The 230,686-nt window shown below is 38.4% G+C and carries 147 protein-coding genes, 1 pseudogene and 1 riboswitch (1 of these 149 cut by a window edge); of the genes and pseudogenes, 92 read left to right on the top strand and 56 right to left on the bottom strand.

Going from position 1 to position 230,686, the window contains the following annotated elements; translation table 11 throughout:
- Positions 1 to 560 carry the start of an ATP-binding protein gene (locus AAC073_RS00740; protein ID WP_339921914.1) on the bottom strand. It extends 781 nt beyond the left edge of the window, so 560 of the gene's 1,341 nt are visible here — the first part of the coding sequence; the start codon lies at positions 558 to 560; its stop codon lies beyond the left edge, outside the window.
- A gap of 76 nt (positions 561 to 636) precedes the next feature.
- Here AAC073_RS00740 and AAC073_RS00735 point away from each other — a divergent pair, with 76 nt between their 5' ends.
- Complete coding sequence (locus AAC073_RS00735) at positions 637 to 1,086, top strand: hypothetical protein (protein WP_339921913.1); 450 nt, start codon at positions 637 to 639, stop codon at positions 1,084 to 1,086.
- A gap of 538 nt (positions 1,087 to 1,624) precedes the next feature.
- Here AAC073_RS00735 and AAC073_RS00730 read toward each other — a convergent pair.
- The 4 genes from AAC073_RS00730 to AAC073_RS00715 all read right to left on the bottom strand — a co-directional run bounded on the left by AAC073_RS00730 (position 1,625) and on the right by AAC073_RS00715 (position 9,153).
- Positions 1,625 to 3,109, bottom strand: coding sequence for a potassium/proton antiporter (locus tag AAC073_RS00730; protein WP_339921912.1), 1,485 nt, complete (start codon positions 3,107 to 3,109; stop codon positions 1,625 to 1,627).
- 509 nt (positions 3,110 to 3,618) lie between these two features.
- Positions 3,619 to 4,731, bottom strand: a complete 1,113-nt coding sequence (locus AAC073_RS00725) for a Gfo/Idh/MocA family oxidoreductase (protein ID WP_339921911.1) — start codon at positions 4,729 to 4,731, stop codon at positions 3,619 to 3,621.
- 38 nt (positions 4,732 to 4,769) lie between these two features.
- Entirely contained in the window at positions 4,770 to 5,630 is an 861-nt protein-coding gene (locus AAC073_RS00720) for a sugar phosphate isomerase/epimerase family protein (protein WP_339921910.1), read from the bottom strand.
- Between the two features lie 22 nt (positions 5,631 to 5,652).
- Entirely contained in the window at positions 5,653 to 9,153 is a 3,501-nt protein-coding gene (locus tag AAC073_RS00715) for a PVC-type heme-binding CxxCH protein (RefSeq protein WP_339921909.1), read from the bottom strand.
- A gap of 154 nt (positions 9,154 to 9,307) precedes the next feature.
- Between AAC073_RS00715 and AAC073_RS00710 the strand changes: the two genes are divergently transcribed.
- A complete protein-coding gene (locus AAC073_RS00710; protein WP_339921908.1) occupies positions 9,308 to 10,186 on the top strand; it encodes an AraC family transcriptional regulator in 879 nt (292 codons plus the stop codon).
- A 140-nt stretch (positions 10,187 to 10,326) separates the two neighbouring features.
- Here the strand turns inward: AAC073_RS00710 and AAC073_RS00705 are convergent, their stop codons facing one another.
- Together AAC073_RS00705 and AAC073_RS00700 are read right to left on the bottom strand one after the other, a co-directional pair.
- Positions 10,327 to 10,725, bottom strand: a complete 399-nt coding sequence (locus tag AAC073_RS00705) for a heme-binding protein (protein ID WP_339921907.1) — start codon at positions 10,723 to 10,725, stop codon at positions 10,327 to 10,329.
- 382 nt (positions 10,726 to 11,107) lie between these two features.
- A complete protein-coding gene (locus AAC073_RS00700) occupies positions 11,108 to 12,082 on the bottom strand; it encodes an NAD(P)-dependent alcohol dehydrogenase (RefSeq protein WP_339921906.1) in 975 nt (324 codons plus the stop codon).
- A 264-nt stretch (positions 12,083 to 12,346) separates the two neighbouring features.
- Between AAC073_RS00700 and AAC073_RS00695 the strand changes: the two genes are divergently transcribed.
- Complete coding sequence (locus AAC073_RS00695; RefSeq protein WP_339921905.1) at positions 12,347 to 14,233, top strand: sulfatase-like hydrolase/transferase; 1,887 nt, start codon at positions 12,347 to 12,349, stop codon at positions 14,231 to 14,233.
- A 560-nt stretch (positions 14,234 to 14,793) separates the two neighbouring features.
- On the opposite strand, the gene AAC073_RS00690 is transcribed toward AAC073_RS00695, so the two are convergent.
- From AAC073_RS00690 to AAC073_RS00675, 4 genes are all read right to left on the bottom strand, one after another.
- Positions 14,794 to 15,744 (bottom strand): DUF4625 domain-containing protein, encoded by a 951-nt coding sequence (locus AAC073_RS00690; protein WP_339921904.1) that lies wholly within the window; start codon positions 15,742 to 15,744, stop codon positions 14,794 to 14,796.
- Between the two features lie 93 nt (positions 15,745 to 15,837).
- The gene (locus tag AAC073_RS00685; RefSeq protein ID WP_339921903.1) at positions 15,838 to 18,213 is read right to left on the bottom strand and encodes a TonB-dependent receptor; all 2,376 of its coding nucleotides are present in this window, start codon (positions 18,211 to 18,213) and stop codon (positions 15,838 to 15,840) included.
- Positions 18,214 to 18,305: 92 nt separating this feature from the next.
- Positions 18,306 to 18,518, bottom strand: a complete 213-nt coding sequence (locus AAC073_RS00680) for a DUF3820 family protein (RefSeq protein ID WP_339921902.1) — start codon at positions 18,516 to 18,518, stop codon at positions 18,306 to 18,308.
- 12 nt (positions 18,519 to 18,530) lie between these two features.
- The gene (locus tag AAC073_RS00675; RefSeq protein WP_339921901.1) at positions 18,531 to 18,962 is read right to left on the bottom strand and encodes a hypothetical protein; all 432 of its coding nucleotides are present in this window, start codon (positions 18,960 to 18,962) and stop codon (positions 18,531 to 18,533) included.
- Between the two features lie 301 nt (positions 18,963 to 19,263).
- Here AAC073_RS00675 and AAC073_RS00670 point away from each other — a divergent pair, with 301 nt between their 5' ends.
- Together AAC073_RS00670 and AAC073_RS00665 are read left to right on the top strand one after the other, a co-directional pair.
- Positions 19,264 to 20,544: an MFS transporter gene (locus AAC073_RS00670; RefSeq protein ID WP_339921900.1), complete on the top strand. Its 1,281-nt coding sequence runs from the start codon at positions 19,264 to 19,266 to the stop codon at positions 20,542 to 20,544.
- Positions 20,545 to 20,667: 123 nt separating this feature from the next.
- Positions 20,668 to 20,889: a hypothetical protein gene (locus AAC073_RS00665; RefSeq protein ID WP_339921899.1), complete on the top strand. Its 222-nt coding sequence runs from the start codon at positions 20,668 to 20,670 to the stop codon at positions 20,887 to 20,889.
- Here the strand turns inward: AAC073_RS00665 and argH are convergent.
- The 8 genes from argH to AAC073_RS00625 form a co-directional block, all read right to left on the bottom strand.
- The gene (gene argH / locus AAC073_RS00660) at positions 20,886 to 22,220 is read right to left on the bottom strand and encodes an argininosuccinate lyase (protein WP_339921898.1); all 1,335 of its coding nucleotides are present in this window, start codon (positions 22,218 to 22,220) and stop codon (positions 20,886 to 20,888) included. The genes AAC073_RS00665 and argH overlap by 4 nt on opposite strands.
- Complete coding sequence (locus AAC073_RS00655) at positions 22,217 to 23,302, bottom strand: M20 family metallo-hydrolase (RefSeq protein ID WP_339921897.1); 1,086 nt, start codon at positions 23,300 to 23,302, stop codon at positions 22,217 to 22,219. The genes argH and AAC073_RS00655 overlap by 4 nt, the downstream gene beginning before the upstream one ends.
- Positions 23,303 to 23,367: 65 nt before the next feature.
- Entirely contained in the window at positions 23,368 to 24,153 is a 786-nt protein-coding gene (argB, locus tag AAC073_RS00650) for an acetylglutamate kinase (protein WP_339921896.1), read from the bottom strand.
- Between the two features lie 12 nt (positions 24,154 to 24,165).
- Positions 24,166 to 25,107, bottom strand: a complete 942-nt coding sequence (locus AAC073_RS00645) for an acetylornithine carbamoyltransferase (protein ID WP_339921895.1) — start codon at positions 25,105 to 25,107, stop codon at positions 24,166 to 24,168.
- A gap of 5 nt (positions 25,108 to 25,112) precedes the next feature.
- On the bottom strand, positions 25,113 to 26,261 hold the full coding sequence (locus AAC073_RS00640; protein WP_339921894.1) for an aspartate aminotransferase family protein: 1,149 nt from the start codon (positions 26,259 to 26,261) through the stop codon (positions 25,113 to 25,115).
- Positions 26,262 to 26,313: 52 nt separating this feature from the next.
- The gene (argC, locus tag AAC073_RS00635; protein ID WP_339921893.1) at positions 26,314 to 27,282 is read right to left on the bottom strand and encodes an N-acetyl-gamma-glutamyl-phosphate reductase; all 969 of its coding nucleotides are present in this window, start codon (positions 27,280 to 27,282) and stop codon (positions 26,314 to 26,316) included.
- Complete coding sequence (argG, locus tag AAC073_RS00630; RefSeq protein ID WP_339921892.1) at positions 27,269 to 28,474, bottom strand: argininosuccinate synthase; 1,206 nt, start codon at positions 28,472 to 28,474, stop codon at positions 27,269 to 27,271. The genes argC and argG overlap by 14 nt, the downstream gene beginning before the upstream one ends.
- Before the next feature lie 52 nt (positions 28,475 to 28,526).
- On the bottom strand, positions 28,527 to 29,222 hold the full coding sequence (locus AAC073_RS00625; protein ID WP_339921891.1) for a GNAT family N-acetyltransferase: 696 nt from the start codon (positions 29,220 to 29,222) through the stop codon (positions 28,527 to 28,529).
- 556 nt (positions 29,223 to 29,778) lie between these two features.
- Here AAC073_RS00625 and AAC073_RS00620 point away from each other — a divergent pair.
- From AAC073_RS00620 to alr, 3 genes are read left to right on the top strand one after another with little or no spacing between them, the layout of a single operon-like run.
- The gene (locus AAC073_RS00620; RefSeq protein ID WP_339921890.1) at positions 29,779 to 30,999 is read left to right on the top strand and encodes a carboxylate--amine ligase; all 1,221 of its coding nucleotides are present in this window, start codon (positions 29,779 to 29,781) and stop codon (positions 30,997 to 30,999) included.
- An 18-nt stretch (positions 31,000 to 31,017) separates the two neighbouring features.
- Complete coding sequence (locus tag AAC073_RS00615; RefSeq protein ID WP_339921889.1) at positions 31,018 to 33,012, top strand: hypothetical protein; 1,995 nt, start codon at positions 31,018 to 31,020, stop codon at positions 33,010 to 33,012.
- Positions 33,006 to 34,163, top strand: a complete 1,158-nt coding sequence (gene alr / locus AAC073_RS00610; protein WP_339921888.1) for an alanine racemase — start codon at positions 33,006 to 33,008, stop codon at positions 34,161 to 34,163. Before AAC073_RS00615 ends, alr begins: the two co-directional genes overlap by 7 nt.
- Positions 34,164 to 34,184: 21 nt before the next feature.
- On the opposite strand, the gene AAC073_RS00605 is transcribed toward alr, so the two are convergent.
- The 5 genes from AAC073_RS00605 to AAC073_RS00585 form a co-directional block, all read right to left on the bottom strand.
- Entirely contained in the window at positions 34,185 to 35,792 is a 1,608-nt protein-coding gene (locus AAC073_RS00605; RefSeq protein WP_339921887.1) for an alkaline phosphatase family protein, read from the bottom strand.
- 2 nt (positions 35,793 to 35,794) lie between these two features.
- The gene (locus AAC073_RS00600; protein ID WP_339921886.1) at positions 35,795 to 36,505 is read right to left on the bottom strand and encodes a glycerophosphodiester phosphodiesterase family protein; all 711 of its coding nucleotides are present in this window, start codon (positions 36,503 to 36,505) and stop codon (positions 35,795 to 35,797) included.
- A 200-nt stretch (positions 36,506 to 36,705) separates the two neighbouring features.
- Positions 36,706 to 37,095 (bottom strand): VOC family protein, encoded by a 390-nt coding sequence (locus AAC073_RS00595; RefSeq protein WP_339922234.1) that lies wholly within the window; start codon positions 37,093 to 37,095, stop codon positions 36,706 to 36,708.
- A 20-nt stretch (positions 37,096 to 37,115) separates the two neighbouring features.
- Complete coding sequence (gene metX, locus AAC073_RS00590; protein WP_339921885.1) at positions 37,116 to 38,171, bottom strand: homoserine O-acetyltransferase; 1,056 nt, start codon at positions 38,169 to 38,171, stop codon at positions 37,116 to 37,118.
- A 10-nt stretch (positions 38,172 to 38,181) separates the two neighbouring features.
- Positions 38,182 to 39,486 (bottom strand): O-acetylhomoserine aminocarboxypropyltransferase/cysteine synthase, encoded by a 1,305-nt coding sequence (locus AAC073_RS00585; protein WP_339921884.1) that lies wholly within the window; start codon positions 39,484 to 39,486, stop codon positions 38,182 to 38,184.
- A gap of 191 nt (positions 39,487 to 39,677) precedes the next feature.
- A riboswitch (SAM riboswitch) is annotated at positions 39,678 to 39,787 on the bottom strand.
- A gap of 493 nt (positions 39,788 to 40,280) precedes the next feature.
- Between AAC073_RS00585 and AAC073_RS00580 the strand changes: the two genes are divergently transcribed.
- The 5 genes from AAC073_RS00580 (at position 40,281) to AAC073_RS00560 (ending at position 46,015) form a co-directional block, all read left to right on the top strand.
- Entirely contained in the window at positions 40,281 to 41,933 is a 1,653-nt protein-coding gene (locus AAC073_RS00580) for a S8 family peptidase (RefSeq protein WP_339921883.1), read from the top strand.
- Positions 41,934 to 41,956: 23 nt separating this feature from the next.
- Positions 41,957 to 43,108: a cysteine desulfurase family protein gene (locus AAC073_RS00575; RefSeq protein ID WP_339921882.1), complete on the top strand. Its 1,152-nt coding sequence runs from the start codon at positions 41,957 to 41,959 to the stop codon at positions 43,106 to 43,108.
- A gap of 14 nt (positions 43,109 to 43,122) precedes the next feature.
- On the top strand, positions 43,123 to 43,608 hold the full coding sequence (moaC, locus tag AAC073_RS00570) for a cyclic pyranopterin monophosphate synthase MoaC (RefSeq protein ID WP_339921881.1): 486 nt from the start codon (positions 43,123 to 43,125) through the stop codon (positions 43,606 to 43,608).
- A complete protein-coding gene (locus AAC073_RS00565; protein WP_339921880.1) occupies positions 43,592 to 44,764 on the top strand; it encodes an NTP transferase domain-containing protein in 1,173 nt (390 codons plus the stop codon). The genes moaC and AAC073_RS00565 overlap by 17 nt, the downstream gene beginning before the upstream one ends.
- Before the next feature lie 63 nt (positions 44,765 to 44,827).
- Positions 44,828 to 46,015 (top strand): class I SAM-dependent RNA methyltransferase, encoded by a 1,188-nt coding sequence (locus AAC073_RS00560; protein ID WP_339921879.1) that lies wholly within the window; start codon positions 44,828 to 44,830, stop codon positions 46,013 to 46,015.
- 1,129 nt (positions 46,016 to 47,144) lie between these two features.
- Here AAC073_RS00560 and AAC073_RS00555 read toward each other — a convergent pair.
- The 5 genes from AAC073_RS00555 to AAC073_RS00535 are packed head-to-tail and all read right to left on the bottom strand — an operon-like array spanning position 47,145 to position 54,875.
- Positions 47,145 to 49,250 carry a M28 family peptidase gene (locus tag AAC073_RS00555; RefSeq protein WP_339921878.1) on the bottom strand — a complete coding sequence of 702 codons (2,106 nt, stop codon included), beginning with the start codon at positions 49,248 to 49,250 and terminating at the stop codon, positions 47,145 to 47,147.
- Positions 49,251 to 49,262: 12 nt separating this feature from the next.
- Positions 49,263 to 50,423, bottom strand: coding sequence for a C40 family peptidase (locus AAC073_RS00550; RefSeq protein WP_339921877.1), 1,161 nt, complete (start codon positions 50,421 to 50,423; stop codon positions 49,263 to 49,265).
- 59 nt (positions 50,424 to 50,482) lie between these two features.
- Complete coding sequence (locus AAC073_RS00545; protein ID WP_339921876.1) at positions 50,483 to 51,775, bottom strand: amidohydrolase family protein; 1,293 nt, start codon at positions 51,773 to 51,775, stop codon at positions 50,483 to 50,485.
- Between the two features lie 51 nt (positions 51,776 to 51,826).
- Positions 51,827 to 53,197 (bottom strand): amidohydrolase family protein, encoded by a 1,371-nt coding sequence (locus tag AAC073_RS00540; RefSeq protein WP_339921875.1) that lies wholly within the window; start codon positions 53,195 to 53,197, stop codon positions 51,827 to 51,829.
- Positions 53,190 to 54,875: an amidohydrolase family protein gene (locus AAC073_RS00535; RefSeq protein WP_339921874.1), complete on the bottom strand. Its 1,686-nt coding sequence runs from the start codon at positions 54,873 to 54,875 to the stop codon at positions 53,190 to 53,192. The genes AAC073_RS00540 and AAC073_RS00535 overlap by 8 nt, the downstream gene beginning before the upstream one ends.
- Positions 54,876 to 55,145: 270 nt before the next feature.
- On the opposite strand from AAC073_RS00535, the gene AAC073_RS00530 reads away from it, so the two are divergent.
- The 4 genes from AAC073_RS00530 (at position 55,146) to AAC073_RS00515 (ending at position 59,043) form a co-directional block, all read left to right on the top strand.
- Complete coding sequence (locus AAC073_RS00530; RefSeq protein WP_339921873.1) at positions 55,146 to 55,691, top strand: methyltransferase domain-containing protein; 546 nt, start codon at positions 55,146 to 55,148, stop codon at positions 55,689 to 55,691.
- A 37-nt stretch (positions 55,692 to 55,728) separates the two neighbouring features.
- Positions 55,729 to 56,787 (top strand): PA0069 family radical SAM protein, encoded by a 1,059-nt coding sequence (locus AAC073_RS00525; protein WP_339921872.1) that lies wholly within the window; start codon positions 55,729 to 55,731, stop codon positions 56,785 to 56,787.
- 1 nt (position 56,788) lies between these two features.
- Positions 56,789 to 57,040 carry a hypothetical protein gene (locus AAC073_RS00520; RefSeq protein ID WP_339921871.1) on the top strand — a complete coding sequence of 84 codons (252 nt, stop codon included), beginning with the start codon at positions 56,789 to 56,791 and terminating at the stop codon, positions 57,038 to 57,040.
- A 332-nt stretch (positions 57,041 to 57,372) separates the two neighbouring features.
- A complete protein-coding gene (locus AAC073_RS00515; RefSeq protein WP_339921870.1) occupies positions 57,373 to 59,043 on the top strand; it encodes a hypothetical protein in 1,671 nt (556 codons plus the stop codon).
- Here AAC073_RS00515 and AAC073_RS00510 read toward each other — a convergent pair.
- A complete protein-coding gene (locus tag AAC073_RS00510; protein ID WP_339921869.1) occupies positions 59,040 to 59,750 on the bottom strand; it encodes an SIMPL domain-containing protein in 711 nt (236 codons plus the stop codon). The two genes, AAC073_RS00515 and AAC073_RS00510, sit on opposite strands and share 4 nt — an antisense overlap.
- A 133-nt stretch (positions 59,751 to 59,883) precedes the next feature.
- Positions 59,884 to 61,101, bottom strand: a complete 1,218-nt coding sequence (locus tag AAC073_RS00505) for a DUF1343 domain-containing protein (RefSeq protein ID WP_339921868.1) — start codon at positions 61,099 to 61,101, stop codon at positions 59,884 to 59,886.
- Between the two features lie 748 nt (positions 61,102 to 61,849).
- Here AAC073_RS00505 and AAC073_RS00500 point away from each other — a divergent pair.
- Entirely contained in the window at positions 61,850 to 63,379 is a 1,530-nt protein-coding gene (locus AAC073_RS00500; protein ID WP_339921867.1) for a prolyl oligopeptidase family serine peptidase, read from the top strand.
- A gap of 7 nt (positions 63,380 to 63,386) precedes the next feature.
- Positions 63,387 to 64,256, top strand: coding sequence for a polysaccharide deacetylase family protein (locus tag AAC073_RS00495; RefSeq protein ID WP_339921866.1), 870 nt, complete (start codon positions 63,387 to 63,389; stop codon positions 64,254 to 64,256).
- A gap of 413 nt (positions 64,257 to 64,669) precedes the next feature.
- Here the strand turns inward: AAC073_RS00495 and AAC073_RS00490 are convergent, their stop codons facing one another.
- Together AAC073_RS00490 and AAC073_RS00485 are read right to left on the bottom strand one after the other, a co-directional pair.
- The gene (locus tag AAC073_RS00490; protein WP_339921865.1) at positions 64,670 to 66,544 is read right to left on the bottom strand and encodes a monovalent cation:proton antiporter-2 (CPA2) family protein; all 1,875 of its coding nucleotides are present in this window, start codon (positions 66,542 to 66,544) and stop codon (positions 64,670 to 64,672) included.
- A 4-nt stretch (positions 66,545 to 66,548) separates the two neighbouring features.
- Positions 66,549 to 67,133, bottom strand: coding sequence for an NAD(P)H-dependent oxidoreductase (locus AAC073_RS00485; protein ID WP_339921864.1), 585 nt, complete (start codon positions 67,131 to 67,133; stop codon positions 66,549 to 66,551).
- A 1,059-nt stretch (positions 67,134 to 68,192) separates the two neighbouring features.
- Between AAC073_RS00485 and AAC073_RS00480 the strand changes: the two genes are divergently transcribed.
- From AAC073_RS00480 to AAC073_RS00375, 22 genes are all read left to right on the top strand, one after another.
- Complete coding sequence (locus tag AAC073_RS00480; RefSeq protein WP_339921863.1) at positions 68,193 to 68,789, top strand: DUF4255 domain-containing protein; 597 nt, start codon at positions 68,193 to 68,195, stop codon at positions 68,787 to 68,789.
- 2 nt (positions 68,790 to 68,791) lie between these two features.
- Complete coding sequence (locus AAC073_RS00475) at positions 68,792 to 69,649, top strand: hypothetical protein (protein WP_339921862.1); 858 nt, start codon at positions 68,792 to 68,794, stop codon at positions 69,647 to 69,649.
- A gap of 11 nt (positions 69,650 to 69,660) precedes the next feature.
- A complete protein-coding gene (locus tag AAC073_RS00470; protein ID WP_339921861.1) occupies positions 69,661 to 71,634 on the top strand; it encodes a phage tail sheath C-terminal domain-containing protein in 1,974 nt (657 codons plus the stop codon).
- Between the two features lie 33 nt (positions 71,635 to 71,667).
- Positions 71,668 to 72,096, top strand: coding sequence for a phage tail protein (locus AAC073_RS00465; protein WP_339921860.1), 429 nt, complete (start codon positions 71,668 to 71,670; stop codon positions 72,094 to 72,096).
- Between the two features lie 2 nt (positions 72,097 to 72,098).
- Complete coding sequence (locus tag AAC073_RS00460) at positions 72,099 to 72,539, top strand: phage tail protein (RefSeq protein WP_339921859.1); 441 nt, start codon at positions 72,099 to 72,101, stop codon at positions 72,537 to 72,539.
- Positions 72,539 to 72,688, top strand: coding sequence for a DUF5908 family protein (locus AAC073_RS00455; RefSeq protein WP_339921858.1), 150 nt, complete (start codon positions 72,539 to 72,541; stop codon positions 72,686 to 72,688). Before AAC073_RS00460 ends, AAC073_RS00455 begins: the two co-directional genes overlap by 1 nt.
- A 5-nt stretch (positions 72,689 to 72,693) precedes the next feature.
- On the top strand, positions 72,694 to 73,386 hold the full coding sequence (locus AAC073_RS00450) for a LysM peptidoglycan-binding domain-containing protein (RefSeq protein ID WP_339921857.1): 693 nt from the start codon (positions 72,694 to 72,696) through the stop codon (positions 73,384 to 73,386).
- A gap of 14 nt (positions 73,387 to 73,400) precedes the next feature.
- Positions 73,401 to 75,122 (top strand): type VI secretion system tip protein VgrG, encoded by a 1,722-nt coding sequence (gene vgrG / locus AAC073_RS00445; RefSeq protein ID WP_339921856.1) that lies wholly within the window; start codon positions 73,401 to 73,403, stop codon positions 75,120 to 75,122.
- A gap of 7 nt (positions 75,123 to 75,129) precedes the next feature.
- Complete coding sequence (locus AAC073_RS00440) at positions 75,130 to 75,423, top strand: PAAR domain-containing protein (RefSeq protein ID WP_339921855.1); 294 nt, start codon at positions 75,130 to 75,132, stop codon at positions 75,421 to 75,423.
- Between the two features lie 12 nt (positions 75,424 to 75,435).
- A complete protein-coding gene (locus AAC073_RS00435) occupies positions 75,436 to 75,846 on the top strand; it encodes a GPW/gp25 family protein (RefSeq protein WP_339921854.1) in 411 nt (136 codons plus the stop codon).
- A gap of 5 nt (positions 75,847 to 75,851) precedes the next feature.
- Positions 75,852 to 79,043, top strand: a complete 3,192-nt coding sequence (locus tag AAC073_RS00430; RefSeq protein WP_339921853.1) for a hypothetical protein — start codon at positions 75,852 to 75,854, stop codon at positions 79,041 to 79,043.
- A gap of 3 nt (positions 79,044 to 79,046) precedes the next feature.
- Positions 79,047 to 81,731, top strand: a complete 2,685-nt coding sequence (locus AAC073_RS00425; protein WP_339921852.1) for a hypothetical protein — start codon at positions 79,047 to 79,049, stop codon at positions 81,729 to 81,731.
- 11 nt (positions 81,732 to 81,742) lie between these two features.
- Complete coding sequence (locus AAC073_RS00420) at positions 81,743 to 84,379, top strand: hypothetical protein (protein WP_339921851.1); 2,637 nt, start codon at positions 81,743 to 81,745, stop codon at positions 84,377 to 84,379.
- Positions 84,380 to 84,640: 261 nt separating this feature from the next.
- Entirely contained in the window at positions 84,641 to 86,119 is a 1,479-nt protein-coding gene (locus AAC073_RS00415; protein WP_339921850.1) for a contractile injection system tape measure protein, read from the top strand.
- Positions 86,120 to 86,130: 11 nt separating this feature from the next.
- Positions 86,131 to 88,059 (top strand): DUF4157 domain-containing protein, encoded by a 1,929-nt coding sequence (locus tag AAC073_RS00410; protein WP_339921849.1) that lies wholly within the window; start codon positions 86,131 to 86,133, stop codon positions 88,057 to 88,059.
- An 89-nt stretch (positions 88,060 to 88,148) separates the two neighbouring features.
- Complete coding sequence (locus tag AAC073_RS00405; protein WP_339921848.1) at positions 88,149 to 91,616, top strand: DUF4157 domain-containing protein; 3,468 nt, start codon at positions 88,149 to 88,151, stop codon at positions 91,614 to 91,616.
- Positions 91,617 to 91,625: 9 nt separating this feature from the next.
- A complete protein-coding gene (locus tag AAC073_RS00400; protein ID WP_339921847.1) occupies positions 91,626 to 92,513 on the top strand; it encodes a tetratricopeptide repeat protein in 888 nt (295 codons plus the stop codon).
- 30 nt (positions 92,514 to 92,543) lie between these two features.
- Complete coding sequence (locus tag AAC073_RS00395; RefSeq protein WP_339921846.1) at positions 92,544 to 93,848, top strand: ATP-binding protein; 1,305 nt, start codon at positions 92,544 to 92,546, stop codon at positions 93,846 to 93,848.
- Between the two features lie 24 nt (positions 93,849 to 93,872).
- Entirely contained in the window at positions 93,873 to 94,655 is a 783-nt protein-coding gene (locus AAC073_RS00390) for a M15 family peptidase (protein WP_339921845.1), read from the top strand.
- A 332-nt stretch (positions 94,656 to 94,987) separates the two neighbouring features.
- A complete protein-coding gene (locus AAC073_RS00385) occupies positions 94,988 to 95,332 on the top strand; it encodes a MauE/DoxX family redox-associated membrane protein (protein ID WP_339921844.1) in 345 nt (114 codons plus the stop codon).
- Positions 95,333 to 95,344: 12 nt separating this feature from the next.
- Complete coding sequence (locus tag AAC073_RS00380; RefSeq protein WP_339921843.1) at positions 95,345 to 96,715, top strand: DEAD/DEAH box helicase; 1,371 nt, start codon at positions 95,345 to 95,347, stop codon at positions 96,713 to 96,715.
- A 24-nt stretch (positions 96,716 to 96,739) separates the two neighbouring features.
- On the top strand, positions 96,740 to 97,978 hold the full coding sequence (locus AAC073_RS00375) for an NAD(P)/FAD-dependent oxidoreductase (RefSeq protein WP_339921842.1): 1,239 nt from the start codon (positions 96,740 to 96,742) through the stop codon (positions 97,976 to 97,978).
- Positions 97,979 to 98,216: 238 nt separating this feature from the next.
- Here the strand turns inward: AAC073_RS00375 and AAC073_RS00370 are convergent, their stop codons facing one another.
- Positions 98,217 to 99,959, bottom strand: a complete 1,743-nt coding sequence (locus AAC073_RS00370; RefSeq protein ID WP_339921841.1) for an ABC transporter ATP-binding protein — start codon at positions 99,957 to 99,959, stop codon at positions 98,217 to 98,219.
- A 327-nt stretch (positions 99,960 to 100,286) separates the two neighbouring features.
- Here AAC073_RS00370 and AAC073_RS00365 point away from each other — a divergent pair, with 327 nt between their 5' ends.
- Both AAC073_RS00365 and arfB read left to right on the top strand, forming a co-directional pair.
- Positions 100,287 to 100,754: a DUF6428 family protein gene (locus AAC073_RS00365; RefSeq protein ID WP_339921840.1), complete on the top strand. Its 468-nt coding sequence runs from the start codon at positions 100,287 to 100,289 to the stop codon at positions 100,752 to 100,754.
- A 113-nt stretch (positions 100,755 to 100,867) separates the two neighbouring features.
- Positions 100,868 to 101,359 carry an alternative ribosome rescue aminoacyl-tRNA hydrolase ArfB gene (arfB, locus tag AAC073_RS00360; RefSeq protein ID WP_339921839.1) on the top strand — a complete coding sequence of 164 codons (492 nt, stop codon included), beginning with the start codon at positions 100,868 to 100,870 and terminating at the stop codon, positions 101,357 to 101,359.
- A gap of 182 nt (positions 101,360 to 101,541) precedes the next feature.
- On the opposite strand, the gene AAC073_RS00355 is transcribed toward arfB, so the two are convergent.
- Positions 101,542 to 102,582 (bottom strand): branched-chain amino acid aminotransferase, encoded by a 1,041-nt coding sequence (locus tag AAC073_RS00355; protein ID WP_339921838.1) that lies wholly within the window; start codon positions 102,580 to 102,582, stop codon positions 101,542 to 101,544.
- A 298-nt stretch (positions 102,583 to 102,880) separates the two neighbouring features.
- On the opposite strand from AAC073_RS00355, the gene AAC073_RS00350 reads away from it, so the two are divergent.
- The gene (locus AAC073_RS00350; RefSeq protein WP_339921837.1) at positions 102,881 to 104,284 is read left to right on the top strand and encodes a PLP-dependent aminotransferase family protein; all 1,404 of its coding nucleotides are present in this window, start codon (positions 102,881 to 102,883) and stop codon (positions 104,282 to 104,284) included.
- 30 nt (positions 104,285 to 104,314) lie between these two features.
- Here the strand turns inward: AAC073_RS00350 and AAC073_RS00345 are convergent, their stop codons facing one another.
- Positions 104,315 to 106,774: a TonB-dependent receptor gene (locus tag AAC073_RS00345; protein WP_339921836.1), complete on the bottom strand. Its 2,460-nt coding sequence runs from the start codon at positions 106,772 to 106,774 to the stop codon at positions 104,315 to 104,317.
- Between the two features lie 78 nt (positions 106,775 to 106,852).
- Positions 106,853 to 107,674, bottom strand: coding sequence for an AraC family transcriptional regulator (locus AAC073_RS00340; protein ID WP_339921835.1), 822 nt, complete (start codon positions 107,672 to 107,674; stop codon positions 106,853 to 106,855).
- Positions 107,675 to 108,161: 487 nt separating this feature from the next.
- Between AAC073_RS00340 and AAC073_RS00335 the strand changes: the two genes are divergently transcribed.
- The 4 genes from AAC073_RS00335 (at position 108,162) to AAC073_RS00320 (ending at position 114,767) form a co-directional block, all read left to right on the top strand.
- A complete protein-coding gene (locus tag AAC073_RS00335) occupies positions 108,162 to 108,701 on the top strand; it encodes a sigma-70 family RNA polymerase sigma factor (RefSeq protein WP_339921834.1) in 540 nt (179 codons plus the stop codon).
- Positions 108,702 to 108,842: 141 nt separating this feature from the next.
- Positions 108,843 to 109,805, top strand: a complete 963-nt coding sequence (locus tag AAC073_RS00330; protein ID WP_339921832.1) for a FecR domain-containing protein — start codon at positions 108,843 to 108,845, stop codon at positions 109,803 to 109,805.
- A gap of 78 nt (positions 109,806 to 109,883) precedes the next feature.
- Positions 109,884 to 113,135 (top strand): SusC/RagA family TonB-linked outer membrane protein, encoded by a 3,252-nt coding sequence (locus AAC073_RS00325; RefSeq protein WP_339921831.1) that lies wholly within the window; start codon positions 109,884 to 109,886, stop codon positions 113,133 to 113,135.
- A gap of 18 nt (positions 113,136 to 113,153) precedes the next feature.
- On the top strand, positions 113,154 to 114,767 hold the full coding sequence (locus AAC073_RS00320; RefSeq protein ID WP_339921830.1) for a RagB/SusD family nutrient uptake outer membrane protein: 1,614 nt from the start codon (positions 113,154 to 113,156) through the stop codon (positions 114,765 to 114,767).
- 182 nt (positions 114,768 to 114,949) lie between these two features.
- Here AAC073_RS00320 and AAC073_RS00315 read toward each other — a convergent pair whose 3' ends face one another.
- Positions 114,950 to 118,891 carry a heparinase II/III family protein gene (locus AAC073_RS00315; RefSeq protein ID WP_339921829.1) on the bottom strand — a complete coding sequence of 1,314 codons (3,942 nt, stop codon included), beginning with the start codon at positions 118,889 to 118,891 and terminating at the stop codon, positions 114,950 to 114,952.
- A gap of 517 nt (positions 118,892 to 119,408) precedes the next feature.
- On the opposite strand from AAC073_RS00315, the gene AAC073_RS00310 reads away from it, so the two are divergent.
- The 8 genes from AAC073_RS00310 (at position 119,409) to AAC073_RS00275 (ending at position 141,253) form a co-directional block, all read left to right on the top strand.
- Complete coding sequence (locus AAC073_RS00310; RefSeq protein WP_339921828.1) at positions 119,409 to 122,555, top strand: TonB-dependent receptor; 3,147 nt, start codon at positions 119,409 to 119,411, stop codon at positions 122,553 to 122,555.
- Between the two features lie 5 nt (positions 122,556 to 122,560).
- Positions 122,561 to 124,099 (top strand): RagB/SusD family nutrient uptake outer membrane protein, encoded by a 1,539-nt coding sequence (locus tag AAC073_RS00305; protein ID WP_339921827.1) that lies wholly within the window; start codon positions 122,561 to 122,563, stop codon positions 124,097 to 124,099.
- A gap of 203 nt (positions 124,100 to 124,302) precedes the next feature.
- Complete coding sequence (locus tag AAC073_RS00300) at positions 124,303 to 127,569, top strand: DUF1553 domain-containing protein (protein WP_339921826.1); 3,267 nt, start codon at positions 124,303 to 124,305, stop codon at positions 127,567 to 127,569.
- A gap of 67 nt (positions 127,570 to 127,636) precedes the next feature.
- Positions 127,637 to 129,082 carry a DUF1501 domain-containing protein gene (locus tag AAC073_RS00295; RefSeq protein WP_339921825.1) on the top strand — a complete coding sequence of 482 codons (1,446 nt, stop codon included), beginning with the start codon at positions 127,637 to 127,639 and terminating at the stop codon, positions 129,080 to 129,082.
- Positions 129,083 to 129,128: 46 nt separating this feature from the next.
- Positions 129,129 to 130,406, top strand: a complete 1,278-nt coding sequence (locus AAC073_RS00290) for a Gfo/Idh/MocA family oxidoreductase (RefSeq protein WP_339921824.1) — start codon at positions 129,129 to 129,131, stop codon at positions 130,404 to 130,406.
- 672 nt (positions 130,407 to 131,078) lie between these two features.
- Positions 131,079 to 132,086: a Gfo/Idh/MocA family oxidoreductase gene (locus AAC073_RS00285; RefSeq protein ID WP_339921823.1), complete on the top strand. Its 1,008-nt coding sequence runs from the start codon at positions 131,079 to 131,081 to the stop codon at positions 132,084 to 132,086.
- Between the two features lie 14 nt (positions 132,087 to 132,100).
- Positions 132,101 to 133,132: a Gfo/Idh/MocA family oxidoreductase gene (locus AAC073_RS00280; protein WP_339921821.1), complete on the top strand. Its 1,032-nt coding sequence runs from the start codon at positions 132,101 to 132,103 to the stop codon at positions 133,130 to 133,132.
- Between the two features lie 444 nt (positions 133,133 to 133,576).
- A complete protein-coding gene (locus AAC073_RS00275; RefSeq protein WP_339921820.1) occupies positions 133,577 to 141,253 on the top strand; it encodes a PAS domain-containing protein in 7,677 nt (2,558 codons plus the stop codon).
- A 118-nt stretch (positions 141,254 to 141,371) separates the two neighbouring features.
- On the opposite strand, the gene AAC073_RS00270 is transcribed toward AAC073_RS00275, so the two are convergent.
- From AAC073_RS00270 to AAC073_RS00255, 4 genes are all read right to left on the bottom strand, one after another.
- A complete protein-coding gene (locus tag AAC073_RS00270) occupies positions 141,372 to 142,841 on the bottom strand; it encodes a Gfo/Idh/MocA family oxidoreductase (protein ID WP_339921819.1) in 1,470 nt (489 codons plus the stop codon).
- A 183-nt stretch (positions 142,842 to 143,024) separates the two neighbouring features.
- Positions 143,025 to 143,189 (bottom strand): hypothetical protein, encoded by a 165-nt coding sequence (locus AAC073_RS00265; RefSeq protein WP_339921818.1) that lies wholly within the window; start codon positions 143,187 to 143,189, stop codon positions 143,025 to 143,027.
- 1 nt (position 143,190) lies between these two features.
- Positions 143,191 to 143,601: a hypothetical protein gene (locus tag AAC073_RS00260; RefSeq protein WP_339921817.1), complete on the bottom strand. Its 411-nt coding sequence runs from the start codon at positions 143,599 to 143,601 to the stop codon at positions 143,191 to 143,193.
- Complete coding sequence (locus tag AAC073_RS00255) at positions 143,598 to 144,383, bottom strand: hypothetical protein (RefSeq protein ID WP_339921815.1); 786 nt, start codon at positions 144,381 to 144,383, stop codon at positions 143,598 to 143,600. Before AAC073_RS00255 ends, AAC073_RS00260 begins: the two co-directional genes overlap by 4 nt.
- 1,010 nt (positions 144,384 to 145,393) lie before the next feature.
- Here AAC073_RS00255 and AAC073_RS00250 point away from each other — a divergent pair.
- Entirely contained in the window at positions 145,394 to 146,314 is a 921-nt protein-coding gene (locus AAC073_RS00250; protein ID WP_339921814.1) for a 2-dehydropantoate 2-reductase, read from the top strand.
- 78 nt (positions 146,315 to 146,392) lie between these two features.
- On the opposite strand, the gene AAC073_RS00245 is transcribed toward AAC073_RS00250, so the two are convergent.
- Complete coding sequence (locus tag AAC073_RS00245; RefSeq protein WP_339921813.1) at positions 146,393 to 147,040, bottom strand: Pr6Pr family membrane protein; 648 nt, start codon at positions 147,038 to 147,040, stop codon at positions 146,393 to 146,395.
- Between the two features lie 307 nt (positions 147,041 to 147,347).
- Between AAC073_RS00245 and AAC073_RS00240 the strand changes: the two genes are divergently transcribed.
- Together AAC073_RS00240 and AAC073_RS00235 are read left to right on the top strand one after the other, a co-directional pair.
- Complete coding sequence (locus tag AAC073_RS00240) at positions 147,348 to 147,707, top strand: transposase (protein ID WP_339921812.1); 360 nt, start codon at positions 147,348 to 147,350, stop codon at positions 147,705 to 147,707.
- 80 nt (positions 147,708 to 147,787) lie between these two features.
- A pseudogene (locus tag AAC073_RS00235) lies at positions 147,788 to 148,672 on the top strand (transposase).
- A 237-nt stretch (positions 148,673 to 148,909) separates the two neighbouring features.
- Here the strand turns inward: AAC073_RS00235 and AAC073_RS00230 are convergent.
- The 10 genes from AAC073_RS00230 to AAC073_RS00185 form a co-directional block, all read right to left on the bottom strand.
- Positions 148,910 to 150,619: a DEAD/DEAH box helicase gene (locus AAC073_RS00230; RefSeq protein ID WP_339921811.1), complete on the bottom strand. Its 1,710-nt coding sequence runs from the start codon at positions 150,617 to 150,619 to the stop codon at positions 148,910 to 148,912.
- A 259-nt stretch (positions 150,620 to 150,878) separates the two neighbouring features.
- Entirely contained in the window at positions 150,879 to 152,168 is a 1,290-nt protein-coding gene (locus AAC073_RS00225) for a citrate synthase (protein ID WP_339921810.1), read from the bottom strand.
- A gap of 294 nt (positions 152,169 to 152,462) precedes the next feature.
- Positions 152,463 to 152,879, bottom strand: a complete 417-nt coding sequence (locus AAC073_RS00220) for a BrxA/BrxB family bacilliredoxin (protein WP_339921809.1) — start codon at positions 152,877 to 152,879, stop codon at positions 152,463 to 152,465.
- Positions 152,880 to 152,904: 25 nt separating this feature from the next.
- Positions 152,905 to 153,240, bottom strand: a complete 336-nt coding sequence (locus tag AAC073_RS00215) for a DUF59 domain-containing protein (protein ID WP_339922233.1) — start codon at positions 153,238 to 153,240, stop codon at positions 152,905 to 152,907.
- A gap of 7 nt (positions 153,241 to 153,247) precedes the next feature.
- Positions 153,248 to 153,679 (bottom strand): SufE family protein, encoded by a 432-nt coding sequence (locus AAC073_RS00210; protein WP_339921808.1) that lies wholly within the window; start codon positions 153,677 to 153,679, stop codon positions 153,248 to 153,250.
- The gene (locus AAC073_RS00205) at positions 153,679 to 154,935 is read right to left on the bottom strand and encodes a cysteine desulfurase (RefSeq protein WP_339921806.1); all 1,257 of its coding nucleotides are present in this window, start codon (positions 154,933 to 154,935) and stop codon (positions 153,679 to 153,681) included. The genes AAC073_RS00210 and AAC073_RS00205 overlap by 1 nt, the downstream gene beginning before the upstream one ends.
- Positions 154,910 to 156,217, bottom strand: a complete 1,308-nt coding sequence (sufD, locus tag AAC073_RS00200) for a Fe-S cluster assembly protein SufD (protein ID WP_339921805.1) — start codon at positions 156,215 to 156,217, stop codon at positions 154,910 to 154,912. Before sufD ends, AAC073_RS00205 begins: the two co-directional genes overlap by 26 nt.
- Before the next feature lie 25 nt (positions 156,218 to 156,242).
- Positions 156,243 to 157,004 (bottom strand): Fe-S cluster assembly ATPase SufC, encoded by a 762-nt coding sequence (sufC, locus tag AAC073_RS00195; RefSeq protein ID WP_339921804.1) that lies wholly within the window; start codon positions 157,002 to 157,004, stop codon positions 156,243 to 156,245.
- 13 nt (positions 157,005 to 157,017) lie between these two features.
- On the bottom strand, positions 157,018 to 158,463 hold the full coding sequence (sufB, locus tag AAC073_RS00190; protein ID WP_339921803.1) for a Fe-S cluster assembly protein SufB: 1,446 nt from the start codon (positions 158,461 to 158,463) through the stop codon (positions 157,018 to 157,020).
- A gap of 251 nt (positions 158,464 to 158,714) precedes the next feature.
- On the bottom strand, positions 158,715 to 159,188 hold the full coding sequence (locus tag AAC073_RS00185) for an Lrp/AsnC ligand binding domain-containing protein (RefSeq protein ID WP_020891309.1): 474 nt from the start codon (positions 159,186 to 159,188) through the stop codon (positions 158,715 to 158,717).
- A gap of 480 nt (positions 159,189 to 159,668) precedes the next feature.
- Here AAC073_RS00185 and AAC073_RS00180 point away from each other — a divergent pair, with 480 nt between their 5' ends.
- On the top strand, positions 159,669 to 162,425 hold the full coding sequence (locus tag AAC073_RS00180) for a prolyl oligopeptidase family serine peptidase (RefSeq protein WP_339921802.1): 2,757 nt from the start codon (positions 159,669 to 159,671) through the stop codon (positions 162,423 to 162,425).
- A gap of 72 nt (positions 162,426 to 162,497) precedes the next feature.
- Here the strand turns inward: AAC073_RS00180 and AAC073_RS00175 are convergent, their stop codons facing one another.
- Entirely contained in the window at positions 162,498 to 163,520 is a 1,023-nt protein-coding gene (locus AAC073_RS00175; RefSeq protein WP_339921801.1) for a LacI family DNA-binding transcriptional regulator, read from the bottom strand.
- Between the two features lie 363 nt (positions 163,521 to 163,883).
- On the opposite strand from AAC073_RS00175, the gene AAC073_RS00170 reads away from it, so the two are divergent.
- The 20 genes from AAC073_RS00170 to AAC073_RS00075 all read left to right on the top strand — a co-directional run bounded on the left by AAC073_RS00170 (position 163,884) and on the right by AAC073_RS00075 (position 197,463).
- Entirely contained in the window at positions 163,884 to 165,137 is a 1,254-nt protein-coding gene (locus AAC073_RS00170; RefSeq protein ID WP_339921800.1) for a PmoA family protein, read from the top strand.
- Positions 165,138 to 165,165: 28 nt separating this feature from the next.
- Positions 165,166 to 166,038: a ThuA domain-containing protein gene (locus tag AAC073_RS00165; protein WP_339921799.1), complete on the top strand. Its 873-nt coding sequence runs from the start codon at positions 165,166 to 165,168 to the stop codon at positions 166,036 to 166,038.
- Between the two features lie 57 nt (positions 166,039 to 166,095).
- The gene (locus AAC073_RS00160; RefSeq protein ID WP_339921798.1) at positions 166,096 to 167,517 is read left to right on the top strand and encodes a Gfo/Idh/MocA family oxidoreductase; all 1,422 of its coding nucleotides are present in this window, start codon (positions 166,096 to 166,098) and stop codon (positions 167,515 to 167,517) included.
- Positions 167,518 to 167,541: 24 nt separating this feature from the next.
- Complete coding sequence (gene uxuA / locus AAC073_RS00155) at positions 167,542 to 168,696, top strand: mannonate dehydratase (protein WP_339921797.1); 1,155 nt, start codon at positions 167,542 to 167,544, stop codon at positions 168,694 to 168,696.
- Positions 168,697 to 169,094: 398 nt separating this feature from the next.
- Positions 169,095 to 169,979 carry a glycerophosphodiester phosphodiesterase family protein gene (locus AAC073_RS00150; RefSeq protein ID WP_339921796.1) on the top strand — a complete coding sequence of 295 codons (885 nt, stop codon included), beginning with the start codon at positions 169,095 to 169,097 and terminating at the stop codon, positions 169,977 to 169,979.
- A gap of 237 nt (positions 169,980 to 170,216) precedes the next feature.
- A complete protein-coding gene (locus AAC073_RS00145) occupies positions 170,217 to 170,789 on the top strand; it encodes an RNA polymerase sigma-70 factor (RefSeq protein WP_339921795.1) in 573 nt (190 codons plus the stop codon).
- 150 nt (positions 170,790 to 170,939) lie between these two features.
- The gene (locus tag AAC073_RS00140; protein ID WP_339921794.1) at positions 170,940 to 171,908 is read left to right on the top strand and encodes a FecR domain-containing protein; all 969 of its coding nucleotides are present in this window, start codon (positions 170,940 to 170,942) and stop codon (positions 171,906 to 171,908) included.
- 137 nt (positions 171,909 to 172,045) lie between these two features.
- On the top strand, positions 172,046 to 175,555 hold the full coding sequence (locus AAC073_RS00135) for a TonB-dependent receptor (RefSeq protein WP_339921793.1): 3,510 nt from the start codon (positions 172,046 to 172,048) through the stop codon (positions 175,553 to 175,555).
- Between the two features lie 54 nt (positions 175,556 to 175,609).
- Positions 175,610 to 177,565, top strand: coding sequence for a RagB/SusD family nutrient uptake outer membrane protein (locus AAC073_RS00130; protein ID WP_339921792.1), 1,956 nt, complete (start codon positions 175,610 to 175,612; stop codon positions 177,563 to 177,565).
- A 523-nt stretch (positions 177,566 to 178,088) separates the two neighbouring features.
- On the top strand, positions 178,089 to 178,958 hold the full coding sequence (locus AAC073_RS00125; RefSeq protein WP_339921791.1) for an alkaline phosphatase D family protein: 870 nt from the start codon (positions 178,089 to 178,091) through the stop codon (positions 178,956 to 178,958).
- Between the two features lie 616 nt (positions 178,959 to 179,574).
- Positions 179,575 to 182,643 (top strand): TonB-dependent receptor, encoded by a 3,069-nt coding sequence (locus AAC073_RS00120; protein ID WP_339921790.1) that lies wholly within the window; start codon positions 179,575 to 179,577, stop codon positions 182,641 to 182,643.
- A gap of 12 nt (positions 182,644 to 182,655) precedes the next feature.
- Positions 182,656 to 184,293, top strand: coding sequence for a RagB/SusD family nutrient uptake outer membrane protein (locus AAC073_RS00115; protein ID WP_339921789.1), 1,638 nt, complete (start codon positions 182,656 to 182,658; stop codon positions 184,291 to 184,293).
- A gap of 144 nt (positions 184,294 to 184,437) precedes the next feature.
- Positions 184,438 to 185,901, top strand: coding sequence for an alkaline phosphatase D family protein (locus tag AAC073_RS00110; protein ID WP_339921787.1), 1,464 nt, complete (start codon positions 184,438 to 184,440; stop codon positions 185,899 to 185,901).
- Positions 185,902 to 185,946: 45 nt separating this feature from the next.
- A complete protein-coding gene (locus AAC073_RS00105) occupies positions 185,947 to 186,546 on the top strand; it encodes an RNA polymerase sigma-70 factor (protein ID WP_339921785.1) in 600 nt (199 codons plus the stop codon).
- 111 nt (positions 186,547 to 186,657) lie between these two features.
- Positions 186,658 to 187,644: a FecR domain-containing protein gene (locus AAC073_RS00100; RefSeq protein WP_339921784.1), complete on the top strand. Its 987-nt coding sequence runs from the start codon at positions 186,658 to 186,660 to the stop codon at positions 187,642 to 187,644.
- A gap of 102 nt (positions 187,645 to 187,746) precedes the next feature.
- Positions 187,747 to 191,109 carry a TonB-dependent receptor gene (locus AAC073_RS00095; RefSeq protein WP_339921783.1) on the top strand — a complete coding sequence of 1,121 codons (3,363 nt, stop codon included), beginning with the start codon at positions 187,747 to 187,749 and terminating at the stop codon, positions 191,107 to 191,109.
- Between the two features lie 18 nt (positions 191,110 to 191,127).
- On the top strand, positions 191,128 to 192,711 hold the full coding sequence (locus tag AAC073_RS00090) for a RagB/SusD family nutrient uptake outer membrane protein (protein WP_339921782.1): 1,584 nt from the start codon (positions 191,128 to 191,130) through the stop codon (positions 192,709 to 192,711).
- A gap of 285 nt (positions 192,712 to 192,996) precedes the next feature.
- Positions 192,997 to 194,430: a sulfatase-like hydrolase/transferase gene (locus AAC073_RS00085; protein ID WP_339921781.1), complete on the top strand. Its 1,434-nt coding sequence runs from the start codon at positions 192,997 to 192,999 to the stop codon at positions 194,428 to 194,430.
- Between the two features lie 9 nt (positions 194,431 to 194,439).
- On the top strand, positions 194,440 to 195,915 hold the full coding sequence (locus tag AAC073_RS00080) for a sulfatase (protein WP_339921780.1): 1,476 nt from the start codon (positions 194,440 to 194,442) through the stop codon (positions 195,913 to 195,915).
- A gap of 12 nt (positions 195,916 to 195,927) precedes the next feature.
- A complete protein-coding gene (locus tag AAC073_RS00075; protein WP_339921779.1) occupies positions 195,928 to 197,463 on the top strand; it encodes a sulfatase-like hydrolase/transferase in 1,536 nt (511 codons plus the stop codon).
- A gap of 5 nt (positions 197,464 to 197,468) precedes the next feature.
- Here AAC073_RS00075 and AAC073_RS00070 read toward each other — a convergent pair whose 3' ends face one another.
- Positions 197,469 to 198,719 carry an endo-1,4-beta-xylanase gene (locus AAC073_RS00070; protein ID WP_339921777.1) on the bottom strand — a complete coding sequence of 417 codons (1,251 nt, stop codon included), beginning with the start codon at positions 198,717 to 198,719 and terminating at the stop codon, positions 197,469 to 197,471.
- Positions 198,720 to 199,428: 709 nt separating this feature from the next.
- Positions 199,429 to 208,446 (bottom strand): amino acid adenylation domain-containing protein, encoded by a 9,018-nt coding sequence (locus tag AAC073_RS00065; protein ID WP_339921776.1) that lies wholly within the window; start codon positions 208,444 to 208,446, stop codon positions 199,429 to 199,431.
- A 630-nt stretch (positions 208,447 to 209,076) separates the two neighbouring features.
- Here AAC073_RS00065 and AAC073_RS00060 point away from each other — a divergent pair.
- From AAC073_RS00060 to AAC073_RS00005, 12 genes are all read left to right on the top strand, one after another.
- A complete protein-coding gene (locus tag AAC073_RS00060; protein ID WP_339921775.1) occupies positions 209,077 to 210,618 on the top strand; it encodes an arylsulfatase in 1,542 nt (513 codons plus the stop codon).
- Between the two features lie 176 nt (positions 210,619 to 210,794).
- The gene (locus tag AAC073_RS00055; protein WP_339921774.1) at positions 210,795 to 213,455 is read left to right on the top strand and encodes a DUF5686 and carboxypeptidase regulatory-like domain-containing protein; all 2,661 of its coding nucleotides are present in this window, start codon (positions 210,795 to 210,797) and stop codon (positions 213,453 to 213,455) included.
- Positions 213,456 to 213,497: 42 nt separating this feature from the next.
- Entirely contained in the window at positions 213,498 to 215,696 is a 2,199-nt protein-coding gene (locus AAC073_RS00050) for a radical SAM protein (RefSeq protein WP_339921773.1), read from the top strand.
- Positions 215,697 to 215,965: 269 nt separating this feature from the next.
- The gene (locus tag AAC073_RS00045; RefSeq protein WP_339921771.1) at positions 215,966 to 217,687 is read left to right on the top strand and encodes a hypothetical protein; all 1,722 of its coding nucleotides are present in this window, start codon (positions 215,966 to 215,968) and stop codon (positions 217,685 to 217,687) included.
- Positions 217,688 to 217,697: 10 nt separating this feature from the next.
- Complete coding sequence (locus AAC073_RS00040) at positions 217,698 to 219,587, top strand: sulfatase (protein WP_339921770.1); 1,890 nt, start codon at positions 217,698 to 217,700, stop codon at positions 219,585 to 219,587.
- 112 nt (positions 219,588 to 219,699) lie between these two features.
- A complete protein-coding gene (locus AAC073_RS00035; RefSeq protein ID WP_339921769.1) occupies positions 219,700 to 220,833 on the top strand; it encodes a formylglycine-generating enzyme family protein in 1,134 nt (377 codons plus the stop codon).
- 10 nt (positions 220,834 to 220,843) lie between these two features.
- Positions 220,844 to 222,421, top strand: coding sequence for a sulfatase (locus AAC073_RS00030; protein WP_339921768.1), 1,578 nt, complete (start codon positions 220,844 to 220,846; stop codon positions 222,419 to 222,421).
- Positions 222,418 to 223,866, top strand: coding sequence for a sulfatase (locus AAC073_RS00025; RefSeq protein WP_339921767.1), 1,449 nt, complete (start codon positions 222,418 to 222,420; stop codon positions 223,864 to 223,866). Before AAC073_RS00030 ends, AAC073_RS00025 begins: the two co-directional genes overlap by 4 nt.
- A gap of 13 nt (positions 223,867 to 223,879) precedes the next feature.
- Entirely contained in the window at positions 223,880 to 226,255 is a 2,376-nt protein-coding gene (locus AAC073_RS00020) for a c-type cytochrome (protein ID WP_339921766.1), read from the top strand.
- A 9-nt stretch (positions 226,256 to 226,264) separates the two neighbouring features.
- Positions 226,265 to 227,680, top strand: a complete 1,416-nt coding sequence (locus tag AAC073_RS00015; RefSeq protein WP_339921765.1) for an enolase C-terminal domain-like protein — start codon at positions 226,265 to 226,267, stop codon at positions 227,678 to 227,680.
- Between the two features lie 460 nt (positions 227,681 to 228,140).
- Complete coding sequence (locus AAC073_RS00010; RefSeq protein WP_339921764.1) at positions 228,141 to 228,518, top strand: response regulator; 378 nt, start codon at positions 228,141 to 228,143, stop codon at positions 228,516 to 228,518.
- Positions 228,519 to 228,803: 285 nt separating this feature from the next.
- Positions 228,804 to 230,231, top strand: coding sequence for a BNR-4 repeat-containing protein (locus tag AAC073_RS00005; protein WP_339921763.1), 1,428 nt, complete (start codon positions 228,804 to 228,806; stop codon positions 230,229 to 230,231).
- Positions 230,232 to 230,686: the final 455 nt, after the last annotated feature.

Below are 230,686 nucleotides of genomic sequence, written 5' to 3'. Positions count from 1 at the left end.
TCACCTTCTTCGTTCTTAAAAGGGACAATGGCAGTTAAAACCCAATAAAATGAGCCATCTTTCGCTTTATTTTTAATTTCATCAACCCAAATTTCACCTGAAGAAATAGTTTTCCACAAATTCGCAAAAAACTTCTTGTCGTGATAACCAGCGTTCACTATTGAATGCGTTTTTCCTATCAGTTCTTCTTTTTCGTATTGGGATATTTTACAAAAAGTATCGTTAACGTAGGTAATCACTCCCCGTTTATCAGTCAATGCCACAATCGCTACCTGATCTACCCCTTGTTTGAACCGTTTTAGGTAGCGATTGCCTTCTCGCAATTTTATCTCTAATTGCTGCCTTTCTTCATCTGTTTTATTTAAACCCATAGCTATATAAGTTAAATAAATAATACTCAGCGGTATAAAAACTGCCGCATTGGCAACAAGTCCAAATTCAATAGTGATAATGTTTTGGTGGATTCCTACAATTATTAAGTAGCTTGAGATAATTGGGAATAGAACGATTAAGGGTAGAATTTTAAGGGTTAATTTGCTTCCAGCAAAATCTTTTATCAAAACTTGATGAATTGCGGAATTGGGATTTTTAAGTATTTGTAAGCTGGAAATCAACAAAAAAAGTGCTGAAGTATGAATGGCCATTGTCTGGAACAATGAAGTTTTGTTGGCTAATGGAATTAATAAAATAAAGGAAATAATAGATAATAAAGAAAGTAAAGCAATTAGCTTGAAAGAAAACAAGCCCATTTTTCTTAGAATGCCATTACTAGACTGGTTTCCTAAAAACCCGAAACCTAATAAAATCGAACAAATGGCAGTGGCTGGTGACATTCTCCCAGGATTGCTTTTTGAAAAAAGATCTTCAACGAAAATATTGTCAATGGAAAAAAATATCCATCCAAGGTATTCACTTAATGTGATAATGCCAATTAAAATTAAAATAAAAGCTGTAAGCCTTGAAAGAATCAAAAACCCTTTTCGCTTTTTCTTACGAGGGATCAAAAGAATGCCGGATAGAAGAAAAATCAATGCCGTATTGAATTTCATTGTGGCACCTTTAGGTGTTAAACTCAGTAATTCATGAATATCAAAATACCATCCAACTATTACTGCTATGGCAATTAGGAAACAAAATGAAATGATTACTATTTCAATTTTTAAAAGATCGAATTTTGTAAAAACTACTCCTGAATTACTATAGGGAGACTTATTTTGCATGGTAACTTAAAATGGAACTACAATTTTTTTTATCCCTTGGAAAAAATAGCCTATTATCGGCCTAAATACGCTAATGGTTGATACGATTTCAATTGAATTGTTTATAGTTTCAAAAAACATTATTAGATCTAGAAAATATCGGCTTTAATTGCAGTGATTTAACAGTTAATTATTGAAATCAAACGCAAAAAATATTTACAAAGAAAATATGCTGCTATTTAATCTTTATTGGTACTTTAAATAATTGTATTTTAGAATTATACCTTAGCATTTATAATGTCTCTTCTCTCTTTATTTGAGGAATATCTATAGTTTTGACTAAATATATAAAATTTATTTTAATAAATATAATTATAAAATAAATTAATAATAGGTCAATCCTCGTGAATGCATCAAAAATATTTTCACGGGTGAAGCCTTAATTCATCCTGAAGTTTAAGGGATAAATAAACCTCTTCAATGTTCTCAAGTTTATCCGTCAATACAACCAATTTATCATTTTCTTCTAAAGTGGTTGAACCGTTAGGCATCAGATAATTATCATCCCTTTCGATCATTGCGATAATGGCATTTTTAGGAAAATTTAGATCCACGATCTGTTTGCCAATAGCATCAGTGTCTTTTTTGAGAATTATTTCTCTTAAAATTGTTTTTGGATGCTCTTCGAGAAATGCTTCACTCGGCGTAGGTTTTTTGGCACCTTCTGGCAAGCCCACCTTTAACCACTTTGCGACTAAAGATATGGTCGTTCCTTGAATCAACACTGAGCTTATCGCAACAAAAAAGACGATGTTGAAGATAATATTGGCCTTGTCAATGCCGGCCAATAGAGGGTAAGTAGCAAATACGATGGGGACAGCACCTCTTAAACCAACCCAGGAAATGTAAAACCTCCGCCTTAATTTCATCTTGAAAGGTATAAGGGAGATAAATACAGCCAAAGGTCTGGCAACAAGTATTAGGAAAAGTGAAATGATTAAGCCCAGACCTATATATGGAATTATCTGAGAAGGGAAGACCAGTAGTCCCAAGGTCAAAAACAAAACAATTTGCATCAGCCAGGCTAACCCATCAAACATTCGTAATATGGTGTTTTTATGAATAATGTTTTGGTTTCCAAGGTAAACAGAACATATATAAATGGCCAGGAAGCCATTTCCATACAGCGAATCCGTAGCTGAGAAAGTAATAAACATAAGGGCTATAGTAAGCACAGGGTAAAGCCCTTCAAAATCAAGCTTAATTTTATTAATGATCCACTTGCTTAATTTCCCAAACAATAAACCTGAAATGGCTCCAATTGTCATTTGTAAAAGGAATAAAGGGATAATGGAGAACAACCCTTTGTCCGGTTGCTGCACCAAAGATAAAAATGCAATGGTGAGCACATAGGCCATTGGGTCATTGCTTCCACTTTCTAATTCCAAGGTTGGGCGAAGGTTTTTCTTTAGGGCAAGGTTCTTACCTCGGAGTATTGAAAAAACGGCAGCAGCATCTGTGGAAGAGACTATGGCACCTAGTAGCAAACTCTCAAACAAGGTGAAGTCAGTAATTAAATGAACGAAATAGCCTAAACCTAAAGCAGTTAGCAAGACGCCCATTGTGGACAATGCTATTCCTTCTTTAAGTACAGGTTTTACTGAAGGCCACTTGGTATCTAATCCACCAGAAAAAAGTATAAAGTTAAGGGACACAATGCCTATAAATTGAGCGATTTCAGGATTGTCAAAGTAGATACCACCGATGCCTTCTGATCCGGCTAGCATACCAATAGTAAGGAAGAGCAATAAGGTAGGTATTCCGAAACGGTAGCTTGGCTTTCCTAGAATAATGCTTATGAGCAATAGTACAGAACCTATCAGTATTATATTTTCAATGGTTATATTCATGCAAGCTTAATTTTTATTTTTAACAACTTTCATACTATTATTGCGTGTTAAAAAAGCTTAAAATCGGTCGACCTTGGCAGCTATCGGTTTCACAAAATGGTGTGTTAGCAATTGGTATTATAAGGTTGCTATTTTTTCGATCGGTAACCTTTACTAAGAAACCTGTCTAGGTATTCTTGTGAATAGTAAAAATAAAGAATTCTTAGAAGGTTTGTCTCAATTACTTTAAAAAATAGTTGACGAGTAAAATATAGTTGTACTTTATAATAGAAATTGAGGTTCTACTTGAGCTAAAACTACTTTTAATCGAATCCACTGTTTTACCTCTAATTCAAAATAATGATTATAGACCGATATATAAAAAACCTAATCTTTCCTTGGGGTAATAAATAATGCCATTGCTACGAATGGTATGAATAAGCTGAAATTAGAGTAGTTGTTTTGGCCATTTAATCAAAAAAACTACCCGGATGGATTAAAATCCGGGTAGCATTGGTAAAATAGGTTTGTTATTTATTAAAAGTGAAATCAGGAAGTTTAATTTTTTCTCCCCCATTCATTGCGGATTCATGCGCCAATATGCCCACACATGTTATGTTGGCAGATTGCCGAGCATTTGGATAGGGTGCTCTTCCTTCTTTTAATGCAACTATAAATTCATGTACGAGATGTGGGTGAGACCCTCCATGCCCAGCTCCTTGAATAAAAGATAGATGCTGGTTGTCATCATCATCATATACTCCCGCTGTGGTAAAAGGGGCAATTTCTTCTGGAAGTAAATGGGCGAAATCAGGAATTTTAACCTTTTCAGGTATTTCTCCAGTATGCACCACACTGTCTTCGTTTTCAATTAATGTCCATTCAAAAGATTTCTCTGATCCATAGGCATCAAAACTCTCTCGGTATTGACGTGCCGTATTGAAAAGTGATCGGGTAACTTCCGCTGAAAGATCCGTGTCTTTTAATTTGATATGACAACTTTCAATTGCAAATGGCGAGCCATATTTTTCTATTAGGTTTTCATCGATTCTTCCAGAACCAAAACAGGAAACATATTCAGCTTCTGCTTTTGGCAAAGCCAACACGGGTCCAACACAATGAGTAGCATAGTGCATAGGAGGGAGGCCTTCCCAATACCCTGGCCAGCCAGCCATTTCTTGTTGGTGACTTGCACGCAAAAATTGCAATTTACCCATGGCACCCTTTTCATACATTTCTTTTACAAAAAGAAATTCCCTACTATAAATCACGGTCTCCATCATCATATATGTGAGCCCAGTTCTTTCTGTTTCTTCTACAATTTGACGGCATTCCTCTACTGTGGTAGCCATTGGTACCGTACAGGCAACGTGCTTGCCAGCCCTTAATGCCTTAAGGGATTGTTCTGCATGTGCTTGGATGGGGGTGTTAATGTGAACTGCATCAATATTAGGGTCCTTAAGCAATTCATCATAATCGGTGTATCTTTTCGCTATACCGAAAGCATCCCCAATTTCATCAAGCTTTTCTTTGTTACGCTGGCAGATAGCATAAATATTGGCCATGGGATGTTTTTGGTAAATAGGGATGAATTCTGCACCAAATCCCAATCCTATGATCGCTATGTTTAATTTCTTACTCATGTGTCAACAAATTATTTGGGTTAAACGATTGTATTTCATTAGTTTTTGGCCCAATTTTTTAAAAAATTGAAACCTTCAGAAGCAAATTTATCTTGACTTTCTGCCAAAGGCCGCCAAATGCAAACCGCTCCAGCCAATTCTTTTATTTCAGGAGTAAAACTCTCTATGCTGACCGCTCCTTGATAATTTACTTTCTCTAATCCTGATTTAAAGTCCTCCCACCTTGTTTGACCAGTTCCGGGCGTTCCACGGTGATTTTCTGACACCTGCACATGAATCAGCTTATCGCCTGCTTGAAAAATTGCTGCTTCAATGCTTGGTTCTTCTATATTCATATGAAAACCATCCAATAATACCCTGGCAGCGGGATGGTTGATGTCAGAAATTAATCGCATCAAGTCAGAAGTTGTGTTAACAAGATCCGTTTCGAATCGATTTAAGGCTTCTAAAGCAATTTTCTGACCTGATTTTTCCGCCATCTTACAAACCTTTCGCAAATTATTTACAGCCCTGTCCCATTCGACTTTCTTTTGTTCTGGCGAGACCAACCGAGCCTTTCCCACAGCAGAATACATGGGGCCAGCCACAAATTCAGCTCCTAAGGAAGCACTTATATCGAAACAGGCTTGTATATAATCAAAGCTGGTTTGATGAAAACCAGGGTCTTCATGCGTTAGGTCTCGGCTTGGACCAAAAGCGGCACAAATGATAGGGGCAAGGCCATTGTCTTTTAAAGCCTTCTCAACAGTCCTAGTGTCGATTATGGTGGGATCTTCTACAGGAATTTCCACAGCATCATAACCCATTTCCTTAATTTTGGGAAAAAGAGATATGGTGTCCGAGCTAAAAGGAGAGGTCCATAACCAAGTACTGACAGCCAATTTAATGTCTAAAGCCATTGTTATTCTTTTATTTAAAATCTTATTCAACAATCATAATTCCATTCATAATTCTCCAATGCCCAGGAACCGTACAAAGGAAAGGGTATTCTCCCGGTGTGGTGGGAGCAGTAAAAACAAGGCTTTCATTACCTTCGGGATCTACCAGTGGAGTTGCAGCAATAATTTCAGGTATTTTTGGCACAAAATTCATTTTGATACCATTTGGGTCTCTCGCCAATTCATCTGCAGCCTTGCCTATGGTTTCTAAGCTTCCTGATTTCCCAACCAGAAGGTTGTGCTGCATAAAGTCATTGTTAATGAAATCAATGGTTACCTGTTGACCTGCTTTCACCTTAAAGCTGGCTTTGTCAAATTTCATTTCATGAGCAATTACTCCCATTTTTATGGTAACTGAACCTGCATTATTTGATTGGGCCTGACTTTCTTCTGTGCCAGTAGTTTCAGGTTCATCACCAGCTATTGGTAGTTTAAGGTTGAGGTAGGATGCCCTTGCATTCATTCTTCCATTAAAGTAAAAACGATCCTTGTAATCCCCTACTTGAGCAGTACCCATATTGTCATGCCCAATTCTAACCCTTTCCTGATCAAAATTTTCCGTGAAGAGCCCAGGGGTTTTGCTCTTTGCAACCAGCTTGTCATCAATGCTTAAGGCCATCATTCCACGATTTTCCAGGCTTGCATTCAATTTAAATTGCTGATCGGGTATTTTACCGCTAAAGACAGCCTGGTAAGGTTTACCATTTTGTTTTACCAACCAGTAAATTTTATTATTAAAAAAGTACAAACTATATCCATTTTCCTTGTTTCCCTGCGCTACAATAATCCCATCCAGAGGTTCGTCGGACTTACTTACAGTGGCTTGGATGCGAATTTCTTTCCCTGCAATTTGAGGTGGAAATGGAATCCCAGACCTTCTGTCTAAATTGTACTGTTCTTCAATAAGACTTTTGCCTACCCGCTCTTCCAATGTCAATAAAGAGTCTGCTTTATCCATCTGATTAAGTACTGATGAAGATGCATCAAAAGCGGATGGATGTGTGATTGCGGCAGCAAATAAAGCTTGGGGGAGGTATTCATCCGAAGCATTACTCTCCTCTTGACTTGCTGATAAAAGTAAACCTGAAGCATCAGTAGAAGCAGGCATTTCTGCAATGGTTAGCAATGCTTCTTTTCTAGTATTAAGGTTTTCATCGTTGATTAGTTTTGCATCCAATATTGCTTGTAGTACTGCCTCACTTTTAGGCAATACCCGAATGGCATTTTTTCTCACCCCTGCAGCAGGGTGTTTTAATGCTCTGATTACAGCATCCATAGCCATTGTATTGCCACCATCAAGAGCCCCTATCCCATGAAGGGCCCATAAGGCATGAACAGCTGGGGAATTTAAACCAATTTCATCTACAGATTGGTCAGCTATGAGTTGCAGAAGATCTTCAATGATCGATGTATTGGTATTTTCTACGATCAGCTTTTGAGCGGTCATCCTCCAAAACATGTTGTCACTTTTCAAGCCACTAATAAGGTCTTTGTTATTGGAAGGGTCAATATCCATTCTGTTATAATCCCCCCCACCTTTATAAATCAGGCGATAAATTCTTCCGTGTTTGGAATCTCGAAGCGGATTAATATAGGCATTGCCCTCCCCATTTTCAAATCCTTTCGGGGTAGGATTGTGCTGGATGATGAAATTGTACCAATCGGCTATCCAGACGGCACCATCAGGGCCTACTTCGGCATGGACAGGAGAAAACCATTCGTCTGAACTAGCCAATAGGTTGAAGCCATTTTTTTCTTTAAAGCCTGAGCCATTAGGTTCTATGATGGCATTGTGTAAAACCCGTCCAGTTGGCTCTGCTACAAATGCTATTCTGTTCCAGTACGCCTTTGGGAAATTTCTTGCTGTGTAGAAATTATGTCCTGCAGCGGCAGTGTAACTACCATGCCAATCCACCTGACGTAAAAAAGGCGTCAGGTGAGGCATATCATAATGACTGTCTATACCATGGACTGCATTCACTGATCCACCGTTGACAGGACGCTTTACAAATTTATTGGGCATGGCCAAATAAGCGCTGTGCTGGCCATTTGCTGTAGATATAAAAGTATTGAAGTCTTCGGTGAAACCCAGACCCCAGGTGTTGTTACTAGTATTACCGAGGAATTCAAGGTTGGTTCCATCAGGAGAAAAGCGGTAAACGCCTTGACTAAAGGACAAGGCTTTTCCTTCAGCTTCACCTTTGTAGCCGGAATAGCCCAAAACCCCCCAAATTTTATTGTCGAATCCATATTTCAAATTGGAAGGGCCTGCATGGGTGTCACTTTTACCCCAGCCAGTAATAATGGTTTCTCTTATATCTGCCTTGTCGTCCCCATCTGTGTCCTTTAGAAATATAAAATCTGGAGCCATTGCTAGCAATATACCTCCATTTACATAGACCATACTGGTTGGAATATTCAAGCCTTCTGCAAAGACAGTGATTTTATCTGCCTTACCATCTCCATTGGTATCTTCCAGAATTTTGATTTTATCATTGCCACCATCCTTTCTTACTTCATTGGGGTAGTCAGAAGTTTCAATCGCAAAGAGGCGACCCTTATCATCCCAAGCAATAGCCATAGGATTGATAATGTCTGGTTCTGACGCAAAAAGCTGTAATTCAAATCCCACAGGCACCTGAACCAATTTCATTGATTCCTCAGGCGAAAGAGGGAGTTGGTACCTTGGTGCGGGATCTTTGTTCTCATAATTTGGAATGATAGCGTCTTCAAATTGAGGTTGCGGAATATCAAACTCAGCCACTTGTTCGGCGATTTTATCTCCTATGGCCCATAAAATGCCATTCCCAATTAGTTTTTGAAATTCAGGTTGATTCCAGGTTCTTTCGTCATGACCATAGGCCGTATAAAAAACACGACCTTTCCCTTGTTCTCTTACCCAAGTATAAGGTTCTTTTTTGTCACCTTCAGTTCTTTCCATCAGTATAGTCATGTCTTCATTTAACTGACTGTGGACATAGGTCTCATCCCAGGTTGTGAAAGTAGAGATGCCATCCATTATTGGGTGGGAGGGGGCAGTAATGGTAGTAGTGAATTCACCTGTTCCATGAGAGGAAAATTGTCCACCTACAGTTTCTATAAACCAATCAGAATTTTGAAAACAAAAGGAAGCACTGTGAATGGGGATCAAGGCTTTTCCCCCTTCAACATAATTCTTGAGCGCCTCTTCCTGCTCATCCGAAATGGTTTCATGATTGGCATAGATGATTAGGCCGTCATAAAGCCGTAATTTTTCATCATTAAGATCAGAAGGATCAGTAGTATAACTTAGGTTTATTCCTTGCTGAAATAAATGGCTGCCAAGTGTTGACATTAACTTTTCTGAATCATGATGAGTGCTTTCGTGACCGAGGAATAATATTTCCGCCCTTCTAGGATCATCTGATAGCTCAATCTTGTTAGACTTGGTGCCACATGACATCCATACAAGCATGGCAATGGCAATTATCCCTAGGTTCTTCATTGTTATTGTTGATTGGGTAATATTGTACTACTAATTCAAGTTACTAATTTGAACGTTTTATTGTCACCATTCTTACTGTATTTTATCTTATTATGACTGTTTTTTGCCATTTATTGGTATTTTTACCGTATTATGTAACATAAAAAAATTACTATTGAAAAAAGCTTTTCAAAAATCACGCATCCCAGAGCAAAATGCTTTTGTAGTTAAAGAACTGATTGCGCCAACTTTTGATAAGAATTGGCATTTCCATCCGGAGTATCAGCTTTTTTTAGTACTTGAAGGAAAAGGAACCAGGTTTATAGGTGATGATATGCGGCCCTTTAAAGCAAATGACCTGGTAGTTACGGGGCCTAATTTGCCCCATCTGTGGAGAAATGACCAAGAATATTTCGAAAAAGATAGCAAGCTTCGAACCCGAGGAATAGTCGTCTATTTTCCTGAAGATTTCTTAGGACCGCAACATTTAGGAGAAAAAGAAGAATATGAGGAGTTGCAAACCTTGCTCAAAAGAGCTTCACTTGGACTTCAAGTAATGGGTGAAACCAATAAATTGATTAAAATGCAATTGATCAATTTGGTGTATAAAAAAGGCCTGGAAAGAATTATCGGATTGCTTGAAATATTATTGCTCATCTCAAGGTCAAATGAAGTCAAACCTATAGTTCAGGCCGGATATACCAATGCCAATAAAGAATCTGAGAAGGACAGGATGAGCAGGGTTTATGAATTTGTCATGGACCAGTTTCAACACGATATTAAACAGGAAGAAGTAGCGGCCATGATAAATATGACAAGCAGTTCCTTTTCGCGTTATTTTAAATCCAGGATGAATAAATCTTTTTCAGATTTTTTATCTGAAGTACGGATCAGTCATGCTTGTAAACTTTTACCTGCCGAAAACCTTAATATCAGTGAAGTAAGCTATGAAAGTGGATTCAATACACTTTCTAATTTTAATAGGCAATTTAAAGAGAGAATGGGGATGACTCCAAAATCCTATAAGAAAGACTTTCAAACCAGATTTGAGTAAGTTATTAGCGTGTAATAAACTGTATATGAGATAAATAAGGTGTATTTAACTATAAATGATAATTGATTAGAAGGTGGAAAAAGCAAAAAACTTGCCCGGCAAATAGGTTATAATTTGCCGGGCAAGTTTGGCTTTTAATTTCACAAAGCTTTTGCTCCAGCTTCAGCCACAGCATGGTCATTTTCCACAGAGCTTCCACTTACGCCGATTGCCCCTACTATATCACCAGCGCTATTTTTTAAAGGCACCCCACCAGGGAAAGTAATGAGTCCATTGTTTGAATGCTCGATATTGTACAAAGATCCACCTGGTTGAGACAATTCGCCTATTGTTCCAGTATTCATATCAAAGAAACGAGCAGTTTTGGCCTTTTTAATGGAGATGTCCAATGAACCTAACCAAGCTCCATCCATGCGTGCAAAGGCAAGAAGGTTGGCCCCTGCATCTACTACTGCAATATTCATTTTAGTATCAATAGCCTTGGATTTTTCCTTGGCAGCGGCTATAATCTTTTCGGCATCAGCTAATGTAATATTCATGTAATTTGGGTTTAAATAATAATTGTTTAAAATCGACTTTGTTAAATAAAATTAAATATAGGAATAATTTATAAAATGACTCAATAAATGAGGCCTAAAAATTGTTTGCAGCTATATGCGATAATAGCCCTATCAGTAGACTAAAAGTCTACTCTCTAACCATAAATTAAATGTTCAGGCAAGGGGTAGTCTTCGAAAGGATACTAAATAAATACATGATTGAAATTTAATAACCAAATCTAAAAGTCCTGCAAGAGCGAGATAAAGCTTAATAAGGGATACCAATAACGTGGACTTGATGGATTAATTTTATAGTTGATTTTTAATAACCAATTTTTTCAATGGCTTTAAATGAGCTCATTTTTTTGCAACATAAAAGTGACTAGGATTGAATGGCGATAATTACCTTTCCTTTATGCTTTCCCTCGCCAAAAAGCTGTAATTTTTCTGGGGTAGACGCTAAGGGGTGAGGACCATCTATGACGGGTTTAAGCTGTTTTTTGTCATAGAGCGCTGCAATTTCTTCTAAACCATGGTTGGGCTTGAGGCTTAGAATATTTAGTTTTTTGTTGGAAAAAGGTCGTAGCAGTTTACCCCAAATTAAGGTAGTTATCAAATCAATAAGGTTCCCACCTATACTCACGTAGTTGCCTTCAGGTTTCAAGGCGCGGTGGTATGCAAATGCGGATTTATTGGTTTTACAATCAAGAATTAAATCATATAGATGCCCATTTTGGGTAAAATCTACCGCATTATAATCTATAACGTAATCATACCCTAAGGCCTTAAGCATCGTTAGTTTTTCTTTTTTGTCTACACCGGTCACTTCACAAGCATACATTTTCGCTAGCTGTAATGCCAAAGTTCCGACACCTCCTCCAGCTCCGTTAATAAGCACCTTCATGCCTTTTTTTATCTTGCCAATATCTTTCAATCCCTGAAGAGCCAATAAAGCAGCATGAGGCAGAGCAGCTGCTGCTTCAAATGACATGGATTGAGGCTTGCGCACTAGGGCTTTGTGATCTATGCTGATGTACTCGGCAAAAGTGCCAAACCCATGATTGGAAGTGTCGCCAAATACTTCATCACCAATGAGGAAATCTTTTACCGCAGCCCCAACCTGCACCACCGTTCCAGACAACTCCATTCCCATGATTTTCGCTTTTGGCTTGGTCAATCCAAACATAAGGCGGTACAAATATGGTTTTCCCCTAACCATGCTCCAATCGTAATCATTGATCGCTGTACAATGGATTTTTACTAACACTTCACTGTTCTTTGGTACAGGAGTAGCTTCCTCACTTAATTTTAATACCTTTTTTGGTAAACCATATTTTTCAAAAATGAGCGCCTTCATTAAGCTAGTGCATTTTAAGTGAGTTAAAATAGGAGGTTCAACTCCTCTTAAGTACATATGAAACAATAATACAGTAAGATAGCCAAAACACGAATAGATTGGAAAACTATCTCAATTAATTGCTTCTTTCTGTAAAGAACCTAGTGCATTCTCAAAATTTATTTTGCAATAGCTTTTTATTCCATTATTTTGGATGAGTTCTTTTAAAAGTATAATTGGAAGAGCATGCTTAGGTTTACTTTAACTTTTAATGTTATCATATACATGAAGTCTCAAATTAAGAATACAGGTTACTTTGCTTTGTTTTTTGGCTTTGGATTGAGTTTGTTATTTTCCTTCAAGGAGCCAACTCCTGAGCCGGTGAAACCCAATATCTTATGGATTACCACCGAGGATATCAGCCCTAATTTGGGTTGTTATGGAGATGAATTTGCGAAAACCCCATTTTTAGACCAGATGGCCAAAGATGGCGTAATGTATACCAATGCAATAGCATCTGCTCCGGTTTGCGCACCAGCCCGATCCTCTATCGCTACTGGTATGCACCAATCTTCGATTGGTTCTCAGCATATGCGAAGCAAGGGTAAATTTCCTGAGACCTTTAAGTATTACCCAGAATATTTGCGTGAGGCAGGGTATTTTTGTACGAATAACAGCAAGGAAGACTACAATTTGATTTATAAGGCCTCCAAAATTTGGGATGAGTCAGGGAAAGAAGCACATTGGAGAAACAGAAAAAACAAGGACCAGCCATTTTTTGCAGTTTTTAACTTTACAGGTACTCATGAAAGTGCTACTAATTTAAAACAAAAGCACCTGGATGTAATTAAAGCCATACCCAAAGACCAATTAATAAAATCAGGAGAGGTTCGATTACCTACCTATTTTCCAAACACGGAAGTAGTCAATGAATTGTGGACGAGGTATTATAACAATATTACAGCCCTTGATAATTATGTTGCAGCCCTTGTTGACGAATTAAAAGAAGACGGATTAGAAGACAATACCATTATCATGTTTTATTCTGACCACGGCGCTGGTGTGCCTATGCATAAAAGGTGGCTTTACGATACAGGATTAAAGATACCTTTAATCGTCTATGCCCCGGAAGCGTACCGCCATTTGGTTCCCCAAAGTGATGGAGGAGTTGAAGATGAATTGGTTAGTTTTGTGGATTTGGCACCGACTGCTTTAAACCTAGCAGGTATATCAATGCCAGAAAACATGCAGGGAAGGGCTTTCCTTGGCACTGATCTAAGCCCAGCAAGAGATTATGTATATGCTTCCAGAGATCGTATGGATGAACGCTATGACATGCAACGTGCGGTAAGAGATAAGCATTTTAAATACATTCGTTATTATGAATTTACTAAGCCTTTCGTACAGTACATGAATACTCCTGAAAAAGGTGCTATAATGAAGGAAATACGTAAGGCATTTGAAGAAGGAAGATTACCAGAAGCAGGAGTAAAATTGATGGCAGAGAATAAACCCGTAGAGGAATTGTTTGATTTACGCAATGATCCAATGGAACTTAATAACCTGGCAATGGATTCCGAATATGCTGAAACGCTAGAGAAAATGAGAAATGCCCATCTTTCCTGGTCAAGCAGAGTAGGTGATACTGGTTTAATACCAGAACCAATCCTGCGTGTTTGGGAAGAAGTTCATCAACAACCAATCTATTCAATCTGGAGAAATAACAATATTCCTGTTGAAGAGATTCAGGAGACAGCATTGTCTAATAGTGTTGCACTTTTTACCAATAACCTTTCACATGATAACGAGGTGGTGCGGTACTGGGCAAGTACAGGTATTGGCACTTATTCAGATATTGCGGACCCCGAGTTGCGCTCTTTGTTGATTTCACTACTAGCAGATGAGTATCCATCCGTGCAAATAGCAGCTGCTCGTGCCCTCTGTAAATTAGGCTATGAAGAGATTGGATTGCCCACTTTAACAATTTCATTACAAAATGATGATGAATGGGTTAGATTGAATGCGGCATTGGTTTTGGATGAAATAGGGGAAAAAAGCAGACCAGTAAAAGAAAAATTAAAAGAGGTAATGACGGATGATAACAAATATGTGGTCAGAGTTGTCAACCATACTTTGAATGAATTAAATGGCGGTAATAATATCGTCGAGTAAATTGACCTCTTGTATTTTAGTTTCTAAACCTTTGTTATAGAACAAGCAGTTCATATCTAATTTCAGGTTTTCTGGGGGCTTGATTGTCCTCAAATGTGCTCGATTGAAGACGAATGTTGACGCTATAGCTTAATATTTAAATTTTTTGATGGGTTTGAGTTTTTTTTGCATCGTTTTTGTAATAAAGAAAACAATAATGTTTAATCATTGTTGTATATTTGTTAAACATCAGAAAATGAAACTCTCTTTAAAATATATCGCCATTATTCTTTTTTTCTGCTTTATAAGCTTTAATGATTCCATCTTAAGGAGGATTTCAAAAGATAAGATAAAAATAGAAAAGGTAGAACAGTTCTTGAAAAAGTCAAGCCAAAATGTTTTAAGTCAGGTAATTGTAAGTTTGTAATTAAGCCTGTTTCTTGTACTTAGCTTATACTTGAACCAGGTAAAACCAAAGTAGGTGTCATTCCATAACTGACATGCATGTACAGTGAAACGATAAAAGGCATAATTTTTACATTATGCCTTTTAATTTTTTGTTTATAGTCTGGTATATTTGATTAATCCATATCCACATGGAAGGTTTTTTCCGTGGTGTTTCCATTAACATCTTCAGCTCTTATGGTAAGGTCAAGGTGTTCTCCTGTTGCTGGAAGAATGATTGCATTTTCACCTGTCAGGAGGGTTTCCAAATCAATCAGCTGATCATTGGGTAAATCAGGGCCTTGGCTGTCCGTTATCCATTGAGAGCTTCCCCACATTTTATCATACACATAGTCTTCATTACTGACCCTCTCATTATGATCATGATCGTGGCCATCATCGTCCTCTTCTCCAAGTTTTATCCAAACAAATGCCAATGGTGCACTTAAATCATCTGTAGGCTTGCGGATTTCACCCGTTACAGTCAAGGCTTTTCCATGGCTTCCTAGCAGTTCATCGTCATCGAGGTTATTGACAGTGATAGATGGGGCATAAGCAGTTCTAATATGGATCGTGGTGATGTAACTTGAAGCATCTGCAAAACTGGTCTGATTTCCGTGAACATCTGTAGCAGAAATTGAGAAATCATACATTCCAGCCAAAACAGGCCCGCTTAATCTGGAATTGGGTCCCGACCAGAAGATATCAGTCGCTACTGAGTTGACGTTTACTTTAGTTGAATTTGCCGGAAACTGGAAATCAGGATTGCTGGCATCTATTGCATAGATATCATCTATAGCTAATCTTTCGAAATCATTAAGAACCCTGGCATGACTATGGCCATCAAAATTTGCATGAACATTTACCTTTATTTGGCCCACGCCCGAAGGATCTGTCACTGAGAATCCTACAGGGATATGGTCCATGCTTTCTGAAAATACCTCCCCATGGTCGGGACTGATTTCATCTTCAGAGTCGGCATGGTCAATTACGGGGGCGACCAAGTCTTGTGGGTTCTCACTAGTGGTTTCACATGAGAAGAAGCTAAAAGCAATAATGCTCGCTAACAGAATGTTGGTTGTTTTCATCTTTTTAGTCTTTATATACAATACGATTGCATTTGCATAGGTGTTGCAATTATAGAAATAAGTTTACTAACATCCAAGAAGTGTAATAATTTGCTACTGATTTTTTATTTGAATGGGAATTTTTAAGCTTACGTTTATATTTCGACCTTGTTCTGGTAGGTTTAAAAGTCTGTAGCGACTCATGTGATTGAAATAGTAGCTGTTTAATAAATTTTTTCCGCTTATTCTAAATTTAAAAATTTGTCTGGCCATAGCAAATTCCAGACCCAAGCCAGCTTCCAATAGGACGTAGCCCTCAGTGACCCTTTCATTTCTATCCACTCTATTTTGCGCCGCCACTTGTCTGTATTCTATAAACATATTACTAGCAGGCAGCCATTGATTCTTGTAGGGTAGTTCCCAATCAAGTCCAAATAATACACTTGCAGGGGGGGTTAAAGGAAGGGGTAAACTTGTATCTAAATTTTGGCTGTTTACAAATTCCCCAGCTATTGAGGTTTGTAAATTAGGAAGAATTGCCCATTGGATTTTTACTTCCCCTCCTGAGAAAATGGCATTGTTTTGCCGGTATTCCCATAAGGTCCCAGCACCGGGTAAAGTTGAAAATTTGGCTGTAGGAGAAAGGTAAATATAACCAGAATAATAGGCAAGGTAAGGGCTGAAGCCAATAAGGAGATTTCTTTGGGAGTAAGTGAAATTCAAGTCGCTCTGAAAGCTGCGCTCACTATTTAAATTTGGATTCCCCAGTTCATGCCTGAAATTCCCATGGTGGATTCCATTTGTAGCTAACTCTATTGGACTAGGGACTCTATAACTGCTTCCAAGGTTTAATTTAAGGTTGCTTTTGTTATTTACAATCCATGAAAAGCCAGTAGCCCCGCTTAAGTTTGCATAACTACGGTCTATATCGGGATTTCTTAAAACTTCATTTCCAGTAGCCTCTCCATTGTTATAAGTAGGTTGGGAGTGTGCATCAATTTGGTGTTTGGCCACGTCCACCCTCAATCCAGCATTTAAAATAAAATTGTCTTTTAATCGGTATTCATGAAAGTAAAAGAAACCAGCGGATTGGGATTTAAATTGGGGTAACAAAAATTCAAAACCGTCAAACTGGTTGTCCATCAAACTGGATTGAAAACCTATAATGGCTTGTTCCTTATTACTTATATGGTGATTAAACCTTAGGTTTGCCGTGTAGGTATTTAAATAAAGTCCCAAAGCCAGGTTGCCTTCCTGGCTGGAACTAATTCCATGAGCATGCGGAAGAGATTGCTCTTGCCTTTCGTTTCTCTGATATCCCAAATCAATTTCCAGCCAGTTTTGATTCAGCTGAATTGTGGTGTTGGAGATCACCTTGACATGAGAATTGTCCTGATTGGGCAATTCAATGTTTCCATAATCACCATTGTGCTGGAGATTATAACTATTTGGTATGCCGACTGCTCCAGTAAAAATTCCTGCCTGTTGTCCAAACCGGCTTAAGGTAATGGTAGATTTGCCCCATTTTTTTCTTATTCCAGTCATTAAAGAAAAGTGCCTTTCCTTTCCTGCCGTGTTTTTTAATCGGTTTTCATAAACGGGTAAAACATATCCCGCATAGGTGAATTCATCTGCAGGCACACGATAATCTTGATAATCCTGAAAGGTAAGCCGGCCTTTATATATGAATCCATTTTCATTTCCTTCAACCATAGCCGAATGACTACGCATATTGTTATTGGTTTGATAGCTGTTGATCAAATGTCCCTTTATCTCACCATCGTGCGGTATAGGAGCAGGGGAGATGTTGATAACGCCGGACATACCATCAGATCCATAAATCAAAGAAGCAGGGCCTTTTACAATTTCTACACGATCTACATCAAATGGATCAATTTCTAATCCATGATCAGCCCCCCATTGTTGGCCTTCTTGCTTTATACCCCTGTCATTGACCTGAATTCTATTAGAACTCATTCCTCGGATAACGGGCTTGCTAATGCCTACTCCAGTATTAATAGTACTGATTCCTGGTAGTTTTTCAAGGGCATTGGAAAAAGTGCCTGAGTTGTTCCTTTCTATAAAATCTCTATCAATTACGTCTATTGTTTGGGATTGTTCAACGGGGCCATTTTTGAATGGATTGGCCTCGATGGTGAGCGATTGTAGGGTAATGGCAGAGGGTTCCATTTGCCAATCAAGGCGCACATCATTGTTCTGGATGGAAACTGTTTTTGTAAGTGATTTGTAACCTAGGTGAGAAACATGTAAATGGTAATTTCCTGGATTTAGATTTCTCAAGGTGAATTTGCCATTCTGATCTGCAGCCGTTCCTGTTCCTAATTCATGAATAAGCACAGTCGCCATCATGGGTTCTCCAGACTCATCTGAAATGGTACCACTAATAGAAAAACCAGTGGTTGATTGAGCAAGAAGAAAAGAATTGCCTATCGTTACCAGGATGAAAATTGGTAAATAAATAAATCGCACTGCAGTAAATTGAATGATTGGAATACTATAATTAGGGCAAAGATATCTTTATCACTCAATAATTGCAACACTATGGCAGAAATAGAATTGGTTTATTTTTTTTTCAAAGGGTCTAATAAGTATTCCAGACCGTTTACTCGAATTTCATACATCGTTTCCAACCACATTCCCAATTTACCTTGTGGGAAACCTTTTCTTTTATACCAGATCAAATAATGTTCAGGGACATCGCAAATAAGCCTATCCTTGTACTTTCCAAAGGGCATTTTTTTCGAAACAATTTCCAAAAGTACATTTCTATCCATGTTGCTTGATAATTAATTCAACCAAGCGTCCCATGGGATTCTACTTAAAATCAAAATGAAAGCCACACCATAAAACATATAAATACTTCTGAACCTGCTTCTGCTTTCTGTTAATTTTTTGGCTCTGCTGTACCCAATTGTAATAAGGGCAATCGCTATTATATTAATTAGCGGATGCTCTAGGGCATACAATCTACTCATAGAATCACCCATGGTTTCACCACTAAGGTTAGATAAGCCTAAAGGACTTAAAAAATATACTCCAATACCTACCAACAATTGAATGTGAGCCAATATCATCCCTATCAAGCCAAATTTTCGGTCTTTTTCGGTAAACTCTTTACCACTTAGAGCACCGAAAAGTGCTGAAATAAAGCTAAATATTATTCCTGCCAAAACGATATATGCCAGGACTGAATGAAGGTGTTGAAATCCGGTAGCCATGTTAATTAAGATTGTCTGTTTATAAACAGCTAAATAAGTAAAAAAAAACCACTATACCATTAGTATGCTTAGCCTTTGTGTCAAATATCTCAACTTTATTGCTAAAATGCTTAAGTTTATGAGCCAGTAAAATAGATCCTATTAATAAGAATTAGTTAACTGTTTAAATTTATATTTTGTAATTATCTTTTTTTCATTTAGTAAATTGGTTTTTATAACCTAAATAATTACTTAATTTCGCAAAATATGCCCAGATTCCCTATAAGCCTTTTATATTTTTCTTCTAAATATTTGCCGTCGGATGAGTTATTGGAATTTTGTATTTGAGAACAAAAAAATGTTGACTTTTGGCTTGCTGATGACCTGTCTTTCTGGCTATGGTCAAACTTATCTTTTGGCCCTTTATGTACCTTATTTGATTGAAGAATTTTCTCTTCAAAATGCCCAAATAAGCGTTTATTACATGGTAGCAACCATTGCAAGTGCTTTTTTATTGCCTCAGGTAGGGAAATACATCGATAAGGTAAGCTTGGTGAAATATACGCTTCTCACCACAGTTGTCTTTATTCTATCCATGCTTTTAATGAGCTTTAACTATTACTGGTTTTTACTGCCAGTTGCCTTTTTTGGTTTAAGGATCGCAGGTCAGGGTTTGTTCAGTCATATTGCCATTACTTCTATGTCAAAGTATTTTATTAAAGGTAGGGGTAAAGCAATTAGCATGGCCTCTCTGGGACATCCCTTTGGTCAGGCAGCATTGCCTATTATGGTGGTAGCGCTTATCAATGTTTTTGGCTGGAGGCAATCGCTCCTTATAAATGCCTTAATTGTATTGATAATGGTTCCATTGTACTTGTATTTTTTTATAGATGAAAAGAAACTGGTGGTTTACGAAGAAACGGTCGATTCTCCGACTACGGTACCTAAAAAGGAGATCTCTCAATGGGAGATAATGAAAACGAGGAGTTTTTGGATATTGTCTCCAAATTTGTTTGTATTGGCTTTTACAGTTACAGGATTGTTTTTTTATCAATTTGCAATAGCCGATTTTAAAGGGTGGAGCCTTGAGTGGATGGCCGTGGGCTTAACCTTTTATGCCATTGCAGGGTCAATTGCCATTTTGTTTTCTGGACCTTTGATCGATAAATATTCTGCCAGGACCTTTTTCCCTTATTACCTTATCCCTTTTTTAATTGCCATTGTATTTATTTGGAAAGTAAGAGATCCCTTGGTTATTTTCCCCTATATGATTTTAATGGGGGCTTCTGCGGGTGTCGGTAACTCCATAATGTCAGCATTGCAGGTAGAATTATTTGGTACTGCTTATATTGGTAAAGTTCGAAGTATTTTCGCTTCTATTATGGTGCTTAGTTCAGCTATTGGCCCAGCCGTGTATGGTGTTATAGTGGATGCTGGTTATGATTTCGAATATCTATTTATTGGTTCGGCTATTTTGATGGTAATCGCTATCTTGCTTTCCTTTCGAATTATCCCAAGCTACACTTATGCAAAAATGAAATATAAGTTTAAAAAACGTGATAGAAGATTTGACTTTTTTAATATTTTCACCTTGAAACGTTAGTACAGCTAATGTTTAAATGAAGCGAACATCCTTATTTTCTAGTTGATAAAAAACTGGAAAATATAAGCTTAATTTTTGCAAGCTAATGATAAGACTTTATCTTTACGCCAAATGAAGTGAATTATGCAGCTATTAGTAACCTTGTTTATTTTTACAATTTGTTACGGATTATTATTCCTTTCAATTTTCCCCGTTAAGCCACTTCAAAAAATCAGTGACTTCACGCATAAAACGAAAAAAGCCATGTACAAACAGTATGATTTGACATGGCCTTATTTTTTCTCCTTCCTTGGTGGTTATGTAGTGGCTTCAGCGATGGTTTACCTTATTCAGGATTCCATTTAAGCCTTAATTTTCCACAGAATTTCTTCCGCTTTTTCAGCTTTGGAAAAGTCTACTTTCGTATGCTCCATTTTATTATTAATCTCTTTTAAACAAAGCTGTCCTATACTGCCTTCATGGGTATGTTTGATCTTTTTCCCAGGAGTAAAAGCCCCTTTTTCTATGTCCATACCGACCTTTTTATAAGCATCTCTAAAAGGAACACCATCTAATACAAGTCTATTGACCTCTTCTACGCTGAATAAATAAGCATAAAATCCATCATCAAGAAGGTCTTGTTTGATACTAATATTTTCAAGCATCAATTGTGCAATTTTTAGACTGTCATTTAATTGTTCGAAAGCAGGAAAAGTGGTTTCCTTCAACAATTGTAAGTCACGGTGATACCCTGTACTCAAATTGGTAAGCAGCATCATTATTTGCTGCGGATAGCTCTGAATTTGATTGGTTTTGGCACGTATCAGTTCGAAAACGTCAGGATTCTTCTTATGGGGCATGATGCTTGATCCCGTAGTCAATTCATCTGGAAAGCTGATAAAACCAAAATGCTGATTCATAAATAGGATGGAGTCTGTGGCTAACCTATTCAATGTACCGGCTGTACCTGCCATCGCAAAGGAAAGCGTTTTTTCAGTTTTTCCTCTGCTATTTTGCGCATTGATGACATTGTAATGCATGTCCCCAAACCCCAAAAGGTCTGTTGTCATGGTTCTATTCAATGGGAAGGAACTTCCATAACCCGCTGCTGACCCTAATGGATTTCGGTTGGCCAGTTTGTAGGCAGTTTGCCACAAGTCCATGTCTTCTGCCAAGCCTTCAGCAAGTGAGCCAAACCACAAACCAAAAGACGATGGCATTGCCAATTGGGTATGGGTATAACCAGGCATCAAATCATCTTTGTGCTTTTCTGCCAGAGAGGTAAGCAACTGGAAAAGGTTTTCTATCTCTGTTACCGTTTCTTTGATGGCCTTTCTGTAATACAATTTTAGGTCTACTAAAACTTGATCGTTTCTGGACCGACCACTGTGTAATTTTTTGCCGACATCACCATACCTTTCGGTAAGCAAAAATTCCACCTGACTGTGTACATCTTCTACTCCCGGAGCGATGCTGAATTTTCCTTCAGCGATTTCTTCCCGGATTTCTTTTAATCCCTTAATTAAAACCTTCAACTCTTCCTTGGTTAGCAAACCTATAGACTCCAACATGATGGCGTGAGCCATCGATCCTGTTACATCAAAAGGTGCTAGCAAAAGGTCAAATTCAGGATCTCTTCCTATGGTAAAAGCTTCTACTTCTTTCTTACTGGTTTTATCTTTTTGCCAAAGCTTCATTGGGTGTTTCTTTTTGTGATGGAAAAATAATTTTCCAATAGTGTAACATATAATGAAATTCCTTCCTTCAGTTCATCAATATAAATAAATTCGTCAGCAGTATGGGACCTAGCTGAATCTCCAGGACCTATCTTAACGGAAGGAAAAGGGATCAGGGCCTGATCTGACAGTGTAGGGCTACCATACATTCCCAAGCCCATCTTTTTAGCCGTTTGAACCATAGGATGATTGTCCGCTATATAGGATGATTTTAAGCGGAGAGACCTAGGGGTAAGTTCCGCTTTTAAATTGGATTTTAACTCCTGAAAAGCTTCCTCCAAGCTATAAGCATCCGTAACCCGCACATCTAGCGTGTAAGTGCATGTGTCAGGGACCACGTTGTGCTGGCTTCCAGCATTGATGATGGTGGCTGATACTTTGTTTGGACCTAAAAAAGGAGATTCTTTTTGAAATTTAAAATCCTTGATAGTCAAGAGGTCTTCAAGGGCTTCGTAAATAGCATTGGTGCCTTCATCTCTTGCCGCATGACCTGCTACTCCTGTCACCACTGCATCTATTACCATCAAGCCTTTTTCCGCTACGGCCATCTTTAATAGTGTAGGCTCTCCTACAATGGCAACTTCAAGTTCTGGTAGCTCTGAAAGGACAGATTCAATGCCGCCTCGGCCGCTGATCTCTTCTTCGGCAGAAGCCACCATGACCAGGTTTACAGGTATTTCTTTTTCGTAATAATATACAAAAGTAGCCATTAGACTTACCAGGCATCCTCCGGCATCATTGGAGCCTAGGCCGAATAACTTCCCCTCTTTTTCTACTGGGGTAAAGGGGTCAAGCGTATAACCTTGGTTGGGTTTTACGGTATCATGATGTGAATTCAGAAGAAGGGTAGGCAAGGTAGGGTCAAATAGCTTATTGAAAGCCCAAATATTGTTGCCTTTTCTATTGGTCTTTATTCCTTTGTCTTCAAAAAAAGTTTGAATTAAATCAGCCGTTTTGTCCTCCATTTTACTCAAAGATGGAGTGCTGATAAGTGATTTCAGAAGATCAATTGCCTCAATTTTTAATTTTGCTAAAGCTTCCAATTATTTTTATTGGTTAAAGTGGATTCAAATTTCCACCATATGATAGTTCTTCTATAGTAATCGTTTTACAACGATTCAATGGTTGTTCCTGCATTTTCTCCTTTTGCAGCAAGAAGCAGGTTTTCTGGTAAGCCCATCCAAACATTCGCCACGCCTTTGTTAAGCGCATTGAAAGCATTTTCCAACTTGGGAATCATTCCAGAATGGATCACCTGATCCTGGAGCAATGCTTTAAAAATATCTTCATTGATCAAAGGTACCAGCGTTTCTGGGTCATTAGCATCCATTAATACGCCTTTTTTGTCAAAGCAGAAGTAAAGCTTCACGGTATGGGTTTTTGCCAATGCGGTCGATATTTCAGAAGCAATGGTATCTGCATTGGTATTGAGCAATTGCCCATTCCCATCGTGAGTAATAGCTGAAAATACCGGTGCAATATTTTGTTCCAGTAGGGTTTCAAGCAACGCGGTATTTACATGCGCTATATCCCCTACAAAGCCAAAATCCACCTCTTTTATTGGACGCTTCCTAGAGGTAATGGCATTGCCATCCGCTCCAGTAAGGCCTATTGAATTTTGTCCGTATCCTTGCAGTTCAGCCACCAGATTTTTATTGATCAATCCGGCATATACCATGGTGACCACATCCAATGTTTCTTTGTCGGTAATCCGTCTCCCATTGTGCATATTGGGAACAACTCCCAAGGAACTGCCTATGCGGCTTGCCATTACTCCTCCTCCATGAACCAGTACTTTTACTCCGGGGAAGTGAGCAAATAACTTTAAAAATTCCGTACAGTTTTCTTTGTGATCTATTACGTTTCCGCCGATTTTAATTACACTAATATCCATTAGGGACTATTTTTAAAGCATGGTGTCAATTACTGCCTGGGCAGCAAAAATTCTGTTTTTTGCTTGATGTTGGACAAGGCTACGATTGCCATCTAAAATTTCGTCACTTAACTCCAGGTTACGCCTTACTGGGAGGCAATGCATGACTTTGGCATGGGTGTTCTCTCCAAATTTCGACTCATTCAGTAGCCATTCTCCTGTGACACTTAGAATTTTCCCGTATGGAGTGAAGGCACTCCAGTTTTTAACATAAACAAAATCAGCATCTGCAAGGGCCTTGGTCTGGTCGTATTCTATTGTGGCACCATTCGTAAATTTTTTATCCAATTCGTACCCATGTGGATGCGTGATGGTCAAGTCATAATCACAACCAATCGCCCATTCTGAAAATGAATTGGCAACCGCATGCGGAATGGCTTTGATATGTGGGGCCCAAGTAAGCACAACTTTTGGCTTCCTGTTTTCTTTAAAGTTTTCTCGGATGGTCACCATGTCAGCCAGACTTTGCAAAGGATGTCTGATGGCACTTTCCAGGCTAATTACGGGCACTCCAGAATATTTAATAAATTGATTGATAACAAAATCGCTGATGTCTTCTTCTTTATTGGTTAGTGTAGGAAATGCCCTAATGGCTAAAATATCAAAATATCCACCCAAGACAGCAGCGGCATCCCTGATATGTTCGACCTTGTTTTGGTTCATAACAACACCATCCTGCATTTCCAATGCCCAGCTTTCTTTGTCCATATTGAGGACAAAACTTTCTACGCCTAAATTAGAGGCGGCCAATTGGGTGCTCATTCTTGTCCTCAAGCTTGGGTTTAAGAAAATCAAGCCGATACGTTTTCCGTTGCCCTTATTTTCATTGACCCTGGGATCTGTCTTAAAAGCCAATGCTTTTTCTATTAGACTGTTGGCAAGGTCAATGTTTTCAAATTTGGTAAAGTTTATCATGACTTCTAATTGGTCTTCCTGCTAATAATTACTTCTCTTAAACTCTTAAGGAATAGCTGCAATTCTTCCTGCTTCACACAAAGTGGAGGCAGTATTCGAATGGTGTTTTTTGAGGCAGCACTTCCTGTAAAAATATGGTGATTACTGATTAGTTCTGAGCGATACCCAGCAGCCTCTTCGGTAAGATCAAATCCTATCATCAAACCTTTTCCTCTAATTGAAGGGATTTCTGGAAATTCATCTTTCAACGCTCCCATTAAGAATTCGCCCATGGTATGGGCATTGTTCATAAGTTTTTCCTCTTCCAACACTTCCAGCACGGCAAGTCCCGCAGCACATGCCAGGTGATTACCTCCAAAAGTGGTTCCCAACAAACCATATTTGGCCTCTATGTCTGGATGAATCAGTACTCCTCCAATAGGAAAGCCGTTACCCATCCCTTTTGCAATAGTGATTAGGTCAGGAGACAGTGCCTCTGCCCATTGGTGGGCAAAAAACTTCCCAGTACGGCCATAGCCTGATTGAACTTCATCTAGGATCAGCTTAGCGCCATATTTTTTTGTTAGCGTTGAAAGGCCGGTAAGGAATTCTGCTCCAGCAACTTGAATACCATTGACGCCTTGAATTCCTTCTATGATGACAGCAGCAATTTCTCCACCTTTCAATCTTTGCTCTACTGCTTCCAAATCACCTAAGGCCTCAAAGAAAACTTTATGCCCGCTATTGAAAGGCGCGACAATTTTCTTATTGTCGGTAATGGCTACAGCTCCAGAAGTCCTACCATGAAATGCACCGTGAAAGGCTATTACGCCAGGCTTTCCCGTCTCGAAAGAGGCCAGTTTTAAAGCATTTTCGTTGGCTTCCGCTCCAGAGTTACACAAAAACAAATTATAGGATTCGTACCCGGAAAGTGCTCCCAGTTTCGAAGCCATTTCATTTTGAAGTGGAATTTGTACTGAATTTGAATAAAAACCTATCTTATGCAGTTGCTCGCTAATCCTTCGAACGTAGTGAGGATGGGAATGGCCAATGGAGATTACGGCATGGCCTCCGTACAAGTCAAGATACTTTTGACCCTTATTGTCCCAAAGATAAACGCCACTGGCTTTCTCAGGAGTGACATTCATAAGGGGATAGACGTCAAACAATTGCATATAATATATGTTTGGGGACAGGCCGGTGCTACTGTCCGATAGTCAATATTTTTTAAAAGGCTGTACTTTTTAATTGTAAGCCCGTTTTTTCATCAAGTCCAAATGCAAGGTTCATGTTTTGAACCGCCTGACCAGAAGCACCTTTTACAAGGTTGTCAATGGCCGAATAAACGACCAATTGACCCGCTTCAATTTTGAGATGAACCAGGCACTTATTGGTATTAACTACCTGCTTCAATTCAATGTCATTTTTGCTGACATGGGTGTAAGCTGCATCTTTATAAAATGCCGAATAGGCATTGTAGGCTTCATCCAGGCTTCCTTCAAATGGAAAATAAGCCGTAATCCAAATTCCACGGGAAAAGTTACCTCTATAAGGAACAAACAATACTTGCTGCTCGAAGGAAGGGGTAAGTTGTTTGAATGTTTGATTGATTTCTTTCAGGTGCTGATGCGTAAACAACTTGTAAACAGACACATTTTGATTACGATGACTAAAATGAGTGGTTTCGGAAAGTTTTTTTCCTGCTCCGGTACTTCCTGTTAGTCCTGTGACGTGCAAAGAATTTTTTACCCATCCTTTTTGAATGGCAGGCAACAAAGCTAATTGTATGGCAGTAGCAAAACAGCCAGGGTTGGCTATTTTTTTTGCATCCTTAATAATTTCTCCGTTCACTTCTGGCAAGCCATAGACAAAACCATTGCTTTCATTCCTGAAATCTGTACTTAAGTCGATAACTGTTGTCTCGGTATCAAATGCATGTTGCTCTAAAAATGGTTTTGCCTGTCCATGGGGCAGGCATAAAAATACCAAGTCAAGATTACTATTGTCGATTTGATCAGTAAATGCAAGTGAGGCATCTCCGATTAAATCGGGATGCACCTCTTCTAAATTTTTACCTTTTTGACTATTGCTATGAATCCATTTTAAGTCCACATTAGGATGGTGTACCAACAAACGAAGCAATTCTCCTCCAGTATATCCTGCAGCTCCAACTACGGCTGTTTTAATGATTTTCATTGTCTAAGCTTTTATTTACTTTATGGAAAATGGCTGTTTGATTGCCTAGGATTTTTGTAAAACCTTTAACATCTTCTGCCGTGTATCCTTTATTCATCTCCCCATAACTGCCAAATTTAGAGGACATCAGGTCATGTTCTGAATTGACGCCAATCATACTGAATCTATAGGGAGCAAGTTGTACTTTTACGACCCCGCTAACATAGGTTTGTGTATCTGTCATAAATGCCTCCAGGTTGCGCATTACTGGATCCAGGTAATGTCCCTCATGTAAATGATTGCCATAAAATTCTGACATCTGATTTTTCCAATAACTTTGCCATTTGGTCAGGGTGTGTTTTTCTAGTAATTGGTGGGCTTTTATAATGACCAATGGACCTGCCGCTTCAAAACCTACCCTGCCTTTAATTCCAATAATGGTATCTCCCACATGTATGTCTCTTCCAATTCCGTAAGGACTTGCCAACTCTTGAACTTTTAATATAGCTGCTACAGGGTGATCAAACTTGTCCCCATTTACTCCTACCAATTCGCCTTTTTCGAATGTAAGTTCAATAGTTGACGGATCTGTAATACTTACCTGGGTAGGATAAGCACTTTCTGGAAGTGCCTGATCGGAAGTTAAGGTCTCCTTACCACCTACAGAAGTACCCCAAATTCCTTTGTTGATAGAGTAAGCAGCTTTCTCAAAGTTCATGGATACACCATGTTTCTTTAGGTAAGTGATTTCTTCTTCCCTGCTTAATTTTAGGTCCCTGATAGGCGTGATGATTTCTATATTAGGCAATATTGTTTGAAAGATCATGTCAAACCTCACCTGATCGTTTCCAGCCCCAGTGCTACCATGCGCTATGGAAGTAGCGCCTATGCTTTTAGAATATTCAGCTAATGCTTTGGCTTGCAAAATCCTTTCAGCACTGACGGAAAGTGGATACGTCTGGTTTTTCAATACGTTTCCATAGATTAAAAACTTTATCACTTCGTCGTAATAAGTGGAAACGACATCAAGAACTTTAAAGGAAGCTACGCCTAATGTTTTCGCCCTTTCGCCAATACGTTCTAATTCCTCCCGCTCAAATCCTCCTGTATTGACCAATACTGCGTGCACTTCATATCCCTTTTCTTTGCTAAGGTGAATGGCGCAGAAGGTGGTGTCTAAACCTCCACTATATGCTAAAACAACTTTTTTCATACAATTAATACCTTTTATTTAAGAGTGCTACCCTAAAGCAACAAATGTGTTATTATGATTGGTTTACTTTATCTTTTACTTTGACTAGTGCTTCTTTCCCTTTCGCTAAATTAAGAAACATGGCCCGTTTAATGTTGACCAATCGTTCAAAAAGACTAAGATTCTTTTTGAACTCAGAGGCTAATTTCTTTTGCTCTGCCTTTTTCACGTTTTTTGGTTCATAAAGCATAGCCGTACACAAGCAATTTGACCTGTTCTTGCTCATGAGTATGGGGTAATTGACACAGCTTTGGCATCCTTTCCAGAAGTCTTCATCTGTAGTAAGGTCAGAATAACTCACAGGATAATAACCAAGCTCGGAGTTGATTTTCATTACCGCAGCTCCTGTAGTCAAACCAAATATTTTAGAATCGGGATATTTTTTTCGGCTAAGCTTGAATACTTCCTTCTTTATTTCTCTGGCTAATCCGAATTTTCTGAAATTGGGCGATACAATTAATCCTGAGTTGGCTACAAATTTACCATGACCCCATGCCTCAATATAACAGAATCCTGCCCATTCTCCAGTTTTAGTAAGCGCAATTACGGCTTTCCCTTCCCGCATTTTGGTTTTGATGTATTCTGGGGATCGCTTTGCTATACCTGTGCCTCTTGCCTGAGCAGAAAGTTCCATTTCGTTAGTAATGGTTTCCGCATATTGGCAATGTTCTTCTCCTGCAGGTTTAATAATAAATTTTTGATTAAACATCGTAGCATTTTTTTGGCTTACCGTCATCTCCCATCAAATCGCTATTGACGGACAGCCCTAAGAAAATTGGTTGAAATGAATGATTGAAATGCTTTTGGAAATAGAAATATCCACATAGGATATATTAAAAGAGTTTAGGGACTAGGCCCTAAATAAGGTCCTGTAGGTTTTGATAGGACCAAATATCGGATACCCAGAATGGTTATTCAGGGTCAGATTAAATTTAAATGATATGTATACTTCTTTCTTCATGCTAAACCTTGCAAATATTTATTTATTTCGTCAAAAATACAAATTAAACAGGGATATAATGTGATGTAAATGTCATACAAGGGCAATTATCAAAAATAATGCCTGTTGTTATGCTAACGCTTCCTCAATATTTGCCCTCTTAATCAGGAAAACGCTTTGTTTTGGAATTGGGTTTTTCAAGTAAAACTTCATTATATAAAGATTTTGATTTAATATATTAGGAGATTTTTTTTATTTTTAATTGAAAATTGACTTTAGCCTATTTTTTGTTGTGTACTATAATAGAACCAAAATTAATTGAAAAATGGCAAAATGTTTTGCACTAATGGGTTGGAGTTTACCTGTTATAGAAAGTATGCAAAAACTCAATAAACCTTTTGTAGTCGTTTCTTTTCCTGATTTTGAAAGTTACGCCAAAGAAAATAACATCCCTTTTGTTTCCTATCAATTTGACGAGTGGAGTGATGCTTCAAACTCTTTGGATTTAAAAGACAAGTTGGATGCTTATGGTGTGGATGTAGCCGTCCCTTTGTTTGAGGAAACAGTTGAATGGGCAGGAGCATTAAACTCTTTGTATAGAGATGATCCTAAAGTTTTGAATAGGGCATTCCTTTTTAGGAATAAAGCGATGATGAAAAGGAAAGCACTTATAGGTGGATTGAGAGTTGGCCTTTTTGAAGAAGTATATAGCAAAGAGGGGGTACTCAATTTTATGAATCGACTTAACCAGGCAAATTTGCAAGTGGATGGAGAGGAAGACAGTTGGGTGCATATCAAACCGTTTGCCTCCGCAGGAACAGTCGGACACCGCCTTTTGAGGTCAAAACAAGATGTTGAAGATAAGTGTGAAGTTGAAGATTTCCCATGCCTAGCAGAAAGTCACCTGCCTGGTAAAGAATTTTCTTGCGAGGCCTTTGTCCATGGCGGTAAAATCCGATTCATGAACATTACAGAATACGTTAAACTAGGTTATTCTAATTTTATCCCAGAGGGAAATTACCTTCATACCAAAAGGGACAAGATTATGAAAGAGATGCAAAAACTTGTGGACTTATTTGGTATTCAATATGGTATGATTCACCCAGAATGGTTCCTTACAGAAGACGATGAGCTAAGTTTTGGTGAAGTGGCATGTAGGATTCCAGGTGGACATATATTGGAACTTTGCGGACAAGCTTATGGTTTTGATGCGCTGGCAGCTTTTGTTTGTTGTCATGATCCAGAATTGACAGAAGAAGAACTGAATGAATTGCTACCTCCTTTGGATGCAAGACCAAGTACCTTTTATGGGAATGTGATGATTTATCCGCATAAAGATTTAATATCAAAATTAATCATTCCGGAGGAATTGAAAGAAGAATCTTATTTTCTGGACCATAATTTGATACCTCCATTAACCAATCAAAAGGTCAATTCCAGGGAGGGATTCGGAAATCACTTCGGAACCGTCAATTTCAAAGGAGATGATCCTGATCGAATGACTGAGTTGTTGCTACATTATGAAAATGTAGATTTTTATCATTAAAGAATCTGAATAACTAATATGCAAGAGGGAGTGATCTCAATAAGTAACTTAGAATCCTTTGACGAGTTATTTGAGAACTATAAATCAGCCACTGTGCTGACAAGAGGAGAAAAAGCAAAAAAAATATTAGGACAACTAGATGCCTGGTGTAATACTATAGAAGGGGTTCAGCAAATTTATGAACGAATTCCTGCCCTTAACCAAGCGGGAATCTTCAAGGATACACCTTGGGAAAATCCCTCACGATTGGTTCCCCAATTGGTAAATGGTACCTATAAGAGCGGACATCCTAACTCAACTTATGAATTGCTTAGTGAATTAAGGATGTTGGCATTGGCTCGAGGCAAGATTGAAGGATCGGAGAGCATAAAGGAGGAAGCAGAGAGTTACCTGCAAGAGACACTGGTGCTCAACCTTGAGTTTGTATTCAATGAGCCTCAGGAAGAAACCCGACTTTTGATGAGTGAGCATGAGCTAAGTAAGGCACATGCCTTATTTGGTTTTGTCTCAGATCAAATCCAGCTGTCAAAGGTGAAGGCGGCGCTGGTAGAGGAGCTTGAACTTATTTGTGAGCAAAGGCCTGTAGTAACAGAAAAGCAGCGACGAATTATCGCTTTGGTAAAAGAAAAGATAGCGCTTGATCCGAAAGATCCAGCTGATAGTGCTTTACTCGCTTTTCAGCGTTCTATTTACAGGCCTACTTCAGGTACGAAAGACAAAACTTTCAGTGAGTATGGCACTTATCTAAAGGATTTGCAGGACAACCAGCTTGAAACTGAAGCCGAAGATATAAGTGAAAGTATGCTGTCCAATGGATTGGTAAGTACCTACCATGCGACACTTTTGCTTTTTTTGGTAAAGGAGAAGAAATATGATTTGGTTGCCAAATGCTTAGGACTTGATGAGTCTGGTGTGGTTAGATTTAACGAACACCAAGAATTCGTTTGTTCATTAATAACTGATGTAATTCATCCGTACAATGCTCAGTGCATTTACGGGCTTTCAAAGACTTTAGAGAATGGAGTACTTTCCAGAACGGCTGTAAGAGCGGGTTTGCATAACCTGCTTACCATTAGATTAAACTCTAAAGTGGAGGAGAGGATCAATAAATCGATCACTGGCTCCACTGGTGAAGTGAATCCCAAGCAGTACCTAATAGGTGCTTTGCTGAGGATTCTTGGCCAGCCATTAGGAGTAGGGCAGGGGAACAATCCCACTTGCCAAAGTGCGAGGGGGATTAGCATGTGGAGTCAGCATGCTCCGGCCAAGTTGATACATATGGTACATTCTGCTGCTGTTCATGACGATTTAAGTTTCCGATTTGAAGGAAGTGAAATCAAATATTCAGAATCTGCTTTGGGATTGGTTCAGAAATTGGATCACCATTTAGATGCAGTGTCTGTTACGTTGGTACCGATGCTTGATAAAATCTACAACGAAATGATGCGTAGAGCTTCAGGTAGAGGAGAAGACCCGCATAAATGGGTGAATCCAGGACTGTATGGGCAATGGATCCAGATTGGCTTCGCTTCCGCCTATGATTATTTATCCAATGGAATTGTTGATTTTGATGGCTTCCTTAGAGTGTTTTATGGAATGTGTCATCCGAAATACAATGGAGGTCATCGATTGGTCTATCCTAATCCTGTCGGAATCTTTATCACATCTGCAAAAGGAGAGATGTTAGGCTTCCACGCCATATCTTTGCTTAGAGTGGAGGAGGATCCGAATGGTGAAGTAAGGGCCTACTTTCTGAATCCAAATAATGAGGGAAGACAGAACTGGGGACAGGGAATTACCCCATCTGTTTACGGAAATGGAGAAATTCATGGCGAATCATCCCTTCCCATTCATCAATTTGCTGCAAGAATCTATGCCTTTCATTATAATAATTTGGATGCCGCATCTAAAATGGATAAAATCCCTCAAAGTGTAGTAGATACTGTTAAAGATATGGCCAAGGAAAGTTGGGGTAAATCTTATACCTGGTTGGAAATTAAAAAACAATGGTAAAGCATTCTTCTAGAATAGAATTAAATCAGGTTGCCTATAAGGGCAATATAAATTTTATAAGGAAAAAGATTGGTGAAAAACCAATTCTCTCATCCGTGGTCAAGGCGAATGCCTATGGCCACGGCATTGAGGTGTTTGTTCCCATGGCAGAAAAATGTGGTGTCAATCATTTTTGCGTGGCCTCCTCCTTTGAAGCAGAACAGGTTTTGAGCGTCTGTAAACCAAACAGCCAAATTCTGATTATGGGGATTATCTATGAAGAAGACCTGGGCTGGGCCATTTCAAATGGTATCGCTTTTTTTGTTTATAATTTCAACCGCCTTTCCAAGGTTTTGGAAGCGGCTAAGAAGGTTGATAAAAAAGCCAAGGTTCACCTGGAAGTGGAGACGGGCGCCAACAGAACAGGAATGCATGCCAAAGAATTTCCTAAGGCACTCACTTACCTAAAGCAACATCAAGACCATCTTATATTTGAAGGTTTATGTACCCATTTCGGGGGTGCTGAAAGCATCTCAAACCAGTTTAAAATCGACCAACAACACAAAAAATACAAAGCCTTTCTTAAAATATGCAAAGAGAGAAAATTCTTACCTGAAATCAGACATATTGCTTGTTCCGCTGCTGCTTTGGCCATGGAGGATACTGTTTATGACATGGTAAGGATTGGGGTGGCTCAATATGGTTTTTGGCCTAGTCCAGATGTCTATTATGCTCATTTACATCAAACCAACAAAAAGTCGGATGCTACTATGAAAAGAATTTTCACCTGGAAAACTGACATAATGGATATCCGTACTGTAGATCAGGGTGAGTTTATAGGTTATGGAACAGCCTTTCAGGCAACACAAGAGATGCAGATTGCCGTTATACCCTTAGGCTATTCTAATGGTTACCCAAGAGCATTGTCAAATAGAGGGCAGGTTTTAATTCATGGGAAAAAAGCGCCTATAGTAGGTTTAATAAACATGAATTTATTTATGGTAGACATTACACATATTCAAGAAGCCATAGTAGGGGATGAGGTTGTATTAATTGGGAGACAAAAAAACAATGTAATCAATGTCTCCAGTTTTACCAATGCCACGCAATTATTGAACAATGAGATGCTTAGCCGCTTGCCTGCAGCTATTCCCCGATCAGTATTAAAATAGAGTCGATTGAGGTACTGTTATTTACTTGAAAAATTTTTCGGTAAGTATTTGTTTGGGTACCCCTGGACCGTCAATTTGGACTTGAATCTCTTGACCTGCTGTGTCTTCAAAATACCAAACTTCAATTGGATGATTTCCTTTTGAAAGGTTAATAGTATTTTTCTTTAATTGGCTAGAATGAGAGCCATCATTGTCTACAACAACTTTTCCATTGATCAATATTTTACTACCATCATCAGACTGAGAGAAAAAAGTATATTTACCGCTTTCTTTTAATTGAAGCGTAGCTTCAAATTTCACGGCAAAGTGGTCAGAGCGGCTTGGGATTTCTTTAAGGCTAAACTCCTTACTGGTGCCTGATTTTACAATATTTAGCTTATTGAAATCAGGAATTTGTGAAAAATTACCTTCATAATAATCCCATGAAATTTTCCCATTTTCACCATTTCCAATTCGGTACTGGTTGATTTCAGGACGGCTATAAACCCCATTTTTATAAGTAACGCTCGTTAGTAAGGTGCTTTCTTTAAGTTGAATGGGTATACTGTATACTTTTCCTGATTCCTTTGTTGGGATAGATCCATCCAACGAATAAAATATGTCCACATCAGTAGCGTCTACTGACATTTCTACCACTAATGGTGAAGTTGCAAAAAAGCCCTGTGTTGGAGAGATCAACGGCATAGGTACATAAGGAGCAGAGATGCTGTTTTGGTCAAAAGCTTCTAGTATTGGTCTTCCTATTCCCGCCTTAGGAGGGGTTATTCCCAGCGCGTAGGCAAGGGTGACTGGGACATCGTAGATATAACAAGGTTTACTGAGTACCAGACCTTTTTTTACCCCAGCCCCATAAATAATTATTGGGATTTCAATTTCATTAAGGGTAGTGCCCCCATGACCTGTATTAATCCCGCCGTGATCTCCAGTGATTATTAGTAATGTTTCATCCATCAAACCGCTGGCTTCCAGTCGTTGAACGAAATTACCAATTAAACTATCGAAATGAGAAATGGCATTAAAATAGGCTTCAGAATCATGCCCTTTATCGTGCCCTTGATGGTCAATTTCATCAATATTGAGGAATAGAAAATCAGGTTGCTCTTCAAAAAAAGCATCCACTGCTTTTTCAAAAATATCATCGCTTTTTTCCCCTCGGTAGATTTTATCTACTTTACTTAAATCGAATAATCTGGCCAGCCCTCCCCATTCATAAAAAAAATGGACTTTTGAGGAAGGTATTTGGTCTTTTATCCAATTAATGAGGCTTGGATATACACCCTCTTCCGTAGCTATTACCGGAGGCCATATCTGCTTGTCTCTTTCCCAATCGTTGTCATAAACTCCGTGTTGCAAAGGTCCAACTCCTGTTAACATGGCTGTCCAGTTTGGGGAGCTATTTGTAGGCAATAAACAACGAGCAAATGGAGCAATTGCTCCATTTGCTATCATTTTATTCATATAGGGAGTCGCTGCTTTCTGAAACCCTCTGGTACCAAAAGCATCGAGGCCTATCAGGATTGTATGCTTTACTTTCCTATCGGATGTAGTAGGTTCCTCGCAGGAAATGCTTATAATTAGCATCGATGCCAGCAAGAAAATAGCAATCCAGAAATTCCCCGTAATTTTCATCTTTATTTGATTAGTGAAAATAACTTTTCAGGTTCATCTGTAGTAATGAAATCTACCTCTTGATCCAATAGCCATTTCATGTCCTCTTCTTTATTAACAGTCCAAACATTAACGGTCATGTTCAGGTCTTGTGCTTCCTTGATCCAATGTGGATTTTCTTTTACTTTTTTGATATTGTAATCAAAGCCAAAAAAACCATCGTCTTTCAATTCTTGCGGGCTTTTATCTCCGCTAAGGTAAGCGACATTGGCGTTTGGGTCCAATGAGATAACTTTAAGCGCTATGTCATAATCGAAGGTGATATAGTCAACCCATTTTTCTGCACCCAATTCCTTTACTATGGCAACAGATTTTTCTGCAAGTTCAATTCCTTTTGCTTTAGAAACTCCTGAAGGCTTAATTTCGAAGATTAACTTCGTTTTGCTTTGCTTCATGCCATGCTTAAGGTATTCTTCTACTGTAGGGATTTTTTCTCCATTGGGCAATGTTTTTTCTAGTAGTTGGGCATAAGTAGATTCTTCAACCACCATTTCCTCATGGTCAGCGTCATGATTGGCTACTAGTACGCCATCTGCAGTCATCCAGACATCAAATTCGGATCCTTCACAACCAAGGTCGATTGCGGCTTGTAAGGAAGCTAAGGAATTCTGAGGGTGTGGATTAGCCTTCCAGGCCCCTCTGTGGGCGATTACTTTGTTTTTATGAAATTCCATATTTTGGGCAGTGCAGGATAATAGACATGCACACAATCCTAATGTAAAAATTAATTGATAAGACATTTAACTTGATGGTTGGTTTTCTTGCAATATTCTAAAAGAAATCACAATCCACAACTCCTATTCGAAAAATTATTTTTAAATAATATAGCAAACGGGCTAATTAATTCTCCCTAGCCTTAAAAAATAAAATTAAATTATTCCCAAATCCCCTGGGGTACTATTTCAAGTACATTGCCAAATGGATCTTCAAAATAAAAACTACTTAGGCCACCTCCCCAATCTTGATTGTGGGTAATCTCAATTTCTTTCTTACTTAATTTTTCCCTAATCTCCAGATAATCTTCCGCTTTTACTTCAAAAGCCAAGTGCTGTTTTCCATAGGCAAAATGGGGAGGTAAATTGGTTTCGATTTTTGTAACTTCAGGTAGAAAACATAACAGGACGCTTTCCCCACACCTGAAAAACACATGTCTTCCATCCACCTTCGAAATCAATGGCATTTCTAATTCTTCATGATAGAATTTTTCTGCTTTGTCCAAGTCATTGATGTACAAACAAGTTTCCTTTATCTTAGTGTATGGAATCATGCCTTAAGAATTTTTACCTAACTGTTATTTTCTAAATAAAAGGATTTTAAAAAATAGTGCAATTGTTCGTATTCAATAAGGAAGGCATCATGTCCATAAATTGATTTTATTTCCCTGTACGTCCCTTTGGGAACATGCTTACTAATGTACCTCGACTCTTCACTTGTAAACAAGATGTCTGTATCCACCCCAATTGAGAGTACTTTGCACTTTATTCTTGACAATGCCATTGGAGTTCCTCCTCTCGACCGACCTATATCGTGACTATCCATGGCTTTGGAAAGGGTCCAATATGACATTGCATTGAATCTATTGGCTAATTTTACACCTTGATACCTAAGGTAGCTGCTGATTTTAAAGCCATCTCTTTTTTCCTCAGTTTCCCCTTGACTCTGTAAAAAGGTCAGAGGATGCCTGTAACTGAGCATACCTATCGCTCTAGCAGTTTCCAAGCCTTTTTTACCTGCTTCAGGATGTGAATCTCCCCAAGTGCTATCTGATTCAATTGCCATCCTCTGAGTTTCATTGAAACCAATGATCCAGGGAGAAGCTTTTGCATTGGACGCTACGATAATAGCGTTTTCTAGTTTATCTCCTAGCGATATGGCCCATTCCAGGCCGACTTGTCCACCTAAAGAGCCTCCAATCACCGTATTGATTTTTTCTAATCCCAAGTGAATTCTCAACCTATCCAAGCCTGCTGCAATATCCCTGGTAGTTATATTGGGAAAGTCATAAAAATATGGCTTTCCCATAATTGGGTCATTGCTCAACGGTTGTGTTGAGCCATAGCAAGAGCCAATGAAATTGGCACATACAATGAAATACTTAGAGGGGTCAAAAAATTTGTCCTCTCCAATTAATCCAGACCACCATTCTTGAGGATTGGCATCTCCAGTTAATGCATGTAATACCCAAATTACATTGTCTTTATTGGTATTTAATTGGCCTTGGGTAGTGAAATTCAATTGGAATTCCGGAAAAGATTCTCCGGATTCCAAAGGTAATGCTTCCTGGCAATAGAAGATTTCTTCAGTCATTTCAATAGTCAAATGCGGCGATTGAAGGTTCATTTTAATAGTTTTATACTTTGTCGAAAGCGGCAATAAGGTCAGCCTTCACATCTTCGATGTGTTCTATACCCAAGGATATTCTTAACATGGTAGGTGTAACACCAGATGCTAACTGAGCTTCGTCTGAAAGCTGCTGATGTGTAGTAGCTGCTGGTTGAATGATCAAAGTTTTAGCATCTCCCACATTGGCCAAATGGGAAATTAATTCCAAATTATTGATAAAGTCTGAAGCTGTTTCTTTGGTGCCTTCTATTTCAAAACTTAGAACACCACCAAATCCATTTGGAAGGTATTTTTTAGCATTGGCATGGTAAGGGCTGTTTGGCAAACCTGGGTAATTTACAGACTTTACTTTAGGTTGTTGTTCCAACCATTTTGCAAGCTCCAATGCATTGTCCACTGTACGTTGTACGCGAAGAGACAAAGTTTCTAAACCTTGCAATAATAAGAATGAATTGAAAGGACTAATGGCCGGTCCAAAATCTCTGAGGCCTTCTACTCTGGCCCTGATTGCAAAAGCAACGTTTGGCAATCCTAAAGGATTATTGTCTCCAAATGTATCCCAGAAATTCATGCCATGATAGCCTTCAGATGGTTCAGAAAATTCAGGAAATTTACCATTTCCCCAGTTGTAATTACCACCATCTACTATAATTCCTCCTATGGAAGTTCCGTGACCACCTATCCATTTGGTAGCAGAAGACGTAACAACGTTCGCACCATGTTTGATAGGCTGGCAAAGGTATCCTCCTGCGCCAAAAGTATTGTCAACTACCAAAGGGATGTCATGTTTTTTGGCAAGTGCGGCTATGGCTTCAAAATCTGGTACATTAAACTCTGGATTCCCGATAGTCTCCACATATATGGCTCTGGTTTTTTCATCGATTTGTTCTGCCAGATCCGCGGCTTTGTCAGATTTTGCAAATCTAGCTTCTATTCCAATCCTCTTGAATGATACTTTAAACTGATTGTAGGTACCTCCATATAGGTAAGGAGATGTTACAAAATTATCACCAACTTTAAGGAAGTTATTCAGTGCTAGGAATTGTGCTGCCTGACCTGAGGCGGTAGCCAAAGCGGCCACTCCACCTTCCAATGCTGCCATCCTTTTCTCAAAAACATCTGAGGTAGGGTTCATTATCCTAGTGTAGATATTACCGAACTCCTTTAATGCAAATAAATTGGCACCATGTTCAGCTGAGTTAAATGCATATGAACTGGTTTGATAAATAGGAACTGCTCTGGAATTAGTAGTAGGATCCACTTCTTGTCCTGCATGAACCTGTAATGTTTCGAAACGATAATTTTTTGACATGTTATTTGTTTTTTAGGTTTGTTATCAATTCTAATAAACTTGTTAAAGTATCCAATGAGTAAAACTACTGGGCGCTAGATTCGCCTAAGGCATAATTTTTCCATCCTTTTAGAAAAGAAATTAAATGATTGAAGAAATACCTGGAAACTTTGTCCTTTTTTTTGCTGTAAAATAAAATCATATAGTTTTTGAATTTATATTCCCAGATGTAAACTTTTTCATCTGGCAGGAATTGGCACCTTGGATTTTCCAGGTTGCCAGAGGGTCAACGAGCCTGTCTCTTGCCTCTTCTATATAAATCCTAGCTACTTCTAAAAAGTAAAAGGATTGTACAAAATAAACCTACATTGTTAAATATTCCAATAGATGTCCGTAATTTTTTCTTTTAAAAAGCAAATGGTTCAATGAATCAGTAAGTTACAAAATTTAAAACTCAATAAATAAGGCAAATGAAATCCTAAAACATGAATATTCATTGAGGTGCCCAAAAATTGCACAAGCAGGCTGTATATACTGTAATGGAACAATTCTTGATAAAGTGTTGAAAAACCTGTTGCCTTAAATAAATTTTATTCAAAATTTCCGTTGATAAGTATACAGCTTTTTAGCTGTATTTTAATGATCATGTTTACGGTATTTATGCCCTGTCTTAAAATTAAACCACAAAAAGGATAATCTTACCGTAAAAGTTTTTGAGATTTGTTTCAAACTGAATCTTTGGTACCTTTCTATCCTGGAAAACACGATTAACAGCAATTAAAAATTTAATAAATCATATTTACACTTCAAATTTTATGCAAAGAAATTTCAAAACCTGTTTTTATGCTTTTTTACTGGGAGTCGTTCTCAGTGGGTATGGTTCTATTTCCGCATTTTCAGCGACTGAATATCTCAAAGATAGTATAGAAACACCTGACAATTGGTTTTTACTTGACCCTATAGATGATGGAATAATGGGTACAGGAGCAGAAAAAGCTTACGAAAAATTACTTCTAGGGAAATCCCCAAATGCCATGATAGTGGTCGCTGTAATTGATTCAGGGATTGACATTAGCCATGAGGATCTTCAAGGAAAAATATGGATCAATGAAGATGAGATTGCTGGAAATGGGATAGATGATGATAAAAATGGTTATATAGATGATGTTAATGGCTGGAATTTTATCGGTGGAAAAGACGGTTCACAGGTAGACAATGATTCTCATGAATTGACCAGGGAATACATCCGATTGAAAGCAAAATACGGAGATTTGACGAAAGAAGAAGTCAAGCGAAAAAATAAAGAGGAGTATGCCTATTGGGAAAGAATCAATGAAAATTTTGAGGAGACAAAAAAAGAGGCGGAATCCAACTTCAATATGTACAACAACATGATGGAAGGTTTTTCCAATATGGCAGATATAGTGAAAAAGGAATTTGATGTTTCCGATTTTAGTGAAGAGGAATTGGAAGGATTCCATTCAGAAGAGGAAGAAATTACTGCAGCTATTGATATGTTGAAGCAAATGTTTGGGATGATTAGACTCAAAGATGCCAGCATCAATACCATCCTTGAAGAACTTGGAAAAGCGGTTGAACATTTTGAAGTGCAAGCGAAATATGCTTATAATGTTGACTTTGACCCTAGGTATATTGTAGGAGATGATCCGGAAGATTATAAAGACAAAGATTATGGTAACAATGATCCTACAGGTCCAGACCCATCTCATGGTACACACGTGGCAGGAATCATCGCTGCCAATAGAGGGAATGATTTGGGAATAGATGGTATAGCTGACCATGTGATGATCATGGCAATCCGGGCGGTTCCTAATGGAGATGAGAGGGACAAAGACATCGCGAACGCTATTAGATATGCGGTGGATAATGGCGCCAATATCATCAATATGAGTTTTGGGAAATCTTACTCTCCTGGAAAAAAATATGTTGACAAAGCAGTAAAATATGCAGAGAGAAAAGGAGTGCTTTTGATCCATGCTGCAGGCAATAGTTCAAAAGAAGTTACACCAAAAAACAATTATCCAAACAGGTGGTTTGCCAAGAGAGGAACTTCAGACGTATGGATAGAAGTAGGGGCCTCAGGGCCAAAAGGAGATGTAAATCTTGCTGCCACTTTTTCTAATTTCAGCAAAGAGGCAGTGGACTTATTTGCGCCAGGGGTAGACATTTACTCAACTGTTCCTGGTTCTAAATACGAAAACAACAGTGGCACAAGTATGGCTGCCCCTACTGTTTCTGGAGTTGCCGCCTTGTTATTAGCCTATTATCCTGAACTTAAGCCAGAGGAAGTAAGAACAATTCTAAAAAATTCTGTATATAAAGTTGGAGACGATCAAGTTAATCTTCCAGGACAAGAGAAAACAGTCCCTTTTGGAGACCTTAGCCAAACAGGTGGTATAGTGAATGCCTACCAAGCCATTCAGATGGCTGAAAGTATGGCTAAATAGTCGATATATTGAATACGCATGAGATGGATTTACCGATTTATTTTGATTACAGCGCCACAACTCCTTGCCACCCTGAGGTAGTAGAGGCAATGTTGCCCTACTTTACCTCAGTTTATGGAAATGCATCAAGCATCCATCACCCCTATGGATGGATAGCTGAAAATGCGATTGAAGAAGCAAGAGAGGAAGTTGCAGAATTGATCGGAGCGGAGGCCAAAGAAATACTATTTACCAGTGGTGCCACTGAAGCCATAAATTTGGCCATAAAAGGCCTTGCCTTGTCAGATAAAAGGAAAAGAAACCACCTGATAACCATAGCTACCGAACATAAGGCAGTTCTTGATACCATCGAGGGATTGGTCAGTCAAGGTTTTGAGTGCACTTGCCTACCTGTAAATGCCCAAGGAGAAATCTCTTTGGATCAATTAAAATCCAGTTTCAAAACCAACACATTAATGGTGGTAGCAATGACAGCCAATAATGAGACAGGAAATTTGCATCCTATTAAACAGATGGCTGATTTGACAAAAACTTATGGGGCCTTTTTTATAACGGATGCAGTACAAGCGGTTGGAAAGATTCCTTTAAATGTTTCAGATTTAGGGGTGGATATGTTGGCACTTTCAGCCCATAAAATGTATGGTCCCAAAGGAGTAGGGGCTTTGTATATCAGAAAAGGCTTTCCAAAAATTGATTTGGCAGCTCAAATTACGGGTGGAGGACAAGAAATGGGCCTTAGAAGTGGAACCTTAAACGTACCTGGAATAGTTGGTCTGGGTAAAGCCTCTTCAATAAGCCTAAAAAATCATATGGCCGAATGCCAAAGGCTTGTTGAGTTGAGGAATAAATTGGAAACAGGATTGCTTAAAATTGAGGGAAGCCAAAGAAACGGATCTTCGGATCGATTGCCACATGTTTGTAATGTTTCGTTTAACGATATATTAGGTAAACCTTTGCTGATAAGAATCAATAAAAAGTTAGCGGTAAGTTCTGGAGCTGCATGTAGCAGTATTTCAGACAAACCTTCTCATGTACTTACAGCCATGGGATTGGACAAAGCTACCGCAATGGCCACTTTGCGCCTTTCTCTCGGCAAGTCTACCACCGAAAAGGAGGTGGACTTTGCGATTGATTATATAGGTAAGGTGGTAAATGATTTACGAACAGCTTCATAATTTAATGCATTGGAATGACAAAAAAAGACTTTACCCACCTGGATAATAAAACAGGCAATCCTGCAATGGTGGATGTAGGAGAGAAACAAATTACCCAACGCTTTGCCAAGGCATCCTGCAGGGTGATTTTAGGTAAGGAAATTATGCAATCCCTTAATGCTGTTTCTGAATTGGTAACTAAGAAAGGACCCGTTTTCCAAACAGCAATTATAGCCGGAACCATGGGGGCCAAGAAGACCTCCGATCTAATACCCCTTTGCCACCCAATTGGAATGGACGATTGTAAGATAACGATTGAAGCAGTTGGAGAAGAGGAGATTCTTATCAGCTGCACTACCCGTGTTACAGGCAAAACTGGAGTAGAAATGGAAGCCATGACCGGAGTATCCGTTGCTGCATTGACGATTTATGACATGTGTAAAGGCTTTTCACATGATATCGTGATTACGGAAATGAAATTAGAAGAAAAAACAGGAGGTAAACGTGATTTCAAAAGATAAGCACCAAAAGCATGTTCAATTGGCCAAACCTTCATTGGGTGATTATGGCAGGATAGAATTGGGGTTTCTGGGTACTTCCTGTAGCACAATACAGAAGATAGCCCAACAGATTATTCAGCACCTATCAGTCTCTTATAAGATGGCTTATGTAGATGCCGACCATAAAGAAGGAGATGAATTGCTTGCAGGAGGTGGCAAGGAGGATAGCTTGATGCAATTCGCTGATGTCGTAGAATTGAGAGACAAGATCGTTTTTAAGCGACTGGATCGAAGGCAAGAGCAAGTATCCGTTTTTGAGCAAAGAGAATGGTTAAACAATCAGGAGCTCGTGCTTATCAATGCCAATCACTTCAAGGCTAAAGACCAGGTACTGGTCATTGATCCCAAAAAGCCTATGGATAAAAAATTGGCCAAGCTAACCCGTGTGAGGTTATTGCTTTTACAAGAAGGCCACACAACTATTCCAGATTGTATTAAAACCCATATCTCGAACTGGGAGGAATTGCCTGTTTTAAAAATTGGCGAAACGGATAAGATATGCTCTTTTGTAGATGAATTTATGAAAGAAAGTCGGCCACCGCTTAATGGTTTGGTTTTAATAGGAGGCAAAAGTAGTAGAATGAACCGCGACAAATCGAACCTAACTTACCATGATAAAAGTCAAAAGGACCATATAAGCGATTTGTTGACAAAACATTGCAAAGATGTTTACCTATCGTGTAATTCTGAACAGGACATTGATCGCGATAACAATCAATTGGCAATAAAGGATAAGATAATAGGAATGGGGCCAATGGGAGGGCTTATTTCTGCCTTTATGGAAAACCCAGATGTGGCCTGGCTGAGTGTCGCTTGTGACTTGCCTTTTTTAAGCCAAAAAACATTGGATTTTTTGATAAGCAATCGGAATCCATCAAAATTAGCAACTTGCTTTTTAGATCCAGAGAGTAAATTTCCAGAGCCTTTGGTTACGATATGGGAACCTAGAGCTTATCCTGTTTTATTCAGGTATTTAAGTCAGGGTTATAGTTGTCCGCGTAAAGTTTTAATTAATTCAGATGTTGAACTTTTACAAGCCCCTGATAAGGAGGAATTTCATAATGTAAATGACCCTGATTCTTACGAGGCAGCGCTTAAGGTTTTAAAAAACCATTAGATTAAGAACCGAAGCCTTCGGGTATTTTCGGTTCATGCCAATTTTTTCAGGTATATTTGTGCCATGATAGATTTCAATAAGGAAGGAAAAATAGTCATTACCTGTTATGACAGAAATGCGCCCTTTTTAGAAGCTGAGCTTGTTGCATTGGACTTCAAAATTGATGGTGTATTCCGAACGCATGTAGCCTTAAAAGGCACCTTAAACGACTGTATTTTTTTAAATATGCACCTGCGAACTGCCAGTCATGTGCTGTATGAGATTGATTCCTTCCCATTGGATCATATTCAAGGTCTTTATGATATAATCAAAGCAATGCCTTGGGAAGATTATATTGCTGAAGATGGTTATTTTTCTGTCATCAGTAATGTAAAGCATGAGACGGTAGACAATCCCTTATTTGTTAACGTAAAGGTTAAAGATGCCATCGTAGATAGGTTCAGGGATAAGTTTGGTGTAAGACCAGATTCAGGCTCTGAGCTCAATGAAGCAGTTTTCCAGTTCTTTTGGAAAGGAGAGCAAGCAAGTATCTATATCAATACTTCTGGCGATACCCTGATCAAACATGGCTACAGGAAAATTCCTGGAAGTGCGCCTATGATGGAATCTTTGGCTTCAGCCTCATTAATTGCTTCTGGGTGGGACGGAAAGAGTCCATTCATAAACCCTATGTGTGGGGTAGGTACAGTGGCCATCGAAGCCGTTTTAAAGGCCACAGACAGGTATCCTGGATTGTATAGAGACGATTATGCCTTCATGTATATCAATGGATATGATGCAGGGGTTTTTTACGACTTAAAGAAGAAACTGGAGCAAAAGATTAAACCAAAACCTGATTTCCCAATTATTGCCTCTGATATAAGTGAGCGGGCCGTAAATGCCAGCAGAGCAAATGCCAGAGAAGCAGGGGTGGAGGATTTTATTCAATTTGAGGTGTGTGATTTTAGAGAGGCGACTATACCTGAAACAGAAAAGGGAGCTATCTTTTTCAATCCTGAATATGGAGAAAGGCTAGGGGTAGCAGAAGAACTTGAACTTATTTATAGAGAGATTGGTGACTTTATGAAAAAGAGCTGCGCCGGTTATACTGGTTTGGTTTTTACTGGTAATCTTGATCTAGGCAAGAAAATAGGCCTAAAACCGAAAAGAAGGATTCCATTTTACAACGCAACCATTGATTGCAGACTTTTGGTGTTTGAACTCTACAAAGGCACTCGGACAATTATATACGATACGCCTAAAGAAAAATAAAAAGGCTGATTTGGTGTTTTTAATGGGGCTGAAAAACTGTTAAACCATAGCTCGTTCCTCCAAATTCCGAATAATCGAAATCCTCTTTTCAAAACCTTGGATGTTGTCATGTCAGGATTATGGATTGCATTTCTTATCTCAAATTTAGTCAGCCCATCTCCATCTTCCCAAATCAGCATTAAATTCTCATTTATGCAACTCCCCTAAGAGAAAGGGGTTTAGAAGCCACTTAAAGCCAATTTTCCTGAAGTCCCTTCCTCACGGCGGAAGAACACATGAGGATTTGAATTAAAATTTCAATTTGTTTCTTGGAGATCATTATAGGTGAGGTTTTACTGGCCTTCAAAGGTTATGGTTTTTGGATCAGCGTGGAAGACGTTAAGAAAATGAGTTAGCTCCGGTGAGGAGATCCACTCATTTTTAGTCTGGAATGCTGATTTAAAAATCAAATGATGGCAACGTAAAGGAGTTTTGTTTTCTAAATCCTAACCCATCATTTTAAATAAGATTTGACAGCCTTGACTTTTTTGGTTCGTTTTTGTGTCAAGACAAAAATGAACGGAGGGATTAAGTTAAAAAAGTCTCAATGACCTTTAATACTAGATTAAAGTCCAATATTTCCCAGCAAATAAGTAAGAATTTTAAAGGGTAGATACGATTCTATTTCGTTGGTACAGTACCGTTATGTAGCTAATTGAAGACAGGATTTTGTCAGCATTGTTGCAGAAACAAAAGCAACAATGCCGCCAAAATCAAAATTATAGCCCCATCATTTTCCACGGGTTTCACCCGTGGCTATTATTGTTGAAGCCCTTCAGGCTTCTTTGCGTCACTTTATTATTCATTATTTTTTTGCGGGATTAATGTATGAATTGCTTATTTTCCATAAGGTCAGCTGAATAAACAGACCCTGAACAGAGCCAAAGAGGTAGGGGTTATGGTTACCTAAGGCTCGACTCCGCTCAGCCACTGATAGCTTAGAAGCCGATCAAAATCCTATTTCCTGTAACTCCCCCTTTCTCTTAAAGAGGGAAAGTTTGTTTTGGAATCAATTGATTATAAACTAAAAAACAAACCCCGAGTTTTGCCCGGGGTTTGTTTTTGTAAATGCCTTTGAATTCGGCTATAATTATTTACTTTCCAATTTTTTGTTTATGTCAATTACCTTTTGATTAAGGTTCAATATGGCTTTCTCATAAACAGCATCCCAATGGTTTAATTGGTCCTTCTTAGAATTTGCAATTTGAAATTCAATCGCAGGTAAAATCCAGGAGGCATAACCACTATATGGATCAGAAGAAGCATATAGAGAAAGGTACCATGGACCGAAAGGCATTCCTTCCTTGTGAAGAAAGCTTTTTTCAAGTTGGATCAAATCAGCGTTCAAATTCTTGATTTCTTTTTCACTCAATTGTCCTTCATTCAAGGCAGCTGGAAGTGTTTTACTAAATGCATTCGTTGATTCCTCAAGTTTGTTAATCGCCGAAATGGATTTTTGAAAGCCATTGAAAGCTGGGAAATAGGCTTTAATTTTATCAGTTGACGTTTTAAAATGCAAAGTCAAATCTGTTGCATATCTAGGTAAGTCATAGGGGATAAGGGTTGCGTTTGCCAATTGTAAGGACATGATTCCTGCCCATTGTGCGACGGCACCACCCATCTTTAAGCTTGGATCTATAAATTTTTCATAGAAGAAAAAATCGTCATAATTGGTGTGGTAAAGCGTTTTGCCACCTGTTCCTCCACTTAGAGAGGGAACGCCTGCGTGCATATAAAAGCCTATATGGTCAGAACCACCTCCAAGATTACCAATTGGTAGGCTTTCTCCATTTTTTGACCACATTTCAAAAACAGTCTTGGAAGAATCTGGGTAAATTACTTTTTTAGCAGCGTCAGTCATAATCTTCTTTAAACTTGGGGCTGAAGCACCTCCAAAACTTCTACCCGAAACACCTCCGTCAAAATTCAAATAAGCTACGGCATTTGTTCCCAGTTCCTTTTTCATTTGCTCCACCCATTCTGTAGAGCCAATTACGCCATACTCTTCTCCATCCCAATGTGCAATCATAATTGATCGTTTAGGACTATAACCCTCTTTTACGAGTTCACCTAATGCTGCTGATAAGGTCAATAACATGGCTGTCCCACTTCCTGGATCTGTAACCCCATACGCCCAAGCATCATAGTGACAACCTAAAATAATCCACTCGTCGGGATACAGACTGCCTTTAACCGTTCCTACCACATTATTGATTCGAACAAACTCTTTGGGTTGTGTTACACTAAGTCTTACCGTTAAACCTGCGCCACCTTCAAGTCTATAGGTAAAAGGCAGGCCTCCCTGCCATCCACCAGGCACAGCTTTTCCTTTCATCAATGCCATAATTTCACCAGCCGCACCATAGCCAATTGGTGTAATCGGAATGGAATGTAAACTCGATTCACTGGGATCTAAACGATCGATTTTTGTTTTTCCATCAAGAGGTAAGGCAGGTTCAAAGGGGGTCAAAGGGTCGCCCGTAAATGATTCTGTCAATACTGACCCTCTTTGAATGGCACTTTCACTGTAATTATTACCTTCAGGATAAACAAGCCCCTTGCTATAGCCATAATCTCCTGGATCTGTATAAATCAATAGTCCTGCAGCGCCATATTGCTCAGCATATTTGGCTTTGAAGCCACGGAAGTTTCTCCCGTATCTTGCCAATACTATTTTACCTTCGATAGAGATTCCAAGTTCAGCAAGCTTTTCGAAATCTTCCTTCGTGCCATAATTGGCATACACCACCTCAGAAGTTACGTCTCCAGTTCCTGAATAGGCATTCCATCCTTTTGGAAGGTCAGGATGGATAGAATAAGAATTTTCTGGAATGATATCTTCCATTTGATTCAAAGGCTTGCGCTTGGGTGTTACAATTTCTACATTTGAGTCTCCAGGATCTTTTGGCATATATGCGTCATAGGGATACAAAGTGGTCTCTAGTCCGGCATTTCCCATCACTTTCACTAGGTAGTCCCTTACCGTTTCATTGGCTTTAGATCCTGCGGTATGGGGATTGGCAGTAATGGTTTTTAAGTGGTTCTTATAACTTCCAAAATCTACCTTCTCTAAAAATAAATCTTCTAATTCCGTTTGTTTTTTTGTGTCACTTTCCGAAAAGCCGTCCATTTGGGATTGGGCTAAAAGGTTGAAAGCTAATCCAAAAGTAAAATAAAGTAAAATTAATTTTTTCATGGGTGATCTTTATTATTGTAATACCTTGTCTACAGTGAGTATGTGCTCAGTAGGTTGATTGCGTATGCGCTTTGTTCTTAAATACCGAGCAAGTTCGGGGGCATCAAAATGCTCATCCTCAGGATCAAAACTACTTATCCGAACCCTCCCTCTTGAGTGAATGAATTTTCCATCACCAATCCACATGCCTACGTGCACCACACGCTCTTTGCTTGTTTCAGTGGCTGGAACGCCAAAAAACAACAAATCCCCTACTTGTAAATTACCCCAGTTTTTGTCTTTGTCAATAAGTTCTCCTTCGTTAATCTGTTGAGATGCATCTCTAGGGATTATCATGCCATTTAGAAAATAGATGGTCTTGGTAAATCCACTACAATCAATACCTTTGGGAGAAGTGCCTCCCCATAAATACGGGGCGCCCATCATTTTTTTAGCGGTTTGGATCAGATTCGAGTCATTGGTCTCCCGACTGTTTTTCCATACTTCGTAAGTTATGGCATGATCCCCTTGGATTACACCTTTCCGTTGATCTGGAAGGACTACCTGGTAGTTTCCATTTTCATATCCCACCAATTCCAAAACATTTCCTGCCGTAATATCACTAACGATTTGTTCAAACTTGGCATTTTCATAGATTGTACTAATCATTTCTGTGACAACAATTTTTTCTTTGTCTAGCCACTCATTCATGGTTTTTTGGTCTACAAGCACTATGGCAGCAGCATCCACCCAGGATAAGTATTTGTCTGGGGTTTGTACCAGGTACCAACTGCCGTCTGCTTTCAGCACATTCAATGGCGTACCCATCAAGGCTTGGGTTGCCAGTTCGGCGGAGTGTTTGGGAGCACTTCTAATATTCGCAACGGAATTGGTTACTAAAGCCAGGTTTTTGGCGCCTAATGCCGGATCTGGAAGGAGTTGAATGGAATCTTTAAAGGAAATATTGTTTGAAATTAATCGCTGTAGCAATTCATCATGTGCTGCAGGCAAATTTGTTTCACCATTTAGTTGACCGTCTTTCCATTGTATGTCAAAAAGGGCCACTCTTTTATCAGGAGCATGATTTTCCTTGACTTCAGAAATAATGGTTTCAATGTCTTTTGAGTTGTTTTTGGTTTGGCAGGCAATTAAGATCCCCAATAGTAATAAGTAGAGATAGCGGTTGTGTTTCATGATTTGGTCTTTAGGTTTTCACTATAAGAAGTGAAAGCATAATGGAATTATAAGGAAGATCAATTAGGCTGCATTTCCCTGTCGAGGAATTCTTGGTATAGCCTAATATGCCTATTGGTCATTGGAATTCTGTAGCCATTAATAAAAACTTGCTGGATTTGAGTTTTAGGCTCAAATGGATCACCATCAGCAATGAAGAGTGTAGCTTTTTTGCCTTTTTCCAAAGAACCAATGCGGTCGCTTACCCCAAAAATCTCTGCTGGATTGATAGTAATGGCCTTTAAGGCTTCTGTAGTACCCATTCCATAGGCCGCTGCAAAACCAGCATTAAAAGGTAGGTTTCTGACATTTTCTGCTTCCATGGTTCGCAAAGCTACTTTCACACCAGCTTTTTGAAGCAATGCTGGGTTGTTGTACGGAGCATCATAATTGTCCGAATTTCTTGTTGGCAATGCAAGGACAGGGCCGGTGATTACAGGAACTCCGGCGCTTGCAATTTTCTCTGCCACCTTCCATCCTTCAGCCACTCCGGTAAATACCACTTTCACATCTTTTTCTTTGATCCATTCCAAAGCTGAAATTATGTCTTTGGCAGCATTTACTTCTATTAGTAATGGCAATTCTTTATTTAAAACCCTGGAAAGTTGTTCCATTTCTGGGTAATAATCCATTTCTCCTCCTTTTGTTTTAATTTTAAGGTAGGTAGTGGCTTTTTCCCAAAGCACATTGATTTCATCCAAGTTTTTTGTTGCTGCTTTTTCTAAATCTTCCAATGACCTGCTGTCATTGCTTCCCGACCTCGCAGCAGAAGGAAAATTCATAATTAAACCCTTAAAGCCACCAAACATCTGTGCTGGTGTATAGCCATTCAAATTGATAAGTGCAGCTGTTCCAGGGAAATAACCACCTCGGGGTTGGGTGAGGACTGTAGTGACACCACTTACTCTTGTTACGGGTATGGCAACACCATTTGGGTTTACAACAGTCAAGGCTTGCATTTGTGGTGTAAATTTGCCCAGCTCCATATAATCTTGGGTCTCAGACAATGAGTTTACTTCTACTATTCCCAAGCTTGTTCCACTGTCAATAAATCCTGGGTAGAGAGACTTCCCTGAGCAGTCGATTATTGTGTGGTTTTGATGTGGTATACTTTTTCCTATAGCTTTAATTAAACCCTCTTCAATTAGCAAATCATGGTTTTCTAAAATACCATTTGTGACGGTATGGATTTTAGCATTGGTAAGTAAGAAATTGGCTTTGTAGGGTTTTATCACTTCTCCTTCAATCTGGGCCATAAGGCCTTGACTTAATATAAAGAAACAGGACCAAATTAATAAATTTATCTTTTTCATTTGAATTCGATTATTACAAAGGAAATTGAGTTGCTTTTTCATTTTCAACTATTAATTGTGGTAGTTTTCAGTAAACAACATGTCAATGTCCTGCATGCAATCGTGGGCACCTGTGCTTAGGCGAAAAGGGTCAGGAGACCTTTTAATATTTATTTTTATCCTTTGGTCATCCTGATCAGATTCTCTATCAAAGTATTTTACGCCGTCTACCCAGGTCATTTGTGGGATGGCATAAATGGACAATGGATGCTTGTCAAATAAAACCAAATCGGCCTGTTTGCCTACTTCTATAGAACCTACGTATTTGTCAATGCCCAATTGTTTGGCAGGATTAATGGTAATCAACGCCAAAGCCTCATCATCTGTAAGTCCACCATAGCGTTGTGTTTTGGCTGCTTCATGGTAAAGGTGCCTAACGAGTTCGTCAGAGTCTGAATTGATGGAAGTCACAACACCATTTTTGGTTAAAATCGCTGCATTGAATGCCGTGGAATAATAAACTTCAAATTTATAAGCCCACCAATCAGAAAAAACAGAAGCCCCCATGGTGTACTTTGCCAACTCTGGGGCTACTTTAAATCCTTCATTCACATGGGAGAAAACGATTTTATCCACGCCATATTCTTTGCATACTTCAATTAGCATATAAATTTCATCTGCTCGGTATGAATGGCAATGGATAATGATTTTACCATCCAAAATAGCTACAAGTGTTTGCAACCTTAAATTGAATTTTGGCGGGGCAATATTGATTTCTTTTTGCTGCTTTTCTAAGTTCCAATTTTCCCAGACAGCTTTGTATTGAAGGGCTTCTTCAAATCCATTTCTGATGACTGCCTCTACCCCCATTCTGGATCGGGGTTGTAGGTTTTTCCCTATACCATGTACTCGTGTTGGATTTTCACCCAAAGCAAATTTTATGGTTCTAGGGGCTTCTTCCATTATCAGCCTATCTGGATCTTTTGTTCCGTAGCGGTGTTTCAAAGTTACATTTTGCCCTCCAATCACATTTGCGGATCCATGCATGGCATGAGAGATTGTTGTTCCTCCTGCTAAAGCCCTATAGATAGAAACGTCAAAAGGGTCAATGACATCCCTCATCTGAACTTCAGAAGTGATCGGGCTGCTTGCCTCATTGATGATTTCAAGTGCAAGGTGAGAATGAGCGTCAATGATACCAGGCATTAAATATTGGCCTGATGCATCTACTAACTTAACATTTTTAGAAGCCTTCAAGTTGGTTCCTATTTCAGTAATAATGCCTTCCTTAACCAGTACATCTGCGTTCTCCAGCGTTCCATTGGTTATGGTGATTACTTGAGCATTTTTTATCAATAAATCACCAGAATAATTTCCCTGAGCGTAAACTTGTACACTCAACCAAATTAATAAGCCAGCCAGTAATAGTCTTTTCTTATTCATGGTATTTATTTGGTTTTTCGTCTTTCGTTGCCTGAACAGTGAACTGGGAATACCCTTTAATATTCATGCTGCCTTCAAACACAGTATTGTTTTTTATTTCTCCATCAACGGTTACGTCTAAGACCCCATCGTTGGTTTCAACTACAAATGAAAATGAAAGGGATTTATCGGTAAGTTCTAAAGTTTTCATTTTAGTCTTTTTGGTTCCCGTCCCTTTTGGGCTGTCATAAGAGACAATGCCTTCCCATTGGTCGTCTTTCTTAATGAATTCCCAGGTGCCTTTTGATTGACCCACGGGCGTTTCAGTTGAATATTTCCAAACCTGATTACCAGTTTTCTCCGAGTTGGTATTGTCTTGGTAATCGAAAAGGTAGCCATCACTGATAACCATAGCTACTTTTCCATTCTTAGTAAAAAGGCTGTCCGTCAAAAGGACCATGTTGGCCATTTTTCCAGGAGCAATACTGCCACTGATGTTTTCTATTCCTAGCATTTTTGCTGGGTTCAGGGTCAATGCTGCCAGTGCAGCATCCTTTGATAGGCCATTGTCTATCATCAGGCTTAGATTGCTATAAAAATCCTTTTTCTCTAAACCCAAGCTTGTAAAAGCAAAAGGGATTCCGGCTTTTTCGTATTTGGAAGCTAAACTTAAAGGTTCAAGATATGCTTTACGCGCCCTTTCCATTCGTGCATCGTAATCTTTACCTTGCACCTCACTATCTAGGGAATCAGAAAATTTATCATCAGGAAGTGCCAGGTTAAGTATAACTCCGACTTTTTTTGATTGCAGTACTGGTATAAGTTCATCCCCTTCATCTACACCAAGTAAAACAAGTTTAAAGTTGTTTTCTTCTTGCATTTTTAGCGCTCTTCGCGTATCGAGTTCACTTTTGGAAGCCACGAGGAGAGGAGTCTGATTTTGAGTTACAGGCACTAGGGCATTCAATACAGGATCAAATTCTGCCCGCCCAATTTCTGTATTTTTAGCATAGATAGCCCTATGTTCTTGATAAAGTAAGGTGTTTTGGAAAAGGTCTCTCCACTTGGCCATTACGGCTAACTTTGTATGGGGATAAACCCCTCGCACTGTATTGAATTGAAAAATCTGCGATGGATAGTCGGTGAGTAGGTTGTTATTGCCTTCATTTCCTAAGACAACTAGTGTTGTTGAACCGGATAGCATACCTTTCCCTTCAGGGATTTTTTGTACAATGGTAAAACCAAGGCCGCGCCAACCCTTTTCAATATTCTCACTGAATTGATAATGCTTGGCAGCAGAAAAGTGGGGATGGATTCCAGCCAATTCAGGAATTGGGTTTGAAGTGTCAAAATTATCTGGCCTTTCTGGCAAAGTAGGAATCTCAATACCTGAATTGTTGCCTAAGTCGATAAATCCTGGGTAAACGAATAAAGATTCCCCCTTGATTTCTTTGGCATCATTAGGAATAGTTAGGTTTTTGCCGATTTTACTAATTGTACCATTCTTAAAAATAATATCATAATTGCTATGTATTATTCCTGGTTCCGGAATGACCGTGGCATTCGAAATATAATAACTTGAGGTTATCCTTCTGTTTCTGTTATTGTCACTTTGTGCGTGGGCCTGGCCTAAAATTAAAAGCGTACAAATGAGATAAATTGAATAACAGGTTAAAATGAGTTGTTTTTTCGACTTCATTTTTGATGTTTTGTGCTAAACTAAAAGCTAAAAATAAGGTTTAATACTCAATATTAGAATAGATATTTATTAAATGTTGGTATTTGTCCTGAGAATTCAATGCACCTTGTTAACTTTGTTTAGCCAAAATGAATTTCTCTTTTTTTGAAAAAAAATGAATTTTATGAAGTTGATTTTAGTAACTTTGAAATTTGTGATCGTAATTAATTATTTATAAAATTCAATTGCAGAAGGTTTTAAAGCTTAACCTTGGTTTAATTTAACTAACTAATGAATAAAAGTTCACTCTTTAAAGAGTTGTTTGTCAATATTAAAACTACTGGAGCGGTAACATTTAGTTCAAAGTCTCTGGTAAATAAAATGCTGTCTTTTGCCGAGTTTAAAGGTGCAAAAGTCATCGTTGAGCTTGGGGGTGGCGATGGTAGCATTACCAAAGGAATTATCGAGCGAATGGATAAAGATGCAGTGCTTTATGTATTTGAGATTAGTGAGCATTTTTGCGACAATCTTAGAAAAAAATATGGTTCTGACAACGTTGTTATCATTTGCGACTCTGCAGAAAACATGGACAAGCACCTCGAAGGAAACCCCGTAGATTTATTTCTTTCCTCTCTTCCTTTTAGTCTTATTGCGAAAGAGGCCAGAACTGCCATTTACGAGAAAAGTAGCCTGATGCTTAAACCTACTGGGTTTTTCATTCAGATTTGTTATTCCTACTTGTTACGTTTTCAGTTTGCTACTCATTTCAGTACAATCAAAACCGCTTTTACCCTCAAGAATTTCCCTCCTGCTTTCATCATGGTATGTAATACCTGATAAGGTTTTTTGCTGCTAATGTTATACCTTGCTCCTTATGGAAGGTGCGGATTTTAAGGGTAGAGGTACGGGACATCAGCCAGGTAATTCGTTTGAAAAAACCAAGCTAGTACAAGAGCATATTGAAGGAATTGATCTTCCTGAATATGAAGAAAATCCGCGCACCAAATTTATTAATATTAGCACAAAATCAGCACTCACTGTCAATGACAGTCCTGATTTGCCCCTAAATTACTCTGTTAATCCTTATCAAGGATGCGAACATGGCTGTATCTATTGCTATGCAAGAAATTCTCATCAATACTGGGGCTATGATGCAGGCTTAGGTTTTGAAACCAAGATTTTGGTGAAAACAGATGTGGTAGTTCAGCTGAAAAGACAATTTGAAAAAAAGAACTATCAGCCCCAAGCCATCATGCTTTCTGGCAATACAGATTGCTATCAGCCTGCAGAAAGCAAGTATAAACTCACGCAAAAGATACTTAAGACATGTCTTGAATATAGGCATCCCGTTAGTATTATCACCAAAAATAGCCTAATAGAGCGAGATATTGACCTTTTAAAAAAGCTAGCAGAAAAAAAGCTGGTTCATGTTTATTTTTCTATCAATCACCTGGATAATAAATTGAAATTTTTACTAGAGCCTAGAACGGCTGTAGCACAAAAGAAAATTGAATTAATTAGCAAATTTTCTAAGGCGGGAATACCTACTGGCATCATGGTTGCTCCAATCATTCCTGGAATTAATACTGAGGCAATTACACAGATTATCAAACAAGCTGCCGAAGCAGGTGCAAGGCAAGTAGGTTACACGGTGGTAAGGCTAAATGGTCAGGTTAAAGAACTGTTTTTAAATTGGTTGGAGGAGCATTTCCCTGATAGAAAAGACAAAGTAATGCATCAAATTGAAGCGCTACATGGAGGGCAATCAAATGATACAGATTGGGGTAGAAGGCTTAAGGGGGAGGGTGCTTTGGCGAAAACCATTTCCGATATTGTGCAGCTTTCTGTTCGAAAATACCTCCCTAAAGGCTCAAAAATGCCTGCTTATGACTTTAGTCAATTTAAAGGCGATGGACAACTTAAACTTTTTTAATATGAATTATTTAGACAAAGGCATCCTAGTATTGGCAACAATGGAAATGGCAAAGCGAAAAAAAGAAACAGCTTTTTGCCCTACAGAAGTTGTGAAATGGATTTATCCCAATGATTGGGAAAATTTCCTCGAAGATGAAAATGAGGCAGTAACCTGGTTGTCTGAAAACGGCTTTATTACTTTAGAAAACGAAAAAGGGACCATAAGTAAATTGACTGCTGAAAGAGCCAACAAAATCAAGCTGTATCAATAGACCAGTGGTTAATCTGAAATTCCAATAATAGCGAAGGGTATAGACTCAAGCAATTTGATTTTTAAAAAATCAATACCTTTTGATTTAATTCAAATAGTGGGCAGTAATTTATTAAACCCTTAAAGCAAGATATTTGTCAAGGAGCAAGTTGTATTTTTGTTAAATCGACTTTTATTTTTCTCTAAACAGAATAAAATTTTGTAGCTTTACCTAATTTTTAAAAGTCAGATTAAACAATAGGGTTTGTAGTGCCTGCCTTGAATTTTTTTCAGGGAGTGATTACTTCAAGTGATAGACATCCTATTGTCTATTTTGGGTTAAAACGCAATATTATGAAAAGGACTAAAGCACAGGAATCGAGGGCAGCCATTGAACGCTTGTATATTACCATGCGGCACCTGTTTATGAGGGGAAATTATAAACCAACGGGGGTATCTGGCGAATCCTTGGTGGAAGCATTGCTTACCCTTAGTCCTGAAATCTACGGTTTGGTGAATGATTCCGAAAAACTTGAGTTGGAAGGGCTTCTCTATGTCATGGAGCGACTTCCGCAAGGCATAGAGGAATGCAGGTACATTCGCCTGATCAGTAGAGAAGGCTATGAGAACTCTGGCTTTACAGCCCTAATTCCCTCTAAAAGAAAACGAAACTGTTACCGGGTAGATGAGGAGCAGATGTATGTGGAAATGACACGTGGCAAGAGTGATATATATGATATTCTTACTCACCTAACTTTTTTATACATAGAGTCTGAAAAAATCCGCAAGAACAGTACAGACCCTAAGGGAAGGATCAATCTCAACTGGAGAAAGTTGAAAGAGGTCGTCGAAAAGGAGGTCAAAGGTGAAGAATTCAATAAAGAGGCAGCATGTTCTTACCTCAGTCACTTGACAGGAAGGACTTTTGAGGAGACAAAGAATGCAGTTCAAAAGTTTGAAAATTCTCAAAATAGCAATAGTCTTTTCTCTATAATTTACCAAATGGGAAGGCTGTCTATGGAAGAAATGTTGGATGAGCGAGACCGTGAGATTTCTTTCTCGGCAACATTAAGGGAGAGGGTAGGACACCATGTTTACGGCGAATCCTGGGCCAATACCATCAAAACTGTCTTGGATGAGCAGGATTTGTTGCACAGACCCATACACGTAATTAGTGCCAATCTTCATAGTGTGATGAATACTGTATATGGTTACCAAGCCTTAGGTTTGGATGATTATGAAACCATAGAGGAAATGGCCATGAAAATAAGTGTTAATGGAAAAGGCAGTAAAGAAAAGGAAATACTCGCCTATGCCATGAAACATGGATTGACCCAATTGCCTGACTCCTCAGGAACCAATATCGGCGTGCAAATTATTGATACGGACAAAATGATTTCAGACTTTTTGATTCCAGGTGTAAAACTGCCTGAAGGCAAAAAGAAGAGGCCAGTTTTGGTAGTAATGGATTATGCTTTTGGGGAGCAGGCTTATGAATGTTTTGATGAATTGTTAAAACCTTACGAAATAGGGGAAAAGAAAATACCATTAAATATTATTAGTACTTCCATTATGGGAAAAGCTGGTATTTTGGAGGGGAAGAAAGGCGACATTATGATTCCTAACGCCCATATATTTGAAGGTACAGCAGACAATTATCCCTTTAAGAATGAGTTGAATCCCAAGGATTTCGAAGGATATGGTCTTGGTGTATATGATGGGCCAATGATTACTGTTTTAGGAACTTCTCTTCAAAACAAGGAGGTATTGGGTTATTTCATGAAATCTTCATGGAACGCTGCAGGCCTGGAAATGGAAGGTGCCCACTACCAGAAAGCCATTCAATCTGCTAGTAAAATAAGAAATAGCATCCGAAAGAATGTGAAAGTAATGTATGCTTACTACGCATCAGACAATCCTTTGGAAACTGGTGGCACATTGGCTTCAGGAGCATTGGGCATGGATGGTGTCAGACCAGCTTATTTGATTACGTATAAGATTCTGGAGAAAATAGGGGAAGCCTAGTCTTCCAATTGAAAGTCAATGGTGGTGACCACCCTAATGGTTTTTATTTGGGGTGTATTTTCATCCCTGTCATTGATGGTAAACAATCCTTGCCTTGCGGTTCTGATTTCGCCGACTTCAGAATCAGAGTCTCGGGCAAATTTTTCAGCCACTTCTCGAGCATTTTTTGTAGCTTCTTCAATCATGGATGGTTTTAGCTCGTTCAGACCGGTAAAGATATATTCAATGGGTCTCCAGGTATTTTTCGATTCTAGTAAGATGCCTTTTGACATGAGCTCGAGTGATTCAGAAAGTGCTTTTTGAAGTTTGCCTAGATCGTCGGTTCTTACCGTGAATTCTGACTTGGCCAAATAACGAAATTCACTGTACTGTGCATTCGAATTGTAGCGGTCCGCTCTTACATCGCTAATATTGGTGCTACCTTTGGTCAGTTCATCTTCCGTGAAACCTTGGGAAATAAAGAAATTGTAAACTTCCTTGTTTTGCTTTTCGATATCTAAGCTGAGCGAATTCAGCTCATTTGCCATTAAAGAAATATTGATGGGCCATACGGCTAAATCTGCATCTACTTCCCTTTCAGATAATCCTTTTACTTGAACTGTTCGGTCATACTGCTTGCCAATTTTATGCATGTTCCCAATAAAAAAGCCTGCAATGATAACAGCAGCACTAATAACCAAAGTTTTTAACCAATCAAATTTCATCATCTTTACTTTTTAAACAGGTACAGGTAAATTCAAAAATTGCTAGACTTTTACCAGCAGGGTCATTGAGACTAATCCACCTTCAATTTCAGTGCCATCTTGGTGCAATTCACAATTGATATGGCCACAATTTTATTTAAAGGTAAAGCGCGTATTTTTTTCGCATCAGTTTATAGTTAGACAAGCCTGGTTCCCAGCTTTTACGGATTTCACTTTCAGGTACACCCTCAATGATTTGCTGCCGAAATAATCCTGAACCTATCTGAATTTCGATATTGTTCATTTCTTTGCTGAGACTTCCGTCAAAAAACTTCTCTTTCTCAGGGCTCTTTTTATAAAGCTCTATGATCCATTTTAAATTTATCTGCCCAGTTTCTCTCAATAGGTCAGTATCGTAATCACGCAAGTCAAGGCCAAAACAAACCTGATCCATGAATAAAGGACTTTGGGACATTCCTTTTATGCTTTTTGGAATAAAAGAGAAACTGTATATGCCCTTATAGGTAGGACTGCCAAAAACAGTGAAAGGATAGTTAGTGCCTCTACCGTGATTGATATAAGTGCCCTCAAACATGCAGGTAGACGGGTATAAAAGTACTGCCTGTTGGGTATTGAGGTTGGGAGAGGGGGAGACAGGTAGAGTGTAGGGCATGTCGTGGGTGTAATTGGCAACTGGGATAATTTTCAATTTACATTTCACCTTGTCTTTTAGCCATCCTTCACCGTTGGCCATCAAAGCAAATTCAGCCACCGTTAATCCATGTGACATAGGAATAGGGAATTGCCCTATGCCTGATTTATATTTCATATCCAAAACAGGACCATCAATCAAATAGCCATTGGGATTTGGCCTATCAAGAATAAGCAATTCCAGGTTGTTTTCGTAGCATGCTTCCATTAGGCGCACCAATGCATTGATATTGGTGTAGAAACGGCAACCAACATCTTGCAAGTCATAGATCAATAGATCTACATTTGCCAAATCCTCCTTGGATGGTTTTCTTTTAGCGCCATAAAGTGAAACAATTGGAATGCCTGTTTTACTGTCAATTTCGTCTTTAACATGGACGCCTGCCCCCACATTGCCACGAAAGCCATGTTCCGGACCAAAGACCTTAACTATATCCACCCCCAAAGATTGCAAGCTATCAACCAGGTGTTTTTTACCTATAATGCTGGTGGGGTTAGCCATGATAGCAATTTTTTTATCTTTTAGATAGGGGAGGTACTTTTCAGTTTGGTCAGCACCGGTGATGATGGGATTGCCTTTGCCTGGATTTTGAGCTTGGGCTACCAATAATGGCGTAGAAAGCAAGTAAATAAAGAAGGAAAGATGTCTTATGTAGGATGTCATAATTAGAATATTTGCTTGAATATAGTAAGGAAATAATCAAACCTCAATAGCTATAAACAAAGGTCTATATCTATTCCCGCTAGCTTCCGGCGGCTGAGCTTGTCGAAGGCAGCGGAGGAGAATTCAGAAAAATAGTTTTATTTATATTGCTCCATTCATTCAACCAGAAGAATAAAATTTTTAAAAAAGTTGTGAAGTTCTGTGGTTTTCCCGACTGTTTAGTGGTTAGTTTATTTATTTTGAAATTTCTTTTTCTAGCGAAATTTTCAGAATGCACTAGGTGAACCCTATCCATATTAGAATGAGCCTTTAATTCTGGATTAAATCGTTCATTCTTATAATTTATAAGAATGATAGGCTGAAAAGGCTGATTTAATTAGCTAAAATAGCGAGATACTGAAGTGAAATGTGAATCCTATTTGCCCCAGCATCTATGGTTCTACCAAAGCCTTACCATTTTCACCTTTCCAATTGAGAGGAGCTGATAGTTCAGATTTCATCTGGAAAAACACTTAAAATTTAATTTTTATTTAAAGTCTGCAATCCTCTCAGCGGTGGCTAAGCGGAGCCAAAGTCAGCTATTTTGAACTGCTTAATTTAAAATTTTTAGGCGACTGATGAGTGGGATAGGAAGCCATAGTTGCAATCCAAGCCAAGATGAGATATATTGATCTGATATTGAACCTCAATTTTTTATTGACATGAATGCAAATTAAAAGTTTTGGAAGGGAATACTAAAACACCTATCATGCGAATGCTATATTTATTCATCTTGCTACTTTTCCAGGCATATGGGAGTTTTGGACAAACTTCATTGAAAGAAATTAACTTAGACTACGGGAAATACAAGGTGGGATTCCTACACTACATCAGGTCTGATAGCACAAGGAACTACAGTAGGATTTTTGATTACAGCAATGAAAAAATTGCAAGACCAATTAGTGTAAGTATATGGTATCCATCTGAACAACTTACAGGAGATGAAAGCCCAATGAAGGTTTTGGATTATTTTCAAGTTTTGAAAGAAGAAGAGGAATGGGAATACCTGCCAGACGAGCAGCTGTTAAATTGGTTTTACTACTCCAATACCTCCGCAAATCAAAATCACCTCAAGGAACAAACAAAAGCTTACCCAGAAATCGAATTTGCAGATGGTGAATTTCCCGTCATCGTTTATGCACCGAGTTATCAGGCCTCATCAATAGAGAATTTTGCACTATGTGAATATTTAGCTAGTCAGGGGTACTTTGTGATTTCAAGCTCCAGTCGTGGTACTGATACACGTTGGTTTAGCGATAACAATGCAAAGGAAATGGAAACTCAGGCCAGGGATGTGGCATTTTTGATAAAAGAAGTCGGTAATTTCTCAATAGCCAATTACCATAAAATAGCAATTATGGGTTTTAGTTTTGGAGGTTTATCAAATGCAATTGCCCAAAATAGAAATGAAAAAGTAAAAGCCATTGTCAGTCTTGACGGTACAGAAAGGTACCAGTACGCCCTATTAAAAGAATCTCCTTTTTTCGATATTGAAAAAATGAATGTTCCCTACCTCCATATGGCACAGAAAGATATTCCCGAAAAAGTACTAAAGGAAGACAATATAAAGGCTGAACTTAACACGAAATTTGAGTTCTATGACAATATCACCAAAGGAAAAGGTTACCGATTTAAATTCAATAATTTAACCCATTCTTATTTCAGCACCTTGGGAATGCTATTCGCCGAAAGGGATATAAGACAAGATAAAAGTGATTCGGAAATAATGGAATCCTACAAATGGACGGCCGCTTATACTTTAAATTTCCTAAACGCCTATTTGAAAAATGAGGATTTGGCATTAAGATTTCTTGAAAACAACCCAACTGATAATGGTGTAAGAAATGGCTTGATCACCTATAGTACCAATAGGCCACAAAGTCCCGAATTCACTTTTATGGATTTTAATGATTTAGCATCAGGTCAGCAATATCAAAATCTTTCCCAATTATACGATTCTACGGTAAAGGAACATCCTTCATTTAAAATTCCCGAAGGCAGTTTAAACACACTTGGGCTACAGCTAGTTTTCAACCCTGATACGGCTGAACAAGGGATTAATATTTTTTTATTTGCCGTAGCACTTTACCCAAATTCCGCTAATCTCTTTGATAGTCTGGCAGAAGGGTACTTGTTTAATGGCATTGAAGAGAAGGCAATTGAAAACTTTAAAAAATCCTTAGATTTGAATTCCCAAAATCAAAATGCAATCGATCGGTTGAAACAATTAAAAGATTAGAATAAAAATGAATTCAGTACAAAAATTAGGTTTCCCAACAGATACCAAGTTATTGATCATTCACGCAGATGATGCGGGACTTTCACATTCTGAAAATAGGGCTACGATCCAAGCGCTGGAGAAGGGAATTGTAAATTCTTACAGTATCATGGCTCCCTGCCCATGGTTTTATGAAATGGCGGTATTTGCAAAAAACAACCCTCAATTTGACAATGGGGTACACTTGACATTGACCTGCGAATGGGAAAACTATAGATTTGGACCAGTATTACCCGTAGCAGAAGTGCCGAGTTTGGTTGATGAAAATGGACATTTTTATAAGAAAAGAGAGCTGCTCAGAAAACACGGTAAGGCTGAACACGTAAAAATGGAGCTTCAAGCACAAATCGAAAAGGCCCTTAAATTTGGCTTAAAGCCAACACATATTGATTCTCATATGTATAGCGTTGGGGCGAGACCTGATTTTTTTGACGTTTACCGAAGTTTAGGAGAAATGTACAAGCTTCCTGTTGTAATAAATGAAAAATTGTTTGAAATGGTTGGACTAAACCCTGAAGAGTTAATTCAAAAAGAAGATTTTTTAATTAATAGGGTGCATATGGGAGATTTTAAAGACTTCGAAAAAGGGGAACTCGCGGAATATTACGATTCTATTTTCGAGGAAATAACGCACGGATTGAACCTGATTTTAATTCATCCAGCCTTTGATGACAATGAAATGAAAGGAATTACAATCAACCATCCTAATTTTGGTTCTGAATGGCGGCAAATCGATTTTGATTTTTTCACAAATGAAGAAACAAGGTTAAAGCTCAAGGAGAAGAACATAGAATTGGTCACCTGGGACGAGATCCGAAAGAAACTGTACAACAATTAATCCGTTCAACTCATATAAAGAGTCCATTTCAAACTCACTATACCGGCGGCTGAGCTTCTCGAAGCCAGAGGAGTGAAAATGGGATATTCAAAACATTAACCATAGGCAAAGGTATAATCAAAAAAAACCTTTTGTTCTCTAATTTTTGGCTAAAGCCAGGTAATATGATATTCTAAATAAATGGGCTAAAGCCCATTCCTATTGAATTTATTTCTTTGAAGTATTGGTTTGGGCTAATTTCTGGGTGAAAGTTATAGAATACTTTTTTCAATAGCCCCTAACTTTAGCTGGTGGATATAAGCATTTACTCAACTATGTGAAAGTTGAAAACTTTCGATATTATAGGTCCAAGTTACGCTTCGCTAAACTTGGACCAGTTCATACCCGTTCCGGTGACTGAGCTTGTAGAAGCCCTACTTATCCTTTTCCTCTCCCTCCTTAATTGTTTCTGAGTCCCAGGCATGGTCGTTGAGGCTGAAGCGCTTGTTTAGCTCAAAGGAGAGCAGGTTTTCCTGTATCTCTATGGATTTTTTGACGGTGGAGATAAATGCCTTTTTGTCGTTTTTCACCTTGGCCAATTCCACCATTGAGTCTTCATCGTATTTAATGAAATCCTGCGCCAGGCGATGTACGGTATGGGCCCTGTATCCCATTTTAACCAACACATCTTTCCCCATTCTTACCGCACTTTCTAAATTCTGCATGTAAATATGCGGCACTTCCAAATCGAGTAATTCCAGTGCTTCCCTTTTGTCTTTTGACCGTACCATTAATTCCAGGTGAGGGAAGTGCTTCTTGACCAGGGTGACCAGGCGATAATTTGTTTCTGGATTTCTTATCGCAGAAATAAGTATTGTGGCCTCTCTGGCACCAGCCATTTCTAACAAATCTGTCCTGGTGACATCTCCATAAAATACTTCAAACCCCATTTTTCGAAGGAGATTGACGCGGTCTGAGTCGCTGTCTAAGATTGTCGGTTTGATGCCATTTGCCCTTAAAAACCTGCCAACAGTACTTCCATAATGTGAAAATCCTGCCAGAATTACTTTGTTGGATTCATCCATTTCATCTTGGGGCTTCTCTTCTTTCTCTTTGGTGCCAATATAAGGCAATAGGAGTCTCTCATTTAATAGCAATAGCAAAGGGGTAAATGTCATGCTTATGGCGGTCACAGCCATAAGGATTTCAGTCGTCTTTGCATTTATTATGTTTAGCTCGGTAGCAAAGGAGAAGGTTACAAAGGCAAACTCACCCACTTGACTTAGCCCTAAGGCAAAAATCAGCGTTTGATCGATACTGATTTTATTCATTTTACCTATACCTAATAGTATAAGGCTTTTTATAAGTAAGATGGAAAGGGTAGCAGCAAAGACCATCAATGCATTCTCTCCAATCAATCCAAAATTAATGGAGGCACCTACAGCGATGAAAAATAGACCCAGCAGTAACCCTTTAAAAGGCTCAAGATCACTTTCAAGCTCATGTTTGAATTGAGAATTGGCCAATATTACGCCACCTAAGAAGGTACCTAAAGCAGGGCTCAAGCCCACCATCTCCATTAAAAAGGCAATTCCCAATACAATTAATAAGGCTCCAGCTACAAAGAGCTCTCTTAATCTGGTCTTGGCGACCAATTTTAACATGGGAATTATAGCATACCTACCCGAAACGACCACCAAGATCACGGCCCCAAATACCAATAGTGTCTGAAGCCACCCAGAAAACTGAGCGATAGGGCTCATGTGATCGACATCCACATCAGAGGTTGCAGCGAGAGCGATCAATGGCAATACCGCCAAAATAGGAATGACGGCAATGTCTTGCATAAGCAGCACAGCAAATGAATTTCGACCAGCAGCAGAGTTCATCTGGTCCTTTTCTTTAAGGGACTGTAGCGTGATGGCGGTAGAAGAAAGGGCGAGTGAAGTACTTATGGTAAGGGCCTGTCGCCAACCTAATCCCATAAAGTAGAGAATACCAAAAAAGACCAGGGTGGTAACCAATACTTGTGAAAGGCCAACCCTTGTGATCATCTGACGCATTTTCCAAAGTTTGGATGGCTCCAATTCCAATCCAATCAAGAAAAGCATCATGACCACACCAAATTCTGCGAAATGCATAATGTCTTCACCCTCTTCACCAATAAATCCGAAGACGTAAGGCCCAATGATAATGCCGGCCAATAAATAGCCCAATACAGAGCCCATTCCGATTTTCTTTGCCAGAGGTACACAGACAACAGCTGCTGAAAGGTAGATGATTGCTTGAAATAAAAATCCATTTTCCATAAGGCTATTGCTTGAAATCGTTTAAAAAAGAAAGACTTTCTAAATCACTAATATTGGAACTGTCTCTCAAGTGAAGTATAAGCGCTTTGAATTTATTTATCTCATGGTGCAATTGCTCTTGGGTGATGTTATGTGTGCCAGCAATTTGAAAAGGAGGCAGGTATACCATATTACATAGCTTAGCAGTCTGTTTGTAAGGCAGGAGAAATTCCTTTAAAGGATAACCATGATGTCCTGTTGCGCTGTAGGCTTCTGGGGAACCTCCCGTACTGATGGCATTGAAGAGGTATTTGCCTTTGAGATAGGTCCCTTTGTGCCCATAGGCCCAGTTGTATTCCAAAACCAAGTCTATCCATTGTTGCAACAGCGGAGGCCCCGTATACCAATACAAGGGATGCAACCAAACAACGATGTCAGCACCGAAAAGCAGCTCTTGTTCATGTTGCACATCAATATTAAAATCTGGATAACGTTCGTACAGATCAGTGATCTGAACATTTTCCAGATCATCGATGGAGGCCGTTAACCCAGAAATCACCTTTGAATGCTCCAACTTGGGGTGGGCCATAAGGACCAGTATATTTTTCATTTCAATTTGTATAAGCTTGGCAAATAACCAGTTTTTTGGCTATTTAATAAAGTGTATTTGGCTAAGTTTTCCTAATCAATGGCCTGATTTTATTCTGGGTTTCTGACAATTGGCATTTGGGTAGGTACTATTTAAAAGTAGTCCGTCAATAGTTACATCAGCTTATAGTGCCCAATGGTTACGGTCTGGGTGAAAGGCAGGATTAAGCAAATTTAGTTGTTTTATAAATAGCTAATGTAGTTTCGAAGGGATATTTAGCAATGTTCATACTGAATTTGAGGTTTTTATAGGGCTGAAACTGATCGTGTTTATTGTTTAACCTATATTGATAGACCTATCGAAGACATTGAGTTGGTAGGCATTTTTTTTTGTTAAGGTGGCTTTCTCATTTGACACCCAAGTGAACTTGCAAAAAGGATTTCAGTGAGGAATTGATCATCAAGACTGTTCAGGACTAATTAAGTAGGGGATAATTGAGTAAACATTGCTAAGATGGAATGTCGCAAAAATTTTCATGACAAAAACCTATTGAAAGTATTATGTTGTTGGTTTATTTTGTTTTGAAGCTACCTTAACGCGGTCTCTTTTGATCCGTTGTCTACATGTTGAAATAGGAAAAGGACATTACAAATAATATTCATCATTATATTTTGTTGGTGAAAATTTTTATTTGGGATAATATAAAGTAAGGGGTTTACAAGCAATTAGCCTCACCTTTTATTCATTAGACAACTTAATTGAAATGGCTAATAATTGGTTAAATCCTAGAATACCGATATATAATCAAATCATAACATTTAGTTGCTAATAAATTGATCTTTTTAATTAAATTTTTACCTGTAAATGTTTGGAAATATTATAAATTTCCTTCAAATTGAAAAAGAGTTTATAATTTAGGTCTTGAGATAACCAACTGAAATAAGCAGCCTTTGTAAAGGTTTACTTGAAATTTTTCCCAGACTTTGATTACTACTTTTAAGTCAACTCTATTTGATTATGATCAGGGGTATATGCTGCTATGCCTATTGTTTTGATGTTTCATTTCTGTTTAACTGACCAATGATTTTTGAAGTTTTTCAAATATTAAAAGAGCAGATCAACCATTATTTTGAAGAAGTGGGGTTGGAAAACTCTGAATTAGTGATAGACAATATAGCCCTCGCTGAAGGTGCTGCAGAAGCTTCAGATGGGATGAGGGATAAAATGGTTTTGACACTTGTAAACCTTCATGAGGAGGGTACTTTGAAGAATTTTTCAAACCATAATGTCAGCATTAATAAAGTGCAATACAGGAACAGGGTGATTAACCTTCATCTTTTTCTGCTTTTCTCTGCTAACAGAAGTGTATACAGCAACTCATTAATAGACCTATCAGCAGTTATCAATTTTTTTCAAGGTAAAAAACGTTTTACCCAAGCCAATACGGTCTTCAATAGGGAACTTGAGGCGATGGAAAATGTAGGAGATTTCAACTTCACTATTGAGTTGTATACCCCAACTTTTGAGGAGATGAATTTTATTTGGGGCACTTTAGGTGGCAAGCAATTGCCTTGTGTTTTATACCAGCTTAATCTTCTCCCTATGGAAAGGGACAAGACGCATGGTGAGGGTCCATTGATAGAAAGTGTGCATTCAGACGTTAAAACCAAGAACTAACAATGTTATCTACTCAATATAAAAAATTGTTTTCTATTAAGGTGCACCACGCGTATCACCTTAATAGCGGTGACATTGAGTATGAAGATTTAGAAGATAACCTTAAGCAGTTAAATTTAAGGAAATACAATTGGCAGGATTTCATATCTATTAGTCCTACAAGGGCCACCGAAAAATTTTTTAAGCGTTTTCAATTGTTGTTTAAATATACCAATGAAGAATTGATTGTTTTTGCGAGGGTTTCAGAGCAGAATGTTCAGGAAAGTTTTATCCCTTTAGAGCAAGATCTCGTATTGGAATTTCTTATCAATTACAATGACCCTTATTTTGAAAACTATACGGATATTAATCCTCTTTCAGAAGAAAAAATCCTGCTTTCAAATTTTCTTCCAACGCATTTTCAGGGAATTGATTTTGATTTACTACCTCTAGAAAGTGAAGATAGGATGTTTTCGAACAATTTTCTTGTACCAAGTGAAAGTATTGACTCCTACTTTATAGATTCTTGGAGTCAAACGGCTGGTGCACATGCCAAAGGGCTACTCCTTATAAGAATGCAAGGGGAAAACGGTAACCTCAATGTAACCAACCTAAATGGTACGCTTAAATTAAACCCTACTGTCTTTAAGCTCCATTTTAACAATAGAAGTACTTTTTGGACCTACCTCCAGAATGCGAATAAGATCAGTGCAACTACCAACTCTCTTAAACCACTGACCAAAAACGGTTTCGTTCAAATTCAATCGGATTCAGATTTTGATGAACCCAATGATAATTTGAGTGAATTACAATTTCCCAACCCAAGTGTTGAGCGTATCAAGATAGAGGCAAACAATTATTATTCAGAAATTTATATTTAACAGGTTGAACCATGGCAGCAAATTATAGAACCCCAGGTGTATACATTGAGGAAATATCCAAATTTCCTCCATCAGTAGCCCAAGTAGAAACCGCAATTCCGGCTTTTATAGGTTACACAGAAAAAGCGCGAGAAAAAGAAGCTGACACAAGCGAAACTTTGTTCTTGGAGCCTAAACGCATCGTTTCATTATTGGAATATGAAACATTTTTTGGTGGACCTGATCCCGAAACAGGTCTTAAAGTTCAAGTAACTGAGGAAGCGGGTGAAAAAGCTATTCTAGTGGAAGCACCTGACCCAAATGACAAGTCGCCTTTCCTAATGTATTATTCCATGCAGGCCTATTTTGCCAATGGGGGTGGACCATGTTATGTGATTTCTGTGGGTATTTATGATGATGCAGATCCTGTTATGCCAGTGACCATGGCAGCACTCAATACAGGCTTGCAAGAGTTGGAAAAAGAGGATGAGCCTACTTTGATTTTATTTCCAGATGCGACGGCCCTCCCAGAAGCGACCGAGTTTTATTCCATCTACAACAATGCACTTGCCTTATGTAGAAAGATGAGAGATAGGTTTACGATTATTGATACCTATACAAACAACATGGAAACAGAAATTTCTTTGGAGACAGGAGTGAGGGAATTGATCACTTCCGATTTGGAAGAGAAAAAATATGGTGCCGTTTATTTTCCTTACCTGGAGACGATACTGAATTATAGCTATGATCCTGAACAAACGGAAGTGTCCCATCTTATTACTGATGCCTCTCCTGTTTCTGATATACTTGAGGAAGTTGATGATATATTGGTTGAAGCAGAGGGCATCATCACAGATTTGCCAGCTGAAGTGTCGGGTTATTCTGCTGCTGATACCACGGTTCAAGGGGGTACGGATGAAGAAGCGGTAACAAATAAAAGTACTGTTGTTGATCCATTGGATGCCATTGTCAATGCCCTGAACGAATTTGTAGGGCTAATGGCCGAAATTGTAGAGGATACCAATAATGTAGCAGCCATGGCGCAAGAGCAAGACGAGACGCTTGCAAATGTGGCTACTGAAGCAGCCAACGCATTGAACGATGAACTTGAAGAAGCTGGAGATCTGCCCACATTTATTGCGGCTCTACAGGGGCACCTCGATATTTTGAACGGAGACATCACTGGAGATGCTGTAAAACAAGCTTCAGGGGATGCCAATACCGCTTTGACAAATACCGACGTAACTGTATTGCTTCAGTCCGTCCTGGATTTGATAGATCCTGCAATATTGGACGCCATGTTGGATATCGAGGAGTTGGACATGGAATCTGATGGTGCGCTGGATGGTTTTGCCTTAAGTGACATTGAAGCCATAGACAGTGCTACTTATAATAAGATAAAAGCAGAAATTAATAGGGTGAAAGTTGTTCTTCCTCCCTCCTCACTCATAGCAGGAATTTATGCCAAGGTAGATTCCAATATTGGGGTATGGAAAGCACCAGCAAATATATCCTTGAATTATGTAGTCAAGCCAACTGTCAAGGTCACAAATGATATGCAAGACAGATTGAATGTTGATACCATCGCTGGTAAATCCATTAATGCCATCCGATCCTTCACAGGTAAAGGTACTTTGGTGTGGGGAGCCAGAACATTAGCAGGGAATGACAATGAATGGCGTTTTGTATCCGTCAGAAGATTTTTCAATATGGTGGAAGAATCGGTCAAAAACGCTACCCAACAATTTGTATTTGATGCCAATGATGCCAATACCTGGGTAAAGGTTCGTGCGATGATAGAGAATTTCCTCATACTTCAATGGAGAGCCGGAGCGTTGGCAGGAGCCAAGCCTGAGCAAGCGTTCTACGTTCGAGTCGCTTTAGGTCAAACCATGACAGCCATGGATATTCTCGAAGGAAAAATGATTGTGGAGATAGGAATGGCGGTTGTACGTCCAGCTGAATTCATCATTCTGAAATTTTCTCACAAAATGCAGGAATCTTGATTATTTGTTTTAACCCTTTAAATGTAAAATATCATGACTTATCCATTATCGAAGTTTCATTTCTCAGTTGATTGGGGTGGAACAATAATAGGTTTTACAGAAGTTTCTGGTCTAGATGTGGAAACTGAAGTAATAGAATACAGGCATGGCGCTAGCCCTGAATACAGTAAAATCAAAATGCCTGGCATGCAAAAATTCAGTAATATCACTTTGAAAAGTGGGACTTTTGCCGGAGACAATGAATTTTATGAATGGTGGAATACTGTAAGTCTAAACCAAATAGAGCGCAGGGACATCACTATAAAACTGTTGAATGAAGAGCATGAGCCAGTGGTTACTTGGAAAGTTAAAAATGCTTGGCCTACCAAAATTCAATCTACCGACCTAAAAGCAGATGGCAATGAAGTGGCCATCCAAACCATGGAATTGGTCCATGAAGGACTCAGTATTCAAAATGATTAATCATGGATAATATTTACCCCTATGTAAGTTTTCATTTTAGGGTTTCTATTTCGGGATTGGACGATACAGAAGATGCTTATTTTCAATCTGTTTCGGGTTTGGATGTAAGTATGGATGTAGAAGAATATGCCGAAGGAGGGGAGAATAGGTTCAAACATAAACTACCCGTAAAAACCAAGTATTCTAATCTGATCCTTAAAAAAGGACTTGCCGCTTCCACGGGGTTGACGGACTGGGTCAAGGAGGTCATGGAAAACTTTAATTTTGAAACCAGGACCATCACCATCGATCTGATGAACGAGGAACATGAACCTTTGATTACATGGAATGTGGTAAATGCCTTTCCGGTAAAGTTGGCAATCGATCCATTCAATGCTATGGAGAGCAAAATGGCGATTGAATCCATGGAATTTTCTTACCAATATTTCACAAGAATCAATTAATGGCTATAAATATAAAGGAGATGCATATCAAATTTCATGTCGAAGAGGCAGGGAAGGCGAAAAAAGGAGCATCGATTGACAAAGAGAAGGTTGTTGCACAGTGTGTGGAGCAGGTGATGGAAATACTTAAGCTTAAAAAAGAAAGGTAATAGTCATGAGTGAAGGAAAATTAGAGAAACTAAAGTTGGTTGCTTATAGCGATCCTGAATTCAGTGATAAAGTAGCTGATGGAGAGTTTTCTACTTTGCTCAACCCTGAAAAATACGCTTATCAATACAAAATAGAACAAAATGAGGACCAAGCTCCCGGGACCAGTGCTGCTCCTACCAAATTCAATAAAAAGCTGCCAGAAGAGCTCGATTTGGAGTTTCTCTTTGACAGGACAGGAATTGTAAAGGGTAAGGAAAGCAATGAAGATGGTGTCATAGATGACATTGAGCACTTTAAAAAAGTAATACTTAATTACAATGGAGAACAACACAAGCCTAATTATGTGATGATCTCCTGGGGTAGTTTGCTTTTTAAGGGAAGCTTGGTTGAAATGACAGTGGAATTTAAACTCTTTAGGCCTGATGGCACGCCACTTCGAGCGGTAGCAAAGGCTAAATTCAAAGGTTTTGTAGAGGATGATTTAAGGGCAGCAAAAGAAAACAGAAGCTCACCGGATTTGACCCATTACAGGATAGTGAAGGCGGGGGATAATTTACCTTTAATGACACAGCGAATTTATGGCGATCCAAAATATTATTTAGAGGTAGCCAGGGTAAATAAGCTTGTCAATTTTAGGAATCTTATCCCAGGTCAAGCCATATATTTTCCTCCCATAGAGAAACAAGGATCCGCATAAAATTTAAATAAACAATGATAGAGACTGGTGATATCGTCACTTTAGAAGTAATCGTATCAGGGAATGCGCTAGCTGATAACATACAGGTTATGAATGTTAGTGTTCAGCGCGAGTTGAATAGGATTCCCTATGCGAAAATCATGATTTTAGATGGGGATGTTGCCACAAGTGATTTTCCAATTAGCAATGAACAAACGCTAATACCTGGAAATGAAGTTGAAATATTGGCGGGCTATAGATCAGAGACCGTTACTATTTTTAAAGGCATCATTATCAACCATAAATTAAAGATCAGAGATGGAAGTTCTGTTCTGATGATAGACTGTCGGGACAAAGCATTTAAAATGGCAAACAGCCGAAAATCTGGCTATTTCTATTCGTCTAAAGACAGTGACTTGATGGAAGAACTTATTTCCAGAAATGGACTTGAGACAGAAGTAGCACCTACTAATTTTACACATCCAGAAATAGTACAATACCAATGTACCGATTGGGATTTCCTGGTAACCAGGGCACAGGCCAATGGAATGGTTGTAAATGTGGAAAACGGAAAGATTTATGTGTCAAAACCAGATCCAGCGCAAGGAAGCAGTCAGACGGTAACATTTGGAGACAGCATATATGAATTTGATGCAGAAATGGATGGTAGAAACCAGGTGCCAGGAGTATCTTCTTTTGGTTGGAATCCTACAGATCAGCAAATTATAAAGATAGAAGCCAACAGTCCTGGTATTGATCTCAATGGAAACCTGTCTCAAGACAAACTGGCGGATTTGATGAAGCTTGATCCTATTGAACTCAAAAACGGTGGTAAAATAGCCGATGTACTCTTACAAGACTGGGCAGACAGTAAATTGTTGTTCCAACAACTTGCTAAAACTAGAGGGAGAGTAAAAATCCAAGGGAATTCCGAACCTGCTCCCGGACAAGTAATCACACTAGAAGGTGTAGGTGAAAGGTTTTCTGGTGATGCTTATGTGTCCGGTGTTATGCACCAGATAGCAGAAGGAAATTGGACACTTGATGTACAATTCGGTATGGATCCAGAATGGTTTACCGATCAGGTCTCAATACATACCCAACCTTCCTCAGGCCTGTTGGCGGCAGTAAAGGGTTTACAGGTTGGTGTGGTTTCTCAATTAGAAGGAGACCCAGATGGGGAAGACAGAATTATGGTAAAATTTCCAGTGATAAATCCAGATGAACAAGGAATTTGGTGCAGGTTGAGTTCTTTGGACGCAGGAAATGAACGTGGTTTTGTATTCAGACCTGAAATAGAGGATGAGGTGATCGTAGGATTTATTAACGAAGACCCTAATCAGGCAGTAGTATTGGGCATGTTGCCCAGCAGTAGCCACCCTAGTCCTTTAGAACTTTCAGACGATAACCACCAAAAAGGATATGTGTCAAGGTCTGGGATAAAGGTGTTGTTTGATGACGAGTTGAGCAAATTGGAAATGGAGACGCCAACAGGAAAGAAAATTACGATGGACGATGATGTAGGAGAAATAATTATCACTGATGATCATGGCAATACCATCACCATGAGCGGTGACGGTATCGTAATGGAAAGTGGGGCAGATGTGACAATAAAAAGTACAGGAGACATCAACCTTGAAGGCGTTAATATAAATGTAAAATCTTCAGGAGAACTTAAAGCTGAAGGCAGTGCGGGAGCCACACTATCAAGTAGTGGATCCACGACTATAAAAGGATCATTGATACAAATTAACTAACAATAGAATGGGAATGCCCGCAGCAAGAATTACTGACATGCATGTTTGCCCTATGGTAAGCCCTGGGGGAGTGCCTCATGTGGGAGGTCCGATCTTACCACCTGGAGAGGCTACCGTTTTGATTGGGGGAATGCCTGCAGCAAGGGTGGGGGATATGGCCACATGTGCAGGCCCTCCTGACTCAATCGTGGCAGGTTCTTCCACCGTTTTCATCGGAGGAATGCCCGCAGCCCGAATAGGTGACAGTACCACCCATGGAGGGTCAATTGTGGCTGGATTTCCCACTGTGTTAATTGGTTAAAAAGAGATTATTATGGAAGAAGAGTTAGATTTTCTAGGTAAAGGATGGAGTTTTCCTCCAACTTTTGACAAAGATTCGGAAATGGTGGAGATGCGCTCAGGATTGATAGATATACAGGAAAGTTTATGGATACTGTTGTCCACTAGGCTAGGTGAAAGGGTGATGCAACCTAAATACGGATGTCAGCTTGATGAGTTGCAATTCGAAAATTTAAACAGAACAATCATTACTTATATATCTGAACTAATTCGCACTGCCATCTTGTACCATGAGCCGAGGATTGAAGTAGAAAAAATCGAAATAACGGAAGAAGAATTAATTGCCGGAAAAGTATTAATAAAGCTGAGCTATTTGGTAAGAAGTACCAACTCAAGGATGAACATGGTTTACCCTTACTATATCAATGAAGGGACATCGACTTAATTTTTATGCAGCCAGATAACTTAAATATTTTAAAGGTATTGTGGAGGAAAGGCACCTCACAAGCCATGAGAACAAACCCTGCCCTGGATCCATCTAACCTTGAGTTAATGGAATTGGAGCTTGGTGACTGGTTGCTCTTTGCCAATAATTTTGCCAAATTTATCCCCTTTTTTCCTGTCAACACCTCAAAACTGACCATTGATAATTGGCAAATCTTCTTCAAAGAGCTCTTGTCTGTTGAAGATGTACCCCAAAAAGGAACCCCTGCCTATGGGCAGCTAAAGGAGTCCATTCAGTTGAAATTGGATAAATTTTCCAAGGAGGGCACACTAAAGCCTCAGCTAACACTTCTTGTTACATTTTTACAACTATTAGAATATTCCAGAAGCCGACTAAACAATATTTCAAAAAGGCACCTGGATTTTTATTACAGCAATGTATTGCGCTTTTCTAAACTGCCAGCAATTCCTGATGAAGCTTTTCTGATCATTGAAACAGGAAAAGGGCCAAAGCCTACCTTAACCAAAGGATCCACATTTGATGGTGGGGTAGATGCCTCAGGGAAAAAGCTAACCTATGTTTTAGAATATGAATTTTTCCCAAACCTTGCTCAAGTAAGTCAATTAAAAAACCGCTTTGTTGACACTAACCAAAAGAAAATAACTGTAAGTCAGGTAGCCAATTCTGTAGATGGAAAGGGGGAAGCTTTTAAGGAAGAAAACCAAGGTTGGTGGCCATTTGGGCATGGCTTATCCTCTGTCTCCTATCCGGAATTGCAAAAGGGATCATTTGGTTTCGGTATATCATTGCCTTCATTATGGGCTTCAGCTGCTTCTGATAAGTATTTTAGTTTTGAACTTACTTTTAAAAAGAATTTACCATTTGCTGGTACGGGCAGTGATGTACGTCAGCTGTTTTCTGCTCAATACAGTGGGGAGGAGGGTTGGGAAACGCTTTCTCCAATTGACCATCCATTAAAAGGTGATTTCAAGAGTAGCGTCACAAATAATCGACTCAGAATTGTCTTATTCATCAGCAAGTCTCAGCCTGGAATAGTGGATCAACAGGAAAAAATTCATGGGGATAGCAAAGGAAAAGGAGCCCCTTTGATTTGGTTTGACATTGCCTGTATTTCTCAAAAAACATTCAATTGGATAAAAGGTCTTGGGGAGACTCCCTTAAAAAGCCTCGCTATTCGATCAAGTTTCAGTAATATTAGTACTCCCATTATTGAGTCTGATTTGGGAATACTCAATCCTGAAAAACCTTTTCAACCCTTTGGAAGTATTCCCAAAAAAGGCAGTAGCTTTTATATCAAATATCCCGAGTGGAAAAAGAAAAAACCTACCAAAGTAGCTGTAAGGGGAAAGTGGGCCAACACGCCTGATAATTTCAAAGATTGGTATTACGGCTACAGGGATTTAGGAGGACAATACCTGAGTAAAGACAATTATTTTTCACAACATTTTGTGCTAAGTGCCGGCGTATCGCAACCTGTTAAATCCTTTTTGTTACAACCAACTGGATTCAGAGAGGCTTTGTTGAATAATCAAATTTCTGTGAACCCTGCTCCGGATAATTTGATTGTAAAGAGCAATAATCATTTTAAAGCAAAGCTATCTTTGAATGACGGTCAAGGATGGACTACCAAAGTTGCTGAAGAGGTATTATTTGAAACGGATGCAGAAGGTTTCAAAACTTCCTTTGATATTGTACCTGGGAATGGCAAAGACCACCTCGATATAAGTGAGGGGATAAAGGTGACCCTTTTACAGTCCTTCTTATCTGAAATGTACCCTCGGCTATATGCACTGGCCATGTCCAGTGACCAACCAGATACGCCCATACCGAATGAGCCTTATACGCCACTTATGGAGTCCCTATTGTTGGATTACGAGACAGAAGATTCCTTTGAATTGGCATCGACCGCTGATTCGAGTTTGCAGCTGTTTGTAAGGGATGATTTTGGCTGGTATGAGGAAAATAAAACCACAAAAATAGCACTGTCCCATACCCCAGACAATGAGTTATATGCCATGCCTTATCCAGGAGAGGTTGGAGAATTGTTTATTGGTATATCCGGATTAGCCCCACTAGAGCAGTTGTCCTTATTGATTCAAGTGCTGGAAGGAAGTGAGAATCCTTCACAAACGGAATCCGATGAAAGTGATGCTTTGAAATGGTTTGTACTTGTAAGCAATTATTGGAAGAAATTAGAAAGAGAAAATATAATCTCTGACCAAACAGACAACTTACTTAAGTCTGGGACAATCACTTTTTCATTACCGGAAGAAGCATTTAACAGCCATCATAGAATGGACAATTCCCTCGTATGGATCAAGTTAAGTTCTCCAAAGAAATTTAATGCGACGAGTCGAATTCTTGGCATATTTTCCCAAGCTATTAAAGTAGTTTTATTGAACGATGACAATGATTTAAGCCACTTAAAAGATGGATTGCCTGCTGAAAGTATTGCTAAAATGGTAGAAAGAAAGGCAGGAATTAAGCGTATTTTTCAACCTTTCAATTCCTTTGGTGGTAAGGCCCCTGAACAAGATAAAAATTATTATATCAGGGCTAGTGAAAGGCTAAGGCACAAAAACAGAAGTGTATCCCTTTGGGATTTTGAACATTTGATCCTGCAGAAATTCCCTGATGTGTACAAGGTGAAATGCCTTAATCATACTTGTGCAGAATCCTTCTTATCTCCTGGTCATGTTATGGTTTTGGTAATACCTGACACCTTGAACAAGAATGTATATGATATCTTTCAGCCTACTTTTAGTGCAGCTAAACTCAATGAAATAACCCGTTTTCTTGAAGAGAAGTCTGCGCCCCAGATTAAAATAAAAGTGGTAAACCCTATGTATGAAGAGATAAAAATTAGGGTTCAAGTTAGTTTTTATCCAGGGGTTGATAAGGCATTCTTTATGAATCAGTTATCGGATGATATCATCAATTACCTTTCACCATGGACGAGCGGTGAAAATCAGAAAATAGATTTTAATAGTCATTTTAATAAGAGCAGCCTTGTGTATTTTTTCGAGAAATTGAACTATGTAGATTTTATTCAGGAACCCCGAATATTTCGAAATGGAATGGAAATGGGAAATGACATTCTACCTAGTACTCCAAAGCACATTCTGGTTTCAGCCAAATCTCATGATATCTCATTGTATGAACCTATTACAAGTTAATAGATGATGGATGAAAAAACATACCGCCCGCTTTCCAAGGATATTCATACCAGCGATGATTTGGACTTTCAGTTTCTAAAGGATGAAGGTGTAAAAGTAATCCAGCGCTTGGGAAGTAAGTTATGGACAGATTATAATACGCATGATCCTGGCATCACTATTTTAGAAATTCTGTCCTATGCCATTACCGATTTGGGTTTTAGACTTTCTTTACCAGTAGAGGATCTTCTGTTGGGAAATGATAAAGTCAGTTACCTGAATAAACATTTTCATATGGCGGCAGATGTCTTGCCCTGTAAAGCGCTTACAGTGTTAGATTATCGCATGCTGTTTATGGATATTGAAGGAATTAAAAATAGCTGGATTGAACCTTACAACAAGCAAGTTTATGCGGACTGCAAAAATCTCAAAATGGCGTATGATCCTATTGTCTGGCAAGGCATACCTGAAAAAGACAAAACTTCATTTCAGCTTAAAGGATTGCACAAAATTTTGGTAGATGCCTCTGATGAAATTCCTTTCGGGCAAATAAAAAAGAAGGTACTATTGGCCTATCATCAAAACAGAAATTTATGTGAGGATGTAGTAGAAGTGATTCCTGTAGAAAGTCATCCGGTTCAGGTCTGTGCTATAATTGATTTGAGTCCAGAAGCTGATGAAGAATTAATAGCTGCAAATATTGAATGGGAAATTGAACAATATTTCTCTCCGAATATCCACTTTTACTCTTTCGAGGAAATGCTTGATAAAGGATATTCAACTTACGAGATAATTGAGGGGCCCTATTTGAAAAATGGTTATTTGGATCCAAGGGAGTTGCGGGAAGCAAAATTGCGGGACAGAATAAGCCAATCCGACATTATTCAGTTGATAATGGATATTGAAGGTGTTGAAGGGATTCGGGACCTGAGCATCAACCATTGTGATGAAGACGCACCAAGAGGAGGATGGACAATTACAATTCCTGAGGGTAAAAAACCAAGTCTATGTGACAAGAGTAAATTTAATTTTTACAAAGGGCTGCTACCGATTAATGTTAATCAGGTTACAGTTGCAAACCATAAAAAATTAATTACCGAGCAAAATCTGGTTGAACAATATGAGTTAAAGGAAAAGGAGTTTGTACTCCCGGTACCGCACCAATATCCACTTGGCGACTATTATAGTATTAGGAATGATTTTCCAGAAGTTTATGGAATTGGGCCCTTAGGAATTCCTGAAAATGCTAAAGGTAAGGATCGACAAAAGAAGGCCAACCAATTGAAGGCCTATTTGACTTTTTTTGATCAAATCTTGATGAGTTATTTTAAGCACCTCACCGAAGTTAAAAACCTGTTGTCTGTATTTAGTACACCTGAAAGAACGTATTTTACGAAGACAGTAACGGACATTAGAGATCATAACGATTTTCTAGGAGATTTCTATTCCGATGGGTTCCTTTATGAAGACCTTCTGGCACCCTTTGATGAACGGAATAAAAGAAGTCAAAAATTAAAAGACCATCTATTGGCAAGGTTTGCAGAGAAGTTTTCTGATTATGCTTTTTTGATGAAAAAGATTTATGGATCGGGTGTAGATGAACAAGTTTTGGATACCAAGTCCTTTTTCCTCAAAGAATATGGAAAAATAAGTGCTCAGCGGGCTACAGCCATGAACTATTACAAGCAACCACCAAAAAACCTGTGGGACACAGGTAACACTTCCGGTTTTGAAAAAAGGATTGCTTTATTGATTGGGATTAAAGACTATTTTAGAAAAAATTTGTCTCGTTCTTTTGTTGAAATTTTCCCTACCACCACTTCCGAGGGGGAAGCGGCATTTAAATGGAGAATCTATGATAAAGATAAAAATGTTCTTTTAACGGCTAACAAATTCTATAAGGGCAGAACAGCTGCACACAAAGACATTTATCTGGTCATTCAACAAGTCAAGGCTGTTTCGGTTGAGACAATTGAAGATGCCATGAACCAATTTGAGGAAGTGCCTGAAGAAGGGTTTGATTTTGCCTGTTTTAAGGTGAGTATATCACCAACCAGAAGGTTTTCTTTCAGCATATTTAACCTGGACATAGCCGATCCAAATAACCCCGACTACCTTCTGGCTACCCAGCAAAAATATTTTACTTTTCAAAATTTTAGAAATGCACTTTTAAGTTTTAAAATATTTGTAAGTGAGGAGATGGACGATGAGGGGATGTTTGTAGTAGAAAACATTCTGTTAAGACCTGATTTCAATGAGGAGGACATAGATAAGCAACATTTTATGCCATTTTGTAAGGATGACTGTGGCCAGGGAAACTGCCTTGATCCTTATTCTTACAGGGTAACTATCGTATTACCCGGCAACTCTTTTAGGTTTGCCGATAGAGATTTTCGGGATTTCCTTGAAAATTTAATAAGAGAAGAGATCCCCTCCCATATTCTGGCCAAAATTTGCTGGATAGGAAGAGCCAGTACAGGCGATCTTGATCAAGAGGACCAGATGAGTCTTTTTGAGGAGGCTTATGCCAGTTTTCTTTCCGGACTAACAGTCGGAGATTATCAATACCATGAGCAATTTGTAAAAATATTATCTGAATTGCATTCAATTTATCCAACAGGCACCTTGTACAACTGTGAAGATGAGGATGAAAGTAATGCGATGCGAGACACCATCATTTTAGGAAGATCAAATTTAGGAACCATTTAATCCCTTAGGCCATGTCAAATAAACTAAGTTCCGTAATCTACCAGTATAGAAATTATAAGGCTGATCAGGTACTTACCCATACGCAGCTAAATGAGACGATCGCTTATTTTGAAGACCAGGACAGGTTGACTCGGATTGCCTTGACTGGGGTGGGAATCGTTCATGGCCTTAAGATTACTACAAGAGCTACAGAAGGTGGGGATCAATTCGTGGTAAACCAAGGTGTTGGAATCACCACCGATGGAGACCTAATATTACTTCATGAGCAATTGTCTGAAGAAGAGCCAAAAGAAAAAAACATAGCGATAGATGAATTAAGCTTTACTCATTTTAGGGTGTTTTCTGATGAATATGCTAAGTATTCTCCTTACTTCTATAGTGATGAGGAGCAGTTGCCGATTTGGGAGTTTTGTAACGAGGGAGATACAGATGCACAGCCTTTGTCTGATTTGGCCAATTGGAAAGGAATGAACATGGTAGCCTACCTGGAATGTTATCCTAAGAGCCAGGACATTTGCGGTGAGATTAACTGTGACAATCAGGGTATTGAACAAATCTCAAAATTACACTTCTTGATGCTGGAGGATGCTTCTGTCCAAAATTTGGTGAACCTGGATGAATTACTACTTAAAAAAATAAAATTTACTGAAACATTGAGCGAGCTTTCAGCAATTCAATTGATGAAGGTGGTTCATAATGCCCAAAACTCAAATGATCTTTCGCAGATAGATAAATTGTATATAGCTGCTATTGATAATGGCAATACGCTGGATGAAGTGGTTAAGGGCCTTTCTACAGTTATGGAGGAATTCAATTCGATTTTGGAAATTGAGGGGGGCTTCCAGAATTTCATAGAAAAATTTAAGGAATTGGCTGATAATATTTTTAATCAGCAAGATGAGGATTACAATTTTTATCAATACCGCTACCTCCTCGCCAAAGATCTTTTAAGCACCTACAATGCAATAATTGATGCGTTAAATAAATTTGATTTTTGGCCAAACCCAGAAATTACTTCATTCCCAAAACACCTACTGCTGGGCAAGCTAGATGGCACAGGTTACCGTCACGATTTTTATAAATCTCCAGCTTTGGGAGAATATGACCATGATAAAAGTGAAATCAATTCCCTAATTAGGAAAATGAATTTACTAATAACCTCTTTTGATATAAAAACAGAGGAAGGGTTGAGAATTATCCCTAATGGAAAGTATAAGCACAATTCGCTTTTCCCTTCTATACCTTTTTATTATAAAAACAGTGAAGGCTTTTCATCAACGTGGAGTGCCAATGCCAATGCTATTGATTTTTATTATTCAATGGGCAATAATCCATTATTGGTGGAGCATGACGGTCTTGACAGTTACTTGATAGGGGGGCATTTGTTAACAGATGGAGAGAATACTTATCAGGCAATTAATTCAATGATAAGTCAATTCGGACTAGAATTTAAGCTCTACCACTTTGATTTGGCGCATAACCAGAATGAGCTAAAAAAACTCTTTAAAGACCACCCTTCTTGTTCTTCGAGAGGTGGGGTGCCACAGTCAGGTACCTATATTTTGCTCAGCTATGACAATAAAGTGTTTGCTGACCTATCACTATCTTACAGGATAGTAGATGAGACAGGACTTATTGGATCCAGTCATATTAGAGTTGCGAGTTGCAGTTATCCGTGGATAAGTTCTTTGAAATTTCTCAACAACCTTTCAAGGAGTCTTAAAGGTTCTGTTAAAAAGTCTGGTGTGCAACCCAAAGTCTATCGGTTGGTTGTAAATAACTACACCATCAATGGACAATCTTTAATTAATGGTGCTGTCACCCTCGAAATCCCAATTGAGGCTATCTATAATAGACGAATGCATGCCGTAACAGAAGCATTAAACGAACGATTCCCTAAGGGACTGGTTTTCGATTATGATGAATCCCATAAGCGATTCGTTATTACACGTCCATTTGATGATGTGTTTAGCATAAGTTTTTCAGACAACACGATAAGTATTAACAAACCATCCTATACCTATACTCAGGATGAAATGGTGAAATCAGATAGGACCTTTAGGTTAGCAGCGACGCGATGTGGGGAGATTAGAAAATATAGAGAAGCTAGCTATCTACAACTGCAAACTGAGTTTGCTCCTGTAGATAAGGATGATGACAATGGGGAGTTTAAAGGAAAATGGAAGCAATGGAACAATTTGATTGAAGAATTGAAAACCGATTCGAGGTTCACAGGCAATTTTAAACCAAGAATTCCTGGAGGAGTAAATGACCTTCCCGGTTCTGTTCAAAAAATTATCCGAAGTGTTCAGTCAGCTTTAGGCAATTCTGAAATTGGCCACACACTTTATTTAACTGGAGACTGGGTTACTGGTAGCTGGGCAAGTATAGAAATGATTGATGATTATAAAAATACAACGAATACAAATGATGTCATTTTTAAGTTTTTAAACTTAAGAAGCATCCTTCATGGAAAAGACCAGGCAACCAAAGCATCATTAGTCGTGGTTTTAAATCGCGAAATTGATAGGGGAAATATGATTAAAACCTTGGAACCATTTACGGAAAAAGTGGATGTCTATATTGAAGTTCCAGCCAGAAGCGGCCAGCCTAGGGGAATTGATTCAATTCAAAAACTTCAATTGTGAGAAATGCAAAAGGACCAATCATACAAATTCCGGATGATGATTGGTCCTTATGGGGCTTCTGTCCAATTTCACTCGCTTTAATCTCTAATCTAGTAGTAAGCGACTCAATAGTGATGTAAACAACACGTAACGAACGCAACTTCAAGACATTTTGACTTAATTACTTGCTTCCTCTTTCATACTTATTTGCCAGTAAAATAGGTTCAGTCTAGTGACCAAACGTCTAGAAATATAAGAATTAATTTGAAAGAATAAAAATAAATGAAGGAAAATGATACGCACGCTATACAAAAAGTTTCTATCGATATATATTCCAAGTCTGTCGATAGTGCCAAGGCCATAGAAAGAAATATCAACACCTTTATTCAGGATTCTTTAATGCCACTTATTGCTTCCTACCTTGATGAATTGGAGAAAGAGCTACAAATTGAATCCATTCAGATTCCCCATATAAATATTACTTTGAATCTGTTGGAAGACGATTTTTTAGATCCTAAAATAATTCAACGAGCTTTCATGAATCAATTTCAAGAAGTCTTATCAAGAGAGATTGCGAAAAAAGATTTGGGAAATTTTCAAGGAATGCCTGCTAATGACGAGAACCTTGATGTATTTTCATCTCTAAAAAAAGAGGGACATGAAATTTCAGCTCTTAACCCAGTAGAGCAAAACTTAAAATCCTGGATTTATTTCTTAGATAATGGGAGATTACCATGGTGGTACAGTCAAGAAAAAGCCAGAAAAGCCTATCACTGGCAGGAAATAAAACCCTTGGTAAGCAAGTACTTTTCGGATGGAAAGTTACTGAAATACTTTCAAAAATCCCTCTTCTTTGATAGGGTGATCAGTCAATATTCAGGGGGAGATTTAGCGGAGTTGATTTGGATGGCCATATCCAGAAAACCTTTGATCCAAAAATTTCATTACCTAAAAATTATCAAGAGATTGAAAGTAGAACAAGTGCTTGTGTTCTATAGGATTATTATCGCTGCAAGCCTAATACAGGAATTGAATAGCGGGAATGAACAGTTATATAAGTTGTACTTATCCAAAGTAGGAGAGGCAGAAAGAAAAATAGTAGAGAAAACTTTCAGAGAAGTCATAAAATTTGATGATATTAATGAAAGAAAGAAGGTTGCAGATTCAGTTCTTCAACTATTAGAGGATAAGAATCAATATAGTGGTGTAATACCAAATATTATTCGGGAATCATCAGCGCAAATTAATGTAGACGCTGCGGAAAATAGAGAAGGCTATTATGTATCAAATGCTGGTCTGATTTTACTCCATCCCTTTTTGAAACCATTTTTTATTGATTGTGAATTACTGGATGAAAAAGGACAATTAATTAATCCAGAAACAGCAGTGCATGCGCTGCATTATTTGTCTACTAAAAAAGAACAACCTTTTGATTTTGAGCTGGTTTTTGAAAAATATTTAGTAGGAATGCCTATTGACCAACCTGTTTTAAGAGCGTTAGTCCTTTCAGAAGAGATAAAGATCAATACGGAGAAACTTTTAAATGCATTGAAGGTCAATTGGAAAAGTTTGAAAAATACTGGATTGGAAACCATTCGAAATGAATTTATAAATCGAGGAGGAAAATTGGTTTTTGAGGAGACTTCTGATAGGTTGTTTGTAGAAAGAAAAGCACAGGATATTTTATTGGATGGGGTTCCCTGGAATCTTTCATTGGTAAAACTTCCTTGGCAAAAAAAGCATTTGCTGGTAGATTGGTAAATTAAAATACAATGAAAAGACAAGGTTTTAGAAAGTCTTCAGTAGGATTGATTAGTCCTGCATTTCAAAGCAAGGAGGGGAATAGTTTTTTTCGCCAGAAGAAGGAGAATAGTGACAGCTTGATTCCTTCTCGCAACAATGATATTTTTTTTGACCCTATAGTTCAAAGAGTGTCAGATGAAAAAGAGCCTGGAGTAGCAGTTCAAAGTAAAGAAAAGGAAGATACCAATGATAAATTGCAGGCTGCATCAGAAGAGGAAGAGCCTGTTCAAGCTAAGAAGGATGATGTGGAGGGGATCCAAAAATCAGGTGAAGAGGATGAGGAGGTAAGTGCTAAAGCTAATGAGGAAGAAAAAGTAAGTGCAGCCGCTTCAGAGGAAGAACCTGTGCAAACAGCAGGTGAAGAAGAAGAGCCGGTACAAGCAAAAGCGGATGAAGAAGAGGGGGTTCAAAAAGCTGGAGAAGAAGAGGATACCATAAGTGCCAAAGCGGAAGACGAAGAAAAGATCAATACAGTTGCTGAAGAGGAGGAACCTGTCCAAACTCAAGAAGAAGAGCCTGTGCAATCGGTAACCGAAGAAGTCAATATTCAAACCAAGGAGGATAATAATGGGAAAGATTCAGCGCGTCAAAAACAAGCCAATGAAATAGAAAAAACCCTTTTACAGGAAAAGGGAAAGGGAAGTGAACTGGCGCCAGCTGTAAAAGAATTTATGGAAAAAAAGTTTGGTTCTGACTTTAGCAAGGTTAGAATTCATACCGATCAAAAGGCTCAATTGATGAACAAAAAAATTCGAGCCAAAGCATTTGCCCACGGATTTGATATCTTTTTCAACTCTGGGCAATATCAACCAGAAACAAAGGCTGGAAGGCATTTACTTGCTCATGAGCTTACCCATACAATTCAACAAAAAGGCAATTCCAAAAAACCAGTACAACCCAAGTTAAATGATGGACATGATTTTCATCCAACAAGTAGATTTTCAATGAATGAATTGCTTGAGGACGTTTATGACAATTATGCCACTTTAAAAAATGGCTCCAATGGCTTGTCTGTTGCCCTCCTGCAAGATGCTTTAATTGGTCTAGATTATCGGCTGCCAAAGTTTGGCACTGATGGTTCTTTTGGTGGAGAAACAACAAGAGCTGTTGAAGCCTTCCAAGCGGATATGGGATTGGCAGTAGATGGGGTTGTAGGGCGAAATACAATCCAATACTTAGACAGTCTTGACAGAGGGGTTGATGTGGCTTCCCCCGAATTACCCGTAACCATTGATAGCACGATTGACTTAAAAAATGTAATAGCAAAAGCGGGAGCAGTTGCATCCAATAGTTTGGATCCTCTAGTTATGGGGAGGATTTTTCCTGAAACCATAGCTGTTAAGTTGCAATTAATCGATGATGGTGTATTATGGCATCCAAAGATTATTGGATTAACAGGTAATTATTCCGTTCAAACGCGCTTACTCCCTGGAATGGAGGAAATAACTGGCCCAGGAGGGAATACGACCGAAGATAATTATTGTAGACAAATTAATGATTTGAGTAACCTGGGCGTAACTTATGGGAATTGGTACATGGAAGATGCAGTATTGGCCCATGAAAGATTCCATGCTTCCAAAATGCGCTTGGCATTGATTGATTCGGCTGTTTTGAAACCTTTGGAAAAAGCGGTAAATGATTTGGCATTTCCCAAAAGTGCGCTTACCATGAATGAATTTTTAGCAGAGGCAATGGTCAGAATGGATTCAAGATTTGGAGACGCAATCTATGAGGCTGAAATAAACTGGATAGATCAGTTTACCATTCTCTTGAAGGATGATCATGGGGTACCTATTGGTACTGGGCCTGCTTATGATGAATCTAGAAAAATTGTATATCCAATGATTAGAAGAATCCGAAACCATGCCAAGGTCAATAAATGGACAGGATGTACTTAAAGTTTAATTAATCGGTGGAGTTATTAATTAATAGTTTTATAAATCCGTGAAAACGGTTCTGTTAAATCTGAATTGATGAAATAAATTGTATGAGCCACTTTAGTTTTAAATCCCAAACCAGCAGAGGACACTCCTCTCAAAATCAGCCTGATTCTTTTTTTCAGGCCAAGCTTGCGATGGGGCAACCTGGGGATCAGTATGAGCAAGAGGCTGATGCCATGGCAGATAAAGTGGTGCAAGAGAAATCTCAAGAAGAAAATATCCAAACCCATACGGATGGGAATATCCAAGCCCAGACCATTGCCGAAGGTGTCAGTCCTCTAGTGCAGTCAAAAACCACCGATGCTGGACTTCAAGCTAAAGCTGAAGAGGAAGGGGAAATTGCCATGGAAACCGAAGAAGGTGAAGTGAAAGATGCTGTGCAGATGAAACAGGAGGCTTCTTCTGATGCCCCACCAGGTTTCGAGCAACAACTCAATCAAACATCTGGTGGAGCGCCAATGGATCAAGAAACACTTTCCGGAATGGAGCAATCATTTGGTGCTGACTTTAATGACGTTAGGGTACATACAGATAGTCAAGCGGTGCAGATGAGTCAGGGTATTGGCGCACATGCCTTTACCCACGGCAGCGATATATATTTCAATGAAAACCAGTACAACCCTCATGACAGCTCTGGGAAGCACCTTTTGGCGCACGAATTGACCCATACGATTCAGCAAGGTAGTAGTCCTGCCATTCAGAACAGTACGATCCAAAAGGAAGGAGAAGAGGAAACAGCCCCCGAAATGGAGGAGGAAACGGGTGTTTTAGATGAAAGTGCCAAAACGATTACTTTTAGTAGTGTACCCATTCCAGGGTTTAAACTACAAGAACATAGGGGGGGCTTATTTACCAGTAAAGCGCCACTCAAAAGAAAAAACAACTACATCCGAGGGAATACCAACCAGCGAGATGGGGTATGGAAGGACCAGGTTGACACATCAAACATTACTATCAGGTTAAACGCGCTGTATGAAGAACATCACAAAACACCCGCAACAGCTGATACGACGCATGTATTTAAAGCAAATACTAATGGTAGAGGTGTCAAACCCACTTTTATTGGTGGAATTGATGTTATTTCTAAAGACTTAACTACTCCTGGTTGGGGGAAAGACAAGAATTATAGAAATTTCCATGTTGACCATATTGTAGAGCTTCAGTTGGCTGACTGGAATACAGCTACCTGGCCCAATACCCTGGATAATATGGAGTTACTGGATGCTTCAAAAAATACTTCAAGCGGATCTGTCATTAAGGGCCAAATTACAGAAAAACTAAATGGTTTCAGAGAAAGGCATGGAGCTCAATACCCTGGAGGAGATGCGACTTTCAAAAATAAATATACCCTTGTTTTTAATCGAGCAGATGCTTTAGCTGGAGGAGACAGCAATGCAACAGAAAATGAATTTTGGACCAAAACTCAAATAGAGCGTGGAGAGCAATTAGAGCCCATCGAAGTAGGTAATTTAGCAGATATTGGGGAAGAAGGAGAAGTAAGAATTTTCCCCAATGAATCTGGTGGAATTAGTAAAAAATTCATCTGGACCGGAGAGGGTAGCCGATTGGTTAATTCTGAAAAAACATGGTTAGGAAACCCTTTCAGAATTACTTCCAAGCAATTTGCTACCGAGGGTGAAAATGTAGAAAATACAGAGAACCTGGGTAGCATTTCTGTAAACATACCTTCGTCTGATAAAACATGGGCTCCCTGGCCAGAAGATAAAGTTTTTCCAGTTAAACGTTACCCGGGTTCGAAGTATGCGGGATACCTTACTAAACAATCCATTAAATCAGGTTTGTATGGGTTGCGAATAAAAAAGGCAAGCCCTGTGGAAATTCTTGAGCTGGATCTATTACCTACAGGAATAGAGGCCTACGGTCAAATATTACCCAGCATTCCAATTTTCGAAGGCAGTCCCATTGAATTGTTTATCTCCAATGGTGATGTGAGGGTTTCTAAAACCTTTGGAATAGAAGAAATCAATGTTCCACCACCATTTGAAATTAGTGATAGCTCGTTAACGATATTTGCAAGCTCCAGGAATGGATTGGGGCTGACTGGGCAAACCAATTTTGCCATCAATCAGGTAGGAGAAGGGCACATTAGTGCAACGGCTTCCACTGCCTCAGGTTTTGAGCTTGAAGGAGCTTTTAATTTTGACTCCGAATTATTTGATCCCGCCGAGATCAATATGGAATACAAGGAAAATATTTGGACCATTGGTGGAGAAATAGGAATTCCTGAAGGAAAATTAAGAGGAATTAAAACCGCTACGATTATTGCTACTTACAGTGAAAATAATTTTTCTGCAACAGGTGAAGCAGAGCTAGATGTTCCGGGTATTGAAAGGGGAAATATGGCCTTCAATTTTGGAGAAGATGGTTTTTCATTCAGTGGTGATTTTGACTTAAGCAGTGATATCCCAGGGATTACCGGAGGTAATGTGGCTGCTAGGGTAGCCAAACCTGCAGGGGCTGAGAATTATGAAATCATGGTTACTGGTACAGCCCAGCCAGATATTCCAGGAATTTCTTCATCTCTTACGGTTACTTATGACAATGGTGCACTTACGATTGTAGGGTCAGCAGCCTATAGCAGAGGAATGCTAAGTGGTTCCATCGAAGTTGGGGCTACCAACCGTGCTATTGGCGAAGATGGACAGCCTTCTGGAGATCCGGATGAAACCATGCGAGTGTATGGTGGAGGAGAACTTACCCTTCAATTAACCCCTTGGTTGGCAGCAACTGCAGGCGTTAAACTTTTGCCCAATGGAGAAATAGAAGTTACCGCTAGACTGGCATCAGAAAGCTATGAGGTTTTCCAAAGAAAGGAATTCAATAGAAATTTATTTAGGGCTCCAACCATAGAAATTCCTTTATTCGCTATTCCTATAGGGCCACGAAGTATTGGTTTGGTTGCACAAATTGGAGGTGGACTGGACTTTACTGCGGGTTTTGGTCCTGGTGAATTAAGAGATATTTCTGCTGAAATTACTTACAATCCTGAAAGAGAAGATGAAACGACAATTAGCGGTCATGGAGAATTTGCTATTCCCGCCGATGCAGGACTTACTTTAAGAGGCGACTTGAGCCTAGGTGTGAGTGTAGCCATTGCTAGCCTCACAGGAGGAATAGAGTTGACAGGGGCCTTGGGGTTAGAAGGAGAAGCAGCTGCAGAAGTAGATTTGAATTGGACTCCTCAGACAGGCTTGTCTCTGGATGCAGTAGGTAGAATAACTGTCAATCCGAAGTTCGAATTTGAAGTGAATGCTTTTGCCAGGGCAAGTCTAGGGATTGGGTTTCTCTCTGTTTCAGAAACCTGGAGACACAACCTTGCAGGTTTTGAATGGGGGCCAGATATACAATTTGGCTTAGTGTTCCCAGTCAATTACCAGGAAGGAGAGTCTTTTGACATGTCGTTTGAAGACATTGAAGTGATCTACCCCGATTTGGATATAGTAAATATGGGCAAAGGACTGGCAAGAGATATTAAAAATGATTTATTTGACTAAATGACAATTATGGAAAAGGAGAAGGCAATAGCATTTAACAATGAAGGTGCAAAGCATTTTTTGAATCAAGCCTTCGAAAAGGCAGCAGCTTGCTACAAAATAGCCTATGAGCTAGATCCAGAAAATACATCCATTTTAAATAATATGGGCCTTTATTTTCACCAACAAAAAGATTACGACAAGGCCATAATCTATTTTGAAAAGGCAATAAATATCACATTGAAGCCTCATTTTCTGATTAATTTAGGCAATGTTTTGTCCATGAAAGGGGAATACACACTTGCCTGGAATCAATTTTCCAAAGCCAGCGAGTTATTCCCTGAGCATCAAAATGCCAAAATAAGTCTGGCCAAGCTGGCTACCCACATTGAAGATTTAGATAAAGCCGTTCAGCTATGGCAGGAAATTATCAAAGCCCACCCTAGCGATCAAAATAATATACAATTGGTTAGGGTTTTCATGAAGATGAAGCATTGGGAAAAAGCAATCCATACCTTGTCTACTATGGATTCAGACAGTTGGTCAGGGGAAACCTGGTTTTTGGCTGGTCAATGTGAGTTTCAATTAAAAAATTATGGACTTGCGGTCAAGTCTTTCAAATCAGCGCTTGCAGAAGGTCCTGATAATACCTCCTTTAGGCATTATTTAGCCCTGACTTACCTAGCAATGGGCAATGTGGATGAAGGATTGGACCATTTGTTGAAGAACGCCCGATTGGATCCAGAAAATCCTGCCATATTAACGGATGTAGCAGTCGTTTATCTGAGTAAAGGAAACGTTCAAACCGCGGCCAATTGGTTGGAAAAAGCTTTGAACCTAGCTCCAGATTTTGAAAAAGCTTTGCATTATAAATCCCAAATGAAGCAAATCAATTCCAGTCATCAAGTGCAAAATTGATCTTAACCCAGTTAGGTATTTATATACATTATGAAACAATTGTTGATTTTTTTGGAAATGGTCGTCAAAAGTCGAATGGATCACGAACTTGGGAAAACAGAAACGCTTGCCAAACCAAATTTAGACCTTTACTTCGACCCTAATGAATTTTTGGGAAAAACCATTCAGGATCTCAATATTAAGAATCAGGAGTTATTGCTTTTGGCGCTAGCAATGGTGCCTTATATTGCCCCTGGATTCTTAAGTAAAATAGTCCAGGAATATTTTCCAGAGGGAACCTCATTTCCTGAATTTGGTGGGTTTAAGAGCAAATACCACCGAGGCATCATCCCTACAGGAGAGACCTTACTTTACCTGCTGGGCGGAAATGACCCTGTTTCTAGAAAAAAGTACATCGCCCTCTTTCAGGAATCCAGATTGCTGAAAGAGGGGCATATAAGGATAGGAGAGGCTTCTGAAGAAGAACCCTTCTATGCAGCACCCATATACCCTGACCAGGAATTTGCAGATAATTTATTAATGGAAAGTGTAAGGCCTCCGAAGCCCAGTCCCAACTTTCCAGCGGAGCGAATAACCACTGATCTTGAATGGGAAGACTTGGTATTGTCCGAAAAAACTTTTTCTCAAATAAGAGCCCTAGAGGATTGGTTGACTTACAATGGACAACTAATGGAGGAATGGGGATTAAAGCGGAGCGTAAAACCAGGTTATAGGGTGATGTTTTTTGGACCTCCGGGAACTGGGAAAACCCTTACTGCGGGATTGCTAGGTAAATACACCGGGAAAGATGTTTATCGAGTAGACTTGTCATTGGTGGTCTCAAAATACATAGGAGAAACAGAGAAAAACCTTTCCAGACTTTTTCAAAAAGCTTCAGGGAAAAGTTGGATTTTGTTTTTTGATGAAGCCGATGCCCTTTTTGGAAAGAGAACAAATGTAAAAGATGCAAGAGACAAAAATTCCAATCAAGAGGTTGCATACCTGCTTCAAAGAATCGAGGCCTATCCAGAAATGGTAATCTTGGCTTCCAACTATAAAAGCAATCTGGATACGGCTTTTATTAGGAGATTTCAGACGATCATTGATTTTGAACCACCAGGGGTTACAGAAAGATTGGCTTTGTGGAAGCAATATTTACCCAAAAAGATCGCCTTGGATAAAAAATTAGTAATCGAAGATTTAGCTAGAAAGTACCAACTGACAGGAGCGAATATTGTGAATATAATTCAGCAAGTAGGCTTAAAAACCCTGGCTGGACGCCATGACCAAATTATGGAGGATACAATGGTCCAGTGTATCAGGTATGAGATTCAAAAAGAAGGCAAAATTCATTGATTCATCAATAACCAACAACCAAGCATGAAAGAAAAAATTAAAGTAGTACAAAACCTTTTGGCAGAAAAAGGATTGTATAGTGGCGCAATAGATGGTGTTTTTGGATCTGCAACACTTGCAGGTTTGGATCAAGTTCCTGGTATCAATCAAAATCTTCCACATGTGAGGAAGGTCACTACCATGATTCAAATAGGAGCCAGAGAAAAAGGGTTTAATTCAGGTGCTATAGATGGAATGTGGGGGCCCCAAACCCAGTATGCTTTTGAAGAATTAGCTTATTTACAGAAATTTGGAAAAGTAAGTGATCCATGGCGACCTGAAGAAATCACTCCAATGAATCGGTGGCCAAAACAAAATACGGCAGCATTTCATGAGTTTTATGGGCTTCGTGCACAAAACCTGGTCACCATACCTGTTCCTTATGAAATGAAAATCGCCTGGGATATGAGGTACAGGGCCAAAAGAATTACATGTCATTCCAAAGTAGCAGAAAGTTTACTGCGGGTTTTAGAAAATGTCAAAAACATTTATGGTGAAAGTGAAATTGACAGACTGGCACTCAATCGATTTGGAGGATGCTTTAACAATAGATTAATGCGAGGTGGAACCCAATGGTCTACCCATTCCTGGGGAATAGCTTTGGATTTTGATCCTGCCAGAAATCAATTGAAATGGGGGAGAGGCCAAGCCGCCTTTGCCCATCCTGTTTACAATGATTGGTGGAGATGTTGGGAAGAGGAAGGTTGGGTAAGCTTGGGCAGAAGGAGAAATTATGATTGGATGCATGTGCAAGCTGCAGAGGTTTAATAATTAGGCCTACTTTCTTATAATTAGGGAGTAATAGCGTTTATACAACTATTTTATGATATAATTTTGGTTTCAATCATGAGATATTTACAAAGCATTGCATTATGCTTTTTTACCCTTCTGCATAGGGCATAATGGTTTTCTGGCAAATGGATTTACTTGACTATGGTGTAAAATTGAATTTTTCACTTTTTTATTTTGTTTAAAAGCGAAGGATTCAATTTGTTTTTCTAAAATAGGAATTTATTTGACCTATAAAGTATCAAAATTTTTGATATGCAAGTTTGAAGTCCTAATTTTAAAGAATAAAGAAATTACTGCAATTGATTTTTATGGATGAAGCATTTCTTTATGCAATGGCAATTTTTTATATGACAACGGGCATCATGCATTTTGTGAGACCCGCCATGTTTGTTAGTATTATTCCGCCTTTCATTCCCGTACCCAAATTGGTAAACAAATTAGTAGGGGGGCTGGAAGTGGGATTGGGGCTTGGTTTAATTTTTGAATCAACCCGTACTTTAGCTGCCTATGGAATCATCCTATTGTTAATTGCTGTTTTTCCAGCCAATCTTTACATGTATCAAAGAAAGCATTTAGGAATTCCAAAATGGTTGTTGCTTATAAGGCTCCCGATGCAATTGTTGTTAATTGGCTGGGCGTATTTGTACACTTAAACTAGAGAAAAATTGATTTTTAGTGAATTTAATTTTGTTCCCGAGCTTCAAGAAGGTTTGGATGCAATGGGTTTTGAAAAAGCAACTCCCATACAAGAGCAAGCAATACCAATAATTTTAGGGGGTAAGGATTTAATAGCCACCGCTCAGACAGGGACAGGCAAAACGGCGGCCTTTATTCTACCTGTACTTAATGAAATAAGTAAAGGAGATAGAAAAGGCGTTTCAGTTTTGATTATTGCTCCTACACGAGAACTGGCTATACAAATAGACCAGCAGATTCAAGGACTTGCCTATTTCCTAGGGATTAGTTCAATTCCTATTTATGGTGGAGGAGATGGTAAAGTATGGGAACAACAAAGAAAGGCCTTGGAGATGGGTGCCGACATAGTTGTAGCTACTCCAGGAAGGTTAATAGCTCTTCTTGCAGGTGGTAAAGTGAATTTTGATTTCTTAGAAAACTTAATACTTGATGAAGCGGATAGGATGTTGGACATGGGGTTTTCAGAAGACATCTTAACGATAGTAAACTATCTTCCCAAAAAACGGCAAACCTTGTTGTTTTCTGCAACAATGCCCCCTAAAATAAGAAAGTTTTCTCAGCAGATTTTGCAAGATCCTGAGCAAATATCAATTGCTTTAGGTAAAACAGCCAAAGGGGTAAGTCAATATGTTTACCATGTTTATGATGGGCAAAAAGAGGCACTAGTCAATAGTATCCTTAAATCACAGGACTTTCAGGCCGTCATTATATTCTGTTCTACCAAAGATAAAGTTAAGTCTTTGTTTAAAGCGCTAAAGAAGAATTTCAAAGTGGAAGCTTTTCATGCTGATTTAGATCAAAATGAGAGAGAACTAATAATGTCTTCTTTTAAAAACAAATCCTTGAAGATCCTGGTTGCAACAGATATTCTCTCTAGAGGAATTGATGTTGAGGACATAGAAATGGTGATTAATTTCGATACACCCAATGATCCTGAGGATTATGTGCACAGAGTAGGACGTACAGCCAGAGCTGAAAAGAAAGGAAAAGCGGTGACCTTTGTCAATGAAAAAGACAGGTACAAGTATAAAAATATTGAAAACCTTATCGGCATGGAAATTGATATATTACCTAATCCAGAGGATATAGGAACCGGCCCTGACTTGAAAAAGAGTCATTCTGGTAAATCTTCTGGAGGTAAAAGACCTGGAGGGAATAAAAATTCACCAGGAAACAAGAGGCAAGGAAAACCTTATAAAAAGCAATCACGACCTGCTGATAAAAAAAATACTAGCGAACCAGTAAGGGCGAAGCAAGAAGCCAAGCCTAAAACGGCGTCCTCTTCTTCTGATAAAGGAAAGTTTCGTGAACGTAAAAATATTAAAGGGGAGCTTGAATAATAGATTATAATTTAAACCAAACCAATGCTAACAGCTGAAAAAAGTGTATACATTATTGGGGCTGGAATTTCCGGCTTAGTAGCGGCTATTGAACTTGAAAGAGCCGGTTATTTTCCCGTAATTCTTGAAGCATCTGATAGTATTGGAGGAAGGGTTAAAACCGACGAAATGTACGGTTATTTACTCGACCAAGGATTTCAGGTCTTGCTTACTTCTTACCCAGAACTAAGCAGGTACCTAGATTTGGGTAGTTTAAAATTGAAAAAATTTAAAGCTGGCGCTATAATTTTAGCATCAGGAGGAGAATCTTATGCTATTCACGACCCATTAAGAAACCCCCTCAAGGTTTTTTCCATGGCCCTTTCAAATGTAGGAACGCTTTGGGATAAATATAAAATGTATGCCTTGACTAAAAGGTTAAAAGAAAAAAGTGTTGAAGCTATTTTCTCTAGCCCCCAAAGCTCGACAATGATATACCTCGAGGATTTTGGGTTTTCAAAGCGCATTATTCATAATTTTTTTAAACCGTTTTTCAGTGGGATTTTTTTAGAAGATAAGCTTTCGACTTCTTCCAGAATGTTTGAATTTGTATTCAAAATGTTTGGAGAAGGTTATGCTGCTATACCAGAAATGGGCATGGGGCAAATCACAAATCAACTTTTTAACCAACTTGAGCATACACAAGTAAGGTTCAATACCAAAGTTTCTTTGGTTGAAAATAGCACCATTCACTTGGAGTCTGGGAATACATTGACTGCGGATCAAGTCATCATCGCTACCGCCCCAGGAAAAATCATTGGTCAGGAGAATTTTCAATACCATAATGTTACCAATCTGTATTTCACCTTGCAACAATCATTTATAGCTAAGCCTATGATTGCATTGGTGCCAGATGATAAGTTCATGATTAACAACTTGGTCTTTTTAACAGATGTAAGTAAGAAATATGCCAATGATGGCAGAGCCCTCTTATCAGTATCGATAATTAAGGATGTAAATGGGATAGAAAGCCTGGAATCTTTGGTGGCAACGGAGCTATCAGCACTTACAGGAATTGATGCGAACTATTTTGAACACATTAAAACTTATTCCATTGAAAAAGCATTGCCAATATTAACAGAAGTAAAGAATACTGCTCCCCTTCAACATGTGAAATTATTTGACAATGTTTTCTTGGCAGGTGACCAGTTACTGAATGGTTCTATAAACGCTGCGATGACTTCAGGTAGACTAGCAGCTCAGGCCTTATTGGCTAATTCTTAAGCCCAATAGTCAGGGGCCGATATGAAATTCGTATTAAGGCTGAAATTGCAGGGTAGGAATTTGCCAGTATTATTGCCTTATAAAGACAACAATACCGCCAAATTTACTGATTTTTTTATATTTAGTATCGGTTAAAAACGCTGTTAATAAAGCATTTACCTGCTAGTATAGAAATTTCAAATAATTGAAATGAACTACTTCTACCAATTAAGGTTAAGATCAACCCGTTTTATTAAAATTAAATTCTTGCCTGGAAGTTATACAAATCATAGTACCTGCCATTGATATTGATTAATTCATCATGACGTCCACGTTCTACGATCTTCCCTTTTTCGATGACCAGAATCTGATCTGCTTGTCTTATTGTACTTAGCCTGTGCGCAATCACAAAAGTTGTTCTTCCTTCCATAAGACTTTTTAAACTGGATTGAATGAAATGTTCGCTTTCTGCATCAAGGTTACTTGTAGCTTCATCTAAAATCAGTATTCTTGGGTCAGCTAAAATTGCCCTGGCAATGGTCAGCCTTTGTCTTTGACCACCGGAAAGTTTGACCCCACGTTCCCCAATAACTGTTTCCAGCCCTTTTTCGAAATGATCTGTAAATTGATGTACATAGGCAGATTTAACCGCATCTTGTAGCAATTCTTCAGAGGCATCAGGTCTTGGAAACATTATATTTTCTCTGATTGTCCCTTCAAAAAGGAAATCATCTTGTAATACAACTCCCAATTGCCTTCTAAAGGAATTGAGGTTTACTTTGCTAAGGTCTTGCCCATCTACGGTTACCAATCCTTTTGAGGGATTAAGAAACGAGGCAACTAAACCTGAGATGGTGGTCTTTCCAGATCCTGAACTACCCACCAAGGCGGTAACCGTTCCTGGCTCGGCAACAAAGTCAACACCTTTTATAATTTCTGTTCCAGACTCATACTCAAAATAAACATTTTCGAAAGCTACTCTTCCTTTAACCTGAGGCAAAACAATATTTCTGGTAGTAGGATCTGCTTCTAAAGGAATGTTCATCAGCTCTTGCGTCCTGTCAAGACCCGCAAAGGCTTCTGTCAATTGACTGCCGATATTACTCATCTGAAGAATAGGCGCAATCATAAAACCTAGCAACAGTGTAAAGGCCAAGAAATCACCAAAAGTCAATTGGTCTTCCATTATCATATAACCCCCAATGCCCATAATTCCAGCAGAGGCAAGGCCCAATAAAAAGGTGGCCGCACTGGTTACAAAACTGGTGGCGGTTAAGCTACTTTTAACATTTAAAAATAATCTGTTGACACCTGATTCAAATATCTTGGTTTCCTGGTCTTCAGCATTGAACCCTTTTATTACCCGAATGCCTCCAAGTGTTTCAGTTAGTCTACCAGTAACATCCGCATTGATTTTGCCCCTTTCTCTAAAGATAGGTCTGATGCGTCCAAATGCTTTCAAAGAAATAACGCCGAAAATTACAACAGGAACCAAAACGTATAAAGTCATTTTGGGACTGATGTAAATTAAAAGTACCAAACTTATGAGGGAGGTCAATATTCCGCCAACCATCTGTGCAAGTCCAGTACCTACTAAATTACGAACTCCTTCAACATCTGTCATCACCCGGGAAACCAACTCTCCAGTTTTGGCATTGTCAAAAAATCGAATAGGCAACCTTATAATATGAGCTTGAACTTCCACTCTTAATTTAGCAATAAGATTTTGTGCTTCTACACTTAATATTTGTGTTAAGCCAAAAGAGGTAACGGATTGTATGGTAACCGAAACGACTACTGCAACGATAAGCCATTTTAATAGCTCAAAATCGCTGGAAGGAATTACATCATCAACGAGGTACTTACTTGCCCAGGGTAGGACAAGTCCGGATAATCTACTGATGATGATTAAGAAGAGACCAATAAAAAGGTATTTTCGTCTTGGCCAGATAATTGTTTTAAAAACACTTTTTAAACTAGCCTTACTTTTATTTTCTGTCATAGAAAGCCTTGAATGGGATAGAAGTATAAAACAATTTTCAAAGAAAATCATTCCTTTTTGATTAACAAATTGATAGCATCAAATTGAAAATTCTAATTCATAGGAAGGTTTTCTCTTCAGGAAGGAATTATTTCTTATTTTTTGAGGGTTATCATTTAAAAATAATGCGGGTTTCTTTTACATTAAATTAATTAATCGTAATATTGCAATATAACGATTGAGTGATGCTTCAAATTAAGCGATTACTGATAGGTTTGGCCAGTACAATACTTAAACGATATAGGCATTTAAATTATTAATTAAAAGATTCAATTAAAATAAAAGGCTATGAAATTATCAGAGATAAAACCAATATTAACTGAAAATAAGGAGCTAAGTTTTCAATTGCCTGATGGCACTTTAGTGCCTGAACATTTTCATGTTACAGAGGTGGGCAAAGTAACCAGGCACTTTATTGACTGTGGAGGCACAGAGCGAAAAGAAGAGGTAATTAATTTTCAACTTTGGGCTGCTGATGATTATAATCATCGTTTACACCCAGAGAAGCTATTGCATATCATTGAATTGTCTGAGAAGGTTTTGGGATTAAAGGACGCAGCTATAGAGGTTGAATATCAGGGAGAAACCATTCAAAGATTTGGTTTAGCATTTGACGGAAATTCATTTTTACTTACCGGAAAACAAACAGATTGTTTGGCAAAAGAGAATTGTGGTATACCAGAAACGAAACCAAAATTAAAAATGGTGAGTACCCCTGCGGGTGAATCTTGTACCCCTGGAGGAGGCTGCTGTTAATAGAAAACGATCTTAACGGAATTGTTTAAAGCTACACTTTCATTGCCAATTCTCTAAAGGAAGCGGTATTGGAAGTGTAGTTTTGTTTAAACAATTTATGTTAAAAAAATCACTTGGACATAAGCGATGGGGAACTATTACGCTATAAATCTTCATTATGGTCAGGTACCACGGTAATCAGCTTTTTCATGACGATTTTGGAGAAAATTAAAAACGAAGTATTTACTTCCGAGTTCAGCTTTCTAGCCTCTAGAAGCAGTGGGCCCGGTGGTCAAAACGTCAATAAGGTAAATTCGAGGGTTACTTTATTTTTTAATGTTCCCAACGCTCAATGTTTGTCTGAGGATGAAAAAAGCAAGCTTTTCGAAAAATATGGCCACAAATTGGACAAGGAGGGTAACCTACAGATTGATGCTCAAACTTCTCGTTCTCAACTTGACAACAAGAAAACCGTTATCAGGAAATTCTATGAGCTGATGGAGAAGGTTTTCAAAAAGAAGAAAAAAAGAATTGCGACTCGCCCAGGTAAAGCGGCGAAAGAGAGACGTTTAAAAGGAAAACGGGTCCGGTCACAGAAAAAAGCCATGCGTAAAAAAGATTTTTGATAGAAATGCTTTTGTTCTTAAATGGCGTGAGTAAAATCAGTAATTCTTGCCTTATAAACCTAGGATTTTAAAGTTCATTTTAGCCTCAGTGATGAGTAGGGTGATTAGCAAAGGCTTTAATACTAAAAAGCCCGAAACTTTTAGATTAAGTTTCAGGCTTTTTTAATGGGAAAAATTACTGTTTAGACCAAGTCTGACCAGCTAAAATGATCTGGACTAATACCTCTTCTGATTTCAGATAACTTGTTTTTGATTCGATACATCACGGCATCTTCCTGTACATAAGTCTCAAACAAATCATCTTTATAAGAAATTTCTTCTATCGGAGAAATAACAGCAGCAGTACCCACACCAAATGCCTCTACTTTTTCACCTGCGCTTACCCTATCCAAAATTTCGGTAATTTGGATAGTTCTTTCTTCTACCTTCAAGCCCAATTCAGGAGCAAGTTTAAGAATAGAGTCCCTCGTGATCCCGTCTAGGATACTGTCACTTAAGGCTGGAGTTAGTAATGTTTTACCATTGAGGATAAACATTATGTTCATGGTGCCAGACTCTTCAATGTATTTTTTTTCACTGGCATCTAACCAAATAATTTGGTCAAACCCTGCTTGTTTGGCTTTTTGCTGCGGCAGAAGTGAAGCGCCGTAATTACCCCCATTTTTAGCTGCGCCTGCACCACCTCTTGCAGAGCGGATATAATTTGTTTCAACTAAAACTCTCAATGGTCGATTATAATAAGCTTTTAAAGGAGATAAAATCACCATAAATAAATACTCATGAGACGCATCCACCCCAAGCTTATTTTCGGTAGCGATGGCAAATGGCCGAATATAGAGGGCATACTCAGGATCATCGATAACCCATTGACTTTCTTTGTTTACCAGTTCACGGATCCCATCTATAAAACAGGACGCTGGCAATGGAGGCATGGCCATCCTTTCAAGTGAGCGGTTCATTCTTTTATAATGACTCTCTAACCTGAAAATATTAACCTTCCCATCAACAGTTTTAAATGCTTTTAACCCTTCAAATACTGTTTGTCCATAATGCAAGCACATGGCCAATGGAGACAATGAAATATTCTTCACTGGGCCTATTTGAAAATCTGACCAAGAGCCATTTTTATATTTTGCCACCAACATTTGATCTGTGGCTTGTACGCCGAAAGTGAAATTGTCAAAATCAAAATCCGGCTTTTCAGTTATCGTTTCGTTCATCATGGGTAATTCTATTAAAAATGCATTGGCTTGACAATCCTACTATTCATAGGGAATTTCTGGTGTCATTATTTCTTAACGGTAAATTTTCAACAATCAATATTAATAATAGTTCAAAAAAATTATTTGCCTTCTTTCTATGAAATTGAGCGATTTAAATTATTTCAGGACCTATTAATTAAAATGTCTCTCGTGTATTCTACAAATCATTTCATTGTAATTGCAAATTAAAGAAGAATCATTGATTGGTTACAGATACAATTTATTTAAATTTGAAGGGTACAGTGAAAAATCTATGTAAATGAGCCTCTTTGAAAAACTTGCTGAAAACTTTGAAAACCTCATTGCGAAAGGTACCCTAAAGTTAGGCGATAAAATGCCTTCTATACGTACGGTAAGCAAAGAAAACGGGGTTAGCAAAAATACGGTGATCCAGGCGTATTTACTTTTGGAAAGCAGGTCCTGTATCGTGTCCCGTCCTCAGGTTGGTTTTTTTGTTTGCTTAAAGGATGAACAAAGGCTACCCATGCCGATGGCCAGTAGTCCCAGGATAAATAGTGCACCAGGAAAAGAGGATGGTTTAATAGGAAAGGTTTTTTCAAATTTCGTTAACAAAAACATTACTCAAATGGCCTTGAGTGTACCTGATGAATCCTTTTTTCCAGTGGCCAGATTGAATAAATGCCTTCAGACGGCAGCCAAAACCCTTAGTGCTGGGGGGACAGGATATGACGATATTCAAGGCAACCTTCGCCTACGGAAGAATGTTTCCAAATGGTCCTTTACCTGGGGAGGTAATCTTGGGGTGGATGAACTGGTAACTACCTCTGGAGCAATGCATGCAATCTCTCTAGCATTTATGGCCTTAACCAAACCCGGAGATCGAATAGGTGTGGAGAGTCCTGTGTATTTTGGAATCCTACAGTTGGCCAAAAACATGGGGCTTAAAGTGGTGGAATTACCAACTAATCCTGAATTTGGTGTTTTACCACATGATTTGGAGGCTTTAATTGGTGAGATTGACATTTGCTTGCTTGTAAGTAATTTTAATAATCCTTTGGGGAGTTGTATGCCAGAGGAGAACAAGAAGTCAGTGGTTGAATTATTGACCCAACACAATATACCCTTGATAGAAGATGACTTGTATGGGGATGTTTATTTTGGTACAAGTCGACCAAAGCCTTGCAAAGCGTTTGACAAAGAAGGGATTGTTTTATGGTGTGGATCTGTATCCAAAACCCTTGCTCCTGGCTATAGGGTAGGGTGGATGGCCCCAGGGAAATTTATAAAGTCTATTTTAAAGCTTAAACTTTTTCATTCTATTTCCGGCACCACCGTTACACAAGAAGCTATCGGCTTGTTTTTGGAAAATGACTATTATGAAAAACATTTAAGACAACTTAGGGCGACATTGTACAGCAACTCGCTACACTTTATACGGACAATCGCAGATTACTTTCCCGAGGGGACTAAAATAAGCAGGCCACAAGGAGGTTTTGTACTCTGGGTGGAATTAGATAAAAAATGGGATACAGGGAAATTATTTGATAAAGTATTGACCAGAGGTATCAGTATAGCCCCTGGTCGCATGTTTACCCTACAGAGCCAGTTTCACAATTGCCTGCGCTTGAATTATGGATTGCCCTGGTCAGATAAGCTAGAGCAAGAGTTAAAGTTATTGGGACAGATCCTAAAGGAAGAATGATCCTCCTTTAGGATCTTATACCTACTGTTTTTAAAATTCTTTGTCTCCAAATTCACTTTTGACAAAACGTGACTTATTTCTTCCAGGGTTTATGGTATAGCTTAGGTTTAACATAAACATGTCCACTTCTAAAACGTAGTTTGTCGCCGTGTAGAATTCGCCTTCTCGCCAGGTGGTTATTCTTTGTTCATTCGTAGGTAACAACCCCATGTCCATATTGAGCCACTGGAGGGAAGCGCTAAATCGATCCCCAAAGAAAGATTTCTTTGCTACTAAATTAGGTGAAATAAACCTTGAATCTTCCCCTTGAGCAGTGATTTTTTTGGACAGGTAATTAAGTGACCATTGTAGACTAAATGAGGAAGTAAAAGCATAGCTGGTATTGGCATTTACAGAGTACACCCATGCTGAAGTATCAATAGGCCGTTCATCAAATTGGCCATTAATCTGATACCGATACAAATTGCCACCTGCAAATACTTTCCATTTTGTTGTAGGATTCAATTCAAGACCTAGTTCTAAACCAAGGGACCTTCCTGTTCCAACATTAGAATAAATCCGGTTTAAGATAGTATCGTTGTATATAGTGTTAACCCTATTGACTAAATTTTTTACATTTCTATAATAAGCAGTGGTGTAAAAACTGTTTTCACCAAAATCCTTCACCATACCGGCCTCTACCATGTCAATAAATTCCGGCAGCAAGGTTGGATCACCTTGTTCTAGGGTTTCGGAATGCTCTCTTTCTGGAAATGGATTCATTTTAAAGGTAGTGGTTCGCTCTACTCTTCTACTATAAGCAGCTTTAAAATTTAAATCTTCATTTGCACTGTATTGGATATTGGCAGATGGGTAGGGTTTAAAAAAATCATAAGTGTAGGTGCTGTCCACTGTGTTTCCTTTGTCTTGTAGATGTAGTGACCTATCCATGTATTCCAGTCTCAAGCCAGCAGTGTAATTCCATTTGCCCTGACTTCCATTCACTTGACCATAAGCCGAATGAATCAATCTTTTCAAATCTACATTTGAAGAAAACTCAGGTACAAGTTCAAATTCACCCTCACTGCTTTTCCTTTCATAAACGAAATCCCCCAGGTGATTGAGACTTCTGAATTGATAGCCTACCTCCAAGGTACCCCAATTCTGAGGTTTGGCTTTGTAATCCGTTTGCCAGCGTATTCCATTAAGTGGGTTGTCATTGGTATTGTATTCATCCTGATAAATAAGTGAAGTATTAGGGTAGCCGAGGTTCCGGTTTGTCGTAGGGCCTCCCAGCATGGTATACTCATATAGAAATGAGGTAGAGAGGGAAGCTTTATTTTCAAAAGTATGGACATAATCAAAACTACCCAAAGCAAAATCACTTGTCCGAATCCTTAAATTCTCATTGTAATACTGCATGGTGTAAACCCTCTCTTCGTTCACCACTGCATGATTGTCATAGTAAAGGATATCAGCAGTTCTGTCTTTGCTCCTTATTCCTCCGTAAAAACCCAAGCTGAAATTATTCTTTTCGTTGGGCACAAATCCAAGGGTAAATCTCCCGGAATAGGCCTCCTCGTCAAAGCCCCGCTCGCCATCGGAGGGGAAGAAGGTAGTTTTGTCATCAATTATCGTATACACCTCGCCTTCCCTGCGGCCATTGACGTCATTTCTTAAATAACTTGCGCCAAAAGACAAGTCCCACACATCTTTTTTATGGTTGATAGTGAAGTCGGCTCCATACCTTTGTGGCTTTTCCTTGTTGTCGTAATCTTGAACACTTGGTAGGCCTATCCTGGTGTTTACTTGAATGTAAGTACCATCTGTTGCACCTTTTTCTGTAGTGATATTAATGATTCCAGCCTTTCCTTCAGGGTCATACTTAGCAGATGGGGCGGTTACCACTTCAATGTTTTTAATGGCATTGGCAGGTAATTGACTAAGGATTATAGAAGGGTCTGATTGAATAGGTTTACCGTTCAACATGACAACAAAACCAGTAGTCCCCCTCACCGAAAGCTCTCCTTCCGCATTAATGGTAACTGAAGGAAGGTTTCTTATAAGGTCAATTCCATTTCCACCTTTGCCGGAAAGGAAATCAGAGGATTCGAAAACCTGACGGTCTACTTTGTGCATGGTTGTAAATCGCGAACCAGATACTTCGACCATTTCGAGTAATTGCTCATCAGGAGAGATAAATAGAGTACCTAGGTTAAGTAACTTTCCTCTACTAATATTTACAGGGGATAGGATAAGCTTTTTATAACCCATAAATTGAATGCTTAAATAGTAATCTCCCGGTTTAATGCCTTTTAATTCAAAAGTACCATCAGGTTCGGTGACCCCACCATTAATGAGACTGGAGTCAGCAGGCGAAAAAAGGCCAATACTTCCATATTCGATTGGGGTATTTTCCTTGGCATCTTTAAGTGTCCCATTTATGCCTGTTTGGGCATATACACAGTTGAAAAGAAGTAAATTTATTAGGATTAGTTGGGCTGTTTTCATCAGTTTTATTGCTTTTGATGCAAAATAAGCTAGTAATTGCGTTATTATCGTGGTATATTTTTACCAATAATGGTGATTTTATGACAATAACCTAGCACGATATTCCATGGGCGTTAAAGTTGTTTGAGATTTAAAGAATTTAATAAAATTAGAAGCATCCGAAAAGTTCAATTGAAATGCGACTTCATTTACAGGGAAATTGGTGTGGGTTAGTAGGTTTTTGGATTCAATTAACAAGCGTTCTTTTATAATTTCTATGGCATTACAACCTGCCGCCGCTTGACAGATTTGATTGAGTTTTCGGCTACTTAGGTTCATTAAATTAGCGTACTCCTCAGAGGTCCTGAGAGTTAGGTAATTTTCATTGAGTAATTTTTTTAGCTTGCTAAATTCACTGATAAAATTTGGATGGATGTGGTCTTTAAGTGAAGATAGGTGTACAGTTTTTAAAATTAAGGTGTTAAGGTGGGCAGACAGTAATTCTAAAGGTTCGTCATTTTTATAGTCCAAGTAGAAAATATTTAAATGGTCCAATAAGGTGTTTGCTTGACGAGGCATGTTGAATAGGTCGTGGATCCTAAATAAATTGTCTAAAGCGGAAGGGTAGCTTGAAAGTGCTTCCTCTTTGAACATGACAACATATCCTTCTGGAATTTTTGAGAAGTCCCAGCAATGGACTTGGCCTTGGTTTAAATAAAAGCCTACAGGTGGAAGCACTTCATGCTTGGTATCGTCTACTATGTGATAGCCTGATCCTTTATTCAGGTATATCAATTCATGGTATCCTTCGTGCCGATGTGGTACCGTAGGCTTTATGACTGGCTTCATTTTCGAAACCTTGATAACAAGCTCCTTATCAATTTTATTTTTTTTGCCTATTTCCTTTATTTCCTTTCCCATATGCTATTTGAACTGCCCTTTATTGGTTAATTATTAACAAAAAGCAAAAATACAGAACCAAATCAGGGTTTTGCACACAGCCAGTGTATTAATTTAAACAAAAGATAAAACACCCCTATTATTGGATTAAAAAATAGAAGCCTTCGATGATGTTTATAGTCTAAAGTGAAAAAAACTAACCTTATATTTCAAAAAAAATTAAACAATAATATTGGTTGAGTTGTCCATATTAATCGATGTTTGTAGTGTTTTTTTCAGGGTATATAAATCGTTTTTTGGGAACCTTAGGCTTTGACAAACTAAATGTTCAGATCATTTTTACGATTAAATTATTTGATAGTTAATTTAATAGGGGATCGGGTAAAGACTAGGGTAAATACCAGTTAATTCTTAAAATTTCTACCCAGTTCCATAAAAGTTAATTGGAAACTAGAAAATGTTGCTATAAATTGGAAGGGTTTAGCAAGGGAATCCTACATTGAATAAAATGAAAAACGCTGATATATTATTGTTAAAAGATATGGCTAAAGGCAATGTGAAAGCATTCGAGGCCATTTACAATAAATATTGGGATCTATTGGTACGGCAAGCGTATGCTAAATTAGGTGATTTTTCAGAGGCCGAAGATTTGGTTCAGGATATTTTTTTAACCATTTGGAACAATAGAAAAGAGCTAACTGTGCAAAAAAACTTAAAGGTTTATTTGCTCACAGCAGTAAAGTATAAAGTCTACAAAGCAATTTATAAAAGGAAAACAGTTTGTGATATTTCCTTGATTGATGAAGTACTGGTTCAAACAGAGGTTCCTAGAATTTTAGAATTTGAGGAATTGTATGAGAAAATAGAGGTAGCCATCAATAAATTGCCTGAGGGCCAAAAGGAGACTTTTAAACTTAGCCGTAACCAGCAGCTTTCCACTAAAGAAATTGCGTCCCAACTCCAAATTGCCCCTCAAACAGTTCACAATAAGATTCACCTCTCTCTAATTTTTATCCGTGCAGAGATAAAAAATTATCTCTGGGGTTAAAACTCTTTTTATCATTCGCCCTTGGTTCACCTGTCTTTGATGTTATCAAAAGGTGAATTTTTCATTAAAATCAAAAAATAAATAAATTTATTAGGTAGTAAGCTACTGTTTTTGACACTTAGTATATATACAAGGTAAATTATGAATATTCCAAATCATATTTCGCAACTAATAAAGAAGGAATTAGAAGATGAACTAAGTCCGGAGGAAAGATCAATTTTGAACAATTGGTATGAAGGGTTAGAAGTTGGGAATGAAAAAGTCCTAGACACTAGGAAAGAAGAAAATTTAAAAGCTTTAATGTCGAAGATAAAGCCTCAACGCCATGCCAGAATAGATTACAATTGGATTGGTTGGGCAGCGGCATTTTTTGTAGTGTTTTTAGGGATATTTGAGATTTATAATTTGAATAAAACTGAAGTAACCGTTGAGGAAAAGCTAGTTGAGGAGCGTTTTGAAAAGTTTATCAATCCTAGAGGAGTGAGGAGAAAACTTACTTTGGCAGATGGGTCAGTGATATTTTTAAATGGTGGGAGTAAGGTGGAAGTAAGCAAACAGTTTTCGGCCAATCGCAAAGTGTATCTTGAGGGAGAGGCATTTTTTGAAGTTGTAAAAGATCCTGAAAATCCTTTTGTTGTAGTGACAGATGGATTAGAAACCAGTGTGTTAGGAACAGCTTTTACAGTCAGTGCTTATAAAGGAAAACCGCAAACTGTAGCGGTGAAAGAAGGGAAAGTAAAAGTAATTGAGGCAGCAGGAGACGACGGTAATGAGGATAATTTCTTAATTGCCAACGAGCAATTAACTTACAAAACAGATACTGGATTAGGAAATAAAATAAAAATTAACCCAGATGTAAAGTTTGCCTGGGTTAATGGAAAGATAATTTTCAACCAGACGCCAATCAATGAAGTCTTCATAACTTTGTCCAATTGGTATGGATTAGAATCCGTCGAATTAAGTGATAAAAATATGAAATGTTTGGTGACAGGGAGCTACACCAGGATGACACTAGAAGATATTATGGAATCAATTAAATATGCTACAGGAATTGCCTATGAGATAAACGGGAAGCACTTAAAAGTAAGAAAAGGGAATTGCTAAAAGTGACGCTACTACCAATAGCGCCACCATTATATAAGCAATTCATTAAAAATGAATTACATTTAACCATTACAAATTATGAAAAAAAATTTACTCATCCTTTTTATGAGGATCACTATGCGGATATTTTCCATTGGTTGCCTGTTTTATCTCGGTTTAGGGGTAGGTTGGGCATATAATTCAGATGCCCAAATAATGAAAGAGACCAAAATCAGTCTTTCTTCGGAAACTGAAAAATTGGTTGACATTTTCAGTCAGATAGAAAAACAAAGTGATTTCAACTTTGTATATGAAAATGCACTCCAAAAAGATTTGGTTTTAAATATTGGTCTGAACAAATCAGACTTAGAGACTATTCTTGAAGAAATTTCAAGAAAAAGTAATCTTGTTTTCAAGCAGATCAATAATACTATAACGGTTGCTGAAAAGAATTCGTCAGTCAAAACGAATGCCCCTCCAGTTTTTCTAAAATTGGTAACGGGAACAATCGTAGATGACAATGGCAATCCTATACCAGGGGCTACTATATTAGTTGAAGGCACAACAACAGGTACTGCAACAGACTTGGATGGGAATTTTTCTATTGACGCCCCTGCTGGTGCAGTCTTGGTTATTTCATTTATTGGATATGAGTCTGTAAAAGTAAACGTTGGAAATCAGACCAAGATAAACGTCACTTTAACTGAAGATGAATCTTCCTTGGACGAGTTTGTAGTTGTAGGTTATGGTTCTGTTGAGAGAAGGGAAATAACTGGATCGATCGCATCCATTAATAGGCAGGACATTGTCAGCGAGCCTACTTACTCCTTTGAGAGTTTACTTCAAGGAAGAGCTGCTGGTGTAGATGTAGTTGCTGACAGTTACAGACCCGGTGCAGGGGCCACAGTAAGGATCCGTGGTGCGAGATCGTTGGTTGCAGGGAATGATCCATTGATCGTTATGGATGGTATTCCTATTGCTGGAAACCTTATGGACATTAACCCATCAGATATTGAGTCCATTGAAATATTAAAAGATGCATCAGCTACAGCGATTTATGGTTCCAGGGGATCCAATGGAGTAATATTGATTACGACAAGGAGAGGATACTCAGGAGGAACACAGATTGAATACAGTGCTTTTGCAGGTATTCAGAACATTTCCAACAAAGTGGATTTGATGGATGCCGAGACATTTACTGAAATGCAACGTGATGCTGCAAGACAACAAGGGTCTTACACAACCGATGAAGCTTTATTCCTTGATTGGGAATTAGAAGGAATTCAAAATGGCGTTGATACTGACTGGCAAGAAGCAGCTTTTAAAACTGGTTTTCAACAAAACCATCAATTAAGTGTAAGAGGTGGAACTGAGGATACAAAATATGCATTGTCAGGAACTTATCTTGACCACAAATCAATCGTTTCAAATAATGATTTTTCTCGTTTCGTAGGAAGGTTAAACTTGGATCAGGAAATAAGCAGTCGTTTTAAAGCTGGCGTTTCAGCTCAGGTGACCACTAGTGAAGAATACCAGGGAGGTAATTTTAGAGACTTAATCCTAAGAAGTCCTTTGGATTGGCCTGAAAGAGCTGAAGGAGCGCTTTCAAGTGAATTTGCTGTGGGTGAGAGCTTTCCAACCTTGGCTTTGGATAGGGATTTATATATTGATAGAAGAGACCGTACTCGTATAATCACAAATGTTTATGCAGAGGCTAAAATAATAGACGGATTAACCTACCGATTTAATTTTGCTCCTGACCTTACCTATTACGATAGAGGAACACATCAGTGGCAAACTTCTACTGCTAGTGTAGCCAATAGCAAGACGAGCAATATCCTTTATGAAAATATTGTCAACTATTCTAAAGATATAACTGCTGATCATAAAGTCCGTGCAACGGGTCTTTATAGTGTTCAGACTTTAAGGGAGTTGGGTACAGGTGTTTCTGTAAGAGGACTGCCTTTCGAACAACAACGTTACCACAATATCGGGACTGCAGAGGAAACCACCTCAAGAAGCTCTTACTTAAATGAATGGGCGCTTGAATCTTATATGCTTCGTTTGAATTATTCAATGAAGGATAAATACATTGTAACCATGACTGGTAGGGTAGATGGTTCCTCTAGATTAGCAGAAGGAAATAAATACGGTCTTTTTCCATCAATGGCTCTTGCTTGGTTGTTGGATAAAGAAGATTTTATGTCCAATAACTCGACCTTTGATGAGTTGAAATTACGTGCCAGTTATGGTGACGTGGGAAATACAGGTATTAACCCTTATCAAACTCAAGGAAGAGTACAACGTGTAGGTTATGCTTTTGGAGACCAATCCGTTTTCGGGTTTCAAAGTGCAGAATTGGCAAACTCTGAATTGAAATGGGAAAGAACAAGGCAAATTGATATCGGAGTAGATTTCTCACTTTGGAATAGTAGAGTGATGGGTACTGTTGGAGTATACGAACAAAGGACCATTGATCTGCTTATGAACAGACAATTGCCTCCTACTTCAGGATTTTCAAGTACATTGGAAAATGTAGGAGCGACCAGAAATAGAGGGTTTGAGTTTAATGTTTCAACAGTGAACATAGAAGCCAAAAGACCAGGTGGTTTTAGATGGACTACAGATTTTGTTTTTCATGCCAATAAAAATGAGATAACTGAGTTGTATGGTGGTAAAGAGGATGATCCAGGTAACCTATGGTTTATCGGACAGCCAATTAACGTCTATTATGATTGGGAATTCGTTGGTATCTGGCAGGAATCAGAGCGTGACCTAGCAAACTCTTATGGTGCCAACCCTGGTGACATGAAATTAAATGATGTTAACAATGATGGTAAGATTAGTGCAGACGACAGAATGCTTTTGGGCTCTGACGTTCCAAGTTGGACAGGTAGTTTGAACAACAGGATTACTTATAACAATTTTGATTTTGCGTTTTTTATCTACACTACCCAAGGAATCAATATTTTCAGTGAGGCTGGAGGTACTTCCCTTGGTGGGATGATTAACCTTAGAAGGGGTTATAACTTGAATTCAAGAGATGTCCACTATTGGACTCCAGATAATCCAAGTGATGAATATCCTCAGCCGAGGGTTCGTGGCCATGATTACTCTACCCCAATGGGCTATTTTGATGCAAGTTTTGTCAGAGTGAGGAACATCACTTTGGGATATAGTTTGCCAGATAATGTTTTGGATAGATTAGGCTTGAGGAAATCCAGAATCTATACAGGTGTTCAAAATCCATTTACTTTCACTCAGTTTCCTGGATTGGATCCTGAAGGGGCTAGGGACCATGATATGCCTAATTACAGAACCTTTTTGTTGGGTATTGAACTTGGATTTTAAAAAACTAATGTTAAAAAGATGAAATCTACAATAAAATATATACTTGGATTGGCTGTCTTTAGTACTTGCATAAGTTGTGCGGACCTGACAGAAAATATGATTACAGATACCGTTGCTGACGTGCAATTTTCCACTGCGGTGGGATTGGACGAAGCATTGGTTGGTGCCTATGTACCTTTAAGGTGGTATTATGGTAGAGAGCCTGGACTATTGATGAATCTTTTCGGAACAGATTTGTTCAAGGAAGGACAAAGCTATAACTCTGAATGGGACAATTATGGCCCAGGTTTAAATGCTTCAACTGTGCTTTCTCCTGCTGGTGACGTACTGGTATGGGAGCATTTTTATAAAGGGATCAATTATGCCAATACAGTTATTTCAAGAGCTGATGGAATTGAAGGTCTGAATGAAACCACCAAAAGGGAGAAGATAGCCGAAGCGAGGTTTCTTCGTGCTCACTATTATTTTGTTTTGGTTCAGCATTTTGGCCCAGTACATCTAACTTTGGAAGAAACAAAGGGAGTAGAATTGGAAGCGTTTAGAACTTCTGTGGAAGAAGTTTACGCAGCAATCATAGCAGATTTGGAATATGGCATTGAAAACCTTCCTATGGAACAAGTTCAGTACGGAAGGCCTACAAATGATGCCGCTACCAACCATTTGGCAAAGGTCTATTTGACCATGGGTAATTGGGCAAAAGCATCAGAACTAGCGATTCAGGTAATTGAGGGCGGAAGACATCAATTATTGGACAACTATGCGGATATTTTTGATCCTTTTAACCAAAGACATTCAGAGGTTATCTGGTCTGTTCAATGGGGTGACAATACAGAAGTCAATAATCCTGACAATCAATTGCAGCGTTTTCTTAGCCCTAGGCAATGGTTGCTTCCTGGTTTAATTGGAGATGATATGTACCATATTGGGATCGCTCGTTTCTGGCCTACAGACTTTACATTAACCACATTGTTTGGAAATGACTATAGAAATGGAGGATTACATATCCGAAATGATTCCAGGTATAGTGTTACCTTCAAAGAAGCTTGGTTGTACAATGACGAAGCCAATGTACCTGCTGGATTCTCTATAGGGGACACAGCAGCTTGGTTTACCAATGATCCAATTAGGCAAGAATTTACGCCAGATGAAATAGCAAATGCACCTTATAGGTTAGTCATTGTGAAAGATAGGAATGATGTGTTTTCTCCTACTGTACAAAAGCATCGTTATCCTTTTCTTAGAAATAATGGGAGAGATTATATGTACATGCGTTTAGGAGAAACTTATCTTATAGCTGCTGAGGCATTGATGATGCAAGGTAAAATGGATGAAGCTGTAACTTACTTTAACATACTTAGGAAAAGAGCTGAATTTCCAGGTGGTGAGGAAATTCCTTTGATTACTGCTGCTGAACTTGATATCGATATGATTCTTGACGAAAGAGGTAGAGAATTGGCTGGAGAATTACACAGATGGACTGATCTGAAAAGAACAGGAAAACTGTTGGAGAGAGTTAAAATGTACAATCCAAATGGTGGCCCTAATATTCAGGAATACCATACTCTTCGACCTATTCCACAGAGCCAAATTGATAGAACTAAAAATGATTTCCCGCAAAACCCGGGTTATTAATTCAATATTCGCTATAAATCTCGATCTATTGATTGTGTAGCAATGGTATTTTAGATTATACTAATTTCCCCCGACTTTCAAAGGTCGGGGGATTTTTCTGTTTAGGACTATTGAGTTTAATCCGAAATTGGCATAGATCTTCCGTTACGTAATGGAATGGCTACAGTATTTATAAAGTTTAACTACTCTAACTCATAGCTTATGCTTTCTTTTTTCCCATTATTGATTATATCTAAGGTGACTTTCTTACTGCCAATTTTAGTTTTAGAGGCTATTTTAACAACCACATCAGAAGGAGCTGTTCCTTTAAAAGGTTCGAGACTTGTAACAAACCTCAGGCCTTTACCCTTACCATTCCACTCTTTCTGAAATGAAAAGGCAGACCTAGGCTCTTTCTTAGTATAAACGAAGGATACCTGACCTTCCATTGGGTTTAGGTTTAGGCTTTCGGTCTCATGAGCTTTAATTGAGAGGTTATAGCCTTCATCAAACAAAGTTTTGACAGCAAGCTGGTGCTCATCCATTTCCACCATCCCGGGAGCGAGTTGGAAATTCAGGTCAAGCGTCCCTTTGTCATCTCCTAAAGCTTCGTCAATGATGATAAAAAAGGATTTATTGAAAAATATCACAGCTCTTCTATGTGCCAATCCTTCATAATTCTGATTTTCCACGACTAAAATATCATGTTTTTCTCCAGGTTGCCAAAGAAGTAATTTGGGAGCATAAGCAATGTTTTCACCGTTCAGAGTGAGGGTTTGATGTACTTTGCTTTGCCTGAACCAAGCCCTACCTTCAGGGTCTCCACTATAAATAAAGCTCCCTGAATCTGGTGTGAGGTTTCTCCCACCAGCGTATAGTTCAAAGGTGCCATTGTCAGGCTGGCTATGTCCACCACCGTCTGGTCCACATTTCAACACCAAGGATATGGCTGAAGGATCCCAGGAGCTTCGCATGGAGTACAACCCACTTTGAGGGAAAGCAAATGCTGTTTTTTCGGGTTTGAGACCTTTTTCTCCTTCAGTACCCACATATAGGAAATCAGGTCTGTCAAAAAGTGCGGCCCAGGTTTTTAATTTGGCATAATGCTGTCCAGGACTACCTGTCCATGCATCTCCAAATTGAGGAGAGGTGCCATCTGGAAAGGCAAGTTTCATGGGTACTTCAGCCATTTTTTCAATCATATTAAGGTAATCTTCAGAAAAACGATTGCCCATACCATTCAGTTGAGCAAGTTCATATGTCCTCAAAAACCAGCTAATGCTTCCCATATGGTAGCCAAAAGCCAGTTCTCTTTGGTGCCCGTCAGGATAGACCTGTTCTTGGATTTCATTGTTAAATCGCTCTATAGCCTCATCCAGCCATTTTTCTGAAGCGGTAAATTCAGGGAAGGTCATGGCGATAAAAGCCATTCCTTCAGCTTCCATTAATGCCCAGTTGCTTCCAGAGCTGTACTTTGTCATCAGGTATTCGCTATGGTCATAAATACTGCTTAAAAAGAAAACCAGTGCTTCGGGGCTGAAATTTGGTGAATGTAGAAAATTGTTAAATACGTGGGTCCACCTATTACCTCGAATACCCGCTTCAATGGATCTCCATGCAAGGGGGTGGTCCTTGTCTCTGGGGTTTTTAATCACCCAATCCAATATTTGTTTGTTCCACTCGATGGCAAATCGTTCATCGTGCTTTTCTTGGTAAACCTTGCCCATGCTTTGCCAAAATACCATCCTGTTTAGCTGCCAAACCCATTCTTTGTCCTTCACAGGTTGGCTCTCCCAGTCAATGTCCCATCCAACAAATTGAGAAGGGTAAGCAGGTTGACCAACCATAACATGATTCAAGGCATTTTCAGCATGCTTAATGTCCTTTTGTGAAGGATTTCCGGAATAGTGTCCATTGTCTGAGGGATGTTTTGTATTGGTTCTATTTTGAAAATAGTTAAGTAGAAAACGTGCCGCTAATAATGGGTTTTTGCTCTGGTTTTTTACCTCCTCTGGTAAGTTAAGGTTTTGAGCTACTTTGTCCCATTTCTCTAGGAAAAGGTCATTAGGAACAATGGCTGTGCTTACCTTTTTATTGTGTTGTAATAAATTATAAGCCCAAGTTTCATCAGGGTTTGCTTTATAGTTTATGCCCAATGCTCCATTATTGCGGATAAGGTTGTCATTGATTCTTATTTGGCGATTACCTTTGTGTAGTTGTTCTAAAAACAATCCATTTCTATCATTTCCTTCAAGAAGGTTAGAGGTAATGGTTATTAATTGAGACTCATTGACCTGAATGCCATCCAATTTGTTTCTGCTGCTTTCATTGTTTGTTAAGGTTATGTTTTCGCATAGGCTTGCCATAATTCCTGAACCCCAGGGTGAATTGCTAAACCTACTTTCCTTAATTAAAATGTCAGAGGAACGGAATAGGTGTAAGTTATGATGCAGGCCTTTCCCAGGCACTACGTTGGAACCATTGTCACTAAAATCACAATTTGTGATCTTTATATTTGCGACCCCTCGTAGAGAAACCCCATTTTTGGTGAAATTTCTTACAGTAAGGTTTTCTAGTTGAATATTTTGGATTTGGTTAGGCAAATCAGCAGCCAATACCAATCCCTCTCTTCTAGGTGCGGATTGTCTTGCACGAGATCTTCTGCCTTGGTTAGGGTCATATTCTATTTCGGCACTTGTTCTACCTTCAATTACAAAATTCTTTAAGGTGATATTTTCAATAGCTGGATTTTGGTTTCCGATGGTAAGGCCACTTGTCTTTTCGTCGAGTAAAAGTAGGGTACTTAAACCATAGCCTTCCAAATGGGTATTACTAGGTAATTCCAAAGTTTCCATTAATACATGTTGGCCTTTTGCCAATAAAATCTTTTGTCCAGATTTACTTCCTTCAACTATAGCCTTTTGGATGGACTGTCCCGGTTGAACTTTGATGAAGTCCTCTGAATCCATTAGGTCTAAATCTAAACGTGCACCTGTTTGTTCCCTGGCTTTTTGCAAAGGCTCTTTAACATTATCCAGCTGATTCACTAGTTTTACTGGCGCTCTATGGGATTCCAAAAACCCCCAAGTTGAACTTGGCCTTGTTAAGTCAAGTGCTTTTTCAGTATAAGGCATATTGATTTGCTTCACTTCGGTGTAATGCGCAAAGACAGACTCGTAGATGTCCCTAAATTCACCACGGCCTCTTTGTGATACGTTTCCATATACGGGTACTTCATCACCGAGCATAAATTTGGCTGTATATTCGAATCCGAGTGCCAACCTGTTGTCCGCTACGCTATAAAAGTCTAACCCTTGGGTCCAAGCTATCTGGGCAGCTTTAGCAAATTCTCCTAGCCCTAATTGTACATGTGGCCAATCTCGAGTAGTTTCTTGAATTTGACCATTTGGGTAGATGTATTTGGTTATTCCTCCGTTATTGGCCCCCAAAAAATACCTGTCTACCGCTCTTTTAAAAATATCAGGTCGGTCTGTGAATATCCCTATGCCAAGCATGGTATTGATCATGGCAGCATCCCAATTGCCATTGGCTTCGGAGAAAAAATCCTTGATGTACGGGTAGAAGACGGTAAGCATAAGTTGCTCGAATTTCTCAATTTCCCCATTGTCCCATCCGGAATTGCTGTACCTTAATATTTCTGCTGCATTGAGGAAATACTGCCCTGTCAATGCCGCAATTAATTTTGCGTCATTGTCATCAAAATCCCAAAGCTGGGAAGACCAGGCATTGATGATTTCCATGGCTTTTTTAGCATGTGATTGTTCTTCGGTAATGTACCAAAGCAATGCCTGTCTATAAGCTTCTTTAGCACTTTCAGAGAGTTCTCTATGTCCTTGACCTTGCCGACCGTAAGAACCCCTGACCACATGCGTAAATGCTTGTACTTTAAAATCATTTTCCGATTCTTGCTTTAAATTTTCGAAGGAAGATTTCCATGGTTCTATTCCTTGCTGAATTTGAGATTTCATATAATCTAAATCAGCTTGGTTTTGTAATATTCCTGGATGGACAAAAGAAGTTGGGTATACTAAATCTGAATGACTTTCAGAAACCTGTGCCAAGCTATAAAAACTGGCAAGTATTGAAATGGCAAAAAAGGCTATCGTTAATTGAGTTTGTCTCATGGGCTGTATCAAAACTTTGGTCAATAATTGAAAATATACGGCTATGCCTTCAAAAATGAAAGGATTTTAGTGATGGGTGAAGTTTGTCAAAAATAAATGGTGGTAATGAATGATGCTAGAAGGGTTGGATTAAGTTTTACTGCCTCAATGTTTCCTGAAAGACATAATTTCCAATTAATAAGGGCTGTCTAAATATTAGATTCTTAGCTCAAATTTTAATGCGTCAATTTTCTTCCAGTAATGATCGTTTCGTGAAAGGCTAATTTTTCAGCATCAAGGTTATGCCTAATTCTTGAACTGTAAAAAACAATAAGCTTTAGATTGTGATTTTAAGCGATTATTTGTTTTTATTATTATAATTTAATACATTTTCATGGTAATATTGATTTCATCTTAGATCTTGAAAATCATAATTCACTTGTATTTTTCTTTATCTACTATAATCTTTAATGATATAGTAAAACAATTATTAATTCATTCCCTAACTAAACACAATTTAATCTTAAACGACAAATCAATGAAGAAATCATTACTTGTTAGAAATAGGGTTTATTTACCCTATACGAGACGGGCTTTTTCTGGCCTAATTATTTTGCTAATATTTTTGTTTTCACCTGATATCGGGTACGGTAACAATAATTCCTTAAAACCAACTGATATTAAAGAAAATGAGAGGAGAGCAGCTATTTCCGGGACAGTCGTAGATGCGACTGGAGAACCCATTCCTGGAGTTACAGTTTCTGTACCAGGTACAGGTAGAGGTACAGCTACAGATTTGGATGGAAAATATACTATCAATGTTGATGAAGGTACTACACTTGTTTTTTCCTTTATAGGTTTTGTGTCTCAGCGAATTCAAGTTATTGACCAAAGCATTATTAACATTACACTACTAGAAGATACTTCATCATTGGATGAAGTGGTAGTAGTAGGATATGGCACCCAAAAGAAAGAGAACCTTACGGGGTCAGTTTCTTCTGTGAAATTTGATGATGAGCTTCAGAACAGGCCCCTCACTAATGCTTCACAGGCGCTTAGTGGTCAAGTGCCTGGCGTTTGGATCAGTCAAAACTCAGGTAAACCAGGAAGTGATGGTGCCCAGATAAGAGTGAGAGGTTGGGGTACATTGAACAACTCAAACCCTTTGATTCTTGTAGATGGAGTAGAAGCTTCGATCAACGAAATCAATCCGAACGATATCGAGAGCATGACGGTATTGAAGGATGCTGCAAGTTCTGCCATTTATGGGTCTAGGGCTGCAAATGGAGTAGTACTGATAACCCTTAAATCTGGAAAATTTGGAGAAAAAACCAGCATCAATATTGGAAGCTATGTGGGGCAGCAAAGTCTTGGTAGACGGTACGAAATTATAGAAAATAGTGCCGAGTACATGGGGATGTGGAACCAAGCCTTAGCCAATCAAGGTGGAAGTCCTTTGTTTCCAGAGTCAGTTATTAATGATTTTAGGAATAATAATGATCCATATGTTTATCCTAATACCAATTTTTTTAATGAAGTGTTTAAAAAGGCGCCTATAACTGAACACAATATTTCTGTAAATGGCGGTTCTGAACAGACAAAATTTTATGTTTCCATGAATTACTTGAACCAAGATGGGATCATGCTTAACTCTAAATCTAATCGGTATGGGTTGACAGTAAACTTAGAGACGAAATTAAAAGACTGGCTAACTGTTGGTGGAAGACTAAATGGAATAAAGAAAGCTTCTGAGGAGCCATTTAACCTTGGACGTATGATGTATATATTCGCAAATGGGGGTTATCCCTTTACCGCTCCCTATACTGAAGATGGTAGGTTTGGGTCTGTCCAAGCAATTAACAGTAATGGTAACACAATTGTAGGAAATAGAAATCCTCTAATTGAAACAGCAAATGGGCTTTCCATTTCCGAAAACAATTTTTTCAAAATGAATGTGTTTGCTAATATTGATTTTACAGACTACCTGACTCTAAAGACCAATTTAACGTCTCAGTACAATAGTAACCTTTTAGACAAGCATAATAATTTAGTTTATGGGTATACCAATACTGGAGTAGAAGGCAAGAACCTGGATTACCTTACCATATTGGAAGCAAGTAGAAGCAATGTCCAAAGCAATTACAACACTTTATTTTCCACTTTGAATTTTAATAAAACCTACAATGAAATTCATAACATTTCAGCAATAGCAGGTATTCAGGTAGAAAGTACAGTAATAAAAGATGTATATGGCAGAAGGTCAGGCCCACCCAAAGAGGGGTTAATTCAAATTGATGCAGGTACAGCTGGTTTTCAGGCCAATGGAAACATGAGTGAGCTCAGAATGATGTCTTATTTTGGTCGTGTAAATTATGCTTTATCTGATAAATACCTTTTTGAAATGAACCTTAGAGCAGATGGAAGTTCAAGGTTTAAGGAGGACTATCGTTGGGGTATTTTTCCAGCATTTTCAGCTGGATGGAGATTAGGAGAAGAAGTTTTTATGAAAAGCCAGAATTTGATATCGGACCTTAAGATACGGGCCTCTTGGGGTAAATTGGGTAACCAGAATATCAATTCCTATTGGCCTTATCTCGCAGTAGTAAATCAAACCAATGGCCTTAGCTATAATTTTTCCGGAAGTTTTGCTCCTGGTGCAGGTATAACTGCCCTTGTGGATGAAAGTATAGGATGGGAAACTTCGGTAACTACGGATTTGGGTGTTGAATTTGGCTTGCTTAATAACAGGATTTTTGTTGAGGCAGATTATTTCAGGAAAACGACTAGTGATATTATCGTACAATTGCCAATTCCATCCATTCTTGGAGGGGTAAGTGCCCCTTTTGAAAACGTCGGAGAAATGACCAATAATGGCTTTGAGTTTAATATCAATTACTCAAAATTAGCCAATGACAGAGATGACGTTGGATACAATATTGGGGTTAATATGACCTATATCGCTAATCAAGTGACCAAATTCAGAGAAAATTCTCCAGATCAATTGTACCTGATACGCGAAGGATTTTCCTACCGTGAGTTGTATGGTTATAAGGCTACTGGAATTTATCAGTCAGACCAAGAAGCTTCAGAACACATGTTCGCCAATGGCTATATTCCGCAGGCTGGAGAGTTGAAATATGAAGATGTAAACAATGATGGTCGCCTGGGATTTGAGGATAAAATGGCTTTGGGAAATACGATTCCCAAATACACCTTTGGTCTTACACCTAGTGTAAATTACAAAGGCTTTGATTTAAGTACAGTGATCATGGGAATTGCTGGAGCAAGTGTTTATACACAAAATGCATGGACCCAACCTTTGGGGATATCTGGAGGAACAATAACCGAAAAATGGAGAGATGCCTGGACGGTAGATAATATGAGCACAACCGTACCGCGGATTTCTATAAGTGATACTTGGCGAAGTGAAGCATCTTCTTATTGGGTTAGTGACATTTCATTTGTTAAGCTTAGAAATATCCAATTGGGATACACATTCTCTTCTGCTTTAACCGAAAGGCTAGGGCTTCAAAAACTTTATGTCTATGGAAATGCCCAAAATGTAGGGTCCTTAGTGTCCAAAGACTACGAGGGATTTGACCCTGAAAGAAATACGTTTGATTCGGGGGACAATTTTTATCCTTTGCCCAAAATCATTTCCCTAGGTGTTAATATTAATCTATAAGCATAATGAAAACGATGAGAATATTTAAAATTAATTTAGTAGTTCTGAGCATGCTTCTTTTTGGAAGTTGTGGCGAGGAATTTCTTGCAGTATATCCTACAGATAGGATCACTACGGTTTCATTTTGGCAAAATGAAAATGATGTTAAACTGGCTTTAAATGGAATATATAGTGTTTTGAAACATAGGGGCGTTTATGGTTCAGGTCCTACCTTTGATGCCATCACCCCCTATGCTTATCAGTGGGCGCATTGGAATGGATTGGAAAAGCAAATTGGTAATGGCTCAATAACCGCAAGTACTACTGGAGGATTAGTAGACGAGAGATGGACCATGTGTTACCGAATCATTAATTTCTCCAACGATTTTATTTCCAACTTAGAAAATGTGGATATTCCTGCCGATAAAAAATCCACCTATCTGGGAGAAGTTCATTTTATCAGGGGACTTGCTTACGCCTTATTGGCAGATGCTTATGGTGGAGTGCCAATCATCTTAACAAAATTGAATACCCAGGAAGTTACCGAATTAAGTCGAAATACCTTGGAGGAAACATGGGCTCAGGCTATTTCAGATTATGACGTTGCCATACAAAATTCAGAGCCTGTCAGTTACGAGTTAGGTAGGGTTACTAAAGGAGCTGCTTTGGGAATGAAAATGAGGGCTTATTTGTATCAGAATAAATATGATGAGGTTTTGCAGATGGTCGAGCAAATAGACGCGTTGGGTATGTATGATTTGTTTCCAAGCTACGAAGGGCTCTTCCAGTTGGACAATGAAAACAATGAAGAGGTGTTATTTGATATTCAGTACATCGCTGGAGAACAAGGTCAAGGGAATTTCTTCGCTTGGTTGGCACTTCCAGGTGGCGTGGCCGCAGCAGGAGCAAGTGATCCTGCACCTACCCAACACATTATTGACGAATATGAGATGATTGATGGATCTGAAGTTGATCCTAACAATGAATTTGAGGGAAGAGATCCAAGATTAGATTTCTCAATATTAAGGCCTGGAGCGACCTTTGAAGGTAATTTATATCCTACAGATGTACCCAATCATACTGGGCAAAGGGTAGGATTTGGATTGCGTAAAAATGTAGGTGAGGGGATACCCTTACTTAGTCCTAGGGTTTCTCCTTTGAATTTTATTGTCCTGCGCTATGCGGATGTACTATTGGCAAAAGCAGAGGCACTTATTGAAACCAACCAAAATATACCTGAAGCCATAGCGCTTATAAATAGAATAAGAACGGAACGTACTGATGTTACAATCACTTCATTGTCTACTGACCTTTCTCAGGATGCTGCTAGAGAGAAATTAAGACATGAACGTGTAGTGGAGTTTTTCGGGGAAGGAATTTTATGGGCAGATATAAAACGTTGGAAAATTGGTCAAGACTTATATCCAGTAGATATTAAAGCTGCAGACGGAGGTTTGATCGAAGTGAAATTTCCTAATGGTTATGAAGACAGACACAACTTGCTGCCTATTCCTGACAATGAAATCTCTTTTAATAGTAATTTGGAACAAAATCCAGGTTGGTAAAATTGAAGGTATTAAATAACTTTAATTTTTTGTCCGGAACAGTTGAAATTTAGCAGTATTACTTGCCGGAGAATTTTTGTCATGACCAGAAGTTTTGTGAATTGTCCTTACAAACACAAATACTTCAGGTCATGACATTTTCATATAATTATATAAAGGCATTTCGTATATTAGAATGAATAATTTTGCAAACACTGTTTAATATGAGCAAGAGGTATTTACTAAAAATAGCTTTAATTCTAACCATTGGTTTGGTTATTATTTGGGTTATTTCTGTTGATAGTACCATTGATTTTCCGGAAGATATAGAAGAAAATTTACCCGAAATGGTGGATTTTAACCTGCACATCAAGCCCATTTTATCTGATAGGTGTTTTGCATGCCATGGACCCGATGTCAATAAGAGAGAGGCAAATTTGAGGTTGGATATAGAAGCCGATGCTTTGAAATTAATTGGTGAAAATAAAGACCACTACGCCATCGTTCCGGGAAATCCTTCAAAAAGTGGGGTTTATCAGCGTATGGTTACAGAAGAGGTAGACCTGAAAATGCCACCGGTTGAATCTAACTTAAAACTTTCTGAAACGGAGATTGCACTAATTACTAGATGGATAGAACAAGGTGCCAAATACAAGCCTCACTGGTCATTTATTCTCCCGCAAAAATTAGACATTCCCGATCTTGATGATAAAGGGCTTTCCTGGGCTGAAAATGAAATAGATCATTTTGTCTATGATAAAATGCTGACTAGAGGATTGGAACCGTCTGAAAAAGCTAGCAGAGAAACCCTGCTGCGGAGGCTATCTTTTGACCTTACCGGTCTGCCACCATCCATGGAAGAGGTGGAAGGATTTTTAAAGGATAATTCCAAAGAAGCTTACCTGAATTTGGTAGATAAGTATTTGGATTCCCCCCATTATGGTGAAAGGCTGGCTTCCAAATGGTTGGATTTAGCCAGGTATGCAGATTCGAATGGTTATCAGGATGATGGAATGAGAAATATGTGGCCTTGGAGAGATTGGGTGATTAATGCGTTTAACGATAACTTGTCCTACGATAAATTTATTCTCTGGCAGCTGGCGGGTGATCTATTGCCTAACCCAACCTACGATCAAATTCTCGCAACAGGATTTAACCGTAACCATCCGCAAAGCCAGGAAGGAGGTATCATTCCTGAAGAATACCGAGTTGAATATGTAGCTGATCGGACCAATACTTTGGGAAAAGCATTTTTAGGATTGTCTATTGAATGTGCAAGATGTCATGACCATAAATATGATCCCCTTTCGCAAAAAGAATATTTCCAGTTTTATGCTTTTTTTAATAATATCAATGAAACGGGGCAGGTGCCTTATGTTGGAGATGCAAGCCCAACTTTGATTCTGCAGGACGATGCAGAGATAGAAAAAAAGATTGCTTATATCAATGAAAAAATTAGCGAAAAAGAAACGACGATCAATAGGAATATAAAACAGGCATTGGAGTCCTTCGAAACCTGGCTGGGTAGCAGTAGTACAAAAACAATCTCCCAATTGGATATAATGGGTCTAATAGGGCATTACCCCCTTGATAAACCATTTCAAAATAAATTTAAAAATCTGGCAGATAAGTCCAAGCCTGCGGATATGGTGGTGATTCAAAAGGACAAAGAAATATTAACGGTGCCAGGGAAATTTGAAAATGGAATTCAACTGGTAGGGGATAGCTATGTTGATTTAGGCCCTAATATTGCCTATTTTGAGAGAAGTGATCCATTCACCATTAGTCTCTGGTACAAGGCAATGGCTGACAGTTTACATGGTCCAATTTTCTCTAAAACCGGCGGTTTTGCAAATGGATTTAGAGGTTATGAATTGTTGATAACAGAGGAGGGTCATTTGACAGGCCTGATGAGCCACACCTGGCCAGCAAATGCGATCGAGATACATACAAAAGAGACTGTTCCAGTAGGGAAGTGGGTGCATCTTGCCATGACTTATGATGGGTCAAGTAAAGCTTCAGGCTTACAAATTTACATGAATGGAAAACCTTTAAATGTTAAAGTGATAACAGATAATTTGAAGCAAAGCATTTTAGCCTATGGTAAAGAAAAGCGAGGCATTGGTCACCCTGGGAATTTACAAATAGGAAAACGTGGGACCAATTTTGCTGAAACACTGGATCAGTCCCTGGTTGATGAAATCAGGGTTTTCGATAGAGAATTAACAAGTATTGAAGCAGAAATGTTGGCAGGGATACCAAATCCAATAATGAGAAATGTCAATGAAGGTAATCATCAAAGCTTGCAGGATTATTACTTTTCAGCAGTAAATCAGCAATACAAAACTCAATTGAATTCCTTACATGAACTTCGCAAAAAGGAAAATGCATTGATAAGTGCGCAACCAGAAGTTATGGTTATGCGGGAGAGAAGTGAGGAAAGAGAGACTTTTATCCTAGACAGAGGGGTTTATGATGCTCCAACAGAGCAAGTTTTTCCTGAAACCCCAGCGGTATTGTTTGATTTTCCTGAAGAATTTCCAAAAAATAGGCTGGGACTTGCTAAATGGTTGCTCCATGAAAAAAATCCGTTAACAGCCCGGGTTGTAGTCAATCAATACTGGGAATTGATATTTGGAAGAGGCATAGTGGCGACACCAGATGATTTCGGGAACCAAGGAGCCTTTCCTTCTCACCCTGAATTACTCGATTGGTTAGCTGTTAATTTTATGGAGTCAGGTTGGGACCTTAAGCAGTTGGTGAAGTTAATGGTAAGCTCAGCTACTTATCAGCAGTCCTCTACCTTGAATAAAAAAGCCAGAGAAAAAGATCCAACAAACGTATGGCTTTCCAGGGCCAATGCTTCTAGACTACCAGCAGAAATGGTAAGAGATCAAGCTTTGGCTTCAAGTGGTTTATTGGTGCGGAAAATTGGCGGAGAAAGTGTGAAACCTTACCAACCTAAAGGACTATGGAGGGAGTTAACTTCTGAATATGCAAATGAATACATTGAAGATACAGGGGATAATCTGTACAGGCGTAGCCTTTATACAATATGGAAACGAAGTGCACCTCCTCCAGCAATGATTAATTTTGATGCCTCAGATAAATATGTTTGCATAATAAAAAGACAAAATACCAATACGCCACTTCAAGCTTTGGTACTAATGAATGACCCTCAGTACATAGAAGCGTCTCGCGTTTTGGCGGAAAAGATGCTGAAAGTTGGAGGAGCTGAAATATCAGATCAGTTGAAATATGGATTTAGAGCAATTACCAGTAGGAATCCTGAGCCGAATGAATTAATGATCTTAGAAAAACTGTATCAGAATGAGCTCAATGAATTTCAGAGAGCGCCCCATGGAGCAGATAGTTTGCTTCAGGTCGGGGAATTTGCTAGGGATGAAAACATGCCGAAGGAAAAATTGGCAGCTTTTACTTTGGTCAATTCTACCCTAATGAATTACGATGAAGCCATCTATAAAAGGTAGGCTGATTTTAAAACGATTAAACACTGTGCCTTAATGGCATCGTATTTAAGGTACTTAAATTAAGAAAATGGGTTTATTACATGATCCTAATATGGATCGACGTCAGTTTTTAACGAAGACAAGCCTTGGTTTAGGAAGTATGGCACTCTCTTCTTTATTGGATCCGGGAAATCTGCTGGCCAATATAGGAAGCAACAATCAGGCTGCCCTAGGTAGGCTTCCTTTGGTTCCAAAAGCGAAGCGAGTAATTTACCTTTTTCAAAGTGGCGGTCCCTCGCAAATGGAGCTTTTTGATTATAAGCCATTATTGAATGAGCGTTTTGGACAAGAGTTGCCAGCCTCTATCAGGGCTGGGCAAAGGCTAACAGGTATGACTTCAAGCCAAAATTCTTTTCCTCTTGCAGGCTCAGTGTTTGATTTTGCGCAGCATGGGCAAAGTGCTGCTTGGGTAAGTGAATTGATGCCTCATACAGCTAAAATTGTGGATGAATTGTGTTTTGTTAAATCCATGCACACAGAAGCAATAAACCACGATCCTGCCATTACCTTTTTTCAAACAGGATCACAATTAAGTGGTAGACCTTCGATGGGTTCATGGATAAGCTATGGTTTAGGTAGTGACAATAAGAATCTTCCTGAATTTTGTGTTCTACTTTCAAGAGGCAAAGCTGGAGGACAACCTTTATATGCGAAACTATGGGGTAGCGGGTTTTTACCTTCTCTGCATCAAGGAGTACAATTTAGATCAGGAAAAGACCCTGTTCTATATCTGAATAACCCTAATGGTTTAAGTGAAAATAGCCGTAGAAGGATGTTAGATGCGTTAAAAGACCTACATGATATTAAGTATGACAAGGTAATGGATCCTGAAATTAATTCAAGGATTTCCCAATATGAGATGGCTTACAGAATGCAATCTTCGGTCCCTGATACCATGGATATTTCAAAAGAGCCAGACTATATTTATGACATGTACGGTCCAGATTCCCGTAAGCCTGGGACGTTCGCCGCCAACTGTCTTTTGGCCAGGAGATTGGCTGAAAAAGACGTAAAATTTATTCAATTATACCATCAAGGCTGGGATCAGCATGGGAATTTACCTCGTGATATTAAAATAATGAGTAAAAGTGTAGACCAAGCAGGAGCTGCATTGGTAATGGACTTAAAGCAGCGAGGGTTACTAGAAGATACATTGGTAGTTTGGGGTGGTGAATTTGGCCGTACGAATTATTCACAGGGCAAATTGACACTAGATAACTACGGAAGAGACCACCATCCAAGGTGTTTTACCATGTGGATGGCAGGTGGTGGCGTAAAAAAAGGGTATACCCATGGGGAAACCTGTGAATTTGGTTACAATATAATCAAGGATCCTGTTCATGTACATGATTTTCAAGCTACCATGCTTCACTTACTAGGAGTGGACCATGAGCAATTAATTTTTAAACACCAAGGCAGAAGATTTAGGCTTACTGATGTGAGTGGGCATGTTGTCCATGATATTTTAAGTTAATCAAAGATTTATCCATCATTTATAAAAAAAATCAAAAGCGCATCCAATGACAAACATAGAAAGAAGGTCCTTTATCAAAGGCGCGGCAGCAGTATCTGCGATTACCATTTTGAAACCAAGCACTGTTTTTGGCACAAAGGCCAACTCTGCAATTCAGTTAGGCATAATCGGTTGTGGAAACAGAGGGACATCTGTAATCACTGCTATGTCTAAACATACGAATGTTAATATCATGGCGATGGCTGACCTTTTTGACGATCAACTTAAAGTTGCAAAAGAAAAACTGGATGGGCTAAATAAGGACAAAGGATTTGGGGAAATTGACCCAAAAAACATTTACCAAGGATCTAAGGCTTATATGGAGCTCCTCAACAATAAAGATGTGGAAGCGGTATTAATATCTTCTCCTGCCTATACCCATCCTGAATTTGTAGAAGCAGCAATTGCTGCTGGCAAACATATTTATTGTGAAAAGCCGGTGGCTATAGACGTGGAAGGTGTAAAGCGAATAGAGAAAGCTGGAAGTACCATAAATGGGAAATTGAGTATGGTGGTGGGTTTTCAGATCCGACATGCTACAGCTTATCAGGAGATGGTTAAGAGGGTGCAGGAAGGCGCTATTGGCGATCTGGTAACTGCGCAATTGTATTACCTTGCCTCTGGACTTCCGCTTAAACCTATAGACAATATGTCTAAATCAGAAGCAATGATCCGAAATCAGTTTCATTTTAGGTCCTTGTCTGGCGGTATTCTATTGGACCAAGGGATTCATATGCTTGATGTCTGCAGTTGGGCTTTGCAAAGAAAACCTATAATGGCCATGGGTTCGGGAGGAAGGGATCATAACAATGCCTTCGGAGATGCCTACAACAATTACCAAGTGATTTATAAATATCCAGACAATATTAGGGTTAGTTTTCACTCAACGCAATTAGGCCCTACTTTCGGAGATGTTTGTGCTCGTTTTATTGGTAGTAAAGGAATAGCAACTGCACACTATAGTGGTGGGGTATTTATAGATGGTGAAAACGAATGGGATTCAGGAGTAATAAGACACGAAAGTGCCAACGAAGATCGAAGTGAGCGTGCTGCAGGAGTTTTCACTTCTTCTTTGCATGATTCCAATGAAAATAAAGTCAAAAGTTTTATAGGAAGTATTAATTCAGGTAAATTTTTGAATGAATCAGCATCGGGTGCAAATTCAACCTATACCGCAATTTTGGGCAGGATGGCTGCTGAAAAAGGGGAACCTGTTTCTTGGGAGTCAATGCAGCACTCCAATGAAAGCATTGATCCAAACTTAAATTTAGCTCAATTTGATTAAATCAAACGATTGATATTTTAATAGCTATATGCTTTAATTTCGAGCTAAACAATACCACCATTTTGTAGCATGTAATAGAATCGTTATTATATGCTACAATTTTTTATCCATGGAAATGCCTGGAATTGGTGGTGTTTTCATCCCTTACTTCGATGGGTGAAGTAGCTTACAAGTAAATAAAAAATAGGTGTTAGTTTGTTAAAGTTTTTATTAGTTATAATAGTTTGGATTTCTTGAATTCACCCAATTGATTTATTAAAAATGGCAATAAGTAGAAGACATTAAAAACTAGTTATAAAACCCTCAACTCTTTCATCAATACGGCAACATTGCCAAAAAAAAAATCAGAAGGTTTCGGCATCATTCCCCAGGTTTTATCAAAAAAAACTTACTTTTGAGTGGGTAAAGAACAAAGAAATGATAGGTTTGATTGGATTTTGAGACAGGTTATATTCTTTCTATAAATAGATTGTAATATATTAATATTAGTCTAATGTTGATTTTGATAATTCCTCGAATAAGCATTTTGAACCACTTTACTTTCTAAATTGATATCATTTGGATGGTATCAGTTTCAGGGAAATTTCAGCAGTATTATTACGTATTAAACGAAGACCATTAAAATTAATAACACATAATTATTTATTTAATAATTAATGTAATTTTTAAAATATGAAAAAATTCAGTTCTAGTCAAGTTAATTGGGGAGTGATAGGCGCAGGAAGTGTGTGCGAAAAAAAGAGTGCTCCAGCTATGGATAAAATTAAGGATTCATCTGTCGTGGCTGTGATGCGAAGGAATGCCGAAAAGGCAAAAGACTACGCAGAAAGGCATGGGGTGCCCAAATGGTATTCAGATGCTGATGACTTGATAAATGATCCAGAAGTGAATGCTGTTTACATTGCAACTCCTCCTGGTTCTCACTTAGAACTTACCAGGAAGGCTGCAAATGCTGGCAAACCTGTTTACGTTGAAAAACCCATGGCTAGAAATCATGAGGAGTGTTTAGAAATGATTAAAATTTGTGAAGAAGCGGGTGTTCCTCTGTTTGTAGCCTATTATAGGAGAACCCTCCCTAATTTTTTGAAGGTGAAAAGCTTAGTAGAAGAAGGTGCTATTGGTGAGCCGAGGTATTTAAGTGTTGTGATCCATCACTCCAAACATCCGGAAGATAAAGACAGTCGTGCCAATAATTGGAGGATAGACCCTGCGGTTGCTGGTGGAGGATATTTTTATGATTTAGGCTCTCATCAATTGGACTATTTTGATTTTCTTTTTGGCCCTTTGAAAGAGGTAAATGGTTTGGCTGCCAATCAGTCGGGATCTTATTCTGCAGAAGACATTGTTTTAGGGAATTTTTCTTTTGAAAGCGGTATATTGGGTACTGGTAGTTGGTGTTTTACCACGGGTGAAACCTCTCAAAAAGATGAAATTGTAATCATTGGAGATAAGGGTGAAATAAGATTTCCATGCTTTTGGGGGACTTCCGTTACCCTGAAAAGAGATGGCAAAGCGGATGAAGTTTTTGAATTTGATGTGCCTGAAAACATTCAGTTTTTTCTTATTCAATCTATAGTGGAAGAGTTATTAGGCAAAGGTGGTAAATGTCCTAGTACTGGAATTTCTGCTGCGAGGGCAAATTGGGCAATGGAACAAATGACAAAGAATTTCAATAATTAAAAATACATTATAAAATGACAAAGCAAAAACCATTAGGGTTTGGAATTATAGGGACTGGAGCCATTGCAGGTATGCATGCTGCGGCGATCAATGCTTTCGAAGGAAGTGAACTTGTGGCTGTTTTAAGCTCCACCCAATCGCGAGCTAAGCAAGCTGCAGAAAAATTTAATGTTCCGGCAGATTTTGAAATTGATCAGTTTTTAAGACGTGAGGATATTGATGTAGTGTGTATTTGCACCCACAGTGGAAACCACCTGGAACCGGCTATAGAAGCGGCTAAAGCAGGTAAACATATTTTGTTGGAAAAACCAATTGAGGTAAGTACTGAGCGTGCTGATTTACTGATTAACGCTTGTGAACAGGCAGGAGTAAAATTGGGTGTAATATTTCAAAATAGGCTCAAACCAGGGTATCTTAAATTAAAAGAGGCTGTAAAAGCAGGTAAAATTGGAAAACTCTTAATGGGGACTGCTGCCATAAATTGGTACAGGGATCCTTCTTATTACAGTAGTAGCAGCTGGAAAGGAACAAAAGAAGGTGACGGTGGCGCTGCCCTCATCAACCAAGGTGTTCATACAATTGATTTGCTTTTGGATATCATGGGTGATGCAGAGGCAGTGTATGGACAAGTAAAAACAATGGTTCATCAAATAGAAGGTGAAGACCTGGCTACCGCTATAGTGAATTTTAAAAACGGTGCATTAGGAAGTATTACAGGTGGGACTTCGTTGTTTCCTGGTAATCCAGAACGATTGGAGATTTATGGTGAGAAAGGGAATATAATCCTTGAGGGAGGGAAAATCATTGCCTGGAACATTAAAGGAGAAGAAACGCAAATGATTCCTGGATCAGACATCGGTGGAAGTGGTGCTTCTGATCCTATGGCAATTGACTTTAAATTGCACCAAGGACAGATTGAAGATATGGTGAATGCCATTAGAACTGACAATACTCCTGTTGTTACAGGGCAAGATGCAAAGAGGTCTCTCGCTTTAATTCTTGGGATTTACAGTTCCTCACTGCAGGACAAAAAAGTTTATCTTTAAATATATTGATTTAAGCCTATTCCATGAAAGCTAAATTGCGGTGAATGCTTTTATTTTTTAACAATTAGTTTCAAAATAAACTTTCGAAGAAATTATTGCAATTTAGCTTTTGTGGTCTATTTAGAAGGTGCAGTCTCTACGAACCAATAATGAAGATTAGTTTTTTACTTTTTTGGTACTGTCTATTTTCATCAACATCAATTAGTGCTAATCATGGTTCCTTTGATGGTATTTTTAATGAATTTGTATTGCTTTAACTTTTTTTGAAAAAGTGTTCTTGATTACGATCATTTTTATAATTCACTTTAATTTTGGGTTAGAAAACTCAAAGTGTTAAAATTTTTAACCCCTTAAAAGCCTTAACTTTCATAGATTTAATATTATTTGTTTATTTTTAGATAGTCACTTAATAATTAAGAGTGGGATACTAATTTTTTAAATGCAATGGGTATTAACAGAAAAAGAGGGGATATTGAATTTAGTGATAGCGAGATGGGTACAGAACTAGACGCCATCACTAGTCTTGTTGAAATTTTAACAGGGGCTCCGGTAAGCCTCATTGTTAAAATTGAGGAAGGGGACGTATGGATTAATTCTTGCCAAGGAATGGAGGCGAAGGATATTCTTCATCCATCGTCTCTAGCTGAATTTATTAATGATAATCCCAATGAACTACTCCTTTTACCTGACAGCCGGAAGGTTCCTAAGTTTGCTACAAACCCTCTTGTAAGTTCTTCTCCAGGTATTGTTTTTTATGCAGGAGTGCCCTTGACCCTGGATGGTCAATTTTGGGGAATGTTATGTGCAATAGACCATATCCCTAGGGAAGTAAATGAAAAAACGATTGATGGACTTCAGCTTCTTGCGGGACAGGTAACGAAGCTTCTTGAATTGGAAAAGATTCAAAATGACCACGAGGAGACTAAAGAAAATCTTGAAAATGAAACCAACAGATTAAACAATATCATAGAAGCCACTCATGTAGGAACTTACGATTGGGACATGGTTAAGAATGAGGTGTCGATTAATGAGGAGTACTTAGCAATGGTAGGGTACAAATTAGCCGATTTATCACCAATTACTATGAATACTTGGTATGATTTGTTGCATCCAGAGGATAGAGAAACAGCAGATCGTGTATTAGCTGCATGTTTTAATAAAGAAATTGAATTTTTCAGCACAGAATTTAGATTACTTCATAAGGAGGGACATGAAGTTTGGATCAATGATAGAGGTAAGGTCACTAAATGGTCTGAAGATGGCAAACCTTTGCGCATGTCAGGTACTCATACAGATATTACAAAAAGAAGGAATGATGAAATCCAATTTCAAACAGTGTCAGATAACATACCGGGAGTTGTTTACCGGTATAAAAGACCCCCAGTCGGAGTAGATACATTTGAATTGGTAAGTAATGGGGCTCTACAGTTATGGGGTTTCTCTGGTGATCAGGTAATTAAGAACAGCCGTTTAATAGGGGATAGATGCCATCAAGATGATATCGAATCATTGATGGAATCAATCGACAAATCTGCGTCAGAGTTGAGTTATTGGATGTGGGAGTACAGGTATAATCACCCTGATGGCACGATAAGATGGCACAAAGGTACCGGTAGTCCCCATAAATTAGAAGATGGAAGCGTGGTTTGGGATTCTATTATATTAGATGTGACCAAAAGAAAAAAGGTTGAGGAGAAGCTAGAGAATACCCTCTATTTTTTAAAAAATAAAATTAAAGAACAAGATTGTATATACAATATAAGTAGGCTTGATTATTCTTGGTCAGAAATTGATGATTTGTTGCAAAATGCTGCTATTTTAATTCCATCTGCATGGGAGTACCCTAAAAAGACTTTCGCTAAAATTACGTTTGGAAACCAATCCTATTTTAGCTTGAAGTATAAGCCTTCTGAACTATCCTTAAGTTCTGAGTACGTAGTGCATGATGGCAAATCCTTGGTATTGGAAGTGATGCTACCCAAAAGTACCTCTTCTGATGGGGAAGTAAATTTGACAAATGAAACCAACCTGATAGATAATTTAGTTTATCATTTAGGTACCTATTTAGACCAGTTAAGTAGTCAAGAAGCTTTAAGAGTTTCAAACGAAAGGGTTAGCTCGCTTATTGAATCCATCCCTGGAGTGTTTTGGGAAACTTATTCTGGATCAATTAAAACGAATTATGTTAGTCCTCAGGTAATAGAAATATTAGGTTATTCTGAACAGGAATGGATCCAAGGTATGAACTTCTGGCAGGATCATATTTATGAACCAGATAGAGAGCATGTTTTACAGGTGATCGCAGAAAATTCACTTTCCAATAGTGATTTTACTGTTGAATACCGCTTTATCAAAAATAATGGAGAGATTATATGGATAAGTGACTTGATAAAAGTTGTAGTTGAGGAAGGAAAAGAACCAATGTATCGGGGGCTAATGGTGGACATTACGAAGCGGAAAACTGCTGAAATAGCTCTGAAAAACAATGAAAAAAGGTTTAAAGCATTGATTGAAAATGGTAGAGATGCTATTGCGATATTTGATGAAAATGGTGTTCAGAAATTTGTTTCTTCTTCAATTACTCAAGTACTCGGATACTCTGAGGAAGAAGCCCTTCAATTAAAGCTAATTGAGGCTGTTCACCCTAGTGACGTAGAATTGGCTTTGAATAAATTCAAAAGTGCATTAGAAGCAGAAGGAGTGCCAATTGAGGGGAATGTGACAAGAAGTAAGCACAAAGATGGGTCATGGAGGTGGATGGAGTCTACCATGACCAATTTTTTGCATGACCCAAATATCAGGGGTATCGTTGATAATTTTAGGGACATAACTGAAAAGGTTCAACTCAATGAAAAGTTGGCCAAAAGCGAAAAAAGGTATAAATCTCTAGTTCAAGCAGGCTCAGATCTAACCAATATTATTTCTGCTGACGGTAAATATACCTATGTTAGTCCAAATTATTTGCAAATTTTAGGATATGAAGAGAAAGACTTACTAGGTCGATCATCATCTCTTTATTTTCACCCTGATGATATTGAAAACGTTCAAGAAGATTTTAAAGATTTATATTCTTTACATAAAGTAAAAGGCAGGCCATTTAGATTTAAAAGGAAAGATGGTACTTATTGTTGGCTTATGAGCACAGCTACCAATTTAATAGATGATCCTGAGATTAATGGTTTTGTAATCAATTCTGTAGAAATAACAGGATTAATTGAGGTACAAGAGAAACTAAAAACGAGCGAAGCAAGGTATAGAGGGTTCTATGAATCACAGACTACATTTGTAATCCGTACGGATTTAGAGGGCTTTATCACCTATGCCAATACTAAATATATGGAAACCTTCGATTGGATGTTTCCAAAAAACACCTACTCTGGCGTAAACGTACTCGACACTATATACGATACTGAAAAGAGTAAGGTAAAAACCGCTCTACAAAAATGCTTAAATAACCCAGGGAAAGTATTCAAAGTAGAAATTAAAAAATTGAAACAGGGTGAAAGTTTTTACAACACCTTATGGGATTTTGTAGTCATTTTAGGAACAAATGGAAAACCTAAAGAAATTCAGTGCAATGGAATAGATATATCAGAGCGAATAGCATTTGAAGAAGAATTGAAAAAAAGCAATGAGCGGTTTGAGTTGGTAATGCAAACAGACTCAGGGAGTATTTGGGATTTAAACCCAATCTCAGGAAATATGTTTTTAGGGGAAGGGTTTCGAAAAAACTTTGGGTTGAAAATTGAGGGCCAAGAAAAAAATCGGGAAAACTTTTTTGACAGCATTCATCCTGATGATGTAAAAAATTACCAGAACAAAATTCAGTATATAATTCTCAATAGTATTGAGAAACAATGGGAATTTAAATATCGCCTCATAAAATCGAATAGTGAATATGCGCATGTTAAAGAAAAAGCTGTAATTCTCAGGGACAATGAAGGAAAAGCCTATAGGGTTGTTGGTGCTATTAAGGACGTTACACTAGAATATTTTTATGGAGAATTGGAAGCCATAGAAAAGGAGTTTATGGAAGGTAGCATGAATCAGGATGCCAAACTTGCTGATTTATTACTCAATTATCTTTCCAACCTTGAAATTCTTTTCCCTTCAATGAAGATGGCTGTTTTTAAAGTGATTGGAGGTAAAATTCAAAATTTTGCCACTCCTTCATTACTTGATTCGGATGACTCTGCCATTAAGGATTTTGAAATTACTTTAAATGATGAAATTGAGATAGAAAATGCTTTTGACTTATTTAACAATGAGGTTTTTATCTCGGACATAAAAAAAGATAAAAGATGGGATAAATTGGTGAATTTTGTCCATAAAATAGGGGTGAGTAGTAGTTGTTCCTTGCCCATTTATAATTCAGAAGGAAAATTGGATGCGCTCCTTATTAATTTTTTTGAAAGCTCAAGAAAACCAAGAGACCTGGAAGCTTATGCGATTCAAAAAAGTCAGCGAATTTTATCCATGGTGTTCACCAAATTTCAATACTTAGAAAACTTACATAAAAGTAATGAGCGATTCAACTATGTGAACATGGCGACAAATGATGCCATTTATGATTGGGATTATAATTTGGATGAATTTCATTGGGGTGAAGGTTTTTATAAAATATTTGGATATAATAAAGGAGAAGAAATAAATAAAATTTCAGAATGGGGTACTTTCATGCATCCGGCGGATTCGAAGGTAACAGATGAGATATGGGATGATTTTGTGCATAGTCCTACTGAAACCAGTTGGCAAAAAGAGTATCGATTTCGACATAAGAGTGGGCAATACCTGCATATAGAAGAAATCAGTTATATGATTAGAGATGAATCTGGCAGACCCTTGAGGATGATAGGTGTGCTAAGAGATAAATCTGATGAAAAAGAAGATTTTTACCTTAATGAAGTTCAATATGAAATCAGCAAAAATTTCAAAAAAGAGGTAGAACTGAAAGCGATTTTAAATGCAGTATTGAAATACCTTTCAAAATTTTCAAATTTATTGGGCGGAGAAGTTTGGTTATTGGGTAAAAAGGGGATTAAAATTAATTTTTTTGAAGGCTATTGGGCTGATCAAAGCCAACCATGGTTAAAGGACGAAGTCTATAAAATAGGTAGCGATTTAGCAGTTCAGGTTTTGAATGCTGGGTCTTTTTTTGAAGCAAATGTATCTGATAACCCGAGCTATGTTGACCTCAACCCGGAGGTGAATAAATATGTAAAATCTATCTTAGGAATTCCACTAATTCAAAATAACTTAAAGGTAGGAGTAATGCTTCTGTATGTCAATGAAAGCATAACCTTACCTAAGGACAATAAATTGTTTTTTGAACCGATAGGTAAATTATTAGCTGGAGAGATTAAGCGAAAGCAACAGGAAGAGGAAATGAGATTGCTCTTTAAGAGTGCACCGGAATTGCTTAGTATTATTGATCCATGTGGTTACTTTGTTAAGGTTAATCCTTCTTTTCGTAAGCTATTTGGATACAGTGATGAAGAAATGCTTACTAAAAAATTCGAGGACCTTATCCATCCTGAAGACAAAGAATTGTCAAGTCGGAGTTTTTCAATCAAAGAGGGTTTATTAGCAAAAAATCTAATCCTTCGTTTACGAACCAAATCAGGCTTATATCGGTCAATTTCCTGGAATTCATCAGATGAATTTGGAGAGGAAGGGTTGGTTTTCTCATTTGGTCATGATATCACAGAGATGGTGGAGTTGCAAACCACGCTGGATAATGCCTCAAAATTGTCAAGAGTAGGTAGTTGGCAAGTTGATCTTTTAAACGACAACTTTTACTTGTCTTCTACGGCTAAAGAAATTTTGGGTCTTTCTCAGGACAGTTCACCGAGATGGAGGGATATATTATTTGGCTTTAAAGGCGATTCGAAAGAGCTTGTTGAGAAGGCCTTTAATCAGGCCCTTGAAAAAGGTGCATCGTGGGACTATCAATTGCCAATGATTACCGCTGTTGGAAATGAAAGATGGGTAAGAAGTATAGCTGAAGCAGAATTTAGCAAAGGTAAATGTGTTCGGATTTTTGGATCAATTCAAGATATTCACAAACAGAAATCGGATGAGATTGAGCTCGCTAAAAACAACCAGCTATTAGAAGTTATTTCCAAAGTGATCGAAAAATTTCTTTTAGTAGAGAATTGGAAAGATGCCATAGATGAAGTCTTTATGCTTACCAGCAAAGCGGTAGTTCTTGATAGAATTTACTATTTTGAAAACCACATAGATGCCGCTACTGGTACCCCACTTTTCAGTAAAAAAATTGATTGGTATCAGGAAAAAATCAGTAATTTCAGAGAAAATGATGTTTTCCAAAACATTGCTATAGCTGATTATCCTCAAATGATAAGTGTTTTGGAAAAAGGAAAGGTTTTCATAGCACATGCCAAAGAATTGCCCGATTGTAAATTAAAAATCACGCTAGAAGAAGGAGGAATTTTCTCTACCTTAATTATACCCATCATGATCAACAATAGTTTCTATGGGTTTATAGGATTTGATGATTGTACCTCAGAGCGTCAGTGGACAGATAGTGAAGTTTCATTTTTACTCACCATTACTTCTAATTTATCTGCTGCAATTCAACGGTCTAATAGCCAACTTGCGCTCCAGCATTCCTTCAAGGAAAAAAATGCAATATTGGATAGTATTGGGGAAGCTTTTTACGCATTGGATAAAAACTTCAATATTCTTTTTTGGAACCAACGTGCTGAAGAAATCATAGGAGTGAGTAGGAGTGTAGCCTTGAATAATAATTTATTTGAGGCTGTACCAAGATTAAAAGATTCATATACTCACAAGCAAATGGTTTATGCCTTTAAAAACCAGAAAGATGTTTATTTTGAGATGTTTTCTGATGTAATGAACATTTGGTTGGACGTCAACATGTATCCTTCACCAGAAGGCATAAGCATTTTTATTAAAGACATTAACCAAGAAAAAATTACCCTGGAAAAAATACAGCTTTCAAACGAAAGGTTTGAGAAAATTGCTGAAGCCACCAATGATGCTATATATGATTATGATATTGTTAGCAATAAGTTGTTTTTGGGAGTGGGTTTTAAATCCCTGTTTGGATATGACTTGAAAAGCAGTACTCAAGATATGGAATTTTTTCAATCTTTGATTCATTCAGAGGATAGAGAAAGAATTAATGAAAAATTTAATCATTTCATTAAAAGTGATGATTTGACCAATTGGTTCGAGGAATACAGATTGTTGACCAATGCTGGAGACTATGCCTTTATTATGGACAGGGCCATTTTTATCAGAGGTAAAAATAAGAAAGTTACGCGAGTTGTAGGGGCAATTACGGACATTACCTATAAAAAGGAATATGAAGAGTCTTTACAAGCCTTGAACAAACAAATGGCTCAACATGCCAAAGAATTGGAAAGGTCAAATAATGAACTTGAGCAATTTGCATATGTGGCTTCCCATGATTTACAGGAGCCCTTACGTATGGTTAGTAATTTCATGGGGCTACTTGAGCGGAGGTATGCGGACAAACTTGATCAAAAAGCCCACCAGTATATTGAATTTGCTGTGGATGGTGCCAAGCGAATGCGCCAAATTATTCTTGATTTGCTGGAGTTTTCCAGAATAGGGAAACATGAAGACAAGTTGAAGACTTTATCAGTTATGGAAATTGTAGATGAGGTTTGTTTACTGTTAAAGAAAAGAATTAGAGAGACCAATGCAACAATAAAATACGAAGACTTGCCAGTAATAATTTCGTATAAGACGCCATTATTTCAAGTGTTTTATAACCTGATAGGGAATGCATTGAAATATAGAAATGAACAAGAAAATCCGCTTATTGAAATTACAGCTGTAAAAGAAAAGGCTTATTGGTTATTTTCAGTAATTGATAACGGTATTGGAATTGCACCCGAAAGCCATGAGAATGTCTTTACAATTTTCAACCGACTACATGGCAAAGAAAAGTATGAAGGAACGGGAATGGGCCTTGCAATTGTGAAAAAAATCATAGATAATTTTGGAGGAGAAGTTTGGGTAGAATCTCAAAAAGGTGAAGGGGCTACTTTCAAATTCACACTTCCCATAATGGATTCTGAATTGGACATAGAAGATGTAAATCACTAAATCATCGAAATTAAGGGGATTCAATGTGGACTGAAGGCAATAGTATAAAAGTACTAAAAAAATAAAGTCCTGAAATTCATGATTTCAGGACTTTATTGAATTGTAAATAGGCTATGGATTAAACTTTAGGAAGTTCAAATCCTGCTCTGTAATCTTTTGAAACAAACTGATTTGCAAGTTCAAAATTGGTTACTTTCATGTTTTCACCATCCCAAAGAAGTTTTATATCTCTACCTGGATAATTGTATCCTTTTCCATTAGCTTTTTCTTCTCTGATGGTATGACTCTTAATGGCCAGATTTCCCATCAATACTGATTCAGTTAGTGGACCAGCTATTGAGAAAGGAGAACTTAATTCATTGTATTCTTTACTACCATGGCCTGCAATACATGCATTTACCCATTGGGCATAATGACCACCTATTCCTCCTTCTACTCGGGGTAGTGTAGGCGCTACATTTACGCTATCATTAATGGATGAAGGCAATAATTTTGGATTAATACCATAAGTAGAACACATCATTTTACCCCTGGTACCTTCAATAATTACTCCATTTCCACCATCACCCATTTGTTCATTTGGTCCGAGTTCTTCAGGTCTGCTTGGCTGAATGCCACCATCCATCCAATGGAACTCTAGGTTTCCACCATTTGGTTTGTCAAATCCTAAAGTAATGTGTGAAGAGGGAGGACAGCTTTTAGGGAAATATCCGTCTTGAAATTCTCCAGTATATACGGCTCCAACACTACATTCTGCTCCTGTAGGGTATCCCAAATCCAATGTACGGAAAGCAGGTTCCATGATATGGCAAGCCATATCTCCAAGGGCACCAGTACCGAATTCCCACCATCCTCTCCAATTGAAAGGATGAATGTTTTCAACATATCCCATTTGTTCAGCAGTACCTAACCAAAGGTCCCAATCAAGATTTTTAGGTGCCTTTTTACCTGTTTCTCCAGGCCATGGAACTCCTTGAGGCCATACAGGACGGTTGGTCCAACATTCTACTTTAGTAGCCTCTCCTATAAGTCCTGCAGCATACCATTCGCGCATTTGTCGAACACCATCTCCTGAGGAACCTTGATTACCCATTTGGGTTACCAATTTATATTTTTCTGCCGCTTGAGTTAATATCCTAGCTTCTTGAATTGTATGTGTCAATGGCTTTTGCACATAAACGTGCTTGCCCATCTTCATTGCCATCAGCGCTTGTACAGCATGATTGTGATCCGGTGTGGAGACAGATACGGCATCTATGTTATTGCCTTCTTTTTCCAGCATTTCTCTGTAGTCGGCATAAAATTTTGCCTTAGGGAATGCTTTGATGCTTCCAGATGCTCTTTTCGAATCTACATCACATAATGCTACAATTTCTGCATTTCCACTTTCGTAAAAATTTCTAATATCACTTCCGCCTTTTCCTCCTGCACCGATTCCAGCAATCCTAAGCTTATCGCTTGGCGCCTTAAAACCCGGTCCTCCTAGTACATGTCTAGGTACAATGTAGAATCCTGCAACAGCAGTGGTAGAGGCTTTAATGAAATTCCTCCTGGAATTATTTTTGGTGGATTTATTGATATCTTTCATTGGTAATTTTTATGTTAATTGTAAAAATCTAAAATATTAAAAATTGACGAAACTTTCTCGATTTTTTATATAAAAGGAAGCTTTTTTTAGTTCAAGTAAAATTACCTCTATCAAGATTATTAAAAACTATGCCATTATTCCAACCGCTGTAAATACTAAAATGCCAAATCAGGCTTAATTGATTTATGATTTCATTTTTGGTGCTTTAACGGATGTGTCTGGTAATTGCTCTCGCTTCTGAATGGGTAAAAGATAATCCTCTTGAATATCAGGGTCGTTTTGAAAGCAAACAGGTGAGGAATTTTTCTGTTCCTTGCTTTTTGATTTATGCTTAATTGGACCCTTCATTTTAACTTGTTTTCTCTTTTACCAAATCAGAAAGAAAATTTATGTTATCACTGATGGCTGCTGGGTTTTTATCGATGATTGATAGCCCTAAATCTCCTAAAGCACCGATGAAATCAAATGCTTTCTGAATGTCGATCAATGAAGTTATACTACTTTTTATCTCCTTATTAATATTCTCTAGTTTTAGTATTGCCGTTGCCGTTTCTTCACCGACTATTAAGGTAGATAGTAGTTTCATCTCTCTTGCAGTTTTCATCAACTGAGTCGATTTTTTGCCCATTTCCAGAAAAGTTTCGTGGCTTATTTTCTGTTGACTGATTTTCTCAAAACGATAATCATTGAATTTTTTCGCTATCTCTAAAAATTCATCAGCCAATTGGCTTATATACTCACTATCCAATCTTTCTTTCATTTTTTAAGTTGCTCAAAAGCATAATGTAATGTGTGTAAATCTTTAGATATTCTGCCAACTTCTTCCTTAAAACTGGCACTATTTGATTTTGTTCCTGCTTCAACCAATTGATGGTGTTTTTGAGCAATTAAATCAATTACTTCAATCAATACCGTGATTTGATCGTTTCGGGATTTGTTGTTCTCTAACAACTTGTAGTATTTGTCCGCAGCCAATGCCTTGTCGACAGTATTTAGTGTTGGATCATAGGTTAAAGTTCTATAATAAGCATACCAGCCTTCTTCCTGAATAGCCAATAAACCTTTGAGGTTTTCTTTTAAAACAAAAGTCAGTTTGTTACTGATAATTTGCTGATAAGTATCGGCCTCCGCCATATAGGTTTTTATTTTATTTTTTCTGTATTGGCCTGTCACCGCTTTTAAACTAATTTCTGATAGCTTTTGAAAGGCCAACAAATGCTCCTCATTTAATTGGATTAAATTACTAGTTCCTAAGGCAGCTGTAGGTCGGCTCAAATTGTATTGATTAATATCCATCGAGGAAAGTTGGTAAAGGCCATCCCAGTAATCAATTAAAGCCAGAAACATGTGGTATACTTGATCGTCTGCTTGTTGATAAGGTTCACAGCTACAATTTAATTCTCTTTCAATTTCAATTTCAGTTACCTTGCTAAAGGTACAGTCTTCAATGCAACTAGTATAAAAGCCATAGTCCAATTCTTTAAATTGGCCGATTCCATCGAGTGCGGCCACAGACAAGTCCTGAACAGGTTTTAAACTCATGCAAGAAATTACCAAAACACTTGCTAGGTAAACTGCATTTCTGAAGAATAGATGCATGCCTTAAATATACCCAAAATTCTTGTAATCTGAGTACTTGAACTTGCCCTGTTGATGCAAATAAAAAGTTGTTGTTGGCTTTGCAAATGTTAAAAATAGATTGAAAACACCTGATTTAAATTTAAAAATGAAATAGAATAAGGCTTAAATTGGGTTTTTATAAAAATATAAAGCTTTAATTGGAAGAATTGTAAATATCCAAATTTGTACTGTTTAGCCTGTAACAAAAAATATTTTGTAAAACTTTAAATAATCCAAAAGTTTTAAGGGGATCAAAAAGACTTCCCTAACAAAATTTTAAAGCACAGTTCATAAATCGCATTCTCATTTAAAGTTGATAAAATGAAGGATAATAAAATTATAATTCAATAATTTTGGAGTGCCTTTAATTACTTATAGTTTTTAAAAAAGATTAAAATAAACTGATAGAGTCCTAACTGCTTTAACCCAGGATAAATTTGAAATACCACCTTTTATTTTGGTTTTTCGCATAGAAATTTTTAACATCTCTGATTTAGTATTTTCTAAAAATAAAACCTGCATTAGTTAGTAGTTTTTTCGTAATCCAGTCAAGGTTGAACGGTCTTTCTTTAAATGAATAATCGCATCATTTACATGAAATCCCACCTCTTTGTTCTTGCAGTTCATTGAAATCATGGAATATCTCATTCGACTGCTCAAAAGGTATGAGTTTTTCATATAAGTCCTCCCTCCAGACTTTTACTCGATAAATATTCTATTGAGCGCAACATTCTTCCAAAAGTCTGTTAGGTGAAAAAGGGAAAGTGAGATGCTTACGCTATCGACCTGAATTTTTTAAAAGTAAAAAATCTAGGTATTCCTTAGGTGAGCAAGATAGGTTTGATTTTTTAAATAAATAGCTGGTTATTGGTGATTAATAATGGACATTAAGGAATCAAAATTCCAATTCAAAGTGAATAAACAAAAATACAATGAAAAAAAAATCAATAGCCATCCTTGGTATAGGAGGTGTAGGTGGGTTTATAGGAGCTAAGATTTTAGCTAACCGTGTGGATGATTCGATAAAACTTGATTTTATTTCCCGTGGGACTACTTATGAAAACATAAAGGAAAAGGGACTACAATTCACTTCGCCAGAAGACGAAGTTGTTTTATACCCTGATGATTTATTGGAGAGTGGAAAAGTTGAAAAAGCTTATGACCTGGTGATCTTAGCTACAAAGTCACAATCGATGGAGAGTGCGATTATTGAAAACCAATCCATTTTTGGTGAGAATACCTTGATAATACCCCTTCAAAATATGATTAATGCAGCTCAGGTGGTTCGTGCCTTGGTTGAAAAGCCAGATGTTGTGGATGCTTGTATATACTTGATCTCCAATGTGCAAAATCCAGGGCATATTAAGCACTTGGGCGGTCCGGGTAAGGTGATTGTGGGTAAACCTCTTACTAACGAGTTTGTTTGGGCATTTGAGTATCTAAATCAATGTGGCATTCCTATATCGATGGTAACTGATGCTTCTACGCACCTTTGGAGAAAATTTTTATTCATATCGAGCCTGGGTACACTGTCTGCGGCGCACGATGTGACCTTAGGCGAAATAAGGAACAATCCTGAATTGAGAACATTATGGGAATATTTGATGGAAGAAATAATTCAACTTGCCCAGAAGCATTACATTCCAATTGATCAATCAGACTTAAAAGCGGCTTTAGAAATGCTATCCAATTTCCCAGACGATGCTAAAACTTCCTTTCAATTAGACATAGAAAATGGGTGGACTGGAGAAAAAGGAACTTTGGTGAACGAGGTGATAAGTGATTCATTAAAGAATGGTTTAACCTGTCCCTATTATCAGGAGATGGAGTCTAAAATCGCTAAAAGATTATAGCAGATGGCAGGAACTTCGGTATAAGTTGAATTAATTCCATTTATGGTTTCTGCTTTAAACGCGCAAAGACTTTAAGTGCTAAGACAATTGATTGCTTGCACCGTTTCGAATCCTCTGCCTGATGATTAGCTTGCCTAGAAACATCAATACCCCAAATAGAAGCATTGTCACGACTATAATTAAACCGATATTTAAAAGTGCTTTAAAAAGTCCAATTTCATGGACATCTAAAAAGGGATATGGGTAGAATTCGGAGAAATACCCTCTAGCTAAGATGAAGATTAAATAAAAGAGGGGGTAAAGCAGCCAGGGGATTAAATTTTTTGGCTGGATGGACAATTTATCTACCTTAAAACACCAGTAAATAAATACATAAATAGGCACAAATGTATGAAGAAGTTCATCTACCAAGTACTGCAAACCAGAAGGTTGCCATATGCTTCTTAATACCAATTGGTAAACTAAGCCTACGATAAGAATAAAAGTAGTGATGGCAGTTAACGCCCCTTTGCTTGAAAGAATTGAAAATGGATAAGCTTTAAGTTTAAAAATTATGGCGGTGAAATACATGGCTACCAATGTATTTGTCAATATTGTAAAGAAGCTGATAAATCGGATTAGGGTTTCAATTACGGATTCCTGCCTATGCTGAATGATCAGGTACAGTTGAGCCAATACAGCAAACCAGACAATAAATAGTCCTATTGTTTCAAACTTTCTATTCATAATATGCTCATTTGACCTGGGTTTGCTCGCATAGAATACCCTTGTGATATTGATTTAAATATTCTTAAACGATTAAAAGTAAATTTAAAATTTGATTGTGCCAAATCTTTAGGAGGTGGGATTTGCGGCTTTTCGAAAAGTAATGAATAGTATATTGAATTCTCACCTATGCTTAAGGGGCTAGTATAGGTAGATTTCGTATTGCCAATCAACGTTCTTGATGGCCAAATCTATTTGGGGTCAAAACGGATCAGACCTAAAAGTTGGGGGATTGAGATGAAATGATTTTCTTTGTTGAAAAAAGAAATTGGAAGAGAAGGAATTATTAAGATTACTTTTACCAGCAGGCTTGCTTGATTATTTCAAAATAACTTCTGCCAAGTTTAATGACGGTAACTACTACATTTATTTAGAGGAGCAAAACATTCATCCTGAACATCTTCAAGGGGCTAAACTTACCTCCAAAGGCTTCTATGATGAAGTAAGTATCCAAGATTTCCCTCTTCGTGGCAAAGCCTGTTTCCTTAAAATAAAGAGAAGGAAATGGCTCAATGAGGATACCGGAAAAAACGTTAGCAGAGACTGGAATCTGGTAGCAAATGGCACGCGAATGACTGAGGAATTCGCGCTTTTTTTAAAACGGAACGACTGGATTCAACCCCTGTAAGCTGTAAAAGTCTAGCTGACAACTTCCATTTAAATGGAAAAGTGCTTGAACATCAGTACGTTTTTCACCTAAGTGACTTCATGACCTGGGAACAGGGTTCTCACGCTAAAGATTGGATTCTATTTCCTGAAAATACAGGAACTCATCTCAGTATTGATGAAACAGCACTCTCTCAAGGTGAACTGTATACCGTAGTGACTAATAAAGCGGCTAAAGGAAAGAAAGGCAGCTTGGTTGCAATGATAAAGGGAACGAATAGTGAAGATGTAAAAGCGATACTCCGTCAACTACCTGAAGGGAAGCGAAATAGTGTAATCGAAGTGACTCTTGACATGGCTGCCAGCATGGAAAAGATCGTACGTGGAAGTTTTCGTAAAGCCCAATTAGTTACAGATCGTTTTCATGTTCAAAAACTGGTCTATGACGCCGTTCAGGAAATAAGAATCTCCCATAGATGGGAGGCTATAGAACAGGAGAACAAAGAAATGGAATTAAGCAAAGAATTAAAAAAGCCATTTATTCCAAACAAACTTGAAAATGGAGATACGGAAAAGCAACTTTTAGCAAGAAGTAGATAAGTTCTATTCAAAGGGGAAGACAAATGGACAGTATCACAAGCTCACCGCGCGGAAATACTCTTTCATCGCTACCCTGACTTGGAAAAAGCATACAAACTATCCAGGTCCTTAGCCAGGATCTATCAAACGAGCAAATTAAATGGAGTTGCCTTCACCAAACTGGCTCAATGGTACAATGAGGTAGAAAAAGCAGGTTTTAAATCATTCAACACAGTATCCAGAACCATACAAAACCACTACATATCGATCCTTAATTTTTTTGACAATCGAAGTACCAATGCTTCAGCCGAATCATTCAATGCAAAAATAAAAGCTTTTAGGGCTCAGTTCAGAGGAGTTTCCAACATAGAATTCTTCCTATTTAGATTGTCCAAAATTTACGCTTAAAATAAAAGTCCCCCAGATATTCAGACTGATCCGTCAAAACCCTAAGCCAAATACGGCCTCGTGTTTCTAAGTTATGTGATGATTTTGGTAGATCAATAAAACGATTTCAAGGTCTAGAGATCAATAAATGACATAAAAAAAGCCATCCAATAATGGATGGCTTTTCTATTCGATTTTTACTTATGTGTAAACAATCAAGGTGAATGATACAATCTTTTATCAATTGCGTATTCGAGTTTAAGGTTTTGAAATTTCAAAATTAACTGCCTTGCCTTTGATTGTATTCGTGTTCATTACATTGATTACATGACTAACATCCTTCTTTGGAATGTCTACAAATGAAAAGCTATCAAAGATATCAATTTCACCTATACTTCCTCCTGAAACGCCTGTTTCTCCCGCTATGGCACCTACGATATCATTAGGACGTATCCTGTCTTTTTTACCTAAGTTTAGAAAAAGGCGCGCCATATTTGGCTCCCTTTCTTTTTTGCCGCCTCGTCTTCCACTACGGTCGCCTCTTTCTCCAGAACGCCCTCTACTACTGGCTCCTCTGTCTCTATCGTTTCGATCTCTTTTGCCTCTTCTATCATCTCTGCCTCCGCGATCTTTTTCTGGAGTAAAGTTCATCTCTTTAAACTTGTTTATTGCTTCACCTAATTGCATTTTCACCAAGCTTAATGCAATTTGTTCCACAGTTACTCCTTCAGCTTGAAGACTTTCAATTGCCTGCTCAAATACAGTATTGTCTTCTTCTTTGGCCAATTGTCTATGGATATCCTTAGTCAATTGATCTCTTTTCATTTGAATAAGCTGATCCACAGATGGAGGAGCTGCTCTATCTATAGTCGTTTTAATAAACCTTTCTAGGTCTTTAATTTTACCAGAGTCTCTTCTTCCAGATACAAAACTTATAGCTGTCCCTGTTTTACCAGCTCTACCAGTACGTCCAATTCTGTGAACATAATTTTCCTCGTCAAGTGGCAAATCATAATTGAAAACAGCTTGAACATTTTCTACATCAATTCCTCTGGCAGCAACATCAGTTGCAACCAATACGGAACAATGCCCTTTACGGAATTTGTTCATCACTTTTGTTCTCTGAGCTTGAGACAAATCACCATGTAGTGCCTCTGCAGGAATTCCTTTGGCTGTCAACTCTTCTGTTACTTCATCTGTAACCCTTTTGGTGTTACAGAAAATCACACTAAGCTTGTACTGATGAAGATTAATAAGTCTGCTTATCAAATCCGTTTTTAACCCTGATCTAACTTCATAATAGAGCTGGCTAATATTTTCTACAGTAAGTTCCTTTCTAAGAACTTTGATTATTTCTGGGTCTGTTTGGTATTTCCTTGTAAGTTCCAGAATCGGCTTAGGCATTGTAGCTGAAAAGAATACTGTTTGCCTTTCGTTTGGCATAGAGCTTAGTATTTTCTCTATGTCTTCACGGAAACCCATGTCTAACATTTCGTCAGCTTCATCCAACACGATGATGCTAACTTGACTAAGGTCAAGGGTTCTTCTGTCCATGTGATCCATTATCCTGCCAGGAGTACCCACCACGATTTGAACACCTCTTTTTAAACTTCTGATTTGTCTATCAATGGCTTCACCACCATAAATACAGGTAGAAGAAATCTTCCTGTTGTATTTCGTTAGTTTGACGATTTCACCTTCTACCTGAACGGCTAGTTCTCTAGTAGGACACAAAATTAATGCTTGTGGCTTGTTATTAGAACCGTCTATGCGATCAATAATCGGTATACCGAAAGCAGCTGTTTTACCTGTTCCAGTTTGTGCTTGACCAATTAAATCTGAGCCCTGTAATAATAAAGGGATGGTTTGTGCTTGAATAGGGGAGGGTTGGGTATAGCCCATGTCTTCCACTGCCCTCAAGATTTCTTCCGAAACCCCAAGGTCTGAAAATGTTACTTCTTTTTCCATGAAATGTGTTCCTTACTTCTCTGAGCCACGGTATTCCAAAATATCCCAGTGTCGATCAACAATAAGGAACCCCACGGCGTAGGAGAAAAATGTTTATTTTAAATAAGTTGCAAAGGTAGGATATTTAATCCTTATTTACAACATTAACGGATTGTTAAATAGAATAAATTACAAATAAGTGTAGATTTTTCTAAATTTTATTTTGAATTCCATAAAAAAAAGGGTCTATTGACCCTTTTTTTTATGGAAGTTGTTTTTTTTATTGTCTTTTGTCAATGCTTACAAAATCTCTTTCTGTCTCACCTACATACACTTGTCTTGGTCTACCAATAGGTTCATTGTTTTCACGCATTTCTTTCCATTGAGCGATCCAACCTGGAAGTCTTCCTAAAGCAAACATCACTGTAAACATGTCTGTAGGAATTCCCAAAGCTCTGTAAATTATTCCTGAATAGAAATCAACGTTAGGATAAAGCTTTCTGTCAACGAAATACTGATCGTTTAGGGCAGCACTCTCCAATTCTTTGGCGATGTCCAAAATAGGATCATTAATTCCAAGTTTCTCTAAAACTTCATCTGCCGCTTTCTTGATTATTTTTGCTCTAGGATCAAAGTTTTTATAAACCCTATGTCCAAAGCCCATTAACCTGAAAGGGTCGTTTTTATCTTTGGCTTTTTCCAGGTATTTTTTCGAATCTCCACCATCAGCCTTAATGGCTTCTAGCATTTCAATAACAGATTGATTGGCACCGCCGTGTAATGGCCCCCAAAGGGCATTGATACCAGCAGAGATAGAAGCATATATACTTGCTTGAGAGGAACCAACCATTCTTACTGTAGAGGTAGAGCAGTTTTGTTCGTGGTCTGCATGAAGGATCAAAAGCTTATCCAAAGCTTTTGAAATAACAGGGTCTATTTCATACTTTTCAGAAGGCAATGAAAACATCATTTTCATGAAATTACCACAATAGTCTAAGCTATTGTCTGGATAATTGACAGGATGCCCCATTTTATTTTTATATGCCCAAGCAGCGAACGTAGGCATTTTGGCCAAAAGCCTTACCATGCTCAATTGAATTTCTTCATCTGTATTGTTCGGATCCAAAGAGTTTGGATAGAAGGCGGTGAGTGAACAGATCAATGAAGATAGAACGCCCATAGGATGAGCTACTGAAGGAAAGCCGTCTAAAATCTTCTTAATGTCCTCATGGACGAGGGTGTGTTTCGTGATTCTGTCAGAAAAATCCTCGTACTGTTCGGAAGTTGGTAATTCACCATTTATCAACAAATAAGAAACTTCTAAAAAATTAGAATTCTCGGCCAAGTCTTCAATATTATAGCCTCTATACCTTAAAATACCTTTCTCCCCATCTAAAAACGTAATGGCACTTTTTGTAGACCCTGTGTTTTTAAAACCAGGATCTATGGTAATCAATCCCGACTGGCCACGTAATTTTGCAATATCAACTGCAATTTCATTTTCTGTACCTTCGGTGACTGGAAGATCGTATTCTTTACCTTTAAAGGATAGTTTAGCAATATCCGACATGTGTTTATAATTAAATGATTTTATAAGTTACTAAATTCTTCAGTTCAAATAGAATTGACTACAATTTAGTAAAATTTGATTAATATTTTCCCAAAATGCATTTCGAATGCTGATGGATTGATAAATGAGAATTAAAACTTAATTTGGAAAAAATAAAGTTTGTCCTAATTAAAGCAATTAATCTATCTATTATCCTACCTATTCAGATTTATTTTTGGTTGAATTAACCAAATTTATCTAAAGCTAATTTTATTGCTTTTGGGTTGGGTAAAGAATACCCTTTAAGGGCATTCCTTAACAAAAGTGTTCGAATACTTCTACCAAATGATCTCCGATCATTTGCGCATTTCTTCCTTCTATATGATGTCTTTCAATAAAGTGCACCAATTCGCCATCTTTGAATAAAGCCATGGCTGGAGAAGATGGAGGGTAAGGAAGCGTTAATTCTCTGAATTTTGCAACAGCATCAGCATCGTTTCCTGCAAATACGGTGGCTAAAACACTTGGTTTTTTGGAAGCTTTTTCTATAGCTGTACGAACTCCTGGACGGGCTGCACCTGCTGCGCAACCACACACTGAATTAACAACAATAAAAGTAGTTCCTTTGTGCTCTTTAAGGTGATCTTCAACATCCTGAGCTGATCTGAATTCCTTGAAACCAACTTCTGTAAGCTCTGCACGCATGGGTGCTATCAATTCTTCTGGATACATATATTTTTTTGTTTGTAAGTTACTATTATAAAAAGCCCAATTCCAATTTTGCTACTTCTGACATCATGTCTTGAGAATAGGGTGGGTCAAAGGTAAGTTCTACTTCGACATTGTTAACGCCTTCTATACTGGAGACGCTTGTTTTTACTTCGGAAGGGATAGATTCCGCTGCCGGACAATTAGGTGAGGTGAGCGTCATTAGGATATAAACATTGTTTACGGGGTAAACAGTGATTTCATATATAAGACCAAGCTCGTAAACATCTACTGGGATTTCAGGATCATAGACATCTTTTATCGCGTTCACGACCTTTCTCTTTATCTCTTCCTGATCGTCCGTTGATTGATCTGTATTTTCCATAGCTGAATTATGCATTTATTTTGGCTTGATACGCTATTGCATATAGCTTCATTTGTTTTATCATAGCAGACAGTCCGTTAGACCTTTGGGAACCTATGATATTTCCCATGCCAATCTTCTCAATAAAGTAAAGATCTGCATTTATTATTTCACTGGCTTTTCTCTCTGACAGTACTCTTATAAGTAAACTGATAAGCCCTTTTGTAATGTCTGTATTTGAGTCTGCTTGAAAATAAATTTTTCCATCTTTAAGGCTTGTTGTCAACCAAACTTTAGACTGACATCCTTTGATGATATTTTCTTCTATTTTTGCTTCTTCAGGAAATGCTTGCAGCTGATCTCCAAGCTCCATAATATAATAAATAGTGGATTCTTTGTCATCACCGAGAATTTCAAATTCGCTAATTATTTCCTCCTGAATACTGTTTATGTCTGCCATTAATTTTTCCTTTTTGAGATTTTTGTCAAACTCTCAACTAGTCTATCAACTTCCTCTATGGTATTGTAAACAGCAAAAGAAGCCCTTACAGTTCCCTCAATTTGAAACCGCTCCATAAGTGGCTGGGTGCAATGGTGTCCGGTTCTAACGGCAATACCAGAGGCATCCAACATCATCCCCACGTCAAATGGGTGAACATTGTTTATACCAAAACTCAAAACACTTACCTTATCTCTGGCAGTTCCAATGGGAATAAAACCTTTTATGGTCGAACACCTTTCTTTGGCATGTTCTAAGAGTTGGTTTTCATGCTTTCTTATCGCTGCTTTGCCTAGTTGATTAACAAACTTTATGGCTTCCCCAAAAGCTATAACATCGCCAATATTGGGTGTTCCAGCTTCAAATTTATAAGGGAGGTCATTGTAAGTTGTTTTTGCAAAGGTGACCTCTTTTATCATTTCGCCACCACCTTGGTAAGGAGGCATTGATTCCAGAAGTTCCCGCTTTCCATATAGTACACCAACTCCGGTAGGGCCATATAATTTGTGTGCTGAAAAGGCAATAAAATCACAATTTAAATCCTGGACATCTACCTCTAAATGAGCTGTACTCTGCGCGCCATCTATAAGGAATTTTGCTCCAAATTCGTGGGCTTGCTCAATCATATCCTTTACTGGATTAATCGTTCCTAGGGCATTGGACGCATGAACTACCGCTACCAATTTGGTTTTATTAGACAATAAATTTTTGTAGGCTACTAAATCAAGTTCCCCATTGTCATGAATAGGGATAATTTTTAAAATTGCCCCCTTTTCTTCACATAGCATCTGCCAAGGAACAATATTAGAATGATGCTCTAATGTGGAGATTATTATTTCATCACCTTCACCTATAAACTTTCTACCAAAGGTAGAAGCCACTAAATTTATACCGTCTGTGGTTCCTTTGGTGAAAATCACTTGCTCCGGTGAAGGGGCATTTATGAATTCTTTAACCAGATTTCGAGTATGCTCAAAATAGTCTGTAGCTCTAGCAGCTAAAGTATGGGCTCCTCTGTGAATATTGGAATTGTCTAACTCATAATACTTTTTCAAGGCATCAATTACTTGAATGGGTTTTTGAGTAGTAGCTGCATTGTCAAAATAGACCAAAGGCTTTCCATTTACTTCTTGATGAAGTATAGGGAAAAGCGCTCTGATTTCATCTTCAGCTATAATTCCTGAATAAATACTATTTAATGGCTCCAAGTCGCTCATGTACTATTTCTTCACAGTAGTTTTTAAAGGTTTCGTTGTTGATATGGTCAAGTACTTCACCTGCAAATGCATAAAGCAACAAGGACTTGGCACTTTCTTTACCTACACCTCTCGCTCTAAGATAAAAGAGTGCTTCTTCGTCTAGCTGGCCTGTGGTACAACCATGAGAACATTTTACATCATCCGCCCAAATTTCAAGTTGTGGCTTCGTGTTTAAAATGGCCTCCTCAGACAACAGTATGTTGTTGTTTTGCTGAAAAGCATTTGTCTTTTGTGCATCCTTTCTTACGAAAATTTTACCATTAAATACGCCCCTGGATTGGTCCGTCAAAATCCCTTTATAAAGCTCATTTGATTCGGAATGCGGCATCTTATGGTCCACATTGGTATGGTTGTCTACATGGGTTTTGCCATTGAGCATATAAATCCCATACATATTTCCAGTGCAATTGGTATCATTGATATTAATGCTTAGATTATTTCTAAGCATTTCTCCGTCCAGACTCAATAGGACTGAGGTGAAAGTTGCATCCCGGGCTAAGTTTGAGCTTGTATTACTTACGCCTAGCTCTGCTTTGTGTCCATCCTGAAGTTTATAATGACGAATGTGCGCATTGCTCTCGATATTCCATTCCTGCACCTCATTGAGGAAGACCGGAGATTCATCGACAAATATAGTAATTTGTATTACCGTTGCCTGGCTGTTTTTCCCTGCATGGAAAAAGGCCCTTGGGTGGACACACTCACCATTTGAATCAGCATTTACTACATCTACCAATAATATTGGCTGCTCTAAAATTACTCCCTCTGGAATTTCAACGCTAATGCCTGATTCAAATGAATAGGAATTTAAGGCGGTAAAAGGATCCTTACTCACTGTTTCAATTGATCCAATTTCTGTTACTTCCTCTGAATTGAGGTCAGAAAATGGTTTTACTATAAATGAGCCATCACTTTTAGAAGATAATTCTGCTTCAAAAATCCCATTGTTTCTGATAAGCTTATACCCTTCAAGTGAATTAAACAATTGGTTGGCTTCCAATACCTCTCCGATATTATTAATAGTATTTGGAGAGGTGTGTTTTGTTATCTTGTCGAGAATTCGTTTGTTAATATTGGTGAATTTATATTCCTCCTCTTTTAAAGTAGGAAATCCGGTTTCGTCCAGTGATGATTTCGCAGCAGACTTCAATTCATTAAGAAGGCCGGGTGTATCTAAATTCGCCTGGGTCGAAAGGAATAATTCAACCAGTTGATGGTCTTTCTTTGTTGATATTGTCATTAGAAATTAAAATCGTGGATAAAAATTAAACCGTTGCTTCTGATAATTCATCCTTGATCCAATCGTAGCCTTTGGCTTCAAGTTCTAGTGCCAAATCTTTTGTGCCAGATTTCACTATTTTACCTTTGTACAAAACATGAACAAAATCAGGGACGATATAATCCAAAAGTCTTTGATAATGGGTTACGACTATGGTTGCATTGTCTTTCGATTTAAGTTGGTTCACACCGTTTGCCACGACTTTGAGTGCATCGATATCTAAACCTGAATCTGTTTCATCCAAAATGGAAAGAGTTGGTTCCAACATGGCCATTTGGAAAATCTCATTTTTCTTTTTCTCTCCTCCAGAAAAACCTTCATTCAAGGCCCTGCTCAATAGTTTTTGGTCTATTTCAACCAATTTCATTTTTTCCTTCATAAGAGAAAGGAATTTCACCGCATCTAATGGGGTTTGACCTCTGTATTCCCTTACTTGGTTAACTGCCGTTCTTAGGAAATTTGTAGAACTAACACCTGGAATTTCTACTGGATATTGAAAGGCAAGAAAGACTCCCTCACGGGCTCTATCTTCCGGGCTAAGTTCCAAAATGTTTTTGTTTTTGAAAGTCACAGATCCTTCCGTTACTTCATATTCTTCTCGTCCAGCCAAGACTGAAGCCAAAGTTGATTTTCCAGAACCATTTGGTCCCATAATGGCATGTACTTCACCTGCTTTAATTTCAAGGTTTATACCATTCAATATCGGGCTGCCTTCAATTGCAGCATGTAAATTTTTTATTGATAACATTTTTCTAATTTTTTTAACCTACGCTTCCTTCTAAAGTAAGGGCCAATAGTTTTTGGGCCTCTACAGCAAACTCCATGGGGAGCTGATTCAACACTTCCTTGGCATATCCATTAACAATAAGTGCTACCGCATCCTCAGAACTAATTCCTCGTTGGTTACAGTAAAATATCTGGTCTTCACCAATTTTAGATGTTGTTGCCTCGTGCTCTACCTTGGCAGTAGGGTTTTGAATATCTATATAAGGGAATGTATGTGCGCCACATTGGTCTCCCATAAGAAGTGAATCACATTGTGAGAAATTCCTAGAGTTCGTAGCCCTTTTCATTACTTGAACTTGGCCTCTATAGGAATTCTGTGATTTTCCAGCAGAAATACCTTTAGAAACAATTCTTGAACGAGTATTTTTACCAATATGAATCATTTTGGTACCCGTGTCAGCTTGCTGGTAGTTGTTCGTTACTGCAACTGAATAAAACTCACCGATTGAATTGTCACCTTTGAGAATGCAGGATGGGTATTTCCAGGTCACCGCAGAGCCAGTTTCTACTTGTGTCCATGAAATTTTAGAATTGTCTCCAGCACAAATACCTCTTTTAGTTACAAAGTTGTAAATTCCACCTTTACCATTTTTATCTCCTGGGAACCAATTTTGTACAGTTGAATATTTTACTTCAGCATTTTTTGCAGCATAAATCTCTACAACCGCTGCGTGAAGTTGGTTTTCATCCCGTTGAGGGGCAGTACAGCCCTCTAAATAAGATACATAAGATTGGTCTTCTGCTACAATAAGGGTTCTTTCAAATTGCCCTGTATTGGCTGCATTGATCCTGAAATAGGTAGATAGCTCCATAGGGCAACGTACTCCCTTGGGTATATAGCAAAAAGAGCCATCCGAAAACACAGCAGCATTTAGGGCTGCATAGTAATTGTCAGAAGCAGGTACGACAGATCCGAGGTATTTTTTCACTAAATCTGGATGCTCTTTAACTGCCTCACTAAAGGAACAAAATATTACCCCCAGTTTTGAAAGCGTATCCTTGAAGGTGGTACCCACAGAAACAGAATCCAACACTACATCTACTGCAACACCTTGAAGTCTTTTTTGCTCGTTTAAAGAAATGCCCAGTCTTTCGTATATTTTTAAAAGCTCCGGGTCTATATCGCTAATTTTTTTAGACTTGCTTTTTTGTTTTGGAGCAGAATAATACCTTAACGATTGAAGGTCTATCTTTGGGTAATGAACATTTGCCCAAGTAGGCTCATCCATTTTTCTCCATTGTTCAAAAGCTTTGAGACGCCAATCTAAAAGCCATTGAGGCTCTTCTTTTTTGGAAGAGATCCATCGAATGATGTTTTCATTGAGGCCAATTGGAGCTTCATCAGCTTCGTAATCTACTGACCATCCGTGTTCATACTCTCTGGATGTTAATTCTTCTAAGATTTCATTGTCCTTGCTCATAAAAAAGAGTTATTTAGACTAATTATATTTTGATCCACAAATATATAACATTAATCTATTTTTTATTGTTCTAAAAGGAAGGGAATAATATCAAATAATGCTTAACCAACCATTTAAAACACTGACAATCAAGGGGATAATATTAAAAAATTACTATGAGTTAAAATTGTAAATATTGAAAAAACCATATGCAATATATAAAAATCTAAATATATTTTTTATTTAGATTTAGTCTTAATAATTAATTTAAGTTACTTTTTATCAGTCGCAAGGTGTATGGGCCTGTTGATACTTTCTTCCAAAACGATAAGGGTTTCTGTTCTATCAATGCCTTCTACCAATTGGATCTTATTCAATACCTCCCTTAAGTGATTGGTGTCTTTACAAATAATTTTTGCAAATATACTATAGTTCCCAGTGGTATAGTAGGCGTTTATTACTTCTGATATGTCTTTAAGTTTTTCTATTACGGTATCGTAAAGGGAGCTTTTTTCTAAATAAATACCGAGAAAGGCAGAAATGTCATATCCTAGTTTAGAAAAGTCAATGTTCAAGGTAGCACTCTTCACTACTCCAAGGTCTTCCAATTTTCTCATTCGGACATGAACGGTCCCAGAGGAAACGAAAACCTTTTTGGCTATTTCGGTGTAAGGAGTTTTCGCATCTTTGTTGAGAAGGGATATGATTTTAAGGTCTACATTGTCAATATCTAAAATTTTGTCCATTTTTCAATAAGTTAATTGTTGATTCCAAAATAAAGATCTGCTTAAATTATTAAATTGTCAAAGAATTTGCAGACTATTTTTATTTTTAGGAATAAGAAATTGTCATTATTGCCGATTTCATGTTCATTTAAGTGTTCAAAATACCACTTGGCGGAATAATAAGTTAGTTATCTCCATCGGCTAGCATGATCAATGGCTATTTATAAAATAAATTCAAATTTTAAAAATAGGAATATTCTACAAAGGGTTTAAGTTTATAAAAAATATAGATAAAGCATCCGATCAAGTCGCGAACCTTACTTGACGCTAACAAAAGCTTATAGTAGCTACGGTTCATCTGGTTTATATGTTTCAGGTGTGGGTTTGAAAGTTTAATTTTTTCGTTGAAAGAAATAAGGAAAAGTTTATCTTAGGGGTTTATTAGTTTTCACCTAACGACTACAAAAATTGAGGTTTTCTCCAATTGTATTTTTTCTATTTATGGCATTCAATTTGGCCGCCCAACAAGCCAAACCCTCCCTATCTCACCAGGATTATGATCATTGGGAAAACATGGCTAACAAGCAAATCTCCAATGATGGGAAATGGGTGGCGATGGAAATAGCCCTTCAGGATGGGGATGGTAGGGTCGTATTGATTGAATTACAAAAAATTAAAAAGGAAATAACTATTCCCAGGGCCACAAAAGTGGCATTTTCGGAGAATAGCCGATGGCTTATAGGTTTAATACAACCAGCAAGAGACAGCATCAGACAACTAAAACTTCGGAAGGTTGAAAAAGAAAACTTTCCAGAAGACAGTTTACTTCTAATTGATTTAAAAACTGATGAAAAAATCAAAATTCCCGGAGTTGGCGGATATAAATTACCCGAAAAGGTGAAAAATTGGTATGCTTATCAGTTACCTTCCAAAGTAGATAAAGATACAAGCGCCATTGAAACCGAAACGGTAAATAGCAAGGATCAACCTTTTGTACTAAACATTAAAAGCTTCATTGGCGATAAATCTTATTCTTATGAAAGGGTGTTGGATTACGGTTTTTCTGATGATGGCAATAGCGTATATCTGGTTAGTGTTACGGAAGATAAAAAGGAAGATACCAAAACCATATCTCTACTTGATTTAGATTCCGGCAAGGAAAATATCTTAATTGATAGCTTGACAACTTATAAATTTCCTGTTTTCTCCCCATACGGTAATCAATTTGCAGTTTTGGGCAGTACTTCAACCCCAAAAGAAGAGGTTAAATATTTTCAGTTGTATCTCTTGGATGCTAAAGGGAGTTTTAAGCATTGGGAGAGTATCCCTAATCAAAAAGACCATAAGGTCAGCGAGCATTATTCACCCTCCTTTTCAGATTCAGGAAACCATTTGTTTTTTGGCTGGAATACACCGCCTATAATCCATTCTTATGCTACAGACTCAAGTATATTAGAAGAGGAGAGAGTAAGTCTTGATATTTGGGGCTGGCAAGACAAAGAGATTCAGCCCATGCAACTAAAAAAATTGGAAGATAGAGAAAAAGAGAGTAAAATAGCTGTGTATCATGTTGATACAGGTAAAACTCATGCCTTAGGGGAAAATCTTAGCAGTGATATCCATTTCAATAAATATAAAAGAGGAGATTGGGCAATTGTTCGGGACAATAGTCCCTATCAGAGAACCTATAGTTGGGACATACAGAGAGGAGAAGACCTAAGCCGGGTCAATTTAAAGACAGATGAAATTGATTTATTGGCAAAAAATGTAATCGGAAACCCTCGGATTTCTCCGGCTGGAAAATTTGTCTACTGGTACAATGCTCCAGATAGCTCATGGCAGGCCATTGATCTCGCTACCAAAGCAAAAATAGCCCTTACTTCTGAAATTAATGATGCTTTTTACAATGAATTGCATGATAGTCCATCTTTAGCAGGAAGCTATGGTAGCCCAGGTTGGGCTGAAGACGACGAATATTTTCTAGTTTACGGAAAATACGATGTATGGAAAGCTGATCCCTTTAAACGCAATCAAGCCAAAAACTTGACCGGTGTTAAAGGTGAGAAAAGTGAAATGACCTATCGCTTATTAAACCTTGATCCTGAAAGGGATTATTTTGATCTGAGTGATGAAATGATGCTTAGTGGATTTGAAAATGACACCAAAAACAGTGGTTTCTTTCGTGGTGATTGGAAGGGGGATAAGCTGCCAAAAGCGCTAGTATTTGGAGCAGCTTCCTATAATGGCTTAAAATTAGCCGAAAACAAGAAACGATACATCTATCAGAAATCTTCTTTTAAAGCAAGTCCAGATGTTTATTATTCTGAGTCAGATTTTGACAAAGAACACCAATTAAGTAAAATCAATAAACAACAAGAAGGCATCAATTGGGGAGAGGTGGAATTGGTCGATTTTTTATCCAACGATGGGGACAGCATGAATGGGCTTCTTTTTAAGCCCGAAAATTTCGATCCGAATAAGAAATACCCAATGATGGTATATTTCTATGAAAGGAGATCCGACGCTCTACATCAATATTATTCACCAGTTCCTTCAGCCTCTATAATCAATATCCCCTATTTTGTAAGCAATGAGTATTTAGTTTTTGTGCCAGATATAAAGTATAAAATCGGATTGCCTGGACCAAGCGCTTTTGATTGTATTGTTCCAGGGGTTCAGGCGATGATTGCAAAAGGAATTGTGGACAAAGACAATATTGGAATTCAAGGCCAAAGCTGGGGAGGGTATCAGGTGGCTTACATCATTACCCAAACCAATATGTTTAAGGCTGCAGGAGCAGGTGCACCGGTTGTGAATATGACTTCTGCCTATGGGGGTATCCGTTGGGGAACAGGGATGAGTCGAATGTTTCAATACGAACAAACCCAATCAAGGATCGGTGGGACACTTTGGGAAAAGCCATTGTATTATATTGAAAATTCACCATTGTTTTATACGGATAGGGTGGAGACTCCTACACTGATCATGCACAATGATAAGGATGGTGCGGTTCCTTGGTACCAGGGCATTGAATTTTTCATGGCATTAAAAAGAAATGATATTCCTTCCTGGTTATTGGTATACAATGGCGAAGATCACAATCTGAAAGAACGGAAGAATAAACTGGATTTAAGTATTCGATTGTCTCAGTTTTTTGACCATTACCTTAAGGGGGATAGGGCACCTTTATGGATGACTGAGGGGATTCCAGCCACTGAGAAAGGGAAAACTTTAAAATATGAGCTAAGTATTGATTAGCGGTTTTAACTTGTAAATAAAACTGTCGTTAGGGCATTCCGATGGGTTGGGATAAACATACTAGTTTCGTCCTTATCTTTTCGAGGAGCCTCGGATAATCAATTCATGTCTAAGGGTGATGGTATTTGTCTTCTGTAGGATTTCATGGTGTTCATCATCCAGGTGGTTGATCAGATTTTTCATGGCTACTTCTCCCATATGATAACTTGGATAGTTGATGGTACTGAGATTGGGTTCCACCATTCTGGAAATTAGGTCATTGTTAAAACCTACAATTGCAATGTCTTCAGGGACCCTTAATTTATTCTTTTTTAAGGCCATCAAACAGCTTGCTGCACAAGCATCATTCGAAACAAGTAGTCCATCTGGACGGGGTTTTAACTTTAAAATTTTTTCCACAATCCTGTCTCCTGACTCTTCTCCCAAATCATTGGTGATTATATTTTCTTCCTTAAATACCAAGCCATGATCCAAAAGCGCGTACTTATAACCCTTCATCCGGTCCGAATAAACGTTTATTTTAAGGTTTCCTAAAACATGTACGATTCGCTTGCAACCTTCCTTGATTAAATGGCTCGTTGCATCATAAATCGCCTGGGTATTGTTAATTACTACACCAGTGCAATTATTGTCCTCAGGAACTCTATCAAAGAATAGCACAGGGATTTGCTTTTTAAAAAAAGGGGCGAAGTGTTCAATATTATCAGTGGTGCCTGCCTTGGATACCAAAAGGCCGTCCACGCGACTATTAAACATGATGTTGGCATTGGACACTTCTTTTTCCAATGATTCAGTGGATTGACTGATAATTAAATTGTAACCTTCTTGTGTGGCTATTTCCTCCATTCCAGCCAATACCGAAGATTGAAATGGGCTGTTTAATTTGGGGATAATTACACCTATACTTTTCGACCTTTTCTTTCGTAGACTAGATGCAAAAATATTGGATTGGTATCCCAAGCTCTTAGCTGTATTAAGGATTTTTTCTCTTGTGTTCTCTTTTACCCTAGGGTGATTACTCAATGCCCTACTAACCGTAGTAGGGGATAATCCTACTACTTTGGCTATATCGTAAATCGTAATTTCTTTGTTCATTTAACAGTTGCTTGGCGACATTTAAACTTAATTATACTTAAAATTTAAGATTTATGCAACCGATTTCAATAGATAGCTAATATTGTGCATTATTCCGTAAGCAAAGTTTTAATCATTCGCAACCTAGTTATATTTTATAAATAAGTAAAAAGAAAAATATTATATATGAAATTTCTGGTAGAAATGTCTTAAATATTCATAAAATTGGGTAGTCCGAAAGAATTTTTCTTGTAAAAATCGATTTTTTTAGAATATTTCTAATTATATTAGAGATAAAATTTTATGAAATCGGTTGTATTGAAATAAATATATTGATATGTTTACGGAAAGAGAGGTTTAAAATAGTATTCAATATCACTCCTAATGAAATTTAGCAGATTCCTTTGTTTTTTAATAGCTGTTTGTAGCCCATTTATTGGGGTGGGGCAAAAAATTGCAGAAATATCTTTTGATGAGGTTGTTTCTTCAAAATTTGGGTATCCAGTATCATTAGACCTAAATTCAATTACTCATTTGCCAGATTCCATTTTGGTACTGATGGATGTAACCAAAGGGAAATCCATTCAAGTGCCATTTCAGGTCGATAACTTAAATGGCAGATACATCTATTGGATGATTGCACCACAATCCGACACGCATTCGTCATCCCATTTGTTTGAACTTCACAGAAAAGTTGAAAAAGTACAGCACAATGATTTCTTAGCTTTAGAACCTACAGAAAATACGCTTATTATCAAAAAAAATGGGACGAATTTATGGCAATACCAGCATGGTATGGCTTATCCTCCAGATGGCATTGACAGTGCCTATGCACGAAGTGGTTTTGTACATCCCATGAATACTCCTAATGGTAAGTCATTAACTAGGATTCAGCCCAGCGACCATTACCACCATTACGGACTGTGGAACCCCTGGACCAGGGCAACCTACAAAAATGAACTCATAGATTTTTGGAATTTAAAGGAGAAGCAAGGTACCGTAAGGTTTGCTAATTTTCTTAATAGAACTTCGGGTCCGGTCTTTGCCGATTACAAAGCGCTACACGAACACGTGGTCATGAAGAATAGAAAAATCCCTGAGATAGCCATGACAGAAGTACAAGGTACTCGGATTTATGCTTTAGAAAAGGACAATGATTACTACTTGGCTGATATTAGTATCGTATTGAATACAACTCCTGAAGAACCTGTGGTTTTGGAGGAATACAGGTATGGGAGTCTAGGATGGAGGGCAACTGAAAAATGGAACCGCTATAATAGTGAAATAATTACCTCAGAAGGCTTGGACAGGAAAACAGCAGATGGCAGCTTGGCAAGATGGTGCATTGTTCAAGGGGAATTGGATGAAGATTATGGTGCTGTAGTCATGATGTCTTATCCCTCAAACTTCAATCATCCTGAACCTTTGAGGATTTGGCCGGAAGACATGTACGACAGGGGAGATATGTACGCTAATTTTGCCCCAACTAAAAATAGGGATTGGAAACTAGAACCCGGCAAATCTTACCAACTCAAATACCGTTTTTTAGTATCTTCGAAGAAGATAAGTCCAGAACAAGCAGAAGCTGCTTGGATGCAATTTGCACACAAACCAACCATAACAATTCATAAATTCTAATTATTCTTACTGAACCAACATTATAAAAATGAATAATAGTCCGTCATTCTTTAACCTAGTAAAACAACTTGAAGTCTTTGCCTTGATAGCCATTTTATTGGTTTCAGGTACTGTCTTAGCTGAAGCAAAGGCACCAAAAAATTATTTAAAGAATAAAAATGTATTGGTATTTACCAAAAATGGGAAAGGTTTTGTCCACGATAATGTCCCTTTCGCAGTTGCAAGCTTAGAGAAATTGGCCCTTGAATATAAATTTAGAATAACGGTAACAGACGACCCTAACTATTTTACTGAGGACAATCTTCAAAGTATAGATTTGATGGTGTTTCCAAGCACCAATAATGAGGTGTTTACTAATAATGATCAAAGATTAGCCTTTAAAAGATACATTCAAGCCGGTGGTGGACTAGTGGGGCTGCACTCAGTTATTGGTACAGAAAGGAATTGGGAATGGTTTAAAATGCTAATAGGAGGCACCTTTGTTGGGCATCCTAAATACCAAAAACTGGCTATCAATAAAATAGATAAAGGTCACCCTTCCATGCTTGGTATTCCTAATATATGGGTCAAAGAAGATGAATGCTATTTGATGAAGGAGCTTTATCCAGGGGCAAAGGTTTTAATGGCGCATGATTTGACTTCCTTAAATGGGGAGCAGCACGAGATGGTAATGGAAAAAACCGCTCCGTTTCACAAGTATTATCCAGCAGTTTGGCACCAGGATTTCGATGGAGGATTTGCATGGATTACCGCATTGGGACACAATAAGAAAGATTATGAAGATCCCATTTTCCTAAAGCATATTTACCAAGGCATGAATTATATCGCCAGCCGCATTTCTAAAAAAGATTACTCAAAAGCATACGCCAATGCCTGGGATAGTCCTGTAGATTTCAAATAAGCATTAGGCTTTCATTAATTAACAAAATACAATAGAACAATTTTAAAGAGTGCTTCTATGAAAAACGCCAAAAATACCAATGAATCCAGAAGGAAATTTATTAAATCAACAGGTAAAGGTGCATTAGCTGCTTCATTGGCAGTGACAGGTTTCCCTACCATCGTGCCTGCATCCGTTTTAGGAAAAAACGCCCCTAGTAATAAAATCAATATTGGTCAGGTTGGTTTTGGCAGAATTGCCATGACACATGACTTGCCTGAAACATTGAAGAATGATATTGCCAGGGTAATTGCCGTTGCAGATGTTGACAGCAATCGTGGCGCTCAGGGTAAGAAATGGATTGAGGATTTTTACGAGAAAAAAACTGGGAAATCCAACTATGTAGATGTAAAAGTATATGATGATTTTCGAGAAATGATTGCTCGAAAAGATTTAGATGCAGTAATCATAAGTACACCCGACCACTGGCATGCTCAACCAGCAATGGAAGCTGCATTAGCAGGGAAAGATATTTACCTTCAAAAGCCGACTTCTTTAACAATTGCAGAAGGTAGGATGATGAGTGATATTGTACATAGAACAGGGGCAGTTTTTCAAATTGGCAGTCAGCAAAGATCACTTAACCCTTGGCCTCAATTTAAAAGAGCCTGTGAACTTGTGCGCAATGGAAGGATAGGAAAAGTTGAAAAAATATACATTGGTTTGCCAGGAGATCCTGCTGGAGGAACGGCTACAGAAATGCCTATTCCGAAAAACCTTAACTATGACATGTGGTTAGGTTCTACCCGTTGGGTTCCTTATACTTTAGATAGGGTGCATTCTCAGGATAACATTACCTCAAGGCCGGGATGGTTGCGATGTGAGCAGTTTGGGGCCGGCATGATTACAGGATGGGGAGCGCATCATTTAGACATAGCACATTGGGCAATGGGCAAGGAATACTCTGGTCCAATAGAAGTTGAAGCAACAGCTTCTTTCCCAACGGAAGGGCTTTGGTCTGTTCACGGAGACTTCAATGTAAAAGCCAAATACGACAACGATGTCATCATGGAAGTAAGTGGAGATTACCCTAATGGTGTGCGTTTTGAAGGTACAGAAGGTTGGATTTTCGTTGCACGAGGAAATGTTGGCGTAACAGCCAGTGATCCTGTGCCTGGAGGTAAGGCCAGTGATGCTTTTAAAGCCAGTGATCAAAAAATCTTAAATTCTGTAATAGGGCCTGACGAAATACATCTTTATGAAAGTGAAGAGCAGCACAAGAACTGGCTAAACTGTATTATTTCCAGAGAGCAAACCATCGCTCCAGTAGAAGTAGCTCATCGCTCTTGTAGTGCTTGCTTGGTTTCCCATATAGCCATGAAACTTCCGAGGAAATTGTATTGGGACCCTGTCAGGGAGAAATTCAAAAATGACGATGAGGCCAATGCGATGTTGTCGCGACCTCAAAGATTCCCTTATGGTACTTCAAATGTTCTTTAATCATTCGTACTCTTAGACTATTATATGTCGTTAATTCAAAGCTGGCGTTGGTTTGGTCCCAATGATTCAGTAAGTCTTCAGGATATTTTACAGGCAGGAGCTACAGATGTAGTTTCTGCCTTGCATTATATTCCTCATGGAGAAGTTTGGCCACTGGAAGATATATTAGAAAGGAAAGCCCTGATAGAAGCTGCTGGATTAAAATGGACAATAGTAGAGTCTGTTCCCGTTCACGAGGCTATAAAAACCAGGAGCGATGTAAATGAAAAATACCTTGATAATTATAGAACTACATTAAGAAACCTCTCGAAAGCGGGCCTTAAACTTGTGTGCTATAATTTTATGCCTGTTTTGGATTGGACCAGGACCGACCTATCTTATGGTTTGGAGAATGGAGCCAAAGCACTCTATTTTGATTGGGCCGATTTAGCTAGTTTTGACCAATATATATTACAAAGAAAGAATGCTTTATCCTTTTACTCCGATGAAGTAGTTGAATTGGCCAAGGAAAGGTGGCTTGCGATGACAGAAGTTAGGAAAAAAGAGCTGTCTGACATCATTCTTATGGGTGTGCCAACTGAAAAGAGCATGACAAAAGAAGCGCTATTGAATAGCATTGCAATATATAAGAAAATAGGAAAAGCTGGCCTTAGAGACAACCTGATGTACTTTCTTAAGTCCATTCAGCAGACCTGTGAAGAAGAGGGTATTACAATGACCATTCATCCTGATGATCCTCCATTTCCGATTTTAGGTTTACCCAGAATTGCCTCAAATGAGGAGGACCTATTGTACATTTTGGATAAAGTACCAGAATCCTTCAATGGCATTTGTTTCTGTACCGGGTCACTCGGTGCGGGTGGACACAACAAATTAACTGACATCCTTGCTAAGGTTGGGGAAAGGGTGCATTTTGCCCACCTAAGGAATGTTAAAAAGAACAGTAGGGGAGATTTTTATGAAGCAGAACATCTGAATGGGGATGTGGATATGGTAGCCATAATGCAACAGCTAATCAAACTGAATAAAACCCGAAATGCCCCTATCATTTACAGGCCTGACCATGGGCATCAGCTTTTAGACGACCTTGGAAAGCAAACGAACCCTGGTTATTCTGCAATTGGGCGATTAAAAGGATTGGCAGAGCTTAGAGGGCTGGAAATAGGGCTAGACAGGTAATACTCCTATTTGATTAAAAGCCAAAAGTAGCAATAATAAATCGATTAGGTTTTGGAAATTAGTCAGCATAAGCCTTATCTAGTCCTTAGAATTTTACTTGAAAAATAGATAACTCGTAACCGAATTAGGGTGACTATCCTGTGTCATTTTTCTTAAAGGGCATAAATATCATGGGTGTGGATGATGGCCAATAAGAAGCAACATGTGTCCCATGATTTCGGTTTCGAACATGAATCCTCTTTCAATATTCGATGCTTTTTAAATAATTGTAATATTCTTGTTATCGTTTTTATTTTCGGGTTCACTACTCGGACTTATCGTTTGAAATTTTAAGAAAAGGGAATTACCTTGTTAATTCATTTAGAATTAGAAATTGAATCAATTCATTAGAAGAAAACATGCCCAAAGAGAATTCAAATAAGAACAAATTTTTCCCTATTTTAGGTAAGGGTAAAGTTATTACCACCCTTCTTATTCTATTAATGTTGGTTAACGGAACCTTGCTAAAAAACACGATGGCTCAAAGTGTAGAGATGCCTAGCAAAGGTTTTTGTGCACACAGGGGAGCAATGACTACGCACCCTGAAAATACTTTGCCAGCATTCGAACAGTCAATTGCATCTGGTGCCCAGATGATAGAGTTTGATGTGCTATTTAGCAAAGATTCTGCTTTAATTGTCATGCACGATGGAACAGTAGACCGAACGACCAATGGAAGTGGGGAAGTGGCCATGATGGATTCCAAAGAAATAAGAAGCCTTGATGCTGGCAGTTGGAAAGACCAATCCTTTACTGGAACAAAGGTGCCTGTATTAAGAGAAGTTTTGGAGATGATGCCTACCAATATTTGGTTGAATGTCCATTTAAAAGGGGGGTATGAGCTAGGTAAAAAAGTGGCTGCAGTCATTCTGGAAATGGGAAAAACCCATCAGGCAGTAATGGCAGTACAGGAAGATGCAGCTAATGGGGCAAGGTCTGTCTCTGATAAAATTTTGATCTGCAATATGGAAAGGCAATCGGGTGGATTGGACTATGTGGAAGGAACCATTGCCATGAAAGCAGATTTTATCCAACTCAAAGGCCCAATAACGGCAGATTTTAATAATTATGCTAAAAACCTTCATGATAATGGTATTGGCATCAATTTTTTTGGCACAGATGATCCTATCATGTTCAAGGAGTTGTTTGATTTGGGAATAGATTTTCCTTTGGTCAATGATATAGTTACAGCCATGGAACATGCGGATGAGTTTGGAATTGTACCTGTGTCTAGAATAGAATAATTTTGTAATTCCTTATTTAGGTTTGTATTTATTAATGGAATTTTACTTTTGGTGTGGTCTGAAGTTTAAAATCCGATTCTGAAGTAATTTTTTCCTATAGGAATTTGTGTTTTTGATATTTCGAATATTCCTATGCCTTAATACTTTTTATTAAATTCAACAGGTTTTTTACATTTTTTTGATAAATAAAAAATAGCTTTATTTAACGGTTAAAATATCTTATATAGCGAATTAAAATTGTCAGAGGAGGAACTAAGTCGACAACTTTACCTTGGTAGAGAAGAGGCTTTCAATGCTATCTATGAGAAGTATTGGAAAAGGCTCTATAGCTATGCCTTCAAAATATTTGAAGATCAGATAGTTTGTGAAGATATGGTTCAGGAAGTCTTTGTTAGGTTATGGGAGAGAGCTCAGCTTAATCAAATAGAAAAATTGGAGAATTATCTATTCAAAGCAATAAAGTTTCAAGCATTAAATGCTGTTAGAAACCTTAAACAAACTACTGATTTCGAAGAACTTTTTAATCATTTACCAGATAATTTGGGAGTCGACCTACTTCTGGAAGAAAAAGAGATGGCGCTTAAATTGGAAATGATTGTTAAAACACTGCCTATTAAGTGTCGTGAAGTATTTATTTTGAGCAGACAGGAACAATTGTCCAATAAGGAAATTGCAGTGAAATTGGGTATTTCCAAAAGAACTGTTGAAGCACATCTTAATAAAGCTTTAAAAATAATCAAAAATAATATTGGCGAAATATTTATCTGTTTTTATCTATTTTTAAACCAAATTTTAATAATAAATTTTTAAAAAATTCATAATTGTAAAATAATAATTTAAAAATATATAATTAGTTTAATTAATAATTTATTAGAAGTGCTAATTATATAAAATAAATTTTGTTTTAACTAGGTGTGAATTGGATCTCATGTTACTTGCATTATGGTAAGCGTGAAATCCATGGAAAAGAAAAAATTTATAAGATTATTACAGAAGCAATCCAAAGGGGAGGCAAGCCCACATGAAGTGGATCAAATAAAGCATGTTTTCGACCTGCTTCAAAATAGAAAAATTGAGTGGTCACTTTCTGCCAACCAGGAAAAAGAGCTTAAAATAAGAATAAAACAGAAAATAGATCTCAATAAAAAGGAAGTAAAAGTTCCATTTAAGCTAGCTACTGTTTTAAAATGGGCAGCTATTTTAACGCTTGGGTGCTCACTTACCTATTTGCTATTTTCATCCATAAATGAAAAATCACACAATTTAGAATGGGTTGAGAAAGTCACTAGCGAAAGCGAAAAGAGAAAGGTGACATTTCCTGATGGATCAGTGGTTTATATGAATACCAATTCCAAGGTTCGATTTCCTTTGCGTTTTGAAGAGGGTGTTAGGGAGGTTCATTTTGAAGGGGAAGGATTTTTTGAAGTTAAAAAGGATAAACAAAATCGGTTCGAGGTTTACAGCAATGGCGTGATTACCCGTGTCTTGGGCACCACCTTTAATATTTCAGCGATTGACAATGACCAAGTCGAAGTTACAGTGGCCTCTGGTAAGGTTGAAGTCTCAGAAGATTCACCAGGAAATTTAAATTTTAGCGCCATCGAGCCAAATCAGAAAGCCACAATAAATAAAGGCGATAAAGAAATTAAGGTTGAAAACATTGATCTCGACAAGGTTTTAGCATGGAGAGCAGAACAGATGTTCTTTGATTTGCTTCCTTTTGATCAGGTGGTAGAAGCTATAGGGAAAATGTACCATGTAGATTTTGAAATCAAGGGAGAAAATAAGGATTTTTGTTTAGTACGTGCGTCCTATTCTAATGATAACCTATTTTCCATTCTTTATGGGTTAAAAAATATTGTTGATTTTGAATGGAAAAAAGCAAGTGACAGGAAAATAATAATAGCATATAAAGGATGTATCAATTAAAGGAGAGTGCCTATGTAATATCACCGTTATAAATCCAAAATAAAACCGGAACTGCTCGAACAGCTCCGGAATTGAATCAAAAGGTAAAACCCGAAATCGGGTAAAACCTACATTTATTAATTTAACCTTACAAAAGTATGAAAAATTATTTACTGAGGATAATTGTGCGTATTTCAAAACAAACATTAAAGCTTTTTCTGCTAATGTTGCTAGGCCTTCAGACTTTGATTGCTGAACCTTCAACAAGTCAGGATTTAGAGGACTATCAAATTCAACTTCAAGCGATAGACCTGAAGTTGGTGGAGGTATTAAATCAGCTTGAGCAACAAACTGATTTAGTTTTCGCTTACAACCGAGCCGTAGCAATCGACAAAACAAAAGTTACATTAAATTTATCTACTGACCTTAAAAAAGTTCTAGAGCAACTATCAGGCATGGTTGCTTATGATTTTAAAAGAGTCAATGAGAATATTTACGTAATAAAGAGGCCGAAAAACAACAATATTTCCTCTACCTCAAAAGTTACATCAGGTGATAATTTCGCTATAGCTATTAGTGGAACTGTTGTTGATGAGGGTGGAGCACCCATTCCAGGCGTAACGGTGTCTATTCCGGGAACTTCTGTTGGAACAGCGACTGACTTGGATGGAAAGTATACTTTAAGTGTTCCTGAAGGAGCTACACTTGTTTTTTCTTTCATAGGCTACCAATCCCAAAGTGTAGCAGTAGGTACAAGAAGTTTAATAGATGTAACCCTTGTTGAAGACATCTCTTCCCTTGAGGAAGTTGTTGTTGTTGGATTTGGTGAGCAAAAGAAGGCAAACCTTACAGGTGCTGTCTCAACCATAGATGCTGCGGTGATTGCAGAAAGACCGGTACAAAATGTGGGTCAAATGCTTCAGGGCGTTATACCGGGCCTTAACTTACAAACCGGAGGCTTGGGTGGTGAATTGGATCAATCCCTAAATTTCAATATTAGAGGGGCCGGTACTATAGGTCAGGGATCTACTTCTTCCCCTTTGGTTTTGATCGATGGAATGGATGGAGACTTAAATGCTTTAAACCCACAGGATATCGAAAATATTACGGTGCTAAAAGATGCTGCCGCGGCTTCAGTTTATGGTTCGAGAGCAGCTTTTGGGGTAATATTGGTTACCACCAAAAGTGGTAAAGAAGGAAAAGCTAAGGTGAATTACAACAATAACTTTCGTTTCGGACAGCCTAGAGGTTTACCCGACATGATGGATTCACATACTTTTGCTTTGTATTACAATGAAGCGGCATACCATGCAGGAAGAAGCCCCATATTTGACGATGAAACCATTGATCGGATTGTTCAATATCAAAATGGTACGCTGGAAGCTTCTACCGTAGCGGATAACAATGGTGAACGCTGGCAGTATTATTCTGCTTCCAATGGGAACACGGATTGGTTTGCTGAACAATACAAAGCAATGACTTTTAGCCAGGAGCACAATCTTAGTGTGAATGGTGGAAGTGAAAATGCGAAATACTATGTTTCTGCCAATTACCTGGACCAAGGAGGACTTACCCGACATGCAGATGATAATTTTAACAGGTATGGCATCACAGCTAAAGTTGATCTTAAAATCAATGACAAGGTTTCATTTTTATACAACAACAGGTTTGTGAGAGAAAATTTCACCAAGGCCATGCACCTTAACAACTTGTTTTATCACAATGTTGCCAGGAGATGGCCTACCGTGCCTGTGAAAGACCCCAATGGATTTTATTCCTATCCTTCTGAAATCAATCAGATGCTAACTGGAGGAAGGGTAAACAACCTGAAAGACTACTATTACATGCAAGGTCAGTTGACTTATACACCAAAAGACAACTGGAACATTATAGCCAGCATTAACTATAGGTTAATCAATACCAATAATGACAGCAATGTGCTGCCTGCATTTGCTTATGATGTGGATGGAGAGACCTATCCAGCACCTGTTTTCTGGAATGCTGCAGGCCATACCGCGGTAAGTCAATTTAACCAGAAAGAGGATTTTTTCACAAGCAATATTTATTCAGATTACAGTTTTGATCTAGGTGAAGGTCATAATTTCAAGGTGATGGCTGGTTTTAACTCTGAGATGAATAAATACAGAAACATCAGTGCCAGTAGAACAGGTTTAATTACCCCAACTGTCATTTCTATCAATACTGCTACTGACAATTTCCAAAATGCAGGCGCCCTTAATCACTGGGCTACCGCAGGGTTCTTCGGGAGATTGAACTATAACTACAAAGAAAAATACCTCTTTGAATTTAACTCAAGGTATGACGGATCGTCAAGGTTTATTCAAGATTTGAGATGGAATTTGTTTAACTCCGCATCTGTAGGTTATAATTTGGCCAGAGAAGACTTTTGGACTTGGGATGACAAAATCCAAATGTTGAAAATCAGGGGTTCTTATGGTGAGTTGGGCAACCAGAATACATCTAGCTGGTATCCATTTTACCTAACCCAGCCTTTCTCTGTCAACTCCGGAAGTTGGTTAGTAAATGGCATTAGGCCCAATACTGCCAGTGCACCTGGTCTTATCAGTAGGTTCATGACTTGGGAAAGGGTTAGAAGTTACAATATTGGTTTGGATATGGGAATGTTCGACAACCGCCTAACAGTGAATTTTGATTATTTCACTAGACTGACCTTAGATATGGTTGGCCCTGCACAGGAATTGCCAGTGATTTTGGGGACAAGCGTTCCATTAATCAACAATGCTGATTTAAAATCTTGGGGGTTTGAATTAGAGTCAACATGGAGAGACAATATCGGGGAATTCAATTACAGTGTTAGAGGAGTGCTTTCAGATGATCAGATGAAAGTAACAAAATACCCCAACGACACTTATAACCTTAGCCAATGGTACGAGGGTGAATTAAGCGGAAATATCTGGGGCTATGAAACGGTTGGGATAGCCAAAGATCAGGCAGAAATGGATCAGCACCTGGAAACGACCAATCAAAATCAAATGGGTACCAACTGGATGGCAGGAGACATCATGTACAAGGACGTAAATGGTGACGGCATTGTTAACAGCGGAAGCAATACCCTTGGTGATTCAGGAGACCGAAGAATTATAGGTAACTCTACCCCTAGATATAGGTATAGCTTCGATCTTTCCGGTCAATACAGAAATTGGGATTTTAGAATTTTTATCCAAGGAGTAGCCAAAAGAGATTGGATGCCAAACGGCCCATACTTCTGGGGTACAGGAGGTCAAAACATGTGGCAGGCAGCAGGATTTATGGAGCACATGGACTTTTATAGGGATGAGAATTCTCCAATGGTCCAAGCTGGCCTGGCTGACGTAAATCTTGACTCCTATTTTCCAAGACCTGTTTTCGATAATGGTAAAAATAACCAGACCCAAACCAGGTTTTTACAAAGCGCAGCTTACATGAGGCTGAAGAACCTACAAATTGGATATAGCCTTCCCTCGGAAATTGTTTCAAGAATTGGTGTGGGCAATGCCCGTTTTTATGTATCGGGAGAGAATTTACTGACCTTCTCTAAAATGTCTAAAATATTTGATCCTGAATCTGTGGGATTATCCGGCTGGAATGATGGGAAAACCTATCCATTCTCTACTGTTTATTCATTGGGTTTAAATGTTAACTTTTAAAGAGAATTTGTGATGAGAATACATATAAAATCTAAATTGTATATAGCCTTAGCAATGGTATTACCGTTGCTGAACATGTCTTGTAATGAATTTTTGGAAAGAGAGCCATTATCTGTGGTGACACCCGAAGCTTACTTGCACTCGGAAGCTGATCTGGCTGCTTACACCATTAATAATTATGCCTTTCCTACGCATTCTGGATGGAATGTTGGAACCTTTGGTTATGACAACCATACAGACAACCAAGCCACTACCAATGCCAGCAATTTGTGGATACCCGGAGAGTATAGGGTAAGCCAGACTGGGGGTACTTGGAACTTCGGACAAATAAGGGACATGAATTATTTTCTGGAAACCGTTGTCCCTCGTTGGAAGGCCAACGGGATCTCTGGGAATACTTCGAACGTTGAGCATTATATAGGAGAAGGTTATTTTCTGAGGGCTTACGAATATTTTAATAAGGTTCAGAGCTTAGGTGATTATCCTATAGTGAAAAATACCCTTCCGGATGATTTAGAAACTTTAACTGAAGTTTCCAAACGAAAACCTAGAAACGAAGTGTCCAGGTTTATTATTTCTGATCTTGATTCTGCCATTAATCTTTTGTTGGTTAGCCCTCCAGGTGGGAAAAATAGAATCAATCAAATGGCAGCTTTGAATTTTAAATCTAGAGTGGCACTTCATGAGGCTACTTGGCTGCTATACCATAAGGGTACCGCACATGTACCAGGAGGGCCGGGCTGGCCTGGGGAAGCAGATAATCCTGGTTTTAGTATAGATATCGATCAGGAAATCGATTACTTTCTCAACGAGGCCATGGAAGCAGCTGAATTGGTTGCTGATCAGGTTTCCTTGACCACCAATACCCTTGATGATGGCTACGATTCCTCAGAAAATCCTTACCATAAAATGTTTGGGGACTTAGACATGAGTCAGTATGAAGAAGTATTGCTTTGGAGACAATACGACCATACATTGGGTATTCGTCACAATATCAATGCTTATATCAATTCAAATGGTGGCAACACGGGTTACACCAAAGGGCTTGTCGAAAGCTTTTTGATGGCCAATGGCCTACCAATTTATGCTGCTGGATCAGGGTATAAAGGGGATGATTATATAGCTGATGTCAAGGCAGATCGGGACAACAGGCTTCAGATATTCATGAAGGATGAAGGAGAAGTTCGTTTGTCTGACCAAACCAACGCTGATGGAACACCTATTACAATTACCCAACCTGAAATTATGGGAAATCAGGAAACCAAGTATGTTACTGGATATGGAATTAAAAAAGGATTTAGTTATCTATCCTCCCAAACCGTTGGCGAAGCAGGAACTGTAGGTTCTATGGTGTTCAGAGCAGCAGAAGCTTACTTGAATTATATTGAAGCCTCTTACCTGGCCAATGGAAATATTGATGCCAAAGCAGCTGTTTATTGGGAAGCATTAAGGGTGAGGGCAGGTGTTAGTCCGGACTTTAATCTTACTGTTGCCAATACCAATATTAGCAAAGAGGCCGATGGGGATATGGGTGCTTATTCTGCTGGAGAAATGTTATCAGATCCAATATTGTACAATATTAGGAGAGAAAGAAGAAATGAGTTGATTGCAGAAGGCATGAGGTTTTTTGACCTCAGACGTTGGAGGGCTATGGATCAACTTGAGACAGATCCCTATATCGTAAAAGGTTTCAAGCTTTGGGGGCCAATGGAAAGTTGGTACGTGGATGAAGAAACCAATGAAACTTTATTGATCGCGGCAGGATCCAATGATTCAGCCACTCCAAACGTTTCTAATCCTGAAGAAAGTGAATACCTTCTTCCATACAGGATCATGCTTGGTGGAACTAACCTTGTAAAAGATGGATACAAATGGGCTACTGCACACTACCTGGAGCCTATAGCTATCCAGCATTTTATCATTACCTCTCCGAGCGGAGACCCATCAAATTCCGTGATTTACCAAAATCCGGGATGGTCACTACAGGCCAATGAAGGAGCTTTGGACTAATAGATTACCTAGTTTTAATACTAATTGCTAAAAGCAATACCTATTTGGGTATTGCTTTTTTTATGGGATTTTATGTAAAATACAGTAGCAATTTTCTTAAAAGCGACTGAGTGGCGTCGAAACCTTCTTAATATTTTTAGCCTAATTCTCCTATAAATTTTCAAATGCCGAGACTTCATTTTTTTTGGGGTAGAAAGTTGATTTTGTAAGCCATATCAAATCAGTAAATAGGGATCAATAATTTCTGCTTAAAGTGCTGTATAAATGAATTCGTTTCCAATTTTGGATTGTCTAATTTCAGTGAAGTATAAATCTGGATTAAGTACTTAGTAATGTATTTTATGTTTAAAATAAACAAAAAATTATCGTTTATTTTATCTATTGTTGACCGAAAAATGTATGGTTTACATTAGGTTTTAAAAATCTTTATGGAACAATACAAATCCACATGTTTGGTTTTATCCTGTAAATATTATTACAGCGTATTTTCTGCCCGCACCGATGGGGTTTGGGGAATCATACGATGTTGGAACAAATTCAGGACAGGGGAAACCATGCGATGTTATTGTTGGGAGATATTGCAGTGCAGGATCGAAATGACCATTTAGGAATGCATAGGGCGGATTACCTATTGAGAGATTATTTACCCGCATGGAAAAGCTTTGTATCAAAAACACCGGTTTATGCCTCTTGGGACGATCATGATTATTTCGACAATGACAAAGCAGGAATTCCTGAAGGTTATTCAGCAAAGGATCGCGAGGGGGTAAGGGAAGTTTTCCAGCATGCTTGGGTTAACTCCAGCTATGGGGATGAATCCATAAAGGAAGGGATATTTACAAGAGATAGAATTGGTCCTTTTGATATAATCATGACCGATAACAGGTTCTACCGAACCAGGGAAGAAGGATCTTTCTTAGGCCAACGTCAAATGGACTGGTTAAAGAAACAATTGCTGGATTGTAAAGGTCCATTTATAATACTTTCCTGTGGTTCAATGTGGAGTGATTACGTGTCCAATGGAAAAGATTCTTGGGGGGTAAATGATCCGGAAGGTAGAGAAGAGCTATTTAGTTTTATAGAAGAAAATAAAATCAGTGGCGTACTTTTAATTTCAGGTGACAGACATGGAGCAAGAGGGTTTACAATACCTAGAAAATCTAATTTTGGCTTCTATGAATTTGAAGCAGCAAGCTTGGGAGCGAGAGTCGGACCTTCTGCCAGCGACCCCAAATGGAATACCCAGTTGTATGGAATAGACGGGGATTTTGCTTTCGGTGAGTTTACTTATTTACCATCCAAAAGGGATCCTGCTGTAATGTTCCGTTTGGTAAGCCAAGAGGGGCATTCATTATTTGAAAAAATCATTACAAGAAGTGAGCTGACACCCTAATCTATCCATTTTTTTTAAAGCATTTATCGGTTTATGGGCATTTAGATTGATTAATATCTCAATTTTAATTTGACCTTTATTCTCTACACAAAATTTTTCAGTATAGTAGTAATAGCATTACCTATCTGATTTTTTGGGTGGTTAAAAAGGCTGTTATTGTGTTTAAACCCGAAACATGCAATAGAAAACCTAATAAGGGCTGATCCATTGTGGCGGGCAGAATGTGTCACATCGTTATTGTTTTAAATTTAATCATAGCATCGCTATGCCGAAATCTTCTAACAACCTGATTTCTTGCGATTATATCACTTCCCCTAAATACGGGACAGGCTTTAAGAATCGTATAACATAATCGGGGTTAAAGGAATTAATAACTTCTTAGTTTTAAAATAGTCTGTCCCTTTTTAACCATTTTATTTTGCCATTCATATTCTTAGAGGAATAAGAATTATAGATATTTTTATATATTGTCACGCTAAAAAAAATGGATGGCCAGCTAAAGTAAATTTTCATAATTGGATTTTCATTTTCAGGTCTCTGTTCCAGCTAATTAATGGACAATTAATTAGCTGGTAGTAAATAAATCATCAATGCAATAACCTTAATCAATAAACCCATGAAAAAAAAGTTTACTAACTATCAGCTTGTTTGGCTGCTGGTATTTTCTGTATTCACATTAAGCACTCAGTTGCAGGTGAGTGCTCATACAGTTAAATCTTCTGTCAACCAACCTTTGGATTTTGAGGTGTTCGATTCCAATATTCTACACTTTGTTCCAATCAATGGAACGGTGGTGGATCAGAATAATTTACCCATTCCTGGGGCCACAGTTATCGTTGTGGGCACCACCACAGGTTCAGTTACGGATATTGATGGCAAATTCAATATCGATGCTACTGCAGGGCAGGTTATAAAGGTTTCCTTTATTGGTTTTCAGTCTGCTGAAGTAGTGGTAGGTAACCAAACCACTTTAAATTTAACTTTGCAGGAAGATACTTCTTCACTTGAAGAAGTAGTAGTCGTTGGGTATGGTACCCAGCGTAAAAGTGATTTGACAGGGGCCATTTCTTCTGTAACCAGTGAAGATCTCAAAGAAACGCCAGCGGGCAATTTTTTGGAGCAGTCACAAGGCAGGTTAGCAGGTGTTGATATCGTCAGAGCCAATGGCTCTCCCGGATCACCAGTACAAATCAGAATTCGCGGAAATCGATCCATAAACGCAAGTAATGAGCCTCTTTATGTTATTGATGGAATACCTACTAATGCAAACATCAATGATTTTAATCCCAATGATATAGAATCAATGGAGGTGTTAAAGGACGCGAGCTCAGTAGCCATTTATGGTTCAAGGGGAGCAAATGGAGTTGTTTTAATTACTACCAAACGAGGAAAGACAGGAAAAGCTGTAATTAGCTATGATGGATACTATGGTGTTAAGCAACCGATAGAATACCTAAACCTCATGGATGGAAATGCCTTTGCTGCCTATTCAAGGATCGCAAGGGGGCATGATGGAAATGATTCTTCTTTTGATAATAATTTTCTTGCCCCATTGGAAATTGAAAACCTTCAGGCAGGTAGATTCACCAATTGGATGGACTTAGCCATACAGACCGGTAGCCAGCAAGACCACCAAGTGTCCGTAAGTGGGGGAACTGATAAAATCAATTATTATGTTTCAGGTTCTTTTTTTAAAGAGGATGGTTACATCCCAGGTACTGATTTTGAAAGAACTGCCATTAGGGTAAACCTAGAATCCAAGCTTACAGAAAAACTAAAAATGGGTTTAAGTGCCACGGTAAGCTTAAGTGAAAGAAATCAAATGTCAAGTGCTCCTTTTTCAAATTCTTTAGGATATTCACCTTTGGTAGGGCCCTATGGTGAGGAAGGTAATTTCCTTGCTTTTCCAAACCCTAGGGAAGGCTTGCTTTCCAATCCTTTGCTTAACTACCAACCCTATCAGTATATTGATGAGACAAGAGGACATCGAATTTTTGCCAATCTTTATGCCGAATATCAATTCAATGAAAATTTGAAACTCAGGGTAAATTATGGACCAGACTTTAACTTATCGAGAAGAGGAACTTATGGTGGGATGTTGGATGGCAATATTAATCAAGGGGCTATCAACAACCAAATGGATTTTGCTTATACTCAGGAAAATATCCTTTCTTATGATAAAATATTTGGTAAACATGCCCTCAACCTTGTGGGACTGTTTTCAGTACAGTCAAGCAGGTTTGAAAACTCCTCACTTTCAGGTCAGGACATTCCTATAGAGAAATCATTGTTTTATGATTTGGGAAGTTCTTCTACAATCACTGGTATAGGAAGTTCTCTAGGTGAATGGGGACTTACCTCTTATATGGGAAGGGCCAATTATCGTTATGATGATAAATTTTTATTTACGCTTACAGGTAGAGCAGATGGCTCCTCAAGATTAGCAGAAGGGAACAAATGGGCATTTTTCCCCGCATTTTCTGCAGGCTACATATTGTCTGAGGAAGAGTTAATGCAAAACTCTAAAATATCTTTCTTAAAGGTTAGAGGTGGATATGGTGAAGTGGGGAATACAGCCATTGATGCCTACCAGACTTTAGGTGGCCTAAGTAGGACGACTTATATTTTTGGGTCGACAGCAGCTTTCGGATATGCTAATAGTCTGATCCCTAACCCAGATTTGAAATGGGAGATTTCAAAAACCATGAATTTAGGTCTTGATTATGGTTTGTTTGATGATCGTATCAATGGTAGTTTGGAATACTACATTACCAATACGAGTAATTTATTGCTGAACAGGTTATTGCCCATTACCTCTGGCTATAATTCTGTACTGCAAAATATAGGAAGTACAAGGAATTCAGGTTGGGAATTGTCAGTGAATGCAAATATTATCAATCAGCCTACGGGGCTTAAATGGGATGTGAACATGAATGTGTTTTCTAATAAAGAACAAATCACAGAGCTATTTGATGGAGAAAGTGATGATGTGGGTAACAACTGGTTTATAGGTAAGCCAATTAATGTATTTTATAGCTTTGAACAAGGAGGCATCTGGCAAAGCAACGAAGCAGACTTGGCTGCAGACTATGGACAGCAACCAGGAGATATCCGTATCAATGATGTGAATGGTAGAGGAACTGATGGCGAACTAAACAAGCAACCTGATGGGAATATCAATTCGGACGACAGAAAAGTTTTGGGATCTACTGTTCCGAGTTGGTCAGGTGGATTGACAAATAGATTCAGCTTTAAAGGATTTGACTTATCGGTATTGGTTCATGCGCGCATGGGACAGATGCTAAACAGCAGCTACCACAACCTTGGAGGAAACAATTGGCAAGGCAGGTACAATGCCATTACCATGGATTACTGGAAAGAAGATAATCCCACAAATGCAATCCCAAAACCCAATGCAGGAGAGGCTCCCCTGTATTCTGATGCGGTCCGCTATTTTGATGGATCTTACATAAAAATCAGAAACATAGCTTTGGGATATAATATTAATGCAGGATTGATTCAGAAGTTAGGCTTAACATCTGCCAGAATCTACTCTACTGTCAATAATGCTTTTATCTTTTCTCCCTATACTACAGTGGATCCTGAAACATCAAATGGCAGTGTCGGTGGCGGAAGTCCGCTTACTACTGCTTCTTATATTTTTGGAATTAATTTGAAATTTTAACCTGTCGATAACATGAAATACTACACTATATTTATTTGTTTCGTCCTGGGCCTTGTATTAAATGCATGTAGCGAAATTTTAACAGAAGACCCGGTGAGTTTGGCCACATCTGATGGCTATTATACCACAGAAAGAGGAATTGAGGATGGCCTTAAAGCATCTTATACTACCCTTAGAGATTTTTATGGGCAGCAGAATGGCTTTTTTCTTACCGTCACTGGAACGGATATTTTCACCAATGGCTTTGGAGGGATTGCGAATAATCCTGATATCAACAATTATTCATCAAATTTTCTAGGTACCAATTCTACGGTAACCAACATTTGGAATGCACTTTATGTGGGCGTAAACCAATGCAATACTGTAGTGAGTAAAATACCAGATGTCATAGGGATTTCCGAAACGCGAAGAAAGGAAGTAGAAGCTGAAGCAAGGTTTCTACGTGCCCTCTACTATTTTCACCTAGTGCAGCAATGGGGTGATGTTCACTTTTCACTAGAAGAAACCAAAGGAGTGGAAACAGAAGCAAACAAGACTCCTGCAGCTACCATATACAGCAATGGAATACTTCCTGATTTGGAATTTGCGGTTGCCAATTTGCCTACAAGTTCCCAAGATGCCGGGAGGGCATTTAAAGGGGTTGCGGAAGCCATTCTTGCCAGGGTGCATTTGACATTAGGTAATTGGGAAGCGGCAGAAAACCTCGCGGAAGTAGTGATCAATAATTATGATTTTGAACTGGTTACTCCTTATGCCGACCTTTGGGACATTAACAATGACAGCAATAAGGAATTTATATGGACAGTGCAATTTACCGATGACCCACTGTTGAATGGGCCGGGAAATTCAGGTCACCTTTACTTCATATTTGACTATACTTTCAACCCTGCAATGGTGAGAGATACAGAAAATGGAAGGCCTTTTCAGCGGTTTTTGCCAACAAATTACTTGTTTAGCCTCTATGATAGAGAGGTAGATGCACGTTGGAATGGTTCTTTCAAAACAGTGTGGTATGCAAATATAGCTGGTGAAATAAATGGACAGCAAGTCAACCCCGGAGATACTGCCATACATATTGTCATGGAACCTATAGCAGATGAAGTGAAACAAGCTGCTCCTTACTGGATCATTGATTATAAAGGGAATTGGATCGGCGATGTAAATGCTTACCAGGAAATCGGCACCAATCAACGCCGAAACTATCCATCTCTCTTAAAATTTTTGGATCCCTTACGCCCAAGTACGAATGAAACGGCAGGACGTCGGGATTTCCCAGTAGTGAGGCTTGCTGAAATGTATTTGATAGCCAGTGAAGCAGCATGGCGCCAAGGAGATGCCGATGGAGCAGCCACTTATATGAATGTTTTGAGATCACGAGCTGCTATTCCTGGAAAGGAAGCGCAAATGCAGGTGAACGCATCGGATATTGATTTGGACTTTATTTTGGAAGAAAGGGCCAGGGAATTGGTAGGTGAAAAGCATCGCTGGTATGATCTTAAAAGAACTGGTACGCTATTGGAAAGGGTCAAACAATACAACTTGGATGCAAGTCCAAACATAAAGGAAATGCACATGGTGAGGCCCATACCCCAAACTCAAATAGATAGGGCGAGTAACCCTGCAGAGTTCAAACAAAATCCTGGGTACTAAAAATATGAAGCATAAAATAGCCTCCTGATTTATATTGGAGGCTATTTTTTTTAAAATTTAGGCTAAATTTAGCTCGGATTAATCATAAGGATTTGTAGTGCGGAATCTAGGAAAACCTAAATCTTTACCCAAAATAAAATCAAGATGAACTTAAATAACAGGAGAAAATTTTTTAAGAAGGTAATTGCAGGGCTAGTATCCTTTTCGATAGCCCCAAAGATTGCCTCTGAGGCTTCTACTTTGGAAATAAAAAAGAGGGCTGAGGTTCCCTATTTTACAAATGGCTTTAAGATAGCGGAGGTAGATTCGAACACAACCATGCTTTGGACAAGACTTTGTTCTCAAGCAGAACCAAATCCCGTTAGACATGAGCGTATTGACAAAGTGTTCAGGCACCCTATTGATTTTGATGAAAATCAGGAGGTAAATAAAATGGATGGAGCTGTAGGTGGAGCCGAGGGCATGGTTCGGGCATTGGTGAAGGATGAGCGAGGAGGAACAGTTTTCACGTCTGACTGGGAAGAGACGCTACCTGCAAATGATTATACTGCTAAAATTCCAATCAAGGACCTTAAATCAGGTCATGCGTATCAAATCATTTTGGAAGCAAAAAAAAGGGGTTCAAATGAGGTGAATATTGAAAAAGGTTCTTTCTCTACCGCACCTGGTAAAAATGACAAAGTTCCCGTTGTGTTGACCACTTCTACTTGTCAGTATTTTTGGAGTTTTGATGAGAAGACAAGGGGTTTTCATACCTATGACAGTATGGCTAAACTGAAGCCGGACTTTTTTGTGCATACAGGTGATTATATCTACTATGACAAACCAGGGCCTTTGGCGAAAAACTTTGAAAAAGCACGTCATAAATGGCATGCGATGAATGGCTGGCCTTCCTTGCGTGATTTCTTTAAAAATGTTCCCATTTATATGATAAAAGACGATCACGATCTATTAAAAGACGATGCCTATAGGGGCAAAGGGCCTTATGGGGATTTAACTTTTCAGGATGGTGTAAAGCTTTGGTATGAGAATGTTCCCATAGAAGACAAACCCTACCGAACAGTTAGATGGGGAAAAGACCTTCAATTCTGGATGGTGGAAGGAAGAGAGTACAGGTCGCCTAATGACATGGAGGATGGCAATGAAAAGAGCATTTGGGGCAAGGAGCAAATAGATTGGTTTACCAAATCTGTAGATGAATCTGATGCGACTTTCAAATTGCTGTTTACAGCAACCCCGGTAGTAGGGCCGGATAGGGATGGAAAGAAGGACAACCATGCCAATAGTAATTTTAAACATGAAGGCGCCTGGTTAAGGCGCTACTTGTCTGCAAAGAAAAACATGTTTGTGGTAAATGGAGACAGGCACTGGCAATACGTTTCCAAGGATTTAGAGACAGGATTAATGGAGTTTGGTTCTGGACCTGTAAGTGATTTCCACGTCCAAGGTTGGGATGCTGAAGACGTTCGCCCTGAACACCAATACCTCAATTTGATAGGTGGATTTTTGTCTATTGAGGTAGACAGGAAATTGGGTAAACCAAAAATCAGTTTCAAACATAGAGATGTTTATGGAAAGGAAATGCATGAGGAATCCTTTATTGGATAATTTTTTTAATTTTTACGCTATCATTTAAGTCAATTAAAATTCCATTTGAAGAAAAGAGTGAGGAAAAAATCTCAACATAATGAAACGGATTTAGTCTTGCTTTTAAAACAAGGTGACAAATTTGCTTTTGAGGAGTTGTACCATCGGTACATAGACAGAATGTTGGGTTTTGCCTCTTCCTTTCTATTAAATGCAGAAGAGGCAGAAGAGGTTGTACAAATAGTTTTTATAGGTGTTTGGGACAATAGAAAATCTTTTGACCCTGAAAAGTCTTTCTCAGCATATCTTTATAGGTCCATCAAAAATAGAATACTTAATCGGATAAGAGATCAAAAAAAAATGTGTGATCTTTCTAATATTTCGGATGAAAAATCTTTTGATGGGTTGGACATTGAAAGAGAAATTTGCCTGAAGGAAACAACACGTGAAGCGCTTGAAGTTGTTAGTAAAATGCCTAAAATTCGACAAAAAGTTTTTATTTTAAGTAAGATCGATGGCTTGTCTAATAAGGAAATCTCAGAAAAATTATCAATTTCTACCCGTACTGTTGAGCACCATATTTATAAGGCAAAAAAGTCTTTTAAGGTGAATAATTTTGATAACATTGTTTTATTTCTGCTTTTTATGAATGAAATTTTGTATTGATGATAACAGAACATTAAGATTTAATTTTTTCATAAAGTTTTTTTAACATTTTTTAATTGAAAAGCACGTGATTTCTACTTTGCCAGTGTATTATAAAAAAAGGCTAAAAAATTGGACAAAGAAAAATTAAGACGTTACCTAAATGGTTTATCTCCTAAAAAGGAAGAAATAGAGGTAGGTAAATGGCTTGAGAATAATAATTCTGAAAAGGAAATCAATAAGATATTTGAGGCATCTTGGAAAGAATCTGCACATACCATCTATTCTGATAATATTAAAAATGACCTCTGGAGTAAAATAGAACAGAAGACAGGTAATAAATCTGAAATTACAATTGACCGGAATAGGTATCCACTATTAAAATCTGCAGCAGTATGGTTGATATTGGCAGGTTTTCTATTTTTATCTGCAAAAGTAATTTTGGAAAATAGCTCCAAAACTCAGGAGGAAGTTGTTCTAACAGAATGGATCGAGAAATCTGTTCCTTCTGGTGAGAAGTTATATCTCATCCTTCCTGATGAAAGCAAAGTGTTAGTAAACAGTAATTCCAATATCAAATTTCCTTCTACATTCAATAAGCAATTCAGAGAGGTCTATTTGGAAGGAGAGGCATTTTTCGAAGTGCACCAGGATTTGGAAAGCCCTTTTATTGTTTTTGCAGGAGAATTAACTACGGAGGTATTGGGGACAAGCTTTAATATCAGCAACAAGCCAACAGGTACTAAAGTAGCTTTAATTGAAGGTAAGGTCAAGGTCAAAAATGCCACTAATGAGGCCTTCTTATTGCCGGGAGAAATGGTTGAACATGGGATAAATAATTCCGAGAAATTGACAGTAAAACCCTTTAAAAATGCCAGTGAAATTGCATGGAAAGACGGGCAAATAAAGTTTCAAAAGAAAAAGCTTAAAGCCGTTCTTCAGCAACTAGAGGATTGGTATGGGGTGAAATTTGATACAGATAAAAATATCAACATAGACAGGACTGTTTCGGGTACCTTTCAAAATGATAACCTTGATAATTTGCTTTCCGGTTTGGGCTTTACATTGAACTTCAATCACAAAATTGAGAATAAAAATGTCAGACTTAATTCAAATTAGCCTATGAGATAAATAATTACAGGATAAACCCTCCATCGCCAAATGTCCGGGTTTACCCTGTCCGTTCTTATAAAATTTTATCCTATAAAAACATACTAAAATATGAAAACAAAAATACTTCACCTAATTAAAATGGTATCACGTCATATCTTATATGGTTTGCTGTTGCAGGTGATCTTCCTAAGTACCTTACTTGCGAATGATACAAATGCACAAATTAAGCCAATAGATGAAACTTACCTCCAGGTTGACCAATCAGAATGGCAAATATTAAAAATTATCGATTTGGTTGAAAATCAGACTGAGTACAGGTTAGTTTTTGCAGATGATCAGCTGAACGCTGACAGCAAGATTGTTTTAAAGCCTGGCAGAAAGTCTGTCTATGAAATTCTCTATGAAATTTCAGCCAAAACAGCACTCAAATTTAAACAGGTAAACAATACCATCTATGTTGGTAAAATGCCTGAATCCAAAATTTCGCCTGAAGAAGAGGTAGAATTAATGGCTCCAATTAAGGGAGTGGTCAAAGATGTCAATGGAGCTCCCATACCGGGAGCCACTGTAGTTGTAGAAGGAACTACCGTAGGAACAGTGTCTGATCTAGATGGGAATTTTAGCATTGATGTTCCGGAAGGCAAAGCCCTTCTCATTAGTTTTATAGGTTATGAATCTCAGCGTATTGTACCCGGCTCACAGACCCAACTTTCCATCGTTTTGGAAGAAGATCAGACTTCTCTTGATGAAGTAGTAGTGGTAGGATATGGTGTTCAAGAGAAATTATCTGTTACCAACTCTTTGGCACAAGTAGACGGTGAAAAACTAGAAAGGAGACCGGTAGCCGATTTTCAACAATCCTTACAAGGACTTGCTCCGGGAGTTACTGTGGTAGATCAAGGTGGCAGACCGGGCAACAGTAATATTAATATCCGAATTCGGGGAATCACTACCCTTGGCAACAATAACCCCTTGATAATTGTAGATGGGATTGAGCAAAGGCTCAATGATATCAATCCGAATGATATCGCTTCTGTGACTGTACTAAAAGATGCTTCTTCTGCTGCAATCTATGGGTCAAGAGCGGCAAATGGCGTTATTTTGGTTACTACCAAGCGTGGTTCAGAAGGAAAAATTGCGGTGAGTTATGATGGGTACTTTGCCCTGCAGGAGGTAACCAACCGACCGGAACATATGGATTTAGAGAGCTATTTTTACCTAGAAAATGATGCTTATGCCAATGCCGGAAGAAGCATTCCTTATACGGATGAGTACATTGCCAATTATGTAGCCAATGCACCGAGTCCAGAGTATCCCCTTCCTTTTCCTTACTGGAGAAAAGACGAACTTGGCATGTTAAAAACAGCTCCACAGCAAAACCATACCCTCTCTGTAAGTGGTGGTGGAGAAGACTTTTCAGGTAGATTTAGTGTTAGGCACCAGGCAATTGATGGGGTAGCACCGAATTTTAGTGATAAACTGAATGAATTCAGAATGAATCTGGACCTTAAAGCTTCTGAAAAAATTAAGTTTTCAGGGGATTTGAATTACCGAACCAAAGAATCACTACAGCCCGCAGGTAGGTCTGTTGCTGGAAATGGGGAGTCATTGGTTTTTCAGTACATGTTACACGCAAGTAAATTTTCATGGCCTAAGTATGAATCAGGTGAATATGGCTTAGGGCCTCAAGTCAATAATCCGCTGTTATTTGCGGAATTAACAGGGGATAGCAGGACGATCAATGATTACTTAACGGGTAGTGTGAAATTTGAATATGAGATCTTACCAGGGTTAAATTTTTCTACCCAGTATGCAGTAAGAAACACCCATGTTCAAGTGAAAACTTTCTTAAATAAATACAGGAATGAGGATCCATTAACTGGAAGAGTTGCCCAGCGTGCTTTCAACAGCTTGAGGGAATACAGGTCCAATACTCGTGAAGGAACCTTAAACAGTCTTTTGACCTACAACAAGGTTTTGGATAATCATAAATTCACCGGATTACTGGGGTATTCCACCATTGAGCATGAGACCAATTACATTACAGGTTATCGACAAGAATTCTATAACAACGATGTACAGTCCTTGAGTCAAGGTTCAAATGAAAATCGAGATGCTACCGGAGTTGATAGTGAGTGGGGTTTAAGGTCCTATTTTGCCAGATTAAATTACAATTACAATGACCGGTATTTCTTTGAAGTTAATGCCAGATATGATGGTTCTTCCCGATTTAATAAAGACAACAGGTACAGTTTTTTCCCTTCTTTTTCTGCAGGCTGGAGACTTTCTGAAGAATCGTTTTGGTCTGAATGGAAAGATGTGATCAATGAATTTAAGTTAAGAGGATCGTATGGTGGGACAGGTAATCAAGCAGTAGGATTATATTCATTCTATGAAACCCTAAGTGCGATCAATTATTCTTTCAATGAATCTCCGGTACAAGGTTTTACCCAAACCAATTTAGCCAATCAAAATTTGACATGGGAAACTACCTACCAAACCAATGTAGGTTTTGACATGGGAATGTTAGAAGACAGGGTTTCTTTGACCTTCGACTATTATGATAAAACCACCGATGGAATATTGCTTCAGTTACCGATCCCTGCCTTAATTGGTTTAGGAGCACCGGTGCAGAATGCAGGAGTGGTAAATAACAGAGGCTATGAAATTGGGTTGAATTTCCGTGGTGGTAATAAATTAAGTTATGATCTTGGGCTCAATTTTAGTCAAAACAAAAATGAGGTAAAAGATCTCGTGAATTCCGGCCCCTATATTTCAGGAGGTACTACAGCTCCACGATTTATAATTCAAGAGGGAATGCCTATCAACTCTCACTGGGGTTATATTACAGATGGAGTATTTCAAACACAGGAAGAGGTAGATAATTATCCTACACTTAGACCCAATAGTGCTCCCGGAGATGTTAAGTATGTAGATGTAAATGAAGATGGAATTATCAATGAAAATGACCATCAATACCTGGGCTTATCTTTCCCTAAATTTGATTTTGGTATGAACGGTACTTTTACCTATGGTAATTTTGATTTGTTTTACCAATTTCAAGGAGCTGCAGGACATAAGACCAGACTAGATGGTGCTTTTCAGCAAATTGCTACTTATGAAACTTTTACCCATGCGATTTATACGGATAACTATTGGACACCGGAAAATCCAGATGCAGAGTTTCCAAGACCAATCAAAGGGGATCCTAGGAATTTTCAAACCTCAGATTCGCAGTTGATTGATGCTTCTTACCTAAGATTGAAGAATGTAGTTTTAGGATATACACTGCCTGAATCAATTTTAGAAAAAGTCTCAGTAAACAGTATTCGTGTTTTTCTTGGGGCTACCAATTTGTTGACTTTTTCTGAGTTAAATAGATGGGATTTGGATCCTGAGATACCTTCAGGAAGGGGACAGTATTACCCACAAGTAAGCATGTATTCCCTTGGAGCAAACGTTAGGTTTTAATATTTAATAGCTGAAAACATGAAAAATTTTATATATATATTGCTGTGCTTAACCATCTTTTCATTGGTGGCATGTCAAGAAGATTTATTAGAAACAATTCCAAACGATAGGATTTCAAAAGAGATCTTTTGGAAAACACTCGAAGATTTAGAATATGCATCAAATGCTGTTTATCCGGCACTAGATGGAACTAATATTTTCTATTATGATGGAATAACAGATCAATTGATGACCAACCATCCTTTCAATTCAAATACAGATGTACAAAGAGGATTTGGCACCATTGCTTCTGGTAAATTTTACTCCGAATGGCAAAATGCCTACCAAGGTATACGAAGAGCCAATGATTTTATGGACAATATAGACCTGGTGGAAGAAGATGACCAAGAAGCTATCAATAGGTATAAGGGCGAAGTAATGACACTCAGGGCATACATTTACCTTAAATTGATTATGTTGTATGGGGATGTTCCATTGATTACTTCGGGCATAGACATAGAAGAAGGGCGTACGATTACCAGGACACCAATTGCTGAGATTTGGGACTTTATAGAAGAAGAACTTACCCAGGCAGCAGATTGGTTGCCTTATGAAAACAATGGTAGGATAGGGAAAGGGGCAGCCTTGGCACTTAAAGCCAGAGCAATGCTTTATGCCGGGAAGTATAATGAAGCTGCACAAGCCGCCAAAGAAATTATGGATAGCGGCGTCTTTAGTTTATACCCTGACTATTTTAACCTGTTTCAGTATGAAGGAGAAAACAATTCTGAGGTTATTCTCGCTAGAGAATTTGCAGTGGATGTAAACGCACATAATATTTATTCGAGCGTAGCGCCATGGAGTCAAACTTCAGGAAGTAGTGGGAGTTTGTATGTACCCACCAAAGCCATCATTGATGCTTATCCAATGGCCAATGGATTGCCTATAGATGATCCGGAAAGTGGCTATGATCCATACAATCCTCATGAAAACAGAGACCCAAGGTTGGCTCAATCTGTATTCTTAACCGGAATTACTCCTTTGCCTGATGGTGGGACTTATGGAACAATTCCCGGCACAGATGGCTCTGATGCAGTTCAAATAACTGTCTATTCTACTGCTTCGGGTTTTAATGTGAGAAAGTATGTGGATGCTGCAGATTATAGTAATCCTTCAAACTCAGGTTTAAATATCATGTTAATTCGTTATGCAGAAGTATTACTGACTTATGCAGAGGCTAAAATAGAGCTGGGTGAGTTGGATGAAACCGTTTATGCTGCAATAAATGAGGTGAGACAAAGAGAAAGCGTTATGCTACCTTCAGTAACATCTGAACAAGCTTCAACTCAAGAAAGTTTGCGCTCCATTGTCAGAAATGAGCGCCAGATTGAGTTGGCATTTGAAGGATTCCGCTTATTTGATATTCGAAGATGGAAAATTGCTGAAGATGTGATGCCCGGTGTTCCCCTTGGGATGCAATATGGAGATGGTGATGGCAATTTGATTCAAATTTCACTGGATGGTTTTGATAGGTCCTTTGATCCTGAAAGGGATTATCTATGGCCTATTCCTAATAGAGAAAGAGAGTTGAATTCAGCATTGACTCAAAATACAGGTTGGTAATGATAGGCACTCCCAGTTTTTCTGGGAGTGCTTATTTCTTTTGGATAAAAATATAATATGGAAAATTTACTTTTGTGATTATTGAGTTATTAGCGAAAATACGCAAATTCTCATTAATAAATATTTACCATTGATAGCCTATAAAACCTGTCATGGTATAAAATAATTGCCTTAAATAGTTTACTCTTGTAGGCTTCAGGAATTTTGCCTAATATCAGTTACCAAAAAGAATAATTTGGTAATATCACTTAATTCCACCACTTGTTTTAATCACAATTATACCGAATGCAAAGACCTCATATTAAATTTAATAGTATTGTTTTAGTTCTATTAGGAGCTTGTTTTCTAAGTAGTATTTCTTCATATGGAAGACAAAGTCCCAATTCAACTTCTCCTCCAAATATCCTTATCATTACTGTAGACAATGTAGGCTATGGGGATTTTAGTTTCATGAATGAGGCTTCACCAATATTGACTCCTAATTTGAATAAATTAGCCAAACAAGGGGCTATTTTGACTGATTTCTATACCGGTTCTCCTACATGTACAGCCTCTAGAGCTAGTTTGCTTACCGGAAGAATACCCCAAAGAAATAAATTGGATTACCAGCTTGGAGGATTGGCAGGGAATTATGGGATAGGTCTTCCACAGACCGAAATTATTATCCCCAAAGTAGTTAAAAACAGTCCCTATGATTATCAAACTGGGGCATTTGGAAAATGGAACATTGGCTTTGCTCCAGGCTCAAGGCCAACTGAGAGAGGTTTTGATGAGTTTTTGGGAATTGCTTCCGGAAATGTAGACCACTTTTCCCATGTTTATGCCGGTAGACATGACCTTTACCACAATACTACTTCAATCAATAGGCATGGTGAATACAGTACAGACCTGTTTGCCAATGCTGCCATTGATTTTATTAATGAAAAAACGAACAAAAAGAAACCTTGGATGGTGTATCTCCCATTTGATGCACCACATCATCCGGGAGACAGAAACATAGCACCTGGGGAAGAGAATATATGGAAAGCCCCAGACTATGCTTTTAAGCCTTATGGCTTAAGCCCTGATGAGAAGGACCCCAAAAAGAGATTCAATGTCATTGTAACCGCTATTGATATGGCAGTTGGTAGGTTAATGGATTCATTGGACGAACTTGGAATTGCAGACAATACTTTTGTGTTTTTCTATTCTGACAATGGAGCTTTTTATCCTTATTTAGACATACAGTCCAATGCACCTTTGAGTGGAGCAGGAGTGACCCTTTGGGAAGGTGGAATTCGTGTGCCGGCTTTGGTAAGGTGGCCCGGTAAGGTTAAGGCCAATTCAACCATAAATACCCGACTTTGGTCTTTGGATTTGATGCAGGCGGCAGCTAATTTATCGGCAGCTGAATTACCGCAAGACAGGTATTACGACGGCAAAAACCCATTGCCAGTGTTGACAGGTAAGACTTCTCATTCTCCCCACGCCTCCATGTTTTTTAAATACAACGGGCAAGAGGCTTTAATTTGGGGTGACTATAAAATCCTAAGGGAAAGTAATTCTGAGCCTTGGAAATTATTTAACATCACTGAAGATATCTCAGAATCCAAGGACTTGGCAGAAACAAGACCTGATCTGGTTAAGAAACTAGAAGAACCATTTAAATTAACTGATGCGGAGATAAAGAGTGACTTAGAGAGAGAAAAAAGTAATCTGATGCACAATAATTTAAACTAGATCATTTTCATGAAAACCCCTTTTGTAACCTTATTATTCGCTTTTGGTATTTGTTTGATTGGCTTGCTTATGCCAATGACCTCCCTCGCGCAACAGGCAAAAAAACCAAACATTCTTTTTATTATTTCTGATGACCTTACGACAACGGCAGTTTCTTCCTATGAAAATTCAGCCGGTTATACCCCAAATATCGATCGGTTGGCAGAGGAGGGGACGAGGTTTACCAGGGCTTATTGTCAGTATCCGGTTTGTGGACCTTCGAGAGCCTCTATGATGTCTGGGTACTATCCTCACGCTACAGGTACATATGGGTACGTGAGTGGGAGAGAAAACATTGGGCCGGATAAAAAAATGTGGCCTCAACTGTTCAAAGAAAATGGTTGGTTTACGGCCAGGGTGAGCAAGATTTATCATATGGGCGTTCCCATAGACATCGAGAAAGGTTCCAATGGTACTGATGATGAAGCTTCCTGGAATGAAAGGTATAACAGTCAGGGTCCAGAATGGACAGCAGATGGGGAAGCAGAATTGGTACAAAACAATCCATTTGGATTACTACCAAGAAAAGGAGGGAATGTGATGACCATCGTGAAAGCAGATGGGGATGATTTGGTACATTCAGATGGTAAAACTGCAGCAAAAGCTTCTGCCATGATTCGGGCCCACAAAGGCGAGCCATTCTTTTTAGCCGTTGGATTGGTCAGACCACACGTGCCATTTGTTGCCCCAAAACCATATTTCGACAGGTTTCCCTATGAGCAAGTTGTTCTTCCGCCAAAAGTCAAAGGTGATTGGGATGATATTCCTGCTGGAGGAATAAATTATGTTACTACGCTCAATGCAAAAATGACAGAAGAACAGCAGAAGAAAGCCATAGCAGCTTATTACGCTTCTGTTAGCTATATGGATGCACAGGTGGGAAAAATTCTTAACACCTTAAAGGAAGAAGGGCTTGAAGACAATACCATTGTAATTTTCACTTCTGATCATGGTTTCCACTTGGGTGAACATGATTTTTGGATGAAAGTGAGCTTGAAAGAAGAATCTGTAAGGGTGCCATTGATCGTTAAAATTCCCGGACAAAAACCACAGGTTGCGAATGGCTTTGTGGAGCTGATAGATTTGTATCCTACTATTGCTGAATTGGCAGGTTTGCAGGTAAAAGACGCCATTCAGGGGATTAGTTTTGTGCCAACATTAAAAAATCCTACAATAAAAACCAGAGACATGGCTTTTTCAGTTAATACATGGAGAGGAAATCATGCCTTTCTCCTAAGGAATGAAAAATGGGCTTTTACGCTATATGGTGAAGATGGCGCTGCTGGTATAGAGTTGTTTGACATGGAGCATGATCCGAAACAGTTTAATAACCTGGCCACCTTCCCAGCCTACCAAGAGACTGTTTCTCAGTTAAAGGAGGAGGTTCAAAAGAAATTAGTAGCTATTCGGAACAATGATTTACCGAGAAAAAATGAGACACCTTAAACATTAAAATAAATGGATAACCAAAATAATTTCAGCCATAAAAGCTATTTATTAATGGTAATGGCTTTTGTCTTAATCTTTTCTTGTGATGAAAAGAAGGTGGAGGTAATGACTGATAATCTTCCCAATGTAATCCTTCTCCTAGGTGATGACCACGGTTGGGACGAAACGGGCTACAATGGCCATCCTTATCTCCATACCCCTGTCCTTGATGAAATGGCAGAAAATGGTGTCCGGATGGATCGATTTTATTCGGCATCCCCTGTATGTTCCCCAACTCGTGGAAGTATAATCACAGGAAGGCATCCCAATAGGTATGGTACTTTTACGCCGGGTTTTTCCATACGGCCAGAGGAAATAAGTATTGCTGAAAGTATGCAAGAGGCGGGATATGTGACTTCCCACTTAGGAAAATGGCATCTTGGACCTGTCAAAGATGACTCACCAACTAACCCAAAGCATTTTGGTTTTGATGAATACCTGTCTCACGACAATTTTTTTGAAATGAATCCTCATTTATCAAGAAATGGAGCTGACCCAGTGATTTTTGAAGGGGAAAGCTCTGAGATATTAATTGCAGAAGCCATCGATTTTATAGAAAGGTCTAAGGGGAAAAACCAACCCTTTTTTATCGTGATCTGGTACGGTTCACCTCATGAGCCTTACAGTGCCAAACCTAAGGATCTGGCCTTGTACGATAGTTTGCCGGAAGATTTCGGAAACCGAATGGTGCGGTTGACTTCTAATGAGACGGGCGGGCCTGTAGAACGACTGCAACGTGATGTGCTGAGAGAAAGGTTTGCTGAAATCACAGCCATGGATAGATCTATTGGGCAATTAAGATCTTATCTTGATGGGGAAGGAATTCGAGACAATACCTTGCTATGGTACTTTGGAGACAACGGAACACCTCAGGAGGGAAATGCAACTGTTCCTTTCAGAGGTCAAAAAGGAAGGGTATATGAAGGAGGGGTAAGGGTGCCTTCTGTATTGGAATGGCCTTCTAAAGTGCCAATGCCATTAATAACGGATGTGCACGGTGTTTCCAGTGATGTATTTCCTACACTTAGTGAAATTACCGGCCAAGAACTTCCTGATCGTCCGATTGATGGCATAAGCCTTTTACCATTGTTGGTTGGGGAAATGGATGTTAGGCCCGAGCCCATTGCTTTTTGGAATGGCAGGCCAAGGAATAATGGTAAGGGTTTGGTAGATTATATAGACCCTGAATTACAAAAAGGTACCACTCCTTTGGTGAAATTGTCAAACGGTATACCTACTAGAAACTTTAAAAATTTTAAACATCCTGATATCCAAGAACAGGATTTTTCAGGCCCTAGAACCTTATTGGGCAACCAATATAAATTGGTGATCCATGGAGGCACAGGAATGGAAGCCGAAAAGGAATTATTTGATATCGATGCAGATCCGGCAGAGGAAAATAACATTTTATCCGAGCACCCGGAAATAGCCGAAAACATGGAAAAAACCTTATATGATTGGCAACAGTCCGTCTTAGAGAGTTTGATAGGAAATGATTATCAATAAATTTATCAAAGATTGGAGAAATCAACCGTAGTTTCTCCATTTCCTTTTTTGTGTGAAATTTCAATTGTTTTACCATTCACCTCTATCATGTATTTCCCATAAAATGCTGACATAGAAAGTCGGCCTTCACTATTAACAATTCCTTCTAATTCTGACCACCAAGTACCAAAGATCAATTCTTGGTAAGCTTTTGCTGCAGGCTTGGCTTGCCAGTCTCGAGTATATAATGAGGAGGCGGGGATCCAATTGGCTCCTTCCCAAAATCCCCACATAAGGATTCCCTCAACAGCCGGATGGGCAAAACAAATACGATAGTAATCCACCAATTCAATGGCATTTTGCTGTTCTTCTTCAGGACTCATTTCGAGCTGCGTGTCTTTATGGAATTTGGAACGCTGGCCCGGCATATTGAACTCGGTGACTCGAATGGGGAGGCCAAATTGCGCCAGGGAGTCCAGGCTTCGTTTCAGTTCCTTTCTGTCAAAGGTGCTGCCATGCAAGTGACCTTGAACACCAATCCCAGCAATCGGAACATTTTGGGCCAGGAGCTCCCTTATTTGGGCCAAATAGTCCGCCAATCGATTTCCTGTTAGGATATCATAATCATTGAGATAAAGCTGAGCCTCAGGATCTCCCTCAAGCACCCATTTGGCCATTTTAGCGGTTATGTCCGGTCCCAAACGATCTTCATAATAATTGCCATGGATCATTTCATTGTTCAGGTCGTATTCTACAAAGCGGCCTTTGTACCGTTGGGCAATGGAAATGGCTCGATCTTTTATGGTTGCTTCCAGTTCGGCATCACTCAACTCCATTATCCAGGGCTGAACAAATTTTTCTATGCCCCAGTATAAATTATGTCCCCGCAGAGGGATATCGTTTTCCGCTGTCCAATCCAGAATTCCTTCTACCGTTAAATGGTTGACCTCACCTTTTGCCCTTTCCATATTTGCCCACTTGAGTGCATTTTCGGTTACGGCACTGTTAAAGTTTTCTAGGAAATATTTCTTGTACTGGCTCAGGTCTTCGGGAGACATATTTCCAGATCCCAGCCCATTGGCAATGGCTGCTCCAAACCAAAATTCGTGGGAAAGCTGTTTGACAATGACTTTATCTCCTTGCTTGGCATTGACGATAAGTTCACCTTTTCGATGCTGAGAGATGGCTTGGTCTACAGGATTGTTTTGAGCTTGGACAGGCATGCTTGCACAAAACAAGGTGGCCAAGCTTAAAAAGAAGGAAGCTATTTGAAGCATGGAATATTTGATTTTATAATTACGACAATGATTTATGTATGAGTGAGCTGGGATAATTGATTTAGTGATTAGAGATCAGTGAGCTGGTGATGTAGTGATGCAATGCGATCACCTATCTCAGATCACTCCATCACAGACCCTAATTAACAATTAACAATTAACAATTCACCATTTCCATTATCCTATGAAGATACCAATTTGAAAGCAATTTACAACTCTGTTTTAGTAAGCTGGTGATGTAGTGATGTAATGCGATCACCTATCACAGATCACTCCATCACTCGATTACCCATCACCCATCACCCATCACTCGTTCACCCTATCACCTCTGTCCAGACCCTAATTAACAATTAACAATTAATAATTCACCATTTCCATTATCCTATGAAGATACCAATTTGAAAGCAATTCACAACTCTGTTTTAGTAAGCTGGTGATGTAGTGATGCAATGCGATCACCTATCACAGATCACTCCATCACTCGATTACCCATCACCCATCACTCGTTCACCCTATCACCTCTGTCCAGACTCTAATTAACAATTAACAATTAATAATTCACCATTTCCATTATCGTATGAAGATACCAATTCTAAAAACAGTTCATGGATTTATGTAGTGGTGATGTAATGATTTAGTACGATCACCTATCACAGATCACCAGATCACCCATCACTCGATCACCCGATCACCCATCACCCAATCACCCCTAACCTCTCTCAATCACTTGTTTTATAATGGCGGCCAATTCACTTTCATTTGGTTCTGTAAACATGTCCGAATGTATGCCTTCTACATCGATTACACGCATGGATTTGGAGCAGCCTTTCCATCCTAAATATTCGGGATCAAAGAAATATTTTGTCCGAATTTTAGCCCTTATCATAACTATCTCTCCCGCATAAAATCCGGGCGAATAATTTTTGCAAGCAAGCACATGCATGCCTTTGATTTTATTTATTCTTTCAATAATCGGACTATCTAATTTTTTAGTTTTTAGCCTAAGCTTGACAAGTAAACCATTGATTTTTTTGCCCATTGACCTGGATTTTATATCCTTTAAAATATTGGGGTGTCGGGTTAATAATTTAATGTCAAAGAATTTTTTATTCAATTCACGATTAAGTTTAGCCGCTAGCTTATTTTTAGGTGTGTTTTTACTTTTGGCAAAAGTTGCAAAACTGTCAAGTAAAAAGAGATGTTTTACAGATATATTGGTCTCCGTTAATTGCTTAGCCATTTCAAAGGCGATAATCCCTCCCAAGGAATACCCTCCCAAAATTATATTTCCTTGCGGGTGGTTTTGCATAATTTCGTCAATATAAGAAGCAGCTATTTCTTCAATGGATTCGTATTGAGGACTTTCTCCATCCATTCCTTTTGATTGAATGCCGTAGATGGGTTGCTCAGGATCAAAATATTTTGCAATAGTCTGAAATGGCATGACATTTAAACCCGCTCCATGCACTAAGTATATTGGGTCTTTTTTTCCTTTTGGCTGTATAGGTACAAGCGACTTCCACTCCTTGTTTAAAACCAAATTTGATTCCAAAAATAATCCTAATTGCTGGATTGTTGGGTATTTAAACAAAATTGAGAGTGGTAGGAGTGTTCCTAACTCTTTTTCTATTTGAGTCATTACTTTTACAGCAATCAGTGAATGCCCACCTAGATCGAAAAAATTATCCGTAATATCGATTATTTTTAAGCCTAAAGCCGTCTTCCATATTTCCGCTATTATCTTTTCTTTTTCTGTATTGGGTAGTAAAACAATATCTAAAACCATTTCCTCAGGATCAGGGAGTTTTAGGCGATCAATTTTTCCACTGGCTGTATGCGGGAAATGATCAACCACTACGTAATCATATGGCATCATATAGCCTGGCAAATTTACAGAAAGTTCTTTTTTCCAACTCTTGACCTGAGTGCTTGTAACTCTTATGTTTTTGCTAGTCTTGTCCTCCAAATCTTCCTTAAGTAGGAGGTAAGCAACCAAACCCTTGTCATCGCGTGAGGTATTCCTATAGAGTACTACACTTTCTTTGACCCTGCTAAGTTTGTTAAGTGCTTGTTCTATCTCTTCCAGCTCTATTCTATGACCTCTTAGTTTGATTTGATTGTCTATTCTCCCTAGAATCTGAATCTCACCGTTTGCTAGAAGTTTTGCCCGATCACCTGTTTTATACATGTAATCCTCCGTTTCCTTCTGAAATGGATCCTTTGTGAATTTTTGGTCGGTTAATTCTGATTGATTGAGGTATCCTTTGGCTACTCCCTTGCCTGAAATGTAGATTTCACCCTCTGTTTCTCTAGGTACTGGCTTTTGATTTTCATCAAGCAGATAAATTTTAGTATTCAGTACTTCTCGCCCTATAGTAATGATTGGCTGATTGGCTTCTATTTTTTTGATGGTGGAGAAAACCGTGGTTTCCGTAGGGCCATAAATATTCCAGAGCCCATCACATAGCGGCAATAGTCGACTGGCTAAATCCTTGCTTAAAGCTTCACCACCGCTAATTATTTGAAGCTTTTCTACAGGAGAGTTCCAGCCACTTTCCAAAAGCATTTTCCAATGGGTGGGAGTGGCGAACATAATGTCTGCTTTATTCTGGGTCAAATATTGTAAAATTACTCGAGGATCTTTCCTTTCGAACTGATCAAGGATTACAATTTGAGCCCCATGCACAAAGGGCAATATTAACTCCAGAAGTGCAATGTCAAAAGAAGCAGAGCTTACGGCCAGAAACTTATTATTGGCAGTGATTCCGGGTTTATGGCTAACGGTTTTAAGGAAGTTATACAAGTTGCCATGGGTTAGCATTACTCCTTTTGGCTTTCCTGTAGATCCGGAGGTATAAATAATATAAGCCATATCATTGGCTTCATTGTTCGGAGATGGGTTTTCTTTTGAGAAATTATCCTGCTTTGCTATGAATTCCTCCCACAGAATCTCTATAGACTGTGACCTGAATTTCCCTTTGTATTTGGTATGTGTTACATGTACTTTTGCCGCATCCTTGAGCATATAACTGATCCGCTCATCAGGAAAATCAGTATCTACCGGTAGGTAGGCAGCACCAACTTTCAATACCGCCATTATGGCTGTAATCATTTCTATGGATCGATCCATTACAATTCCCACTATATCATTCCTTCCTATACGCTGCTGAGATAACAAATCAGCCAATTGGTTGGAGGTTTCATTCAGTTCTTCATAGGTGCAATATTTATCTTTAGAAATTATTGCAACTTTATCACTGTATTTTATAGTGGCAGATTCTATCAACCTCTGAACAGGTCTGAATTCATCTTTGAATTCGTCCTCAAATTGCTCAATCTCTTCCTCCTTTTCAACCTCCAAATTTCTGGATAAAGATTCCAAAGGGGCTAAGGGATTCTGAAGTAGCGTTTCTAATAGATAGAGGTAATTTTCGATTAATTTATCTATTTCTCCTGAATTAAATAGTGATGTTTTGTATTCCATCAATCCTTTAAGACCTGAAGCTCCTTCAGATACAGTAAACAATAGATCAAATTTTGCTCTTTTCTGCTTATTTTCGAGCATTTTCACTTTAAGATCGTCGATTTCCCAAGCCTCATCATCAAAAGTGTTTTGAAGTAAAAACATTACTTGAAAGATAGGGTTATTGCCTAATTTTCTTTCGGGTTGTACAGCTGCTACAATTTTCTCAAAAGGAACCTCTTGATAATCAAATGCTTCAAGGCAATTGGTTTTAACTTCGCATAGAAAGTCAATTAAATTCTTTTCAGGGTTTAATTGGGATCTAATGGGTAGCGTGTTTATGAAATATCCCAGTAACTTATCTGTATGTTGGTAATTTCGATCTGCAATTACAGTACCAACACAAATGTCAGTATTTCGAGACAATTGGTAGAGTAAGATTTTAAAAGTAGCCATTAAAACCATGTACATGGTTGTATCTGTTTTATGGGCGAGATCTTCTACGGATTTTTGGAGTTGAGTAGGTATTAAGAACGACTGAGTATCGCCATTTGTAGCATCAAGATCAATAGCACCCTTATAATTAGTTATTTTAAGGGGAGTTAATTCTTTAAGCTTATTCTTCCAATAATCAATTTTACTATCAAATGCAGCACCTTGTAATTGCGCTCTTTGCCAAATCGCATAATCACCATATTGTAAAGGCAAAGGGTCAAAATCTATAGTGCCAATATTTTTTTGTTGGGTATAAAATGAATGAATTTCTTCCATTATTAAGCCTATGGACCATCCGTCAAAGGCAATGTGATGAAACACTAATAGAAGGGTATTTTGTGTTGGACCTTTCTGGATTAGGAGTGCACGAAACATAGCATCGTTTGACAAATCAAATGGTAGCGAGATTTGTCGTTGGATAAATTCCTCAAGGGTTAGATTGTCCCATACTTCCTTTGAGGCATCTTTTAGCATCAAATTCCAGGGCTTAAAACCATTTACTTTTTGGTAAATTTTTTCACCATTGTAATGAAACTGAGTGCGTAATATTTCATGCTTCTTATAGGTGGCTTGAAGGGCTTTTTCGAGAGAAGCAACATCCAATTTACCTTCAAGGTTTAACAATAAGGGAATATGATAATGCACCGATCCTTCTAATTTGTCAGTGATCCATATGCTTTCTTGACTAAAAGAAAGCGGATATTCTTTGACATGAGGCACGCTCTTAATTTCTATTTCTGAGCGAGATGCAGCATTATTATTCTCAATTAGATTGGCAAGTTGATTTATGGTTGGATTAGCGAATATTGTTGAAAATTTTATTCCATAATCAAATTCCTCTCTAATCGAGTTTATTAGTCTAATGGCCAGCAAGGAGTTACCCCCTATTTTAAAGAAATTATCATGAGTTCCAATTTTTTCTATGTTTAATAATTTCCTCCAAATAATTAGTAATTTTTGCGCTATGACATTATCAGCATTATGCCAATTGGATTTGATGACCGTTCGACTTTCAAATTGAGAAAGTTTTTTTCGGTCGATTTTACCATTGGGGGTGAATGGCATTTCATCTAAAAATTGCCATTGGACCGGTACCATATACGGAGGTAAATTATCCGATAAATGCGTGGTTAATTTATGCGTCTGAAGGTCTTCAGAATGGAAGGCTGTTTCCTTATTGGTAAGGACGTGTGCTACTAATTTTTGGTTTTCGGAAGAATCTCCGATAACAGAAACGATTGCTTTTTTAACAAAATCCAATGTTTCAAGAAGCGTTTCAATTTCTTCTAGTTCAATTCTATAACCTCTTAATTTTACTTGATTGTCCAACCTTCCTAAATACTCTAAGCTTCCATCGTTGAGTAATCTTGCTTTATCCCCCGTTTTGTACATCCGCAAATCCCTACCATTGGAAAATGGGTCAGGAACAAAACTTGCAGCAGTCATTTCTGGATGGTTAAAATAGCCAATGGCTAGGCTATCTCCTGAAATACACAGTTCTCCCGGAATTCCTACTGGACAAAGATTACCTGAGGTATCTACTATATACACCTTGATATGAGGAATTGGTTTTCCGATAGTTATCGGGGCTTTAGGGGAAGTCAATTTACAAACGGAAGCCCAAACAGTTGCTTCTGTCGGTCCATATTCGTTGTATAAGTCGGCTCCTTTATTTGACTCAAAGTGTAAGGCTAATAAAGAGGGCTCCACTCTCTCACCTCCAAGAATCACTCTCTTAATTTGATTGGTCGGAATTAACCTTTCAGTAAGTAAAAATCTGTAAAATGAAGGGACACACAATATTGAATTCGTAAGGCTGAGTAATTTTTTTAATTCTACAGGGTCTTTAAGTTGTTCAGATTTCCCTAAAACGATTTTGCTCCCCTGAGACAAAGCCCCAAAAATACTGGCAATGGAGGAGTCAAAAGAAAAAGAGGGCAATAGCAGGATGGAAATATTATCAGGATAATAGTTGTTTCTTGAAAAAGTCGATAAAAACAAACCTTTGTGACTAATTATTACCCCTTTAGGTTTGCCAGTGGTGCCAGATGTGTAAATAAGGTATACAGGGTCATCAGGGTTAATAATTATACCTGGATCTTCAAAACTTTCATCAATTAATCCATTCAGTTCGCTGTCTAGAGTTAGAATAAATAGGTCTGCATAATTTTCTTTGAAAATAGGTGCATTGTCACTATCCGTTAAAACCCAAGAGGCCTTTACTTCATCGAGGATAAATTTAATTCTATCTCTTGGAAAAGTGGGGTCTAAAGGGATGTATGCAGCACCTGTTTTAATTATGCCTAATAATCCAACGATCATCTCCGTTGAATTGTCCAGGCAAATTGGGACTAAAGAATACCGGCCTACACCTCTATTTAATAAAAAATTCGCAACTTTATTGGCTCGTTTATCCAATTCTAAATAGGACAACTCATAACCATTAAAACTGATAGCAATGTGTTGCGGGAATAATTTTACTTGCTCATCTATAAGGTTTAAAATGGTTTTTTCAGCAAGGTCCTCTGGCAGTATAAAATCCGTGTTTGCTGCTAACACGAAATTTCTTTCCTTAACATCGAGTAGGTTTAAATTGTCAACTTTTTCTTTGGGGTTAAGGGTAATGGCCTCGAGCAATGCCATATAATGCCCAGACATTCGGGAAATAGTAGAAGAACTATAAAGGGCCGTTTGGTATTCCATCGATGCTATTAGCTGATCTTGATCTTCTTTTATCTCAAGTGTCAACTCAAAACTTGAAGTTTGATTAGCGGTTTTTAATGGTTGGGTATCCACTCCGTCCAAAATCAGCGCTGAGGACGCGTTGTTTTGCATCACAAAAAGCACTTGAAAAATAGGATTTCTACCAGTTATTCTAAAGTCATCTGACAGTTTTACTATTTCGGCAAATGGAACATGCCCGTGTTCAAAAGCTTCTAATGCATTGGTTTTTACATTATTCAATAAATCCTCAAAGCTGGAATTTCCATCCACGTAGGTTCGGATAGGAAGGGAGTTTACAAAGAAGCCAATTAAATCTTCTAGTCCTTCATGTTCTCTTCCTGCCACAGGAATACCTACACTAATATCCTCCTGAGCACTATGCCTTTTAAGTAATGCCTTGAAACCAGCTAGCAATACCATAAAGAGGGTAGCATTTCGTTCTATGGCCAGACTTTTTAATTTTGAAACTAAGCCCTTATCGATAGCAAATTCATGCGTTGCTCCCGCTGGTGAAAATAATGCTGTTCTTGGGTAGTCGGTTCGAAGTGGGATTGGTATTGTTCCATTAAGCCGATCCTGCCAATATTTTAGAGAGTCATTGTATAATTTACTCCCTAAAAGATTTCTTTGGTATATAGAAAAATCGGCATAATTTGATACAGAGATTGGATGAATTTTTTGATCTCCGCTTCTAATTTTATTGTATAAACTAGCTATTTCATTTTTAAATAAAGATGTTGACCACCCATCCCAGGCGATGTGGTGAACAACAATGCTAAGAAGGTATTTTTTTGGTTGAATGTGAAACAATGCCGCCCGAATCATAAAATCTTCTGACATATTAAAAGGCCTTTCTGTCATGGACTTAAATGGCCAGTCTTTTACTATTTCAGCTTCCGTCTGATTAGAAATAATTTCCTGAATGCTCCAAGATTCAGCTTCTAGCAATTTTTGTTCAAGCCCTTTTTCAGAGGCTTTGAATACTGTTCTTAAAGGTAAATGCCGATTTATGAATTCACTAAAAGCTAATTTTAGAGATTTAATGTCTAAATCACCTGAAATACCGAAAACCATAGGCAAATGGTATTGTAAGCTTCCCACTGAATTGTGAATTACCCAAAGTGCTTCCTGATTAAAGGAAAGTGGGATAAAATCTACTTCTTTAGCAGGTGTTATTTCATGCAAGTCATCATTAATTTCATCAATCACCTGGCTTAATCCGAATACGGTAGGAGAATTAAAAAAATCCTTTACCAATAGGCGTTTTCCTAGTGATTGCTTTATTGCAGCAATGGTCCGGATAGCAAGCAAGGAATCACCTCCCAGGTCAATAAAGTTATCGTAAATACCTATATTCTCCCAACCAAGAAATTTTTGCCATAGGCTTACAAGAAGTTTTTCTGTTTCTGTTTGCGGAGGATTTTTGTTCTGTAGGGAGCTTGTCCAATCTGGTTCAGGTAAGGCTTTTTTATTAATTTTACCATTACCCGTCAAAGGCATTTCTTCCAATTGAATCCAAAACTGAGGGATCATATGTGCAGGAAGTTTTGATTTAAGTTTGTGCTTAATATCTTCCTCCAAACAACTTTTTTCAAGTACAAAATAAGCAACTAAAGACACTTTTTGCTTATTGCTTTTTGCCACAACGGCAATTTGTTTAATGCTTTCATACTGGTAGATAGTCGCCTCAATTTCTCCAGGTTCGATACGGAATCCATTTATTTTTACTTGATCATCCACCCGGCCTTGATACAGTAAGTTTCCGTCTTCAGAAGATTTACCTAAATCGCCTGTTCGATACAAAAACCCACCATTTTTTCCTGAAATAAAATCTGGAATAAAGCTTTTGGCAGTATTGAGTGGTAGATTTAAGTAACCTCTGGCAATGCCTTCTCCACCGATATAGATTTCACCAGCTTCTCCATTACCCACCTTTTCAAGGTTGCTGTTCAAAAGTAGGATGAAGGTATTAGAAAACGGCTTACCAATTGGAACTTGGTTATAGGTGCGATTTAGATCTACCTTATAAATACATTTACCGATTGAAGTTTCTGTTGGACCGTAATGGTTAAAAACATCGCCTTTAAAATTACTTTTTCTGAGAATTGATAGGATGGAAACTGGAAAATTTTCACCACCAAAGATCAGCTTTCTTTTAGGCACAGGGATTAAACCTCCTTCAGTGTGACTCAACCAAAGAGAAGGGACAATTTTTAAACAGTCTATTTTGTGATTCTGAAGGTAAGCTGTGAATTTATCGCTGTCTAAAATTAGATGGTCAGACAAATGGTGGGTAGTGGCTGCTTGAATTATAGCGATATGGATCAGTGAATGGCCCGCATCGAAAACAATGGGAGCTGTGATAGCGAAGGATTTACAATCTTTAAGGTTGGCTCTTTCTATCAAGCCAAAACAATGATCCATCAAACCCCTGTGTGGCACCATTACTCCTTTTGGATTGCCAGTGGAGCCGGAAGTATAGATTACATAAGCAAGGTTGTCAGGAGTGGGCTTGATCTCTGGGATAAATGTTTCAACTGGCTCACTTGATAAAGAGGCGTATTCCAGTAGATCTATTGTGTTGGATATGTTTAATTTTTTGTTCAATGAATTGTTTACCAGTAACAGGTTTGCACCAATGTCACCAAGGATAAACTGAATTCGTTCAAAAGGGTAGTTAGGATCGATAGGGACATACGCCGCACCTGTTTTTAGAATGCCAAATATTGTTACCATCATAGCTATGGATTTCTCCATACAAAATGGGACAAGATTTTCGGTGGAAATGCCTCTTTCAACCAAATAGGATGCTATTTGATTTGATTTTTCATTTAGTTCACGAAACGTAAGGGTATCTTCCTCAAAAACAAAAGCAATATTTTCAGGATAATTTTTTATTACCTCCTCTAACTGGTCTACAATAGTTTTGTCGCTTGGATAAATTATTGATGAAACAAAAGAGGATGATGAATTTGATAAAATGGAAGAGAAAGGTTGATTTATGTTTTTGGTTATTTTAGGTTTTTTGTTGTATACTTTTCCCATTTCCTTGTGGATTGATCATAAAAAACATGTTTTAAGTAATTGTAGGGTTAAAGTGTTGCTCATTGAATCATAATATGATCATTCATACCTCTATTAAAATACAATGAGAAATTGATTTTTCCTTTGTTCTTCAACCAGATATGACAACAACATTAGTATAATTATTTTAATTTTTCATTAAAAATAATATTATTTAAATATGAATTTACCTTCTAACTAATTTGTGTAAGACATTTTTTATGGATTAATAATCGTTTAAAATAAGCATATACGCAGAATTAATAGTGTTCAGATCGCTTAAAGTTTATTTTTTTTTAGCTCACAGGTGTCTCATCCAAAATGTAGAAATTTGTTTCGGTTATAATTTAGGTGTGGCCCCTTATATTTTTTATTTCGGAAATTGACATAATAAAAATTAGGCTTAATATAAAGATTTATTCCTTATCTCTAACATTTTTGAATAAATTGCCAGACTTGGTATAAAGACTCTTCGATGAAGTTAGTTAATCCATTGATTTCAAAAGTATAATGCCATTTGATTAATACTTATCTTAAAAATAACTTCAATAAAAGGAGTCTGCTACATTATTGGCTCTAATAGGGCAACTTATTCAGATAATTAACCGGTTTATGAAAACTACTATTCTTTCAACATTTTTTCTTTTTTGCTTGATTGGTCTTGGATGGGCTCAATCCGATGCATCTCCAAATATCATCTATATTTTAGCTGATGATATGGGCATAGGGGATGCTTCTTGCTACAATCCAGAGGGTAAAATCAAAACCATTCATATCGATAGAATGGCAAATAATGGGATAAAATTTACAGATGCACATACCAGTTCAGCTGTATGCACGCCTACGAGGTATGGAATTATTACCGGCAGGTACAATTGGAGGTCTACACTTAAAAGTGGTGTTTTAGGAGGGTTTTCGGCTCCTTTGATAGATTCTGATCGATTTACGGTAGGAAAACTTTTACAAGGTGCAGGATACCATACAGGATTTATTGGTAAATGGCATCTGGGCTGGGATTGGGCCTTTAAGCAAGAATATGAAAACATCGACAACCTCAATACCATTTTAGAGGTTGATTATACCCAACCCATCAAAAATGGTCCAAACCAAGTAGGTTTTAACTTTGCTTATGGATTTAGCAGTTCTTTGGACATTCCACCTTATGTCTATATTGAAAATGATAGGGTTACTGCTTTGCCTGAAAAAATGACCGTCAATGTGGATGACAAAGGTTTTTGGAGGGAAGGTCCTACTGGAGCTGATTTTGAACATGTTAAGGTTTTATCAAATTTAACTCAAAAGGCTGTTGATTTTATTGATGACAATGCCCATAAAGAGAAACCATTCTTTTTATACTTCCCCCTTCCGGCACCTCATACCCCCATCTTACCAACAACTGAGTTTATGGGGAAAAGCAATACCAATATGTATGGAGATTTTGTTTTGCAAGTAGACGATGTAGTGGGTAAAATTGTAGCTGAGCTGGAAAGAAAAGGTGTGTTGGACAATACACTCTTGATATTTACTTCAGACAATGGCTGTTCTCCCAAAGCCAATTTTGCAGAATTGGCCAAGGTTGGGCATGATCCTAGTGATGGTTTTAGAGGGCATAAGGCAGACATCTATGAAGGAGGGCATCGTGTCCCTTTTATAGTTCAGTGGCCAGCTAAAATTGCTGGAGGGAAAACCACTGAGCAGATCATTTGCACAACAGATTTTATGGCTACAGTAGCAGATATTTTGGATCAGGAAATGCCTAAAAATGCTGGTGAAGATAGTTTTAGTTTTTTAAAAGTGCTCAATGGTGCCATCGATGCTGAGGTAAGACCTTCTGTAATCCACCATTCTATAGAAGGAAGATTTGCCATTAGAAAAGGCAATTGGAAGCTAATAGCCTGGCCTGGTTCAGGTGGTTGGACGGCTCCACGATCGGCCAAGGAGCTTGTTAGCTTACCAATTATGCAGCTTTTTGACCTTTCTAAAGATCCGGCCGAACAGACAAACTTAATCGAGGATTTCCCAGAGGTGGCCTCTTTATTGAAAAAGGAAATGATCAGCCTGATTAAAAATGGTAGAAGTACCCCAGGTCCAAAACTAAAAAATGATGGGCAAGAAATATGGAATGAAGTGAGGTGGGCTTACGAAGCACAATAGTATAAGTGCAAACCCGTTAATTATTCTTAACCATTTACTGTGATTTCTAATTACGAAAGTTATTTGATCAATAAATGCTAAGTTTATCGTTGACCTAATGTTCAAGTGTGTTTAGGCTTGTTGCAGATAGGTAATTTTTTCGTTTAAGTAGGGTTTCCTCTGTTAACTTTAATGGAATGAAAAAAGCTTCAATTTGTATTTTTAGGATAACGTTATTGATACTGGTTTTAGCCATTATAAGAGCGCCTTCAAACGCCCAAGGGATCAAAGGAATTGTCTCTAGTGAGGAGGGGCAACCTTTGGCTTTCGCTACGGTATTTGCGAGGAACTTAAATGATGGCATTCCCACCAATCAGGATGGTTATTTTGAATGGAAGCTACCTAATGGCCATTACGATATCCTATTTCAATATTTAGGCTATACTGCTCAATTACAAACCTTTGAGGTTAAGGATGACTGGATAGAAGTCAATGTACGACTAGAGATGCAAACTTATGGGCTCAATGTAGTGGAGGTTAGAGAAGGGGCAGAGGACCCGGCTTTGACGGTTATCCGGAAAGCCATTGCCAAGGCCAAATACCATAAGCTTCAGGTAGATGCTTATAGCATGATGGTGTACATCAAGGGTACAGGCGAACTCACTGATGCGCCTTTTTTTCTAAAGAAAAAGTTGGCCGAAGAAGGCATCGGTCTGAATGAAGCCTATACTTCAGAGTCAGTATCTAAAATTGAATTCAAACAGCCCAATGAAATTAAAGAGACGGTTATAAGCATTCGCTCAAGTGGGGAAAATAACCAAACCTCACCCGCTCCCTATATAGGAGCAAGTTTTTATGATGAAAAGGTAAATGAAATTATCTCTCCATTAGCAAGATCGGCCTTTGCCTATTACAAGTTTCGCTTAGAAGGTACTTTTATCGAAAATGAGGTGCTAATCAATAAAATCAGGGTTATTCCCCGGTCAAAAGGAGAAAGGGTTTTTGATGGGTATATTTATATCATAGAGGATTTGTGGGCCATCCACAGTCTGGATCTTAAAACCTCCTTGATGGGCTTCGATATACGTGTCAGGCAGCAATATGCGCCAGTAAAGGAAAGGGTTTGGATGCCGATCACCCATACCTATAATTTTGGTGGGAAATTCTTTGGTTTTGCTGGTGAATTTCAATACCTGGCATCTACCAATGACTATGAGTTACAACTCAATCCATCCCTGATCTTCGAAACTGAAATCCTGGATGAGAAAATCACTGACATCCCTGAAGATATTAGTAAAATATCTACTAGGGAATCACCAATCGAGAAATTGGAAGAGGCCGATCAATTGAGTAGAAAGCAGTATCGAAAGTTAATTGCTACTTATGAAAAAGAGGCAAACAAAGAAAGGGAAGATAAGGACATCTTATCTATCAGGTCACACATTATAGATTCTTTGGCGACCTCAAGAAATAGTGCCTATTGGGATAGTATTCGGCCAGTACCTTTGACCAATAAAGAAGCACTGGGATATGTTAGAGATGATAGTTTGGCCTTGGTGGAGGTAGCAAAAAACAGTGAAGTAGATAGCATTGCTCAAAAAGCTAAAAGAAAGTTTAAAGCTTTCGATTTTTTGACAGGAGGGAGGTACAATTTTGGCAAAGGAAGGTCCGCTGGCTTTTACACCAATTGGACAAAGATGTCTTTTAACACCGTGGAGGGCTTTAAGGTAGGTTTTTCAGGTTTTTACCGCAAAGAAGAAGTGAGCAAGTTAGCAGATAGTGTCACCAACCATGTGAAATCCTGGAATTTAAGGCCAGCCTTTAGGTATGGTTTTGCCAGTGAAAAAGCCTACATGACTTTGGATTTCAGAAGGTCCATAACCAAAGGCAGGGAAGGGTACAGTTGGGGAGTAGATGGCGGTAAATACATTTACCAGTACAACGCCAATGAACCGATTAGCGAACAAGTAAATGCTTTTTATTCTCTTTTTTTAAGAGAAAATTACATGAAGTTGTATGAAAAGACTTTTGCAAAACTATACTGGGCCCATAGAATGGGGGACAAATTTACTTACAGGACAAGTTTGAGTATTGAGGAGAGAAGTCCATTGACTAACCACAGTGATTACAGTTTTTTCTATACTGGCAAGAAAGAATACAGCATCAATCAGCCCTTTGTGAGTGAGGGGGAAGGTGCCAGTTTTCTGGCTAGCAAAGGAGTGTTATTTGATTTGAACGTCGATTGGAGGCCAGGCCTGAAGTACCAGGTAAGAAATGACCGTAAAATTCCAATAATGAATTCATCTCCATTGATTTTTATGAACTACAGGCAAGCTTTGCCGATCATTTATAATGGGGAAGATGTTGCTGATTTTCAGCAAGTCGAATTGGGCTTACAACATGCTATTCAATTCGGTGTGAGCGGAAAACTTGCTTTTAATTTGAATGCAGGTACTTTTTTAAATAAAGACAAGGTTTATTTTATGGATTACAAGCATTTCGGAGGAAATCGAACAATCTTTAGCAATATGGGAGCTGCAAGCAATTACAGGTTTTTGGACTATTATACTTTCAGCACATCGGACTCCTATTTTGGGGGATTGATACATTATCAATTTAGAAAATTTCTCCTTACCCAATTGCCTGGCTTAAGGTTTTCAGGAGTTAGGGAAAATATTTTTTTTAATTACCTGACGACCAACAGTTCTCCTCATTATTGGGAATTGGGCTATTCATTGGATAATTTATTCAGAATATTCAGACTTGAAGTGGGAGCTGGGTTTGAGAATCGCAAATACAATTCAGGGGGCTTACGCTTTGGAATCGCTACCTTTATTTCTATAAATTTAGATGAGTAGATGGTTTTCCATTACTTTTGTATTGGCTAAATAATACACCCATTGAAAGATTTACTTTTAATTACCCCTCCATTTACTCAGTTAAATACCCCTTATCCTGGTACTGCTTACCTAAAAGGATTCTTGAATACCAAAGGGATAAGTAGTTTTCAGATGGATTTGGGGATAGATGTTATTCAGGCTGTGTTTTGCAAAAAAGGATTGAACGATATCTTTAGCCTGGCCAAACAGAACAGCACAATAAACTCTGAAAATGCCCACAGGATCTTTACCCTTAAAGAAACCTATATTCAGTCCATAGATGCAGTGATTCTTTTCCTTCAAGGAAACAATGCTACTTTAGCAAGGAAAATTTGTACGGATAATTTTCTACCTAAAGCTGCCAGATTTGAGCAATTGGATGACCTTGATTATGCCTTTGGAAATATGGGAATGCAAGATAGAGCAAAGCACCTCGCTACCTTATATTTAGAAGATTTGTCCGACTTTATTGTGGAGTGTGTTGATGAAAAATTTGGCTTTAGTCGCTACGCAGAATCTTTGGGCCAAAGTGCCAATAATTTTGATGCGCTATACGAAAAATTAAATGCTAACCTTACTTATATAGATCAGATAAGCTTAGATGTATTGGAAAAAAAAATCAAAGAGATTCAACCCAAACTGGTGGGACTCTCTGTTCCTTTTCCTGGTAACTTATACAGTGCTTTTCGCTGTGGACAACTTATAAAAAAACTTTACCCATCGGTGAAAATTTTAATGGGTGGAGGTTTCCCAAATACTGAATTGAGAACTATTTCTGATCCCAGGGTATTTGATTTCGTAGATTTCATATGCTTGGATGATGGTGAAAGACCAATAGAAATACTTTTGGAGCTAATCGAAAATGACACATTTCCTTTAAAGGCTGATTTAAAGTTAAAGCGAACCTTTTATTTTGATGGTGAGGAAGTCATCTACAACAACAAATCAACGGAAAGTGATTACAAGCAAAGCGATTTGGGAACTCCCGATTATAGTGACCTTCCTTTAGACAAATATATTTCTGTAATAGAAATTGCCAACCCCATGCATAGCTTGTGGAGTGACGGAAGGTGGAATAAGTTGACAATGGCACATGGCTGCTATTGGGGAAAATGTACTTTTTGCGATATATCACTGGATTATATCAAATTGTACGAACCACTGACCGCAAATATTCTTGTTGATCGCATGGAACAATTGGTGAAAGAAACCGGGGAGAGCGGCTTTCATTTTGTAGATGAAGCAGCACCTCCCGCACTTATGCGAGCAGTGGCATTGGAGATTATAAAACGAAAACTTACCCTTACCTGGTGGACAAATATTCGGTTTGAAAAAAGCTTTTCACTTGATTTATGCCTTTTGCTAAGCGCATCAGGATGCATAGCCATATCTGGAGGTTTGGAAGTGGCTTCAGACCGTCTGTTGAAATTGATTGACAAAGGGGTTACAGTGGAGCAGGTGGCTCAGGTGACCAGAAATTTTACTGAAGCGGGAATAATGGTGCATGCCTATTTAATGTATGGATATCCTACGCAGACCATTCAGGAGACCATTGACAGTCTGGAAATGGTAAGGCAACTTTTTGAAGAAGGTGTGTTGAGGTCTGGGTTTTGGCATCAATTTGCCTTGACGGCCCATAGTCCAATCGGATTGGAACCAGAGAAGTACCACATAATACCAAATCAAAACCCAATCACTTTTGCCAATAATGACATTGCATTTAAAGATAAAACTGGGATCGACCATTCAAAATTTAGTTATGGATTGAAGAAGTCTTTGTTCAATTTTATGCATGGTATTGGTTTCGATTTTCCTTTACAAGATTGGTTTGAATTCAAAATTCCTAGACCCACGATTGGTCCCGAATACATTGTAACCTGCCTTGAAAAGGAAGACAACAATGGGCTAAAAAATGGCTCGAAAATGGTGTGGCTAGGACACATGCCAGTTGTTTCAGAAAAGCTTATAGAAAAGAAAAAGAAAACCTATACCAGGGTTTTGCTTACTTTTCATACCACATCAGCTATCATAGACTTTACACTAATGCAAAATGTGGCCGATTGGCTGCTTGGAATTCTCTCCGATATGGAAAAATCGAGAAGGCCGATTACCTACGGGCAGTTTGTAAATAGTTTTGAAGATAAATGTGAGCATTTTGATCAGTTCTTTACTGCTACAATGAGAGATGAGCTCAGGGCTTGTGGGTTATTAATTCTTTAATACGGGATAAATTTAGGACACCTTATTTTTATAACTCTGGATAGATAAGTAGGTAGGGTATTGGCGGTGGATTAATACGATTGGCTTTAGTAGAATAGTAGCGAAGGATAATTTTTTGTTTGAAAGCAAAATTTAATAGACTGGTTTATGCTTTTTTTTAGTAATAGGCAGTACTTTAAAAAGAAAGTTTTTAGGCTTTTCCTATTCTAAAAATAATGTATATTTAGCCTTTATTGTTTCCCAAAATCAACCAAAATCCACGATAATTTATGAAGCGCAGAGCTTTCATCAGGAAAAATGGAACATTTACACTTTTGGCTCCATTTACCTCTTTGTCTATAAATCCCTTTAATTCTTCTTCTCAAAAACAAAAAATAAACAAGCCTGATTGGTTACTACAAATGATCTCCAATAATGATCTGGGAGTCCGAAGTACCCTGGAAAGATACATTGACGACCAAAGTTCTCCTTACTATGGCGCAGTGGTAGATGGCTATGAGATGGCTACTGCTCATGCTATCACCTCTTTCCTAAAAGCCGGGATTTGCGCTTTGGTTAGCCCTGAATCAGCCTTTTACAATAACCAAAAATTGCTAAAAAAATTGGCCTTATCCTGTGATTATTTTTTGACATTACAGCATGAGGATGGAACAATTGACTTGGTGTCTACTAATTTTCACTCTACACCTGATACTGGGTTTATAGTAAAATGGCTAGCACCAGTATGGCGACTATTGGACGAGTCTGAAGTTGAAGAAAAGGAAAGTGTCCTGACACCACTTAAGCAATTTCTGATAAACGCAGGAGAGGCTTTGAAAGTAGGTGGCATCCATACGCCCAATCACCGTTGGGTGGTGAGTTCGGGCCTGACGGAATTGTATAAAATTAATCCAGATCCTGCCTACCGTTTAAGGGCTGAAGAATGGCTTGAGGAGCAGATAGATTTGGACGAAGATGGACAATTTCAGGAGAAAAGCAGCTATATTTATTCTTCTTTAAGCGATAGGGTATTGATAAGCATTGCCAGGGGATTTGATAAACCGGAGCTTTTGGATTATGTGTTTAAAAACCTGAAAATGAACCTATTTTACATTCATCCTAATGGTGAGATTGTAACAGAAGCTTCAGGAAGACAGGATAATTCTATCATAGGCTATTTGCAGAATTATTATTACCCTTATCGGTATATGGCTTTGAAAACCGGAGACGGGCAGTTTGCAGCAGCCTGTAGGTTGATTGAGGAAACTTCCTTTGAAAAAGCCACAGGTTTTCTATACTATTTCCTGGAAGACCCTACCCTTTGGAAGGAATTACCAGTAGCAAAACCCTTGCCTATTGATTATGCCAAAGAATTTAGTAACTCCAATTTAATGAGGGTTAGAAGGGGGCCTTACGATGCCTCCATACTTTCTGGTAGTTCCGTTTTCTTTACTTTTCATAAAAAGGAGCTTATGCTTCAGGGCATGAGGTTTGCAAGTGCCTTCTTTGGGAAGGGGCAGTTTTCAGCGGATGCTTATAAGGTGGAGAATGGTAAGTATATTCTAACTAGTAAATTGACAGGTCCTTACTATCAACCTTTTCCAAAAAAGAACATTCCTGGGGATGGGGTTTGGTCAAACATGCCAAGAAGTCAGCGCAAACAATCTGAAATTCAGGAATTGACTAATACCGTCACTATACAAGAAGAAGGGGATGGGTTTTTAATAGACATTGAAATTACTGGGACAGACAATGTTCCTGTAGCCCTGGAAATGATCTTCAGACAAGGAGGTACATTTTCAGGAACGGTTCCTCATGAAGGGGTGGAGGATGCGGTGTTTTTAAAAGAGGGTATGGGCAAATATACAGGCAATGGTGCTACCATTAATTTTGGACCTGGATTATATGAGCACAAATGGATCGCCATTAGAGGAGCATTGCCTAAAATGGAATCCCCTACGGTATATCTTACGGGTTTCACACCTTTTAAACACAGCATAAAGATCTCCTAATAATAGAAAAATGGTTTCACAAAAACTTTTGTCAAAAAACAGTTTACAGTTGTCGATAGGTTTGTTATTGGCCATGGCATTTATGGGCATGGAAAAAGTAAAGGCCAATGAAATAGATAAACCGGCTCCTCCCTCACCAAACATTGTATTTCTAATTTCTGAGGACAATTCAAAGCACTTTATGAAGCTTTTTGATGGTAATGGTGTGGAAACTCCAAATATTGAGAAAATGCTATTGTCTGGCCTGCTTTATCCCAATGCATTTTCAAATGCACCAGTATGTTCTGTGGCCAGAAGTACGCTTATCACAGGTACACTTGCCACCAGAACAGGAATGCACCTTCACCGAAAAATCAAAATAGCCCCCATGCCTGAGGGCTTGGAGATGTTTCCTGCCTACCTTAGAAAGGCGGGATATTATACTACAAACAATGCGAAAAAGGATTACAACGCGGTGGAGAAGGACAATGTCTGGGACAATTCTTCATTAAAAGCCACCTGGCAAATGAGGCCAAATGAAAATCAACCGTTTTTCCACCAAGAAACCTTTCACGAAACCCATGAAAGCAGGCTGCACTTCACAAACGATGTGATGATGGATCACAAAGTTCAAGATGATCCCGCACAAGTCTTTTTATTTCCACAATTTCCAGATACTCCCTTGTTTAGGTACACTGTAGCTTATCACAGGGATAAAATAAGAGAGATTGATGAGTGGGTTGGAAAGAAAATTGAAGAATTAGCTGATGCCGGGGAACTTGAGAATACATTTGTCTTCTATTTCGGAGACCATGGTGGTGTGCTGCCTGGTAGTAAAGGTTATTTGAACGAGACAGGCCTCAACGTACCACTTGTTGTACGAATTCCTGAAAACTTCAAAGAGTTAGTGCCTTATGAGCTACAAGAAAAACCACAGGCATTTGTGAGTTTTATTGATTTCGCTCCTACCGTTTTACACCTTGTGGGATTGGAAGTCCCCGAACAAATGGATGGAAATCCGTTTTTGGGAGCTGGGTTAAAGAAGGCAAGCCTAGAAAAAAGAGATGAAGCTTATGGACATGCGGATAGATTTGATGAAAAGTATGAAATGGTGAGGTCGGTAAGAAAAGGAAAATGGAAGTACATCCGTAGCTACCAACCTTATTATCCAGATGGCTTGCAAAACAATTACCGTTATAAAATGATGGCTTTTGCCTCCTGGAGAACCCTTTTCAATGAAGGGCAATTGAATCCGAAAGAAGCAGCATTCTTTAAAGGCAAACCTGTAGAAAGGCTTTATAATTTAGAGGAGGATCCCTTCGAAACAAGAAACTTGGCAGCAAATCAGAAAATGCTGTTAAAAGACCTGCGTAGGCAACTAGATAAATGGATGCTTGACAAAAATGACTTGGGATTTCTTCCTGAAAATATTTTAGTCAATAGTGCCATGGAAAATCCTGTTGAATATGGAGTCAAGCATCACGAAAAAATAAAGGAGTTAATTGCTATTTCTGATCTAGCTACCAGGGACTGGGATGAAGTCAATGATGACGTTATTGCTCTCATCAACACTGGAGACGAGCTGGAGAGGTATTGGGCTTATACTGTCGCTTGTACCTTTGGTAAAAAAATGGGGGTTGATTATTCACGGCTTCCAGACTTTAAAAATGAAACATCAGCGATCGTTCAACTAAAGGCCATTGAACTTTCTGGGAGGATTGGACTTAGAAATCCGATGCCAGCGCTTACCCGATGGCTCAATGAATCAACCGACCCTGTAGCCAGTTTGATAGGTTTGAATGCATTGGTTTACTTCAAAGACCATAGCCCATATGGAAAAAGGTTTTCTTCAACGTCTTTGGAATTAAAAGTAGTAAACGACGAAGTCAAGCGCAGGTTAGCCTACCTGGATGGAACATAGTAAACGTATCCGAAATGGATAATTAGTACGTTCATCAAAAAATAGGTGGAACTATAGGTGTTTGCCCTTAACTTCTTTAAATTGTAAGTTGATTTAATTTAATTACCTAGAAATGACCAATAGATTAAAATTTTTGATTCCAACTGCCACTTTGGCCATAACGCTATTTTCTTGTTCACCTTCCAATAACAAAGAAGAAGTGGAAGTAGTAGATGGTGAAATAGAAAATTGCCATGGAAGTATTCCAGACAGGTTTAATCCATCTGCTAGTACTGCCTCAGGAGCTATCGAACAGCGAGATGCACCATTTTCACATGATGGAATGGTTTGGATAGAAGGCGGAGAATTTACCCGAGGCTCCACCGACGATCGCGGTAGAGCAGATGAGTTACCCGCTCACAAAGCCAAGGTAGATGGTTTTTGGATAGACGAGACAGAAGTTACCAATGCACAGTTTGCAGCATTTGTAGAAGCCACCGGATATGTAACCATAGCTGAGAAGAAACCAGATTGGGAAGAAATAAAAAAACAATTGCCTCCAGGAACACCCAGGCCACCAGACGACGTCTTAGTAGCGGCATCACTTACCTTTCATTCGCCTAATCAACCCATTTCTTTAAACAATGCTGCACAGTGGTGGGAATGGACGCCTGGAGCAAGCTGGAGAATGCCTCAAGGACCTGGAAGTAGTATAGAAGGAAAGGAAAATTACCCAGTGGTCCAAGTAGCTTGGGACGATGCCAAGGCCTATGCAAAATGGGCAGGAAAAAGATTACCTACAGAAGCTGAATGGGAATATGCTGCCAGAGGAGGACTTGAAGATAAATCTTTTCCTTGGGGGGATGACCCTGTAGAAAAAAGTGGATTTATGGCGAATATCTGGCAAGGAGATTTTCCAGTAACAGACAAAGGTGTAGATGGATTTACAGGACTGGCTCCAGCCAAATCTTTTGACCCTAATCCCTACGGATTGTATGACATGGCAGGAAATGTTTGGGAGTGGACCAATGACTGGTACCGTGAAGATTACTATAGTAAGATAACGGATGAAGTTTCAGTTAACCCTCAAGGTCCAAAAGACAGTTATGATCCTCAAGAGCCTACTGTTCCCAAAAGGGTAGTAAAAGGTGGTTCTTTCTTGTGCAATGTATCCTACTGTGAGGGCTATAGAGTAAGTGGTAAAATGAAATCCTCTGCAGATACCGGTTTGGAACACACTGGTTTTCGCTGTGTTTCTTCTAATTAATTTAAATTTTATGTCTGTGAGATTCAGTGTTTGGGGAGGATTGCTGGTGATGATTTTTGCTTTCCTGGTTTCCTGTAAGGAAAAAGAAGAAGTGCCAGCAGTTCCCAATATTTTATTTGTAATAGCAGATGATTTGTCCTTTCCACATACGGGAGCTTATGGGACAGACTGGATCAAGACGCCAGGATTTGATAGGGTGGCAAATGAAGGACTTTTATTCACAAGAGCCTATACTCCAAATGCAAAATGTTCACCTTCAAGGTCTATAATCATAACAGGACGAAACTCCTGGCAATTGGAAGAAGCGGCCAATCATGTGCCCTTTTTCCCCGAGAAATTCCTTTCACATGTAGAGGTTTTAGGGGATAATGGCTATTTCACAGGATTTACTGGCAAAGGATGGGCACCAGGGGATGCAGGAAAAAGAGAGCTGACTGGCAAACGATTTAGTGATTTGAAAATGGATGCCCCAACTCCTTATATCAGTCCGATTGACTATGCAGCTAATTTTGAAGTGTTTTTGGATCAGAAGCCAGAAGAGGAGCCTTTCTATTTCTGGTACGGCTCTTTTGAACCACATCGAGCCTATACTTACGGGTCTGGAGCAGCACTTGGTGGGAAAACCATAGACATGATTGACAAGGTGCCACCATTTTGGCCAGACAACGATTCTGTTAGAAACGACCTCTTGGATTATGCCTATGAAACGGAATATTTTGACCAACATTTGGTGAAGATGTTGGCTTCTCTGGAGAAGCGAGGGATGCTAGAGAATACCTTGATTGTAGTTACAGCAGACAACGGCATGCCTTTCCCAAGAGTAAAGGGGCAAGGATATGAATATTCGAACCACCTTCCACTGGCCATAAGATGGGGAGAAGGAATTAAGAATCCAGGAAGGACAATTGATGATTTTGTAAGTTTTGTCGATTTTTCTCCAACTTTTTTGGAGGTGGGGAAGGTGAACTTTGACAGTTCCGGAATGGCTGCTTTTGCAGGGAAAAGTCTTCGACCGATTTTTGAAGCTGAAGAGGGAGGTATAACCGACCCTTCCAGAAATGCAGTGTTGATTGGTAAAGAAAGACATGACATAGGCAGACCAGATGATCAGGGATACCCTATACGAGGAATTGTCAATGAGGAATATACCTATATCCATAATTTTGAAACGGATAGATGGCCAGGTGGAAATCCACAAACTGGTTACCTCAATACGGATGGAAGTCCTACCAAAACGGTGATCCTTAATCAAAGAAGGGTTTCTGGTGAATTGAAATATTGGAACCTCTCCTTTGGCAAAAGACCTACAGAGGAACTCTATGATCGAAAAAAAGACCCCTATGGACTGAATAATCTTGCTTTGCATCCAGAATATCAAAATGTCAAAGATGCCCTAAAAGATGAATTATTCAAACAATTAAAGGCGCAAGAAGATCCTAGAATGTATGGAAATGGAGCTATTTTCGATAATTACGAATATTCTCAGGACATTCTGAGAAATTTCCACAACCGATTTATGAAGGGAGAAAAGTTTAAAACAGGCTGGGTCAATGCCAGTGACTTTGAAGTAGATTTTATAGAGAAATGATAAAGAAAGGTAGTTTGCTGTTTTTGATGTTGGCAATTATTGCCACTAATTCTTTGACCTATGCTCAAGACAATCGACCCAATATCATAATGATCATCGCTGATGACATAGGTTATGAAGATTTGGGTAGCTATGGAAATGCGATTGCTTCCACACCTGTGACAGACAGAATCGCTTCACAGGGAATCAAGTTTGATAATTTCTATTTAACGACAAGCTCCTGTAGCCCCAGTAGGAGCAGTATTATTTCGGGCAGGTATCCCCATAATACAGGAGCTGCCGAGTTACATACAGCTATGCCGGAAAATATACTCACCTTTCCTGAGTTGCTGAAGGAGTCGGGTTACTTTACCGGACAGTCTGGAAAATGGCATATGGGCCCAGTCCCCCGCAAGGGTTTTGACTTGATTTATGATAAAAAACCTGAAATCGGCATTGGAGGAGAAGATTACTGGGTACCTCTACTAAAAGAGAGGCCGATGGATAAACCTTTCTTTCTTTGGTTAGCTGCCTTGGATGCGCATAGACCTTGGGGAGAAAATGACTTCACTGGAGCACATGATCCGGATAAGGTTAAGGTGCCTCCTTATTTGGCTGATGAAGCCGCTACTAGGGAGGACCTGGCAAATTATTACGATGAAATAAGCAGGTTTGATTATTTCATTGGTAAAGTGGAAGAAGAACTGGAGCGCCAAGGTCAATTGGATAACACCGTTATATTTATTTTATCAGACAATGGTCGGCCATTTCCTAGAAGTAAAACAAGACTCATTGACTCAGGGATCAAATCGCCTTTGTTAGTAAAATGGCCAAAGGCATTAAAGGGTGGATTAGTTGCTGATGCCATGGTAAGCAGCATAGACCTCGCCCCAACCTTTCTACAACTAGCAGGAGTAGATGCACCAGGTAATTTTCAGGGAAAGAGTTTTCTTTCTGTTTTAAAGAATCCAGATTTACCCTTTAGGAATTATGTTTTTGCTGAGCACAATTGGCATGATCATGAAGCCCATGCACGAATGGTAAGAACAAAAGATTATTTATACATAAAAAACAACCGTGCTCAATTTGCCAACCCAGGGCCTGCAGACTCCAATGCGAGCAATGCTTACGCAGACCTTAGAAAGGTAAGGGACGAGGGTAAACTGAACCCGGCACAAGCAGATGTTTTCGTGTCACCTCGTCCATTTGAAGAGTTTTATTTAATAGCCGATGACGAATACCAGCTATTGAATAGAGCCACAATGACTGCTGATAACAAGGAAATGCTTCAGCTTAGGTTTGCTTTAGATAAGTGGTCAATGGAGACCGATGATTCAGTTCCCACTAACTTAACCCAGGATTGGTACGACAAGGAAGATGGTAAGGCGCTTAAGGTAGAAAGACTTAGGGGCGAAATGCCTGGTGGTTCGAATGCGCTATTAACAACTGAAAAAGGTCCATTTTAGTCAGAATAAAACAATGAATTTCAAAACTCATCATTTTAACTTTTACAAAGGTTTAATGCCTTTGGTCTATATCGCTCTCATTTCGAGCTTTATTGGTTGCCAGGGGGCAAAACGTGAACCAGCAATTAGGAATATGGATCCTTGGGCATTTCGCTCAGTGCTGGATAAAAAACCTCGCATGTTATCCCTGGCCTTTGACAGCGTTCATTTTGCCGCCTATGACCTGAGTGTGGGCCAACTGTATAAAGTTTGGAATGGTGGAATAACCAAAGAAGGGACGGTTTTCACCAACAAAAAGAACATTCAGCCAACCAGTTGGGGAGCCCCTTACTACGAAGAAGGAGAGCTTTACAATCAATGGGCAGTTTGGAGAAATGGCGAAAACTTGCCTATTGAATTGAAATATGAAGGGTATTTGATTTTAGACAATCACATTACTCTCAGGTATAAGCTGATTTTACCTGACGGAGAAGTTATTTCTATTGAAGAAAACCCGGAATTCACAGTCAATGAAAACGGGGAAACAGGGTTTGAAAGAAATTTCACTGTAGACAGTCCCTCTGAAGACTTAGAAGTGAGATTGCAACAAGCATCTAACTCCCAAAAATTCTTAATCGTGACTGACCAAACTAAAATTATTGACTTCTTCTCGCCTTTACCTAAACAAGAGAAACCAGCGATAAGTGCAGGATATGATCATTTGGGGATTCTGTGGATGGAAAACAGTGATTGCTATACCTGTCATGAGGAAGAAAATGCCATGGTGGGTCCATCATTTAAGCAAGTGGCCACGAAGTATGAGAAGAATCCAAGCAATATAGCCTATCTAACAAAGAAAATTATCAGTGGTGGGGCAGGAGTCTGGGGAACGACCCCCATGAATCCTCATCCTGATCTAAAGGAGAATGAAATTAAAACCATACTTGATTATGTTTTTACTTTTAGACCTAAAGAGGTGGATGAGAGCGCTAAAAAACCTATTGCAACAGTAAAGAAAGTTAAGCTTTCCGAAGAAACTGTTCCGTCAAAACCTGGTTTCGGCGCACCTTTAGAAGGCGTCCATCCCAGTTATGACCTGACTGTTTTGCACAATGAAACTTTTCAACCAAGGGTAGGAGGTTTGGCATTTTTGCCAGACGGTAGGCTTTTGGTAAGTACCTGGGATTCTATAGGTGGTATTTATGCCTTGGAGGGAGTTGAACAGGATGATCCAAAAAAAATCAAAATACAACGCATCGCTTCAGGTTTAGCTGAACCACTCGGAATGGAAGTAGTAGACGGATCAATCTATGTGCTTCAAAAACATGAACTCACCCGATTGACAGACCTCGATGGAGACGGAGTAATGGATGAGTACAAAGTAGTTTGTGATGGTTGGGGAGCATCGGATGATTTCCATGAGTTCGCCTTTGGTTTGGTTTATAAAGACGACCATTTTTACATTACTTTGTCAATGGCCATGCGCTTATTGTCAACGGACAGGCAACTCCCTGACAGAGGAAGAACCCTTAAAATTAGCAAAGATGGTAGTATCGAGCGTTTAGATTATGGCCTTAGGACACCAAATGGAATAGGCATAGGTGTGGATGATGAGTTATTTCTAGCAGACAACCAGGGCCAATGGCTACCTGCCAACAAAATAATCCATGTTCAAAAAGACAATTACAATGGAATGGCCTGGGGCTTGAGTGCAGCCCAAGAGCTAAACCCACCTGTGGCTAGTCCTCCGGCAATATGGTTGCCCGACAATGAAATTGGAAATTCACCTTCCGAACCAATTCTAATGAAGGATGGCCCTTATAAAGGACAGATGCTACATGGTGATGTTAGTAATGGTGGCATTAAGCGTGACTTTTTAGAAAAAATCGATGGGCAATACCAAGGAGTCGTATTTAGGTTTTCACAAGGCTTCACAGCGGGTGTCAACAGACTCGTATGGGGCCCTGATGGGGCTTTGTATGTGGGTGAAGTGGGTATGGTAGGAGGCTGGAGCTGGAAGGAAAACCAGTTTGGATTAGAGAAAATTAAATTTAACGGCAAAAGTACCTTTGAGATGCTAAGCATCAAGGCCAAACCGAATGGTTTTGAGATTGCTTTTACAGAACCACTCAAAACGGAGGGATTAGCGGCAATCCTAGACAAGCTTGTCATTGAGCAGTACCGCTATCAAGCTACAGCTGCGTACGGTGGGCCAAAATTGGATTTGATAACCTTGAAACCGACCAATATTAATTTGGCAGATGATGGCATGACCATGGAACTCGACATTCCTGGATTAAAGGAGGATCACGTCGTATATTTTAATTTGCCTTTTGAGCTAAAAAGCAATACTGGAAGTTCATTATGGTCTTCTGAGGCCTGGTATACCTTAAATAAAATCCCCAATTAATTAATAACCATGAATAAGAACGATAGCAACGGATTTAGCAGAAGAGAATTTCTGAACAAGTCAGGTATAGCCCTAGCTGCTGGTGGATTAGGTTTTAGCCCATCCATAAGTTTTGGTAATTCTAAAATAGTAAAAAAAGCAATGAAAAAAATCAAAATAACCCGTACTGATTCAAATTTCGAGAGAGAACCATTGTTTCCTTATCGATTCAAGGGCAGTGCCATTACTCAGGCTTGGCAAGCAGTTGCTTTAATGGGGTCTGATAGTGGGATACATAAAATCGGGATCGGTACACAAGGCACTTTATGGTCAGACAAAGCAGTGTTTCAAAGTCATTCTACTACAGGAGGCAATGCCCTGATGTATGCAATGACGGAAAGGGCCTTACAAATCATTAAAGGGAATAGTTTTGTAGACCCCATAAGTCTTCTCGATGATGTTTTACCTGAAGTATATGCTTATGGCGTTAAAATCACAGGCAATCCAGATTTGAAAACCACCTTTGCCCTTAATTCGCTCGTTCCTGTAGACAATGCCATCTGGTTATTGTATGGTGAAGAAAACGGAATGAAGAATTTTGATGAAATGATTCCCGAAGCTTATCAACCAGGATTGTCACAAAAACATGACAAGGTAGCCAGTATTCCTTCATTTAGTGTTGGAGCGTCAATTAAAGACATTAAAGCGGCAGCTGATGAGGGGCATTTTATCATGAAGCTGAAGACGGGTGCGGCAGGAACCCAAAAGGAAATGTTGGCCAAGGACATTGAATTCCTTACAGAAGTTCATAAAACTTTGGGCGATAGGGAGACACCTTATACCAAAAACGGGAAAATCCCTTACTATTTTGATGTGAACGAAAGGTATGAGAAAAAAGAAACTTTGGAGCGCTTTTTAGACCACGCAAAAAAAATTGGCGCATTTGATCAAATTGCCGTGATTGAAGAGCCTTTTGGCGAGAAAAATAAGGTGTTTGTTGGTGATTTAGGCGTTAGAATAGCAGCAGATGAAAGTGCGCATACGGTAGAGGATGCCCTTGAAAGAATCGAGCAGGGTTATTCCGCCATTGCGCTTAAAGCAATTGCAAAAACAATGAGCATGACCATGAAAATTGCACAAGCGGCTTATGAGAAAAATGTTCCCTGTTTTTGTGCTGATTTAACTGTAAATCCAATTTTAGTAGATTGGAATAAAAATGTAGCAGCAAGATTACATTCCTTTCCTGACATGCCACTTGGCTTACAGGAAACCAATGGGCACCAATATTACAAAAATTGGGATAAAATGGTTAGCTATCACCCTATGGCAAATGAAGAATGGGTTAAAACAAAGAACGGAGTTTACCCAACTGGTAAAGCCTTTTACGAGAAGAGTGGTGGGATTTTGGCAACCATCCCCCATTACGAAAAAATGTTTGATCACTAAGAGCCTGATACCTAATTCGTTTGTCTATAGAATCAAAACCAATGTGGGTAACCATTAGGTTTTTAAAAAAGAAGTACCAAAACGTTCATGTTTTGGTACTTTAATGCAATTCTTAAAATTTTTTTCATTATTTTCAAAAACAACGGAATAGCACTTTAATCCCGTTGGGACATTTTGGCGTTTTAGGGAGGATAACCTCTCAAAAAAATAACTTTTCAAAATTTAAATTTATAATACAACAAATATTTTTTATTACATAAAGCTGAATAGGTATGATTTTAAGAAAAAAAGAGTACAATATTTTTTTAATTCACTATTCTTGATTTACATTTGGAAAAATGTATTTTAAATATATAAAACTGTACATTAAATAATTGTTCTGATTTAAGTCTGAATACTGATAAGTAGCAAGGATTGATTTTGGGTTAAGTTTTGATTTGTTCAAGTAAATAAGTAGAAGGTGGAAATAATTTTGGTAGACGACGACCCAATCGTAATTTTATTACAAAAGAAATTAATGGAGAAAGCAGGGATTTCTCAACAAATAATTTCGTTTAATAATGGTGAGGAGGTTTTAGAATTCTTCGAAAAAAAGGATAGTGGGAATCAATTTCTTATGTTCCTTGATATAAATATGCCTGGTTTATCAGGTTGGGAAGTTTTAGATGAATTGGAAAATATTGAAATACCGTTTGAACTTAAAGTAATTATCATAACCTCTTCCATCGAGGATTCTGATCGATTAAAAGCAAAGTCTTACGAAAGAGTAGTAGACTTTTGGGTGAAACCCTTCAGTTTACAAGATTTTGTTAACTTAAAATCTGAATTTGATTTATGATTAACTCGTAAATATTCTCCTGATAAGGATAAAGGATTTATGGAATTGCAATTGGGATTTCAAACAAAAAAGAAGGTCTATAATGAGACCTTCTTTTTTTTTAAAAAAGGTGATCCTGTAGATTCAAAACTTTCTAGAATTTAGTTTTTTTTACTGATTTCACTTATGTCAGAAGACTAATTATAGGGGAAAGAATTGTTGAAAGTACTACCCATCCGTCCATACCTTTTGGTTTTCATTTGTTCCTTATTATGTATATTTTTAGGACTAAAAAAATGAAACCCTATGAAGCATTTCTTTAACTGTTTATTAATTAGTTCATTAGTACTCTTTTGGGCCTCAGCAAACACATTACTTGCACAGGAAAATTTTCCTAATGTTGATGGTTACAAAGGTATTTGGTTTACCCTGGGCCAAAAATCTGAATTTGGAGACAAGTATTCTGGAGGCCTCGGCACCTATACGGCAAAGCACATCCCCTTAGCCATCTATTCTCCTGAAGTAAACCGTACATTTTTCGTTTATGGAGGTACAAGAAATGAGGAGGAAAAATACCTTCTTTGCATGATAGGTACATTTGATCACAATACCGGTATGGTTTCGAAGCCTGTGATTGTTTATGATAAATTGGGTGTCGATGATCCTCATGACAACCCAAGTCTTGCCATGGATGAAGAGGGCTATGTATGGGTATTTGTTAGTGGAAGAGGTAGCAAAAGGAAGGGGTTTAAGTATAAAAGTACCTTACCCTATAGTATAACATCATTTGAGCAGGTTTCCGAAGAAGAGATGACCTACCCTCAACCAAAATACATTGCAGGGAAAGGGTTTTTAAACCTTTTCACAAAATATACCGGAGTGCGTCAGTTGTATTTTGAAACAAGTGTTGATGGCACCAATTGGTCTCCTGATCAGCATCTATTGGGTATAAAAAGACCAGAAGATAAAAATAGTGGTCATTATCAGATCAGCAATCAATATGAGGATAAAATTGTTTTTTTTAGCAACTGGCATCCCAATGGTAATGTAGACTTGAGGACCAATCTATACTACTACCAGACAGAAGATTTTGGGCAAACATGGACTGATATCCAAGGCAATAAGGTAGCCCTACCTGTAACAGATCCTTCTACTTCAGGGTTGGTTAAGGAGTATTTTAGTCAAAAACGGAATGTGTACCTTAAGGATGTAAATTTTGATGAACAGGGTAATCCTATCGCTTTGTATGTAGAAGGTCAAGGGCATCAACCAGGACCCAAATATGGTCCTAGAAACTGGCATGTGGTTCATTGGGATGGTAGCCAATGGCAAGATAATATAATCACTCAGTCAGATCAGAACTATGACATGGGAAGTCTGTGGGTTGATGGGGATGAGTGGATGGTTATAGGCCCCACTAACAATACACCACAGCAATATGGTGCTGGTGGAGAAGTAGAGATGTGGAAAAGCAAAGATGCAGGTAAAACATGGGACAAAACCAAAAAACTTACCAAAGGGAGCAAACGTAACCATAACTATATAAGAAGGGTTACAAATGGCACAGATCCTTTTCTATATTTCTGGGCAGATGGTGATCCAAATGATTTTAGCAAAAGTCAACTGTATTTTGGTGACAGTAAAGGTAAAGTATGGCAATTGCCTTATGAAATGACCGCTGAACAAGAAAAGCCTAAGCGGCTTAGAACCAATTTGTTCAGTAGGTGGTTTTAACCTGGAAACAAGAACTGAATGAACTTTATTAGGTCCGGCAAATTAACATATTATGTTAGTTTGCCGGATTTTTTTTGTACAGAAATGGGTTGATTCCGCCGACATCGACTCCGCTTAGCCACCCAATCGGTTTAATTTTTAGTCTTTGCAAAATTTGCAACTCTTCTAGTCCTACTTAATTTATTGTTTCTCGCAAAGGCGCTAAGACGCAAAGGGAATAGGGATGCCCCTTTAACCCTTTAATTAGTTTTTTTTTAACCCCCGTTAGGACGGAGAAAACATTTCTTTGCGACTCTGCAGCTCTGCGTGAAATTTTTCAAGTCCTACTTAATTTATTGTTTCTCGCAAAGGCGCTAAGACGCAAAGGGTATAGGGATGCCTCTTTAACCCTTTAATTAGTTTTTTTTTAACCCCCGTTAGGAAGGAGAAAACATTTCTTTGCGACTCTGCAGCTC

This window comes from uncultured Cyclobacterium sp. (assembly GCF_963977555.1).
Classification (GTDB): Bacteria; Bacteroidota; Bacteroidia; order Cytophagales; family Cyclobacteriaceae; genus Cyclobacterium.
The sequence above is the reverse complement of the archived record's forward strand: the minus strand, read 5'-3'. Positions and strand labels throughout refer to the sequence as shown.

Excerpts from the sequence above, each read along its gene's own strand:
- AAC073_RS00735 (WP_339921913.1), top strand. The coding sequence starts at position 637 with ATGGCCATTGTCTGGAACAATGAAGTTTTGTTGGCTAATGGAATTAAT.
- AAC073_RS00730 (WP_339921912.1), bottom strand. The coding sequence starts at position 3,109 with ATGAATATAACCATTGAAAATATAATACTGATAGGTTCTGTACTATTG.
- AAC073_RS00725 (WP_339921911.1), bottom strand. The coding sequence starts at position 4,731 with ATGAGTAAGAAATTAAACATAGCGATCATAGGATTGGGATTTGGTGCA.
- AAC073_RS00720 (WP_339921910.1), bottom strand. The coding sequence starts at position 5,630 with ATGGCTTTAGACATTAAATTGGCTGTCAGTACTTGGTTATGGACCTCT.
- AAC073_RS00715 (WP_339921909.1), bottom strand. The coding sequence starts at position 9,153 with ATGAAGAACCTAGGGATAATTGCCATTGCCATGCTTGTATGGATGTCA.
- AAC073_RS00705 (WP_339921907.1), bottom strand. The coding sequence starts at position 10,725 with ATGAATATTACATTAGCTGATGCCGAAAAGATTATAGCCGCTGCCAAG.
- AAC073_RS00700 (WP_339921906.1), bottom strand. The coding sequence starts at position 12,082 with ATGAAGGCGCTCATTTTTGAAAAATATGGTTTACCAAAAAAGGTATTA.
- AAC073_RS00695 (WP_339921905.1), top strand. The coding sequence starts at position 12,347 with ATGAAGTCTCAAATTAAGAATACAGGTTACTTTGCTTTGTTTTTTGGC.
- AAC073_RS00690 (WP_339921904.1), bottom strand. The coding sequence starts at position 15,744 with ATGAAAACAACCAACATTCTGTTAGCGAGCATTATTGCTTTTAGCTTC.
- AAC073_RS00680 (WP_339921902.1), bottom strand. The coding sequence starts at position 18,518 with ATGGATAGAAATGTACTTTTGGAAATTGTTTCGAAAAAAATGCCCTTT.
- AAC073_RS00675 (WP_339921901.1), bottom strand. The coding sequence starts at position 18,962 with ATGGCTACCGGATTTCAACACCTTCATTCAGTCCTGGCATATATCGTT.
- AAC073_RS00670 (WP_339921900.1), top strand. The coding sequence starts at position 19,264 with ATGAGTTATTGGAATTTTGTATTTGAGAACAAAAAAATGTTGACTTTT.
- AAC073_RS00665 (WP_339921899.1), top strand. The coding sequence starts at position 20,668 with ATGCAGCTATTAGTAACCTTGTTTATTTTTACAATTTGTTACGGATTA.
- argH (WP_339921898.1), bottom strand. The coding sequence starts at position 22,220 with ATGAAGCTTTGGCAAAAAGATAAAACCAGTAAGAAAGAAGTAGAAGCT.
- argB (WP_339921896.1), bottom strand. The coding sequence starts at position 24,153 with ATGGATATTAGTGTAATTAAAATCGGCGGAAACGTAATAGATCACAAA.
- AAC073_RS00645 (WP_339921895.1), bottom strand. The coding sequence starts at position 25,107 with ATGATAAACTTTACCAAATTTGAAAACATTGACCTTGCCAACAGTCTA.
- AAC073_RS00640 (WP_339921894.1), bottom strand. The coding sequence starts at position 26,261 with ATGCAATTGTTTGACGTCTATCCCCTTATGAATGTCACTCCTGAGAAA.
- argC (WP_339921893.1), bottom strand. The coding sequence starts at position 27,282 with ATGAAAATCATTAAAACAGCCGTAGTTGGAGCTGCAGGATATACTGGA.
- argG (WP_339921892.1), bottom strand. The coding sequence starts at position 28,474 with ATGAAAAAAGTTGTTTTAGCATATAGTGGAGGTTTAGACACCACCTTC.
- AAC073_RS00625 (WP_339921891.1), bottom strand. The coding sequence starts at position 29,222 with ATGTTTAATCAAAAATTTATTATTAAACCTGCAGGAGAAGAACATTGC.
- AAC073_RS00620 (WP_339921890.1), top strand. The coding sequence starts at position 29,779 with ATGGCAAAATGTTTTGCACTAATGGGTTGGAGTTTACCTGTTATAGAA.
- AAC073_RS00615 (WP_339921889.1), top strand. The coding sequence starts at position 31,018 with ATGCAAGAGGGAGTGATCTCAATAAGTAACTTAGAATCCTTTGACGAG.
- alr (WP_339921888.1), top strand. The coding sequence starts at position 33,006 with ATGGTAAAGCATTCTTCTAGAATAGAATTAAATCAGGTTGCCTATAAG.
- AAC073_RS00605 (WP_339921887.1), bottom strand. The coding sequence starts at position 35,792 with ATGAAAATTACGGGGAATTTCTGGATTGCTATTTTCTTGCTGGCATCG.
- AAC073_RS00600 (WP_339921886.1), bottom strand. The coding sequence starts at position 36,505 with ATGGAATTTCATAAAAACAAAGTAATCGCCCACAGAGGGGCCTGGAAG.
- metX (WP_339921885.1), bottom strand. The coding sequence starts at position 38,171 with ATGAACCTTCAATCGCCGCATTTGACTATTGAAATGACTGAAGAAATC.
- AAC073_RS00585 (WP_339921884.1), bottom strand. The coding sequence starts at position 39,486 with ATGTCAAAAAATTATCGTTTCGAAACATTACAGGTTCATGCAGGACAA.
- AAC073_RS00580 (WP_339921883.1), top strand. The coding sequence starts at position 40,281 with ATGCAAAGAAATTTCAAAACCTGTTTTTATGCTTTTTTACTGGGAGTC.
- AAC073_RS00575 (WP_339921882.1), top strand. The coding sequence starts at position 41,957 with ATGGATTTACCGATTTATTTTGATTACAGCGCCACAACTCCTTGCCAC.
- moaC (WP_339921881.1), top strand. The coding sequence starts at position 43,123 with ATGACAAAAAAAGACTTTACCCACCTGGATAATAAAACAGGCAATCCT.
- AAC073_RS00560 (WP_339921879.1), top strand. The coding sequence starts at position 44,828 with ATGATAGATTTCAATAAGGAAGGAAAAATAGTCATTACCTGTTATGAC.
- AAC073_RS00555 (WP_339921878.1), bottom strand. The coding sequence starts at position 49,250 with ATGAAAAAATTAATTTTACTTTATTTTACTTTTGGATTAGCTTTCAAC.
- AAC073_RS00550 (WP_339921877.1), bottom strand. The coding sequence starts at position 50,423 with ATGAAACACAACCGCTATCTCTACTTATTACTATTGGGGATCTTAATT.
- AAC073_RS00545 (WP_339921876.1), bottom strand. The coding sequence starts at position 51,775 with ATGAAAAAGATAAATTTATTAATTTGGTCCTGTTTCTTTATATTAAGT.
- AAC073_RS00540 (WP_339921875.1), bottom strand. The coding sequence starts at position 53,197 with ATGAATAAGAAAAGACTATTACTGGCTGGCTTATTAATTTGGTTGAGT.
- AAC073_RS00535 (WP_339921874.1), bottom strand. The coding sequence starts at position 54,875 with ATGAAGTCGAAAAAACAACTCATTTTAACCTGTTATTCAATTTATCTC.
- AAC073_RS00530 (WP_339921873.1), top strand. The coding sequence starts at position 55,146 with ATGAATAAAAGTTCACTCTTTAAAGAGTTGTTTGTCAATATTAAAACT.
- AAC073_RS00525 (WP_339921872.1), top strand. The coding sequence starts at position 55,729 with ATGGAAGGTGCGGATTTTAAGGGTAGAGGTACGGGACATCAGCCAGGT.
- AAC073_RS00520 (WP_339921871.1), top strand. The coding sequence starts at position 56,789 with ATGAATTATTTAGACAAAGGCATCCTAGTATTGGCAACAATGGAAATG.
- AAC073_RS00515 (WP_339921870.1), top strand. The coding sequence starts at position 57,373 with ATGAAAAGGACTAAAGCACAGGAATCGAGGGCAGCCATTGAACGCTTG.
- AAC073_RS00510 (WP_339921869.1), bottom strand. The coding sequence starts at position 59,750 with ATGATGAAATTTGATTGGTTAAAAACTTTGGTTATTAGTGCTGCTGTT.
- AAC073_RS00505 (WP_339921868.1), bottom strand. The coding sequence starts at position 61,101 with ATGACATCCTACATAAGACATCTTTCCTTCTTTATTTACTTGCTTTCT.
- AAC073_RS00500 (WP_339921867.1), top strand. The coding sequence starts at position 61,850 with ATGCGAATGCTATATTTATTCATCTTGCTACTTTTCCAGGCATATGGG.
- AAC073_RS00495 (WP_339921866.1), top strand. The coding sequence starts at position 63,387 with ATGAATTCAGTACAAAAATTAGGTTTCCCAACAGATACCAAGTTATTG.
- AAC073_RS00490 (WP_339921865.1), bottom strand. The coding sequence starts at position 66,544 with ATGGAAAATGGATTTTTATTTCAAGCAATCATCTACCTTTCAGCAGCT.
- AAC073_RS00485 (WP_339921864.1), bottom strand. The coding sequence starts at position 67,133 with ATGAAAAATATACTGGTCCTTATGGCCCACCCCAAGTTGGAGCATTCA.
- AAC073_RS00480 (WP_339921863.1), top strand. The coding sequence starts at position 68,193 with ATGATTTTTGAAGTTTTTCAAATATTAAAAGAGCAGATCAACCATTAT.
- AAC073_RS00475 (WP_339921862.1), top strand. The coding sequence starts at position 68,792 with ATGTTATCTACTCAATATAAAAAATTGTTTTCTATTAAGGTGCACCAC.
- AAC073_RS00470 (WP_339921861.1), top strand. The coding sequence starts at position 69,661 with ATGGCAGCAAATTATAGAACCCCAGGTGTATACATTGAGGAAATATCC.
- AAC073_RS00465 (WP_339921860.1), top strand. The coding sequence starts at position 71,668 with ATGACTTATCCATTATCGAAGTTTCATTTCTCAGTTGATTGGGGTGGA.
- AAC073_RS00460 (WP_339921859.1), top strand. The coding sequence starts at position 72,099 with ATGGATAATATTTACCCCTATGTAAGTTTTCATTTTAGGGTTTCTATT.
- AAC073_RS00455 (WP_339921858.1), top strand. The coding sequence starts at position 72,539 with ATGGCTATAAATATAAAGGAGATGCATATCAAATTTCATGTCGAAGAG.
- AAC073_RS00450 (WP_339921857.1), top strand. The coding sequence starts at position 72,694 with ATGAGTGAAGGAAAATTAGAGAAACTAAAGTTGGTTGCTTATAGCGAT.
- vgrG (WP_339921856.1), top strand. The coding sequence starts at position 73,401 with ATGATAGAGACTGGTGATATCGTCACTTTAGAAGTAATCGTATCAGGG.
- AAC073_RS00440 (WP_339921855.1), top strand. The coding sequence starts at position 75,130 with ATGGGAATGCCCGCAGCAAGAATTACTGACATGCATGTTTGCCCTATG.
- AAC073_RS00435 (WP_339921854.1), top strand. The coding sequence starts at position 75,436 with ATGGAAGAAGAGTTAGATTTTCTAGGTAAAGGATGGAGTTTTCCTCCA.
- AAC073_RS00430 (WP_339921853.1), top strand. The coding sequence starts at position 75,852 with ATGCAGCCAGATAACTTAAATATTTTAAAGGTATTGTGGAGGAAAGGC.
- AAC073_RS00425 (WP_339921852.1), top strand. The coding sequence starts at position 79,047 with ATGATGGATGAAAAAACATACCGCCCGCTTTCCAAGGATATTCATACC.
- AAC073_RS00420 (WP_339921851.1), top strand. The coding sequence starts at position 81,743 with ATGTCAAATAAACTAAGTTCCGTAATCTACCAGTATAGAAATTATAAG.
- AAC073_RS00415 (WP_339921850.1), top strand. The coding sequence starts at position 84,641 with ATGAAGGAAAATGATACGCACGCTATACAAAAAGTTTCTATCGATATA.
- AAC073_RS00410 (WP_339921849.1), top strand. The coding sequence starts at position 86,131 with ATGAAAAGACAAGGTTTTAGAAAGTCTTCAGTAGGATTGATTAGTCCT.
- AAC073_RS00405 (WP_339921848.1), top strand. The coding sequence starts at position 88,149 with ATGAGCCACTTTAGTTTTAAATCCCAAACCAGCAGAGGACACTCCTCT.
- AAC073_RS00400 (WP_339921847.1), top strand. The coding sequence starts at position 91,626 with ATGGAAAAGGAGAAGGCAATAGCATTTAACAATGAAGGTGCAAAGCAT.
- AAC073_RS00395 (WP_339921846.1), top strand. The coding sequence starts at position 92,544 with ATGAAACAATTGTTGATTTTTTTGGAAATGGTCGTCAAAAGTCGAATG.
- AAC073_RS00390 (WP_339921845.1), top strand. The coding sequence starts at position 93,873 with ATGAAAGAAAAAATTAAAGTAGTACAAAACCTTTTGGCAGAAAAAGGA.
- AAC073_RS00385 (WP_339921844.1), top strand. The coding sequence starts at position 94,988 with ATGGATGAAGCATTTCTTTATGCAATGGCAATTTTTTATATGACAACG.
- AAC073_RS00375 (WP_339921842.1), top strand. The coding sequence starts at position 96,740 with ATGCTAACAGCTGAAAAAAGTGTATACATTATTGGGGCTGGAATTTCC.
- AAC073_RS00370 (WP_339921841.1), bottom strand. The coding sequence starts at position 99,959 with ATGACAGAAAATAAAAGTAAGGCTAGTTTAAAAAGTGTTTTTAAAACA.
- AAC073_RS00365 (WP_339921840.1), top strand. The coding sequence starts at position 100,287 with ATGAAATTATCAGAGATAAAACCAATATTAACTGAAAATAAGGAGCTA.
- AAC073_RS00355 (WP_339921838.1), bottom strand. The coding sequence starts at position 102,582 with ATGATGAACGAAACGATAACTGAAAAGCCGGATTTTGATTTTGACAAT.
- AAC073_RS00350 (WP_339921837.1), top strand. The coding sequence starts at position 102,881 with ATGAGCCTCTTTGAAAAACTTGCTGAAAACTTTGAAAACCTCATTGCG.
- AAC073_RS00345 (WP_339921836.1), bottom strand. The coding sequence starts at position 106,774 with ATGAAAACAGCCCAACTAATCCTAATAAATTTACTTCTTTTCAACTGT.
- AAC073_RS00340 (WP_339921835.1), bottom strand. The coding sequence starts at position 107,674 with ATGGGAAAGGAAATAAAGGAAATAGGCAAAAAAAATAAAATTGATAAG.
- AAC073_RS00335 (WP_339921834.1), top strand. The coding sequence starts at position 108,162 with ATGAAAAACGCTGATATATTATTGTTAAAAGATATGGCTAAAGGCAAT.
- AAC073_RS00330 (WP_339921832.1), top strand. The coding sequence starts at position 108,843 with ATGAATATTCCAAATCATATTTCGCAACTAATAAAGAAGGAATTAGAA.
- AAC073_RS00325 (WP_339921831.1), top strand. The coding sequence starts at position 109,884 with ATGAAAAAAAATTTACTCATCCTTTTTATGAGGATCACTATGCGGATA.
- AAC073_RS00320 (WP_339921830.1), top strand. The coding sequence starts at position 113,154 with ATGAAATCTACAATAAAATATATACTTGGATTGGCTGTCTTTAGTACT.
- AAC073_RS00315 (WP_339921829.1), bottom strand. The coding sequence starts at position 118,891 with ATGAGACAAACTCAATTAACGATAGCCTTTTTTGCCATTTCAATACTT.
- AAC073_RS00310 (WP_339921828.1), top strand. The coding sequence starts at position 119,409 with ATGAAGAAATCATTACTTGTTAGAAATAGGGTTTATTTACCCTATACG.
- AAC073_RS00305 (WP_339921827.1), top strand. The coding sequence starts at position 122,561 with ATGAAAACGATGAGAATATTTAAAATTAATTTAGTAGTTCTGAGCATG.
- AAC073_RS00300 (WP_339921826.1), top strand. The coding sequence starts at position 124,303 with ATGAGCAAGAGGTATTTACTAAAAATAGCTTTAATTCTAACCATTGGT.
- AAC073_RS00295 (WP_339921825.1), top strand. The coding sequence starts at position 127,637 with ATGGGTTTATTACATGATCCTAATATGGATCGACGTCAGTTTTTAACG.
- AAC073_RS00290 (WP_339921824.1), top strand. The coding sequence starts at position 129,129 with ATGACAAACATAGAAAGAAGGTCCTTTATCAAAGGCGCGGCAGCAGTA.
- AAC073_RS00285 (WP_339921823.1), top strand. The coding sequence starts at position 131,079 with ATGAAAAAATTCAGTTCTAGTCAAGTTAATTGGGGAGTGATAGGCGCA.
- AAC073_RS00280 (WP_339921821.1), top strand. The coding sequence starts at position 132,101 with ATGACAAAGCAAAAACCATTAGGGTTTGGAATTATAGGGACTGGAGCC.
- AAC073_RS00275 (WP_339921820.1), top strand. The coding sequence starts at position 133,577 with ATGGGTATTAACAGAAAAAGAGGGGATATTGAATTTAGTGATAGCGAG.
- AAC073_RS00270 (WP_339921819.1), bottom strand. The coding sequence starts at position 142,841 with ATGAAAGATATCAATAAATCCACCAAAAATAATTCCAGGAGGAATTTC.
- AAC073_RS00265 (WP_339921818.1), bottom strand. The coding sequence starts at position 143,189 with ATGAAGGGTCCAATTAAGCATAAATCAAAAAGCAAGGAACAGAAAAAT.
- AAC073_RS00260 (WP_339921817.1), bottom strand. The coding sequence starts at position 143,601 with ATGAAAGAAAGATTGGATAGTGAGTATATAAGCCAATTGGCTGATGAA.
- AAC073_RS00255 (WP_339921815.1), bottom strand. The coding sequence starts at position 144,383 with ATGAGTTTAAAACCTGTTCAGGACTTGTCTGTGGCCGCACTCGATGGA.
- AAC073_RS00250 (WP_339921814.1), top strand. The coding sequence starts at position 145,394 with ATGAAAAAAAAATCAATAGCCATCCTTGGTATAGGAGGTGTAGGTGGG.
- AAC073_RS00245 (WP_339921813.1), bottom strand. The coding sequence starts at position 147,040 with ATGAATAGAAAGTTTGAAACAATAGGACTATTTATTGTCTGGTTTGCT.
- AAC073_RS00230 (WP_339921811.1), bottom strand. The coding sequence starts at position 150,619 with ATGGAAAAAGAAGTAACATTTTCAGACCTTGGGGTTTCGGAAGAAATC.
- AAC073_RS00225 (WP_339921810.1), bottom strand. The coding sequence starts at position 152,168 with ATGTCGGATATTGCTAAACTATCCTTTAAAGGTAAAGAATACGATCTT.
- AAC073_RS00220 (WP_339921809.1), bottom strand. The coding sequence starts at position 152,879 with ATGTATCCAGAAGAATTGATAGCACCCATGCGTGCAGAGCTTACAGAA.
- AAC073_RS00215 (WP_339922233.1), bottom strand. The coding sequence starts at position 153,240 with ATGGAAAATACAGATCAATCAACGGACGATCAGGAAGAGATAAAGAGA.
- AAC073_RS00210 (WP_339921808.1), bottom strand. The coding sequence starts at position 153,679 with ATGGCAGACATAAACAGTATTCAGGAGGAAATAATTAGCGAATTTGAA.
- AAC073_RS00205 (WP_339921806.1), bottom strand. The coding sequence starts at position 154,935 with ATGAGCGACTTGGAGCCATTAAATAGTATTTATTCAGGAATTATAGCT.
- sufD (WP_339921805.1), bottom strand. The coding sequence starts at position 156,217 with ATGACAATATCAACAAAGAAAGACCATCAACTGGTTGAATTATTCCTT.
- sufC (WP_339921804.1), bottom strand. The coding sequence starts at position 157,004 with ATGTTATCAATAAAAAATTTACATGCTGCAATTGAAGGCAGCCCGATA.
- sufB (WP_339921803.1), bottom strand. The coding sequence starts at position 158,463 with ATGAGCAAGGACAATGAAATCTTAGAAGAATTAACATCCAGAGAGTAT.
- AAC073_RS00185 (WP_020891309.1), bottom strand. The coding sequence starts at position 159,188 with ATGGACAAAATTTTAGATATTGACAATGTAGACCTTAAAATCATATCC.
- AAC073_RS00180 (WP_339921802.1), top strand. The coding sequence starts at position 159,669 with ATGGCATTCAATTTGGCCGCCCAACAAGCCAAACCCTCCCTATCTCAC.
- AAC073_RS00175 (WP_339921801.1), bottom strand. The coding sequence starts at position 163,520 with ATGAACAAAGAAATTACGATTTACGATATAGCCAAAGTAGTAGGATTA.
- AAC073_RS00170 (WP_339921800.1), top strand. The coding sequence starts at position 163,884 with ATGAAATTTAGCAGATTCCTTTGTTTTTTAATAGCTGTTTGTAGCCCA.
- AAC073_RS00165 (WP_339921799.1), top strand. The coding sequence starts at position 165,166 with ATGAATAATAGTCCGTCATTCTTTAACCTAGTAAAACAACTTGAAGTC.
- AAC073_RS00160 (WP_339921798.1), top strand. The coding sequence starts at position 166,096 with ATGAAAAACGCCAAAAATACCAATGAATCCAGAAGGAAATTTATTAAA.
- uxuA (WP_339921797.1), top strand. The coding sequence starts at position 167,542 with ATGTCGTTAATTCAAAGCTGGCGTTGGTTTGGTCCCAATGATTCAGTA.
- AAC073_RS00150 (WP_339921796.1), top strand. The coding sequence starts at position 169,095 with ATGCCCAAAGAGAATTCAAATAAGAACAAATTTTTCCCTATTTTAGGT.
- AAC073_RS00140 (WP_339921794.1), top strand. The coding sequence starts at position 170,940 with ATGGAAAAGAAAAAATTTATAAGATTATTACAGAAGCAATCCAAAGGG.
- AAC073_RS00135 (WP_339921793.1), top strand. The coding sequence starts at position 172,046 with ATGAAAAATTATTTACTGAGGATAATTGTGCGTATTTCAAAACAAACA.
- AAC073_RS00130 (WP_339921792.1), top strand. The coding sequence starts at position 175,610 with ATGGTATTACCGTTGCTGAACATGTCTTGTAATGAATTTTTGGAAAGA.
- AAC073_RS00125 (WP_339921791.1), top strand. The coding sequence starts at position 178,089 with ATGTTGGAACAAATTCAGGACAGGGGAAACCATGCGATGTTATTGTTG.
- AAC073_RS00120 (WP_339921790.1), top strand. The coding sequence starts at position 179,575 with ATGAAAAAAAAGTTTACTAACTATCAGCTTGTTTGGCTGCTGGTATTT.
- AAC073_RS00115 (WP_339921789.1), top strand. The coding sequence starts at position 182,656 with ATGAAATACTACACTATATTTATTTGTTTCGTCCTGGGCCTTGTATTA.
- AAC073_RS00110 (WP_339921787.1), top strand. The coding sequence starts at position 184,438 with ATGAACTTAAATAACAGGAGAAAATTTTTTAAGAAGGTAATTGCAGGG.
- AAC073_RS00095 (WP_339921783.1), top strand. The coding sequence starts at position 187,747 with ATGAAAACAAAAATACTTCACCTAATTAAAATGGTATCACGTCATATC.
- AAC073_RS00090 (WP_339921782.1), top strand. The coding sequence starts at position 191,128 with ATGAAAAATTTTATATATATATTGCTGTGCTTAACCATCTTTTCATTG.
- AAC073_RS00085 (WP_339921781.1), top strand. The coding sequence starts at position 192,997 with ATGCAAAGACCTCATATTAAATTTAATAGTATTGTTTTAGTTCTATTA.
- AAC073_RS00080 (WP_339921780.1), top strand. The coding sequence starts at position 194,440 with ATGAAAACCCCTTTTGTAACCTTATTATTCGCTTTTGGTATTTGTTTG.
- AAC073_RS00075 (WP_339921779.1), top strand. The coding sequence starts at position 195,928 with ATGGATAACCAAAATAATTTCAGCCATAAAAGCTATTTATTAATGGTA.
- AAC073_RS00070 (WP_339921777.1), bottom strand. The coding sequence starts at position 198,719 with ATGCTTCAAATAGCTTCCTTCTTTTTAAGCTTGGCCACCTTGTTTTGT.
- AAC073_RS00065 (WP_339921776.1), bottom strand. The coding sequence starts at position 208,446 with ATGGGAAAAGTATACAACAAAAAACCTAAAATAACCAAAAACATAAAT.
- AAC073_RS00060 (WP_339921775.1), top strand. The coding sequence starts at position 209,077 with ATGAAAACTACTATTCTTTCAACATTTTTTCTTTTTTGCTTGATTGGT.
- AAC073_RS00055 (WP_339921774.1), top strand. The coding sequence starts at position 210,795 with ATGAAAAAAGCTTCAATTTGTATTTTTAGGATAACGTTATTGATACTG.
- AAC073_RS00045 (WP_339921771.1), top strand. The coding sequence starts at position 215,966 with ATGAAGCGCAGAGCTTTCATCAGGAAAAATGGAACATTTACACTTTTG.
- AAC073_RS00040 (WP_339921770.1), top strand. The coding sequence starts at position 217,698 with ATGGTTTCACAAAAACTTTTGTCAAAAAACAGTTTACAGTTGTCGATA.
- AAC073_RS00035 (WP_339921769.1), top strand. The coding sequence starts at position 219,700 with ATGACCAATAGATTAAAATTTTTGATTCCAACTGCCACTTTGGCCATA.
- AAC073_RS00030 (WP_339921768.1), top strand. The coding sequence starts at position 220,844 with ATGTCTGTGAGATTCAGTGTTTGGGGAGGATTGCTGGTGATGATTTTT.
- AAC073_RS00025 (WP_339921767.1), top strand. The coding sequence starts at position 222,418 with ATGATAAAGAAAGGTAGTTTGCTGTTTTTGATGTTGGCAATTATTGCC.
- AAC073_RS00020 (WP_339921766.1), top strand. The coding sequence starts at position 223,880 with ATGAATTTCAAAACTCATCATTTTAACTTTTACAAAGGTTTAATGCCT.
- AAC073_RS00015 (WP_339921765.1), top strand. The coding sequence starts at position 226,265 with ATGAATAAGAACGATAGCAACGGATTTAGCAGAAGAGAATTTCTGAAC.
- AAC073_RS00005 (WP_339921763.1), top strand. The coding sequence starts at position 228,804 with ATGAAGCATTTCTTTAACTGTTTATTAATTAGTTCATTAGTACTCTTT.